We start from the raw sequence: 176,236 nt of genomic DNA, 5'->3' as shown, positions 1-176,236 counted from the left end.
AAAATTATACCTATATATATATTGTATGTATTTATTTATACTAGTATCTTTGCAAACTGAATTTAATTTATTTTAATGATACATATAACATTACCTGATGGCAGTGTGAAAACGTTTGAAGAAAACGTTACACCAATGGATGTTGCTAAAAGCATAAGTGAGGGGTTTGCGCGAAATGTAATTTCGGCTAATTTTAATAATACTACTATAGAAACCACAACACCTTTAACCACAGATGGCTCTTTAGTTTTATATACTTGGAGAGATGCCGCTGGTAAAACTGCTTTTTGGCATAGTTCTGCTCACGTTTTAGCCCAAGCTATTGAAGAGTTATATGATGGCGCTAAGCTTACAATTGGCCCTGCCATTGAAAACGGATTTTATTATGACGTAGATTTTGGTGAACATACAGTTTCGGAAAAGGATTTTAAAGCTATAGAAACTAAAATGTTAGAAATTGCTCGTGGTAAGCATGATTTTAAAATGCGTTCTGCCACAAAAGCTGAAGCTTTAGCTTTATATAAGGGTAATGAGTTTAAAACTGAATTAATTGAAAACCTTGAAGATGGTACAATTACTTTTTGTGACCACTCTACGTTTACTGATTTGTGCCGTGGTGGGCATATACCAAACACTGGTATTATAAAAGCAGTTAAAGTTTTAAGTGTTGCTGGTGCATATTGGCGTGGTGATGAAAACAAACAGCAATTAACTCGTGTTTATGGTATTTCATTTCCGAAACAAAAGGAACTTACTGAATACTTGGAAATGCTTGAAGAAGCTAAAAAACGAGATCATAGAAAATTAGGAAAAGAGCTTGAACTTTTTACATTTTCACAAAAAGTTGGACAAGGTTTACCTTTATGGCTTCCTAAAGGCGCTGCACTTCGTGAGCGTTTGGAAAACTTTTTAAAAGCTGCGCAAAAAAAAGCTGGATACGAAATGGTAGTGACGCCACATATTGGTCAGAAAGAATTATATGTAACTTCTGGGCATTATGCAAAATATGGTGAAGACAGTTTTCAACCGATTCATACTCCAAAAGAAGATGAAGAGTTTTTATTAAAACCTATGAACTGCCCACATCACTGCGAAATTTACAAAAGCTCACAATGGAGTTATAAAGATTTGCCTAAACGATTTGCAGAATTTGGTACAGTTTATAGATACGAACAAAGTGGTGAATTACATGGATTAACTCGGGTTAGAGGTTTTACACAAGATGACGCTCACTTGTTTTGTACACCTGATCAATTGGATGAAGAATTTAAAAATGTTATTGATTTAGTGCTTTATGTTTTTGGTTCTCTTGGGTTTGAAAATTTTACAGCACAAGTTTCTGTAAGGGATCCAGAAAATCCAGACAAATATATTGGCGATGTTGAGAATTGGGAAAAGGCTGAGCAAGCAATAATTAATGCAGCAAATGATAAAGGTTTGGATTATGTGATTGAAACTGGCGAAGCTGCTTTTTATGGCCCTAAGTTAGATTTTATGGTTAAAGATGCTTTGGGGAGACGTTGGCAATTAGGTACAATACAAGTTGACTATAACTTACCTGAGCGTTTTGAATTAACGTATAAAGGTAGTGACAACGAGCTGCATAGACCAATCATGATACACCGTGCTCCTTTTGGAAGTATGGAACGTTTTGTAGCTTTATTGTTAGAACATACTGGTGGTAATTTTCCGCTTTGGTTAATGCCTACTCAAGCAATTATATTGTCAATTAGCGAGAAATATGAAAAATACTCTGAAAAAGTTTTAAATTTGCTAGAAAATGACGAAATTCGCGCCCTTGTAGACCATAGAAATGAAACTATAGGGAAAAAAATTCGTGAAGCAGAAATGCAAAAACACCCATATATGATTATTATTGGGGAGCAAGAAGAGCAAGAAAGAAAAATAACTGTGCGCAAGCATGGTGGAGAAGATTTAGGAATGATTTCTATTGAAGATTTCTCTGAAATTGTAAAAGAAGAAATAAGTAAAACGTTAAAAACGTTTTAAAAGCAATAAGTTTAATTTAAAAATATAACGCCATAGCAATTAGAAGAAGACAGCAACCCCGAAGGGTTTCACAAGAGGACAAACATAAGATTAACTCTAAGATTACGGCACAAAAAGTGCGTCTTGTTGGAGATAATGTAGAAATTGGTATTTATACTAAAGGTGATGCTATGAGAATAGCAAACGAGCAAGAGTTAGATCTTGTAGAAATTTCGCCAAATGCTGATCCTCCTGTTTGTAAGGTTATGGATTATAAAAAGTTTCTTTACGAGCAAAAGAAACGTGATAAAGCTTTAAAATCTAAAGCTACTAAAGTTATCATAAAAGAAATTCGTTTTGGTCCGAATACTGATGATCATGATTACGATTTTAAAAAGAAACATGCTGAAAAGTTCTTAAAAGAAGGCGCAAAATTAAAAGCTTTTGTATTTTTTAAAGGGCGATCAATAATATTTAAAGAGAAAGGTCAGATTTTGTTACTAAGATTAGCACAAGACCTTGAAGAATATGGTAAAGTTGAGCAAATGCCTCGTTTAGAAGGTAAGCGTATGACCATGTTTATTGCTCCAAAAAAATAAAAATCCCTGATTTTTCAGGATTAAAGATAATTAAGCGAAATAATTAAAAACTAGGAAAAAAAATGCCTAAAATGAAAACAAAATCTAGTGCTAAAAAGCGTTTTAAGCTTACAGGTACTGGTAAAATTAAAAGAAAGCACGCTTTTAAGAGTCATATCTTAACAAAGAAGTCTAAAAAGCGTAAGCTTAAATTAACTCATGATGGTTTAGTACATAAATCAGATGAGGACAATATTAAAACCATGTTACGTTTAAAGTAACAAAAGTTTTAATCGGTTAAAACAAATTACAAACCCTGGAGTTAGGCATTAAAAGAGTCGATTTTTCGTCCGCCTACTACAAAAAACTATTAAAATTATGCCAAGATCAGTAAATTCTGTAGCCAAAAGAGCCAGAAGAAAAAAGGTAATAAAACAAGCAAAAGGTTACTTTGGACGTCGTAAAAACGTTTGGACAGTAGCAAAAAATGCGGTTGATAAAGCGATGCAATACTCGTACAGAGACCGTAGAAACAAAAAAAGAACATTCCGTGCTTTATGGATTACGCGTATTAACGCTGGAGCCAGAGAACATGGTTTATCTTATTCTCAATTTATGGGGAAATTAAAAGCTAATGATATTGAATTAAACCGTAAGGTTTTAGCAGATTTAGCTATGAATAACCCTGAGGCTTTTAAAGCCGTAGTAGAGAAAGTAAAATAAGGCGTTTCGCCTATTGTAAAACATATTATTCGCTTAATAAAAATCCGATTCGAAAGAGTCGGATTTTTTTATTTTATCTTTTTTCAAACCTATGGTTTTCACTGTACTTTATTGTTTATATTTTCTTTTTTATAGCTAACTTTAGGGTTCATTAAAAACTATAACATGAAGCGTATACAATTTATCGCAATCCTTATTTCATTCATCACTCTTAATTCATTTTCTCAAGAAGAAAAAAAAGAAAAACCATGGGATGTTTCTAACCCAGAGGGAAATTGGAGTTTTAAAGAACTAAAATTATCCACTAATGAAGGTACATGGATGAATCTTGATGTAAGTCCAGATGGTAAGACCATCGTTTTTGATTTACTAGGAGATATTTATAAGCTAAATATTGATGGAGGAAAAGCTAAGATTTTAAGAGAAGGGCTTCCTTTTGAAATTCAACCGCGTTTTAGTCCAGATGGAAAACATATATCATTTACTAGTGATGCTGGTGGTGGTGATAATATATGGGTTATGAATAGTGACGGTTCTGACGCTAAACAAATCACAAAGGAAAAATTTAGGTTATTAAATAATGCTATTTGGACACCAGATGGGAATTATTTAATAGCTAGAAAACACTTTACCTCTAGTCGTTCTCTGGGTGCTGGTGAAATGTGGATGTATCATAAAACTGGAGGTAGCGGAATTCAGCTTACAAAAAAGAAAAATGATCAGCAAGATGTTAATGAACCAACTCTATCTCCAGATGGGAGGTATTTATACTATAGCGAAGATGTATACCCTGGTGGTTTTTTTCAATACAATAAAAACCCTAATAGCCAAATTTACGCTATCAACCGTTATGATATGACAACTGGGAAAACGATTAGAATTACTGGTGGTCCAGGAGGTGCAGCGCGCCCTCAAATTTCTAGAGATGGAAAAAAACTAGCTTTTGTAAAACGTGTGCGCACTAAATCTGTATTATATATACATGATTTAGAAACAGGTGAAGAGTGGCCAATCTATGACCAACTTAATAAAGATCAACAAGAAGCTTGGGCCATTTTTGGTGTTTATACCAATTTCAACTGGATGCCTAATGATGAAGATATAATTATTTGGTCTGGTGGAAAAATCAATAAGATTAATATCAATTCTCTTAAAGTTACAGATATTCCATTTCAAGTTAATGCCACAATTAAAATTGCGAAAGCCATTGAATTTGATACCTCTGTTTCTCCAGATACATTTGATGCCAAAGTAATTCGTCATGCAACTACTTCTCCTGATGGTAAATCAATTGCTTTTAACGCATTGGGTTATTTATATATACAAAAATTACCTAACGGAAAAGCAAAGCGTTTGACCTCAGGAATCGATTTTGAATTTGAACCTACCTTCTCTCCAGATGGAAATACAATAACTTATGTTACATGGAACGATGAGAACTTAGGTGCCTTATACTCAATTCCAACAAATGGTGGAACTCCAACAAAATTATCTTCGGAAAAAGGGATATACAGAAATCCTTCTTATTCACATAATGGAAGTCATATTGTTTATCGAAAAGAAGGAGGTAATAATGAACAAGGAAGAACTTTTACAAAGAAAGCTGGATTATATCTTATGAATTCAGATGGGTCAAATCCAAAACGTATATCTAAAGAAGGAGATTATCCAGTCTTTAATAAAGATAACACAAGAGTTATTTATCAAAAAGGGGGACAGTTTTTTGGAGCTTTAACTAAAGAATTGAAAAGTGTAGACCTAAATGGCTTTGACGAACGTATTCACGTAAAATCTAAGCACGGAAATATTTTAGCACCTAGTCCTAACGGTAGTTGGATCGCTTTTGTTCATTTACATAAAGTATACATATCTCCAATGCCTAAAGCTGGTAAAACTTTAGATTTAACAGATAAAAGTAAGTTTGTTCCTGTTACAAAATTGTCAAAAGATGCTGGTATCAATTTACATTGGTCAAAGGACAGTAATCAGTTACATTGGACACTTGGAAACCAATATTATTCTACCTCTATTTCAGAAGATATAAAACTTATTGAAAAAGGAATTAAAATAAATTTAGAGGTGAAAACAGATAAACCTCAAGGTAAAATTGCATTAAAAGGCGCTCGAATTATTACTATGGAAGGTGATGAAGTTATAGAAAAAGGAACAATAATTATTAACAACAATCAAATAGAAGCCATAGGAAATATTTCCGATGTTTCCATTCCTTCAGGTGTTAAAGTTTATGATGTTACTGGCAAAACAATCATGCCAGGAATTGTAGATGCACACGCTCATATTGGCGGTTTCCGTTATGGATTAACCACACAAAAGCATTGGCAATTTTATGCAAATTTAGCCTATGGTGTAACAACAGCTCACGATCCATCTGCTCATTCTGAAACAGTTTTCGCACTTTCAGAATTACAAAAAAACGGAACTCTTGTTGGACCTCGCCTCTACTCTACTGGATTTATTCTATATGGAGCTGATGGGGATTTTAAAGCTGTAATTAATAATCTTGAAGATGCTCGTTCGTCAATTAGAAGAACAAAAGCTTTTGGAGCATTGTCCGTTAAGAGCTATAATCAACCACGACGTGAACAACGTCAACAAGTATTACAGGCCGCAAGAGAAGAAGGGATTTTTGTTGTACCTGAAGGCGGATCTACCTTCTATCACAATATTACAATGGTTATGGATGGGCATACTGGTGTTGAACATAACATCCCAGTTGCTCCTATCTATAAAGATGTGCTTGAACTTTGGGGAAATAGTAATGTTGGTTATACTCCTACCCTTATTGTAAATTATGGTGGCATGAATGGAGAAATGTTTTGGTATCAAAATACGAATGTTTGGGAAAATGAAAAGCTTTTAAAATACACCCCAAGAGGTATTATTGATTCACGGTCAAGGCATCGTATTATGATTCCAAATGAAGAATATGAAAATGGCCATATATTAGTATCTAAAACTTGTAAAGCTCTTAGCGATGCTGGGGTTAAAGTAAATCTTGGTGCTCATGGACAGTTACAAGGGCTTGGAGCTCATTGGGAGCTATGGTTACTTCAGCAAGGCGGAATGTCAAACCACGAAGCTTTGAAGGCGGCTACAATTAATGGTGCCAATTACATTGGAGCTGCTAATGATATTGGCTCTCTTAAAAAAGGTAAGCTAGCAGATTTAATTGTGATGGATAAAAACCCGTTAGACGATATTAGAAATTCTGAAAGCATTATTTATACTATGGTTAATGGACGCATGTATGACACAGAAACGATGAACGAAATTGGAAACGAACCAAAAGAGCGCACAAAATTTTATTGGGAAAACTCCAAATATAACCAAGCATTTCCTTGGCATGAAGAAACACAAAGTTTCACTCGCAGCGCTTGTGGTTGTCATGTAGGATCTCATTGAAACTAAAAAATCCGACTCAATTAAGTCGGATTTTTTAGTTTAAGTTATTTCTCTGGTAACAGAATAGATTTTAAGTTTTTCTTCTCTTCCTTTTAACTCTGTATCTCCTATTAGTAAGGCTTTATATTTTAATGCTATTAAAGACCTATCCAATAAAGGCTGAGATACTAATAATTCTGAGTTAAACTTATTACATAATCCTTGAATTCTAGATGCTGTATTAATAACATCTCCATGATATGCTAGCTCTTTTTTAATTGTGCCCACCTCAGCTATCATTAATTTACCACAATGTAACCCTGCTTTAAATTTTGGCTCATAGTTATATCTCTGGAGATAATATTTTTGTCTACTATTTAGTTTATCAAGAAATGCAAAAAATAAATTAACACAATTATTTTTCCGGAACCCTTTTTTAGTATTCCAGCTAATTACCGCTTCATCGCCTACGTATTGATAGATATCAGCTTCATAAGCTCTTAAAACACTATTTAAATCGCTAAAACAATCTTGAATAAACCTACTATAAGCTTCATGCCCTAAATGTTCCGCAATCTTGGTAGAATCCTTAAGATCTACAAACATTAAAATACGTTCTTCTTCTTTAGGCTTTTTATATTTTCCTAATAACATATTTAAAAAAACTCCAGGCCCAAATTTATCATTTGAGATTTTTATTAGAGAAAAAATAATAGATGATACTATAAAATATAATATAGTATTCCAAAAAAATGGATCATTATGCCACCAACCACGATCGTTAGGTAAATCAATATCTATTTGTTCTTCTATAAAAACAGAAAACACACTAAGAACAATGATAATGAGAATAAAATAAATTAAAGATTTAATAATTATATTTACACCCAACACAAGTTTTTCTCTAAAGAATTTGTCAAATAAAAATTCAATTATCGCATAAAATATACCTATTGTAAATCCTAATATAAGTGCAAATTGATAAAACTCTGAAACTGGAAGGTACAATGTCTCATCAGTATAAACCTCTAGCTCCTTCTCTAAACCGTTGTATTTCAAAAAAATAAAAAGAAAAAAAGCTAACGTCCAAAATATTATAGATTGGAGAAGAGAAATTATAAATTTTTTTAAACGCATTTAATCATATATTTTAATTACCGAATATAGTAATAACAATTTTTCTTGAACCACCACTGTTTCTATGTTCACATAAATAAACCCCTTGCCAGGTTCCCAAATTAAGCTTTCCATTAGTTATTGGTATTTGAACAGATGCCCCCAAAATCGATGCTTTAATATGTGCTGGCATATCGTCTGACCCTTCATAAGTATGTTTATAGTATGGTGCATTTTCAGGAACCATTTTATTAAAATGACTTTCAAAGTCAGTCCTCACCGTATAATCAGCATCTTCATTTATGGTTAAACTAGCAGACGTGTGCTTAATAAAAATTTGTGTTTGGCCAATTTTAATTTGGCTAATTTCTGGAACTGCATTTAAAATTTCATTAGTAATTAAATGAAAGCCTCTAGAAAATGGTTCTAATGGTATTTCCCTTTGAAAAAATGTCATTTTATATTTTTGTCCAAAAATAATCAAAGTAATTTATCATTTATAAACGCAACCTTTTTTAAATTTGTTCATCTATAATGTATAACCAAAATATAATAAATAATGAAAAAGGTTGTAATAATAGCTTTAAGTTGCTTCTTTGTTTTATCAAATTGTTCAGTAAATGATTCAAACCCAACTACACCTCAAAAAGTAAGATATTTGTGGCATTTAGTTGCTGTAACTGGAGGAGTAGCTGGTATAGATGAACAATTTAGTCTTAATACTATTGTATGGTCTTTTGATGATGCTACCAAAACACTAGTTGTAGATAATAAAAATACTGATGATACTATTGAAGATGGTTTAGATTCTGGATCTTATGGGTACACTGTTGCAGATATAGATGGCAATACGTATCTTTCAATAGAAGGTAATGAATATGGGAGTTTTGAAATTTCTCAAAATATATTAACCATAAATCAAAATTTAAAGTCTACAGGTAGTGGAACAGATGGTTTTATTTATACATATCAAGTTGAAGCAGTTGCAGTAGATTAACCTTTGTTTATCTCATCAACTGCAGCTTTAAATTCTTTCCAGTTTATATAACCGTCATCATCTTTATCATATCCTTCAATAAGTTTAGAGGACACTATGCTTCTAATAAAACCACTTATTTCAGCTTCTTTTAATAGCTTAACAATTTCTTTTTTTGAAAGCTTTCCATTTCCGCTTTTATCAAAAAAATTAAAAGCATCTTCTGGAGTATCAAAATGATTGGTTATTACTATTTGAATTTTCTTAAGTATTTTCTTTTTAGAAGCCATAAATTAAATTTAGATTCAAGTAGTAATTTACAAAAATTAAATTTTACTTCTAAAAAGGTGCTGTACAAAGTAATTACGTTTTCTGTTTTTTCTTTCTGGCTGCTGGAAACAACACATTATTTAAAATAAGCCGATAACCAGGTGATGTTGGATGCAAATCTAATTCGGTTTTTGCATCTCCAACTCTATGCTGGTAATCTTCAGGATCATGCCCACCATAAAAAGTAAAAAATCCTTTTCCTTTAATTCCATGAATATATTTAGCTTCTCCATTTGATTTATTTTCCCCCATTACCAACACATTAGACTTTATTTCGTCTCTTGTAAATGAAGTTGTTTGCCCCATAAAGCCTTTTACTAAAGCTGTATGATTTTGGCATAACATAGTTGGAATTGGGTCCCATTTAGCAGAAAACTCCATAAGCGAGAAATAATCTACCGTTTTAGGTATCATTCGTTTTCTAGTCATATCGATAGAAGAAAACTCATAAATAGTTGGGCTTCTTTCCAAAGTATAATTTGTAAAAGCAAAAGTTTTATTATAATCTATTTTGTTTTGATATCCTGGTATACTCCCATCTCCATCAAACATAGGCTCACAAATATCTATCCCTTCTGCAGATAATGCTATATCAAAACTATCAGTTGCACTACACATGGCAAACATAAAACCTCCTCCAACTACATAGTTCCTAATTTTTAGAGCTACATCTAGTTTTTCTTCAGAAACTTTGGCATAACCCAGTTTATTGGCTAAAGCTTCTGCATCTTTTTTTTCTTTAATATACCAGTTTGCTGCTCTATAAGCTCCATAAAATTTACCAAACTGTCCTGTGAAATCTTCGTGATGTAAATGCAACCAATCAAAAAGTAACAAACCATCGTTTAAAACTTCTTCATCATAAACTGTCTCATAAGGAATCTCAGCATAACTAAGCACCATAGTAACCGCATCGTCCCAAGGTTGTTTTCCGTAAGGTGTATAAACTGCAATTTTTGGAGCTTTTTCCAAAACTACAGCTTCCATATTTTGACTTGGACTACTTATGTCTTCTAATATACTTTCTGCTTTAGAATTGGAAATAACTTCAAAAGAAACACCTCGTATTTGACATTCTCGTTGAATCTCTTCTGTATCAGGCAATAAAAATGAACCGCCACGATAGTTAAGTAGCCATTTAACTTTTAACTGTTTGTCAAGAGTCCAGTAAGTTATACCATAAGCTTTTAAATGATTTTTTTGACTCTCTGCATCCATAGGGATAAGGATGTAGGACGCATAGGTTTTTAATCCTAAAAATATGAATAGTAATGTGATAAATATCTTTTTCAATATGAGGCTAAATAAACTCTATTATTTACACCGAAAGATACTTAAAAATTTTTCCTTAAAAAACGATTTAACAGAAGATTAGTTCTTAAAACGGAACATCGTTTTCTTCATCATCATTAAAAGAACTTCCAAAAGCCTGGTCAGGACTAGCTTTATAATTATCAGCTTTAAATGTGTCGTCGTTTGCAGCGGCATTCATTTTAGAATGAAATTCGAAAGGCGAATCAAAATCATCTAAATTATCGAACTTACCTAAATGCCCAACAAACTTTAAACGAATATTTTCTAAACCACCATTACGATGTTTTGCAATAATAAACTCTGCCTGCCCTTCTGTTGGTGAACGCTCATCATCATCCCATTCATCAATTTTATAATATTCTGGACGATAAATGAAACTTACAATATCTGCATCTTGCTCAATCGCACCAGATTCACGCAAATCTGATAATAACGGACGTTTACTACCTCCACGGGTCTCAACGGCACGCGATAGTTGCGATAAAGCTATTACAGGAACATTCAACTCTTTAGCTAAGGCTTTTAGGTTTCGAGAAATCATTGATATTTCTTGTTCTCTATTACCTCCATGGCTACTTCCTCCTGTCATCAGCTGCAAATAATCAATCATGATAAGTTTTATACCATGTTGTGATGATAATCGCCTTGCTTTGGCTCGTAAATCGAAAATAGATAGTGATGGTGTATCATCAATAAACAATGGCGCTTTTTCTAACCCCTTAACTTTCACATTAAGCTGTTCCCATTCATGCTTTTCAAGTTTTCCTGTACGTAACTTTTCAGAAGACAAGCCTGTTTCACTAGAAATTAAACGAGTAATTAACTGCACCGATGCCATCTCTAAAGAGAAAAAAGCTACTGGAATATTTTGATCTACGGCAATATTTCTTGCCATAGATAATGTTAAAGCCGTTTTACCCATACCTGGACGTGCTGCAACAATAATTAAATCGGATGGTTGCCAACCCGATGTTAACTTATCAAGCTTATTAAAACCAGTCGGTATTCCACTAAGTCCTTCCTTATTAGAAATTTCTTCTATTTTCTTTTTAGCTTGAATAACTAAATCTTGTGCCGTTTCACTTGACTTTTTAATATTACCTTGGGTAACTTCGTACAATTTAGCTTCGGCTTTATCTAATAAATCAAAAACATCTTTGGTTTCATCGTAAGATTCTTCAATAATTTCGCTAGAAATTTTTATTAAACTACGCTGAATAAATTTTTGTAAAATAATACGGGCATGAAACTCAATATGTGCAGAAGATGACACTTTTTGAGTTAACGAAATCAAATAAAAATCACCTCCAGATAACTCAAGCTTTGAGTTTTTCTTTAATTGCGTTGAAACGGTTAATAAGTCAACTGGTTCACTGTTTTCGAATAACTGAAAAATAGCTTCAAAAATATGCTGATGTGCTTCTTTATAAAATGCTTCAGAGCTTAAAATATCGATAACCTCATCAACTCCTTTTTTATCAATCATCATTGCCCCCAATACAACCTCCTCTAAATCAAGTGCTTGAGGTGGTATTTTTCCTTTTTCAAGACTAATTATAGTACTTTTATCTACTTTATATCCTTGAATTTGGTTAGGTTGTTTCATAACTACGAAAGTAATTAAATTGCTTGTGTTTTATTAAATAAATTGAATCTGTATTGTTAACCTGTCGTTAACAATTTAACTGTTAATAACTTACAAATATTGTCAATAACCATAAAAAAAATCTGAAGTAGTGAACTCCAGATTTTACTATGCAATGATTTTTAAAGGGTTATCCTTTATAAACTCCCATCTGAGCATATTTATCCATACGCTGAGATACCAAATCTTTTGGTGATAAGTTTTTAAGTGCTTCAAAAGTTTTTAAAATAGCGGTACTAACCGAAGTAAAAGTTTTCTCTCTATCTCTATGAGCCCCACCTAGTGGTTCTTTAATAATTTCGTCGACAATCTTTAATTTTTTCATATCTGATGCAGTAAGCTTTAATGCCTCAGCAGCAGTTTCTTTATGTTCCCAACTGCGCCAAAGAATAGAAGAGCATGATTCTGGAGATATTACTGAATACCATGTGTTTTCTAACATAAGCACCTTATCTCCAACTCCTATACCTAATGCTCCACCAGAAGCTCCTTCTCCAACAACAATAGTTATAATTGGAACTTTTAAACGAGTCATTTCTAAAATATTTCTAGCAATAGCTTCCCCTTGCCCGCGTTCTTCAGCTTCTAACCCTGGATAAGCTCCAGGAGTATCTAAAAGCGTTACCACTGGGATTCCAAATTTTTCAGCAGATTTCATTAAGCGTAATGCTTTACGATATCCTTCTGGGTTTGCCATTCCAAAATTACGGTATTGGCGTGTTTTTGTATTGAATCCTTTCTGCTGGCCAATGAACATAAAGCTTTGGTTTCCTATTTTACCTAAACCTCCTATCATGGCTTTATCATCTTTAAAGCTTCTATCTCCATGAAGCTCTAAAAATGTATTTCCACAAATAGCATTTATATAATCTAAGGTGTATGGCCTATTAGGGTGACGTGATAACTGCACGCGTTGCCAAGGCGTAATATTTTTATAAATGTCTTTTTGGGTAGCTTTTAGTTTCTTTTCTATTTGCGCACAAGTTTCGGTTACATCAACTTCACTTTCTTCTCCAATTACTTTACATTTTTGTAACTGATCTTCTAGATCTTTTATTGGTAGTTCAAATTCTAAGTACTCCATAAGAATTTTAGTTTCATTTTAGTTAGCGTACAAAATTACATATTTTATTTTGTTTTAAAATTAGAAACAAAACGAAATAAAATTAATTCTTAATAAATCAATCTGTCTGTTTGCTTTTTAATGTTCTAATATTTTTTAAAATTGCATTCAACATTACTGTTGCTATAATAATAATTGCACCATAATAAAATTCTGGTGTCATTTTCTCTTTCTCAGGAAAAACTAATATCGCCAATAAAATACCGTAAATAGGTTCCAAGTTATAGGTTAAAATTACTGTATATGGGCTAATAAGTTTCATGACATAAACTGATGCGATAAAAGCATAAGCAGTACAAATTGAAGCCAAAATAAAAAGGTAACCAAAATCTGAAGGTATAAGATTAAAAAAATCAACAGAAAATCCACTACCAAATAGTTGTATATAAATAGATATAAATATTACTCCACTAATAAATTCATAGAATGAAATAACTGTAGCTGTATGTTGTTTTAAAAAATCGCCATTTAGTACTGCAAATAATGATGAAAGAAACGCAGATGTTATCCCTAAAATTATACCATTTAAATATTTAATTTCACTTTGAGTGATTACAAAAACGCCTATTATTACTATAATTCCGAATAGAATTTCGTACCAAACAACTGCTCTTTTATATATAATAGGCTCTATGAAAGATGCAAAAAAAGCACCTGTTGAAAACATAGCTAGTGTAATTGAAATGTTTGACTCGTCAATAGCTCCAAAAAACGTAATCCAATGCAAGGCAATTATGATTCCTGCAAACGAAAATTTGACAATTGATTTTATAGAAACTCTTAATTTAACCTTTGCTATTTTAATATAAACTAACATTAAAATGGAAGCCATTACCATTCTAAACCAAACTAGAGGAATTGCACTTATAGTAATTAATTCGCCTAATACACCGGTAAAACCTGCAATAAAAACTAAAAAATGAAGATGAAAATAATTTTGGAGTTTAGCGTTTGGCATTACGTAAAAGATATGCTGCTAAAATACCAAAAATGATATTAGGAAACCATACAGCAACTAAGGGTGAAAAGTCTGACTGTTCTGCCATAACCCCAAAAATTTTATCAAAAAACACAAAAACCATTGCTATACATATACCTACGGCTAAATTAACTCCCATACCGCCACGCCTTTTCATTGACGATACTGCAACAGCAATAATAGTTAAAATAAATACTGAAACTGGTAAGCTCCATTTTCTATAAAGTACTAGCTGATAACGCCCTATATTTGATGAACCTCGCTTTTCTTCTTTATCAATAAAATCTCTTAACTCTTTGTAAGGCAGAGTTTCTGCTATGTAAATAACAGGTGTTAAATCTTCAATATCAAAAGCAAATAATGTATCTTTTATTGGAGCTCTTTCAATAATATCATCAAATTCACCAATAGTGCGTTTTACATAATTTCTTAATTGGTAAGTTGAGTCTTTTTCTACATACTTAATACTAGTTGCATTTATTTTGTGCGTTAGTTTATTTTCTTCAATATGCTCTAAAGTAAAATTACTACCTGTTTTGTTTTTAAGATTGAAGCTACTTACATAAATAAAGTCGTTATCATTTATCTGTCTAAAAACATTTGTATTTTCTGCTACCGGTCTACCTCTATTTAAATATTTATATTTAAAATCGTTAAAACCTTGACTGGCTTTTGGTGTCAAATACAAACCTAGAACCAATGAAAAAATCGCAATCGCAGTTGCTCCAATTAAATATGGTTTTAAAAACCTTGTAAAAGATACACCAGAGCTTAAAAACGCAACAATCTCAGTGTTGTTAGCCAGTTTAGAAGTAAACCAAATTACTGATATAAATAAAAATAGCGGAAATAATAAATAAGTAAAATAGATTGTAAAATCTAATAAGTACACCATTACTGCATTAAAAGGCACTTCGTTTTCTAGAATCTTTCCAATTTTTTCAGCTAAATGCACTGTTATCATAATTGGAATAAACAATAATAACAACATAAAAAATGTAATCAAATAACGCTTCAGTATGTACCAATCTAATATTTTCATTTATATTATAAGCGGTTATTCATTTGTTTTACCATTTTATCTTTCCAAATTCCAAAATCTCCTGCTAATATATGTTTTCTTGCTTCTCGAACCAACCATAAATAAAACCCTAAATTATGAATTGTAGCTATTTGCTTCCCTAACAACTCATTAACAGTAAATAAATGTCTTAAATATGCTTTGCTATATTCTGTGTCTACAAATGTAATTCCCATTTCATCTATTGGAGAAAAATCGTCAGCCCATTTTAAATTTTTAATATTTATGGTACCATGAGCCGTAAACAACATCCCATTTCTTGCATTACGTGTAGGCATAACACAATCAAACATGTCTACACCTAACGCTATATTTTCTAAAATATTGATTGGCGTACCAACCCCCATTAAATACCTTGGCTTATCTTCAGGCAAAATGCTACAAACCACATCTGTCATTGCATACATTTCTTCTGCTGGTTCTCCAACAGATAATCCTCCAATAGCATTACCTACAGCACCAGAATTAGCAATATACTCAGCCGATTGCATACGTAAATCTTTATATGTACTACCTTGAACAATAGGGAAAAATGCTTGACTATAATCGTATTTTAAAGGTGTCTTTTCTAAATGATTAATACAACGGTCTAACCAACGATGTGTCATATGCATAGATCGTTTTGCATAATTGTAATCGCAAGGATATGGTGTACATTCATCAAAAGCCATAATAATGTCGGCACCTATGGTACGTTGAATTTCCATTACATTTTCTGGTGTGAATGTATGATAACTCCCGTCAATATGACTTTTAAACTTTACGCCTTCTTCCTTAATTTTTCTATTAGCAGATAAAGAGTATACTTGATAACCACCCGAATCGGTTAAAATACTTCTATCCCAATTCATAAACTTGTGTAATCCACCTGCTTTTTCAAGAATATGGGTTTGGGGACGTAAATACAAATGGTAGGTATTACCAAGAATTATATCTGGGTTAATTTCCTCTTTCAACTCGCGTTGGTGCACGCCTTTTACAGTAGCTACGGTACCAACTGGCATAAAAATAGGTGTTTCAATAACACCATGATCTGTTGTAACTTCTCCTGCTCTAGCTTTACTTTGCGAGTCTTTGGCTTTTAATTCAAATGTCATAATCAAAAATCTGTCGTCGGCAAAGATAATTAACAAAACGGCTTCAACTCTTAAACATTTAATAAATTTTACACCTATAAAGCACCATTTCCGAAGAGTAAAAATGTTATTTATAGTGAATTTTAAAATAAATTTTTCAATTGTTAGCAAATCATCATGTTTCGTTAATAAATGCATCATTTCAATTTTGCTAAGGCTATTTAAAAGATTATTTTTACCGCGCAAAAAAACTAATAATTTAAACATGCCAAACACACAACAATTAGAAGATTTAACAACACAAGTTCGTAGAGATATTTTGCGAATGGTACATAAGGTAAATTCTGGTCATCCAGGAGGTTCATTAGGATGTGCTGAATTTTTTGTAGCACTTTATAGTGAAATTATGGATAGAAAAGACCATTTTGACATGGATGGCATAGGTGAAGACCTTTTCTTTTTATCTAACGGGCATATCTCACCAGTTTACTATAGTGTGTTAGCTCGAACCGGTTATTTTTCAGTAGATGAATTAAATACGTTTCGATTAATTAATTCGCGTTTACAAGGGCATCCTACTACCCATGAAGGATTAGAAGGTATTCGCATAGCTTCTGGATCTTTAGGTCAAGGTATGAGTGTTGCTTTAGGAGCTGCTGAAGCTAAAAAACTAAATGGCGATAATCATTTAGTATATTCTTTACATGGTGATGGCGAATTACAAGAAGGACAGAATTGGGAAGCTATTATGTATGCATCTGCAAAGAACGTTGATAACCTAATTGCTACTATTGATTTAAACGGAAAGCAAATTGATGGTGCTACTGACGATGTTTTGCCAATGGGAAGCATTAAAGCCAAATTTGAGGCCTTTGGTTGGACAGTAATTGAAATTGAAGAAGGAAATAACATAGAAGCTGTTTTAAAAGGAATGGCTGAAGCAAATGCTGAAACGGGAAAAGGAAAACCTGTATGTGTTTTACTAACAACAATGATGGGCAATGGTATTGATTTTATGATGCACACTCATGCGTGGCATGGCAAAGCTCCTAACGATGAACAATTGGCAATTGGATTAGCACAAAACCCAGAAACTTTAGGAGATTATTAACCATCAATCAAAAGAAAAAATGAAAACATATACATACACAGAAAAAAAAGATACACGAAGCGGTTTTGGTGCTGGATTAACCGAGCTTGGTAGAACCAACCCAAATGTTGTAGCACTTTGTGCTGATTTAATCGGGTCTTTAAAAATGGATCAATTCATTAAAGAAAACCCAGAACGCTTCTTTCAAATTGGTATTGCCGAAGCTAACATGATGGGTATTGCAGCTGGTTTAACTATAGGTGGAAAAATACCTTTTACAGGAACCTTTGCAAACTTTTCTACAGGTCGTGTTTATGATCAAATACGTCAATCAATTGCTTATTCAGGTAAAAATGTAAAAATTTGTGCATCGCATGCTGGTTTAACTTTGGGTGAAGATGGTGCAACACACCAAATTCTTGAAGACATTGGTTTGATGAAAATGCTTCCAGGGATGACTGTAATTAACACTTGTGATTACAATCAGACTAAAGCTGCAACTATTGCCATAGCTGAACACAACGGGCCAGTATATTTACGTTTTGGAAGACCAGCTGTTCCTATTTTTACACCCGAGGATCAAAAATTTGAAATTGGAAAAGCGATAAAACTTACTGAAGGTACAGATGTAACTATAGTAGCTACAGGGCATTTAGTATGGGAAGCTTTAGAAGCATCTAAAGCTCTGTATGAACAGGGAATTTCTGCTGAAGTGATAAATATCCATACTATCAAACCTTTAGATGAAAAGGCCATTTTAGATTCAGTATCAAAAACGGGTTGTATAGTAACTGCTGAAGAGCATAACTTTTTGGGAGGTTTAGGAGAAAGTGTTTCAAGAACATTAGCGTTACACAAACCAACTCCACAAGAGTTTGTTGCCACTAATGATACTTTTGGAGAATCAGGTACACCTGCTCAACTTATGGAAAAATATGGTTTAAACAGTGCATCAATTGTTGAAAAAGTACAAGCTGCGATTAAAAGAAAATAATCGATACATTAATATAAAAAAGGTCCTTTTATTAAAATAAAAGGACCTTTTTTATTTTAAATAATTTTTTAGTTAAGAAATAATTAACGTTTGGCAACGTTTTTGATATTATACATCCAAATCACAAAAAACGAACAATTATGAAAAATTCATTTTTTATTACCTTATTATTTTTAGTATCAATATCTACAGCCACTTATGCCCAATCAGCAAGTGGCTTTGGTTTTAAAGCAGGTTTAAACTATAATGCCAATGGCAATTATTTTGAATCTGTAAGCAACAATGCCGAAAATCCTGATAGAAACATTGGTTATCATTTTGGTGTTTTTGGTAAATTTGGAAAACAGGTTTATTTTAAACCAGAGTTAGTTTACACAAGTACAAAAAGTGATTATACTAGTGATAGTTTTAAAATGCAAAAAGTAGATGCGCCATTACTAGTTGGTTTAAAAGTTTTAGGACCTATTAGTGTTTTTGGTGGACCATCATTCCAGTATATTATCGACTCTGAATTTGATGGTGTTTCTATTAACGATATAGATAATGATTTATCTGTAGGGCTTAACTTTGGTATAGGACTTAACTTAAACAAACTAGGCATAGATGTAAGATACGAAAGAGGTTTTAGCAACAATGAAGCTAAATTTTTGGAGAACAACAATGTTGGTACAAGTAGATTAGATACGCGTCCAGATCAGTTAATTTTAAGTTTATCACTTATTCTGTAAAAAATTGAAGCTTTGCTTTTAAAACAAAAAACCTCGCAAATTGCGAGGTTTTTTGTTTTAAATAAAGTTATTTCTATTCGTTATAATTTATTTTAATATTTTCATCAAGGTAATCATCAACACCATCGTTATTAGAATCTTTAATTGTAACTGTTTTTATAGTAATAATTCCACCGTTTTCCGATCTATCAATTTCAAATTCTTTAGCTCCAAGTACTGGCTCTTGTTCTCCCAGATTTGTATTAACAGTATATGTATTAGGTTCTAGTTCGTCAAGTGTTGGTACACCATCTCCATCATCATCTAAATCAACATAATCAGGGATATTATCACCATCAGTATCATCATCTGCTACAGCATCATCAACATTAAAAGTAAACTCACCATCTCCAGTTAAATCTTCCATATATGATGGGACTCCATCATTATCATGATCAGCCAGGTCTATTTGAAATAAATCAAACTTAAAAGCAATTGATGCATATGAAGGGATTCCTCCTGTTGCATTATTAAAATAAGCTAACCCAGAAGGCAAAAACATCACTCCTACTCCATGATTCATATAGTTAACAGTTCCATCGTTTTCGCTAGTAAACGATTCTGCTCCATTAAAAAAAGGCATTACTTTTCTCCAACCAGGAACCAGTGATACTAAATCAAAATCTACAGGTGTCACAGCACTATCAAATACCTCATTATCTAGTGTAAAACCTTCATAACTCACACGAATTTGATCTGAAAACTTAGGAGAATCTCCTCCTGCAAGTGGATTTAAATCTAACACATAAAATTCATAATTTGTTTCAGAAAAAACTACTATTTTTAAATCAACAGCATCCATTAACAATTTATTATTGTCTGGATCAGGCACAACACCATCTGAAGGAAGTTCACTAATTATCAAATCTTTAATGCTAGGATCAGGATTATTTACAAATACACTAGCATTATAATAATGTCCGTTTAAATATTTAACTAAAGAATCTTTATCTTTAGCTTGTTGCTCTGTTCTATCTTCTAATTCAATTTGGGTGATATTATCTCCTCCGTCATCTTTATTACATGATAAAAACCCAACTACTAAACATAAAATAGATAAAGCTATTTTTCCTTTTCTCATTATTGATTATTTTTGAGGCGCAAGATACAATTTTAATATAGTTTTGCACAAGAACATTAACGTAGTTTTTAGAATAATTGTATGCGTATAGACAAGTATTTATGGTGTATTAGGTATTATAAAACCCGATCGATAGCTACTACTGCTTGTAAAAAAGGTCAAGTTAAAGTAAATAATGATGTTGTTAAGCCTAGCAGAGTAGTATTTGCACAAGATATTATTGAATTAAGGAAAAATCAAATTAATTATAAGCTAAAGGTTAATGATATTCCAAAAAGTAGGCTTGGAGCAAAATTAGTTGATCTTTATAGAACGGATATAACACCAAAAGAACAGTTTGAAACTCAAGAGCTTTTAAAATATGCAAAAGATTATTACAGAAAAAAAGGTGTTGGAAGACCTACAAAAAAAGATAGAAGAGATATTGATGATTTTACTGATAAAAATGAGTAATTTTAAAACTTTAACTAACAACCCAATATGACAGCCACTAATAATGTTATTTTAAATCATACAGAAATCAATCATAAAATTAGACGTATTGCATTTCAGATTTATGAAAGTAATGTATATGAGACTGAAGTTATTTTAGCAGGAATTGACAGTAATGGTTATATCCTTGCAAAAAAATTAAAAACTGCACTTAGTAAAATATCTGATATTAATCCTGTACTTTGTAAAGTTAGTATAGACAAAAAAAATCCGTCTTCAGAAATTAAAACATCAATTAATCAAAATGATTACAAAAACAAATCTTTGGTTTTAATAGATGATGTTTTAAATTCTGGTACTACCTTAATCTATGGAGTAAAACATTTTTTAAACGTTCCCTTAAAACAGTTTAAAACGGCCGTATTAGTTAATAGAAATCATAAAAAATATCCTGTCAAAGCAGATTTTAAAGGTATTTCTTTATCAACCTCTTTACATGAACATGTTAATGTAGTTTTAGAAGGGGGAAATTTTGAAGCGGTTTTAGAATAGCTCCAAAATGATGTCTTCAATAACATCATCTTTTGTTTTATTATCTATTGTTACATGAGTTTCAGCTTGATTATAAAACTGTACGCGCTCAAATAAATGCTTACCAATAAACTCAGTCATTTCCTCTTTAGTTTCAATATGAGCAATTAAAGGGCGTTTTGCTTTCTTTTTCATCAGCTTATTCACTAAAGTTGATAAAGAAGCTTTTAAATATATACTCTTAACATTTTCAGCATTTAAAATAACATCCATATTACCACTGTAACAAGGAGTGCCTCCTCCTACAGATAATATTATGTTGTTTTTAGCTTGTAATAATTGTTTTAAATAGTGAAATTCTTGCTTTCTAAAATAAATTTCACCTTTAATTTTAAACACATCGCTTACTGATAGGTTTTCTTTATCTTCAATAAAATCATCTAAATCAATAAAACTATAATTTAATTTTTCAGCTAATTTCTTCCCTAAAGATGTCTTTCCAGAAGCCATATATCCAATTAAAACTATGATCATTTTTACGCTATAAATTGATTATTAAAAACATACGATTAAGTCATGCAAAAAAACAAAAATTTCTTTAAAAAAAGTATTGTTTTATTAATTAAACATTTTATATTTGCACCCGCTAACAGTAATACTGTTTGCAGTATTGAAATAATGACCTGGTAGCTCAGTTGGTAGAGCATCTCCCTTTTAAGGAGAGGGTCCTGGGTTCGAGCCCCAGCCCGGTCACAAAACAAAAAAAGTCTAACTATAATAGTTAGACTTTTTTTTGTTTTTAAATAAACTACACTTTTTTTCTTATTTTGTAAAGTGTAAGACTCTCCCAATTTAGATTTTTACTAAGAAATCAGTCCTCCATGAAGCAAAAACTTAATAAGTTAACGTACCTAAGTAAAGTGCGTTGTCGTTTAAAATTCTATGTATCAACCATAGCTATACTTCTACTAATTTCAGGCTGCAACCAAAAAAATGACCGTTTAATCAATAGCACAGATACCCCAGAAGTCAATATTCTAAAACCTACCAGCTTTATAGATGTACCAACACCTACCGTTATTCCCTTTCATCTAGATTCGGTAGAAAATGTAAAATTAACGCCAAAACAAATCCCTTTTAAAGTTCAATCCACTTTTAAAGACCCACACACTCCAGAGTCGTTAAAATTCAGTAATGCTACCATACTCGATACCACAAAATTCATTCGTACTGAAATTGGAAAAAATGGCACTCCAAATCCGTATACCTATGTTGTATATAAAGATGTTGATATAGAGAATATAACCGACTCCATAGTTACCTACATGGAAGTCATAGCCAAACAACCTAAGCTTAGGAATACAACATCATTTGTTACAATGATAGATGAGAAGAGATACGACCTCCAATACCTAACATTTGAACAAGGACTGCCAGATACCTACGTAAGATCTATTTGTGAAGACTCTAAGGGAGCTGTTTGGATGACCACCCCAAAAGGAACCCTTATTAAATATGACGGGGTTTATGCATGGGAATACGGAAAAGAAGAAGGCTGTAACATTCCATTGTATGTTAAAAACTTATTTATAGATGAAGATGATACCATATGGATGGGCACCAGGGAAGGCATGATACGTTTTGATGGCTATACGTTTAGGTATTATAACCAAGGTCTTTTTAATGATGTTATCATGGACATTAAAGCAGATCCACAAAAAAACATTTGGATTGGAACGTTAAAGCATGGTTTGCTTAAAATGTCATCAAATAATGATTCAAATCAAGAAAAGATTGAGCAATACACGTCATCTCATGGATTATGTTCAGAGATGATCACGAATATTAGTATTGCCAAATCGGGCGATATTTGGCTTGGATCTGGAAGGAACTGCACCGTTTTGTTAAATAAAAACAAACTTACCAATCTAGTTCCCATAAAAGAAACTACAAGTGATTACACACGAGACCTTGTTTTAGATCGTAACAACAACCTCTGGATAACCAAATACACTAAAATATTCAAGTATAATATTGATTCAAATACGCTGACGCAAGTAATTCTGGCCAATAGGTCATATGAAACCTTAAAAGATCTTACCGTAGATTCTAAAAACAGACTTTGGGGAAATACTTTTGAAAAAGGTGCATTTGTCATACAAGGCTCAAGCTTTATATGGTTCGATTCAGTTAAAGACCCAAAATGGGTAGAACCCATTGCCGCCAGTGCTAACGATCATGTATGGATGAGTAACGGTAAGGGATTGTATAAACTAAAATTAAACTCTTTCAAATTTATACCCTTTGATAAAGATGTTTTTTATGATCCCACATCAATAGCCCCTGAAATTTTTATGGCAGAAGACAATGAGGATAATCTATGGATGGCTTTCCATAAAAAAATCATGAAATATGATGGAACTCAATTTAATGTTCATCACTTAGAAGCAGATGATGTAATAAGCCGTATAACAAAAGGTAGCGAGGGAGAACTCTGGATTGGGGGGAGAAAAGGTATCTATAAATACCATAAAGACGGGCTAGAATTTTTCGAACTAAGTGATCATTCTATCAATACTTATGGTTTCCAGAACATGATTGATTACGGGGAAGATGGGCTCCTTGCAAATACTTTTGGTCAATTGTATAGAATTAAAGATGGTAGATTTTGGTCATACAATCTATATGAAAAACTAGGGGTTTATAGGAATATGCGCGTTTTTTCATGTAAAAAGGATAAATGGGGCAGAATTTGGATGGGAGGCGACCAAGGGTTACTAATGCTTGATAATGATCAACTACATTGGCTCAATACTATAGAAGAAATACAAGACATAGAAATAAAAGATCTCATATTTGATAAAGATGACAACCTAGTAATCAGCACTCCCAGAAACACCATGTTTAAGTTAACATTTGATGCTGAAGGTAATTTTGAAGGACCAGATAAATTAATTTCTTACACAGCTGTAGAAAGTCTGATATTTCATTATGCATACAACAGCACAAGTGATCACCAAGGAAATATTTGGCTGGGTACAAGAGAAGGAACATACCGATTAACTCCAAACTCTAAAAACAAACACCAATATAGGGTAAACCGTTTTTCAAAAAAAAATGGTTTTGCTGCGGGTAGTGTTGAAAATATTAAATTTTCCACCATTAATAATGAAAACACTTTATGGTGGACCAATGTAAAGAATATAGCAAAATTGGATCTTGACAACCTTCAAGAAGAAGAAAAGGAAGCAAACATCCCTACTGTTATGCTAAAGGATATAAATATTAACCAACAGTTTATAGACTTTAAACGGCTCAATGATACCAGCTATACTACAAATTTAAAACATCATGATAAGTTGGCTAGTTATTCCAGTCCTGTTGGGGCTTTCAATAATTATCCGGAATTTCTATCAGTTCCGCACACCATGAATCACCTTACATTTCATTTTTCAGCCATAAACTGGAATGCCCCACAAAATATACAATACCAATATAAAGTGGAAGGTATGGATGAAGCATGGAGTGAGTTGTCTAATACGCCTTTGGCAGATTACCGAAACATCCCTTACGGTGACCATACCCTTAAAGTAAAAGCGGTGAACCAATCTGGTAATTGGAGTCCTATCATGGAATATCCTTTTACTATAAACCCGCCATGGTGGCTCACGCAGTGGGCTAAGACTATGTGGGTACTAATTGCAATTGGACTTATATCTGGATTGGTGCAATTAAGAATTAAAAGCATTAAAAAGAAGATTAGAAAAGAAGAAAGCTTTCAGAGTAAAATATTCTTACTGGAATCTAAAGCATTGCGGGCCCAAATGAATCCGCATTTTATATTCAATGTCATAAATAGCATTCAAAGCTATGTTTTTTTACACAGTGAATTGGAAGCCAATAAGTATATCAATACGTTTTCGAAACTATTGCGCATGACACTTGAAATGGGTAGTTCTGATACCATTTCGCTTGATGATGAAATAAGATATCTTGAATCGTATCTAGCTCTTGAAAGCATCCGTATAGGAGATGACTTTAAAAGTTCCATAACTATTGATGACACTATTGATAAAGATAGTGTTAGAATACCCTGCATGCTTTTTCAACCTATTATTGAAAATGCCATAATTCATGGGCTTATGCCTAAATCTGGGGAGAAAAAACTAACGATAGATATGGTGCTAGAGGGCAATTACCTAAAAGGTATTGTTACAGATAATGGTATTGGTAGATTGGAAGCTTCAAGAATAAAAGCAAATCAAGTAGTCACCCATAAATCAATGGCCACAAGAATCATGAAAGAGCGTTTTGATATATCCAATACCATTAACGAGTTAAAACTTTCAATGAAAACAATTGATTTAATTGAGGGTGAAAAACCCATGGGAACAAAGGTTATTCTCAGTATTCCTGTAAGTACTATCGAGGCAACTAGAAATAATTTAAATTCTGATATTTCAACAACGTAATACTAATTAAAAATTAGCACTATTTTTAACAATAAATACCTGTTAAGATTATATATTTGCAAGCTATAAGTTTTTAATAAAAGCGCACGTGGCGGAATTGGCAGACGCGCTGGCTTGAGGGGCCAGTATCCGTTTAGGATGTGGAAGTTCGAATCTTCTCGTGCGCACTCTACTACCTCAAAAAACATTATTTTTTAAAACAAAATTATTTTATTTCGGTAATATTTTAACGATTTATTAATAATTATTCTTATGTTTGTTTAACGTAAACTTATTTTCGATGAACAATATTCAAGTCAATTTCAGTATAAAAGATTTGGAAAACCTTACTGGAATAAAGGCTCACACTATAAGAATTTGGGAAAAACGCTATAACTTACTTAGCCCAAACAGATCAGAAACCAATATTAGAAATTACAGTTTAACAAGTCTTCAAAAACTTCTAAATATTTCATATTTAAACAATAATGGTCTCAAAGTATCAAAAATTGCTAACTTAAAAGAAGAAGAAATTCCTATTAAAGTTAGGGAAATTGCATCAAGAGCAAAAGTTGAAGATCATGCCATTAATGCTTTGAAAATGGCTATGCTAAATTTTGATCAAGTCCTTTTTTATAACACCTACAATAACTTATTAGAAAATAAAACCTTTAGTGAAATATTTTATACAGTCTTCCTTCCTTTACTAAATGAAATTGGTCTATTGTGGCAAACTAATACAATCACCCCAGCTCACGAGCATTTTTTATCAATTCATATAAAGCAAAAAATTCTTTTAAATATTGAACGATTGCAAAGTTTAGAACCTAAGCCAAAGTCGAAAACTTTTATTCTTTTTTTACCAGATAATGAAATTCATGATATAGGCCTATTGTTTATAAATTACCAATTAAGAAGTAAAGGCTATCATACCATTTTTCTTGGAGAAAGCGTGCCAATGGAAAGTCTTAATGACTTACTTGACTTTTTTGACGATATTACATTTATATCGTATTTTACAGTATATCCAGAGGAGCAAAACGTTTTTAGTTATATAGATAAGTTTAGCAAAACGCTTTTAAATAACGGAAATGCAGATTTTATGATTTTGGGGCACAGACTTTCTACTGTAGACTTAACAAATCTTCCAAATAATGTTAGTACTTTTAATTCTATTGAAAACTTAGTTAAAGATTTGTAAACAATTTTTCATTTTGTTTATCATTTTACTATATTTGTTAAACAAATGAAAAAAACTATAAATATAATTGGTTCTGGATTTTCTTCACTAGCAGCCTCATGCTATTTAGCAAATGCTGGATATAAAGTAACTATTTTTGAAAAAAATAAAACCATAGGAGGTCGTGCGAGGCAATTAAAAAAAGATGGGTTTGTTTTTGACATAGGACCAACATGGTATTGGATGCCAGATGTTTTTGAGCGATTTTTTTCTGATTTTAAAAGAAAACCTTCAGATTATTATATTCTAGAAAAACTAAACCCTGCATATAGTGTTTATTATGGAAAAGATGATTTCATAACTATTGAAGATACATTAGAAAAAATAGTAAAAGCTTTTGAAAAAGAGGAACCTGGCAGTTCTATAAAGCTAAATAAATTCATAAAAGACGCCAAAGACAATTACGATGTGGCTATAAAAGATTTAGTTTATAACCCTGGGGTTTCTCCTTTTGAGCTTATTACTCCAACTACAATAAAAAAAATAAATCAATTTTTTAGTACAATAAAAAGAGATGTTAGGAAAGAGTTTAAAAATGAAAGGTTAATAAAGATTTTAGAATTTCCTGTATTATTTTTAGGCGCTAAGCCTAGCGATACTCCTTCGTTTTATAGTTTTATGAATTATGCTGATTTTGGATTAGGCACTTTTCACCCTAAAAAAGGTATGTACCAAGTTATATTAGCTATGGAAAGTCTAGCAAAAGAACTTGGAGTAAACATCAAAACTGAATCATCTATTGATAATATTATAGTTGAAAACAGGGAAGCAAAAGGTGTAATTTCTAATGGTAAAACCTATTTTTCTGATGTAGTAGTTAGCGGTGCAGATTATCATCATACAGAATCTCTTTTAGAAAAGCCTTATAGGCAATATTCAGAAAAATATTGGGGTAAAAAAACTTTTGCACCATCTTCACTCCTATTCTATGTTGGTTTTAATAAAAAGCTAAAAAATGTAAACCACCATACTCTATTTTTTGATGTAGATTTTGAAGCTCACGCTCATGAAATATACGATTCTCCCAAATGGCCAGAGAATCCGCTTTTTTATGCAAGTTTTCCAAGTAAAACTGATTCGAGCAGTGCTCCAGAAGGAAAAGAGGCTGGTATATTTTTAATTCCGCTAGCACCTGGTCTTGAAGATACGCAAGACCTAAGAGATATGTATTTTGAAAAAATAATATCTCGATTTGAAAATTTAACATCGCAAAATGTAAAAAATGATATTATATTTAAAGAAAGCTTTTGTATAAATGATTTTATCAATGATTATAACTCTTATAAAGGTAATGCTTATGGCATGGCTAATACACTATTACAAACTGCTTTTTTAAGGCCTAAGTTAAAAAGTAAGAAAGTAAAAAACTTGTTTTTCACTGGACAATTAACAGTTCCTGGTCCTGGAGTACCACCATCTCTAATATCAGGGAAATTAGTAGCTAGTTTAATCACTAAATACCATAATTAAATATTTTAAAATTTAAATAAATGAAATCTCTTTTTGATACTGTTTCTTATAATTCTAGTAAGCTTGTAACTAAAACTTATAGCACATCTTTTTCTTTAGCTACAAAAATGCTTCATAGTTCTATTAGAGGTCATATTTATAATATATATGGTTTTGTACGCTTTGCAGATGAAATTGTGGATTCTTTCCATGACTATAATAAAGAAGAGCTTTTTAATAAATTTAATGAAGATTTAGAGCATGCTTTAAAAAGTAAGATTAGCTTAAACCCTATATTAAATTCGTTTCAATATACATATCATAAATATAATATAGATAAAAATTTAGTTGATGCTTTTATGAATAGTATGAGATTGGATTTATATAAAACTAAATATCTAACAGAAAAAGAATACAAGGCATACATATACGGATCGGCAGATGTTGTAGGCCTTATGTGCTTAAAAGTTTTTGTGAAGGGAGACGATAAAAAATATAATACACTAAAAGAAACCGCTATGTCTTTAGGGTCAGCTTTTCAAAAAGTAAATTTTTTAAGAGATTTAAAAGCCGATTTTGAAGGTTTAAATAGAACATATTTCCCTAATACAGATTTATCAAACCTTGACGAAGCCTCAAAACAAAATATAATTGATGATATTGAAGTAGATTTTGCAAAAGGACTAAATGGTATAAAAAAATTGCCTATTGAAGCCAAATTTGGTGTATTTATGGCGTATAGATATTATAGACAGTTATTAAAAAAACTAAAAAAGACACCAGCCTTACAAATTAAAAATGCTCGCATTAGAGTTTCAAATCCAAAAAAAGTTGAGCTTTTAATGCGTAGTTATGTAAAATATCAATTAAATTTAATGTAATTTTAAGTTATGCAAACCCTACTTTGGATACTTGTTTTTTTAAGCACATATTGTTTTATGGAATTTATGGCGTGGTTTACACATAAATACATAATGCATGGTTTTTTATGGAGCTTACATAAAGACCATCATAAAAAAGATCATGATAGCTGGTTTGAACGAAATGATGCTTTTTTTATCTTTTATGCCATAGTTAGCATTACCTTTTTTTTACTTTGGAAATATAATGGTCTCTGGATAGGTTTACCTATTGGCATTGGCATATTTGCATATGGTTTATCTTATTTTATAGTACACGATATTTTCATTCATCAACGCTTTAAACTTTTTAGAAATGCTAACAATTGGTACGCAAAAGGTGTACGTCGCGCACATAAAATGCATCATAAGCACATAGACAAAGAAGATGGAGAATGCTTCGGGATGTTATTTGTTCCTTTTAAATATTTTAAAAAATAACAGATGCAATATTTATATCTGTTATTAAATTTAGGATCACTATCTATTCCTTTTCTTTTTAGCTTTCATCCCAAATTAAAATTCTATAAATATTGGCAAGCCTTAACTATTGGAATTATTACATCTATGTTAATTTTTATTCCCTGGGATATTATTTTTACAGCTAAAGGTATTTGGGGTTTTAATAATGATTACTTTTTAGGAATAAAATTATTTCACCTTCCAATTGAAGAATGGCTGTTTTTTATATGTATACCCTATGCATGTGTTTTTACACATTTTGCGTTGTTACATTATTTCCCCAACATGAAGTTACAGAAATCTGTCACAAAAAAAATATCTTACTCATTAATTATTGCTTTTTTTATTATCTCTGTTTTTAATTACAACAAATGGTATACTTTTATTAACTTCTTATTAGCATCAATAATAACTTTTCTGGTTTTGATTAAAAATTCAAAATTGCTAAGCGAGTTTTACTTAACATTTTTAGTTATGTTAATTCCTTTCTTTATTATAAATGGTGTATTAACAGGGAGTTTTATTGAAAATGAAGTGGTTTGGTATAATAATGCTGAAAATTTAGGGATTAGACTTTCTACAATCCCTATTGAAGATACAATTTATGCGTTTTCGCTCATCCTTTTAAATCTATTTATTGTTAAAACTTTAGTCAGAGAAAACCAAAATCTATCTTAATAAATCATCAATAGTATTCCTTACAGATTCACTATTCCAATTTGCTGCACCAGTTTTATCAATAACTACTTTACCCTGCTTGTCTATTAAAAATGTTCTTGGAATACCTTTTACGATAAAAAAGTCTGATTTTGAAACTTCGTTATAAACTTTAAAGGTATAATTGTTTTTTTCTAAAAACGAATAAATAGTTTCAAAGCTTTCGTCTGAAACAAATACAAATTCAATCTTTTTATTATAATCATCATAAAGTTTTTGCAGACTTGGCATTTCTGCAATACATGGTGGGCACCAAGTAGCCCAAAAATTGACTAATACTACTTTTTCTTTGGTTTCTTCAAAATTATAGATTGTTCCTTTCTTATCTTTTAATTTCCAATTATAATTAGTTAAACTAGGTTGTTCATTCTTGTTTATTGTAGACGGGCTAATTAATGCTAATCCTTTTTGTATAAACACTTGTATAGGCTTTCGCGTTTGCGGAATTAATAAAAGCGCCAATACAATTAAAAAAATAATATTACTTCTTTTAGGTTTATTAATTTTCATCTTTTTACTATTACTTTATAAGGATTGTAAGATGCAATTCGTTCATTACAGCTACAATGTTTGGTGTTCTTTTTTTAATCATTCTCATTATTATTAAACTAAAAAAAGCATAGTTTCTAAGTCGAAACTATGCTTCAAATCTAACAAAAACAAAGTATTTTAAAATACTTTTATCTAGATACTGTTCCTGATAAAGAAACAACTGGACCTGCTCCCATATCAATTACTGTATGGTTTGCTGCATTTCCTGGCACTACATGAGCTAAAGGTTTTAGTGTAAATGGCGCTGCACTATTATCTGGGCTAGGTTCAACAGATATTACTATTGTTGCTCCTTTTAAATCTGTTGGAAACGTAGTACCTGCTGGTGCTCCCTGTAAAAAATCTTCTCCAGGAAAGAAACCATCTGCTCCATTAGGAGCTGGCAAAGCTACTGATCCACTATATGGAGCCGCATCGTCAGTTGCTGCTACCTTTGTAAACGTTCCTGTGCTAATTGGAGTACCTCCAATAACTGCCCATCCCTCATATTTCCATCCATCTGGAAGCAATGGTAAAGTCAATCCAGCTACTGGTGGTGGTGCATTTGTATTATCTAAAAACCAAACTCCGCTAGCTTCATTTGTATCATCTGTATCAGTAGGAGTAGCCAAAATATATTTACCAGATGCGCCACTAAAGTCAGCTACAATTCCATTAGAATCTACAGCCGCTGAACTACCTGAAAAATCTCCTGCCAAAATTTTTGTTGGTGCTGGCTCTGGGTTTGGATCTACTGCTGGTTCAATTGAAAGTACAAACTTAGTTGCATTTGCTAATTGAGTTGCATCTACATTAAAGATTTGAGGAAAAGTAACAGATGTAAAAGTTCCTGTAGAAACTGGGGCTCCATTTACAATAATCCAACCCTCGTATACATAATCGCTGCCTAACTCTTCTAAACCAGTTAAGTTTAAAGTTAAACCAGCAGTTGTTGGTCCATCATCATCATTACTACAAGAAGTAGTAAAAATTCCTATTGCTAATATTGCAAAAAACATTTTTTTAATCATCACTATTTTTTTAAAATTATTTATACTTCAAAAGTATGGCGTGATAATTTTATAAAATGTTAGCCACCTAACATTAAGCAATTTTTTTATGAATTCTTATTTCTTTTCTACTAAATTCTATAACCTTTTCTTCTTTTAATTCATTTAAAAGAATGTTTAATGTAGGACGAGATGTACCTATTAAAGAAGCTATATCTTTTTGCGTGTAAGGGTGTTTAATAACATGGTCTCCTGTTTTTGGGCAATCATAACCATAATCGTCACATAATTCATCTAAAAACTCAACAAGTCGTGTTTTTGCATCTTTAAATAATAACAGCTGTAGTCGACGTTCTAATTTCTTTAATTTAAAGCCAATAACTTTATAAATTTTAAAACTAAATGTTTGGTTATTTCTCATCAAATCATGCATAGTATTAACGCTTATAGGGCAAATACTCGTAGCATTATCAATAGATTGCGCAAATTCTTCTCTTTTAGATTCGCCTAAAATTGCAGTTTCTCCAAACAATTCTCCCCGAGTTAAAATGGCTTTAACTACTTCATCACCTTCTTCACTGTAATATCCAATTTTTACTTTTCCCTTTTCTATAAGATATACTTTATTTGCAGAGTCTTCTTCAAAGTATATATAATCCTTCTTTTTGTATGCATCAAAATCGTGATCGACTTTATAGGCTTTAAACTTATGAGGACATAATACTTTGAAAAGATTGACGTCGTCAAAAAACCAAAGTGATTTCATTTTTAAATTGTTTTTGTTAGTGCCTTTAAGGTCGTTTTTAATGTCAACTCCTTACAAATAAGGCATAAAAAAACCTCTAAAAATAGAGGTTAGTTATTTAAGTGAAAAATTTAAGCTATTCTTCTTCTTCATGAGTTTTCACCTCATCCTTTTCTGTGTCTAGAAGATTTAACATATTGTGTTTTTGCAATAAGTTATACCATTGCAAAACCTTTTTAATATCGCTAGCATATACTCTGTCTTCATCATAATCTGGTAAAACATCAAAGAAATATTCTTCTAATTTATCTTTACTGTCTTTAGGTTTTACACTCGTTTGTTCTCCATTTTCCTTTTCTTTAATTTTAGAAAGAACTTGATTTAAAGGAATTTCTTCTGCTAGAGTATAAATAGCAATTTCGCTTAAAACACTAACATTTTGCTGTATGTTTACAGATATACGCTTGCTATCTATTAATGATTCTGCAACAAAACCTCCTCTAGTTTGTGCTATTAGTTTATATAACCCTGGTTTTCCAGAAATGGCTAATACTTTATCTAATCCCATAAATTATTTTTTTAAAAGTGGCAAATATCAATTGTTTAATTATATAGTGCAACTATTATCGTTTCTTTTTTTGATCTGGAAAACGCATTCTATAATCAACATTAATTTTCCCTTTTGAAATATTATTTAACTTTCCTTTTATTAAACGCTTTTTTAAACTCGATAACTTATCAGTAAATAATATCCCTTCAATATGATCATATTCATGCTGAATAACTCTAGCTATTAAGCCTTCAAAAACTTCTGTATGTTTTTCAAAATGCTCATCAACATACTCAACAGTTATTTTTGGTTGTCTAAATACATCTTCCCTTACGTCTGGAATACTTAGGCACCCTTCATTAAACGCCCATTCATCACCTTCTTCTTTAATTATTTTTGCATTAATAAAAACACGTTTAAAATCTTTTAAAGCCTTTTGCTCTTCTTTTGAAAGCGTTTCGTCATCAGCAAACGGGCTTGTATCTACTAAAAACAAACGTATAGGTAAACCTATTTGTGGAGCAGCCAACCCAACTCCAAAAGCATTATACATGGTTTCGAACATATTATCCAAAAGATTATCTAAATTTGGGTATTCTTTGGTAATATCTTTCCCTACCTTCTTTAAAACAGTATCGCCATAGGCTACAATTGGTAAAATCATTGTGGTTACATTATTAATTTGTGCAAAAATAAATACTTAATACTTAAAAATACGTGTTTTATAAAAACTATTTGGAATACAAATAACTTTGAAGTATGAGAGTAGCGCTAATTTCATCAATGAGAGCTTTATTTTGACGCTGTTGTTTTTTTAAGCCACTATCAATCATTGTTTGAAAAGCCATTTTAGAAGTGAAACGCTCATCAACCCTTATTATAGGGATATTAGAAAATTGTTCGCTAAGTTTAATTAAAAATGGTTTAATTAGTATTTCACTTTCAGATGCAGTATTATCCATTTGTTTAGGCTCTCCAACTAAAAAAAGCTCTACTTTTTCTTTACTTGTATAATCTTTTAAAAACGGAATAAGCTCTTTAGTATAAACAGTAGTAAGTCCAGAAGCAATAATTTGTAACTCATCTGTTACAGCTATTCCTGTTCGTTTCATCCCAAAATCTATTGCTAAAATACGTGCCATAAATTGTTTTGTACAAAAATAGTGTATTAAAACAAAAAAGACCGTCTTTACAGACAGCCTTCTTTAATAATTTAACCTTAATTATTAATATTTGAACTTTATTTTATGCTACTTTAGCTTTATTCATTTTAGGGAATAACCATTTAATATTTTCAACCTTTCTTACTCGGTTTAAATAAATTCTGATATCACTATTAGTACGTGCTACATTTTCTTTAACCTCAACCTTATCAGCTTTAGCTTCTTTTTTATTTACAGTATTAGTTACACTATCAACAGTAACAATTACATCTTCATTATTATCAGAAACAGAAACAGTATTTTCAGTTTCAACTTTTACTACGTTATCTTGTGCGTTTGCAAAAGAAAAAGAAAGTAGTAAAATTAATAATATGTAAATATTTGTTTTCATCAGATTTGGATTGTTTGATGGTTCAAATATATAATCACATTAAAGCTAAGCCCAATAAATTAGTTGTAACACATTGAATTTTCGATTATTAGAAAACGGTAGGATTTCCATCGATGAATAGTTTAACGGATTCTTTTCATCGTCGAAATACATCAAAAATGTATTTCATCGATTTATTCAATTCCTTAAAAGTGAAAACCGACTTTAATTTTTTAAAAATTCTGCTTAAAAAGGGCTTAATTTTTATCAAATATTCAACTCACATAATGAACATTTCTATCATTTTTTTAAATGATAGACATTATATTTGCTCAAAATATAAATACCAATGACAGAATTACAACAAACCATTGAGAATGCTTGGGATGATAGAGCTCTTTTAAAAGAAGAAGCTACTACTACAGCAATTAGAACAGTTATAGATTTATTAGATAAAGGTGAATTGCGGGTAGCTGAGCCAATTGCAAGTGGATGGCAAGTAAACGAGTGGGTAAAAAAAGCGGTTGTTTTATACTTCCCAATTCAAAAGATGGAAACTTTAGAAGCCGGTATCTTTGAATATCACGATAAAATTCCTTTAAAGAAAAATTTTGCTGAAAGAGGAATACGGGTTGTACCCAATGCTGTAGCTCGGCATGGTGCTTATATTTCTAGTGGCACAATATTAATGCCTAGTTATGTAAATATTGGAGCTTATGTTGATGAGGGTACTATGGTTGATACTTGGGCTACAGTTGGTAGTTGTGCACAAATTGGTAAAAATGTACATTTATCTGGTGGTGTTGGCATAGGTGGTGTTTTAGAGCCTTTACAAGCAGCACCCGTAATTATAGAAGATAATGCCTTTATTGGAAGCCGTTGTATTGTAGTAGAAGGTGTTCGCGTTGAGACAGAAGCAGTTTTAGGAGCTGGTGTTGTTTTAACTATGAGTACAAAAATAATTGATGTTACTGGAAACGAACCGATAGAATATAAAGGTAGAGTTCCTGCTCGTTCTGTTGTTATTCCTGGTAGTTATGCAAAAGAATTCCCGTCGGGAAGTTACAATGTACCTTGTGCCTTAATTATTGGTAAACGTAAAGAAAGCACAAACAAGAAAACATCGCTTAATGATGCTCTTCGTGAGCATGATGTAGCTGTTTAAAGCTTCTAGCTTATACATTTTAAATCCTAAATTCCATTATTTACAATAGCTTAATTGGAATTTGGGGTTTTTTATTTGTAATTTGATTTTTGAATGAAAATTTTAGTAATACAACAAAAAATGATTGGTGATGTGCTTACAAGCAGTATTCTGTTTGAGGCACTTCGGGCTAAATACCGAAACGCCCAACTAGATTATTTAATAAACGAGCATACTTTTCCTGTTGTAGAACATAATCCTTTTATTGATAATTGTATTTTTTTTACAAAAAAAGAAGAATCTAGCAAGCGTGCCCTGTTTAAGCTTGCAAAGGCAATTAAAAAAAGTAATTACGATATTGTTATCGATGTGTATTCAAAGATTTCCAGTAATTTAATAACAGTATTTTCCAATGCCAAAACTAAAATTTCTTATCATAAACCTTATAGTACCATTTTTTACAATCATAATATAAAAAGGCAACAAAGTACTAGCGAAAAAGCTGGTTTAGCTATTTTTAATAGATTACAATTATTACAGCCACTCGACATTGAAGTAAATTCTATTAAACCAAAAATATACTTATCTGAAAGTGAAATTATAAATAGTAAGTTATTTTTAGAAAAGCACAATGTAAACTTGAACAAACCCTTGTTTATGATTAGTGTTTTGGGAAGTGGTGATAATAAAACTTATCCATTTCCATATATGGCTAAAGTTATTGATGTTATTGTCAAAAAAACTCAAGGACAAATTTTATTTAATTATATACCAAAACAAGAAACACAAGCTAAAGCCATTTTAAATTTATGCAGCGCTGAAACCAAAGAACTAATAAAATTTAATGTTTTTGGTAAAAGCTTAAGAGAATTTTTAGCCATAACGCATTATTGTAATGCTTTAATTGGAAATGAAGGCGGCGCTATAAATATGGCAAAAGCACTAAACATTAGAACATTTGCAATATATTCTCCGTGGATAGACAAAGCCTCATGGAATCTTTTTGAAGATGAAAATAATGTTAGTGTACATTTAAAAGATTATAAACCTGAGTTATATACAAAACCTGAAAAAGATTATAAGAAAGAGACTTCTGTATTATATAATGAGTTTAAGCCTAATTTATATATTGACAAACTAGAAGGTTTTTTAAACCATTAATTATCCAAAACTTCTAAAGCTTTTTTCACAGCTGCTTCAACAAATTGCCCTTTCATTACTTTCTCTTGCACCTTTAAAACATTGTTTTTCATTACTTTATAATCATCTTCAGATAATTTCTCTAAAATACTGTTTAAATCTTTAAGATTAGAAACTGCAACGCCTAGATTGTTTTCAACAATGAAAGTAGCGATAGCAGCTTTATCCCAAACTATAACAGGAAGTCCACACAATAGATATAGTGAAGTTTTATGTGGATTATTATATTTTAAATACAATCCTAAATCACCACTGCATGACTCGGTAGAAATACCATCCCAAACCAATCCAAAATCTGCTTCAATTTTATATGCAATTTGATCAGATGGGAAAGCGCCTTGGTAAAGAATAACTGAATCCTTTTCATTTACTTTTCGCTTACTCGCATCAAAACCAATACCATAAAGCTTTAAGTTATACTTGCTATGTTCTAAAATATCAAAATCAAAAATGTAAGCATTCTTCCCTTCTCCAAAACCACCAGCATAAGCAATACTATAAATTTCTTTTTTAGTTATTTCCTTATTTTGGGTAGGTTTTTCTTTTGAAACATAATCGAAAATGCCTAAAACTACTATAGGTATTTTAGTGTTTTGATCTAAAAACCATTGTTTCATTGATTCGTTATGCACAATAATAACATCAGAGCATACAATTTTGGATAATTCCTTTTCAACATCTTTGGTTCTTCCTTTTAAGCTTCTAACGTCATGAACTATCGTTATAATTTTACAGCGTTTTAACTTTGCGAAAAATAGTATTAGTTTTCTAAATTTATTGTTTGGATATTGTGTGCATATAATAGATTTAAATGGCAGTCTTAACAATGCTATTGTAATTCCAAAAAAATTCTTTATTGTTCCAATAGCCGAATTTGGGATAGATGATTGTTTAAATCCTAAATTTTTAAACCCTAAATTTTGCAATGTGATTTCACAATCTGTTTTTGCTTTTCCTGCGGCATTAAATAGCGACTTATAATTTCTAGAAATGTAATACATATTGGCTGAAAAATTTTTTTAAGGAAATTAATATTCTAGTTTTGTTAAAAATATAAAAGTATGCAAAAGTATGATTATTTAATTGTTGGAGCAGGATTATTTGGATGCGTATTTGCACACGAAGCCACTAAAGCAGGAAAAAAATGTCTTGTTATAGACAAAAGAACTCATGTAGGTGGTAATGTTTACTGCGAAAATGTTGATGGTATTAATGTACACAAATATGGTGCACACATATTTCATACTAACGATAAACAGATATGGGACTATGTAAATCAGTTTGCAGAATTTAATAATTATATCAATTCACCTGTATCTATTTCAAAAGGAAAATTATACAATTTACCTTTTAATATGAATACATTTTATCAATTATGGGGCACAAAAACACCAGAGGAAGCTAAAACCATTATAGAAAACCAAATAAAAGAATACGGTTACAAGAAACCTAAAAATTTAGAAGAACAAGCATTATCATTAATTGGCAAAGACGTTTATAAAACCTTGATTAAAGAATACACCGAAAAGCAATGGGGTAAAAAAGCAACAGAACTCCCTGCTTTTATTATTAAGCGGTTACCTGTTCGATACACGTTTAACAATAACTATTTTAACGATAAATATCAGGGCATTCCTATTGGCGGGTACAACAAAATAATAGATGGATTGCTAGATGGTATTGAAACCAAAACCAATATTGATTTTTTTGAAAATAAAGCAGAATTAACAGCTTTAGCATCAAAAATAGTATACACTGGAAAGATTGATGAATTCTTTAATTATAAGTTTGGTAATTTAGAATATAGATCGTTACGATTTGAAAACACTCGATTAGAAAAAGAAAATCATCAAGGAAACGCAGTTGTAAATTATAATGATAGCGATATTCCTTATACCCGAATTATTGAACACAAACATTTTGAATTTGGTAAGCAAAACCATACTGTTATAACAAAAGAGTTTCCTGAAGAGTGGACCAAAGAAAAAGAAGCCTACTACCCTATTAATAATGAAGACAATCAAAATAAGTATCAACAATACAAAGCATTATCTTTAAAAGAATCTAATATAATTTTTGGCGGCAGATTAGCCGAATATAAATATTACGATATGCACCAAATAATAGCATCAGCATTACAAAAGGTTAAAAAAGAATTAAGCTGAAATAACTATTTTTGTATAACATAAAAGTTAAAAGATATGATTAAGCTTTCTGGTGTCATAATTACATATAATGAAGAAGAACACTTAGAAAAATGTTTAGCATCCCTAGTTGATGTAGTAGATGAAATAGTAGTAGTCGATTCTTTTTCAAATGATAAAACACCTGAAATATGTAAAGCCTTTAATGTAAAATTTATTCAGAATAGATTTGAAGGCTATATTGAACAAAAAAACTTTGCGCTTTCGCTTGCAAACCATGACTATATTTTATCATTAGATGGAGATGAAGCTTTATCTGATTATCTTAAAAAATCTATTTTAGAAGTAAAAGAAAATTGGTTATATGATGGATATTATTGCAATAGATTAAATAATTATTGCGGTCAGTGGATTAAACATTCTGATTGGTATCCAGACAAAAAACTAAGACTTTTTAAAAAAAATAGTGGTGAATGGAAAGGCATAAATCCACATGATAGATATACACTTAAAAAAGGATTAAAAGCTGGTAAACTTAAAGGAGATTTATTACATTGGGTATATAGAGATTACAAAGAGCATAATTTAAAGGTCGAAAATTTTTCTACTATTGCTGCAAATGCATATTTTAAACTAGGAAAAAAATCTTCTTTAATAAAAATTATTTTCAGGCCTTCTTGGGCTTTTTTTAAAGCTTACTTTTTACGCTTGGGCTTTTTAGATGGACTAAATGGTTTTATTATTTGTGTACAAACTTATAACGTTACATTTTTAAAGTACATTAAGCTTTATAAGCTTAACAAAGACAAGTAATTGTTATTTTTTCCAGAATTTTAATTTCTTTTTTAAGCGTCTTTTACGATGGTATTTTTCTTGAAAAATTTCAGTTTCTTTCCACATTAAATTAAAAATAGTACTGTAATCTTTTCCAGAACATTTTGCGTATTCATCACTCATGACTTCAACCATAGATTTATGAATAGTTAATTTAGAAAAGTTTTTTATTCGGGTTTCAAAATCTAAAGTTTTAAACTCCATTCTGTTTAAATCAACCAAGTAAAAATCATATCCATTACCAGATTTTTTTATTAATGTATTTCCTGGTGAATGGTCTAAAAAATGAATACCCTTTTCGTGTAAATCAAATGTGAATTTTGTGAAAGCTCTTAAAACAGAGCCGTAGTTAGGAATATTAAAATCTGTTGTTAACTCTCTATATGTATAGTCGCAATCAATCTGTTCGCTTATATAATAGCTTTTTTTGAATAAGAACGAGGTTTTAAACTCATAATACGCTATAGGTTGCGGAGTTCCAACATTTAAACTAATAAGCCTATTTGCATACTCAAAAGATCGTTGCGCTTTACTTTTTCTTAAAAAACGATAAGCTATTTGATTAACGAGGTTAGGAACTCTAAACGATTTAACATTAATCGTTTTATTATCTAATTGAAATAATTTTAAAGAATTTCTATCTTGATTACCAAAGTTTTCGCCTTTTGAATCAAAATTGATAATAATATCATCAAAAAACACACTATTATCTTTAAACTTTTTATGTATTACTTTTTTCATAAAAACAACAACATCAATTAAATGCAAATAAACATAAAAAAATAAAGACTCAGTTTAATAGTTTCAGCTATTTCGTTTTTATATTTTTACGATACAAAAATAGAAGTATGCATAACATTTTTTTAGAATCTCATAATATAAAAAATCAACATTTTGGTTTTGGTCAGTTTAATTATCATTTAATAAAAGGGTTATACAATGCTAATATAGAAGGTTTTAAAATAACACTACATGCTAAAGATACTGATGCTTTAAAAAATGAATTTAATACTTATTTTAACTATAAAAAATATTTCTCATTAAGACGACATAACTCTTTTAGAATTAGAAAAAAATATGATTTGTGGCACTGTTTAAATCAAAATATAAAAATTGAGCCATATCATAATATTCCCTACTTGCTTACTGTACACGATGTAAATTTTATTGATGAAGTATCAAATGATTTAAATCATGAAATTAATACAAGGTTTCAAAATAAGCTTAACAGAAGTCATGCAATTACTTACATTTCAGAATACGCAAAACAATCAACGCACCAATATTTTAAAGTACCAAATGTTCCTGAATATGTAATCTACAATGGAAATCCTATTGTTGACATACAAATTCCTAAAAATTATGAGCCAAAGCAAACTTCAAAAAAACCATATTTATTTAGTATTGGTGAATTTACCGAACGTAAAAACTTCCATGCTTTAGTTAAAATGTTGGCAGTTTTACCCGAATATAATTTAGTGCTTTCTGGTAACAACAATACTGCTTATGCAAATAGTATTTTACAAGACACAATTAAAGAACTAAAACTAGAAAACCGTATAGTAATAACGGGAAAAATATCTGAGTTAGATAAGCAGTATTATTTACAAAATTGTGATGCGTTTGTTTTTCCATCGCTACGCGAGGGCTTTGGAATTCCACCAATTGAAGCTATGCGCTTTGGGAAGCCTGTTTTTTTATCAAACAACACGTCGCTGCCAGAAATTGGAGGAGAACATGCTTTTTATTGGAATCATTACGACCCAAACTATATGGCAGATATTTTAAAAAAAGGATTGAATATTTTTAATAAAAACAAAGCTATTTTATCTCAAAACTATATTAAACATGCAAAAAGCTTTAATTGGAATGATGCAGCTAAACAATATATAGAAGTATATAAAAATATACTATTTAGTAAATAGTAAATTATCTGATTTCCCTTTTTCTTTTAAAACATTAACATAGGACAAGAAACTTTCTTTATCAGTATTAAGGTTAAAAACTTTCGATTTATCATCCATAAATTTTACAGCACTAAAATATGGAATTATCAAATCAAAAAAGGCTTCATTACTTGTATTTGACACATTTTCTAAATGATGTGGTACATACTCAACATATAGGAAACCGCTAGTTTCCAATGTTTTTGTCATCCCTTTTAAAGCATAATATTCTGCGCCTTCAATATCCATAATTATACCTTGTGCTTCAGGTAAATTATTTGTACTAACATGCTCATCTACACTTATCATATCTACTTCAATAACATCTGGATTATCAAATGTATACATAAGTTTATCAATTTCAGGCTTTATCTTACTTCCACCAGAATTAATATTACTTGTATAAAATTTCACCTTTCTTGAAGAATCTCCTGCAGCATTATTAAACAACTTAACATTATCTATTTTGTTAATTAACACATTAGTTTCTAAAAAATAAAATGTTTTTGGATTCGCTTCGTAACCAACAACATTTTTACAATATTTAGAAAGCGGAATAAGCAACGTTCCCCAATGCACACCAATAACATAAAGCGTATCTGTAGGTTTTATAAAATCTTTAATAGTATTTACTTCAGACATGTCGTACTCGCCTTTATGTCCAAGTTTTTTTCCAACAGCAAGGTCATCAATAGGTGCAGTTATATTTCCATTTTTTGTTTCATAAATAACACCAATAGCATATTTTCCTAAAAGCTTTTTTCTTAACGAAGATTTAAACTTTAAAAACGAATACTTAATTTTCTTGCTCATTCTACTGCTTTAAAATTATTTAAAACAAATGTATCAATTATACTTTATTTAAAAAGTAATCTGTTCCATTTAAAAAGTAAATCCTAAATTTGCCCATAACCATTAAAATATACATAATGTTTTTAAAAATAATTATTGCTGTTATATTGTTAGCAGTATTAATACACTATTCCATAAAATTTGCAAAACATAAATCATTATATCCATTTATGCCTTTTAAGTATAATTTTAGAAGACGAAGAATAACTTTTTCAAAAACATTAAAATTGCTGGACCAAAGGAATGCAAAAGTAATTATTGAAACAGGAACTTCTAGAGAAGGTTTAAAAGCCACTAAAGGAGATGGTGCAGCAACAATTGTTTTTGGTAAGTGGGCAAAACAAAATGGAGCACAAATGCACTCTGTAGATATTAGTGAAGATTCGGTAAAAGGATCGCAAAGCGAAGTTGATAATCAAAACTTAAATGATGCAGTTACAGTATATTTAAATGATTCATTAGAATTTCTTAAAACATTTAATCAATCTGTAGATTTTTTATATTTAGATAGTTATGATTACTCTAAAACAGATAAAGACATTCAAACTAGAAGCCAAGAACATCATTTAAAGGAATTTAAAATTATTGAAGATAAGCTACATGAAAACTCTATAGTTCTTATAGATGATTGTGGATTACCAGGTGGTGGTAAAGGCAAAACTGTTATAGAATATATGCTCAAAAAAAATTGGAAAGTTTTAATTGATGCTTATCAAGTTTTATTGGTAAAAGAAGAAAGCATTACATAGAAGTTTTTATGCGCTCAGAAATTAATAATGTGCTACAAGTACTTAAAAACGGTGGAATTATACTTTATCCAACCGATACCGTTTGGGGTATTGGTTGTGATGCATCAAACCCAGAAGCTGTAAAAAAGATTTATAAACTAAAACAGCGAGAAGATAGCAAAGCATTAATCTGTTTGGTTGCAGACGATAGAATGCTTAAAAAATATGTAAAAACAATACCCGAATCGGCATATAGCATTATTGAAATCTCAGAAAAACCAATAACAATAATTTATGATGAAGCTCAAAATTTGGCTTCAAATTTAATTGCAGAAGATAATACGATTGCCATTAGAATTCCTGATAATGAATTTTGTTATCAATTATCAAGAAGACTCAATGGTGCTCTTGTTTCTACTTCAGCAAATATTAGTGGACAACCTACCCCAAAATCCTTTAAAGAAATAGCTCCAGCTATTTTAAAAGGTGTAGACTATGTTGTAAATTTGCATCACGAAAAAACCTGCGATAAACCATCCTCAATAATTAAATTGAGTAATAGCGGTATTGTTAAAGTGATTCGTAAATAGCTACAATTTCGTTAATGAATTACAAAGAAGCTTTACAGCATTCAATATTTAAAATAATATCACAATCTGCAAAAGAATTACAACTTGATGCATATGTTATTGGTGGTTTTGTACGTGATATTATTTTAAATCGCGGAGAGCCCAAAGATATTGATATTGTTGCTATTGGTAGTGGCATTGACCTCGCAAAGCAAGTTGCAAAAAACCTTCCTAATAAACCAAAAGTTCAAATATTTAAAACATATGGAACGGCGATGCTTCGTTATGATGAGATTGAAATAGAGTTTGTTGGAGCAAGAAAAGAATCTTATAACGAAAATAGTAGAAACCCTATTGTTGAAAACGGAACGTTACAAGACGATCAAAACCGTAGAGATTTTACTATAAATGCTTTGGCTTTAGATTTAAGCAAAAATAAATTTGGCGATTTACTTGATCCTTTTAATGGCATTAAAGATTTAGAAAGTCAAATTATAAAAACTCCTTTAAATCCTGATATAACATATAGTGACGACCCTTTACGCATGATGCGAGCTATACGTTTTGCAACACAGCTTAATTTTAAAATTGAAGAAAACTCACTAAAATCTATCTCAAAAAACAACCATAGAATTAAAATTATAACCAACGAGCGCATAGTTGTTGAGCTTAATAAAATTCTTGAAAGTAAAACACCTTCAATTGGTTTTTTATTATTAGAACAAACAGGGTTACTATCATATATTTTACCAGAACTTACAGCATTAAAAGGTATTGATGAAGTAGAAGGGCAACGTCATAAAGATAATTTTTATCACACTTTAGAGGTCGTAGATAACATTGCTAAGCATACTGACAACCTATGGCTACGTTGGGCTGCTTTATTACACGACATTGGTAAGGCTCCAACAAAAAAGTTTAGTAAAAAGGTAGGCTGGACATTTCATGGGCACGAATTTGAAGGATCAAAAATGGTGTATCATTTATTTAAAAGGTTAAAAATGCCGCTAAATGATAAAATGAAATTTGTACAAAAAATGGTTTTTATGAGTTCTCGCCCTATTGTTCTTGCTCAAGATATTGTAACCGATTCTGCTGTACGCCGTCTTGTTTTTGATGCTGGTGATTACGTTGAAGATTTAATGACTCTTTGTGAAGCAGATATTACAACCAAAAACCCTAAAAAATTCAACAAATACCATAACAACTTTAAAATAGTTCGTGATAAAATTATTGAAGTTGAAGCACGCGATCATGTACGAAATTTTCAACCACCAATCTCTGGAGAAGAAATTATGAAAGCATTCAACATAAAACCATCTCGTGAAATTGGTATTATTAAAGAAACTATCAAAGAAGCTATTTTAGAAGGAGATATTCCTAATGAACATGAAGCTGCATATCAATTAATGTTAAGAGAAGGTGAACGTTTAGGATTAAAAATATCAAATTAATTATGGTAAAATTAGTTAGAACAAATTCCGAAAATATAGACTTTATCAATTTAGTAAATAAGCTTGATGCTTATTTGACTATTGTTGATGGAGATGACCACGACTTCTATAATCAATACAATAATATTGATGTATTAAAGCATGTAGTCGTTGCATATTTAAATCACACTCCAGTTGGCTGTGGTGCATTTAAAAAGTTTGACAACACAAGTGTGGAAATTAAGAGAATGTACACTAACCCTGAAAGTAGAAGTGGAGGTATAGCATCTAAAATTTTAAAAGAATTGGAAGCTTGGAGTAATGAATTAGGTTATAACTCCTGTATTTTAGAAACTGGTATCCGTCAAGTTGAAGCTGTTCAGTTTTATAAAAAAAATGATTATAGTATAATTTCTAATTTTGGCCCATACGAAAATATAGAGAATAGCTTATGCTTTAAAAAAGAGCTTATCTAACATGAAAAAAGACAACAAAAAAGTTATTTATTGGTTGCTTACTGGGTGCTTTCTAATTTTTATAATGGTAATTGTAGGAGGCATAACTAGACTTACAGATTCTGGCTTATCAATTTCAAATTACAAGCTAATAACTGGCACTATTCCTCCTCTTAACGAAACTGAATGGCAAGAAGCTTTCGAGTTATATCAGCAATACCCTGAGTATCAAAAGTTACATTCTCATTTTACAATTAATGATTTTAAAAGCATTTATTTTTGGGAATGGTTACATAGAGTAATAGGTAGAGTAATAGGCATGATATTTATTATACCTTTTATATATTTTCTTATTACCAAACAACTCACAAAAAAAACGATTAAAAAATGTTTAGTTCTGTTAATTTTAGGTGGGTTTCAAGGCTTTTTGGGCTGGTATATGGTTAAAAGTGGTTTGGTTGATATGCCAGATGTAAGTCATTACCGTTTAGCTGCGCATTTAACCACTGCTTTTCTCACCTTTGCAGCTACACTTTGGGTGGCATTAGATTTATTTTATCCAAGTAAAAAGTCAGTAAATATTAAGTTTAGAAACCTTATAGTAGTTAGTTATATAATTCTTGTTATTCAAATTATTTATGGCGCCTTTGTTGCTGGGTTAAAAGCTGGTTTATTGCATAATCATTGGCCTTTAATGAATGAAGGCAAATTTATTCACCACACTGTTTATGCACTTGATCCATTTTATAAAAACCTTATAGAAAACCCAAGTGCTATTCAATTTGTGCACAGAACTCTAGCTTACCTTGTTGTAGTTTCAATATTAATACTATGGTATGAATCTCGTAAATTGTCGCTTTCAAACCTGCAAAAAAAGGGCATTAATACTTTATTAATATTAGTTGGTTTTCAATTTCTATTAGGTATTTTCACTATACTGTATGCAGTTCCGCTGTGGTTAGGAATAGCACATCAAATAGGGGCATTTTTCTTATTAAGTGCCATGACTTTTACTTTACATCGCTTTAGTAAATAATACAAAAAAACTTATCTTTGCATCAATAATTTTTTACAATGATTTACAGATTTAGAGTTATTCTTGATAATGATACCGAAGATGATATTTTTCGTGATTTAGAAATCAGAGAAACAGACACGCTTGAAGACTTACATAACATTATTACGCAGTCTTTTGGTTTTGATGGTTCTGAAATGGCATCATTTTATTTAAGTAATGATACTTGGGATCAAGGTGAGGAAATTTCATTGTTTGATTTAAGCGACAATGCTTCTGCTCGCTTAATGAATGAAACCTCACTGGATAGTGTTGTACATGAAGCTCAAACAAAATTAATATATGTTTACGATTTTTTAAGCATGTGGACATTTTATGTTGAACTAGCTGAAATTGTTGATGAGACTGAAGGACATGATTACCCAAACTTGATGTTTGTTCAAGGTCAAGTTCCAGATACAGCTCCTGAAAAATTATTTGAAGCAGATGCAGATGATGATTTAGAAGAATTTGAAGATGGTTTAGATATAGATGATTACGACGGGTTAGACTTTGATGAAAACTGGAATTAAGAAAGGAATAACTATCTGAAAATTGCTTTGCCACATTTAAACCTCAATTATTCAGTAAAGTTTATTTAGGGTTTACATCTTCATAATTTCTAACTAAATACTCCAAAGCACTTTTTAGTATTTGGCCCATATTTTTACTACGCTTAAATTTCACATCCTGTGTATATTCAAAAATTTTCATTTTTAATAAATCTATATTTTCACCTTTGGAAATCGAGTCTTCTAGCATACAATCCAGTAATTCATCTACCCTATCATGAAAACTTTTTAAACGCTTTACTAAAATAGAGCGTTCTTCAATTTTATATTGATCTATTGAAAATTTCTGAAAGCTTTCAGCAACCAGCTCCACCATTTTTAAATTTTCTTTAAAAAACTGAGGTCTATATATGTTAAACTTACCTTCGTAGCACTGTTGGTCAAAATCAATTGGTCTAATTTTATAAACAACATGATCAAAATCGTGTGTTGGTACAATAACATAATTATACGACCTCATATCACCTAAAAGCCTAATCATACAGCGCTCGTTAAACTTAACAAACTCTTTTGCTATTTGCGACTTTTCAGATTTACTACAATCTGGTAACATGTTTTTTATAAACTCATCACCAGGGATTCCAGCAATATGCTCTTCTATTAAAGTATTTTTATACACTAAAAAGTTCAAGTTATAAGGTGATAGCATATGCTCTAACTCCAACCCATAAACTCGTGATGCGTCAGCTGTTTTAACATAAAAATATGTATAATTATCATTTAAAATGTTTCTTATTTTTATTCTGAATGGTTTAGAGTTTCCAAACGTACAATAATCAATCGCATCAACATTTAAAAACGGAATTGTACTTTCATTTCCATCAGAATGTAAAATGGTATACACCTTTTTTAAAGATAAATCGATTTCCTCTCTTTCATAATCATTGTAGTAAACACGAATCCATAAGGTGTCATTATCTTCTTTATCATAAACAACAACAGAGCCTTGAAAACGCAATAAATCATCATAAAAAATGGGGATTTTTATATTTCTGTTATACTGAGAAAGATAATTATGTAACCTTTCAGTTATTGGGAATGATGGTTTCTTTTTAGATATTTTTAAATCTTGCATACATTATAAAGTTAATCAAATTTAAAGCTTTTATTAATAATCATGTAACAAAATATGTTAAGCATCGTCATACTTTAATAACTAACCTTGTTGATATTTTTCAACATAAAAACCACATACCATTGGAACCAATACTTACAATTAATAATCTTACCAAAAAATTTGGTTACTTAACAGCCGTAAAAGATTTATCATTTACCATTAACAAAGGTAATGTTTATGGGATTTTAGGACCAAACGGAAGCGGAAAATCTACAACACTAGGTGTTGTTTTAAATGTTGTAAATAAAACACACGGCGATTTCAAATGGTTCGATGGACAAACCACAACACATGATGCTCTAAAAAAAGTAGGAGCTATAATTGAACGCCCTAACTTTTATCCATATATGACAGCAACGCAGAACTTAAAGTTGGTTTGCAGAATAAAAGGTGTGGATTATAGTAAAGTTGAAGAAAAACTTGATCTTGTTGGATTATTAGAGCGAAAAGACAGTAAATTTAAAACCTTTTCATTAGGTATGAAACAGCGTCTAGCCATTGCTTCTGCATTATTAAACGATCCAGAAATTTTAATTTTAGATGAGCCTACAAACGGATTAGATCCACAAGGTATTCATCAAATTAGAGAAATTATAAAACAAATTGCAGCTAAAGGAACAACTATTTTACTAGCATCGCATTTGTTAGATGAAGTTGAAAAAGTATGTTCGCATGTAGTTGTTTTACGAAAGGGAGCTAAATTATATTCGGGTCGAGTAGATGAAATGATTTCTAGTCATGGCTTTTTTGAACTAAAGAGCAATAAGCAAGATGACTTAATTAAATTATTAGAAAACAATCCTTCATTCAAATCTATTAAAGAGAAAGACGGCTTAATAACTGCTTTTTTAAACGAGCCTATGAAATCTGAAGATTTTAATAAATATCTTTTTGAAAAAGGCATTATACTTACTCATTTAGTACAACGTAAAGAAAGTTTAGAAGAACAATTTTTACAATTAACAGACAATAAATAGAAACTAAACCCAACCAAAATATACTAACTATATGTTACGCCTTTTAAATTTAGAATTACAAAAACTGTTACTTAACAGAACTAGTAAAATCCTCATTTTTATATCATTTATATTACCTTTATTTATAATCCTTATTTCATCTTTTAAAATACCCTTCTTTGGTTACTTTACTATAGAATTAGGAGAATGGGGTGTTTTTAACTTTCCAATGATATGGCACCTTGTTACTTATTTTGCAGCTCATTTTAAATTATTCTTTGCTATTGTAGTAGTAAGTATGATTGGAAATGAATATAGCAACAAAACCATAAAGCAAAATTTAATTGATGGCTTAAGTAAAAAAGAATTTATTCTATCAAAATTTTATACAATAGTTTTCTTTTCCCTTATATCTACAGTAATCATTTTTATTTTAAGTTTATGTATAGGGCTATATTATTCTAGTTATAATGAATTCGGGATTATAATTAGAGAAACTGAATTTTTATTAGCATATTTTATTAAACTTATTGGTTTTTTTAGTTTGTGTTTATTGTTAGGTATGCTGGTAAAAAGATCAGCTTTTGCGTTGGCATTTTTATTTGTTCTTTTTATTATAGAGTGGATTTTATATGGCATTATATGGAAGTTTAGCACTGAAGAGATAGCTACAAGAATTCAGAATTTTTTCCCTTTAAAATCTATCTATAAATTAATTGATTGGCCCTTTTTAAGAATAGCTTCAACCAAAGCACCAAATAATAAAGAATTAATACACGATTATGCAGTACATGGTTACGAAATTGTTATTGTTTTGTGTTGGACAGCTCTATTTATCTTTTTATCGTACAGATTATTAAAAAAGCGAGATTTATAATATCTTTGGTAGCATTTGCTACTGAAAGATGAAAAAAATTGCCATATTACTAATAAGCTGTTTAGTCAGTCTAAATGGCTTTGCCCAAAGTGAAGCCGCTAATTGGTACTTTGGCTTTGGTGGCGGTATAAAGTTTAATCAAAATAGCAATACGGTAACTTCTGTTAGTAATGGACAACTATTTACTAACGAAGGGTGCGCATCAATATCTGATAGTTCAGGTAATTTACTTTTTTATACTGACGGCTCTCGTGTATGGAATAAAAACCATGCAACCATGATGAATGGATTAGGGCTATTTGGAGACTCATCTAGCACACAATCTGCCATTATTGTACCAAAGCCTAATGATGACGATATCTATTATATTTTTACTGTAGATAATAACTTAAACGGTAGTAATTTTGGCTTAAATTACTCTGAGGTAGATATATCCTTAGATGGTGGTTTGGGTGCAGTTACTAGTAAAAACACAAATTTAATTCAACGTTGCTCCGAAAAGATTACTGCAGTTTTAAAAGATTGCATAACAAAATCTATTTGGGTGTTGACCTTTGCTCCTCAAAACGGCAGCACTGGTAATTATGATACATTTTATGCTTTTGAAGTCAATGATTTAGGTGTTAATACTTCTCCTGTAACTTCTCCTTTTACTTTAAATATCTCAGATGCAAGAGGCTATTTAAAATTGTCTCCTGATGGAACAAAAGTTGCAAATGCCAATGTAAGTGATGGGTTATACATCTACGATTTTGATGTATCTACTGGAATTATAAGCAATCAAAATGAATTATTTATAAGTGGAACTAATGGCTTTACTTATGGGGTAGAGTTTTCACCAAATAGTCAACTATTATATGCCCACGCTTCAAATGATTTTTTTGATCAAGGAAACCCTGCAAGCAATAATGATCCAACTAATCATACTTCCTCATTACTTCAATATAATCTTTTAGCAGCAGACATTCAATCGTCCGCGGTTGTTATAGATGATCGTCAATTATATCGAGGAGGCTTACAATTAGGTCCAAATGGAAAAATATATAGAGCCTTAAGTGCTACTTATAATATTGGTTTGCCTAATTTGGGAGTAATAAATAATCCAAATAGTTTAGGGGTTTCATGTAATTATCAACATAATGCAATAAATCTTTCCCCAAACAATTCTTCACAGGGTCTTCCTCCTTTTATAGCTTCTTTTTTTAATGAACAAATTGATATCATTAAAGATGGAAAAAGCACGACAAATTTATCACTTTGTGTTAATGACTCTTATACATTAACAGCCGATCAAATTACTGGGGCTACATATACTTGGACAGTTGACAAAACTCCACTATCTGAAAGTGATTTTGATTTAGTGGTTACACAAAGTGGTCATTACGAAGTGTATATAGATCCTAACAATGGTGAGTGTGCATTAGAAGGCGAAGCTTATGTAATTTTTAACGAAAACCCCGAAGCCTTTAACGAAACCATATTACAATGTGATGAAGATGGTACCATTGACGGGTTAACACTTTTTAATCTTAACCAAGCTAATGCGGTTTTAACTAATGGTGTTGCCAATTTATCTACTAAGTTTTATACCGATGCTGCTAGAACTATTGAAGTTAACGGGAACTCATTTACCAACACTGTTAACCCTCAAACTATTTATGTAGAGGTTATCGATAATCGTACAAATTGTTCCTCTCCCTCAGAGCTAACCCTTGATGTTAGTGTTACGGATTCTGGTGATACCGAACTTATTGCTTGTGATGACGATGGAATTGAAGATGGTTTCTTTAATTTTAATTTAAGTGATGCCGACAACGATATTGTTTTAGGGCTACCTGCTGGTTTAACCATTTCTTATTACGAAACCTATGATGATGCTTTACTTGAAGTGAATAATATAGGAACAACATTTACTAATAATACCCCATATTCTCAAACCATTTTTGCGCGTGTGGAAAATGCTAACAATTGCTACGGAATTAGTGAAGTACTTTTAACCGTTAATCAATTACCTAATATTCAAACTGAAGCGTTAACTTACTACTGCCTCAATACTTTTCCGCTTACTGTTCCTTTAAATGCAGCAGTTATTAATGATAGCCCAACAAATTATACCTATAATTGGACTTCTGGTGAAACTACATATGAGGTAGATATTAACCAAATTGGAACTTATACCGTAACGGTTACCAATGCTAATGGTTGCTCTAAAGATAGAACCATTAACGTTGAAGCTTCTAATATTGCCACTTTTGAAAATATTGAAGTCGTTGATGCTACTCAAAATAATATCATTTCTGTTTTTGTCTCTGGTGAAGGCATTTATCAATACCGATTACTCGACGAAAACAATACTGTATATGCTCCATATCAAGATAGTAATGTGTTTGAAAATGTTTTTCCTGGTATTTACACCATAACCGTTAGAGATACCAAAAATGATTGTGGAACTGTCCAAAACCCTGTTTCTGTTATTGGATTTCCTAAGTTTTTTACACCCAATAATGATGGTACACATGATACTTGGCAAGTATTAGGGATTTCTAGTATGTTTCAACCTAATACTAATATTCGTATTTTTAATAGATTCGGAAAACTAATAAAACAATTAAACCCTCTTGGAGAAGGATGGGACGGATTATATAATGGACAAAAACTACCTGCTGATGATTATTGGTTTGCAATAACATTACAAGATGGTAGAATTTTTAAAAATCATTTTACTTTGAAATATTAAACTATAAACTAAGTTATTGTATAGTGAAAAAGTTGCTTCAAATATTACTCCTTTTTATAGTTACAAGCTCTTTGTTTGCCCAAAGAGAGGAAGCTTCAATTTGGTATTTTGGAGAAAGAGCTGGAATGCATTTTAACTTAATTACGAACTCTGCAACTGTTTTAAAAAATGGAAAGCTTGATACAAGAGAAGGTTCTACATCCATTTCTGATAGCTCTGGTCGTTTATTATTCTATACAGATGGACACACCGTTTGGAATAGGAATCATTTTAGAATGAGTGGAGGTTGGTTTTTGTCTGGAGAGACTTCAAATACGCAACCAGCATTAATAGTTCCAAAACCAGATGATGCAAACATTTATTACATTTTTACTACAAGTTTATCAAATGGGTTAGATTATGCCATTGTAGATATGACTAGAGACAATGGCTTAGGTGCTGTTATAAATCAGGATATAAATCTTTTACCATTTGGAACTCAAATGATAACAGCAGTAGCAAAAAATTGTGCAGATAAATCTATTTGGGTTACGGCATTTTCATATGGAACGCTTTATACTTTTGAAGTAAACAACCTAGGGGTAAGTTCTACATTTTCAACATTTCCAATGAATTATAGTACGCTTTTAGACTTCGACCCTAATTTTGGCTATTTAAAATTTTCCCCTGACGGAACTAAACTTGCTTGTTCAAGTAGGGCTCAAGGAGTTTTTCTTTATGATTTTGATGCAGATTCTGGTATTATTTCAAATGAAAAAAAATTGGATTATAATGCTCCTGGTTCTTCATTTTCAGCTCATGGATTAGAGTTTTCATCAAACAGCCAAATTCTATACGTAAGTATGTTTAATGATTATGTTTCACAAAATGAAGATAATAATAATAATCCTTCAAATCACTTATCATCATTATTACAATTTGACTTATCATCCGCAACAATATTAGCATCAAATCCTTCATCACCACTTGTATTACCTCCAAAAGTAGTAGCTCCTCAATATGTAGTCGAAAACGATAAGCAGTTATATAGAAATGGGCTTCAACTTGCAACAAATGGCAAAATTTATAGAGCTTCAAGTAGTATTTATGGGACAGGCACGACTTTTCTTGGTGTTATAAATAACCCAAATGAATTTGGTCCTGGATGTAATTATCAAGATAATGCGGTAAATCTTTCTCCTAAAATTTCTGGTATCGCAACTCCTACATTTATACAAACATTCTTTAGAACTCATTTTGATATAATAAAAAATGATTTAAGCACACTTTATTTATCCCTATGTAGTGGCGAAACCTATACTTTAACTGCTGATGATGTACCAGGAGCTACTTATACTTGGACCCTTGATGGAAATCTGCTTCCAGAGTCTGATTACGATTTGGTTGTTTCTCAACCAGGTCATTATGAAGTTATTATGGATATGAATAATGGTTATTGTCCAGTAAAAGGGCAAGCACATATAACATATTATCAAACACCAATTGCTAATACCCCAAATAACTTAACCGCTTGCAGTAAAAAAAATGGTATTGCTTCTTTCGATTTTAGTTTACAAACTAATGATGTTTATGGAGGGCAAGACCCAACACAGTTTAGTGTAACTTACCACAGGTCTCAATTTAATGCTGATAATAATACAAATGAAATATTGGGCCTTTTTGAAAATACTGAAAGTCCTCAAGAAATTTTTGTAAGAATAGAAAATAATGATTTCACTGATTGTTATGACACTACTTCATTTTTTATAGAAGTATTTAATGCTCAAATTCAAAATACATTAAAAGATTTATATGTATGCGATAATGATGATGACGGAGATAATATGAATGGTCAAGTTACTATAGATTTACAATTATTTAATTCTAACGTTTCTGTTTTAGGAAACCAAAACGTTTCAGACTTTATTGTATCTTATTATTCTAGTGAAGCAGATGCAATATCTGGAGCAAATCCGCTACCAAACCTTTATTACAATCAAACACCTTATAGTGAAGAGATTTTTGTGCGCGTAGAAAACAAGCAAGACACTAGATGCTTTGATACTGGTTCATTTACTTTTAACGTTACAATGCCTGATGCATTTAATGCCACTTTAGTACAATGTGAAGACGATACCCCAGATGGTTTAAGCGTATTTAACTTAAATGAATCATTTTTATCTTTAACGGGAGGTGCTCCTAATCGTTCAATAAAGTTTTTCTCATCTTTATCTGATGCTCAAGGAAGTTTGAATGAAATTCAAGATAATATATTTTATAATTCTACTAATCCTCAAATAGTATATGCTCAAGTTATAGACGAAATATCAGGGTGTTTTAATGTGTCAGAATTAACACTGCAAGTGGGTTTAACAGACTCAAATGATGTAGAATTTATTGTTTGTGACGATGACAACATTGAAGATGGAATATATAATTTTAATTTAAATAAAATACAAGGCAATATCTTAAATGGATTACCTGTAGGACTTGATGTTTCATTTTATGAAACCTTTAATGATGCGCTTCTAGAAGAGAATACAATTTTGAGAACCTACAGAAATACAACACCTTATAACCAAATTATTTATGCTCGTGTTGAAAATGGTAACGATTGTTATGGTATAAGCGAAGTGTCTTTAATAATTAATAAATTACCAAATTTAGAAATAGAAGAAACCGTTTACTATTGCTTAAATAAATTTCCAGAAACAATTACAGTAAATGCTGGTATTAAAGAAGGTACCCCAACAGATTATAGTTATAATTGGTCAACTGGCGATAACACCTATGAAATAGAAATTAATGAAGTTGGAGTATACACCGTTATCGTTACTAACAGTGATGGTTGTGATAAACAAAGAAAAATTGTAATTGAGCCTTCAAACACAGCAACCATTGAAAACATTGAAGTTGTTGATGCTTCAAAAAACAACATTATTACTGTTCTAGTTTCTGGAGAAGGTATTTACGAATACCAACTAGTTAATGAAGACAACGGTAATACTACCTCATACCAAGAAAGCAATCATTTTCAAAATGTATTTCCCGGAATTTATTCAGTAAATGTAAGGGATACAAAAAACAACTGCGGGATAATTGATAATCAAATCTCAGTAATTGGCTTTCCCAAATTTTTCACCCCCAATAACGATGGCGTTAATGATACTTGGCATATATACGGTGTCACTGCCGCGTTACAACCAAATTCTAAAGTCCTTATTTTTGATCGTTATGGCAATCTTTTAAAACAATTGAAACCCTCTGAAAAAGGTTGGGATGGTTTGATTAATGGAAAAAAATTACCAACTGATGATTATTGGTTTATAGCTACTTTAGGAGATGGAAGAATTTTTAAAAACCATTTTACTTTAAAATACTAAACGTTTGAAATTAGCCCCAAAAATATCTGTTTTATTTGTTTTATTATCATGCTATAATATTGTAGCTGGCCAACAACCTACTGATTGTATAGATGCTGTAATTATTTGCGGAAACTCAAATGTAAACCTAAACGTAAGTGGTGTAGGTACTCAAGAATTAAACGGATCAAATACATGCTCGAGTCAAGAAAACAATAGTGTTTGGTTAAAAGTTACTCTAGTAACTAGTGGAACATTAGGTTTTACATTAACTCCCAATAGTACTGCTATAACGGAAGATTATGATTTTTTTGTGTTTGGGCCAAATGCAACCTGTAATAACATAGGACAAGCTATTCGTTGTTCAACAACTAACCCCCAAGCTGCTAATCAAGGAAATAATTTAACAGGAATGAACAGCTCTTCAACTGATATAGCTGAAGGACCTGGAGCAGATGGAGATAGTTTTGTGAGATGGTTAGATGTGCTTGCTGGAGAAACTTACTTTATAGTAATAGATAGGCCAATCGGTAATAGTCCTTTTAGCTTACAATGGACAGGTACTGCTCAATTTTCTGATCCGCCTTCAGATCAATCAAATGTAAATGGCACTCCATTAAATTTAGAAAGTTGTGATGTAGCTGCTCCTTTTAATGATGGATTTACAACTTTTAACCTCATAGACAATACAAGTTTAATTGCTGGTACACAAAGTGATATTACTATAACTTATCATGAAAATGCAAGTGACGCAAATATTGGAATAAATGAATTAACTAGTCCTTACACAAACATTAGTAACCCTCAAACTATCCATGCCAGAATTACAAATAATACGACAGGTTGCTTTGAGTTGACTAATTTTCAATTGAATGTTAATTTAGGTCCAAATTTTGCTCAACCTGCAGACTACGAGCTTTGTGATGATTCTGTTGATGGAAATAACACTAATGGTCAAGTAACTTTTGATTTATCTTCTAGAAATGCTGAAATTTTAAATGGTCAAAACCCAGCAGATATTAATATTACTTACCATACTACTTCGTCAGATGCAGAAATGAGAATAAATTCATTGCCTAACTCTTATTACAATACAACTCCATTTAATCAGCAAGTTTTTGTTAGAATTGAAGATGCATTAAACCCAGATTGTAAAAGTATAACTACTTTAAATTTAGTTGTACACTTAAACCCCGAAGCCTTTAACGAAACCATATTACAATGTGATGAAGATGGTACCATTGATGGGCTAACGCTTTTTAATCTTAACCAAGCTAATGCGGTTTTAACTAATGGTGTTGCCAATTTATCTACTAAGTTTTATACCGATGCTGCTAGAACTATTGAAGTTAACGGGAACTCATTTACCAACACTGTTAACCCTCAAACTATTTATGTCGAGGTTATCGATAATCGTACAAATTGTTCCTCTTCCTCAGAGCTAACCCTTGATGTTAGTGTTACGGATTCTGGTGATACCGAACTTATTGCTTGTGATGACGATGGAATTGAAGATGGTTTCTTTAATTTTAATTTAAGTGATGCCGACAACGATATTGTTTTAGGGCTACCTGCTGGTTTAACCATTTCTTATTACGAAACCTATGATGATGCTTTACTTGAAGTGAATAATATAGGAACAACATTTACTAATAATACCCCATATTCTCAAACCATTTTTGCGCGTGTGGAAAATGCTAACAATTGCTACGGAATTAGTGAAGTACTTTTAACCGTTAATCAATTACCTAATATTCAAACTGAAGCGTTAACTTACTACTGCCTCAATACTTTTCCGCTTACTGTTCCTTTAAATGCAGCAGTTATTAATGATAGCCCAACAAATTATACCTATAATTGGACTTCTGGTGAAACTACATATGAGGTAGATATTAACCAAATTGGAACTTATACCGTAACGGTTACCAATGCTAATGGTTGCTCTAAAGATAGAACCATTAACGTTGAAGCTTCTAATATTGCCACTTTTGAAAATATTGAAGTCGTTGATGCTACTCAAAATAATATCATTTCTGTTTTTGTCTCTGGTGAAGGCATTTATCAATACCGATTACTCGACGAAAACAATACTGTATATGCTCCATATCAAGATAGTAATGTGTTTGAAAATGTTTTTCCTGGTATTTACACCATAACCGTTAGAGATACCAAAAATGATTGTGGAACTGTCCAAAACCCTGTTTCTGTTATTGGATTTCCTAAGTTTTTTACACCCAATAATGATGGTACACATGATACTTGGCAAGTATTAGGGGTTTCTAGTATGTTTCAACCTAATACTAATATTCGTATTTTTAATAGATTCGGAAAACTAATAAAACAATTAAACCCTCTTGGAGAAGGATGGGATGGCTTATATAATGGACAAAAACTACCTGCTGATGATTATTGGTTTGCAATAACATTACAAGATGGTAGAATTTTTAAAAATCATTTTGCTTTGAAATATTAATAAACAAATCATAAAAACCAATTAAAAATGCATTTTATCGGATAAATTTTGCATTTCATCTAAAAAAAGTATATTTTTCACAAATAAATTCAGTTTATAAATAATTGAGTTTACAAAAAAAAAGAAACCTACTGCTATGAAATTTGGTAACTTCTTAATGGGAATATTTTTGCTATGGGGTAGTTATGCGTTTTCGCAACAAATTTCTATAGATGATTCAATTGGCTTGCAGCCCCTTATAGAAAACAACTTAGTGCAAAACAGTTGTGTGGAAATTACAAATATTACATCGTCTGTAAATGGTAGTTCCAGTGGCTTCTCTAGTTACGCACAGTTTAATAGAGCAGGATCAAATTTTCCTTTTCAAAATGGTATTATGCTTTCTACTGGAAACGCTACATCTGGTGGTAATGGTGTTACAACACCAACATTAAGTGAAGGCTCTACAATTTGGGGAACAGATCCAGATTTAGAAGCGGCTTTAGGTGTTTCAAATACACTAAATGCTACCTCAATTGAATTTGATATTGTATCTATTTCTAGCCAACTTCAATTTAATTATTTATTAGCATCTGAAGAGTACTTCGGAATTAATCCTTGTCAACTTTCTGATGGTTTTGCGTTTTTAATTAAAGAGACCGGTAGTGCACTACCCTATCAAAATATTGCGTTAGTTCCTGGCACCTCAACACCTGTTAATACCAATACCATCCACGATGAAATTTTTGGAGTTTGTCCTGCACAAAACAGTCAATATTTCGATGGTTATAACATTGGAGACACCAATTATAATGGTAGAACCAATGTATTAACAGCTTCAACAACAATAACGCCTTATGTACAATACCATATTAAATTGGTTATAGCAGATCAAACGGATGGTACGTTCGATTCAGCTGTGTTTATTGAAGGTAATAGTTTTAGAATTTTAGATTTAGGTGATGATGTTTCTACATGTGCTCCTTCAGTTACTCTAGATGCAGATATACAAAACCCTCAGGCTACTTATGCTTGGTTTTTAGATAATAATCCATTAGCAACAACACTCTCAACTATAAGCGCAACACAAGATGGTACATATAGAGTTGAAGTTACTGTAGATTTAAATGGTAATGCTTGTGTTGAAACTGATGAAATTGTAGTTATTTTAAATACCGAAGAACCAATTGCTCCTATTTCTGATTATTTTTTATGTGATGATATAAGTGAAGATGGTATAGAAGTATTTGACTTATCTTCCAAAAACACAGAAGTAATTAACAATATCCCTTTCACTAATTATTCCTTTTCTTATCATCTATCTGATGCTGACGCAAGAAATAATGTAAATAGTATTTCAGGTAATTTTTCTAATACCGTAACCCCACAACAAACCATTTATGTACGTATTCAAGATTTAGATTCTGGCTGCTATGGTTTTACTACATTTAATTTAATAGTAAACCCTGTACCCAATGTAACTGACCCAGCACCTTTAGAAATTTGTGATAGTGATACCGTGCCAGATGGCTATACTGTTATAGATTTAACACAAAAAGATAACGAAATAACAGGAGGACAGAGTAATTTGGCTGTAAGTTATCATTATAGCGCTGTTGATGCAGATAATGGTGCTAATCCAATTCCAATTCCATATGTAAATACAAACACACCAACTGAAGTTGTATATATAAGAGTTATAGATACACAAACTGGTTGTGTAAACACATCTTCTTTAACAATCGACATTACTACAAGTCCTATCGTTGATAGAAATACACAATATATAGATGCATGTGATGCTGATCATGATGGAAGTGCTGATTTCGATTTAACACAGGTCATTAATGATGTACTAATGGGTTTAGATCCTACTACGGTAACTATTACATTTCATGAAACTCTACCAGATGCACAAAGTGGTATTAATCCAGTAGCAGATGAAACAAACTACCAATATCAAAATGCGTTATTAGAACCTGGTTCAACTAGGCTTTACATAAGGATTGAAGATAACAATACAGGTTGCGCTTCTATAGTTCCGCTTGAACCTCATACTAATTTACTCTTAACTGGTACTGATACTGGAGATTTTGCATTATGCGATACTAATGATGACGAAAACGATACTTTAGAGTTTAACTTAAATACTGTAGCCCTATTTATTGCTAATGAATTACCAAACATTATGGTTACCTTTTATGTAACTGAAATGGATAGAGACACAGATACAAACCCTATTGATACTACAGTATTATTTGCTGCTACTAGCCCAACTACAGTATACATCAAAATAGATGATGTTGTTAGTGGTTGTTCTGATTTTTCAGAAATAACATTATTGGTAAATCCTGTGTTATTATTTAATCCAGCTAACCCTCTACCTTATTGCGATACTGATGATGATGGCTTTGTAAGTATTGATCTAGCTTCGCTAGATGATACTGTAACTGGAGGCAATCCAAATTTTGAAGTGAGATACTTCTCTACTGATATTGATGCACAAAATAATACTAATCAATTACCTCCATTCTATACTAATACAAGCATGCTAGAAACTATTTATGCACGTATAGAAAATATAGATACTGGTTGTAGTACCATAAACCCGTTTGAGATTCAAATAAACCTTGCGCCAGCAGCAACATCACCAAGCCCTATTGTAATTTGTGATAATGATCAAGACGGGTTTTCAATTATAAACCTTGATGATAAAATTTCTGAAACAGTTACTAGTACAACTGGTATTAATATAGACTTTTTCACATCTTTTGATGATGCCGATAATAATGTAAATCCAATAACAAATAGAACTAATTATAATGCTAATACGCAAACCGTTTATATTCGTGTTGAAAATGATGATAGCCTTAGTTGTTATAATATAGTAACACTTGATGTAACAGTAAACACCTTACCAGTAATACCTAATATTACTCCTTTTCAAATATGTAAAGATGATGGAACTTTTACAGCAGATTTTTTGCTTGTTGATAAAGATGTCGAAATTTTAAACGGTCAGACAGGAAAAGAAGTTTATTATTTTGAAGACGCTAGTTTTACAACACCTATTGATAAAAATACTATTTATCAAAACACAACCACACCGCAAACAGTTTATGTTCGTGTAGAAAACATAACTGATACTACCTGTTTTGCTACATCATCCTTTACATTACAAGTATCATCTGATCCAATTTATAATACTTTCTCTCCTTATTTGATTTGTGACGATATTACTAATGATCAAATTCATGTTTTTGATTTAAATGAAAAAATTACAGAAATATCTCAAGGATCGCCAGACAACCTTAATGTTACTTTTCACTTAACAAGACAAAATGCTGAAGATAATATTAACCCTCAACCAATACAATATACTAATATTTCTAACCCACAAACACTTTATGTAAGAATTGAAAGCAGTGCTTCATTTTGTTACGTTGTAGAAGAACTAGGTATTAATATTATTGCATCTCCAGATATTACACAAGCCACACCTTTTGAGCAGTGTGATACAGATTATGATGGGTTTGTAACATTTAATTTAGAAAATGCAGATTTTGAAATTTTAGATAGATTGCAAAATGACCTTATAGTCAATTATTTCGAAAATTTTACAGATATTAATCAAAATGATGGTTTAGATAATAGTAATGAAATTTTAGATCCTATAAATTATATCTCAAATACAAGAACGGTATATATTAAAGTCGCAAATACCTTAACAAGATGTTTTAGCGTTATTCCATTAGATCTAGTTGTTGTTTCTCCTCCCCCAACAAACAATATAAATACTATAGAAATTTGCGATAATGATACTGATACATTTGATTTAACTACAGTAAATGCACAAATTGTTAATGACCCTAGCTTAGTAACTATATCATATCATAACTCTCAAAATGATGCTGATAATAATCAGAATCCAATCGGAAATACATATAATTACACAGCTAATAATCACACTATTTTTGTTAGAGTAAATGATCCGCTTATTAATTGTCCAATAACTGTATCATTCAGCTTACAAATAAACCCAAATCCAATAGCTAATACAGCTCCAGATTTAATAAGCTGCGATGATGATTTTGATGGTTTTTTTGAATTTGATTTATCAGTAAACACTAATACCATAATAGGCTCTCAAAATACTTCAACACATACAGTTACCTATTATAATGATATTACAAATGCAGAGTCGGAAAGTAATGCATTACCAAATTTACACTCCGCTTTTGATGGCGAAATTATTTATGCTCGTATTGAAAATAATAATACAGGGTGCTTTGCTATATCTCAATTTGCAACTAGAATAAACCCTTTACCAATAGTTCCTATTGAGGACCTTGTACCACTTTGTATAAACGATTTACCTTTAATTATCAGTGCAGACACTGGGAATCTCAACGACACCTATTTATGGTCTACAGGTGAAACCTCAACAGAAATTCTTTTAGACGATGTTGGAGATATTGGTGATTACTGGGTTACTGTTACAACACCTCATGTTGTGGGGTCAGACTGCCAATATACCAGAAATTTTACCGTAATAGAGTCTGAAGATGCTACTATTAATTTTACTACAAAAGTTGATTTTGCAGATCCAAATAGTATAACAGTAGATGTAAGTGGTATTGGTGATTATGTCTTTATTTTAGACGATGGAGAACCTCAAACATCAAACGTTTTTGAGAACGTTACTTTCGGATTACATATAGTTACAATACGAGATTTAAACGGTTGTAAAGATGTAACCACCGAAGTTGTCGTTATAGATATTCCTAAATTTGTAACACCGAATAATGATGGCACATTTGATACTTGGCACATTGTAGGCGTACAAGAGATACCAGGAACAGTTGTTTATATTTATAATAGGCATGGTAAACTATTAAAAACTCTTCCACACACCTCTAGAGGTTGGGATGGTACGTTTAATGGACATAATATGCCTTCGGATGATTATTGGTTTGTAGCTAAGGTTATTCAAAATGGTGAAGCATTTGACATAAAAGGACATTTCGCTTTAAAGCGTTAAACTTATTTTCACCTCTTAAAAGTATTTATACATACTATATATGAAATACTTCATATACTTATTTTGCTTTTTATTCAGCAATTATCTAATTGCTCAAAACATACAGGTAGATAGTCAATCCTACACCCCACAGCAACTTATTGAAGATATATTAATAGATAGTAATTGTATTAGTAATGTAGTAGTTACAAATGTTGTTGGTGGCAATTTTGGTGGAACAGAACAAAGCTATGGCTACTTTAATGCCAATGGTTCAACATTTCCTTTTCAGAGTGGAATAGTTTTAAGTACAGGACGTTTAAGCAATGTTGAAGGACCAAATACAACCTTAAGTGATGATGATGCTAATAATTGGGGAGGAGATAATGATTTAGAAACTGTTTTAAATGAAAGTAATACACATAATGCTACCATTATAGAATTTGAATTTACATCAGTAGCTAATTTAGTAAGTTTTAAATACCTTTTTGCTTCAGAAGAGTATCAACAAGGAAATCCAAACACCTGTCAATTTTCAGATTTATTTGGCTTTTTAATCCGTGAAGTATCTGACCAAGTTTACACAAATATTGCATTAATTCCAGATACACAAATACCAGTTAAAGTAACTACGGTACACCCAGATATTCCTAATGGTTGCCCAGCTCAAAACGAAAGTTATTTTGGAGGTTGGAATAATTCTAATGCTCCTATTAATTTTAATGGTCAAACCGTCGTTCTTACTGCTACCGCTAATGTTTTACCAGGACAAACCTATCATGTAAAATTAGTAATTGCAGATCAACAAAATTTCAGGTATGACTCAGCCGTATTTCTTGAAGCTGGAAGTTTTCGTTTAAATACTGTTTTGGGCCCAAATAGATTAATATCTACAAATAATGCTCTATGTGAAAATGAAAGTCTTGAGCTAAATGCATCACAAATTGGGGCAGCATCTTACAGATGGTTTTTTAATGATGTAGAGCAAATAGGAAGTAATAACGAAACTTTTAATGTTACTCAAGCCGGAAAATATAATGTTGAAGTTACCTTAAACAACAACTGTTTATCTTATGGAGAAATACTAGTTGAATATGTTCAAAACCCAATTGTCTCTAATACGAGTATTATTGAATGTGATAGTGATCAAGATGGATTAACAACATATAACTTATTTAATGCAGTTCAAGACATTACAAACGGAGACCCATCATGGTCAGTTCAAAATTTCTTTTTAACAGCTCTAGAAGCTCAACAAAATTCTAATGAAATACCAAACCCGTCAGCATTCCAAAATACCATACCACAACAAACCGTTTATATTAGGCTAGAATATGCGTTCAAATGTTTTTCTATTGCAGAAATAGTTTTAGATACTTCAAACAATACTATAAACATTCCTGCTTATGATATTTGTGATGATGACATCATTGATGGCTTTTCAGTATTTAACACCAATGATTTAATATCTTATATAGAGCCTTCGGTTCCAAACGGGTCAACAATAACTTTTTATATAAGCGAACAAGATGCATTAAGTGAATCAAATGCAATAAGTGAAAATTACACTAACACAACTCCTAATAATGATACTCTCTTTGTGAAAGTAGAAAACAACGGAAGCTGTTATGCTATAAGTACCATTGATTTAAATGTGATTTTCACACCATCGTTATTGGCAAACGAATCTCAGTTTTATTGTCTCAATACATTTCCAACGGGCATTGAGTTATATGCAGGCGTTTTAAATGATGACCCAAACAACTATACGTATCAATGGTTTTTAAATAATCAGCAAATAAATAATACAACTGCTATTATCAATATAAACGAAACTGGGACTTATACTGTAATGGTAACCCATCTAAACGGATGCACTTCATCTCGAGAAATTACTGTTGTACCATCTAACATAGCTACCATAAACAACGTTACGGTTTTAGAAGCGTCATTGAACAATTCTATTACAGTAAATGTATCTGGCGAAGGACAATACCTATTTGCCTTAGACTCTCAAATATATAACGATAGTAATGTGTTTACTAATGTTAAAGCTGGGTTTCACACTGTGTATGTGTTTGATAATAATGGTTGTGGAATAGTGTCACAATTAGTATCAGTTTTAGGGTTTCCAAAATACTTTACGCCGAATAATGATGGCTATAACGACACTTGGAAGCCTTTTGGTGTAGACGCTCAATTTAATTCAGACATTAAAATAATTGTATTTAATCGATATGGGAAATTATTGAAAAGCATTAGCCCCTTGGAAGCCGGATGGGATGGAACTTTTAACGGATCTAAGCTTCCAAATGATGATTATTGGTATAAAGTTATTTTTCCTGACGGAAAAGAATATCGTGGACATTTTGCTCTAGTTAGGTAATTGCTTTAGATTTGTAAAATGCAATTCAAAATTGATTCAGAATTCGACCCTACTGGTGATCAACCACAAGCTATAAAGCAATTAGTTGATGGCATAAATACAGAAGAAAAATATCAAACCTTACTTGGTGTTACTGGTTCTGGTAAAACCTTTACTGTTGCAAATGTAATTGAAAAAGTACAACGCCCAACTTTAGTTTTAGCACATAACAAGACACTCGCAGCTCAACTATATTCAGAGTTTAAGCAATTTTTTCCAGATAACGCAGTCGAGTATTTTGTATCGTATTACGATTATTATCAACCTGAAGCTTACATTCCTGTTTCTGGTGTATATATAGAAAAGGATTTATCCATAAATGAAGAAATTGAGAAGATGCGTTTAAGTACTACATCTTCCCTACTCTCTGGTCGTCGTGATGTTTTAGTTGTTGCATCAGTATCTTGTTTATACGGTATAGGTAACCCTGTAGAGTTTCAAAAAAATGTAATCACACTTAAAAGAGATCAGATAATTTCACGAACCAAATTATTGCATCAATTAGTACAAAGTTTATACTCGCGTACTGAAGGCGAATTTAATCATGGTAATTTTAGAATAAAAGGAGACACAGTTGATATTTTTCCAAGCTATGCAGATGATGCTTTTAGAATTCACTTTTTTGGTGATGAAATTGAAGATATAGAGTCTTTTAATATTCAAACAAATGCTATTGTTGAAAAATATGATCGCCTAACCATTTATCCTGCCAATATGTTTGTAACATCTCCTGAAGTTTTACAAGGCGCCATAAAAGATATTCAAGATGATTTAGTTAAACAACATGATTATTTTAAAGAAATAGGAAAGCATTTAGAAGCAAAACGTTTGAAAGAGCGAACCGAATTTGATTTAGAAATGATACGCGAATTAGGATATTGTTCGGGTATTGAAAACTATTCGCGCTATCTGGATGGAAGACAACCAGGAACAAGACCATTCTGTTTGTTAGATTATTTTCCAGATGACTATTTAATGGTTGTAGATGAGAGTCATGTAACCATTTCTCAAGTACATGCAATGTATGGCGGAGACAGAAGTAGAAAAGAAAACTTAGTAGAGTATGGTTTTAGGTTGCCTGCAGCAATGGATAATCGTCCACTAAAATTTGAGGAATTTGAAGCATTGCAAAATCAAGTTATTTATGTAAGTGCAACACCAGCCGATTATGAGTTACAAAAAACAGATGGTATTTATGTTGAGCAAGTAATACGTCCAACTGGTTTATTAGACCCTATTATTGAGGTAAGACCAAGTTTAAATCAGATTGATGATTTAATTGAAGAAATTCAGCAACGCGTAGAAAAAGACGAGCGTACTTTAGTAACAACCCTTACTAAAAGAATGGCAGAGGAATTAACTAAATACTTAGATAGAATTCAAATACGATGCCGTTACATTCATAGTGATGTAGATACTCTAGAGCGGGTTGAAATTATGCAAGATTTGCGCAAAGGGCTATTTGATGTTTTAGTAGGTGTAAATTTACTTCGTGAAGGTTTAGACTTGCCCGAGGTATCTCTTGTAGCTATTTTAGATGCCGATAAAGAAGGTTTTTTACGCTCTGCAAGATCACTTACTCAAACCGTTGGTAGAGCCGCTAGAAATCTAAACGGAAAAGCTATTATGTATGCTGATAAGATTACTAAAAGTATGCAAAAAACAATTGACGAAACAGAATATAGGCGCGAAAAACAAATTGCATACAATACTAAGCATAAAATGACGCCTAAGGCATTAAATAAAAGCTTAGACAATGCTTTATCAAAAAATTCAATAAGCACCTACAGTTATGAACTTGAAGCGGCTAAAGCTGCCGAACCAGAAAGCGAGTATTTAAGTAAACCTGAACTGGAAAAGAAAATTAGAGAAAAACGCAAGCTTATGGAAGCAGCAGCAAAAGCATTAGACTTTATTATAGCTGCCAAATTGCGAGACGAGATTAAAAATTACCAAAATAAACTAGAAAAGCTAAAAGTTTAAACTTTTAGCTTTTCCATAACCCAAATATGGGCTTAATAACACAAATAATTAAACTTAGCAGATAAATTTTAATTATACTGTGTTTTAAAAATATCTATTAATACATCAGGCGGTACTATTTTGTTAGGAAAACTTTCCATTAGGTATAAAACTTTGGTTATCGATTCATGACTCAATCCCATTCGAAGTCCAAAATTATAAAGCTTTATAACACCAGCAGAATTATTTTCTCCACCATATTCCTGCTCAATATTCATTAATAAAACTAATCTATGAAACTGAACAATACGCTCACTATGCGATTTTAAATGAGTATACGAAACAGGGTGCTCAATTAAATAATCAAAATCTTCACGAGAAATATCTAGTTGTTTAGCTACGCCCAACAAAAAATTATACTCTATATTTTTTATGTCTTTATCATATTTTGCAAACGCAATCATTTCAGATAAAAGACTCAATTTTTCTACTCTATTAACCATGTCATTAAAGGGATAAATTAATTACATTATAAAGGTACGCAGAAGAGTACTTTAATAATCGTGGATATAATGTATCTTATCGAAAAGTTAGACGTTTTTAATCGAAGATTTTAATTATTTCATCACAGACGTTATTTTTTTATCCGATTTTTAAGTAACACATAGAGATCAAAAACATATAAACAAAAACACAAATAAATCATAACACCCTTTAAATCAATATTTTAAACTAGTGTTTTTCATATCGGTTATCTAATTTTAAAATCAATAATTAAAGTATCTTTATCAAAAATTAAAAAACGCCAGAGAATAGTAACCGTAAAAGTGAAATCGACGAAAGGCACTAATAGAATTTACAAATAAAATGTATGACAAATAACGATATTTTAAAAAAGTTACGAGTAGCATTAAAATTAAGAGATGATGATATTGTAAAGATTTTAAGTCTTGTAGATTTTAGAATTTCCAAAAGTGAGCTTGGAGCTTTTTTTAGAAGAGAAGATCATCCCAAATATATGGAGTGTGGAGATCAAATCTTAAGAAACTTTTTAAATGGGTTGGTTATACATCTGCGTGGACCAATGCCCAAAAAGGGTGAAAACAAAGTACAAAAAAAGAGCAACAGATAAAGTTGCTCTTTTTTTGTTATATAATAAATTTAATTTATCAAGCTAAAACTTGCTGTACTTTATCTGCAGCTTCTTGGAATTCTGTAGCACTCATTACATCTAAACCAGAACTGTCTATTAGCTCTTTAGCTATATCTGCATTTGTACCTTGTAAACGAACAATAATTGGTACGTTGATATTACCCATGTTTTTGTAAGCATCAATAACGCCTTGTGCCACTCGGTCACAGCGAACAATACCACCAAAAATATTGATTAAAATAGCTTTTACAGCTGGGTCTTTTAATATAATTTTAAATGCAGCTTCTACGCGAGCTGCATCAGCAGTACCTCCTACATCTAAAAAGTTTGCTGGTTCTCCACCTGCTTGCTTAATTAAATCCATAGTAGCCATAGCCAAACCAGCTCCGTTTACCATACAGCCTACATTTCCATCTAAATCAACATAGTTTAAACCTAATTCGCCAGCCTCAACTTCAATAGCGCTTTCTTCACGTATATCACGCAAATCAACATAATTTTTATGTCTGTATAATGCATTATCATCAATAGTAACTTTTGCATCAACTGCCATTATCTTATTATCACTAGTTTTTAAAACAGGGTTAATTTCAAATAAAGATGAATCCGATTTTACATAAGCTGTATAAAGATTAGTAACAAACTTTGTCATTTCTTTAAAGGCCAATCCAGATAGTCCTAAATTGAATGCTACTCGTCTTGCCTGAAAAGGCATTAAACCAACAGAAGGATCAACTTCTTCTGTAAATATTAAATGTGGTGTTTCTTCTGCTACAGTTTCTATATCCATACCTCCTTCAGTAGAATACATTATCATGTTACGTCCAGTACCTCTATTTAATAATACTGACATGTAAAACTCATTTGTTTCACTCTCTCCAGGATAATATACATCCTCAGCAACTAAAACCTGATGTACTTTTTTACCCTCGGCAGATGTTTGAGGTGTAATTAAGTTCATCCCAATAATTTGCCCTGCAATAGTTTCAACCTCTTGTAAGTTTTTAGCAAGTTTTACGCCACCACCTTTACCACGTCCACCTGCATGAACTTGTGCTTTAATAACATGCCAACCTGTACCTGTCTCTTGTGTTAATTGCTTCGCTGCAGCAACTGCCTCTTGTGCATTTTGAGCAACAATTCCGCGTTGTATACGCACTCCGAAAGTACTTAATATTTCTTTACCTTGATATTCGTGTAAATTCATAACTTGCTTAATAGTTTAAGATGCGCAAATGTAAATAATAGCTATTAATTACGCTAATATTTTATTTAAGAATGAAAGAAATAAAAATTGAAATATTCAAATTGTTAATTATTTAACAATTTGTTTAATTTGATTAATTTTGAAATTATAAATTTTATTTTGAAAAGTAAAGGAATACATTTGAAAAAAATATAGTTACATAATGACAAATGATCGCTTATTAAAAATAGCAAAAAACTACGGGAGCCCTGTATATGTTTATGATGCTGAAAAAATATCATCACAATACAAACGTTTAACTAATGCGTTTAAGAGTGTAAAAACTTTAAAAATAAATTATGCAGTAAAAGCTTTATCTAATATTTCTATATTAAAACTATTTAAAACATTGGGTTCAGGAATAGATACAGTATCTATTCAAGAAGTTCAACTTGGTTTAGCGGCTGGTTTTTTACCTGAACAAATCATTTATACTCCAAATGGAGTCTCGCTAACTGAAATTGAGGAAGCAGCAAAATTAGGTATTCAAATAAATATTGATAATCTAGCTATTTTAGAACAATTCGGTACAAAGCACCCCAATGTTCCTGTTTGTATTCGTATTAATCCGCATGTAATGGCTGGTGGTAATAGTAATATTTCTGTGGGGCATATTGACTCGAAGTTTGGTATTTCAATACACCAAATTCCACATTTGCTACGAATAGTTGAAAACACAAAAATGACTATTAATGGTATACATATGCATACCGGCAGCGATATTTTAGACATTGATGTATTTCTATATGCCAGTGAAATATTATTTGAAACTGCTAAGCAATTTAAAAATCTAGATTTTATAGATTTTGGATCTGGTTTTAAAGTACCATACAAAGTTGGAGATATTGAAACTAACATTGAAGAGTTAGGTAAAAAATTATCATTTAGATTTAATCAGTTTTGTAAAGATTATGGCAAAGAATTGACCTTAGCGTTTGAACCTGGTAAGTTTTTGGTGAGTGAGTCTGGTACTTTTTTAGCTACTGTAAATGCAGTAAAACAAACCACATCTACTGTATTTGCTCAAATTGATTCTGGATTTAATCATCTAATAAGACCTATGTTTTATGGTTCTCATCATGATATTATAAATATTTCAAATCCAAATGGTCGAGAACGTTTTTATACTGTAGTTGGATATATATGTGAAACAGATACTTTTGGGAACAATAGACGTATTAATGAAATTAACGAAGGAGATATTTTATGCTTTAAAAATGCAGGCGCTTATTGTTTTTCAATGGCTAGCAATTACAATTCGCGTTATAGACCGGCAGAGGTTTTATGGTATAATAAAAAAGCGCATTTAATTAGAAAAAGAGAAACATTTGAAGATATTTTGAAAAATCAAGTAGAAGTTGATTTTACTGAAATAAAAGAAAAAGAAGTAGTCACAGCAAAATAAGAGATTTTAAATAAAACCAATTCCTGTATTAACTCGTTAGAGCTGATACAGGATTTTTATTTTTAAAGAATTCCAAGAAATACTAATAAAGAACAAAAAATCGTTCTATTTTTGGTTAACAAATTTTCTTAAATGACTTTTACAAATCCATTAGTATATGGAGTTCCTTGTTTTCTTGGTTTTATTTTACTTGAATTATCATATAGTAAACACCATAAAAAAAGAAAAAAATTATATAACCGAAAAGATTTAGTTGCTAGTATAACAATGGGAGTTGGCTCTACTATTCTAGCCCCACTTACAAAAACAATAGCAGCCATTGTTCTTTTTAATTATGTTTATGAAATTTTTAACCCAGAAATAGATGGGATTCGTACCAACATTATGGGTTGGGAATCTTTCGGGTATGCTTGGTATGTATGGCTAGTTTGTCAATTATTAGATGATTTTAGTTATTATTGGTTTCATAGACAAAATCATAATGTGAGATTCCTTTGGGCAGCTCATATAGTTCATCATTCTTCAAACCATTTTAATTTAGGCACTGCTGTACGAAATGGTTGGTTTACAATTTTTTACAAACCCTTTTTCTATATATGGATTCCTGCTCTTGGCTTTCCTCCAGAAATGCTTGTAGTTTGTTTAGGTATTGAAGCGCTATGGCAGTTTCAATTACATACAGTATACATCCCTAAAATGGGGATTATAGAGAAAATATTTAATACACATACTATGCATCAAGTACATCATGCACAAAATTTGGAATACATGGACAAAAATCATGGAGGGTTTTTAAATATTTTTGATAAAATTTTTGGAACATGGAAAGAGCTAGATCACTCGATAGATATAAAATATGGTGTTTCTCACCCGCCTAATTCATATAATCCATTAGTTATTTTAACTCATGAGTATAAAGATATTTGGAATGATATGAAAAAGTCTAAAAATTGGTATCACAAATTCATGTACGCTTTTGCTGCTCCTGGGTGGAGTCATGATGGTAGTACATTTACTATTAAACAACAACAGAGATTGTTTAACAAAAAATAAAAACCTTACTATCTTGCCTATTTAAAAGCGATTACATACTTTTAAAAAATACCCCTAAGTCTTTAAGACAAAAAATACCTGATTTAATATAAGACTTATGCAAATAAAATCAACAAGAATACAATCTATAGATATTTTAAGAGGTGTTGTTATGGTAATTATGGCATTAGACCATGTTAGAGATTATTTTCATTATGGCTCCTTTTTTACTGATCCAACAAATATAGAAACAACCACACCTTTTTTATTTTTTACAAGGTTTATAACACATTATTGTGCCCCTGTCTTTATTTTTTTAGCAGGAACGTCAGCATTTTTATATGGTAATAAAAAAACTAAGCCTAAGCTTTTTAAATTTTTGTTTACAAGAGGTCTATGGTTAATATTACTTGAAATAGTATTAAACAACATCATTTGGTGGTTCGATTTGTCTTATGGTTTTATTGCTCTACAAGTTATTTGGGCCATAGGTTTAAGTATGGTTATTCTTTCTTTATTAATATATATTCCTAAAAAAGCATTATTAGTTATAGGAATAGTTTTAATAACCGGTCATAATCTATTAGACGGAATAATATTAGAAGGCACCAGTTTTAAATCTATAATTTGGTACATATTACACCAACAGCAATTTTTAGTGTTAAGCCAAAACCAAATGATTGCTTTTGCATACCCAATAATACCTTGGGTAGGCTTAATAGTTTTAGGCTATTGCTTTGGAAGTCTTTATACTAAAGGGTTTGATATTAAAATTAGGAAAAAATATTTATTAACTATTGGCCTAAGTTGTATTATTCTTTTCTTTATTTTAAGAGGGTTAAATATTTATGGAGATCTAGTGCCATGGTCAATTCAAGATACTTCTACCAAAACTATAATTTCATTTTTTGATGTAACTAAATATCCACCATCTCTTCTATATTTATTAATAACTATTGGACCTGCTTTATTATTTTTGTTTGGTATTGAAAAAGTAAAAAATAAAATCACTAACTTCTTTTTAGTATTCGGAAGAGTACCATTATTTTATTATTTCCTTCATGTTTTAGTAATACATATTGCTGCGATAATAGGTTTACTATTAATTGGAGATGATTGGCAAAAAATGATATTAGATGTCAATGCATGGAATACAGGTAGTTTAGCGTCTGGTTATGGGTATTCACTTTTTACGGTATACCTAATTTGGATTGGTGTTATAGCACTACTCTATTTCCCTTCTAAAAAGTATATGATATATAAAGCTAATAATAAAGATAAATGGTGGTTAAGTTACTTGTAAAAGTTTTAAATTTATGAGGCAAATAGCATTCTCGATAACCTTATTGTTTTTTATCAAAGTTAGCCATGGTCAAACCATAGAAACTCAAAAAATAATTGATCAAGATTCGTTAAGAATAGATTTTATAAACCCGTTTCTATGTGCAGTTGAATTTTATATAGCTCCAATTGATTCAGTAAAACAAAATTTTAAATTTAATAAGCATTTTATTATACAAGCTAAAGATACTTGTTTTAGTGCTTTAAAACTTCCTTTATCAATAGTAAAGGACACTTCTAAGGTTAATATTACTAAGTTTATTAAACTAAAAGGTACTCTGGGTGATCCAAATAAAATTAAACCAAATTATAGATATCAATACACACTTCCATATCAAAAAGGAAAATCATATAAAATAGTTCAAACCTTTGGAGGTAAATTTTCGCACAATATAAAAAATTCAAAATACGCTATCGATTTTGGGTTGCAAATTGGAGATACAATTACGGCTGCAAGAAATGGCATTGTTCTTTTTGTAAAAGAAGACTCAAAAAAACACGGAAAAACTCGAAAGTATATAGACTTTGCAAACAGAATAAAAATTTTACATAATGACGGAACCATTGCGGACTATGTACACCTTGATTATAATGGTGTATTAGTTAAGGTTGGTGATTATATAACTACTGGCCAACCAATAGGTATTTCTGGGTTAACGGGTTTTACAAAAGGGCCGCATTTACATTTTGTAGTATTTAAAGAAAGAAGTATATCCATTCCTATTATTTTTAAAGATTATAAAAATAAAACCTTAAAAAAGCATGAATACTATAAAAGAAGAAAATAATAGTTACTCTCTTAACTTACCATTAAAAACACTTACTTTAGAATTAAAAGGATTCCCAGAAGCCCTACGAAGCATAACAACTTGTCCACAATGCCAAATTGCGTCTGCTATTGGCCCATTAATATTATTCCAAAATGGATATTCTTTCTCACCAAAAACTATTTTATATTGAGACATGTCGTCTGCCTTTCTCATAATATCAGCAGCTGTTTTTATATTATTCAAAGTTAATCTACGCTTCTCTTCAAAAGTCATCTCAGGATTTTCACCTCTTATATTAGGTTTATTTAAAGTAGCATTTACAATGACTTTAGATAAGCCAAAAATATGATCAATAGTTTCTGCACTTGTACGCCCAGATTCACTAGGCTTATAATTTAAATCTTTGTCTGTTAATCCTTGTGTTGCCCAATAATAACGGAACCCTAAACCATCAATCATTCTAGCTGCAACTGCTCCTGCTGTATAGGTTTCTGGATAATCAGGAATTTGATAATAAGGTAACTTTTCTTCATTTTGCGCCATAACAAAAGAGGCAAACATTAAGGTTAGTAATACAGTAACTTTTTTCATTTTATTTTGGTTCTAGTGACATTACATAATCGTAACTTTCGTTTAAATATATAGCGACATTGTCTAAATTTTCAAGCATAAAGTCAGGTATTAACACATAACCTTTCATTACAGCTCCGTAAGATTTATATATTGAAGATTTAAACTCTTTTATATATTTTTCTTGAGTTTCTTTTGAAAATCTAATTCCAATCTCACAGTCTTTATTAAACAGTGAAAACATATAGCCATTAGCCGATGTGTAAGGCATAGTCTTTCCTTTTCTTTTAAATCTATTACATTTACTAACTAAGGCATCGTATACTTTTAACTTTTCTTCCCACATATATGAAACTAATTTTTAATAGCCTTTTGATTAGGAATAGGGTTTACTCCATATTTATCAAACAAATACACCAAAGCAGTCATAGTAGCTGCTCCTAATTCTAACTCTCTTTTGTTAACATGCTCAAACGTGTCATTACTAGCGTGATGATGATCAAAATAACGTTGAGAATCTGGGCGCAAGCCTGCAAGTACTACAGCATCAGTTTTTAGCGGTCCAATATCAGCGCCTCCATAACCTTTTTCAAAATAATGAATTAAATAAGGTTTAAATAAAGGTTTCCAATTTAGCACTTGATTAAAATTGGCATCACTACAATCAAAACTAAATCCTCGTGGTGTAAAGCCACCAGCATCACTCTCAAGAGCAAAAACATGATTTTCATTTTTCTTCTTTGCAATTTCAGCATACTTATTTCCTCCTCTTAAACCATTTTCCTCATTCATAAATAATACGGCTCTAATGCTACGCTTTGGTTTTATTCCAGATGCTTTCAATAATCTTAAAACGTCCATTGATTGCACAACACCGGCGCCATCATCATGCGATCCATCTCCCAAATCCCACGAGTCTAAATGACCGCCTACAATCATATATTCGTTTGGAAATTCACTTCCTGTAATTTCGCCTATTACATTATAAGACAATACATCTTTAAACTGCTTACAACTTTGCTTAAAATAAAATTTTATAGACTTATCTAACTCTAACATAGTGCTTAATAACTCTGCATCATTAGTACTTATGGCTGCAGAAGGAATACGTTTTTCAACAGGGATATTATCATAAGTCATACTTCCTGTATGAGGTAAATCGTCTAACCTTAAGTTCATAGACCTTACAATTACACCTACTGCACCATATTTTGTTGCTTCAACTGCACCAGAATAGCGTTGATTTACGCAACCGCCGTAAGCTTCAAATGTGCTAATTAAATCCGGTTGCATTGGTCTGTTATAAAAAACTATTTTTCCTTCAACATTTTCTTTTCCTAGTTCTTTTAATTCATCAAAACTTTTAACCTCAACAATATTAGCTTTTAAACCCAACGCTTTTGTAGCAACAGAACCTCCTAAAGCACAAATATTTACGGTTGTTGTTTTTCCTGGTTCAGTTTCAATATAAGCATATTCTTTGGCTCCTCGCACCCACTTTGGTACCATAACGGGTTGTAGCCAAACCTTATCTAAACCTATTTTTTCAAGCTCCTCTTTGGTATATGCTACTGCTTTTTCAGCATTTAAAGAACCTGATAATCTGCCTCCAATTTGATTCGATAAATGATTTAACCAATCATAACTTTTTCCATTTGTTAAAGATTGGGTATAAATTTCTCTTAAAACTTTTTCGTCTGTTTGCGAGTTTGATTGAAATGATAATAAAATAACGAAAAGAAAAACTAAGGGCCTTTGGTAAATCATAAATACTTTTTGGTTTTAAATATACTTCATAATATTTCCATAATTTCTAAAAAAAATCATAAAAGTATTATTCATTATTTAATTGTTGTTTGTACAGCTCTATGTTAGCCTTAATATCATCATCCAATTCTGGTTCTTTTATATCTGTATAATCTTTTAAGGTATCATACATTATTTTTGCAACAATGTAACGTGCTGTAGGTTTATTATCGGCAGGAATATTATACCAAGGCGCGTGTGGTTTTGATGTTCTATTTATAGCATCTTCATAACATTCTTGATATTTGTCCCAAAGTTTACGCTCTTTTAAATCGCCTGCTGAAAATTTCCAATTTTTCTCCTTTTTGTTTAAACGACGAAGTAATCTACTTTTTTGTTCTTCTTTAGAAAGATTCATAAAAAACTTAAAAATGATGGTTCCATTATCGGTAATGTGCTTTTCAAAATTGTTTATTTGTTCAAAACGCTTATCCCAAAAGGCATCATCAATATCATCAATAGTATTTACAGTTGGTATATTTTCGCCTAAAATATAACCGGGATGCACTCTTGTTACTAATACATTCTCGTAATGCGTTCTATTAAAAACACCAAATTTGCCACGTGCTGGAAGTGCAATGTAATGCCTCCATATGTAATCGTGCTTTAATTCTAATTCGGTAGGTACTTTAAAACTGTGTACCACAACTCCGCGAGCATTAAAATCTTTAAAAACTTCTCGTATTAAACTATCTTTTCCTGATGTATCCATGCCTTGCAAACAAACTAGCACTGCATATTTATTATGAGCATACATGGTGTCTTGAAGTTTTCCTAGCTTTCTCCTAACGGAACGTAACTCGTCTTTTACTTCATCATCAGTAACTTCTAAATTAAACTTGGTAGCTTGTTTTGAAATATTAATTTTTGAAGTGATTTTAAAATCGTTTATATGAATAGTTTTCAAAATATATGGTATTTATTATTGCATTTAAATATATAAAAATGAAATCGATTTTTTCTTTGTTATCATTATTTGTTTCTATTATGTTTTCCTTTTTATACTCAAACAATTACGTTAATTCGTATAATTAAAATAAAAGAAAATGAATAAAACTATTATTATACAAGGAAGCGCGAGACCAAAAGGAGATACAAATACTATAGTAAATTATATAGCATTAAAAAAAGGATACGATGTTATTGATTTGTATTCGAAAAATATTGGGCATTACGATTATAATTACAAAAATGAAGGCGATGATTTTTTACCATTGATTTCAAATATTATAGAAAATTACGATACTATAATTTTTGTAACACCAGTATATTGGTATACTATGAGTGGCCATATGAAAGTGTTTTTTGATAGAATTTCAGATTTAATAAGAATACATAAAGATACTGGTAGGAAGTTACGTGGTAAAAACATGGCTATGATAAGTAGTAGCAACAGCAATGATGTTGTTTCTGGATTTAATATCCCTTTCGTTGAATCTGCAAACTATTTAGGTATGAATTACTTAGGAGATATCCATGTTTGGGTTGAAAATGATAATATTCCTGCTAAAGTAAAAGGTATTATAGATGATTTTATTGAAAAAAAATAAATGCATAATTTCGATAAACCGCTTAGTAATACTTTAGTTTTTAATATATTCGTTGCACCTACTTAAAATTAACCCAAATCCAATGAAAAACTATTACTTACTTTTATTTCTGATTATTACATTAAACTTTAATGCGCAAACGACCAACTGTGACGAGGCAAATTCTTATTTAGTAAATGCCTATTCGCATGTTAAAGATGCTTATGAAGCAAACAACACAAGCCATTTAAAATATTATGCCAATAGATCTGTAGAAGCTTTTAAACTTTCTAAAAAAACACTAAAAGACTGTGGTTGCAATACGGCATTAAATTTAGCTGATAAAAGTATAGATTTATTAGCAAAAGTTGAAAATACTGAAACATATGAAGATGGTCGGTTTTTTGTAAAACGTGCTAGAGAAACTGCCAAAGAAAGTGTTATTGAGATTGACAAGTGTTCGTATTCTAACAATTCTGATATTGCTAAATCTGATGAAAACACTGAGCTTTCAAATTTGCAAAACGAACAACTAGCATTAAAAAAGCAGCAGGAAGCCTTAAAACTTAAAGAGGAACAAATAAAAAATAAATTAGCTCAACAAAAAGAAAAAGAGTTAACAAATAAAAAAGCACAATTAATTCTTTCTTATGAAAATGCTATTGCTGCAAACATAAAAGCATATAATCATGCTCTAAAAGTCTGCGGTTATAACCATAATCAACAAAAAAAAACAATCTCACCAACAGATATGTCTGCAAAAAGTATGGAAGCAATTAAGAGCTATTATATAAAAAGTCTAAAAATATTAGCATCAAATTACATAGAAGAACTAAACTCGTGCGACAAATAAGGTATTAAAAAACAAACCCTTGAAATTATTTCAAGGGCTTGTTTTTTTATTTGCTCGCAAACATCTTTACGTCTGTTTCGCTTACATCTTTTCCTCCAAGAATAATTAATCGTTCTATAACATTACGAAGCTCTCGAATATTACCTGTCCAATCATAATCTTGCAATAACTTTACAGCTTTATCCGAAAATGTTTTTTTAACAGTACCTTGCTCGCTAGCAATTTTACTGGAAAAATAATTGATAAGTAAAGGGATATCATCACGCCTATCATTTAAAGCAGGAACTTGTATTAAAATAACAGCTAGTCTATGATACAAATCTTCTCGGAAGTTTCCTTCTTTAATCTCCTTTTTCAAATCTTTATTGGTTGCTGCAACTACTCGTACATTTACCTTTATATCTTTATCACTACCTACTCGTTGAATACGGCTTTCTTGTAAAGCTCTTAACACCTTAGCCTGTGCAGAAAGACTCATATCTCCAATTTCATCTAAAAAAATAGTACCACCATTAGCCGCTTCAAACTTACCTGCTCTATCTTTATTAGCACTTGTAAAAGCTCCTTTGACATGTCCAAACAGCTCACTTTCAATAAGTTCGCTTGGTATTGCAGCACAATTAACTTCTATCATAGGGCCTTTTGAGCGATCACTTTTTTGATGTAACCAATGTGCTACCAATTCTTTTCCTGTACCGTTTGGGCCAGTAATAAGTACTCGTGCATCAGTTGGCGCAACTTTTTCTATAATATCTTTTATATGAGTTATCGCTTTGCTTTCTCCTATCATTTGAAAATTCTTGCTTACTTTCTTTTTAAGCAATTTGTTTTCAACTACCAGCTCTTTTCTGTCTAAAGCGTTTCTAACTGTATTTAGTAACCTGTTTAAATCTGGCGGTTTTGATATATAATCAAAAGCCCCTAAACGCATTGTATTAACTGCTGTATCTAAATCACCATGACCAGAAATCATAACCATTGGTATTTCTGGTTTAATTTTTTTGGTAGCTTCCAGAACTTCAACACCATCCATTTTTGGCATTTTTATGTCGCAAAGTACCAAATCAAAGTCGTCATTTTTTATTTTTTCAACACCAACCAATCCATCTTCGGCTTCTTCAACTTGATAAGTATCGTTTTCTTCTGAAAGAATTTTTACCAAAACCCTTCTTATGGCTGCTTCATCTTCTATTATTAATATTTTAGGCATATTTTTAACTTTATTTTTGAATAATATGTACGTCTCGTTGTGGAAAAGGAATACTAATATTGTTTTCTTTAAACAATCTATCTATCTCAAATCGCATATCACTTTGCGGTATAAGAGCCTGAAAGCTATCATTTAATGTAAAAATCAATTTAAACATTAAAGCACTGTCTCCAAAATTAGTAAAAACAACTAACGGTTCTGGTTTCTTAACAACTGCCGGATGATTATTTGCTACTTGCAACAAAATTTCTTTTACTAGCTGTATGTCACTACCGTATGCTACACCTACCTCAACACTTTCTCTAGTAGTTGTTCCGTTTTCGGTCCAATTATATAAACTGTTTGTTAAATATAAATGATTAGGAATTATTAATACTTTATTATCTATTGTTACAGCACGCGTTGTTCTTAACTTAATCTCTTCTACTCTACCAATTTTTCCGTCTAATTCAATAATATCGCCTACATGTACAGATTGATCTATAAGTATAAAAACGCCAGATATTATATCCATAAATAATGTTTGGAGCGCTAAACCAACACCTACTAATAATGCCGCAGAAGCAGCAAAAATAGCAGTTACTTGCACTCCAGAATTATGGAGTGTCATTAATAGAATAATAACATAAATAAACCATTTACTATAAGAAAAAAGCGAGACAAACTTCACTTTATCTTGCTGTGGTAGCTTTCTAGTAACAACCTTTCGTATTAACTTTAATATAAACGCTGTTAGTATTAAAGCCAATATTACAACCAGTATTGTTTTTACATCAATATGAATATTTTCGCTAAAACTAAATGTGTGATTTAATATGTCTTTTAGTTCTTCCATTTTAATACTTAATCCACTTTATTAACTCTTTATAACTTGGTTTTTTTCCATACATTAAAATACCGACTCTGTATATTTTTGCTGCAAACCAAACGGTTAGCATAAAGGTACCAATTAATAACAATAATGATACCAATTGTTGCCACAGAGGTACTCCAAAAGGAATACGCATTAACATCACAACCGGCGAAGTGAAAGGTATAAACGAAAATACAGTTGACACGGTGCCATGCGGGTCTTCAATAACTGTAAAAATCCCAATATAAACTGCAAGAATTAGGGGCATTAAAATTGGCAACATAAATTGCTGAGTATCTGTTTCATTATCTACTGCTGCTCCAATAGCTGCGTAAAGCGAACTATATAATAGGTAACCGCTTATAAAAAATAATATAAAAGCAACAATTAAATTAGCAATTGGCAAATGATAAAATGCAGTAATAACATCTTGAACTTGCATGTTTACTTCTGGATTTTCCATAGCTTGTTGCATCATATCTTGCTGTGGAGATTGTGCCATATCTATTCCAAAAATAGCAGATACTATTGTCATTAAAACACCTCCTAAAATTAACCAAATTATAAATTGTGTAATACCTGCCAACGATGTACCTATAATTTTACCAAGCATTAATTGAACTGGTTTTACAGACGATATAATAACCTCAATAATTCTACTCGTTTTTTCTTCAATAACACTACGCATAATCATATTACCATAAATAATAATAAACATGAATAATAAATATCCAGCTAGCCCACCAAAAATAAGTTTAACAACACTGTCAATTTTAGATGTTTTTTCGCCCTCAAAACTTTCTTGGGCAAGGTTTATATTAATTTTTGAGGCCTTAATCATTTCAACATCTACACCTTTTTGTCGAAGTTTTATATTTGTAAGCTTTTTTTCAATTTTTGATTCTAAGCTAGAAATTAGCGTAAGTGAAGGAGATTCTTCAGAATAAAACTTAATATGTTTTGATAGCACATCAATATCATCAAATTTTTCAATATGAAGTAAGCCATAATTGGATGTTTCCTTAACAATAGCTTTTGCATCATCTAAATTCATATTCTCTAAAATATGATAAGTAGTGTTGTCAGAATCTTTAAAAACTTCTTTTACAATTCCAGATTCATCTAATACAGAAATAACTCGTGTTTTATTGTTGTTTAACTGCGATAAATATGCAACGACAGAGATAAGTGCTATCATAATAATAGGACTTAAAATCGTCATAATTATAAATGATTTATTCTTAACTTTTGTTAAATATTCGCGCTTTATTATAAGTGGTAAATGATTCATAAATTAATTATTCTTTACTGTTTGAATAAAAATATCGTTAACGCTAGGTATTAATTCAACAAAGTGAGACATTTCTCCTTTTGTTGTTAAATACGATAAAAACTCATTGGGTTTATCACTGTCATTAAGCTTTATATTCAACTTCAATTCATTATCTAAGGTTTTAAAATTAGCACTTGAAACACTAAACTTCTCAGACAATTCTTGATGCAAAGCAGTATTGCTATCTGTTTTTATACCAACCTCATATGTGTTGGTTTTATATTGGCGCTTAACATCAACTAATTTACCATCTAAAATTTTGTTTGATTTATGTATTAACGCAATATCATCACACAATTCTTCAACAGATTCCATACGATGTGTTGAAAAAATGATAGTAGCACCATTGTCTCGTAAACGTAAAATTTCGTCTTTAATTAAATTGGCATTTATTGGGTCGAACCCAGAAAAAGGTTCATCAAAAATTAACAGCTTTGGTTCGTGTAACACTGTTACAACAAACTGTATTTTTTGAGCCATCCCTTTAGATAATTCTTGAATTTTTTTATTCCACCAATCGCCTATTTCTAAACGGTCAAACCAGTATTTTAATCGTGTTTTAGCTTCAGATTTACTGAGCCCCTTTAATTGCGCTAAATACAAAGCTTGTTCGCCTACTTTCATAGATTTATACAACCCACGTTCTTCTGGTAGATAGCCAATATCTTTTATATGATTTTCGTTAAGTAATTCACCATCCAAATGTACCGTACCAGTATCGGGCATAGTTATTTGGTTAATGATTCGTATAAGCGTTGTTTTTCCAGCACCATTAGGTCCCAACAACCCAAAAATACTGCCTTTAGGGACTTCAATTGAAACGTTGTTTAATGCTTTAAAATCGCCAAAATTTTTAGAGACCGAATGAGCCACTAATAGATTATTCATTTAAAAATTTTTAGTGTTTAAAAATAAGTATTGTAAATATATTAAATGTTACAACCAACATGTAGAATTAATTGATAAAACATACAGGAATTAGTTTTCAATTAAAAAAACAAAACCCACCCTTAATAAAATTAAGGATGGGAAAAAAATTGCTATGAAAAAGAAAAATTATCACTAAAATAAATTAGTGATAAATCAAATATAGTTTTTTTTTTGCAAATAGAGCCAAAACTATAAGATAACTTCATAATTTTCTATCACTAAGAGAACATGTCTTTTACTTTTTCAAAAAATGATTTATCTGAACTTTCTGGTTTAGGAGAAAAGTGTTCATCATCTCTCATAGTCTCAAAAAATTCTTTCTGTTGTTTATTTAATGTCTTTGGTGTCCATACATTTACATGTACCAAAAGATCTCCTTTCCCGTAACCGTTAATACTTGGTATTCCTTTTCCGCGTAAGCGTAAAATTTTGCCCGATTGTACTCCAGCCTCTACCTTTATTCGTACTTTGCCTGTAACAGTGTCAATCTCTTTTGATGTACCTAAAACGGCATCAGGGTAACTTACATACAAATCGTAGTGTAAATTATCTCCTTCACGCTGTAATGTATCGTGGTCTTCTTCTTCAATAGCAACTAATAAATCACCCGAAATACCATTTCCTGGAGCATCGTTTCCTTTTCCAGAAACTTTAAGTTGCATGCCATCTACAACACCTGCAGGTATTTTAATTGATACTGTTTCTTCAGCAACTTTTAGTCCTTGGGCGTCAGCATCAGCAGGTTTTTTATCAATAGTTTGCCCTGCACCTCCGCAAACGTTACATGGCGCAGAGGTTTGCATTCTTCCTAAAATAGTATTTGTAATACGTGTAACCTGTCCACTTCCATTACATGTCGAGCAGGTTTTGTAAGTTGTTCCTGGAGCTTGAATTTTACGTTTTACTTTTATTTTTTTCTCTACACCATTGGCTATTTCCTCTAGCGTTAGTTTAACTCTTATACGTAAGTTACTGCCTTTAACTCTGCGCTGGCCACTGCCACCGCCAAAACCAGAAAATCCGCCACCACCAAAAGCACCACCAAAAATATCACCAAATTGACTGAATATATCATCCATATTCATTCCGCCGCCGCCAAAACCGCCGCCGCCATTTTCAAAGGCTTGATGACCAAACTGATCGTAACGCGCTTTCTTGTCGCCATCACTCAACACTTCATATGCCTCAGCTGCTTCTTTAAACTTTGCTTCTGCGCCTTTATCATCTGGGTTCTTATCAGGATGAAATTCAATAGCTTTTTTACGGTAAGCCTTTTTTATTTCTGCAGCACTAGCACCTTTACTTACTCCTAATATTTCGTAATAATCTCTTTTAGCCATAATTTTGTTTTATTGCCCTATAACAACTTTAGGGAAACGTATTATTTTTTCACCTAGCTTATATCCTTTTTCAACTACATCAATAATTTTTCCTTTCAAATCGTCAGATGGCGCAGGTATTTGTGTAATAGCTTCATGGTTATCTGCATTAAAATCATCTCCTTTTTTAATTGAAATTGCAGTTAGTCCCTTTTGCTCTAATGCTTTTACTAATTTTTGATAAATTAATAATACACCTTTACGTAATTCTTCAGCCTCCTTATCTTCTTCAATGTGTGTTAAAGCACGTTCAAAATCATCAAGAACTGGCAATAAAGTTTTCATTACACCCTCTCCAGCTGTTGCAAATAACTCGATACGCTCTTTAGAGGTACGTCTTTTATAATTTTCAAACTCAGCAAACAAGCGTAAAAACTTATCCTTTTCTTGTTTTAACTCGTCTTGAAGTTTTTCTTCTATGGTTTGCTCTTCTACAACATCAACAGCTTCAGCTTTTTGGTCTTCAACTTGTTCTTTTTCTATATCTTTTATATTCTTTTTGCTCATCACTAAATTTAATTTATGCAAGTACTAAAATGAGTTGGCAAAAGTACTGCCATTATTATTAAAATGTCAAAATGTCACTAAAAAAATTTAATATTTTTTTTACCAAAAAAAACAAACAATTGACTAATTTTACTGCTTAAACATTAAAAACAATAAAGATGAAAAAAAGAATAGCCACAATATTTACTATTGCTGCTTTAGTAATAAGCGCAAACGGATGTAAAGACAAAGCAAAGGAAGCAAATACAAAAGAAGCAGAAACAGTTGCTACAGCTGAAGCATCATCAGAAAAATATACAGCTAATATCGCTGAATCTACTATTGAGTGGAAAGGTTTTAAGCCAACAGGAACACATAACGGAACTATTAATATAGAAAATGGTGTATTTAACGTAACTGATGGAAAAATTAATAGCGGTACATTTTTAATTGATATGAAATCTATTAAAGTTGCAGATATTCCGAAAGAAGACGAATATAACGGAAAACTTACTGGACACTTAAAAAGTGCTGATTTTTTTGATGTTGAAAAACACCCAAGCTCAGCTTTTGAAATCACTGGAATAAGTGAAGTTGATGGAAAAACGATGTTATCTGGAAACTTAACACTTAAAGACGCTAAAAACAATGTAACTTTTCCTGTAACAGTTTCAAATACTGATGGCGCATTAATTTTAACTAGCGAAACATTTACTATAGATCGCTCTAAATGGAATGTAAAATATGGCTCTAAATCGTTTTTTGATGATTTAGGCGATAAATTTATTAATGACGATATTGAATTAAAAATTACAGTTAAGGCTACAAAGTCATAAACTAAAAATTTTATTTTATTTAAAGCCACTTTACATACGTAAAGTGGCTTTTCTGTTTTATATGAATACTTGACTTTGTAAGAAAAAATGTCGACCTTCGTTTAACGCTGTATATAATCATTAAAACGGACTGATATACTCAAAAAGCATTGCCAACAATTTTGATAAAACGCAAACACATATTTGTAACATTATTTCTTCTAATTTCAATTCAAGGTTTTACTCAAAAGTTTGAAATGAAAATTGATTCTATTCTTGGTTTGGAAATTCAAGAATTGAAAGATAATGGAATAGACGAAATTGGATATTATAAACAGACAAGTATAAATTATGGAGTTTACTCAACCGCTTATCTATTTTGGAGAAAGAACAAATCGACATTTATACAAAAATTTGAAGATTCTGAATATGATAAGAGTTCAATAAAGAAGTTTAAGTCTATAGAGGTTGATGATCCTATTTTTTTCAATTTTTATAGACTTCATAAAGACAAACTGAATAAAGAAGATGTAGAGCATTTTAAAAGCAACCCTGACTCAATTGTTGGAAACACCATTTACTCAAGTAGAGTTACAACTTCTCACTCTTCCTTCAGTAATTTTGTGATAAAAACTAACAATGAAAATTTTCACAAATACTTCGACCATTTTGATTTAAAGGAATTTAATAAGAAAAAAGTATATGCTTCAAAAAGAAAATACACAGAAGAGGAAAAAAAGAAATGGAGAGAAAGAGATTGGGAAATAGGTGAGTATAGAATAGTTGAAGAGAATTTTCCAATTAGAAATATCAACTATCAGCATAACCAAAAATTAAAAATAGTCGAATGGGAAAGCGTAATTTCTGAATTTATAGAAAATCTAGAATCAACAATTACTTTTGAACGATTAGGTGATAACTAAAACAGTTGGCAACAACGTGTATAGTTAATAGCTTGTTCTGTGCGTACTCGGAAAATCCTACGGATTTTCCTCAGGTTTGTGATAGTTTAGTATCTTTAAGCTAGCCAACGCTACTAACCATCACACGAACACGTTAAACGAACCTTCAAAAATTAACAATGAAAAAAACATACTCCGTTGAAGAATACATTGAAGAAAATACTCATTTTAGTGAGGCCTTAAGTATTTTAAGAAATATTATTAACACTACCGAACTTGAAGAAACAGTAAAATGGAACGCTCCTGTTTATACCCTAAACAATAAAAATGTAATTGGTTTAGGTGCTTTTAAAAAGCATTTTGGTATTTGGTTTTTTAATGGTGTGTTTTTAGAAGACAAACAAAATCTGTTAGTAAATGCTCAAGAAGAAAAAACAAAAGCACTACGGCAAATGCGTTTTGAATCGGTTAAGGAGATTGATAAAAACATTGTTTTAGCATATGTTAAAGAAGCGATAGAGAACCAAAAATTAGGTAAAGAAGTAAAACCAGACCGAAGCAAAAAAGAAACTATTATACCACAAGAATTAAAAGCAATTTTAGCGAGCGAGTTAAAAACTAGTTTTGAAAGTTTATCGGCTTACAAGCAACGAGAATATTGCGAATATATTAGTTCGGCAAAAAGAGAAGCTACAAAGCAAACCCGTTTAGAAAAAATTAAACCCATGATTCTACAAGGTGTTGGCTTAAACGATAAATACAAGAATTGTTAAATAAAAAAGCTTCCAAAAAATTGGAAGCTTTTTTATATCCTAAAAGTAGCAATACTTACTTAGCTTTTACTGGTGCGTTTATTTTACTACTCATCTCCATAGAAATGGCAGAACGTTCAAACTTTACTTTACCAGACATAGTTTCAATAACGCAACTACCATCTTTATCGTTAAGTTCTAAAACTTTACCATGCATTCCGCTTTTTGTAACTACTTTATCGCCTCGTTTTAATTCGGCTGCAAACTTTTTTTCTTTTTTGGCACGTTTCATTTGTGGTGCAATCATAAAAAAATAGATGACTACAAACATTAATACAAAAGGCATAAATTGGCCTAAATCTCCCATTATAGTTGTTTTTTAGTTGTGGTTATGTCCTTCGTGACCTGGCTGTGTACTGGTTTTTTTAACAGCTGAATTAACTGTTGGTATAGTTGCAGGTTTATTGACAGTAGCAGGTGCATTAGGATCTGGCTTTACAAATGCCGTAATCTTTACAGTTTCTGAACCTTTTTCTGTATTTGCTGTTACTGTTATTGTTTTTGTTATTTTATTTTGTCCACTACCATTAAATTTTACAGTAAACTTTCCAGATTCTCCTGCTGCCAATGGCTCTCTACTCCAATCTTTAGGAATTGTACAGCCACAAGAACTTTTAATATCTGTAATAACTAAAGGTGCTTCGCCAGTGTTTTTGTAATTAAATACAGTTTCCACTTGAGTTTTGGCTTCTATTTCACCAAAGTCGTGCTCTCTTTTATCAAATTCTAATTTTGGAAACTTTGAAGATACTGCATCTCTTTTTGCTGCAGCTGCTAAATTACTTTCTTCTATTTTCTTTGCTGCGCTTTCTTCTTTACATGATGTAAATGCAATTAAGCATAGCGTGCTTAATCCTAATATTACTTTTTTCATTTTAAATGTTTTTATCATTCGGGATGTAAAAATAGCAATTATTTAATCGATTAAAAACTTTTATTATTCTCTTAACAGATAATTACATTAAGCCACGGCCAATTTTGTTTAATTTTCCATCAGCTGTATATTCTTTTACCAGCTTGTCTAAAATACCATTTATAAAAATGCTACTCTTTGGAGTTGAGTACTCTTTAGCTATTTCTAAATATTCGTTAATGGTAACTTTTACAGGTATTGAAGTAAAATGTTGCAGTTCGCAAATTGCCATTTGAAGCAACACATAATCTATGCTAGCTATTCGTTCAGCATCCCAATTTTGTGTTTTAAGTTCAATTTCTTTATTTATTACTGTTTTATTCAAAAGTGTCTTTTTAAACAAGTCAATAGCAAATTGTTTATCCTCAATATCTTTATATAAATTAGGTGTAAAATAGTTTTCGCTAGAAGTTATTTTAACCTTTCTCAACAGCTTTAAAATAGTAGTGTTAACAGTAGGAAGATCATCTAACCAGGTTAGGTTTTTATCTTCCATATAATCGTATAGCTTCTCGTTTGGTGCAATAATCTCTTTAAAAATATCAACTATAAACTCTTTATCTTCTTTAAAGTCTGACACTTTAGTTTGCATATAATCTTTATACAAATCACTAGAAATAATAGCTTTAAAAATAACATCTACGTACTCGTTATCTAACTCCCAATTGGTAATCTTATAAGTTTCGAACTGGTTTTTTAATTGTAGGTTATTTTTAAGAATTTGCAACACTTGATTGTTAACAAATTTCCTGTTAGGATCTTTGTCTTCTTTTGTCGCTAAATGTTTGTTTTGCTTTTTTTGTAAGTTGCTTTCGGCTCTTTTTTGTACTTCAAGTAGTAAAGCCATCAATAAAAGGTACAAGTTGTACATATTATCTATACTAAACATTAAAAACTTCTGGTCTTTACTAAAATCATCACTCTCTCCGCCTTTAAACGCATACATAGTTTGCATTACTTTTATACGAATGTGTCTTCTGTTTAGCATCATTACAAAGAACTTTAAATTAAATCGAAAATTATTGATTTGTTTTGTGCTGCAAAAATAATACTATTTTAAAATAAATGCTTCATATTATAAACTAATTATTGCAATAATATTTAGGCTATATTTAACAATTGGAAGTTTAAAGTAAGACCTACTAATAGTTTTAATCTATTATCTTTGCTTCTTCAAATTATATTTGCATTCTCATACATTAAAGCAATCATAAATTTATAAATGAAGGAACTTCAGCATTTAAATAAATACTTTCTAAAATACAAAGCACATCTTATTATTGGTACAATAATTACTATAGTAGCCAGAGTATTTTTGCTTTATACACCACGATATGTAAAAAAAATATTTGTTGTTGTTGAAAATGCACTAGAAGGAAAAATTACCAAAGACGTTTTTAAAGCAGAGTTATCCGAAGCCATTCTTTACATAATTGGTGCTGCATTAATTGGAGCCATACTTACTTTTTTTATGCGTCAAACCATAATAAATGTATCACGTTATATAGAGTTCGATTTAAAAAATGAAATATACGGTCAGTATCAAAAGCTTTCATTGAACTTTTACAAAAAAAATAGGACAGGCGATTTAATGAATAGAATAAGTGAAGATGTTGGTCGTGTACGCATGTATGCTGGTCCAGCGTTAATGTATAGTATTAATACGATTACACTCTTTGTAATTGTATTAATTTATATGTTTAATGCGGCACCAAAACTAGCTCTTTTCACTATTGCTCCGCTACCAATACTCTCTGTTGCTATATATAAGTTGAGTAGAGAAATACACAAACGTAGCACTATAGTGCAGCAATATTTATCGAAGCTATCAACATATACTCAGGAATCTTTTAGTGGTATTTCGGTTATAAAAGCTTATGGAATAGAACCTCTAACAGCTACAAATTTTAAAGCGCTTTCGGCAAGTAGTAAAGAGAAACAAATTAATTTAACTAAAGTACAGGCCTTATTTTTTCCTATGATGATTTTACTTATCGGCACCAGTAATTTGTTGGTAATTTATATAGGTGGAATGCAATATATAAATGGCGAAATTGAAAGTTTAGGTACAATTGCAGAGTTTATTATTTATGTAAATATGCTTACATGGCCTGTAGCAACTGTAGGTTGGGTAACTTCTATTGTACAACAAGCCGAAGCATCTCAAAAACGAATTAATGAATTTTTAAAGATTGAACCCGAAATAAAAAACACAAATAGTAATCGTACAGAAATCACAGGAGATATTACTTTCAACAACGTATCTTTTATTTATGATGACACTAATATTCAAGCTTTAAAGAATGTAAGTTTTAATATTAAGGAAGGCGAAACGCTTGCTATTTTAGGCAAAACAGGATCTGGAAAATCGACTGTTTTGGATTTAATTGGTAGACTTTACGATATTGATTCTGGTTCAATAATCATAAGCAATACTGAAATAAACCTCCTTAACCTTAATGATTTAAGAAACAGTATTGGATATGTACCTCAAGATGCCTTTTTGTTTTCAGATTCTATAAAAAACAATATAAAGTTTGGCAAAGAAGATGCTACAGAAGATGATGTTATTAATGCTGCTAAAAATGCACAAGTGCATAAAAACATTATAAAATTTAATGAAGGTTACGATACTGTTTTAGGTGAACGCGGGATTACACTTTCTGGAGGACAAAAGCAGCGTGTATCAATAGCAAGAGCCATTATCAAATCTCCAAAAATCTTATTATTTGATGATTGCTTATCTGCCGTTGATACTGAAACTGAAGAGAAAATTTTAAAAAGCTTAAATAAATTATCTAAAGGAAAAACAACAGTTATTGTAAGCCATAGAGTCTCTTCTGTAAAAAATGCTGATAAAATTATTGTTTTAGAAGATGGTGAAATTGTTCAAAAAGGAAAGCATGAATCGCTAATTAATGTTGAAGGTTACTACAAAGATTTATATTTAAAACAATTAAGCGAAACTGATTCAAAACAAGAGTAAACTATCTGAATTTTAAATAGATACATCATTTTATCATTCAATTAAATGCAACAAATAATTACTTATCAAAAAGAAAACGTAATATTTGTTGGTTAATATGCTATTTTTTTAGATTTTTGATACAAATAATAGACAATCCAACAAATTTCTAAACAACTATGAACAATAATGATATGATGGAGAAAGAGGAGATTTTTTCAAAAGTGCTAAGAGCTGGGAGACGAACATATTTTTTTGATGTAAGGGCTACAAAAGCAGAAGACTACTATCTTACGATTACCGAGAGTAAAAAGTTTACTAATGATGATGGATCTTATCATTATAAGAAGCATAAAATATATATTTACAAAGAAGACTTTGCTGAGTTTAAAGATATTTTAGCTGAAATGACTGATTATATTATTAAAGAAAAAGGTGATGAAGTGATTAGCGAGCGTCATCAAAAAGATTTCAAAAAAGAATATAATAATCAACCACGAGTTACAGAGGACGAGTTAAAAACTCCTGAAAGCTTTACAGATATAGACTTTGACGATATATAGAGCGTCATTTTAAAATTAACAAAAACCGTTATACCAAGTGTAACGGTTTTTTTATATTTATAACCTAACTAACTCATAATGAACAAACTTTTTATCATTTGTTTTATGGCATCTTTATTTGCCACATCTCAAAGTAAAATAAACTTATCATATTACCTTCCGCAAGACATAAGTTATAACCAAAACATTCCAACCCCAAAAAGTATTATTGGCCATCAAGTTGGAGATTGGCATGTTACGCATGATAAGCTTGTGCAATACATGTATGCTCTTGCTAAAGCATCAGATAGGATAAGCATTGAAAATAGAGGTAAAACCTTTGAAGACAGACCTCTCTTGTTACTAACTATTACATCGCCTAAAAACCATCAAAATATTGATGCTATACGTAAAAGACATATAGATGCAACTAATAACACACCTGTAGATATCAAAGATATGCCCATAGTGGTTTATCAAGGATTTTCAATTCATGGTAACGAACCTAGTGGCTCCAATGCAAGTTTATTAGCAGCTTACTATTTAGCTGCCGCAGATAGTAGTTATATCAATGAATTATTAGACAATACGGTTATCTTATTTGATCCTTCTTTAAACCCTGACGGATTGCAACGTTTTGCTTATTGGGCAAATACTAATAAAAATATAAACTTAAATCCAGACCCAAACGATAGAGAATATAGTGAGGTTTGGCCAGGTGGAAGAACCAATCATTATTGGTTTGATATGAATCGTGATTGGTTACCGGTACAATTGCCAGAATCTAGAGCTAGGGTAGAAACATTTCATAAATGGTTACCAAATATTTTAACCGATCATCATGAAATGGGAACCAATTCTACCTTTTTCTTTCAACCTGGAATTCCTTCAAGAACACATCCTTTAACACCAAAGCAGAACCAAGAATTAACAAAAAGCATAGGTGAGTTTCACGCTGAAGCTTTAAACAAAATAGGGTCATTGTATTATACTGAAGAAAGCTATGATGATTTTTACTATGGCAAAGGATCGACATTTCCAGATATAAATGGAGGTATTGGTATTTTATTCGAGCAAGCAAGTTCTAGAGGTCATATACAAGAAAGTAACAATGGTGTTTTAACCTTTCCGTTTACCATCAAAAATCAATTTACTACGATACTATCTACTTTAAATGCTGCAAAAAGCATGAGTAAAGATCTCTTAAAATATCAACACGATTTTTACAAAAATGCTAGGCAAGAAGGTCTAAAACAATCAACTAAAGCTATTGTTTTTGGTGATGAAAAGGATGCTGCAAAAACTTATCATTTAGCCGAGATACTAAATAGGCATAAAATTAAATTTCATGAAATAAAACAAGATTTTACCGCAAACGGAAAACGCTTCAAAAAAGGATACAGTTACATTATCCCTAAAAATCAGAAGAATACACGCTTAATAAATGCTATGTTTGAAAAACGTACCACGTTTCAAGATACCCTATTTTATGATATTTCTGCTTGGTCTTTTCAACTTGCTTTTAATATAAATTATGCTGAAAATGTTTCTACAAATAATTTGGGAGAACAAGTAATCAATTTACAACCAAGAAAAGGAAATATTTCTGGTTCAAGCAATTATGCCTATTTGATGGAATGGCACGAATATTACTCGCCAAAACTACTCAATCAATTATTAAATAAGGGCATTCGTACTAAAGTAGCTCTAAAGCGTTTTAGCATGAACAATAAAGATTACGATTATGGTACACTTTTGATTCCTGTACAAAATCAAAAAATAAATAGTGCAGATTTGCACACCTATTTAAATAAACTAGCCAAAGAAAGTTATTTGCAAATCTATGCTGTAAATACAGGCTTAACAGAAGGTATAGATTTAGGTAGTAGAAATTTTAAAACTTTAGTAAAACCTAAAATAGCTTTATTAGTTGGAGATGGTATCTCATCATACGATGCAGGGGAAATTTGGCATTTATTTGATACACGCTTTAATATTGCTATTACAAAATTAGACACTAAAACCATTGGAAAAGCTGATTTGGACCGATACAATACAATTGTTATCCCAAACATGAAATCCTTAAGTGAATCAAGTACTAAAAAGCTTAAATCGTGGACTAAGAGAGGAGGCACTATTATTGGATATAGAAATACCGTAAAATGGCTTAAAGAGAAGGAGTTTATTCAATTGGATTTTGAAAAAACTAATATTCCTGCAAAACATGTAAGTTTCGAAGAAAAAAATGATTTTAAAGGCGCGCAAGTAATTGGAGGTGCGATCTTTGAAGCAAAACTAGATAGGTCGCACCCAATAAATTTTGGTTACAAAAATGATAAAATAGCATTATTTAGGAATACAACCATTTTTATTAAAGCAGACTCGTTAAGCTATAACAACCCAATTCAATACACTAAAACTCCTCTTTTAAGTGGCTATATTTCTAAACCAAATTTGAAAGTTTTAGCAGAAACTGTTCCAGTTCAAATAAAAAAATTAGGTAAAGGCAAAGTTGTTGTGTTTACAGATAATACGAATTTTAGAGCATTTTGGTACGGCACTAATAAACTTTTAATGAATGCTATTTTCTTTAGAAAAGAACTATAATTTAATTGCTATAAGAGAAATTATTAAAACTGAAATTAAATAGATTACTGCGGCTTTAAAACTGAATAAAAAAGCTGTTATAAATACAATTGCTAAAAGGTAAAACGGAACCAAAGTAATGGCTATAGCAAATCTAAAAGTAGATGTAAATTCAATCTCATCTATTTTTGGTTGTATAATACGCTTCCAAATTAAATAAGGAAATAAAATATTTAAAATTAGTAAGCCTTTAAAAAATAATTTTATTCCTTTTATTTTAGATTTTCGGGTGGTATTACAGTTTTTAAACCCACTGGTAATACACATATTTACTGCTTTGGGGTCCAAAAAATCAACTTGTAAGCCATTTAACCTTCTTAAGGTTTCATTATAATTGTCAGGTGGTATATGCGTTGTTAGTTTAGAAATCTCAGATTGAATTTTTGCTTTCAACCTTACTACATCTTCATTTCTATTTTCAGAAATAAATCCTTTAGCAACTATTGGTTCTCCAAAAAATATTGAAGTACTATCTGGGCATTTTTCAGCTTTTTCAAAATTTAATCCTACTGGAATTAATTGTAAATCTGTTTTTGGATATTTTTTTAAAGTATCAAAAACAATTCTTGTAAAGCCTTTACTCAAAGGTCTAACCGTACGCTTTAAATTGTGACTCCCTTCTGGAAAAATCACAATAGCTTCTTCTTTATTTAAAAGCTCAGAACAGGTTTCGAAAATAGCATTATTATTAGACAGTTTACTCCAACCATCCCTAATTCTATAAATAGGCAGCATTTGCAGGCTATTTAAAATTTTGCTTACCAAAGATTTTTTAAAAACTGCAGATCTTGTTAAAAAATAAGAAAACCTACCAGACTTAGTAGCAATTAATAGAGCATCTAATAAAGCATTTTGATGATTACTCAGTAATAAAACGGGTTTGTTTTTTGGTACATTTTTAATACCATGGATTTTTATTTTTTTAAAATAGAAAAACATACCAATACTCAAATACAATCTTACGCTATATAACCAGATAAATTTCAATATGCTAAACGTCTTTTTTTATGAGACCAATACCAAGCTAATAACAAGCCAGAAATAATATGCCAAATGCCCCAAAATGCAGCTAAAATTGCCATACCTCCTATTCCATCAAAAAATGTAAAAATAAGCAGCAATCCTAAACCAGAATTTTGAATACCTGTTTCAATAGCTAATGTTTTTTGATTTTTAAACGATAATTTAAAGGTTCTAGCAACTAAAAAACCAATAGTGATTGCTAATATATTGTGACTGACCCCTATTAATAATACATGATGAATAAAGTTATTAAATACTTCCAAATTTTTAGAAAACGCAATAATTACTATAGCAATAAAAACAACAATTGATAAAGGCTTTAAAACTTTCGAAAGCTTGTGAGCTAGCTTTTCGTTATAAAACCTTAAAAGCATTCCTAAAACTAGTGGAATTCCAAGTATAAGTACTACTAGCTTTATTAACTCAAAAGGCTCTAATTGTATGCTTTTTAAAATTTCTGCTGTAGGTTGATATAAATTCCCATAAAACTGAAAATTTAAGGGAGTCATGAACACTGCTAAAAAAGTAGCAAATGCAGTAAGACTAACAGATAACGCAGTGTTTCCTTTAGCTAAGCTTGTCATGAAATTTGAAACATTCCCGCCGGGGCAAGCAGCAACCATCATCATTCCTAAAGCAATGCTTGGTTGTGGTTTTATTAAAAGTACGAACAGAAATGTAACAAAGGGTAAAAAAATGAATTGAGATAAAATTCCAATTAAAACTAGCTTTGGTTGTTTGATTAAGCTTTTAAAATCGTTTATTGAAATCCCTAATGCTACACCAAACATAACTAATGCAAGGGCTACATTTAAAACCCAAAGCGCGTTGGTATCAAAGTTTATTTGAACATGGTCTAGTTGTTGCATAAACTAAGATACTGGAGTGCCATTCTTTACACTATTTTCTGGGTTTAAAAGAATAACATCTTTACCATCTACAGCTCCTATAACCAAACATTCACTCATAAATTTTGCAATTTGCTTTTTAGGAAAGTTTACAACAGCCACAATTTGCCTGTTTAATAAGTCTTCTTTAGTATATAAGGTTGTTATTTGAGCCGAAGATTTTTTGATTCCTAGATCTCCAAAATCGATAGTAATCTGGTAAGCAGGGTTTCTAGCTTCTGGAAAATCGTTTACTTCTATAATGGTTCCTACTCGTAAATCTACTTTCGTGAAATCTTCAAAAGTTATTGCATCGTTCATTTTTTAAAAATACAAATTATTACGAACTTTGAATAAATAAAAAATAATGGCAAGAACACCTTCAAATATGCTTCCTTTAGGAACCACTGCTCCAAATTTCGATTTATTGAATACGGTTTCTGATGAAGTATTATCGCTTCAAAATATAAAAGGGAATAAAGCAACGGTAATTATGTTTATTTGTAACCATTGTCCGTTTGTAATTCATATAAACTCAGAAATTGTTTCTATAGCCAATGCTTACACTGAAAAAGGCATTTCTTTTATTGCAATTTCTAGCAACGATATTATTAATTATCCGCAAGATTCTCCAGATAAAATGAAGATTCATGCTAAATCTGAAAACTACCCATTTCCTTATTTATATGATGAAACTCAAAATGTAGCAAAAGCTTATGATGCCGCTTGTACACCTGATATTTATGTATTTGATGCTAATCTTAAATTAAATTACAGGGGACAGTTAGACGATTCTCGACCAGGAAACGGATTGGCTGTTACTGGAAAAGACTTAAGACATGCATTAGATTGTTTATTAGAAAACAAGGAAAATATGCATACACAAAAACCTAGTATAGGTTGTAATATTAAGTGGAAATAATTACTAAAAATTTAATTGCCAAAAGCCTACATCAAGCCATTTATCAAACTTTTTCCCTACTTCTTTAAAATGCGCTACTTGCTTAAAGCCAAATTTTTCATGAAGCTTAACGCTGGCTTCGTTTGGTAAAGTTAGTCCGCCTAAAACCACATGATAATTTTCTTGCTTTAACAAGCTAAGTAATTCAGCATAAAGTTTTGAGCCAATTTGTTTACCGTGTTCTCCATGTTTTACATAAACTGTAGACTCAACCGTATGGTTATAAGCTGGTTTTGGTCGCCATTTGCTTCCGTAGGCATAACCTAATATATTGCCGTTTTCTTCAAAAACGATAAAGGGATATTTGGCATTAATATAATTAACTTTTTCTGTAAAGATTTCCAGTGATAAAGCCTTAATATCAAAAGTCACAATGGTATTTAGCACATAATAATTATAAATGTCTAAAAGTACTTTGATGTCTTTTATGTCAAATGGTCTAATCATAAAGAAATCAAACCCAATTATTCTTTTTTAATAAATTCTCAATATGTGCATAATGATGATTACTATGCCATGCATAAACACCTATGTTCTCTTTTAATAAAACTTCAGCCTTAGTTTCTGGGTGAATAAAACTTTTATTCAATTCAGCATCAGACAGTTTTTTTAAGAGATAAACTAATTTATAATGAATAGCTTTAATATGCTCAATAGACATTTGAATTGGTGCCAATTTGGTATCTATAAGCTCTGCCCAACGATCTTCGTGATAAGCTTTAATCAATGGCTTATCTTCTGTTAAAGCCCATTTAAACCGAGTATAGCTATGATGATGGCTATCTGATACATGATGAACAACTTGCCTAATTGTCCAACCATTGGGTCTATACTGCGTATCTAATTGCTCTTTATTAAGATGCTTTACTAATCCTTCCAAACGAATTGGAAATTGTTCTAAAATTGAAATCCAATTTTCAATATTTGCTTTTGAAATATTATTTGGGCAATCAAATTTACCTATTGGATATTTTAGGTTTTCTAGTTCTAAATTTGTCATCTATAAATATAAAAAAAGCACTTCAAAAAGAAGTGCTTTTAATATTAAAAAGAATGATTTTTTATTTTACATCCATTAATTCTACATCGAAAATTAAAGTAGCATCAGGTGGAATTACACCTCCAGCGCCTCTGCTTCCGTATCCTAAATCGCTAGGTATTACTAAACGTGCTTTGTCTCCTACGTTTAATAAACAAATCCCTTCGTCCCAACCAGCAATAACTTGTCCTACACCTACTGGAAATTCTAACGGTTGATTACGCTTATATGAAGAATCGAAAACCGTACCATCTGCTAATTGACCTTTATAATGTACAGATACCGTTTTACCCTTTTCAGCTTTTACACCTTTACCTTCTTGTATTATTTGGTATCTTAAACCACTATCAGTTTTATTAAAACCTGCAGCTATTTTGTCTAATGCTTCATCTGCCGCAGCTTTTGCTTCTGCTAAACGTTTTTCTCTAGAACCTTCAAAAGTTCTAAATGCTTCAACAGCGTTGTAAGCTTCTGCATCAGCACCAACTCTAACAATCTCTAAACTTTCAATTTCATCACCCTGCGCAATGGCATCAACTACTTCTTGTCCATGCTCTACTTTACCAAAAACAGTGTGATTATTATCTAACCAAGGTGTTTCTATGTGTGTTATAAAAAACTGACTGCCATTAGTTCCTGGGCCAGCATTTGCCATAGATAATACACCTGGGCTATCATGCTTTAAATCAGGATGAAACTCGTCATCAAACTGGTATCCAGGATTTCCAGAGCCAGAGCCTTGTGGACAACCACCTTGAATCATAAAATCTGGTATTACTCTGTGAAATTTTAACCCATTGTAATATGGTGTTCCTTGAGGTTTAACCGAATTCTCTAGGTTACCTTCTGCTAAAGCAACAAAGTTACCTACAGTTCCTGGAGTTTTTTTGTATTCTAAAGCAACAAGAATTTCTCCTTTTGTTGTATTAAATTTTGCGTATAGTCCGTCTTGCATTATTCTATTTTTTATTTGAAGATGCAAATATATGAAATGATTTACGATTATAGTTTTGCCATTTATATTTATAATTTTAGTTTTACCAAAATCAATTTTTTATGAAGTTTTCTATAGATAATATTTTAGCAGCATTTGGAAATATACGTGCTATGGAACGAACGCATGTAGATAATTACACTGAAGACATTATTAATTCTATTGAAGATGAAGCATTTGCAATATCTAAAGAAAATGTTCTTTATGCTAATACTAAAGAACTTGGAGGTTTTTATTACGTCATAACAATAATTGTTGGTTCTTTTAAAATTAAAACAATGAAAGGAGCGACACTGAGCATTGAAGGAGAAAATTTTAATTTAGATTTAAAATCAGATACGGAAGAGTTTGAATCTGATCATTCTAATGTATCAAATAGATTTATTACAAGAATAGATTTTCAAATTGAAAAGGAAGATGTTAAAAAATTTGATAAAGACCGAATTAAATCGTTAAGACTAATAGCAAAAAAACATGTTGTAGATTTTGATACAATTCAGGAATGATGGAATATTAATTTGCAACTTCACTAATAAATTTTATTCGGTATAAACGTAATTCTTCATCATCATAATCGCCATCAAACTCTTCAATAGCTTCATCAATACTATCCGAATCAGACTCCATAAAATATTCATGAATTTCTTCCTGTTGGTCTTCGTCTAAAATCTCATCAATCCAATAATTAATATTTAATTTAGTACCAGAATATACTATAGCCTCCATTTCTTTTATAAAGTCTTGCATAGACATTCCTTTTGATGACGAAATATCATCTAAAGGTAATTTTCTATCAACGTTTTGAATAATATATAATTTGTTGGCAGAGTTACTTCCTGTAGATTTTACAACTAAATCGTCTGGACGAGTAATATCGTTTTCTTCTACATATTTTGAAATAAGAGCGATAAAATCTTTTCCGTATTTTTTTGCTTTTCCATCACCTACTCCATGAACATTACTAAGTTCGGACATAGAAATAGGATATTTTAAAGCCATATCCTCCAATGAAGGGTCTTGAAAAATCACAAATGGAGGAACTCCTAATTTTTTAGCATTTTTTTTACGCAAATCTTTAAGCATACCCATTAAAACGTCATCGGCTACAGCTCCTCCTCCTTTTTCGGCAGTAATTATTGTTCCATCTTCTTGCTCTCCCTCAAAAATATGGTCTTCGGTCATCATAAACGATACTGGGCTTTTTAAAAAATCTCTACCAGAATCTATTAATTTTATAACACCGTAAGTTTCAATATCTTTTTTAAGGTATCCAGCAACTAGTACTTGCCTTAATAAGGCCATCCAATACTTATTATCGTGGTCTTTGCCTTTACCAAAAAAATCTTGTTCATTGGTTCTATGCGAGTTTATTAATGCATTTTCTTTACCTATAATTACATTTACTAAATCTTTAGATTTATATTTTTCGTTTGTTTTTTTAATAGTATCTAAAAGTAATGTAACATTATCTTTAGCTTCAACTTGCTTTTTAGGGTTACGAACATTATCGTCCATATCGCCTCCTTCACCAGTCTTATTATCAAATTCTTCACCAAAATAATGCAGAATAAATTTTCTACGAGATATTGATGTTTCTGCAAAAGCAACAACTTCTTGTAATAATGCTTGTCCAATTTCTTGTTCTGCAACTGGCTTACCAGACATAAACTTTTCTAGTTTTTCAATGTCTTTATATGCATAGTATGCTAAACAATGTCCTTCCCCTCCGTCGCGACCAGCACGTCCAGTTTCTTGATAATAACTTTCAATACTTTTAGGAATATCATGGTGAATTACAAAACGTACATCTGGTTTATCTATACCCATTCCGAAAGCTATAGTTGCAACTACAACATCTACATCTTCCATTAAAAACTTATCTTGGTGACTTGATCTGGTTTTGGCATCTAAACCTGCATGGTATGGCACTGCTTTAACACCATTTACTTGTAATACTTGTGCTAACTCCTCTACACGTTTTCTACTTAAACAATAAACAATACCTGATTTTCCTTCGTTTTGTTTAATGAATCGAATAATATCAGCATCAACATTTTTAGTTTTTGGCCTAATTTCATAATACAAATTAGGTCTATTAAAAGATGCTTTAAAAGTTGTTGCGCCAGTAATTCCTAAGTTTTTTATAATATCCTCTTGTACTTTTGGTGTCGCCGTAGCAGTTAATCCAATAATAGGGATATCGTCACCAATTCTTTTAATTATATGTCTTAAGTTTCTATACTCTGGTCTAAAATCATGTCCCCACTCGCTTATGCAATGCGCCTCATCAATCGCCATAAAAGAGATTTTTACAGTTCGAAGAAAATCAACATTTTCTTCTTTAGTTAATGATTCTGGAGCTACGTAAAGCAACTTAGTAACACCATTAACAATATCTTCTTTTACGCGTTTTACCTCAGTTTTGTTTAATGAAGAATTTAATACGTGTGCTACACCTTCCTCTTGGGAGACACCTCTAATGGCATCTACTTGATTTTTCATTAGAGCTATTAAAGGAGACACCACAATGGCAGTTCCTTCTTGCATTAATGCTGGTAATTGATAACAGAGAGATTTTCCTCCTCCTGTTGGCATAATTACAAATGTGTGCTTTTTTGATAAAATACTTTCAACTACATCTTCTTGCAACCCTTTGAATTTGTTAAATCCAAAATATTTTTTTAGTGCAGACTGAATGTCACTTTTTGTTGTTAACATTGATTTAATAAAAATTAATTTACACTATTAAAATACACTAAACTCAAAAGCATTTTATTCTTTAATTTAGCAGTGTATTTAGAGAACCCTCATGTTTTTTTCGTTAGTTTTGTAACGCAATTCGAATTTACAATAAAATTCAATAATGATTTACATTTAAAGATAACAAAATCTTTAAAGCTTCAACAAAAAAAAATAATAAATTTTGAAAGACGAAATTTCTATTATTAATACAGCTAAGCATACCATTGAAATGGAAAGTGAATCTATTTCTAACTTAGCTAACCTTATTACTGATGATTTTGCAAAAGCAGTAAAACTTATTTACACATCCAAAGGGCGAGTAATTATTACAGGAATTGGTAAAAGTGCCATTATAGCAAATAAAATTGTGGCAACATTAAACTCAACTGGAACTCCCGCTGTTTTTATGCATGCTGCCGATGCAATCCATGGCGATTTAGGGCTAATTCTTAAAGATGATGTGGTTATCTGTATTTCAAAAAGCGGAAATACCCCTGAGATTAAAGTTTTAGTACCTTTAATAAAAAGTGCAAAAAATAAAATGATTGCCATTACGGGTAATACTGCGTCATTTTTAGGACAACAAGCAGATTATATTTTAAATGCCTTTGTAGAGCAAGAAGCTTGTCCTAATAATTTAGCTCCAACTACTAGTACCACAGCTCAATTAGTTATTGGTGATGCACTAGCAGTTTGTTTATTAGATTTGCGAGGTTTTTCAAGTAACGATTTTGCTAAATATCACCCTGGTGGTGCATTAGGTAAAAAATTGTACTTAAGAGTTCATGATATTTCATCGGTAAATGAAAAACCAAAAGTACATTTAGATACAAGCATTAAAAACATAATTATTGAAATTACAGAAAAAATGCTAGGGGTTACAGCAGTTGTTGAAAACGAAAAAATTGTTGGTATTATTACAGATGGTGATTTACGTAGAATGTTAACCAAAGTTGATGATTTTTCTACTTTAACTGCAAAAGATATTATGAGTCCCAATCCTAAACATATAAATGTTGATGCTATGGCTGTTGATGCATTAGAAACTATGGAAACCAATGGTATTTCTCAATTACTTGTAGAAAACAATGGTAATTATGCGGGAGTAGTACATTTACATGATTTAATTAAAGAAGGTATTATATAATGGCAAAGAAAGATATTAATGAGATGTCTTTTTTAGATCATCTTGAAGATTTACGATGGCATTTAATAAGAATAGTTTTAGCAGTTGTTATTGTTGCTACTTTGGTTTTTATTTTTAGCCGATTTGTTTTTGACGAAGTTATTTTTGCACCACTGGAAATGACCTTTCCAACATATCATTTTTTGTGTAATGGAGCAACCTTCTTAGGTGTAGAAACTACATTTTGTGCCGAAGAAATGCCAATGATAATACAAAATCGTACTGTGGGTGGTCAATTTTCTGCAGATATTTGGACAGCAATTTTAGGAGGTTTTATTATATCATTTCCATATGTAATATACCAATTATGGAAATTTATTAGCCCCGGATTACATTCAAATGAGCGTAAACATTCGCGTGGTTTTATTATAATTTCATCGCTTTTATTTTTTATTGGCGTATTATTCGGTTATTACATTGTAGCTCCTTTGTCACTTAATTTTCTAGCTAATTATAGTATTTCCAAAGTTGTAGACAATCAAATCGATATAAGCTCATATATTGCTCTAGTAAGAAATTCAGCTTTAGCTTCAGGGCTAATTTTTGAGTTACCAATTATCATCTATTTTTTTACTAAAATAGGTTTAGTTACACCAGAAGTATTAAGAAAGTACAGAAAATATGCACTTGTAATTGTATTAATTTTAGCGGCAGTTATTACGCCTCCTGATGTTGTAAGTCAAGTTATTGTTGCTATTCCAATTATAATATTATATCAAGTAAGCATTTATATCTCTAAAATTGTTATACGAAATCAAAAAAGAAAAGAGAAACAACATGTCTGATATTGTTACCGAGTTTAATGAATATCGGGAAAGAATGAATGATAAAATTCTTGCCGATAACAATAAAATTATAAAACGTATTTTTAATTTAGATACTAACGCTTTCGCGGAAGGCGCCTTAGATGTTAAAACTAAAGAGCTGTTAGGTTTAGTAGCATCTATGGTTTTAAGATGTGATGATTGTGTAAAATATCACCTTGAAGCATGTTATAAAGAAGGTATTCCTAAAACACAAGTTGTTGAAACTTTAAGTATTGCTAATTTAATTGGAGGTACCATAGTAATTCCACATTTGCGTCGTGCATACGAATTTTGGGATGCATTAGAAGCCAATAATTAATTAAAATTTACGTTATTGCAAGTATGATTTTAAGAGCTGAAAATTTAATGAAGTCCTATAGTGGGCGAAAAGTAGTAAAAGATGTTTCTCTTGAAGTAAATCAAGGTGAAATTGTCGGGCTATTAGGGCCAAATGGTGCTGGAAAAACAACATCTTTTTACATGATTGTTGGTTTAATAAAACCCAATGGTGGGCATATTTTTTTAGATAATACAGAGATCACTAAATACCCTATGTATAAGCGTGCGCAAAATGGAATTGGATATTTAGCACAAGAAGCTTCGGTATTTAGGAAGCTGAGTATTGAAGATAACATTTTAAGTGTATTACAACTTACTAAGCTAAGTAAAAAAGAGCAGCACGATAAAATGGAATCGCTTATTGAAGAATTTGGCCTGGGTCATATTCGTAAAAACCGTGGTGATTTATTATCAGGAGGAGAGCGTCGCCGTACAGAGATTGCTCGTGCCTTAGCTACCGATCCTAGTTTTATTTTATTGGATGAACCTTTTGCAGGTGTTGACCCAGTAGCAGTTGAAGATATACAACGTATTGTAGCACAACTTACCAAAAAGAATATTGGTATTTTAATTACCGATCATAACGTACAAGAAACTTTAGCAATAACAGATAGAACATACTTAATGTTTGAAGGAGGTATTTTAAAACATGGTATTCCTGAAGATCTTGCTAATGATGAAATGGTACGTAAAGTATATTTAGGACAAAACTTCGAGCTTCGTAAGAAGAAGATTAGAGACTAGTTTTTCTTTCTATTTAATAACTTTTCGTTTAAAAATAAGCTTGAAAAGTTTTACCACTAAAACTGCAATAGCTCCAACTATTAAACCAACAATAAAATCTCTTAAGATTGAAGGTAATCCACCTAAAAAATGGTGAAGAAAATCAATGTTATGGACAAAAATACCACCAGAAACTAAAATCAATGCTATTGTACCAATCACGGATAAACTTTTAATAACAACAGGCAACGCATTTATTAAAAGGTTTCCAATAAATTTTGAAATACTTTTTTTCTTACTACTTAGTTTTACAAGTCTGTAACCAAAATCATCCATTCTCACGATTAGAGCAACTATACCATAAACACCAACAGTAGCTATAATAGCAACAATAGAAACAACTATTATTTGAAACAATATAGGCCTTCCTAAGACCGTACCTAAAGCAATAATTACAATTTCAACTGATAATATAAAATCGGTAAAAATAGCTGATTTTATTTTTGTTTTCTCAACTTTAAGCACCTCTTCTTCAGAAACAGTTTCTTCGTCAATTTTAATTTTGGTATGCTCATGTGGTACAAAAAACTCATATATTTTTTCAGCGCCTTCAAAAGCTAAATACACACCACCTAGCACTAAGGCCAATTTTACTCCCCAAGGTGCAAAGGCACTAAGTAAAAAAGCAATGGGTAAAATAATTAGTTTGTTAAGAAATGAGCCTTTAGTAATTGCCCATAAAACGGGTAATTCTCTAGAAGAAACAAACCCAGTTGCCTTTTCTGCATTAACCGCTAAATCATCGCCTAAAATTCCTGCCGTCTTTTTTGTGCTAATCTTACTCATTACAACTACATCGTCCATTAAGGCTGCTATGTCGTCAAATAATGCAAAAAATCCTGATGCCATGTATTCTTATTTTGATGTTAAGTTGTCTAAAATAGACATCATTATGTATAGTAATATTATTAAAGGAATTGCCGCAAATTTTAATACAATTAAAAGCACAATACATAGTAATATAAAAATATAACGAGCTGCATTATCTTTAAAACTCCAAGTTTTAAACTTTAAAGCAAATAATTTAATTTTTGAATTTAATATCCAACAACTAAAAACGGTCAAACCAATTAAAAACCATTGATTTAAAATGATTGAGTTGATTAAATCGCTATTCTGAAATTCCATAATTAATGGAAGGGATACTATCAACAAAGTATTTGCTGGCGTTGGTAAGCCTTTAAAATAGGCTTGTTGCTCGATATCAATATTAAATTTTGCTAAACGGTATGCTGATGCTAAAGTAATGGTTAAGCCTAAGAATGGTAAAAAACTCCCTCCACCTATTTCTAAAAGCAAATTAGTACTATCCGTTTTATAAAAATTATCAACCCAAGTAAGTTGAGTTAACTCAATAAGCTTAAACATTACAATTCCTGGAACCAATCCGCTAGTTATCATATCTGCTAACGAGTCTAATTGTACTCCCAATTCACTTTGAACGTTTAACTTCCTTGCCGCAAATCCATCAAAAAAATCAAAGAATATACCAAGAAAAACAAATAAAGCTGAAGCAACAAAATTATTATTTACTGCAAAAATTACAGCAATACAACCACAAAATAAATTTAAAAGGGTTAATGCATTAGGAATATATCGCTTCATATCTGATATTTTATTGTTGTAAAAATAGCAAAGTATTTCGGTCTAAAACAAAGAAGAAACAATATTGTATTTATTTTGAAGTTTATTAGGTGATAAATTATATGCATCTTTGTAAAAAATTGCGATTGAAAATTAATATAACCACATTATTTTGTTTGTTATCATTAGCAGTATATAGTCAAACTGTTAGAAAATATTCCAACGAGTTTATGAATATTGGTGTTGATGCTGCTGCTTTGGGTATGAGTAGTGCAGTTACAGCACACACTAATGATGTAAACTCTGGTTATTGGAATCCAGCTGGTATATTAAAACTTGAAGACAATCAACTTGCCTTAATGCACTCTAGTTACTTTGCCAATATTGCAAATTACGATTATGCAGCTTTTGCTATGCCTCTTGATAATAGAAGTGCTATTGGTATATCACTAATTCGCTTTGCTGTTGATGACATATTAAACACCACGCAATTAATTGATGCTCAAGGAAATATTAATTATGACAGAATTAGTTTATTTTCAACTGCTGATTATGGATTAACTTTTTCGTATGCCAGAAAGTTACCAGTTCAAGGATTAAATTATGGTATTAATGCTAAAATAATTCGTAGAATTATTGGAGATTTTGCTTCGTCTTGGGGTTTTGGTTTTGATGTTGGTGTTCAATTTGAAACTAAAAATAATTGGAAGTTTGGTGTTATGGCACGCGATATTACAACCACTTTTAATGCTTGGGCAATTGATGAAGAGGAATTTGCAAAAATACAAAATGCAGTTGCAGGGCAAAATCAAGAATTACCAGAAACCACAGAAATAACCATTCCGAAATTGCAAATTGGCATATCAAAATTAGTCGATTTTAATGTAGATTATACACTTTTAACAGCAGTAAACTTAAATGTACGATTTGAAGAAAACAACGATATTGTTTCGTCATCATTTGCCAGTATAAATCCAGCATTAGGATTTGAATTTGGGTATATTGATATGGTTTATTTACGAGCTGGTGTTGGTAATTTTCAAAATGAATTACAAATAGATAATACCGAACAGCTAAGTTTTCAACCTAGTTTTGGTGTTGGTTTTAAATATAACGGTGTACAAATAGATTATGCATTTACAGATATTGGCGATCAAAGTATAGCATTATATTCAAATGTGTTTTCTTTAAAACTAGATTTAAGTATATTTAGATAATCTATAATTCATGAAAAAAGCATTACTTCTTTTACTCATTTTTCTATTTACTCAGACCCTAATTGGTCAACAAATAGAATTATCTAACGAAGCAAAAATCAGCGTGCTTACTATCGGTCCCGGCTCGTCTTTAAATGATGCTTTTGGCCATAGTGCTTTTAGAATTCGTGATATTAGTAAAGGAATAGATTGGGTTTACGGTTATGGTGAATATGATTTTGATACGCCTAATTTTTATTTGAAATTTGCTCAAGGAAAGCTTAATTATTTAATTAGCAAAGATGGTTTTCAAAAATTTTACAGAGTATACTCCTATTATGACAGAACTATAAAAGAACAGGTTTTAAATCTTTCTCAGCCAGAAAAACAAAAGCTCTTTAATTTTTTAGTTAATAATTATAAACCAAAAAATAGGGCTTATTTATATGAGTTTTTTTTTGATAATTGTGCTACTAAAATTAAAGATGTAGCCAATATTACACTAAATAACAATATTGCTTTTACTGAACCAGAAGATTTTAAACAGCAAACCTTTAGAACTTTAATTCATAATAACCTTAATAAAAATTCTTGGGGAAGTTTAGGTATAGATGTAGCTTTGGGCTCTGTTATTGACAAAAAAGCAACACTAGAACAACACATGTTTTTACCAGAAAATATTTATAAATTCTTTGAAAACGCAACCATAAAAAACAGCGACACACCTCTAGTTAAGGAAAGTAAAACACTATATACTCAAAAAAACACTTATAAATCTAGTCCCTTTTTATCAAGCCCATTATTGATTTTTGGTATTATTGGGTTTCTAATATTTTTTATTACCTATAAGGACAGTAAAAAACAAAAGCGAAGTAAATGGCTTGATACATCTTTATTTTGTATTACAGGCATTGTTGGTGTTTTTATTTTATTTCTTTGGTTTGCAACCGATCATACAGGAACACATCAAAATTATAATTTACTTTGGGCATTTGCACTTAATTTATTTATGGTTCCACAATTACTAAAAAAGAAAACGAGTAATTGGTTTGTTAAATATTTAAAACTATTAGTTATTTTACTTTGTTTAATGACTTTACACTGGATAATTGGTGTGCAAGTATTTGCTATTGGGTTAATTCCGTTTTTGATAGCTCTTTTTATAAGATATCTTTATTTGGTAAAATACTTTAACAAACAAGTTATAAAACAATAAAAGACGCAGCTATTGTCCTCTAAAAAATATCATCGTGCTTAACGTTTTTACAAGAATATTTACGTCTAGAAAAAAACTTCGGTGCTTGATATAATACAAATCGTACTGTAACTTAAGAAGGCTATCATCAACTGAGGAACCATATCTAGTTTTTACTTGAGCCCAACCTGTTAACCCTGGTTTTACAATATGTCTGGTTTCATAAAAAGGTAGTAATTGTGACAGTTCTCTAACAAAAAAAGGGCGTTCAGGCCTTGGGCCAATTAAACTCATATCTCCCATTAAAATATTCCAAAATTGCGGAATTTCATCTAATCTAGAATGTCGTAAAAATTTACCAAATTTGGTAATTCTTGCATCGTTCTTTTTTGCCCAAACCGCTCCTTCCTTTTCAGCATTCTTGATCATGGTTCTGAATTTAATAATTCTAAAAAGGTTTCCATTTTTACCAATCCGTTCTTGTGAATAAAAAAGTGTCCCTCTATTACCAATAATGTTTCCTAAAAGAATTAATGGTAGTAAAATAATTCCTAACAAAATCCCTATAAGAGAAATGAGCAAATCAAAAAAGCGATGAAAAAACAAGTATAATTTATTTTGGTTACTTCGGCTAAATGGAAAATATTTATAGAAATCTTTTCCAACAAATTGAACAGGAATACGTTGGGTTAAATCTTCATAAACTTGCGTATATTCCCTTATTGGAAATCCACCCTCCAAAAGTGTAATTAAGTCCTTATAAATTGCTGGTGTTATCGTTTCAGAGTTATAACTGGCTATAACAACCTCAGATATGTTTTCGTCTTTAATAACTTGATAGATTTGTTTTGGACTATACTCAATAATTCCTTTAAACTTTACTTTATCCGTTTTATTTATTTCACAATTAATAAACCCAACAATTTTATAACTAGGGTCAGCTACATTGAAGGCTTCCACGATAGATTTAATATTAGATGTTTCTCCTACAATGATTACTTTTTTATAAAATCTTGGAGATACCACAAAAGTAATATAGGCTAATCTCCATAGAAAAAGGGCTAATAATATAGCAAAATAAAAGTATAATATTTGCAATCTATTATCAGGCAAAATAGGCGTAAAAAATGGTGTTAAAAAGTAAAATAACACAGTAATAGAAACGGTAAGTACAATATTAGCAGAAACAGTTTCTATTTTACTAGACTTTTGCAAATCATATAACTCGAAAATTGTTCCAAAAACTGATATATAAAGAATTAACACAAAAACCCATGTCCAGTTTTCTTTAGTAATTGTAAAATAATCAAACTTAAATGTGTTGCTTACAAAGTACAATACCACAAGTGCAGATATTAAATCGAATAATCGAAGTAAAATTTTACGTTCAGATATATTAAAATGAATACTGCTATTAGACATTTCTTGTTAGGGTAATTTGAAAGACTATAAAGATACTAAGTAAATTTAATTCAGTGCTAAATTACTGCAAGAGTTTAATCCATTGTTTTTTAACTACGTTCCAATCGAAATGTTCTGCTTTTCTTCTAGCAGATACAGCCATATCAATAGCTTTTTCAGGTTTGCTTTTTATTTCTAAAATGGCTTTTACAAAAGCTTCAACATTATTGGGCTCTACTAAAACGCCATCAACTTCATTATTAATTAAAAAGGGTACACCTCCAACATTTGTAGAAATAATAGGAAAACCTAATGCCATGGCTTCAATAACACTTACAGGCATATTATCAAAATTAGTAGTATTTATAAAAATATTGAAATTTTTAGAAAGATCTATCCATTCATTCTTTGTAAGCTTTCCAGTAAAAATGACTTCTACATTAAGCTGCTTTGCGTAAGCTTTAGTTTTTTGCAATGAACCATCATTTTCTGGTCCTATCATACAAAGCGAAACACTAATTGATTGGTCTTTTAGTGCTTTTAAGATTTTTATTGCTAAAATTGGATTATAAATTTCTGAAAATGATCTCACCCAAAGTAAATTAACATTACTAAATTCTTTTTCTTGAAAGGGATATTTTTTTAACTCAATTGAATTAGGAATGCATATTATGTTTTTATATCCAAAATTCTCAAAATTAGATTGTGTATACTTCGAAGGTGCTATATTTTTATACGCATTATTGAATATTTTTTTTGATAAGTTTGGCGATTTTTTTATTCGATTTGGTAAGTTCCCTCCTCTTAAAATTGGAATATATTTTAGTTTAAAAAAACGACATAACTGACTTACAAGAAAAGCATAATAAAAATTAGATGTGCTATAGGTATCAATTAAAACAAAAGCGGTATTCTTTTTGTATATAACAACGCTATATAACATATCCAGTAATCTAAATACTTTATTTGTTTTTTTAGAAGCTGTTTTTACTGTAAATCCTTCAACCTCTAATAGCTTACCTAAGGTTTCAATAGATGTTGGCGTTTTATATTTATGCGATAATTTATTCCCTATATAAAGTAGTTGCTTCATTCTAATTTATACAATATTAGCTTATTAATTTTATGAGTTATTTTTAAATTGTAGTTATCATTTTCGGTAATATAATAATCTACTCCTAGAGATTTTAAAAACTCAACTTTTTCATTAAAGGTTGCCAATCTTTTATAATGCTGCTTATCTAGATACCATTGTATGAGTTTTGAAGGATTACTTTCAATAATCATCGATGCACCTTTATTATCTAAAATCACTGAACGCTTTGCTGCACATCTATAAAAATAATCGCCAAAAAGAACCGCATCAATCTGTGTATTCTTTTCAATATATTTTGCCATTGCATCTTTGGTCTTATTTCCACTTTGTGATGGTTTACCAACACTTAAATTAAATGGTAAAACTGAGTTAAAAATTGCAGTATTAAAAATAGTGCCACTAATAAAACTATTAGGTTTACTAAAAACCAAAACTAAAAAATAAAATAGTAAAAATGGTGTCAACCAATTTTTTAATAGTGTGTTTTTAAAAATATAAACAAGCAAAAAAAACATAGCGAAATAACTAGGAATGACAACCATTTTTTGAGTACGAATAAGTTGAAACGACATTCTGAAGTTTTGATTAAAAACATTATTTACGAAGCTTTCAAAATAAACTGAAGTTAATGGTATTATAAAAAGCAATAAGGTTAATAAAGCTATAACCCTTGCTTTTTTAAATTCATTTTTATTTTTTTTTGATATTATATAATAGATAATAACTGGTATTAAAAAAAGTGCTGATTTATTTTTAAACCAATACAATGAAAACTCAACAGGGTTTTTAAAAATAACAGGTATCCTTGCTTGAAAAGCTTTATCAAATAAACCTAAATCATATGTAACAGTTGATGATGTTTTCCCAAAATATGTTAATATAAATGGTAACATTCCCACTATTAAACTTAATAAAACTAAAACAGTATTTCTAAAACTAAAAATCATATCGCTTTTAAAACATATGCTATAAAAAAATAAAAACAAAAGGAATAACATAATGCCTCCTAAACCAGTTATTGGGTGAAAATTGAATATAAATCCGATAATAAATGATGCTATAATAATTGAACTTAATTTGTTTGTTAATAACAAAAAAGGTAATGGAAAAAGTGCTATGTACAAAGTTCTAGGCATCATTGACCATAAACCAGAAATACCTAGAACCTCAAGGCCAGGAATCCATACAATTCCTCTTACAAATACAGACATAAATAGTGCTAACCAAAAATGCTTTGCATATTTAAAGAATAATAAAAACCATAAAACACCGAAAACAAAATGACAAATAGTGTGCATTATATTTAAAGCTTGTAAATAATTATAATCATTAAATTTTGCTAAAAACCGCAACGTTTGTACATAAAAAGGGGTGTAATATTTTACATTTTCTATAGTATCTACATATAAGTCGTGTTTATATAATTCTGGGTTATCATATTTCTGGGCTATTGGAATTATATTCAACAAATCTGAAGATAGCTGACTATAAGTAGTGTTTGAATTTTCAAAATAATAAGCTAAAGAAATAGTTAAATTAATTGCTATAACAATTAGAAATTTAAACTTATTATTCGAGGCCATCTATTTTGCTTTTGGAGCATTAATAATATCGTAATGAATAGCTTGTAACAATAATTGAAACCCAATAATAATTGTTAAAGTTACTAACATTATAGTACCAGTTGGAGCTAGCATATTATTTGATACAAAATGCCACCAATTATAAATACCGTATATAACTCCAAAAAGGAATAAAGGAATCCCTAACAATATATATATTGAAGAGATATTAAAATCGTAAACAAAGTAGCTTTTAATTATACGTTTTACAAACGTTTTTAAAAGCTTAGGTATAAATACAAAAGGCATTTTCCATACTTTCATGTTAGATTTTTCATTGCCATAAATTGCTGGCATAGGTAAATCTTTTATAATAGTATTTTGAAAATATAGTTCTGCAATTAATGATGTTTCAAAATAATATCTATTCGAAATATTATCAAAATCTAATGCCTTTAAAGTTTTTGTTTTAACAGCAAAAAAACCGTTGGTAGGGTCAAAATTATTCCAATAACCAGTGGCAGCTTTTGTTAAAAAAGATAATATCAAATTACCAGTTTTTCTTAAAAAAGGCATGTTTTTTAGAGCTTTAAAATCTCTAAATCGATTTCCTTTAGAATATTGAGCTTCATTCTTTAATAATGGGTTTATTAATTCATCAATATAAGATGTGTCCATTTGGTCATCTGCATCTACCTTTATTACAATGTCTATGCTGTCTTCAATAGCTTTAATAAAACCAAATTTAGTTGCACCACCAACACCAAGATTTTTATCAGTTTTTAAATAAACAATATTTGTGAACTTTTGCAATTCATCCATAGGGATTTCTTCCTTACTACAATCGTTAATAAGATATATTCTATTAATTGTTTTAGGCAGCTTATTAATTACACTTAATATATGCTTTGATGCATTATAAAATGGAATAATTACAGCTATACTATTACTGTTTTTCATTTGTTAAAATAATATCGTGGTGCAATTAGTAAAATTGTTATTAATAAAAAATATCCTAAAATAGCAAACAATGGTCTATATATATATAAATGTTCTCCAAAAAACAAGGTCACTAACATTGCCATTATTAAACCATTCAAAGCTAATTTTAAAAACGATACTTTTCCAAATTTAAGATATATATAAGATGTTAACCACTTAAAATATAAAAATAAACCAACTACACCTACTTCATTAATTAAACTTAAATAAATATTATGTGCAGAATAACCTACTAAAAGCCTATTATTAAGTCCAATCCCTATTGGGACAATATAAAGATTAGAAAATAAGTATTTTAAGTATATAAGAGATAATCTGTTTCTTCCAGCTCCTAAATCTTCATATAATTGTCCTACATCTAAATTAGTACCTGTTAACAAAGTTGGATCTGAAACTTTATTTACTACTCTATTTTCAAACGTTTCTACAATAGTATCTATCACTTCTAAATTGAAAAAAAAACCAACAACAACTACAATAGATATTAATACAGATAATGCAAAGAACTTCTTCGTTTTTGAAATAAATAAATAACATAAAAAAACGATTAAAGCCAAATATGTTGTTCTAGAGCCTGATATACCTATTGTAGCAATACTTGCTATTATAGAAAAAATCACTAATAATCTATTAACTTTAACTTGTTTTTGAAAAAAAAGACCTATTGAAAAAACAAAGCTAAAAAACATAAACATCCCTAAAACAATTTTATTAGGCCCTAAGGTGCCTGAAATAAACCCTCCGTATGCTCTTCTATAAATATCATTCCATAAAAAAGGAACTTGTCCATAATGTTGCAAAAACACTAATACTGATTCGCAAATTGTTAAAATTAAAATTATAGTAGCAATAAGTTTATATCTACCTCTTTCTCTAAGATATATAGAAAACAAAACTGCTGTGTAGAAAAAAACTAGAAAGTGATAATAATATAAACAAGTTTGAATAAACCAAAGTGGTCTGCCTTTCACAAAACTGAATATAGCTGTAAAAATTAATGTAAATCCACACCATAAAATAAATGTATTTAAGTATTTTAAGTAACTTTTCAAGTTTATGTATTGAATTATAAAAGAGCGGTTTATAAACACAAAAAGCAGTATAACAAACCCTAATATATCGTAAATTCTAAACTCGTTATCTCCTTTAAGGCTATATTTTAAAACTGGTAAATTATAGAAATAAGAACATATCATTAACACCAAAACCAATCTAATGTAAAATGGCTTAAGTAATAATTCGCTTCGTTTATTGATGTATTCTGTTTTATTCATTAATAAACTATAAAATTTTTTTATAAGTTAAAATAAGTGTTCTTGAGATAGCTCTTGTAGAAAAATATTTTTCAATACGTGTCTTTAATTTTTGTCCTATAACTTTTGCTTTAGATTGATTATCTATATAAAACAATATTGATTTTTCTAATAAATTTTTATCGGAAGGTTTTATAAGCAACCCATAATCATTGCTTAAAATCACATCTTTACAATCGCCTACATTTGTAACAATTACTGGCAAACCTGTTAAACCATATTCTAACAATGCAATTGGTAGCCCTTCAGATTTCGATGATAAAACTCCTATACTGCATTGACTCAAAATATAAGACACATCTGGTTTACTTCCATATAAAAATACATGATTATTTAAACCTAAATCAATAATCTGCTTTTTTACTGAACTTGAATAATCATCATTTAGATCTTTACCAACACAATGTAAGGTATATTCTGGGTGCTTTTTTACAACTTTTGCAAAGGCACTAATCAATGTATGATGATCTTTTTGTGATCTTAAATTAGCTAAATGAACTATACGTTTTCCTTCTTTGCCAAATAATTGAGTAATTGATTTAACTTTATTTTTAACAGCAAAATTTGCTAAATAACTAATACTTCTTGTTTTTAAGTGATTTTTAGCCCAATAAACCAAATTACTATTTACACTAAAAACATGATCGAAATATTTTGAACAAAATTTTAAAATCCAAAATTTTCTTTTATGCAAATACTCACTATTTCCATAATGATCATGCCAAATTATTTTGACTTCTTTATTTAACAATTTTATTATAGTTGCCAAGAAAAATGATGTTGAATGTGCATGAATAACATCAATATGCTGTTGTTTCACATATCTGTTTAATCTTATAATAGGCTTGAAATCTAGTGTCCTTTTTTTATTTAAAAATAAAAATTTTACACGCGTACTTAAACTTTCCTTTAATAAACCTTCATTTCTAGTTGCACATAAAAAAGATGTGTCAATTTCTTCAGCTAAAGAATTTGCAATATTGACTGCAGCACGTTCTGCTCCGCCAGTTTCTAAAGAATCAATTAATTGTAATACCCGCATTTATGATTTTAATAGTTTTGAGATTTCTGTTTCAAAAACATCTAAAGTATAATTTTGCGACCACTTACTTGCCAATAAACTTACTGATTTTAAATTTGAAGTATCTTTTAAGTGTAAATTAATTTGCCTTACTGCATCATTTAAATTAGGCTCAATTAATACACCCCGATTTCCATAATCTAGCATAAAAGGAACACAAGATATTTTTGTAGCAATTGGAATGACTCCAAAAAACATAGCTTCTGCAACTGCTTTTGGCCAACCTTCAGATTTTGATGCTAAAATTAAAAAATGTGATTCCTTCAATGCTTTTTTAATAGTATTTTTCCTTTGACTACCTTTTAAAATTACAATGTTTTCTAGATTATTATTAGTAATATATTTTTGTAGTTCTGGCTTTAAAACTCCTTCGCCATATAGTTCTAAAATTACTTTTTTACCTTGAATATATAAAGCTTCAACTATTTTAATGGCTAGTAAAGGTCTTTTTCCTTTCACTAAACTTCCAACAAAAACAAAGTTTAATTTAGCATCATAATTTCGTTCAATTTCATCTTCAATTTCCGAATTATAAAAACTCGCAGTAAAAAAGGGCTTTATATTTTTTGTTTGATTTTTCCAATCACCGTAAACTAAAACCTTTATGTTTTTGGTTAAAACAGTATTACTTAAAATCCATTTTTGAAACTTATAGCTTATAGGTTGTTTACTTTTAGGGTTCCAATTTCCTGCATATTTAGCTGTTTTTATTTTTTTTGAAAAAAATATTTGCACAAAACATCCAATAAGCCCAATATTTCCTGGGCAGCGCAAATGTATATGGTCTGCATTTTTACAAGCTCTAAATATCGTGAAAAATATTTTTGGCAATTTTAAAATTGATGAAACGGAGTTTTTAAAACTAGTAAAAGCTATTGAAGGAATAGTATTTAGATGAATATTTTGGTACACATATGAAGCTTCTATATTTGAAATTTCTTTATTAATTTTTGGTGCAACAATTTCGATCTTATCGGCATACTTTAACCATATATTCATTTCTTTAACATATGGTGCGTAAGCATACAACGAATTATTATGCTCCTTATGCATAGTATGCGAAATGATTAAAAACCTCATTGTTTTACTTTAGGTTTATTAAAAATTAAAGACCACCAACCTACTATTCTGCCTAGGCATTCAGTAAAAGCCTCTTGTTTTTTATTAGTATTAAAAACATTTATAAATCTTATTTTTATTAATAAAATGGCTGTAGCATTCCATTTAAAACGTGCTTTTAAACTTGGTTTAGGGTATTTTACACGCCAAACGCTCCAACCGTTACGTAAAACCATTTTACCATACTTAAACTTGTTTGGTCTACCAGTATCATCATGATAATGATATAATTGCGCAGATGTGTTTATATATAGTTTTCCTTTTTTTGAAAGACGTAATGAAAAATCGGTATCTTCATACAATCCATAACCTTCAAAATATGGTGAAAATTTAAAATGATTAAAAACTTCTTTTTTATATGATGAAACGCCTCCCATAATTTGTTCAACATTGTAAATTTTTCCTGATGGTGGCAAAAAACCTATTGAACGTCCGTGAGCAAATGTTGGCAAAAACCCAGGGGTTTTATCTGGTAATAACCAAAAAAATCTTCTTACTCTAAACCTAAGCGGCTCGTTTCGCATCCAATCATCAAAATAAAATTTATTTTTACTTTCTGCATTATTCTTTACTTGCCAACCTACTTCATTTACAATATAACCGCCAATGGCTAAAGCATCTTTTTTAACAAAATAAGTGCCAATTAAATTTTTAAAATAATCATCTTTTAAAATAATATCATCATCTAAAAAACAAATGATTTCTGAGGCTTCATCTACTAAATCAATTCCAAAATTACGCTGCTTGGTTAACCCTCTATTTACTTTATCAACCTTAAAATATTTTAATTTTTCAAAACTGTTTTGCTTAAAAACGACTTCTGTTTCTGTATTTGTAGAGCCATCAATAATTAGAATTTCGTTTGGGTATAGAGACTGTGCTTTTACAGAATTTAATAAATCCAGTAAAGGTTTTGGCCTCATGTATGTACAAACTATAAGCGTAAATGGTAGCATCATTTTTGTTTTTTAAAAACTTTATAAAACTTAATAAAAAATGATTCTCGTTTCAAATGCGTTTCCCATAAATTTCTATTATTCTTTTGAATAGTTTCAAACTCATCTTCACCTTTAGAATTATGAAACTTTAAAATTTGTTCTTCTAATGATTCTTTTTTTGTTACATCTAAAATTACACAATGTTTTTTCCAATCAATAATATCTGATAAAGGTAATCTACAATCAGTGTTTAATAAAACGGGGATTCTTCCAACTGCTAATGTTTCATAAAAACGAACAGAAAAATTACCTGCGCCACGAATACAAAACGTATATGCGTTATTATATATATTTTGATAAAACTCTTGAGTTGTTTTTTGTTTATCTTCTATTGTTTTTACACCTGCTCTATACTTCTTTCTTAAAACAAATTGTGCTTCAATTTTATTACTGATTAATAATAAATCAAGATATTCTTTTCTTTTTATACTTGATGGGTAAAAAGGCTGAAAGTCAATTTTATTCTGTTTTAATTTTCGATTAAAATTAGTTTTCATATAACTTAAATACTCTTTAATATACTTTAAAAGCCCACCTTGTGCATGACCTACAAAGCCAATATTTGGTTTATTTTTTTTCTTTAGAGTTGAAAATGATTCTTTTAAATTTGATTGATATGGATCGTTAATAAATGATGGTATTATAACTGTACTATTATGAAGTTTTGAGTTTAAGCCTCCTAATCTAAAATTATAACTATTTGCTATATAAACTGTAAAACCATAATCTCCAGAAGTATATAACCAAATAGGCTTTTGGTTTTTTTTTGCTGCTTTATTTAGTTTATTGAATGCATTACGCTTTTTAAAAAAACTACTGTAATCTATAGGAAAAACTACAATATCGCAATCACTTATGTCATCAATAATAGCGTAATATGATACTAAAGTTTTATTTTTCAAATAAAACAAATCAAACAACAAAGGAAACACTTTACTCCTATGCTGTTCTTTTAAAAAAGTTTTATCTGTATAAAGCTTAAGCATCTGTTTTTTTATTCAATAAATATTCACTCCAAAACTCACTTCGTTTCCATTGCTTATTCATTCGCCTGATATATAACAATGGTGATTTTATGGATTGCTTTTTATAAAATTTCAAAAACAAAGTAAATTTGTAACCAAGCTTTTGAAACTTATTATAGTGTTTTTTTACATAAAGCATAACTGTTGGCGATGGTTTTGGCTCAAGTAAATCTTCACTCCAATCGGGTTTAAACTTTGTTCTAAATCCGCCATAAGGTAATTTTAAATGTGTTATTTTTATTTGAGGAAAATAAATAATATCATTTCCTGTTTGTCGCAACTGCATACCAAAATCTGAATCTTCTCTATAACCAAACTCAAAAGCTGTATCAAAAGATACATTTTTCAATAAACTCGATTTAAACATGGTGTTTCCCGAGCCAAAAATATCGGTTTGACTTGTGTTAAAATATGCTGGTTTTTCGTTAGGTTGAATGTACATAGTTGTAGCCACATTTATACCACAAAGTTTAATATTATTAAACAAATTTTCAATTAAATTACTTTCAAACCTGTTATCGTCGTCTCCTAATAAAACCCATTCACTTTCAACAAAACTTAAAGCTAAATTACGTGCGTTACAAACTCCTGTTTGATGAATAAATTTATGATTAATTTTAAAAGGCCAACTTTCTGAGGTTAAATAATCTAACTCAGATTTAGAGTTAGTATCCGGGTTTTGCTCAACAATTATAACGTTTTTAGGAAGAATCGTTTGTTTCGCTAAATCTTTTAAAACATTAAGTAAACTATCTTTTCTATCAATAGTTGGTATAATTACATCTACTTCTTTTTTATCAATAACTTTTCTTATAGATTTAATTGGTATTTGATTTAAATCAATACTAGTATTTAATTGTCTTATAAACAATGATTTTAAAAAAGGTAATAAAAGAAACTTCTTTTCAAAAAACAGAAAACATAGTAGCAAATTAACTGTCCATATAAATTTATAATGTTGTTTAGTAAATAAGAATACATCGTAAATTGAACTTGACTTCTTTTTATCTGAAATAGATTCTGAACCTTTTATCAAATTTGGTTGAGAATAACAAAACAAACCTTTTGACATACCTAATTTCGCCACAGAATTCAGAAAATAATCAAACCCTTTTCCGTTTTCAGTATGCTCAATTAAAGTCCCTAATATATTAGTATAAATACCACCAACATCACTGCTCATCATCCATGTTGGGTATTCTACATGTCTTGTAATGTTTGTGTAAGGCGTTTGTTCAACATATCCAATATGTGATGAAATACAATAATTTCCATTAATGCTATATGAACACATAACGCGTTTATGGTGAAAAACAGTTTCAATTTTCGAAAAATTGATTATGTCTTTATACGTTTCATTTACCCAAATTATTAATTCATTTGAATATGCTTTTGAAGCCTTACATAAAATTGAAACAATAGAATCAGAAGCATTAAAATCTATTGAAGGTACATTATCTCCTTCAAAATAAAGCGAAACTACTTTTTTTCCATCATGTATTAATACAATCATTTTATAATTGAATTATAATATTCAATATTCATTTCAGCGTTATTATCAATATCAAATAGCTCTTCTACTTTTTTTCTAGCTGCTTTTCCTATTTCTATGCATAATTTTTCGTTATTAAACAATTCCAGAATTTTAGTAGCATATTCATCTGTTTGTCTAGGGTGTACTAAAAACCCATTTACACCGTCATCAATTAACTCTTGAGCCCAACCGATACTTGTGTTTACAACAGGCTTTTGCAATGCCATAGATTCTATAGTTACCATACCTAAAGTTTCTGCAAACGACGGAAATACACAAACATGTGCTTTCTTAATATAGTTTTGAACTTCAGTGTAAGGAACTTTCCCTAAATAGTTACTTTGCTTTTTCGCTTTTGTGGAAAATAAATTTTCCATTAAGCTATAGGTTGATGTATAACTTGTTTTAATATCTGGCGAATCACTTCCTATTAAAATAAGCTTTGCTTCTGGGTTAGACTCTATAACTTTATTAAATATTTCAGCTAACTCTAAAACACCCTTTTTTCTAATAATTGTGCCAATATAAAGTATGGTATTTCTATCATAAACGTTTTGTGAATCATTTATAAAATCATCCAGCTTTAATCCGTAATGAATGGTTTTTATTTTCTCTTTATTTAATTCGAAAATTTTTTGAGTTTCAATTCCTGCATAGGTTGTTGGTGCGATATAAGCTTCTGCCTTTTTAAGCGCTAATTTTTCAAAAAGAAAGTTTTTTATCTTCTGCTTTCTGCCATCTAACTTACAAAAATAAGCATCACTGCCATGAAACCTAATTACTAGTGGCACATTAAAATTCATGAACGCTGTAATGCCAGTCCAATCTGGTGCTTCTAGAAGTTGAATATTTTTAGTCTTCACTATTACATTTGTATATTTCTGAATATGCCTTCTGTAGAAATACCAAGTCGCAATTTTATATTTTTTCTTTTTAATAAGGTGAATTTCTACGCCTTCATCTAAAAAAACTACTTCTGCTTCTTGATGGTACACAAAAACGGTAACGTTAACACCTTTTTTAACTAAAGTAACTGCTAAATTTTTTATACTTGTACCAATACCAGCCGCATACTTTATTTTAGCATGTGGATATTCAGATGTTATAAAACCTATTTTCATACTAAACCATCAGTTTTTCAAACATTCTAAAGCCACCATAACTTACTAATGCTAATAATACTATATAGTTTAGAAAGACTATTTTATTGTTTAACAGCTTGATTTCTTCTTGATAAGTATACCAAACTATTGCCATTACAAATATTGGCGCTAACCAACGTAGTTCGACATTGGATATAATTATAAATGAGAATGCTGCAATCATTATTAAAAAAGATGCTGGCAAAAAATAGTTATACTCAAGCTTTCTTTGTTTTAATAACTTAGCTAATGGAATTATTATAATTAATGCTAATATTAAACCTAATTGCCTAAATCCTAAAAATAACGTGTTACCAAAATCTTTAAAAAACTCTTTAAAAGTTAATTTTAAATCAAAAAATATAGCATCAGAAATACTTATAGGTAAAGACTCTACTCCATTTACGTTTATGTATTCTTGAGTTTCTGCCCAAGTTGGATGGCTTCCTTTTTTTAATTCACCCTTATTAATCAATAATTGGGCAAGATATTGCCTTTGCCCCCAGGTGGCATCAATGCTTTTAGGTGGTGATTTTAAATCATAAGATAATACTCCGTTTTCTTTTAAAGATGGAATATTGATTACTAGCATTATAATTAAGACTGCAATTGGATACCTTAATTTTAAGGTAAAACTTTTTCTACACTTATATATTATAAATAATCCTATTAAAACTACTGGAAGATATACTATCAGTAACGCCCTTGTAAAAAAAGCAATTATTAAGGCTACAAATGCTATACTGCTATCAAATTTTTTGTATTGATAAAGTAAAAAAACCTCGCTAAAAAAAACAATTAATGATACATTAAATAATGTATCGTTTGTGCCATAAAAAAAGAAAATTGTGGTACTTAAATAAAATACTAAATAGAAGTAGAAAGTTGTAGAAAACTTATACCGTTTTTCAAAATAGAAAAACAAAGCAATAGTTAAAAATAGACTAATTAGTCTTAAAGCAATATGTTTCTTTAATATAAAAGATAGAGGATATACCAAAATCATAAATGGTATAGAAATATTTTTAGTAATTGCGTCAATCCAACCTTTATTGTGAATTAAATTTAAATCGGAAACAAATAAAGCTTCGTCGCCTCTACCTGCAGGAATTTTAAGTATATAAATAGCAACGAGTATAGCATATATACTTACAGCAACAAAAAAGAACCGCTTTAAAATATGATTATATTTATCCATTAAATGTAATTAATTGATGTACTACATTCTCTGGTTTCAACTCATAAAACATTGGCATCCTTAACAATCTATCTGTAAACTTATCACTATTAGGCAATTTTCTATTATCATGATTTTCTTTATAATAATCACTTGCATGCAAGCTTAAATAATGAAAAACCGCTAGTACTTGATTATTTTTTAAATGTTTTATTAATGAAGTTCTTTGGTTTTCTGATTCACAAACCAAATAAAACATATGTGCGTTGTTTGACTCAGTAATAGGTTTTGGCATTAACTGAATATTATTTTTATTTGCCCATTCTTGTAAATTACTATGGTAATAATGCCAATGCTTTAGTCTTTCATTTTGAATATCTTTAATATTCTCAATTTGTGCCCAAAGAAAAGCAGCAATTATTTCTGATGGTAAAAATGATGAGCCTGTATCTACCCAACCATATTTATTAACTTCTCCTCTAAAAAACTCAGCTCTGTTGGTTCCTTTTTCCCAAATAATTTCAGATCTATTTATAAATCGTTCATCATTAATTGCTAATAAACCACCTTCGCCTGATATAATATTTTTAGTTTCATGAAATGAAAAAGCTGCCATATGACCAATAGAACCTAAATATTTTCCTTTATATTTTGAGCAAATAGCTTGTGCTGCATCTTCTATCACTAGTATGTTATGTTTATCTGCAATATTCATAATCACATCCATATCGCAAGGAACACCTGCATAATGAACAATTACAATTGCTTTTGTGTTAGAAGTAATTAAAGCTTCTATTTTGTCTGCATCTATATTAGGATTGTCTTTATAAGAATCTGCAAATACTATTTTAGCTCCTTGTCGCACAAATGCCAGGGCTGTAGATACAAATGTAAAACTAGGAATAATGACTTCATCATCTTGTTCAATGTTTGCTAATATTGCACACATTTCTAATGCATCAGTGCATGATGTTGTAAGCAATGCTTTTTTAAAACTAAACGTAGTTTCAAAATAATCATGACATTTTTTAGTATAATCTCCATTTCCAGAAATTTTCCCACGTTTAACCGCATCTTCGATATATTGGGTTTCTTTTCCTGTTAAATATGGTTTATTAAATGGAATCATCTTATGAATCTTGAAGGGTTACCTACATACAGGCCTGATTTCTCTATACTTTTAACAACTACTGTCCCTCCTCCTATTTGAACATCATCTACTATACTAATGTTATCAATTAGAGTAGAGTTTATGCCTATATTACATCTTTTTCCTATTGAAACAAATCCAGCTATGGCTACACTTGGTGAGATAAATGTATGGTTTTCTATTTTAGAATCGTGTGCAATAATACTACCCACATTTATAAAAACATTATCTTTTATAATAACTTTTTGATCTAAAACGGAACCTGGAAAAACACAAACACCATTTCCTATTTTACATGATGCATCCACAAAACAAGATGAATGTATAAACGTAGCAAAAGGGATTTTTTTATTTAATGTATTGAATATTTTTTCTCTAAAATCTAAATGCTTATAACCTATACCTATTATAATTTCGTCAAAAATTTTATTACTAAAAGCATTTTGAACTTCAGATAATTTGCCTAATATTTTTTTACCACTTACAACTGAATCTTTTTCAGTAAAATCGTCGAAAAAACCAACCACGTTAAATTGATTGTCAGTAGTAGCCTGATAAGCAATTTGCTGTCCTAAATCCCCAGAACCTATTATAGCTAACTTTTTCATAGTATATTTATTCGTAAATTTTTTTAATTATTGTATTTGGTCTACCTTGAACTTGACGAAATATTTTATAAACATATATACCAATAACTCCTAAAAAGGTAGAAATAACACCTAAAACCAAAACACTTATTGCTACTAAAGATGTCCACCCTAATTGAACTTCATCCATATAAACAAATTTTTGAATAATTAAGTAAATAATAAAAATTATGCTGAAAAATGAAATAACTAAACCAAAGTAAAATAAATACACCAAAGGTTTTCCTGAAAAAGATGTAACTGCCTGCAACATTAAATCAGCTCTACTTCTTAATGAATAAGTACTTGCTCCTTGCCGTTGGTTTTTTTTAACTGATATTCCTTTTTGATTAAACCCAACCCAATACATCATTCCTCCCAAAAATAAATTAGCATCATTTAAGCTTAACAATGCTTTAACATAATCTTTAGTCATTAATCTTTCAGTTAAAATATTATGCGGAATTTTAGTATCGGACAGTTTGTTAATTAATATCCAGAATATACTTCCTAAATATTTTTCCACAAAATTTCCTTTTCGCTTTTCTTGATAACCATAAACTACATTTAAACTATTATCAAAACTCATTTCTTCAAAAAAACGTACTAATATGCCAGGTGGAGTTTCTAAATCGTTATCTATCAAAAACACATAATCTCCTTGAGCATTTAATAGTCCTGCTTGAATAGCATAATGATGGCCGAAATTTCTAGATAAATCTATTAGTTTTATTTTTGAGTTTTTTTCCTTTTTTTTAATTAAAAACTCAAGAGAATCATCTGGGGAACCATCATTTACAAATATTAATTCGTACTCTTTAATTTGAAGCTCAACAATAGCTCTTTCAATTTCTAAAAGGAACTCATCAAGAAATACTTTTGATTTATACAATGTTGTAACAACAGATAATTTCATTCTTTTAATTTACATTAATATTTTAAGAAATGCCTTGCATTTGGACCTTCATTAAAAATTAGGTCTAAAATAGTAACTCCATGTTCAAAAGGTGGGTGTAACTGATTATATTCTATATAATCTGAATAATCCATCCATTCCAATTTAATAGCGTGTTCTTCAAAAAAACTAGGTTTTATATAGTTTTTCGCTGCTGGTCCGCTTAAATAAGTATCAGCTCCTAAATACTTGCACGCATTAATTAAACGCTCTTGTCTATCCCCTTTTAAACTTAATGTTCTAGAGTCTATTATTTTAGTATTAATTTTTAAAATTGAACAAATAACCTTTATAAACGCGTTATTAACTTCGCTTAAATTTGAAGACGCATTTTCATAAACTTTAAAAATCTCATCTTTATAATCTTTAAAAAATGGTGCTTTTGCATAATTAGCCCGTAAAGTACTTACATGTTTCTTTGCCCAATTTGTTTTAAAAACTTTAGTTTCGTAAATTTTTTGACCTAAATATTCTTGTTTTACTGCTATTGTAAGCCATTGATTTCCGTTTTGAGTTTTTATAATGTTTCTATTTCTCCAATCGTTTTTAGTATACTGCACTTCGTCATAAATTACAAAAATATCTGACTTTGCAATTATGTCAAAATACCCTTTCCAAGGTATATAATTAGATTGTAAAATTGAAACTGTCATTTTATTTTATTATTATTAATTTCAATAGTAGCTTCATTATTACTCCAAATCATTGTTCCAACCTCTTCCCAAGGTGTCGCTAAATTGTTTTTAAGTAAATCTTTCTCCCATTCAAAAGTTACGCTGATTTTTTTCATAATTATTTTAAACTTTTTATTATCTAAAACAATTTTATTTTTTTTAGCCCAAAAGGCAGTATATCTTATTAAACCCTTTTTTAATTGTTCTTGTTTATTTAGAACATTAGAATTATTAACTCTAAAGGTATAATTTATCCAAGAGCCACCTAATAAGTATTTGCCTGGCATTCCTGTTTCTGTATACATTGGTAACAATTCACCTTTATACTTTACATTAAACATTCTATTATATCCTCTAAAATGAGAATCCACAAACACACCATGTCCAGTAATACCAAAGAAATCATGGGAAAAAACCCTAAGGGTACCTTTAATTTCTAATAAATCATTTAGGAAAGGTTTGGATGAAGGGAAGCTATTAGTAACTTTATTTATTATACCATTACTTAACGGAAAATTAAAAGTTGAATTAAGTTGAAGAAACACAAAAAAAGTAATTAATAATTTGAACGCAATTAATTGCGTCTTTCTTAAATTCCATTTATTAAAAATAAGGCGTACTCTTTCATTAGTAGTGCTATTAATATCTTCTGTATTTATTTTTGAATATTTACTTTTAAAAATGCTAATAAATAGTTTTTCTATTTTATCCCAGAAACTTACTGGAACCATTAGTATATAAATTGCTATAACACCTAAAGCAAAAAATGGTATTGGAAATTCAAGTAATATCCCAAAATGTAATCCTAAACCAATAAATAACAAATATGTTCTATATTTTTTTAAAAAAAACAAAAATGGAAAAACTAGTTCAAAAGCAAATGTTAAATACCCTAGTGCTTTAATTAAAAACTCTTGATTTAATAACCATTGATTGCTAGAAATAGATACATATGGTAGGGATGCAGGTAACCACATTCCAAGACCATTAACCCAAGTTAAACACTTAAACTTATAAAAGATTGAATCAAAATATACTACAACTACACCAAAAAATATTATTAAAAAATAATACAATACTGATGTTTGGGACTTCTTTAGTGAAAAATTATTCTTTTTTCTTTTTAAAAGGTTATCTAATGAATAAGATTGAGATAAAGGAATAATCATCATTAAAAAACCTATTCCCAAATAGGTGTAATTCATATGATATTCAAAAAAGCTTGATGCATTAACTATCCAAAGAATGAAACCATAATTAATAATGGACATAATACGTGTAAACAAACCTAAAACTAACATTAACAATACCAACATCCACAAGAGTAATGGTATAGTATAATCAAAACTTAAAGGCTCCAAAAATGGAATTGGATCAAAATATAATTGCCTGTATCTAAAAATTCTAATAACTTCTAATAATAAATTTAACAAAAAAAATATTCTAAAAAGACCTAATCCTTTAGAAGAAATTTTCTTGTCATATAACCTATCTATGAAACCTAAGATTTTCATTATTTAATGTGTTAATATACTATTAATAGATTCCCAAATATTCTCTGAAGCTTTTTTTGGTGTTTTTCCTGCAACAATTTCAAACCATTGTTTTCCTTCATCAATATTTGAAAGTTTGCCCTCTAAAATTTGTTTTACTAAACCTTCTAAATCATTCTTATTAGTACAAAAAACAGCAGCTTTATCACTTGGCATACTTCTAAAATGTACATATTTATAATTTTGACCAATATCTCGAATACCTTTTTTTAATTGTGGCTGTTCATAGTTATAATAGATGCATGACTTGTTGTGAGTTACAAAATCAAAAACCGTTGATGAACATACATTTGTTACAAATTCACTATGCTCACAAATATTATATAACATTTTAAAATCTTCTTTTGATGGTAAAACTTGATTCCATTGCTTACCAACTTGCTTCCATATTGGGTCTATAACTTCAATAATATCTTTATTAGCTTCAATAACTTCATTATATCTTGCAGTAAAATCTACAGGACATTTTCTATAAATGATGCCTAAATTTTCACCTTGAGTATTTAAATTTCTAACAGCATTTGCTAAATCTTCCAAATAAAATTGATCTAATGGGGAGGTAGTCTCGTCATCACCAGAATAACAAATATACTTTTTGCTTACATCTAAATTATACTCATTAAAAAAATCTTCTCTTGACTGTTTTAGGGAATCGTTAAAATGAGGCTCGAATTGCGGTGTTCCTGTAACAAATATTTGTTCTTCTTTTATAAAAGGATAATACTGTAAGACTTGTGCTTTCATTAAATTGCTCCAAACAAAATAATAATCGGTTTCTACCACTTGCATTGCTTTTGGAACATTATCCCAAGAATACACAAATGCAACCGTTGGAATACCCAAATCTTTGGCTGCTAACAATGCACTAATAGATTGTGTTGCACGTTGTGTGGTACAGAATACTAAATCTGGTTTATGTTCTTGTAATTGCGATTTACAATATAAATATTTAGATTTTTTTCGCTCTAATTTGTTAATCTTTTTTCTGACACGTTCTATTCCTTTTTCAGAAGAATTTAAACTAATCAATAATGAAATATAAATACTTTTTATGATGTTTTTTAAGTCTTTATAATTTAATGGAAACTTATATGTTGTATAAACATTATCATTAAACTTTTCTTTAGAAACATTTAATTCAATACGTTTTCTAACTCGTGAATAAATAGGCGTTAATAGGTGAATATTATGATTTTCAATTTTAACTTCCTTAAAGCCTAAATTATCTTTTAATGAAAAAACAGTATTGTTCCAATAATGAATATCAAAGCCCATGTTATCACCAATTGCTTTAAAATTAGTAAAAGCAAAATTTCTTAGACCAACACCATCAGGAAAAAAAACGAATACTTTTTTCTTTTTCAAAATAAAAACTATCCTTTTTGATTTTTTAATTTATCTCGTTGTACTTGCTCTATTGGTAAAACGTCTTGACTTTTAAAATTTAGGGCTTTATATACTGCTTTCAAGTCTCTTGATAGTTTACGTAAACCCATAGGTTCTAACGATGCTGCATGGTCTGTACCTTTCCAAGTTCTATCAATGGTATAATGACGCTCAATAATATTTGCACCTAAAGTATAAGCTGCAACATCAACCGCTATCCCTAAGTGATGACCAGAAAAGCCAATGTGCTTAACAATATTTTTATATTTATCAATAAGAACATTTATATCTAAAAGACACACATCTTCAAATGGAACTGGATAACCTGAGGTACAATTGTAAAGCACCAAATCTTTATTTCTATTATGCTTTTTGAAAAGCTTGACCAAATCTTCTATTTCGCCTTTGGTTGTCATACCTGTTGAAATATGGATTTCTCCCTTATAATTTTTGCATAACCATGTTAACATAGCAACATTATTATTACATGCTGATGGGATTTTGATGAAATCTGGATTTATAGACGTAATTTCTTTTGCAGAAGTTACATCCCAAACTGAAGTAGAATATGTAATACCTATATCTTCGCAATATTCTTTTAGCTTAGCATGTTGTTTTAGATTAAACTCTAAAAACTCTCTGTGCGCGCCATAAGTTTCTCCATAAGAATTTACAGGATTTGGATGTGGTTTATTGTATTGTTCTTCTGTTAAAAGCTCTTTATTATTTCGCTTTTGAAATTTTACAGCATCTGCATTACAAAATATTTTTGCGACTTTTATGAGTTCTTTTGCTATTTCTAAATCGCCTTTATGATTGCATCCAATTTCTGCAATAACATAGGGTCTTTTATATAAATTCATGATTTTTTAGTTAGGGCTTAAAATCGTTTATTATAATTCATTATAAAATCGCAGGCTTCTCTAATTGCACCGGCACCAGAATTTTCAGAAAGCACTACATCTGCATGTTGCTTTACTATATTTGTTGCGTTATTTGGTGCTAACGACCAACCTACACTACAAATATTTGTTAAATCGTTTACATCATCACCAATATAAGCAAAACTATTTATTGATAGGTTTTGCTCTTCTAAAATATGCTGCAATAAACTGTATTTATCTTTCACACCTAAATAGACATTTTTTATTTTAAGTTTCTGCATACGTTTTGCAACAAGCTCAGACTGCTCAGATGTCATAACTAAAACCTCAACATTATATTGTCTTAAAATCTCTAGTCCCATACCATCACGCATATCGAAATTTTTAGTTAATTCCCCTTCTTTTGAATATGTAATTGTTCCATCAGTAAAAACACCATCAACATCTAACACAAAGTGTGTTATTTTATCTAGGGTTCTTTCTCGTTTTTGTCTCTCTACAAGTAAACTTTCAACTACTAACCAGTCTTTTTCAGAGTCAATTTCGTGTAATGATTCTTCATCCATTTGTACAATAGCGACTTTATTACCTAATCGGTTTTTAGTTTGTTGCAAACTTGTCTTTGTTGTTGCATAAACAGCTCCATTTTCAACTAATAATCCATCAAAATCTTGTCGTCGTGGCCTTTCTTGTGGATTATAATTTATTGGACTTCCATCTTCATTCCATAAAAAACGATGTGTCTTCACTACTGTCAAAGCAGAATCATAGTCATCATTTAACTTATCTAAACACGTATTTATATTTTGTCTTTTAGTAAATGGCGATGTTGCTTGCAACAAGCAAAACACATCAAAATTAAAATTTATAGACCCACAAAACTCTAACATAGCATATTCTGTCGAAACAGTGTCATTAGCACTTTCTTCACTTCTTAAAAGTGCCTTTACTTTATTAGTCCAATGGTATTCTTTTTTAATAAAGTCTACAATAAGTTGATCATCTGTGTAAACATAAATCTCATCAAGATTAGAAAAAATAGCCTCACCTAAAACCCAAGTAAACAATGGCCTACCAAGCATTTTACGCTTGTTCTTATTTACTATACCCTTAGATCCTTTTCGTAATGGTATAAAGCCTATTTTCTTCATTTAATATATAAATTATGAGTTATGCTAAAATACATATTTTTCAGATGAAACAGCAAAGAACAGGGCAAAAGGTATTTTTGATTACTTTTGAAAATCTTTAATTTTAAAGTTAAATGCTAAAAACTTTATTTGACAAACTAACATCTATAAAAGCGCTATTTATTACTGCTTTTATAACTACGTTTATACACTTTGCCTTAAAAACACAAATCTTTATAAACTATAAAAGCCCTATTGGTGATGAAGCAAGTTTTTTAGATGTTTTTGCTAATATTGAAAAATATGGCTTTTTTAACACTTGGAGTTCTGGAAACTTTTCACCTGTCTTCTACCTAATTACGTATCCTCTTAATTTTCTATTTAATAATCCCATAACTACGTTTAGAATTGTTTCTGCAATAGCAACAATACTTTCATTATATCTGCTATATAATTTTGGCAAGCATAAATTAAAGCTAAGTGGCATGTACTTTAATTCTGCTCTACTTTTTATTGGGTCCTTTTTAGCCTATAGAATATACTGGCAAGGTATTAACGACAGCTTATTCCACCTATTAATTATTCTTTCTTTTTTTTGTATTTACAATATGTTTCACAATAATAAGGTTAATAAAAATTTAGTTCTACTTGGGGTAATTATTGGGCTATTAATTGGCACTCGCATGTTAGCATTTTTAGTTATTCCTGGGTATATATTCTTTTTTTATAAGAACATTAAGCACATATTAATTATTGGGGCAACGGCCTTAATTATAGGAATATTGCTACATTCTCCATCATTATACTATACTAAAACACTTTCTAGTGTTGATAAAAACCCAAAAAGCGGACTAACTTGGATTCAAAAAAATTATTTGTCGCAGCAATATATTTACGAAGGAAAAATAAAAAAAGGGTCTCGTGTTACTTGGAGTGAACTTGAAGGTTATATTACTAAAAATGGAACTAAAAGTTTACCAAATTCTTTTGCTGAGACTGTTTCAAAAAAACCAAAATGGATTTTAAAAGAATTAGTTAATGATTTCTGGTATTCTATAAGGCATATATATTGGAAATCATTTGGCTTAGGTATTTTACTCTTAATTATGTTTAGTTTTTATGGGTTTAAATACAAAAAATTGATTCCCAATAATTTTAGACTTACACATCAATTTTTGAACTTTTTTTGGTTACACACATTCTTTATATCGTTAGTTGTTTTAACCAAAATTGAAGTACGTTGGTATACGTCTTTTATTTATTTAGGCATATTACTATTCCATCAAATACTTCAATATTTTCAACCCTTTTTAAGGTTTCCAAGACGGATTGTTTTTCTTCAACTTAACTATATAATTCTTATATTTTTTCAGTTGAACTTTATTTTAACAGATAGAAACATGCTAAGTGATTTCTTAAAAGGATACTTAAAAGGAATTAATTTGCTTTAATACTATTGTAGGCTTCTAAAACTTTTGTTTTTATTAGTGCCCTTTCAAATTGAGGCTTTACTTTATTTTGATTTATTTGAAATGCTTTTTCAATCAATTTACGATCTTCTAAAGCATTTAAAATTAATTCACTAATAGCATTTACATCATTGCAATCTTCGATTAGCAACCCGTTTTTGTTATGAGTTATAACTTCTGATGAAGCATTTCCAGGATTCGATTGTATTGGAAAAGAACCTTGTGCTATAGCTTCTAAAAGTGTATTTGGCATACCATCAGAATCACTATTCCCAATATATATCAAAGCCCCACCCATAAGCTTTAAAATTTCATTATGAGGTAAAAAATCTTGTCTAGACAACCATTTAATATTCAAATTGTTAGATAAATTTTCTTTCTCTATAAATACTTCCACCTCATCATCAGCACCAAAAACAATAACATTATAACTTTTAATTTTATATGATATAAGCTGCAATGCTTTTAAAACTTCTATTGCTTTACCAGAACGCCCCTGATACCCCTTTACTAAAATTACCTTTCGTTCTAAAACGGGTTTTATATATGCATCAAACTCACTATAATTAAAACCTCCTCCTCCTGGAAATGTTCCTAATACATTTCCCTTAAAACCCAATTCTATTGCAATTTCAATATCGCGTTTGCAATCTGTAATTAAATAATTTACTCTAGGTAAAACTTTTAAAATATCACGTTTAAATTTTGGTACACTTCTATAATAATACAAATCGCTTCCCCATGAGGAATATATCCAAGGTAAATTATAATGCTTTTGCATTACATGCAAAATAGGTGTACAAGAAATATATAATACAATGCTATGCACAACATCTGGTTTTACATTTTCAATAACTTTTTCAAATGCTTTTACTGTGTTATGTTCAATTAAAAAACTAAACTTCTTATAAAAAAAAGGTAAATTCTTTTTAAAAAAATGTCTGCCCTTTAATTTTGGGTATTTTTGTTTCCAACCTGTAATTTGTTTTACCCAAGGTAAGCGTGCAGCTTTATTTCCATCTAAAATATTAAACCAATACACATCGTGCCCTGCATTTTTAAGTTGCTCAGTCCATCGTACAAAATGAATGGAATTCATAGACACCAAAAGTATTTTCATATATATTACAACTTAATTGTCAAACTAATGGTTTGATTCTTTATATGGTATTGAAAATTATACGGTTTATCTCTTAAGTTACTAATAATTGCTTCTAGAAGCATATTATTAATCCTTTGCATTTCTAAAAATTGAATTGTTTTTTTTCCGACTAAGCTTTTAATTGCTTGCTTTAATGATTTATAAGCTTCATGCTCGCTAATATTAACTTGAATTATTTTATTACTTTTTGCTAATAATACATTATTTATAAAAGCTTTAATTTCTGATTCTTTATTAGTTAATTTAAATGAAAAGTCTATTTTATTTAAATCATCATAATCTGCATCATTATAATTTCCCCAAGAAAAATTCAAATTTTCCTTTATACTTTTTGTTTGTTGCTTTAACTTTAGATATTCATGATTTATTTGTTCTAATGTGGTGTGAAAAGGTGTAATGTCATTTTTTTTTCTATAGTTTTTTGGATGCCATTGATGCAGCATTAAAACCTTATCTGTATAAAAACTCATATTAAAGCCTGCTTGTTTTAATCTTACATGTACATCAGTATCTTCTGTTCCCCAACCATGATAAAACTCATCGTAACCATTTATTGACTTTAAAACATTAGTATTATACAACGTCATTCCTGTTGCTTCTTCAGTCGATTTAAAACTTATCTTATAATTGTTAAAAGCCTGTTTAGTTTTAGATTCAGCTTCAGATAAAAATCCAACTTGAAAATATGAGAAGTCTTTTTTACTTTGCAAATTAAATAGCGTTTTAATAAAATTTGGATGATATATCATATCTATATCTCCAACAAAAAATGAAACTGTTTCACATGGTTTTAAAACAATGTTTATAGCTCTAGATTTACACCATAATTGCTGTTGTGTTTTACATTGAATTAATTTTACAAAACTATACTTAGAAACTAATATTGATAATTTATTTTTACAAGTTTCTACACTTCCATAATCAACTAAAACAACTATAAACTTGGTGTTTGTTTGATTTTGAAAACTATCTAAGCAGTTTTCTACTATTTGCAAATCTCTATTACGATATGTAAGCGCTACGGTTATCAACTATGATAAGTAATTTTTAATTTGTTCTTTATTCAATCCTTTCATTTTAAAAACCCTTTTTTTAAAGGCTTTTATTGTGAATAGTTTTTTAAATATTTTTTCAGATATGAAGTAATCTACTATATTTGATTTTAAAATCTTTAATTCTTTGAAATCTTGATAAACATTAGACTGGGTTTTTAAGTTACTATAAATTTCTTCCATCCAAGGTTCTAAAATATTTCCCATATGATACGCATAATTATCATTTGTAGATAATCTAAATCCGCCCATTTTTAAAACAGGTTCATCATTATATTTAAATTCGCTATCACCACCTAGAACATAAATACTGTTTTTGTTAGGTAGTTTATTAAAAACTTCGCGCTTATATGTACCTACAAAATGTGAAGCACCAACAACTGCAATCATGTTGTTTTTTCCTTTTAGAGTTGCAATAACATCTTTATATTTGATATCTAACCATGGCCAACCAATACTATTAGCAAAACGTGTCATAGCTTCAGGGTTTTTAACGGAGGTAAACTTTAATTTATTTGAAAATAAATTACGCATCCAAATATTACTAGTTAATCTTAAATGTGTACGGAAAACTGGAACTGGACAAACCATTCCTGCTTTTGGAAACGTTTTAAAAACGTTTAATACTTCATTTTCCCAATTGTTTAAAAATAAAACATCAGAGTCTGTAATTGTTATTAAACGCTCGTTTGCTGTTCTAAGAGCTTTTAATATACAGTTAATTTTACCAATATTATCTCTTTCTAAAACTAGTTCATCAATATGCTTTTCTTTATATAACTTAATTAATTTTGCATGAACATTTGTACAGCTTCCACCACTTATTACTGAAACTTTTATTGGTGAAATAGCGGTTTTAAGAATTGAAAACAAACACATTTCAAAAATTTCAAAAGACTCTTTATAATAACCTTCTTCATTTGGTATATATAAAGGCATTATAACTCTGTGCGAACAAGGTTCGATGTTTAATAGTTTATCCTTTGATATGTTTTCGCCTTTTCTCATGTTGCAAAAGGGCAGCTTTTAAGAAGCTCCTTTTTTCTTAATTCCAAGATATTTTCATCTTGTAGTAAAACCGACTTGTTTTTTTCTAGTTTTTGTTTTAGTAAGTTGAAATTTAAGTTTTTTGGTTCAATAAAATCTTCACCCATAAATTCAATATTCATTGACTCAAAATAATCATAAAATTTAATATTATCTCCAGAAAGTTTATTTGAAAATTTTATCCAAAGCGAAGGTATTCTATAAGCCTGCGACACAATTACGCCATGCAAAGATGATGAAATAATTTGTTTGCATTCTAAAATTTCATCAGTGGTTTTCTTTATATCTTTAGTAAGTAAATTAATTACTTTTACACGTTTTTCATTTTTAAAAATTTCATTTACTGCTTGATAATCTACATAATGAGGAATAATGCCAATTTCAAAAGTCTTTTTAATTTCTTTATTATAATACTCTGGTAATAAAATTGCTGGGTCTCCGTAAACTTCTGGGCAAGAAAAGCCTAAGTCTAAAACTCGCTTTCTAGTTTGCGGACCTCTAACAGCTACAAATCTTGCATCTCTAACTTTTTCATCTTTTTTAATAATGCCGCTTCCCCAAACAATTGAGTTTTTTGTTGCTGAAGAAATTATGCTCCCAATAGTTACATAATGCTTAAAAAAGTATTTGTGCAAGCCTTTTGCGGGATGCTTTATTGCTATAACCTTTTGCTTGGATATTTTTTCAACAAGAAATTGCGATAGTAAATCTCCATAATTTTCATCACCACTTGCTCGTTTTTCATGCCACCAATAAAGTCTAATAGCCATTGTGATTATTTAAATTTTTAAAGAAAAATTCTTCGTTTTCTTTTATTTCAGACAAATCCCAATTCCACCATTCAGATTTCAACAGCTCATCAATAATATTTTCATTAAACCTTTTTTTAATTTCTTTTGCCGGATTTCCAGCAACCACCGTAAATGGTTCAATGTTTTTAGTTACTATGCTTCCTGCTCCAATAACTGCCCCATGACCAATTGTAACATTAGGTAGAATTATCACACTATCCCCTATCCAAACATCGCTACCAATAATAATTGAAAAATCTGGTTTTGTTTTTTTAAATGGTGATTTGTTAAAATATTTTTTATAAAAAGAATATTGCATAGAAGCAAAACTTGTTTCGTGATTATTGAGTATTAATTTCACATCTTTGCCAATAGCACAATATGATCCAATTTTTACTTTGCAACCACCGCCACGAATAGCAAAATTTCCATTATGATACGAATTAGCACCAACAATTATTCTATCTTTTGATGTTATTAAAACTGGTGTTTTCTCTACTAATAAAGCTTTTAACCTCTTAATAATAAAATTTCTAAAACTCAATTTAACTCCCATGTAGCATTTGAATAAGTTATCAATTTTCCTTTAGGAATTCTTCCAGTCTTATATACATCATTCTCAACAACAGCGAAAGAAATACATTGTTCAAGTATTTCAATAGTATTGTCGCTTGCAGCTAATGCAATTGTTAAAAAATAATTATTAGGCATTAATTTTAAACTATTTATTGATACTATAAAAGTAAAATCATCATTAGCTGAAAACATTTCGTTTGTCATTTCATTTGAACGTAAGGCAAAAATTTTAATACCGTTTGCAGAAGTTATAATAATACTAGCTTTTACTCTATTTAACTTAGTTTTATTAATTACACTAATTTTAATTTTAATCGGTTCGCCCATTAAAAAATTACTAGCACCACTATTATCAGACTTTAATGTTTCTACACGAGTAATTTGGGTTTGCTGTTCTTTATTTTCAAAAGAAACTACACCGCTATTTTCATTACTAAAAGCACTCTCATTTAAGTAATAATCAACTGCATTTTCAGAGCTTCCTCTATAAACTACTTTACCATGTTCCAAAACAATAGCATTACTACATAAGCTTTTTACAGCTGCCATATTATGACTTACAAACAACACTGTTCTTCCATCACTCTGACTAATACTTTGCATTTTACCAATGGCTTTCTTTTGAAATTCAGCATCGCCAACAGCTAAAACCTCATCAATCACTAAAATTTCTGGTTCTAAATGTGCTGCAACTGCAAAAGCTAACCTAACTGTCATGCCGGAAGAGTATCTTTTCACTGGTGTGTCTATATACCTTTTACATCCTGAAAATTCTATTATTTCATTAATTTTTGAAGCAATTTCTTTTTTAGTCATTCCTAAAATAGCTCCATTTAAATAAATGTTTTCTCTACCTGTCATTTCAGGATGAAAACCTGTTCCAACTTCTAATAGAGAAGCAATACGTCCTTTGGTTTTTATTTCTCCTGTTGTTGGCCCAGTAACTTTAGATAATATTTTTAATAATGTGGATTTTCCTGCACCATTTTTTCCAATAATACCTAAAACGTCTCCCTTTTTTACTTCAAAATTAATGTCTTGTAAGGCCCAAACATACTGTGACTCTCCTTTAACACTTCTATCATTAGATTCTCCTACTTTTAAATAAGGATCTTCTTTACCACGCAACTTACTCCACCATCTATTTAAATCATGGCTAATCGTGCCTGTACCAACTACACCTAAGCGGTATTGCTTAGAAATATTTTTTGCTTTTAATATAACTTTATTTTCAATCATACTGTATCAATAAAGCTTTTTTCGGTTTTATTAAAAATAACTAAACCTATTAAAAAAACAAGAATACTTATGCTTATCGCATAAATAATTTTATATACAGAAAAATCTCCAGTTCCAAGTGTTATATTTCTAAAAGCTTCAACAACTGTTGTAATCGGGTTATATTCTATTAAGTTTCCAGCAATTTTAGGTATACTATCATCTTGTACTTTTTGCTTAATTAAATCTAATGGATACATTACTGCCGAACCATACATTAATAATTGAATACCAAAAGTTACTAAAAACGATAAGTCCCTATATTTTGTAGTCATTGAAGAAATTATCATTCCAAAACCTAGCCCTAAAATTCCCATAATAAATATCAAAAAAGGCAATAAAACTAATGTTGAACTTACTTTTAGGCTGAAAGCTTGATTTGTAAAAAACACAAAATAAATGTAAAAAACAGCAAAAACTAAAAGCTGAATACCAAACTTAATTAAATTTGATATAACTACTGATAACGGCATTATAACACGTGGAAAATAAACTTTACCAAAAATATTTTGGTTTTTTTTAAACGTATCACTTGTACCAGATAAACAATCTTTAAAATAGTTCCAAGATGTTATTCCTGCAAGGTTGAATAAAAATGAAGGTATTCCATTACCTGTGGAAATATTCGCTATATTATTAAAAACTAAAGTAAAAATTACTGATGTAAATAGCGGTTGAATAAAATACCACAACGGGCCTAAAATTGTTTGTTTATATAAGGTTACTACATCGCGCTTTACAAATAGAAAAAGTAAGTCTTTATATCTCCAAATTTCTTTAAAATTGAAATTTATCAATTTTGTATTTGGGGATATCGTATATAACCAATCCTCTTTTATTGCTTTGTTCAACTCTATATATTATTTAAATAACCTTAAAGAAAGATTTTATTCTTGACAACAAACTTGGTTTTATATTTTCATTTTCATGATAACCATTTCCATAATCACCATAGCCATATCCATAGCCATATCCATAGCCATATTTATTTTTCAAGTTATAATAATTATACAGAAAACTTATATTTTTTACTTCGCCTTTTTTATACTTATCATTAATAAGGCTTAACATTGGCTTTTTAGTATAATCTTGTCGTACAACGTATAATGATGCATCTGCGTACTCTAATAATTCTAAAGCGTCAGCAACTAGCCCAATTGGCGGGGAATCTAAAACTATATAATCATAAGTTTTTTTTAGTTTAGCTATAAAGTCATTCATAGTTTCACTAATTAATAACTCTGAAGGGTTTGGAGGAATTGGTCCAGAAGTTATTACAGACAAGTTATCAATTTTTGTAGCTTGTGTAACTTCAGATAAAGTTTTTTGACCAATTAAGTAATTCACAGCACCAATATCATTTTTTATATCAAAATCTCCAAAAATTTTAGGCTTTCTTAAATCTAAACCTACCAAAATTGTTTTCTTTCCACTCAATGCAAATACTGTAGCAATATTTATTGAACAAAATGTTTTTCCTTCTCCACTAACAGAAGAGGTTACTAAAACAGTTTTTGATCCATTAATATCGTGTTTTTTATAAATGTATTGTAAACTTGAACGAATTGCTCTAAATGATTCTGCAACTGCAGATTTAGGTTTTGTATAAACTGCTAAATTATTATCGGTATTATTTTTTCCTACTACACCTAACAGCGGAATATTTGAAATAGTTTGCATACTTTCTGGACTATGCAATTTAGTATCAAATAAAACCATTAAAAATGCCAGAAGTAATGGTGGAAACAATCCTCCAAAAAGAGCAAATATGTATCTAGAATTTAAGTTTAGGTCTATAGGTTTTGCTCCTGTATCTTTTGCCGGATCAATAACTAAAATATCTGAAACACTAGCAGATTTAATTATTTCGGCTTCGCTACGCTTAGCTAAAAACACATTATAAGTTTGTTCACTTAACGAATATTGTCGTTGTATCGTTATAAGTCTTTGCTGATCTATTGGTAGCTTTCTTATTTTAGAATCAGCAATTGCTATTTTAGAGTTTATTGACTGCAATTCTCTTCTTAAACCAGCTGTAGCAGAGCTTATATTTTCTATCAATACTGTTTTTAAACCTTCTATTTCTCTATTTAAATCATCAAAAATTGTGGCTTCGCTTCTTACTGAGTACTCCAATTTAGATTTTTCAACAGATAACGAATTAATCTTTCCAATATTAGCAAGTATATTACCATCATCAATACCTGCTATTGATGGTGCTGGTACTTCGGTAAATTTATTACTAGTTTCTAAATAGGTTTTCAAACTTGCATAGTAAGCAAGTTTTCTATTTACTCCATCTTTTTCAAACTCTAAAGTTGTTAGTTTACTATTAATACTTACACTTTCTTCATCTAAATTAAAAATTTTATTTTTCTGTCTGTAATCGTTTAAAGAATCTGCATTGGTACTTAAGTTTTGTTTAACTCTATCTAATTGATCATCAATAAAATTAATAGTATTAGTTACAAATTGATTTTTCCTATTTAATTGGTCTTCACTTAAAACCCGTACAGTTTCATTCAAATAGTCTACTATTTTTCCTTTATTAAAATCGGTGATGCTTAAATTTATTATTGAAGAGTTTTTTGCATGACTAATATTAAATTTATTTTTATAGTTAGCTACTACGTTATTAAAGTCATTAAACTGAAAAAAATATTCTTCTTCCTTATTCCATTTTTTATCATCTGCAATATTAATAATACAGTTTAAAAAAGGTAATACTACAGGTTCTCCAAATGCAAATTGCTTCTTAAATTGCCCAACAACAACATCTATATCTACTTTAGATTTATCACTAAAATTTTGAGCCCTTACTGCCTCAGAGTCAAAAGCATATTCAATCTCAAAATTTTTATCATCAATAAAAATGACTTTTATTGGTATGTTTAGTAGCTGATATTTATTTGGTATAGATTCAATTTTAAAAGGAGCTTCTTTATAAACATCATCTTTTCTAAATCTAGATTGCTTTAAATAACTTATGTAAAAATTCAAATTATCAACTACTTTTTCATGGTTAGATCGAGATTTCAAACTGGTTATCATAGTTTGCACTTTGTTAGAAACTCCTCCCCAATTAAAAACTAAATTTGTGTTAGATGTAAATAGCGGGTTTTTATCGTCTTCAATAGATATTTGAGTAGATAACCTATAAGATTGTTGCTTTCTTATGTTTTGCTGATAAACTATTATAAGACCTATAATAAGACATATTAAAAACAATTTCCAGTAATTTAAAGCCTTAAATAAAAAGGATTTAATATCAAATTTCGATTGTGACTCTATTACATCAAATTCATCATTCATAAGTAAACTTAAAGATTTTTTACCAAAAAGTAAGTTGAAACAACTACAGAAAATATAGATGCTATAGTAGTTAATGTTTGAGTTGCTGTTTCGCCAGCTCCTATAGCTTTACGCTTTAATGGTTTTACTAAAATAATATCATTAGGTTGGATATAATAATATGGTGATTGCATTGCTGCAATATCAGTTAAATCTATGTGATGTATTCTTTGCCCATCTGGGTATTGCCTTACTATCAAAACATCCGTTCTATCTCCTGTTGGTTTTATGTCACCAGAATTAGCTAAAGCTTCGATAATATTTACACGGTCTTGATATAATGTTAAAACTCCCGTACTACCTACTTCACCAGTTACTGTATAACGTAAACCTGCCAGCTTAACTGTAACAAAAATCTGAGCAGTTTCTTTAAAATATTGGTTTAACAGTTCTTTTTTAACTTTGTCTTCAACCTCTTTAATAGTCAACCCCAAAACACTAATCTCTCCTAAGATTGGAAACTTAATATTTCCATGTAAATCAATAGTAAATCCATTAAAATATAAAGATTCACTACCAATGTTACCATTTTCTGTACTTACTGGATTAAATATACTTGTAAGCTCTTCATCCAATGCTTTTACATTAATACTTAAAATATCATTTACCTGTACTCTATATGGCTTTGATTGCTCTTTTATCATTAAGGAGTCATTCATAACCGTTCCTTTATCTTGTAAATAAACCAAATCTTTATTAGTAATGCATGAAGATAAAAGAAAGCTAATTGTAACAATAACATATAAGATTGGTCGCTTCATTATTGGAGTTTATGTTTATCACAAATATAAGTTTTCGTCTTGAACAATAAAACTTATAACGGCTTTTTTGGTTTTTTATCCGTTATTTGCAGAAAAAATATCAGTTGAATTATTTAACAGTTGAAAACATATCGAAATCTTACGGAGAATTAACGCTCTTTCAAGATATTTCATTCAGTATACATAAAGATCAAAAAATAGCATTCGTTGCTAAAAACGGAACAGGTAAGACTTCTATTCTAAATATCCTTTCTGGAAATGATCAAGCAGATTCTGGGAGTGTTATTTACAGAAAAGACATAAAGGTTTCTTTTCTTTCTCAAGATCCAAAATTTGATGAAGCCTTAAACATTGAAGAAACTATTTTTGCAAGCGATAATCCTATTTTAAAAGTTATTTCAAGCTACGAAAAAGCGCTTTTAAACCCAGATGATTCCGAAGCTTATCAAAACGCTTTTGAATCTATGGAGCGTTATCAAGCTTGGGATTTTGAAACACTTTACAAACAAATACTTTTCAAATTAAAACTTGAAAATTTAGATCAAAAAATAAATACCCTATCTGGAGGTCAAAAAAAACGTTTGGCTCTTGCAAATGCATTAATTAATAAGCCTGATTTATTAATTCTAGACGAGCCTACCAATCATTTAGATTTAGAAATGATTGAATGGTTAGAAGCCTTTTTTGCAAAAGAAAACATAACTTTATTTATGGTAACGCATGATCGCTATTTTTTAGAACGTGTTTGTAATGAAATTATAGAGTTAGACGAAGGTAAATTACACAGCTACAAAGGTAATTACTCTTATTACCTTGAAAAGCGTGATGCAAGAATTGAACAGCAAGCTGTTGAAACTGGTAAAGCGAAGCAACTCTTTAAAAAGGAATTAGCATGGATGCGTAGGCAGCCAAAAGCTAGAACCACTAAATCGAAATCTCGTATTGATGACTTTGCTGATATAAAACACAGAGCACATCAACGCAGAAACGACCATGAAGTTCAGTTAGAACTTAATATGGAACGCCTTGGTAGCAAAATTTTAGAGTTTCATAAAGTATCAAAGGCATTTAAAGACAAAACTATACTTAACAAATTTGAATATACTTTTCAAAAAGGAGAACGTGTTGGCATTATTGGAAAAAATGGTACAGGTAAAACTACCTTCTTAAACATTTTAACCCAAACCGCACAACCCGATTCTGGTAAAGTTATAAAAGGCGATACAGTTAAGTTTGGTTATTACACGCAAAGTGGAATACGCATTAAACCAGAACAAAAGGTTATTGATGTTATTCGAGAATTTGGCGATTACATTCCCTTAAAAAAGGGACGACAAATTAGTGCTCAGCAACTTTTAGAACGCTTTTTATTTAGTAGAAAAAAACAATATGATTTTGTTGAAAAACTAAGTGGTGGTGAACGCAAACGTTTATATTTATGTACGGTTTTAATTCAGAATCCAAATTTTTTAATTCTTGATGAACCTACAAATGATTTAGATATTGTTACATTAAACGTACTAGAAGGTTTTCTTTTAGATTTCCCTGGGTGTGTAATTGTCGTGTCTCATGATCGCTATTTTATGGATAAAGTTGTCGATCATCTTTTTGTTTTTAAAGGAGACGGTGTTATTGAAGATTTTCCTGGTAACTATTCAGATTACAGAGTGTATGAAGATAGTCAACCTGCAATTTCTAAAATACCAGAAGATAAAAAAGAGAAAAATGCTTGGAAACAAAACGATGCTAAAAAGCTGTCTTATAATGAGGAAAAAGAGCTTAATAACATTGAGAGTAAATTAAAGTCATTGGCTTTTGATAAAAAGGAATTGGAAAATAAATTTAATAATCCAGATTTATCTCAAGATGCAATTAACAAGTTGTCTGAAGAACTACAAGTCATTATAGAAACTATTGAAGCAAAAGAAGAACGTTGGTTTGAGTTATCGGCAAAACTTGAAGAATAAGGTGTATCAAATAATTCAATACATAAAATTTCTATTAAAATCTACGAACCAACATGGTGTACACTCTCCTTTTGTATATAATTTGGTTACTAAGTGTTTTTATGATAAAACAAATTATGATGGTTATAAAAGTATTTTAAACTATAAAAAAGCTCTTCTAAAAAACAAAACAAAACTTTCTGTTACCGATTTGGGTGTTGGCTCTCATGTTTTAAAACAAAACCAGCGATCCATTTCTAAAATGGCAAAAAATGCAGGTACAACTTATAAAAGAGCAAAACTTTTATATAGACTTACTAACTATTTTGAATTTGAAAATATTTTAGAACTAGGCACATCTTTGGGTATTGCAACACAAGCAATGCATATAGCAAACCCAAAAACAAACCTTACAACTATTGAAGGCTGCCCTAATATTTCTGAATTTTCAAAAGAAACTTTCGAAAAGCTTAAGTTACAAAATATTAATACAGTTAACGGCAATTTTGATGCTGTTATTAAAGAGTTTACATCTAATCGTTACGATTTTATTTTCTTTGATGGTAATCATCAAAAAGATGCCACTTTAAATTATTTTGAGACATTACTTGAAACCACTCATAACAATTCTGTTTTTATTTTTGATGATATCTATTGGTCAAAAGATATGACAGAAGCTTGGGAAACCATAAAAAAACACCAAAAAGTAACAGTAACCATTGATACTTTTTTTTGGGGATTTGTTTTTTTTAGAAAAGAACAAGTGAAAGAACATTTCTCAATAAGAGTTTAGGTGTTTAGTTGTTAAGTCGTTAAGTTTCCATTAAATTTGAAAAAAGCTTGGCGTATTTTATGCCTTTGCGAGACAATTAACAAATGAAAATCTACACCAAAACAGGAGATAAAGGTACCACGGCATTATTTGGCGGTACACGTGTACCAAAACATCATATACGTATTGAAAGCTACGGAACGGTTGATGAACTAAACTCACATTTAGGTTTAATTCGAGATCAAAATATCAATCAACATTATAAAGATATTTTGATTCATGTTCAAGATAGACTATTTACTGTTGGTGCTATTTTAGCAACCGATCCTGAGAAAGCGGTTTTAAAAAATGGTAAAGAGCGTTTAAACATAGAAAAGATTTCTTCCGAAAATATTGAGCGTTTAGAACAGGAAATGGATTCTATGAACAGTGAATTACCACCAATGACGCATTTTGTACTACCTGGTGGGCATCAAACCGTGTCATTCTGTCACATTGCACGCTGCGTGTGCCGAAGAGCTGAACGCTTAGCATCTGCACTTAACGATTTAGAACCTTTTGAAGCCAATGCTTTAACGTACTTAAACCGCCTTTCTGACTACCTTTTTGTGTTGGCACGAAAGTTGTCTTACGATTTACAAGCAAATGAAATTAAGTGGATTCCGGAGAAAAGTGATTAGCTTGAATACGGAAGACAGAAGTTTGAAGAAAAAGTATGCGGAAAACATATTACTGTTAGCTGAGTACCGAAAACTGCAGACTAGTTAGCGTTAGGGATTGCAGCAGCATCCTTTTTAAAACTTAAATGAAATAAAAAATTGTGATTACTTTGATTTGGCTAATTACCTTATGCTTAGTTTTAGCAATAACGTTTTAAAAAGATATAGCGGAAAGCCCGACCACCTGCCCTGAGCGCAGCTAAAGGGTGTGGTAACGCCCAAAATAACATCCACAAAAATTGCTAATATTATTAACACAGCAACAATAAATTTGCAAGTGTTTAGAGTACAAAAGAATACGTTCTTAAAATTAATGATTAAATAATTCATTTTTTTCTTGTCTGTTTAAACTAAAAATTTATTTTTGCAAAAAATTAAACGCATAAAAAATGTATTGGACTTTAGAATTAGCATCTTATTTAAGTGATGCACCTTGGCCAGCAACCAAAGACGAATTAATAGATTACGCTATTAGAACTGGCGCACCGTTAGAAGTTGTAGAAAATTTACAATCGATTGAGGACGAAGGAGATTCGTATGATTCGATTGAAGAAATTTGGTCAGATTATCCAACAGATGAAGATTACCTCTGGAACGAGGATGAATATTAATAAAGCATAAAGAATAGTTAAAAAGTCTCGATTTGAGACTTTTTTTTTGTCCTAATCTTTAAACAAAATGTATCTTTGAAGTCGACAAAATCCCCAAGAAGCTTTGCTTTGAGGTATCAATTAAAATTGTCATTTCTGTAAAGCAGAAATCTTTTAAAATTAAATAAAAATAACTAGGAAACCCTAGATAAACATAAAACATAAACACATGAGTTTTTTAAATTCTGTACTAAAAGTATTTGTTGGAGACAAATCAAAACAAGACGTAAAAGCTTTAATGCCTATAGTAGATAAAGTTAAAACTTTTGAAGCAGCTCTGGAAGCTTTATCGCATGACGAGTTGAGAGGAAAAACTATTGAGTTTAAAGCTAAAATTGCCGAAACTCGTAAACCTTTTAATGAAAGAAAAGAGGCGCTTTTAAAAGAAGCTGAAGCTACTGAAGATATAGACAGGCGAGAAGATATTTATCAAGAAGTTGATAAAATTGAAGACGAATCTTATGAAGCTGTTGAAGGAACATTAAACAATATCTTACCTGAAGCCTTTGCTGTGGTCAAGGAAACAGCAAAACGCTTTGTTAACAATACAAATATTACTGTAACTGCTAATGAGTTTGATAGAAGCTTATCTGGAGACAAAACGTATGTAACACTAGATGGCGACAATGCCTCTTGGGCAAACTCATGGGATGCAGCTGGAAAGCCTATTACATGGGATATGATACATTACGATGTTCAGCTTATTGGTGGTGTTGCCATGCATCAAGGTAAAATTGCTGAAATGCAAACAGGTGAAGGTAAAACCTTGGTTGCTACACTTCCTGTGTATTTAAATGCGTTAACTGGTCGTGGTGTTCATTTGGTTACAGTAAACGATTATTTAGCAAAACGTGATAGCGCGTGGATGGCTCCTATTTTTGAGTTCCATGGTTTAAGTGTTGATTGTATTGATTATCATCAACCCAATTCTGAAGCGCGTATAAAAGCTTATAACGCTGATATTACTTACGGTACAAATAACGAATTTGGTTTTGATTATTTACGTGATAATATGGCACATTCGCCAGATGATTTGGTACAGCGTCCACATCATTACGCAATTGTAGATGAGGTCGATTCTGTTTTAGTAGATGATGCGCGTACGCCTTTAATTATTTCTGGGCCAATCCCAAAAGGAGATCATCATGAATTTAATGAACTGAAACCAAAAGTTGATGACATTGTTTCTGTACAACGTAAATACTTAACAGGCGTTTTAGCCGAAGCTAAAAAGTTAATCAAAGAAGGCGACACAAAAGAAGGTGGTTTTAAATTATTACGCGTATACCGTGGTATACCTAAAAACAAAGCGCTTATTAAGTTTTTAAGTGAAGAAGGTATAAAACTACTACTTCAAAAAACAGAGAACTTCTATATGCAAGATAATAACCGCGAAATGCCTAAAATTGATGCGGAATTGTATTATGTAATTGAAGAGAAAAATAATCAGATTGAATTAACAGATAAAGGTATTGATTACCTTTCTGGAAAAGATAATCCAGACTTTTTTGTGATGCCAGAAATTGGTATTGAAGTTGCAAAAATAGAAGAACAAGGACTTTCTGCTGAGGAAGAAGCAAATCTTAAAGAAGATTTATTCAAAGAATTTGGTGTAAAATCTGAGCGTATACATACTTTAAATCAATTATTAAAAGCTTATGCTTTATTTGAAAAAGACACACAATATGTGGTGATGGATAATAAAGTAATGATTGTTGATGAGCAAACTGGTCGTATTATGGATGGTCGTCGTTATTCTGACGGATTACATCAGGCCATTGAAGCAAAGGAAAATGTAAAGATTGAAGATGCCACTCAAACTTTTGCTACAGTAACACTACAAAATTACTTTAGAATGTACCGCAAACTATCTGGTATGACGGGGACAGCGGTGACTGAAGCTGGAGAATTTTGGGAAATTTACAAATTAGATGTAGTAGAAATACCTACCAATCGCCCTATAGCTAGAGATGACAGAGAAGATTTAGTTTATAAAACTAAGAGAGAAAAATATAATGCTGTTATTGATGAAGTTACTCAATTATCGCAAGCTGGTCGTCCTGTTTTAATAGGTACAACATCAGTTGAAATATCTGAATTACTTGGTAAAATGTTGAGTATTCGCAAAATACCTCACAATGTATTAAATGCGAAACAACATAAAAAAGAAGCAGAAATAGTTGATGAAGCAGGTAGAACTGGTCAAGTAACCATTGCAACAAACATGGCAGGTCGTGGTACAGATATTAAACTATCAGATGAAGTTAAAGCAGCTGGAGGTTTAGCCATAGTGGGTACAGAGCGCCATGATTCGCGTCGTGTAGACAGACAGTTACGTGGTCGTGCAGGTCGTCAAGGTGATGTTGGTAGTTCACAATTTTATGTCTCTCTTGAAGATAATTTAATGCGTTTATTTGGTAGTGAACGTATTGCGAAGATGATGGATAGAATGGGATTAAAAGAAGGTGAAGTAATTCAGCATTCTATGATTTCAAAATCTATTGAGCGTGCACAGAAAAAAGTTGAAGAAAACAACTTTGGTGTTCGTAAGCGATTATTAGAATATGATGATGTAATGAATGCACAACGTGAAGTTGTTTACAAACGTCGTCATCATGCTTTATTTGGTGAACGTTTACGTGTTGATTTAGCCAACATGATTTTTGATACTTCAGAAGGTATTGCAGAAACAAATAAAGGTGCAAATGATTATAAAAATTTCGAATTTGAATTGATTCGTTATTTCTCAATGAGTTCTCCAATTACCGAAGATGAATTTGGAAAACTTTCTGCGCAAGATATTACCTCAAAAATATATAATGCTGCATTTGATAATTACAAAGAAAAAATGTCTCGTAATGCAGATATTGCTTTTCCTGTTATTAAAAATGTTTATGAAACTCAACGCGATAAGTTTAAACGTATTGTTGTACCATTTACAGATGGTGTAAAAAGTTTAAATGTAGTTACCGATCTTGAAAAGGCATACGAATCTGGCGGAAAACAATTAATCACCGATTTTGAAAAGAATATTACACTTGCCATTATTGATGATGCTTGGAAAACACATTTACGTAAAATGGACGAGTTAAAACAATCGGTACAACTAGCTGTACACGAGCAAAAGGATCCGTTATTAATTTACAAATTCGAAGCTTTTGAGTTGTTTAAAGCTATGATTGACCAAGTGAATAAAGATGTTATTTCATTCTTATTTAAAGGTGAATTACCGCAAGAAACGCAAGATACCATACAAGAAGCTAGAGCCCGTAAGAAGGAAAAATTAAACATTCAGAAAGACGAAATTCCAAATTTAGATGAGCGTTCTGCACAAAACAGAGCAGCAGGGAATACACAACGTCAACAAGAAGTTGTTGAAACCATTGTACGTGACAGACCAAAAATTGGACGTAACGATCGTGTTACAATCAAACACGTTATGAATGGTGAAAACAAAACTGTTAAGTATAAACAAGCAGAGCCTTTAATCGCTAAAGGCGAATGGGTTTTGGTTGAAGATTAAATACGTCATTAAGAGGCGATACAACGTGGTAACCTTTTAAACTCTAATAAACAGATTGCCACACATTTACTGCTCTAATGAATGACATAAAATTCATAAATCCTGATAGTTTTCTATCGGGATTTTTTAATTATTACAATTTGATTTTGTCAGAAAATTTAGCTAACTTCGTTTAACGTCGGATATAAATCACCTGTGCTGAACTAGTTTCAGTATTAAAACGACGCATATCCGTAAAAAACATTAGCACACATTTGAAAAACTATGAGAATATTAATAATACTGACTTTAATTCTCGGAAATAACTCTTGCAAAGCACAATCCATATCGGAAAATAAACTTATCGGAAAATGGATTTTGGTTGCGGAAACGGACTCATTTCCTGACGATATTAAGCCTCTTTCGGAAAACGACTCTGAATCAAACTCTAACCCAAAAACGAAATTAGAGAAAATCACTTTAATTTTTAAAGAGGATTATACGTTCGAGTTTCTAACTTTACGATATGGAAATGATTCGACTTATAAACTAACTGACTCAACTCTAACCCTAGGAAATCGGAATTATGTTATTATCAAGCTTGATAAAAATAAGCTAATCTATAAAGACAAAAGCGAATTGTTTAACAATCATTATGAATATAAAAAAATAGAATAAAAACGTGTGCTAACAAAGTGTAAAAATAATTGCTTGGTTCTTGCCTACTCGGAAAATCCTGCGGATTTTCCTCTGGTTCGTTCCATTTTTGCTAAGTTAGTTGCTTAATCACGCAACTATCCTTACACGAACCGTTAAACGAACCTCCAAAATTTTAAATAAGAATATTGTATATGGCTAATCCGTTTCACACAACAAACTGACAACCAATAATAAGTGAAGAATAAAACTATTGCATAACTACATTGCTGTACTTTGCATTTACAACTATGTTTTTAATAACATCTGGGTTATTAGTAGTGAATGAAGAAATATTATCTTCAGTAGGTTTATCTGGGTGTTTAAAACGTGTACGCGTACCTTTGTACTGCAAATTATAATCAACTTTTGGAAGCGTTATAACTGCATCACTATTTTGAAGAATAACATTTAAGTTATCAAAAGCATCATCAATTTTTAAAATTTTAAGATCTCCAATGCTTCCGTCAATAATGGCACTACCTAATAGGTTTTGTATTTCAATATTTGATGAATTAGAATTTAAAACCACCTGCTTTACATTACTTAACTCAGCAACTTCAACATATCTTAAATTTAATTCCCCTAAATTCCAATTCGTAACATAAACTGGTGAATAGGAAGCATTAATGGAAGTAGAACTTCCATTAATGCTGTGTGCTGTAAATTTAGTATACGATAAGTCTGCCTTTAAGTTATCAATGTTGGCCGCAAATTCTATTTCACCATGTCTTACATTAACCTTTAATTTAGCGCCTTTAGGCATTTTAATTTTTATAGTTTTTTTAACCTTAGAATGCGATTTTTTATTAACTAATTTCTCAATTAAAACACGTCTATCGCTTGATAGTTTCTTGCGCTCTTTTGCACGCTTTTTAAGTACTTCAGCTCGTTCCTTAATAGCTTCTTTGCGTTCTTTTGCATGCTCTTTATGAGCTTTTGCATGGGCTGCAGCTCGTTCTTTATGAGCCTTTACTCGCTCTGCTTGCCCTTCCATTCGTTCTGCAAAACGTTTTCCCCAAGCTTCCATTTTTTTAGCATATTCTTCATTGCTCCATTTTCCTTCAAATTTTTTAGCCCATTCTTCCATTTGCTTGCCATATTTCTCTTCCCATTGTTTACCAAATTTTTCACCCCAAGCTTGCATTTTCTTAGTATACTCTTCTCCGTAAAGCGATTCAAATTTTTTAGAATATTCTTCTAAATATTTTTCGCCATCTTTTTTATAAGCTTTATAATCAAAATGGACACTATTAATCCCTTCGGGTAATTCAGGTAACTCTGGCATATCAGGCATCTCTGGCATTTCTGGCATCTCTAGCAACTCTGGCATCTCAAAATGGAAATCCATTTCTTGTAAATCTGCTAATTCAAACTTTAATTCTTCTAACACTGCATGTACAGCCTCACCATCACCATGACTGCTATAAGCCCAAACTGATCGCGAATTTCCGCTTGTAGATATTGAAACCTTATCTTGCGAGCCTTCAACATTTACCTCCCAATCTTTTAGAGCATCTTGTAATTCTTCTTTACTTAAATCTTCGCCTTCAATATAAGCTTCAATCTCTATTGTTCCTTTATTCCAGGTATCAAACACAATATTAGAATGGCTTGTATTTAAATCGATTGTAACATCTTTGTCTACTTTAATAGTCTGTGATACTTTAGTAAGTTTTTGTTGAGCATATAAACCACTCGAAATTAAAACTCCTAAAATTACTAGCTTTAATTTTATAATTGTCTTGTTCATTTTTTGATTTTTAGATGGATTGTTTTACTTCTTCTAGATTATCTTCAGAAGCATTTAATTCGTTTAATTGCGATCGCAAGCGATACAAAAGATTTAAACGAAATTTTAAATTATCAATTAATGCATTTACTGTTAACTCACTTGGTCCAGATTCTGTTAGTTCTAACGATAAGCGTTTGTATTCCTTATCAAGTTCATCTAGTTGCACTAAATACCCATCAAAAACATCTTTAGTTTCTGGCGTGTATTCCATTTTTGACAACTCCAAATTTATACTTGCTAAGTAATAATCTTCAACCTTCTTTAAACCCGGCGATACATCACCCAATGTTTTAGTTTCAACAGGATTAGTTGTTGCTACTTTAATAGGTTCTTCTGGCTGAAAATAATGGTAGGCTCCAAAACCAAATCCTAAAAGCACCACTACACTAGCAGCAATTTGCATCCAATGGAATTTAGATTTACGCTTCTCTGGTAATGCCTTATCCAGTTTTTCAAGAAATCTGTCTTGATGATTTTTTGGCATCTTTTCGTTTGATACATTATCATCCTTAAATAACTCTCTAATATCTCGTGCCATTTCTTTTAAGTGTTAACTGTTCTTGCAATTTTACTTTACCTCTCGATAATTGTGTGCGTGATGCGACTTCTGAAATATTTAAAATTTCCGAAATTTCTTGATGGTCATAACCTTCAATTAAATAAAGCATCACAACATATTGATATTTATCTGGTAAATTATTAATGGCGCTTTTTACATCGTTTAATGTAATAGCATCCTCTACCAACCATTTGTCATCATCCTCAGTATCAATAACCTTTAGGTGCACCTCATCCAATTCAACAAGTCTTTGTTTTTTAGATTTTAAGAAATCGATACTTTTATTAATAACAATACGTTTTAACCAAGCACCAAAAGTAACTTCAGCTTTATATTGATCCAGTTTAGAAAACGCTTTTATAAAAGCCTCTTGCACTACATCTTCGGCATCACTAGCATCTTTTAAAAATCGGTTGGCAACAATATACATCCCGTCGCAGTACTGGTTGTATAACTGCAATTGTGCTTTGCGATTGTTTTGTTTACATTGTTCAATAATGTCAACTTGAAACATGCTTGGTCTACTTTTGGTTTAAGTTAGTTCATTTGAAAGACGACAAAAAAAATGTAGTGTTGCAAAAAAACAGGTTTTTTTTTCATAAAAACAAATATTTGGGCGTTCCCTATCGGTCGGGCTATCCGCTATATCTTTTTTTCGTACCTCAAAAAAGGATGCCGCTGCTATCCCTAACGCAAGTTTGTTTGCCAATACAGAGTACATTTCAATCATCATTTCTCTTCTTATTAGCTTATTATTTCCTACCTCACATTACTATGAAAAAACAACTACACAACAAAGCTAAATAAATGTGCGTTTCAATTTTATTAATTATTACTTTTTAAAGTATCTTTATCTTCTAATAAATACCTCTTTATGAACACTTTTTTAAAACGCGTTTTATTCCTACTATCATTTGTAGCGTTAGGCTTATTTTTATATTCTTTTTTTGTCGAAAACATTTTTGCTTCTCGATTAAGCCCTAAAGATACCGTAGAATTTAAATTAAATGACTTAAAACTTGAAGTGTTTTATAACAGGCCATCTAAAAAAGATCGTGAAATTTTTGGAGCCTTAGTCCCTTTTAATCAAGTATGGCGAACAGGAGCAAACGAAGCTACTACATTTGAAACCAACCAAACCCTTGATGTAAATGGAATGCCTTTACCAAAAGGGAAATACACCCTTTGGACGGTACCTAAAGATAGTGTTTGGACAGTAATATTTAACTCCAAGCAATATCCATGGGGAGTTACCAACGAAATGATACCGTACTGGGACCCCAATTATGATGTCTTAAATGTTGATATCCCAATTGAAAAATTAAACACAACTGTAGAACAGTTTACCATAGCTTTTGATAACTCAACAGATAAGCTATTTTTAACAATGGCTTGGGATGATACAAAAGTTGCCGTTCCACTTAAATAGATTATTAAAATAGTAGCATTACGTGGCTAAAGAAAAAAAATCCGCTTTAACAGAAAATGAAGGTGTTTCTCAATCAGAAATTACTAATAGTCTTTCCATTAAAAACATAAAAAAGAAACGTAACGCTAAAATTAATCCTAAAGTTTTAGTAGCATCCATATTAAAAAAGGATACAACTGCCTTAAGCAGAGCTATTACTTTAGTAGAAAGTAAAAATGCAGATCATCTAGACATAGCAAATAGTATTATAAAACAATGCTTGCCATATGCTAATAAATCCATTAGAATAGGTATTACAGGAGTTCCTGGTGTTGGAAAAAGTACATTTATAGAAATCTTTGGCAAACACCTAACAAATGCTGGCAAACGCGTTGCTGTTTTGGCTATAGACCCAAGTAGCTCACTTACAAAAGGTAGTATTTTAGGGGATAAAACCCGAATGGAAGAACTTGTAAAAGATGATAACGCTTATATACGTCCTTCAGCTTCTGGTAAATCTCTTGGTGGTGTCGCTAGAAAAACACGAGAAAGTATCATTTTATGCGAAGCTGCTGGTTTTGATGTTATTATTATTGAAACTGTTGGTGTTGGACAAAGCGAAACCACTGTACATAGTATGGTAGATTTCTTTTTATTATTAAAGTTGGCCGGTGCTGGTGATGAACTACAAGGTATTAAGCGTGGTATAATTGAAATGGCTGATGCTATTGCAATTAATAAAGCAGATGGTGATAATTTAAAACGTGCTAAACTTGCTAAAGTAGAGTTTAATAGAGCGCTCCACCTTTACCCAACTAAAGATTCTAATTGGCAACCAAAAGTAACCCTATGTAGTGCTTTACAAAATGAAGGTATTGATGCTATATGGAATATTGTACAAGAGTATATTGATACCACAACTCAAAACAATTATTTTAACAATAAAAGAAAAGAACAAAATAAGTTTTGGCTTATTCAAACTATTGAAGAACAATTAAAATCAGATTTTTTTAATAGACCAGATATTAAAAAAGAATTGGCTACACAATTGCACTTAATAGAAAACGACAAAACTACTCCTTTTGCAGCTGCTTACTATTTATTGAACCTAGTGCACTAAGATTTTATATACCTATTTAAAAGGTTTTTTGCTAGTTTATAAAATATAAACCCAGAAATAGCACCAAAAGTTAATCCGCAAACAATATCTAGCGGGTAATGTACACCTACATAAATTCTACTATAGGCCACAATAGCGCTCCAAAACAGTAAAATAAAAATAAGATGTTTATAATACGGCTTAAGCATTAAACCTGCAAAAACTGCTGCTGCCATTGAGTTGGACGAGTGTCCTGAGAAAAAACCATACTTACCACAACGTACAGCAATAAAACGCATTTGATCTATTAAACCATCCTCTCCACAAGGCCTTGGTCTTTCAAAACCACGCTTAAAAACATTAGTAATCTGGTCGGTAAATGTTATCATTAAAGCTACAACTACAACAAAAATTATAAGTGATTTAGCTCCAAATTTTTTATACAATAAAAAAAGAAGCAAAGCATATAGTGGTATAAATGTTAGTTTATCTGTTATAATTAACCATAAAGTATCCCATGTTGTCGAACCTAAATTGTTTAAAAACAAAAACAGTTCGGTATCGTATTCTAAAAGCTGATCTATCATTTATAACTCTCTGTTTTAATCTTCATATTTGGCAACTTCACTATCATAAAACTCGGTAGCAAACTTTATAGCATTTTCAGTTTCAGTTTCTAATTCTTTTTGATCTTCAACATCAAAATCTTCAAACCACTCCACTTCATCATCTTCAAGGTTGATTATAAATCTTGGAAATTCAGTGTGAATTACAAAAATAGCATTTGGATAATCTGTATTATCACCAAGTATAAATTTTGGAAGTGTCATTTTTTAAAGTTTAAGTTTTATTAACCTAATTACAAATATAATGATGAGATTTATCTCTTACGTTCGAAATGCAAAATTTTATTTATTATTCACTATTAACTTATTAGTTAAATAGTTAAATCGAATATATAATAAAATAGCTGCAGTAGTTAACCCAGCTAGCAAACCTAACCAAATACCAAAGCTTCCGTAAGCTTCTTCTTTACCAAAAAACCAGCTTATTGGAAAACCTACTAACCAATAGGAAACAAACGTAATAATCGTTGGTATTTTAACATCTTGCAATCCGCGTAAAGCACCTAAAACTACTACTTGAATACTATCACTTATTTGAAAAATGGCTGCAGCTATAAGTAATTTAGATGCTATTGAAACAACTTCAGTATTATCAATTAGGTTTTTTGCATCATCAAAATCTACATAGAGTTTTGGTAAATGAGTATGAAATGCAAAGAAAATAATAGCAAATCCAACAGCAAATATAGTTCCCATTAAAAATAAAGAAAATGCAATGCGGCGTAACTCAAAATACTTTTTCAAGCCTTTTTGATTTCCAACTCTTATCATGGAGGCAACACTTAAGCCCATAGCTACCATAAATGTCATTGAAGACAAGTTTAATGCAATTTGATTTGCAGCTTGTGGGTTTTTACCTAATAAACCGCTTAGCCATATTGCTGCTGTAAAAATGGCGACTTCAAAAAACATTTGCATCGCACTAGGCGCTCCAAGGTTTATAATTTTTTTAAGCATTAGTTTATTAAGGACAAAAAACTTTATGTTGGTTACAAAGTCTTTAGATTTTTCTTTACCTCTTAATAAAAACCATAAATACCAAACCATTATAAATCGAGATATTAATGTTCCATAGGCAGCTCCAACAATACCTAGCTCAGGAAATCCTAATTTTCCAAAAATTAAAATATAATTTAAAAATACATTAATAATGTTTGCTAAAACAGTAGCATACATAGGGTATTTAGTCATAGATAGTCCATCACTAAATTGTTTAAATGCTTGAAAAACAATTAATGGAATTAACGAAAATGCCACTAAATCTAAATAAGGAATGGCTAACTCTACAACCTCAACAGGCTGTTTCATTAAATACATAAGTGGTTTAGCAAAAAATACTACTAAAAATAACAATACACCTAAAACAGTACACAAAAACAAACCATGCTTAAAAGACGATTTGCCATTAGCAAAGTTTTTTTCAGCATCTGCCTCGGCTACTAAAGGTGTTATAGCTGTAGAAAACCCTATACCTAAAGACATTGCAATAAACATAAAGCTATTCCCTAAAGAGACTGCTGCAAGTTCAGCAGTTCCCAACTGGCCAACCATAATATTATCTACAAAACTCACAAAGGTATGCCCCAACATACCTAACATTACTGGAGCCGCTAGTCGCCAATTGTATTTAAACTCTTTAGTGTAATCTTTAAATTGCATTGTGCAAAAGTAAACTTATGCATTTTGTTTACCAATTTTGTTATTATTATTTAAATGTTAATAACTCAATATAATTTTTCATCGTTTTATTGTAGCATTTTCATACATTCGCCATGCTTAAAAAGCATTCTCACTAAGAAATAGCATTTTAGAAACATTTAGCTTTTTATTTTATAGGGATTAAAAATTATTACAGCTTACAAGTTTCAATATTTAAGGAGGAAATTTAATTTCCTCCTTTTATTTTATCCAAAGTTTTTCAAGAATATCAAGATATTATCTATACAAATTCTTTTAACATTACGTTTAGAATTTTGAATAACTGCATTTAGTACCTTGTAATAAATACTATTTTTATGAAGCATTTATTATTATTCCTTTTTTCTTTCAATATTTTTTTAAGTTTTTCTCAACAAAGTGTTACTCCATTTTTAGAAGATATTGTAAAACAATTTCCAAATGTAAGGGATATTGCCATTGCTCCTAACGGAGATGAAATTATGTTCTCTGCACAAAGTGTTATGGGAAATGTTTCTGCAATTATTACTGTGATTAAAGAAAATGATAAGTGGAGCAGCCCAAGAATTGCATCATTCTCTGGTCGATTTTTCGATTTAGAACCTTTCTTTTCTCATGATGGTTTAAAACTTTACTTTGTATCTACAAGGCCCTTAAATAGTTTAACTAATAAACCTAAAGATTTTGATATTTGGTTTGTTAAGCGAGATCATTTAAAAAGCAATTGGTCTGAACCAATAAATATGGGAAGCCCAATAAACACAGAACACGGTGAGTTTTACCCTTCTATTTCTTCAAATGGAAATTTTTATTTTACACGTGATAATCCTGAGTTAAAACGAAAAGATGATATTTATGTGAGTAAAAACATTAATGGTAGTTTAACTGAACCAATAGTGTTACCAGATGCTATTAATTCTGAAGGATATGAATACAATTCATTTATTGCACCTGACGAGTCTTACTTAATTTATGGTTGTTATAACAGGAAAGACGGTTTGGGAAGTGGCGATTTATATATTAGCTATAATACTGAAAATGGTTGGACACAAGCTATAAATTTGGGCGACAAAATAAATTCTACAAAAATGGATTATTGCCCGTTTGTAGATGTAAAAACAAACACCCTTTACTTTACTAGTAAATTAGATAACACCAAAACAAACTTTGAAAGGGCTTTATCAATTAATGAGCTCTTAAATGAATTTAATAAATATGATAATGGAGCTAGTAAGTTGTATCAAGTTTCTTTGAAAAGTATTCGGTTAAAAGATTAAACAGCATTTATGACAAATACTAAAAAAACAAAGGTTTTTATAAGCTAGACACTTCGCTTTTAGCAACTTGAAACTCTTTTACCATATCTTCAACAATTTCAGCTACTGGCTTAATATCATGAATTAATCCAGCAATTTGTCCAATCTCTAACTCTCCTTCGTCTAAATCGCCTTCAAACATACCACGTTTTGCTCTGGCTCTACCTAACATTTTTTTTAACTGCTCTGGTGTTGGTGCCGTTTTATATAATTCTTGTAGTTCGTTATAAAACTTATTCTTAATTAATCGTACTGGTGCTAATTCTTTTAATGTTAATTGCGTATCTCCTTCCTTAGCATCAACAACAACTTTTTTAAAGTTTTTATGTGCCGAACTTTCTTCGCTAGCTACAAATCGGCTCCCCACTTGTACGCCATCTGCTCCTAAAACCATTGTTGCTAGCATTGCTTTTCCTGTTGCTATACCTCCTGCAGCTATTAATGGAATTTTTATTTGCTCTTTTACCATAGGAATCAACGTTAGTGTAGTAGTTTCGTCCCTTCCATTATGTCCACCAGCTTCAAAACCTTCAACAACAATAGCATCTACTCCTGCTTCTTGTGCTTTTAATGCAAACTTTACACTACTCACTACATGCACAACGGTAATACCTTTATCTTGTAACCATGATGTCCAAGTTTTTGGATTTCCTGCAGATGTAAATACAATACTCACTCCTTCTTCAACAATAATATCCATTATTTCCTGAATATTAGGATACAACATAGGTACATTTACTCCAAAAGGTTTACGAGTTGCCTTTTTACATTTTTGAATATGCTCTCTCAACACTTCAGGGTACATACTTCCCGCTCCTATAAGCCCTAAAATTCCAGCATTGCTTGAAGCTGAAGCTAATTTCCAACCACTATTCCAAATCATTCCTGCTTGAATAATAGGGTATTTTATATTGAATAGTTCAGTGATTCTATTTGGCATCTAATTCTTAATAAATTTAAAAGACTTGGCTTTATTATTGGATTTAGCATTAATAATATAAATTCCTTTAGATAAAGCGGAAATATCAATTTGATTATTAGTACTATTAATTGAACGTTGCAAAACTTGCTTTCCTAAAACATTGAAAAAGGTTATTGTTAACTTGTTTTCATTTATAGGTACTTTTACATAAACAAAGGTTTTTGCAGGATTAGGATAAATTGATATTGTATTAGTCTTTTCAAAATTATTAATAGACAATGCATTACTAAGTGCACTCTTTAAATTAGGAATACCGTAACCTAATTGATAATCTGGGGTGCTAAACTGAGAGCCCGATTCGCGAACTAACTGCATAATTTCAGCATTAGTTTTATTTGGTAATGCTTGCATTAAGCATGCTATGCCTCCTGCCAAAATAGGAGAACTAAATGATGTACCGTTACTACTTCCTATAACATTACTAGGGGTTATTACAGAAGCCGATAGCCCTCTGGCTACAACATCTGGCTTTTGAGAAGGTTGAAAAGCACTACCTACTGAGCTAAATGACGCATAATTACCTAATGAATTTACTGCCCCAATAGATAATACATACTGTGAATCGGCTGGAGCACTAACTCCTGCATTTCCTTCATTACCTGCAGAGTTAACTAATAATAATCCTTTTTCAAAAGCTATATTTGCCCCTTTTGTAATAAAAGCAGTATTTCCATCCATATCAGCAGATGCATAACTATAGCTTGTATAATTTGGAGAATAATCTTTGTACCCCAAAGAAGTATTTACTAAATCTACCCCCAAGCTATCTGCTCGCTCAACAGCTTCAACCCAATAACTTTCTTCAATAGGGTTTTCGTCACTACTATCTTCAGTTATAAACAAATAATATGAAGCATCTGGTGCTGTTCCAACATAATTATTTAAAATATATCCTGCCATAGTGCTTAAAACATGAGTACCATGAGAACTGGATGTATTAGCATACACATTTGAGCTTCGGTTTACAAAATCATAACCCCCTAGTAAATCTCCAGCATCTCTTATACGCTGAAATGCCCCCATTGTATTCACATTTATAAACCCTGCATCAAGTACCGCAATCGTAACGCCGTCACCTGTATAATCTGCAACATGCAGATCATCAACATTAATCATATCTACTTGATTTTGAGTATTACCATAAGTAAAATCTACAAATGTTTTTTCAACTTCAAATTTATCTTTAATCTTAAATGTTCCCTTTTCTTTGGTTATTTTAGTAGTATTTAAACTTCTATCAGCAAAATCAATATAATCTATAAATGTTATAGATGGAGTTGTAAGCAAGTTATTTATATCAGCTTCAGATCCTCTAACATGCACAGCATTAAACCATTTAGATTTTGCCATTACAGTAATACCTGTAGCATTTTTTAACTGGGTAATGTACGACTCATTAACAGGAACATCTCTAGCATCAATTACTACGTTGTGTTTAGCTTTTCTATCTATCGCTTTTTGAGTAAGGATATTTATTGGGGTAGCTATAGAACTTGCTACATTTTGCTTGTCTTTTAGATAAACCCAAGCATCTTGTTGTGCAAATGAAAAAAAATGAAAACTTAGGAAACTAAAAATTAATAATTTCTTTATCATAATTAAGTTTTATTGGCAAGTTACGAAATTACGCCAGAACCTATTAATTCTTCATTTATATACCAAGCTACAAATTGCCCTTCAGTAATTGCAGATTGAAACTCTTCAAACTCTACATACAATCCACTGCCTACTTTATGCAAAGTTGCTTTTTGAAGTGATTGACGGTAGCGTATTCTAGCATTAACCTGCATAGTTTCATCAACTTTTAAAGCTAAATCTTCACGAATCCAATGCAGCTCTTCATTAGTAACAAACAATGCCTTTTTATATAAACCAGGATGCTCTTTACCTTGCCCTGTAAAAATTACATTTTCATTTACATCAGTATCAATTACAAATAAAGGTTCAATAGTTCCACCTACAGCGAGCCCTTTACGTTGCCCTTTAGTGAAATAATGTGCGCCTTGATGCTTACCTACAATTTTGCCATCATCAATTTTATAATCAATTTTTCTAGATAAATATTTCAGTTTATCTTCTTCAGCTTGAAACTCAGGAATCAATTCATTAAAAATGTCTTGCTCTTTTGGAACTTCTACAATAACACCTTCTTTAGGTTTTAATTGCTGTTGTAAGAAGTCTGGCAATTTTACTTTACCTATAAAACACAGACCTTGAGAATCTTTTTTCTCGGCCGTGACTAAATCTAATTTAGTGGCAATATCTCTAACTTCTGGTTTTGTTAATTCACCGATAGGAAATAACGATTTTGCCAATTGATCTTGAGATAATTGACATAAAAAATATGATTGATCTTTATTATTATCGGCTCCAGCTAATAGTTGATAAACTTTTTTATCTCCTTTTTTAATAGTTCCTTTTCTACAATAGTGGCCAGTTGCAACATAGTCAGCTCCTAGCTCTAAAGCTATATTCATAAAAACATCAAACTTAATTTCTCTATTGCAAAGAACATCTGGATTAGGTGTTCTACCCTTTTCATACTCATTAAACATATAATCTACAATACGCTCTTTATATTGCTCGCTTAAATCAACCGTTTGAAATGGGATTCCTAATTTTTCTGCAACCAGCATAGCATCGTTGCTATCATCTAACCAAGGACATTCATTAGAAATGGTTACAGAATCATCATGCCAGTTTTTCATAAACAAACCAATAACCTCATAACCTTGTTCCTTAAGCAAATAAGCAGCAACACTTGAATCTACACCCCCAGAAAGCCCTATTATTACTCGTTTCATAATTAAAAATTGGCTACAAAGATAAGCATAAATAAAGAAATTTATGGTTTTTAAAGTTTATAGAAAACATTAGAAAAATATATTTTGTTTATTTTTTTTTAAAAAAACTTCAACAAAATTTGGATTTTTGTTTAACTTTTTATTAAATTTGTTAAACAATAATTAAATCTTAAAAAAATGAAAACATTAACAGCATTAAAAAAAGTATTTCTGCTTACTATAGTAGCAGCATTTCTATTCTCTTGTAGTGATGACGACAATCCAGTTCTTTTTAAAGAACAACAGAACATTGTAGGTTTAGCATTAGACTCTCCAGATTTAAGTAGTTTAGTAGCTGCTTTGCAACAGGCAAACCTTGTAGAAACATTAAATGGAAATGGACCATTTACTGTATTGGCACCTACAAATGCAGCATTTGATAAATTTTTATCTGACAATGGGTTCGCAAGCTTAAATGATGTACCAAATGATGTATTAACTCAAGTTTTATTAAACCATGTTATCTCAGGAGATCTAAAATCATCTGGTTTATCTACTGGATATGGAAAAACTTTAGCAACAGAAGCATCTTCAAATAATAACTTAAGTCTTTATATAAACACCGAGTCTGGTGTTAATTTTAATGGTGTATCCGATGTAGTAACTGCAGATATTGATGCATCAAACGGTGTAATACATATAGTAGATGGTGTAATAGGCTTACCAAGTGTTGTAGATTTAGCTTTAGCTGATAACACATTTTCAATTTTAGTATCTGCATTAACAAGAAGTGACTTAACGTTTGATTATGTTACGACACTTTCAACTCCAAATGGAACAGCTCCCGCTCCTTTTACTGTATTTGCACCAACTAATGATGCTTTTGTAAGTTTGTTAGCTGAACTTGGAGTATCTTCATTAGAAGAAATTGATGAACCAACTTTAAAAGCAACGTTAGATTTACATGCTGTTGCTGGCGCTAATGTTTTAGCTGCTGGTTTATCAGATGATATGATGGTTGGAACGTTAGGTGGAGATATCACCGCTAATGTAACTGGCGGAGCTACATTAACAGATTCTAACGGAAGAGTAAGCAACATAATAGTTACTGATGTACAAGCAGCCAATGGCGTTATACATGTAATTGACAAAGTAGTTTTACCAAAATTACCTGAAAATCTAGTTAGTAAAGCATACAACACTCCAGAGTTAAGTATTTTATATGATGCAATACAAGCTGCAGATTTAGCAGGGGCGCTTTCAGGAGAAGGTCCACTAACAGTATTAGCACCTACTAATGAGGCCTTTGCCGCCTTTTTAACTGATAATAATTTTGCGTCTTTAGGAGATATACCAACTGATATATTAGCACAAGTACTTTTAAATCATGTAATTGATGGTAGTGTAATGTCTACAGATTTAACATCTGCAGGTGCAGGTTACGCTTCAACAATGGCAACAGGTGCTGGAGATAATAACATGAGTATTTTTTATGACACATCAAGTGGTGTAACATTTAATGGAATTTCAACCGTTACTGCAGCAGATGTTGAAGCTACTAATGGTGTAGTTCACATAGTTGATAAAGTTATTGGATTACCAACAGTAGTAGACCACGCACTTGCAAATCCAGGTTTTAGTAGTTTAGTTGCTGCCTTAGGAGCTGCAGACGGCGATTTAGTAAACGTGTTAAGTGGAGCTGGACCATTTACGGTATTGGCACCAGATGATGCAGCGTTTACAACTTTCTTAGATGGAGCAGCATTAGGTGATGTACCAACTGATGCATTGTCAAACATATTATTAAATCATGTATTAAGCGGTGTAACTATGTCTACAGATTTAGTTACAGCTGGTGCAGGATATGCTAATACTAGTGCTACTGGTCCAGGAATGAATAACTTAAGCTTATACTTTAATACTAGTGATGGTGTTAAATTTAATGGAGTGTCTTCAGTTGCTAAAGCTGATGTGGTAGCAAGTAATGGTATTATACATGCTGTTGATGCTGTAATAGGTATACCAACTGTTGTAACATTTGCTGCTGCTGATCCTAACTTTTCAACTTTAGTAACGGCATTAACAACATTAACTCCAGCTACTGATTTTGTATCAGTATTATCTAGAACTGAAGGAATGAACGGTGATGGATTAAACCCTAACTTTACAGTATTTGCTCCAACTAATGCCGCTTTTGATGCATTAGCTAGTATACCTGGAGAAGCTGTTTTAACTCAAGTATTATTACACCATGTTATTGGTGATAATAATGTAACTTCTGGTGACTTAACACCTGATGGTGATACAGTCGCAGCAAGTTTACAAGGAGATAATATAACAGTAACATTACCAGGCAGTGGTGATAACATCGCAGATATAACCGATGGTGCTGGAAATTCTGATATTGGAGTTATAGCAGTAGATGTTCAAGCTGGTAATGGTGTAATACACGTAGTAAATAAAGTTTTACTACCTAGTAATTAATATTATAAAACAGCGATATAAATAAATGGTGGAGAAAATGCAGCTTTAATAGATGCGTACAATTAAAAACATTACCGCTGTTGATGTGAAATTAAAAAATTGTATAACCAAAAACTATCTTTTAAAGTTGCGTTCCACTATAAATAAAATTAAAAATATGATTTAGTTTGTTTAGTTTGATTGGTAGATTGTAGGCAGGAAAAAACTTGTCTATGAAAAAGAGGAGACTGTCTGAAAAGGCAGTCTTTTTTATTGCTTGTTTTTAATATACTTAGGCTTATATGTAAAATCTTTTTCTTTAATTAATTTTCCATTTTCGTAATACTTCCAAATACCATGCTTCTTCCCCTTTTTGTATTGACCTTCTGTAATAAGCTCTCCTTTAGGATTATAATATTTTGAAGCTCCGTGCAATTCTCCATTCAAATAAATAAACTCTTTTAAAACAATATTTTTCTCAGAGTACCAAATGGATTTACCTTCTAGCTTTCCATTTTTATAAAATTGTTTTTCAGCTATCTGCCCATTTTCATAATACACAAAGCGCTCTCCTTCTAATATGCCATTCGCATTATAATTTTCCAAAGTCAATAGGTTATCATTTCTTTTCTGGTAATATTTCCATTCTCCTATATACTTTTTTTTATCCATTTTACCTTCGCTAATAAGTTTTCCTCTAGAGGATAAAAAGGTAACATAAGCAATGTTATCAGTTTTATTAAACTGCTTAGTCGCAGTTAAAACAGCTTTCTTCTTTATATTTTTATAAAACTTAAATAACCCTATTTCTTTACCGTGTAAAAATTCACCTTCATATCTTAAAACTTTGGTACCATCAAATGTTTTTTTCCAAATACCATGGCGTTTGCCATTAGCATCAAATTGATTGATGTTTTGGGCAAAAGTCAGCGAGGTTAATAGTGATAACAAGAAAATAAAAATGTGTTTCATTTTGAAAAATTTATATTATACTAACGAAAAATATTTTCAAATTGTATATTACAAAAAAGCTGCCAAACATAATTGACAGCTTTTTATTTTGAAAACTAATATTATATAACTGCTCTCAGTGAGGCAGAATTCTTTACTACTTACGTTTTTGTTGTGCCTGTTTTTGTTTTTCAGCTTGCTCCATCATTTCTGCCATTTTTTTCTGAAAACGCCCTTGTTTTTTAGGCTTCTTTTTGTTCTCTTGAATTTGTGCATGAATTTTATCTTCATCAAGAATATAATTCTTAATAACCAATATAATGCCAATACTAATTAAGTTAGAAATAAAATAATACAAACTCAATCCCGATGCATAATTATTAAAGAAAAACAACATCATAATTGGTGAGAAGTACATCATATACTTCATCATTTTTCCCATATCTGGCATACCTTCTTGCGTTGGTTGCGATGCCATTTGTTGTCCTGTAGTTAAACGCATATAAAAGAAAATAGCTATAGATGCCAATATTGGAAATAAGCTTACGTGGTCTCCATAAAATGGAATATGAAATGGTAATTCTGCAATGGTATCATATGATGATAAGTCTTTTACCCATAGAAAACTCTTTTGACGTAAATCGAATGCTGATGGGAAAAACTGAAACAATGCGTAAAATACTGGCAACTGTATTAATGCAGGCATACAACCAGCCATAGGGCTTGCTCCTGCTTTAGTTTGCAATGCCATAGTTTCTTGCTGAGCTTTTACTTTATTATTTTTATGCTTCTCGCGAATAGCATCTAATTCTGGTTTTAGGATTTTTAATTTAGCTTGCGATAAAAACTGTTTATATTGTACAAAAGACATTAACAATTTTATCAGTATCGTCATAACAATAATAGCAATCCCATAAGGTAAAAAGCTTCCTAAAAGTGCAAATAAAGGAATAAAAAGGTAACGATTAATCCATCCAAAAATACCCCAGCCAAGTGGTACAATTTCATCTAAATTTCTATCATAACTATTTAATACCTTATAATCGCTAGGACCATAATACCAATCCATGGTTTTGTTTATTTCACCACCTGCAAGCTCTAAAGGCAATGTAGTAGTAAAAGCTTTAGTATAAACAGTATCTATTTCTTCGTCTTGAACTAAATTTTGGGATGTGAATTTTCCTGTTTTAAAAGGAGAATCAGCTAATAAAATAGATGTAAAGAAATGTTGCTTAAACGCTACGTAACTTACATCTTCAGCAGTGTCTTCAGTTTGTTCTTGTTGCCCCAAATAATCGTCTTTTCCATCTTCATACTCAAAAACAACTTCCGTATATCTATTCTCATAAGAAATACTTTTTGCATGACGGTACGATTTTAAATTCCAATCTAAATTTACAGCTTGAGAACTATTAATTACATCGCTTAATCCTTGAGAACGAATAGTGAAATCCATCATATAATCACCTTCCTTCAGTTCGTAACGGTATTCTAAAAATTTACTTTCTGATACCTTTAGCTTCATTGAAACAACCGTAACATCACCATTTTTAGTTACAGATGGTTCAAAATATAAGTCTTTAGTATTAAGAATTCTGCTATCTGTTGTTCCAAAATTAATATTAAAAGCTGCATTATTATCTTTAATTATATAGATAGGAACAGAATCAAAATCTACAAACTTCTTTAATTTAACTTCAGAAAGATAACCTCCTTTATTATTGAATTTTAAAGCTAATAAATCACTTTCTACTAAGGTTTCTTTATCAGATGCATTTGCAGCTGAATAAGCAAAAGCTCCTAGCTTATTTTGTAAATTAATTTGTTGTAGGGAATCTGAAACTGCTGGTGCTTTATAATCTTCTGCAGTAGTTACTTTAGTTTGCTCTGATGCTTCAGCCTTTTTCTCTGCTTCAACTTGTTCTTGTTTTGCTTTTTCTTGAGCTTCTAATTCTTCTGGTGTTGGTTGGTTTTGCCATAGCCAAAACATCATTATTCCAAAAATAAGTATAAAACCTATAATTGAATTAATATCTAATTTCTTTTCTTCCATATTTTAGTTGGTGTCATTTTGATTATAATGAAGAATCTGTATTAAGAGATATTCTGACTACACTCAATATGACAAAGTATTGATTTTATATAGTTTAATGAATTAACAAAAAGCTATCCAATTTTAATTTTGTGCCATACTGACACCTTTTTTTCTTTTATGATTATTCAATGCTGCCTTAACAAAGGCTACGAATAAAGGGTGTGGATTTGCAACGGTACTTTTATATTCTGGATGATATTGCACTCCAACAAACCAAGGGTGTTCTGGTATTTCAACAATTTCAACCAAACCTGTATCTGGGTTTAAACCTGTTGCAAGCATACCGGCTGCTTCAATTTGAGTTTTAAAGTTACTATTAAATTCATAACGATGTCTGTGGCGTTCATTAATAGTATCGGCCTTATAAATATCTCTAACTGTGCTTCCCATTTTTAAGTCACAAGCCCAAGCCCCTAAACGCATTGTACCACCTTTATCTGTAATACTTTTTTGTTCTTCCATTAAATCTATAACAGGGTTTTTGGTAGTTGTATTCATTTCAGTAGAATCTGCATCAGCTATATTTAAAACATTACGTGCAAACTCAATTACTGCCATTTGCATACCTAAACAAATACCAAAAAATGGTACATTGTTTTCGCGTACATATTTTACGGCATCAATTTTTCCTTCAATACCACGTTCACCAAAACCTGGTGCTACTAAAACTCCATCTAAATGAGATAGTTTCAATTTAGCATTATCATTATTAATATATTCTGAATGTACCGACTCAATATTTACTTTTACTTCATTTGCTGCACCTGCATGTATAAAGGCCTCTAAAATAGACTTATAAGAATCTTGTAACTCAACATATTTGCCTATTAAACCAATGGTTATTTCTGACTTAGGATTTTTATGTTTTGCTAAAAACTCGTTCCATTTATTGATATCTGGAGTGGTACTTTTTAATGCCAATTTTTTAAGCACAACTTTATCCAACCCTTGCTCTAGCATCAAATTAGGTACATCATAAATGGTTGATGCATCAATAGATTGAATTACTGCTTCTTCTCGAACATTACAAAACAGTGCTAATTTACGACGTAAATCTTCCGGTAAATCGTGCTCAGTTCTACAAACTAATATATCAGCTTGCACCCCACTTTCCATTAATGTTTTTACACTATGTTGAGTTGGCTTTGTTTTTAATTCACCAGCAGCTGATAAATATGGCACTAATGTTAAGTGAATTACGATGCCATTATTATCGCCTAAATCCCATCGCAATTGTCGCACAGCTTCAATGTATGGCAACGATTCAATGTCACCAACTGTTCCTCCAATTTCAGTAATTACAATATCGTAGTCACCAGATTTTCCTAAAAGCTGAACACGGTGTTTTATTTCGTCAGTAATATGAGGAACTACTTGTACAGTTTTACCTAAAAACTCTCCTCTGCGTTCTTTTTGAATAACACTTTGGTAAATACGTCCAGTAGTAACATTATTAGCTTGACTGGTAGGTACGTTTAAAAAACGCTCGTAATGCCCTAAATCTAAATCAGTTTCTGCACCATCTTCAGTTACGTAGCATTCTCCATGCTCATAAGGATTTAGTGTTCCTGGATCTACGTTAATATATGGGTCTAGTTTTTGAATAGTTACTCTATAGCCTTGAGCTTGTAGCAATTTAGCTAAAGAGGCGGCTATAATGCCTTTTCCTAGAGATGATGTAACACCGCCTGTTACGAATATGTATTTTGTTGTAGTTGTCATGTTGCGCTTATAAACGCAGGCAAATTTACAAAATTAAAATAGTTATTAATGAACTCTTATCGAATTTTATAATTAAAGATTTTGATACAATTTTCTCTTTCACTCGTCTCTTTTTTAAAATAACTTAAAAAAAATGCAATAGATTCGGAAAAATTCGTCTTTCTAATTGTAAAGCTATTAAAAAAGGCTTTTAAATGAACTCAGAATCAGAAAACAATAAAAAGCTCAAAGATTTTTTTGGTAAAGAATACCATTCGCTTAAAGCTTATGTAAATTCTAAAATAAGGGCAAATGCAGATCGAGATGCCGAGGACATTATACAAGATGTAGCTTTAAAATTATTTACTGGAGCTGACAGATATTCACCAATAAACAATGTAGCAGGTTTTGTTTATTACGCTATTAAAAATAAGATTATTGATGTAATGAGAACGAATAACAAGCAAATTATTAATCATGAAAGTCAAAGTGAGGCTAAATTAATTGAGTTTGCTAGCTTATTATATGACACATCTGATAATTATTATGCAGAACAGATGAAAGATGAGCTAAAGAAAGCCATATTAAACCTTAAACCAGATTATCGTGATATTATAATTGCAGTAGATTTTGAAAACTACACTTATAAGGAAATCGCTTTAGAAACTGGAGTTCCAGTTGGAACACTAATGTCGAGAAGACATAGAGCTATTTCACTTTTGTACAAAAATTTAAAACATAAAAAAGAAATTATTAATTAAAAAAAAACATATGTCAAATTATTTTAAACATAAATTTCGTGGAAAATCTCTAGGAGAGATTATAGGGATAGTAATTTTTGGAGGCATTTTTATAACTGGTTTAGCTATATTATTTGGTTTTATAATAATGTGGTTATGGAATTGGTTAATGCCTATGATATTTGGACTTACCACACTTACATTTTGGGAAGCAGTCGGAATTTTTATACTCTTTAAAATATTACTTGGTGGTTGTAATTTTGGAGGTGACGGTAATTCATCAAAGAAATCAAAATCTAGTTGCAAAGAAGGTGGCAAAGGTGAGTTTTCTAAATGGAAACATTATGACAAGTTTTGGAAAGAAGAAGGCAATGAAGCTTATGAAAAATACATTGAACGTATGACTAATGAGACTGAATCAAATGATTAATTTTTTTTATCATAATTATAAATCATCTTCAAAATTATTAATATTTAAAACAAATATTAAGACAAAGAAAAAGGTGAAAAATATAAAACCTTTTTTCGACAACCATTCTAGTGTCATAAAATGGTCTATTGATATTGAAGATATAGATAATGTACTAAAGATTGAAGCTACCACTAATTCAAGTGAAAACGATTTTATTAATCAAATAAAAGCGCTAGGGTTTTATTGTGATGTTTTGGTAGATTAATTATTATTTACTTAGGGTACTGCTTTTTAATATTTCGTATTAAATCTTCAAGTCCATTTAATTTAAGCTCGTAAACTTGTTTAAGCATAGTTCCTAATTTTCCTTTAGGAAAACCTTTATTATTATACCAAACCACATAATATTCTGGTAAATCAATTAAATAGCGATCTTTATATTTCCCAAAAGGCATTTTGGTATGTGCTAATTTTATTAGAAAATTTTTGTCAGGAGTCATGCTACTACTCTACAGATTTATACTTTGAAAATTTTTTAAGCTCTTCTGCAATATAGGTTTTCCATTTCGCTTGATTTTCAAAATTCCTAGAGTAATTGCTTTCAGTATCATATTTATTCTGCAAAAGAGACAATTCTTTATTTACCGCTTTATTAAGCTCTCGCAATTCCTTTTTGATGTTGTTTGATAATTTTAGCTGACTTATTCGATGCCTAAATTTACGCGCATGTAGCTCAGTAATATCAAAATGTAATTGCTCGTGTCCTAAAACATGAGCATCAGCTACATCTGGTTTATACCATGATTGTTCTGGATAAAAATGACAAAACACTTCGGTAGTAAAACTTATAACTCTAGAATCTGATTCTTTTACTGAAAACCCAAACGAAATACCAGAAGCAGTTATGGCTACTGCACTAACACCATAATCTGGTTTTCCATTAAAATCTGCCCAAGATAACTTATAAGATTCGTTCCAAGACATTACAGCTTCGTCTTGAACACAAAAAAAACAGCATAAAATTAAAAGTACTTTTACCACAGACAAACAATTACTATAACAATTATAAAACGGTTAGCTAGTAAGCTTATTGTTTTACCTCAACAATTGTTAAATCTTGATACTTTACTAAATATACGGAATCGTTATAATAACCACCGAAAAGCTTCTTTTTGTACGCAAACTTGTTTTCAATATATTCTGTTAGTGGCGCATTGTTAACAGACATAAACAAATCTTCTGAAGTTACTATACGTAATATTACGTCCATAGTTAAATCAAACCCTTTAACTGCAGCACTATTTGGCGTCGTTTTATAAAGTCTCCTATACCTATTAACGAAAACATTATCATCAGCTTCGTTATACGATTTTGATGTTGCTGCATAATGAAATTGCAATTTTGATAGATGTTCGTTTGACACCCCATCAGCAGTAAATGCATTATTCATATTTGCAGTAACTAATGTTATTTCTAGAGCATCAGTATTTGTACTTTTATCTTCTTCTTTAATTAACGATGCTAAAATACTAGTAGCATTAGACACAAAGCCTTCGTTTTTTGTTTCTAAAAACACAATATTTTTACCTGGCTTTAGGGCATCTTCAATATCTTGCTTTGTAACAAAAAATTCATCCTCTCCACTTTTCTTGTTTTTTCTGGAATGAACTTGCTTAGCATAATTAAATTCACGCTTTAAATCATTTGATACATTTGTGTGTTTAGAATCTGATATTATTATAATGTTGCTAGTCAGAGTATCAGCTTTTATATAATTGACCAAAGTACTTTTTAATCTATCATTTGATGGTTTTGATTGAAATACATTGTCGTACAACTTTACATTGGTGCCAATTGGAGACACAATAGGCACATTATAACGTCTTAATTTTGATGCGGCTTTCTCAAAAGTATTTGAGGTTAATGGGCCTATAACAACATCTACCGTTTCAAAATCATTATCGTCTATTATTTTTGAAACCTCTCCAACTTCATTCTTAGTATCGTAAACATCTACTTTAACTGAAACCCCTAAAGTTTTTAAAGAATCTATGGCTAATAAAACACCAGAATAGAAATCTAATGATGCATTTAAATAACGGTCTTTTATTATACTTTTTTTAGTATCATCAGCAGTATTAAAATCTACTCGATTCAATCTAAAAGGTAGCATAATAGCAATACGTTTTGT

The 176,236-nt window shown here is 30.7% G+C and carries 161 protein-coding genes and 2 tRNA genes (1 of these 163 running past the window's edge); 73 read left to right on the top strand and 90 right to left on the bottom strand.

The features are described 5' to 3' along the window. The first annotated feature begins 75 nt into the window (after positions 1 to 75). The 5 genes from thrS to M3P09_RS07260 all read left to right on the top strand — a co-directional run bounded on the left by thrS (position 76) and on the right by M3P09_RS07260 (position 6,713). On the top strand, positions 76 to 2,010 hold the full coding sequence (thrS, locus tag M3P09_RS07280; RefSeq protein WP_249972590.1) for a threonine--tRNA ligase: 1,935 nt from the start codon (positions 76 to 78) through the stop codon (positions 2,008 to 2,010). Positions 2,011 to 2,042: 32 nt separating this feature from the next. Beyond that, positions 2,043 to 2,588, top strand: a complete 546-nt coding sequence (gene infC / locus M3P09_RS07275; protein ID WP_199099642.1) for a translation initiation factor IF-3 — start codon at positions 2,043 to 2,045, stop codon at positions 2,586 to 2,588. Positions 2,589 to 2,650: 62 nt separating this feature from the next. After that, positions 2,651 to 2,848, top strand: coding sequence for a 50S ribosomal protein L35 (gene rpmI / locus M3P09_RS07270; RefSeq protein ID WP_045468309.1), 198 nt, complete (start codon positions 2,651 to 2,653; stop codon positions 2,846 to 2,848). Positions 2,849 to 2,945: 97 nt separating this feature from the next. Continuing rightward, entirely contained in the window at positions 2,946 to 3,290 is a 345-nt protein-coding gene (gene rplT, locus M3P09_RS07265; protein WP_099563586.1) for a 50S ribosomal protein L20, read from the top strand. 165 nt (positions 3,291 to 3,455) lie between these two features. Beyond that, positions 3,456 to 6,713, top strand: a complete 3,258-nt coding sequence (locus M3P09_RS07260; protein WP_249972589.1) for an amidohydrolase family protein — start codon at positions 3,456 to 3,458, stop codon at positions 6,711 to 6,713. A gap of 39 nt (positions 6,714 to 6,752) precedes the next feature. On the opposite strand, the gene M3P09_RS07255 is transcribed toward M3P09_RS07260, so the two are convergent. Together M3P09_RS07255 and M3P09_RS07250 are read right to left on the bottom strand one after the other, a co-directional pair. Beyond that, positions 6,753 to 7,829 carry an adenylate/guanylate cyclase domain-containing protein gene (locus M3P09_RS07255; protein WP_249972588.1) on the bottom strand — a complete coding sequence of 359 codons (1,077 nt, stop codon included), beginning with the start codon at positions 7,827 to 7,829 and terminating at the stop codon, positions 6,753 to 6,755. 13 nt (positions 7,830 to 7,842) lie between these two features. Further along, positions 7,843 to 8,265 carry a secondary thiamine-phosphate synthase enzyme YjbQ gene (locus M3P09_RS07250; protein WP_249972587.1) on the bottom strand — a complete coding sequence of 141 codons (423 nt, stop codon included), beginning with the start codon at positions 8,263 to 8,265 and terminating at the stop codon, positions 7,843 to 7,845. 102 nt (positions 8,266 to 8,367) lie between these two features. On the opposite strand from M3P09_RS07250, the gene M3P09_RS07245 reads away from it, so the two are divergent. After that, the gene (locus M3P09_RS07245; RefSeq protein WP_099563590.1) at positions 8,368 to 8,805 is read left to right on the top strand and encodes a hypothetical protein; all 438 of its coding nucleotides are present in this window, start codon (positions 8,368 to 8,370) and stop codon (positions 8,803 to 8,805) included. On the opposite strand, the gene M3P09_RS07240 is transcribed toward M3P09_RS07245, so the two are convergent. From M3P09_RS07240 to tgt, 7 genes are all read right to left on the bottom strand, one after another. Further along, positions 8,802 to 9,074 (bottom strand): EF-hand domain-containing protein, encoded by a 273-nt coding sequence (locus M3P09_RS07240; RefSeq protein ID WP_249972586.1) that lies wholly within the window; start codon positions 9,072 to 9,074, stop codon positions 8,802 to 8,804. The two genes, M3P09_RS07245 and M3P09_RS07240, sit on opposite strands and share 4 nt — an antisense overlap. 73 nt (positions 9,075 to 9,147) lie before the next feature. Next, positions 9,148 to 10,332, bottom strand: coding sequence for an asparagine synthetase B (locus M3P09_RS07235; RefSeq protein WP_249972599.1), 1,185 nt, complete (start codon positions 10,330 to 10,332; stop codon positions 9,148 to 9,150). Between the two features lie 160 nt (positions 10,333 to 10,492). Beyond that, positions 10,493 to 12,034: a replicative DNA helicase gene (dnaB, locus tag M3P09_RS07230; RefSeq protein WP_099563593.1), complete on the bottom strand. Its 1,542-nt coding sequence runs from the start codon at positions 12,032 to 12,034 to the stop codon at positions 10,493 to 10,495. Positions 12,035 to 12,203: 169 nt separating this feature from the next. Then, on the bottom strand, positions 12,204 to 13,157 hold the full coding sequence (locus M3P09_RS07225) for an acetyl-CoA carboxylase carboxyltransferase subunit alpha (RefSeq protein WP_099563594.1): 954 nt from the start codon (positions 13,155 to 13,157) through the stop codon (positions 12,204 to 12,206). Between the two features lie 97 nt (positions 13,158 to 13,254). Then, positions 13,255 to 14,154, bottom strand: coding sequence for a DMT family transporter (locus M3P09_RS07220; RefSeq protein WP_249972585.1), 900 nt, complete (start codon positions 14,152 to 14,154; stop codon positions 13,255 to 13,257). After that, positions 14,141 to 15,217: an LptF/LptG family permease gene (locus tag M3P09_RS07215; RefSeq protein ID WP_249972584.1), complete on the bottom strand. Its 1,077-nt coding sequence runs from the start codon at positions 15,215 to 15,217 to the stop codon at positions 14,141 to 14,143. Before M3P09_RS07215 ends, M3P09_RS07220 begins: the two co-directional genes overlap by 14 nt. Before the next feature lie 5 nt (positions 15,218 to 15,222). Next, positions 15,223 to 16,353: a tRNA guanosine(34) transglycosylase Tgt gene (gene tgt / locus M3P09_RS07210; RefSeq protein WP_099563634.1), complete on the bottom strand. Its 1,131-nt coding sequence runs from the start codon at positions 16,351 to 16,353 to the stop codon at positions 15,223 to 15,225. A gap of 103 nt (positions 16,354 to 16,456) precedes the next feature. Here tgt and M3P09_RS07205 point away from each other — a divergent pair, with 103 nt between their 5' ends. From M3P09_RS07205 to M3P09_RS07195, 3 genes are all read left to right on the top strand, one after another. Continuing rightward, positions 16,457 to 17,443, top strand: a complete 987-nt coding sequence (locus tag M3P09_RS07205; RefSeq protein ID WP_284041133.1) for a transketolase — start codon at positions 16,457 to 16,459, stop codon at positions 17,441 to 17,443. A 19-nt stretch (positions 17,444 to 17,462) separates the two neighbouring features. After that, on the top strand, positions 17,463 to 18,416 hold the full coding sequence (locus M3P09_RS07200; protein ID WP_249972582.1) for a transketolase family protein: 954 nt from the start codon (positions 17,463 to 17,465) through the stop codon (positions 18,414 to 18,416). Positions 18,417 to 18,556: 140 nt separating this feature from the next. Beyond that, entirely contained in the window at positions 18,557 to 19,144 is a 588-nt protein-coding gene (locus tag M3P09_RS07195) for an outer membrane beta-barrel protein (protein ID WP_249972581.1), read from the top strand. Between the two features lie 73 nt (positions 19,145 to 19,217). Here the strand turns inward: M3P09_RS07195 and M3P09_RS07190 are convergent, their stop codons facing one another. Beyond that, a complete protein-coding gene (locus M3P09_RS07190; RefSeq protein ID WP_249972580.1) occupies positions 19,218 to 20,264 on the bottom strand; it encodes an FKBP-type peptidyl-prolyl cis-trans isomerase in 1,047 nt (348 codons plus the stop codon). Positions 20,265 to 20,345: 81 nt separating this feature from the next. Between M3P09_RS07190 and M3P09_RS07185 the strand changes: the two genes are divergently transcribed. After that, positions 20,346 to 20,717, top strand: a complete 372-nt coding sequence (locus tag M3P09_RS07185; RefSeq protein ID WP_249972579.1) for an RNA-binding S4 domain-containing protein — start codon at positions 20,346 to 20,348, stop codon at positions 20,715 to 20,717. 27 nt (positions 20,718 to 20,744) lie between these two features. Next, positions 20,745 to 21,248, top strand: coding sequence for a phosphoribosyltransferase family protein (locus M3P09_RS07180; protein ID WP_099563602.1), 504 nt, complete (start codon positions 20,745 to 20,747; stop codon positions 21,246 to 21,248). Here M3P09_RS07180 and M3P09_RS07175 read toward each other — a convergent pair. Continuing rightward, the gene (locus M3P09_RS07175; RefSeq protein WP_249972578.1) at positions 21,240 to 21,761 is read right to left on the bottom strand and encodes a shikimate kinase; all 522 of its coding nucleotides are present in this window, start codon (positions 21,759 to 21,761) and stop codon (positions 21,240 to 21,242) included. The genes M3P09_RS07180 and M3P09_RS07175 overlap by 9 nt on opposite strands. 146 nt (positions 21,762 to 21,907) lie before the next feature. Between M3P09_RS07175 and M3P09_RS07170 the strand changes: the two genes are divergently transcribed. From M3P09_RS07170 to M3P09_RS07135, 8 genes are all read left to right on the top strand, one after another. Further along, positions 21,908 to 21,980, top strand: a tRNA-Lys gene (locus M3P09_RS07170). Between the two features lie 128 nt (positions 21,981 to 22,108). Then, the gene (locus M3P09_RS07165; RefSeq protein WP_249972577.1) at positions 22,109 to 25,699 is read left to right on the top strand and encodes a sensor histidine kinase; all 3,591 of its coding nucleotides are present in this window, start codon (positions 22,109 to 22,111) and stop codon (positions 25,697 to 25,699) included. An 82-nt stretch (positions 25,700 to 25,781) separates the two neighbouring features. After that, positions 25,782 to 25,866 (top strand) — tRNA-Leu (locus M3P09_RS07160). Between the two features lie 113 nt (positions 25,867 to 25,979). Next, positions 25,980 to 26,879 (top strand): MerR family transcriptional regulator, encoded by a 900-nt coding sequence (locus M3P09_RS07155; protein ID WP_099563605.1) that lies wholly within the window; start codon positions 25,980 to 25,982, stop codon positions 26,877 to 26,879. Between the two features lie 45 nt (positions 26,880 to 26,924). Beyond that, on the top strand, positions 26,925 to 28,388 hold the full coding sequence (locus M3P09_RS07150) for a phytoene desaturase family protein (protein WP_249972576.1): 1,464 nt from the start codon (positions 26,925 to 26,927) through the stop codon (positions 28,386 to 28,388). A gap of 20 nt (positions 28,389 to 28,408) precedes the next feature. After that, positions 28,409 to 29,248, top strand: a complete 840-nt coding sequence (locus M3P09_RS07145; RefSeq protein WP_249972575.1) for a phytoene/squalene synthase family protein — start codon at positions 28,409 to 28,411, stop codon at positions 29,246 to 29,248. 9 nt (positions 29,249 to 29,257) lie between these two features. Then, entirely contained in the window at positions 29,258 to 29,707 is a 450-nt protein-coding gene (locus M3P09_RS07140) for a sterol desaturase family protein (RefSeq protein WP_099563608.1), read from the top strand. Between the two features lie 3 nt (positions 29,708 to 29,710). Next, complete coding sequence (locus M3P09_RS07135; protein ID WP_249972574.1) at positions 29,711 to 30,406, top strand: lycopene cyclase domain-containing protein; 696 nt, start codon at positions 29,711 to 29,713, stop codon at positions 30,404 to 30,406. Here the strand turns inward: M3P09_RS07135 and M3P09_RS07130 are convergent. The 7 genes from M3P09_RS07130 to M3P09_RS07100 form a co-directional block, all read right to left on the bottom strand. Next, positions 30,398 to 30,955, bottom strand: a complete 558-nt coding sequence (locus tag M3P09_RS07130) for a TlpA family protein disulfide reductase (RefSeq protein ID WP_249972573.1) — start codon at positions 30,953 to 30,955, stop codon at positions 30,398 to 30,400. The genes M3P09_RS07135 and M3P09_RS07130 overlap by 9 nt on opposite strands. A gap of 170 nt (positions 30,956 to 31,125) precedes the next feature. Next, complete coding sequence (locus tag M3P09_RS07125) at positions 31,126 to 32,007, bottom strand: anti-sigma factor (RefSeq protein ID WP_249972572.1); 882 nt, start codon at positions 32,005 to 32,007, stop codon at positions 31,126 to 31,128. Between the two features lie 73 nt (positions 32,008 to 32,080). Continuing rightward, entirely contained in the window at positions 32,081 to 32,752 is a 672-nt protein-coding gene (locus tag M3P09_RS07120; RefSeq protein ID WP_099563612.1) for a Crp/Fnr family transcriptional regulator, read from the bottom strand. Positions 32,753 to 32,867: 115 nt separating this feature from the next. Then, positions 32,868 to 33,299 (bottom strand): DUF5606 family protein, encoded by a 432-nt coding sequence (locus M3P09_RS07115; RefSeq protein ID WP_099563613.1) that lies wholly within the window; start codon positions 33,297 to 33,299, stop codon positions 32,868 to 32,870. A gap of 55 nt (positions 33,300 to 33,354) precedes the next feature. Continuing rightward, a complete protein-coding gene (gene def / locus M3P09_RS07110; RefSeq protein ID WP_249972571.1) occupies positions 33,355 to 33,945 on the bottom strand; it encodes a peptide deformylase in 591 nt (196 codons plus the stop codon). Positions 33,946 to 34,012: 67 nt separating this feature from the next. Then, on the bottom strand, positions 34,013 to 34,423 hold the full coding sequence (ruvX, locus tag M3P09_RS07105; RefSeq protein WP_099563615.1) for a Holliday junction resolvase RuvX: 411 nt from the start codon (positions 34,421 to 34,423) through the stop codon (positions 34,013 to 34,015). 103 nt (positions 34,424 to 34,526) lie between these two features. Beyond that, positions 34,527 to 34,835: a hypothetical protein gene (locus M3P09_RS07100; RefSeq protein ID WP_099563616.1), complete on the bottom strand. Its 309-nt coding sequence runs from the start codon at positions 34,833 to 34,835 to the stop codon at positions 34,527 to 34,529. Positions 34,836 to 35,163: 328 nt separating this feature from the next. Here M3P09_RS07100 and M3P09_RS07095 point away from each other — a divergent pair, with 328 nt between their 5' ends. Next, positions 35,164 to 35,979, top strand: coding sequence for a 2,3,4,5-tetrahydropyridine-2,6-dicarboxylate N-succinyltransferase (locus tag M3P09_RS07095; protein WP_099563618.1), 816 nt, complete (start codon positions 35,164 to 35,166; stop codon positions 35,977 to 35,979). Positions 35,980 to 36,072: 93 nt separating this feature from the next. Beyond that, the gene (locus tag M3P09_RS07090) at positions 36,073 to 37,119 is read left to right on the top strand and encodes a glycosyltransferase family 9 protein (RefSeq protein WP_249972570.1); all 1,047 of its coding nucleotides are present in this window, start codon (positions 36,073 to 36,075) and stop codon (positions 37,117 to 37,119) included. On the opposite strand, the gene M3P09_RS07085 is transcribed toward M3P09_RS07090, so the two are convergent. Beyond that, the gene (locus M3P09_RS07085; protein WP_099563620.1) at positions 37,116 to 38,159 is read right to left on the bottom strand and encodes a glycosyltransferase; all 1,044 of its coding nucleotides are present in this window, start codon (positions 38,157 to 38,159) and stop codon (positions 37,116 to 37,118) included. The two genes, M3P09_RS07090 and M3P09_RS07085, sit on opposite strands and share 4 nt — an antisense overlap. A gap of 60 nt (positions 38,160 to 38,219) precedes the next feature. Here M3P09_RS07085 and glf point away from each other — a divergent pair, with 60 nt between their 5' ends. Together glf and M3P09_RS07075 are read left to right on the top strand one after the other, a co-directional pair. Further along, the gene (glf, locus tag M3P09_RS07080) at positions 38,220 to 39,323 is read left to right on the top strand and encodes a UDP-galactopyranose mutase (RefSeq protein WP_249972569.1); all 1,104 of its coding nucleotides are present in this window, start codon (positions 38,220 to 38,222) and stop codon (positions 39,321 to 39,323) included. Between the two features lie 36 nt (positions 39,324 to 39,359). Further along, a complete protein-coding gene (locus M3P09_RS07075) occupies positions 39,360 to 40,115 on the top strand; it encodes a glycosyltransferase family 2 protein (RefSeq protein WP_249972568.1) in 756 nt (251 codons plus the stop codon). Positions 40,116 to 40,118: 3 nt separating this feature from the next. On the opposite strand, the gene M3P09_RS07070 is transcribed toward M3P09_RS07075, so the two are convergent. After that, the gene (locus M3P09_RS07070; protein ID WP_249972567.1) at positions 40,119 to 40,877 is read right to left on the bottom strand and encodes a lipopolysaccharide kinase InaA family protein; all 759 of its coding nucleotides are present in this window, start codon (positions 40,875 to 40,877) and stop codon (positions 40,119 to 40,121) included. 107 nt (positions 40,878 to 40,984) lie between these two features. Between M3P09_RS07070 and M3P09_RS07065 the strand changes: the two genes are divergently transcribed. Further along, positions 40,985 to 42,061 (top strand): glycosyltransferase family 4 protein, encoded by a 1,077-nt coding sequence (locus M3P09_RS07065; RefSeq protein WP_249972566.1) that lies wholly within the window; start codon positions 40,985 to 40,987, stop codon positions 42,059 to 42,061. Here M3P09_RS07065 and M3P09_RS07060 read toward each other — a convergent pair. Beyond that, complete coding sequence (locus M3P09_RS07060; RefSeq protein ID WP_249972565.1) at positions 42,047 to 42,895, bottom strand: FkbM family methyltransferase; 849 nt, start codon at positions 42,893 to 42,895, stop codon at positions 42,047 to 42,049. The genes M3P09_RS07065 and M3P09_RS07060 overlap by 15 nt on opposite strands. Positions 42,896 to 43,011: 116 nt before the next feature. Between M3P09_RS07060 and M3P09_RS07055 the strand changes: the two genes are divergently transcribed. From M3P09_RS07055 to M3P09_RS07030, 6 genes are read left to right on the top strand one after another with little or no spacing between them, the layout of a single operon-like run. Then, positions 43,012 to 43,683 carry a class I SAM-dependent methyltransferase gene (locus M3P09_RS07055; protein ID WP_249972564.1) on the top strand — a complete coding sequence of 224 codons (672 nt, stop codon included), beginning with the start codon at positions 43,012 to 43,014 and terminating at the stop codon, positions 43,681 to 43,683. Positions 43,684 to 43,691: 8 nt separating this feature from the next. Beyond that, positions 43,692 to 44,252, top strand: a complete 561-nt coding sequence (locus M3P09_RS07050) for an L-threonylcarbamoyladenylate synthase (protein ID WP_249972563.1) — start codon at positions 43,692 to 43,694, stop codon at positions 44,250 to 44,252. Between the two features lie 14 nt (positions 44,253 to 44,266). After that, the gene (locus tag M3P09_RS07045) at positions 44,267 to 45,685 is read left to right on the top strand and encodes a CCA tRNA nucleotidyltransferase (RefSeq protein ID WP_249972562.1); all 1,419 of its coding nucleotides are present in this window, start codon (positions 44,267 to 44,269) and stop codon (positions 45,683 to 45,685) included. Positions 45,686 to 45,687: 2 nt separating this feature from the next. Beyond that, the gene (locus M3P09_RS07040; RefSeq protein WP_249972561.1) at positions 45,688 to 46,140 is read left to right on the top strand and encodes a GNAT family N-acetyltransferase; all 453 of its coding nucleotides are present in this window, start codon (positions 45,688 to 45,690) and stop codon (positions 46,138 to 46,140) included. A gap of 1 nt (position 46,141) precedes the next feature. Beyond that, a complete protein-coding gene (locus M3P09_RS07035) occupies positions 46,142 to 47,155 on the top strand; it encodes a COX15/CtaA family protein (protein WP_249972560.1) in 1,014 nt (337 codons plus the stop codon). A gap of 38 nt (positions 47,156 to 47,193) precedes the next feature. Then, complete coding sequence (locus M3P09_RS07030) at positions 47,194 to 47,706, top strand: plasmid pRiA4b ORF-3 family protein (RefSeq protein ID WP_249972559.1); 513 nt, start codon at positions 47,194 to 47,196, stop codon at positions 47,704 to 47,706. A 61-nt stretch (positions 47,707 to 47,767) separates the two neighbouring features. Here M3P09_RS07030 and M3P09_RS07025 read toward each other — a convergent pair whose 3' ends face one another. Beyond that, positions 47,768 to 48,820, bottom strand: coding sequence for a hypothetical protein (locus tag M3P09_RS07025; protein ID WP_099563632.1), 1,053 nt, complete (start codon positions 48,818 to 48,820; stop codon positions 47,768 to 47,770). A gap of 122 nt (positions 48,821 to 48,942) precedes the next feature. On the opposite strand from M3P09_RS07025, the gene M3P09_RS07020 reads away from it, so the two are divergent. The 8 genes from M3P09_RS07020 (at position 48,943) to uvrB (ending at position 68,653) form a co-directional block, all read left to right on the top strand. Further along, positions 48,943 to 49,839, top strand: coding sequence for an ABC transporter ATP-binding protein (locus M3P09_RS07020; RefSeq protein WP_249972558.1), 897 nt, complete (start codon positions 48,943 to 48,945; stop codon positions 49,837 to 49,839). 31 nt (positions 49,840 to 49,870) lie between these two features. Next, on the top strand, positions 49,871 to 50,695 hold the full coding sequence (locus tag M3P09_RS07015; RefSeq protein WP_099563633.1) for an ABC transporter permease: 825 nt from the start codon (positions 49,871 to 49,873) through the stop codon (positions 50,693 to 50,695). Between the two features lie 28 nt (positions 50,696 to 50,723). Further along, the gene (locus M3P09_RS07010; protein WP_249972557.1) at positions 50,724 to 53,432 is read left to right on the top strand and encodes a T9SS type B sorting domain-containing protein; all 2,709 of its coding nucleotides are present in this window, start codon (positions 50,724 to 50,726) and stop codon (positions 53,430 to 53,432) included. Between the two features lie 23 nt (positions 53,433 to 53,455). Continuing rightward, a complete protein-coding gene (locus tag M3P09_RS07005; protein WP_249972556.1) occupies positions 53,456 to 56,794 on the top strand; it encodes a T9SS type B sorting domain-containing protein in 3,339 nt (1,112 codons plus the stop codon). Between the two features lie 4 nt (positions 56,795 to 56,798). Beyond that, positions 56,799 to 59,246 carry a T9SS type B sorting domain-containing protein gene (locus tag M3P09_RS07000; RefSeq protein ID WP_249972555.1) on the top strand — a complete coding sequence of 816 codons (2,448 nt, stop codon included), beginning with the start codon at positions 56,799 to 56,801 and terminating at the stop codon, positions 59,244 to 59,246. Between the two features lie 136 nt (positions 59,247 to 59,382). Beyond that, the gene (locus M3P09_RS06995; RefSeq protein ID WP_249972554.1) at positions 59,383 to 64,266 is read left to right on the top strand and encodes a T9SS type B sorting domain-containing protein; all 4,884 of its coding nucleotides are present in this window, start codon (positions 59,383 to 59,385) and stop codon (positions 64,264 to 64,266) included. 40 nt (positions 64,267 to 64,306) lie between these two features. Then, entirely contained in the window at positions 64,307 to 66,631 is a 2,325-nt protein-coding gene (locus tag M3P09_RS06990; RefSeq protein WP_249972553.1) for a T9SS type B sorting domain-containing protein, read from the top strand. Positions 66,632 to 66,649: 18 nt separating this feature from the next. Beyond that, positions 66,650 to 68,653: an excinuclease ABC subunit UvrB gene (gene uvrB, locus M3P09_RS06985; protein ID WP_249972552.1), complete on the top strand. Its 2,004-nt coding sequence runs from the start codon at positions 66,650 to 66,652 to the stop codon at positions 68,651 to 68,653. A 68-nt stretch (positions 68,654 to 68,721) separates the two neighbouring features. Here uvrB and M3P09_RS06980 read toward each other — a convergent pair whose 3' ends face one another. After that, positions 68,722 to 69,135, bottom strand: a complete 414-nt coding sequence (locus M3P09_RS06980; RefSeq protein WP_099565457.1) for a hypothetical protein — start codon at positions 69,133 to 69,135, stop codon at positions 68,722 to 68,724. A gap of 368 nt (positions 69,136 to 69,503) precedes the next feature. Here M3P09_RS06980 and M3P09_RS06975 point away from each other — a divergent pair, with 368 nt between their 5' ends. Beyond that, positions 69,504 to 69,764, top strand: coding sequence for a DUF1456 family protein (locus M3P09_RS06975; protein WP_249972551.1), 261 nt, complete (start codon positions 69,504 to 69,506; stop codon positions 69,762 to 69,764). 37 nt (positions 69,765 to 69,801) lie between these two features. Here the strand turns inward: M3P09_RS06975 and sucC are convergent, their stop codons facing one another. Continuing rightward, the gene (sucC, locus tag M3P09_RS06970) at positions 69,802 to 70,992 is read right to left on the bottom strand and encodes an ADP-forming succinate--CoA ligase subunit beta (RefSeq protein WP_099565459.1); all 1,191 of its coding nucleotides are present in this window, start codon (positions 70,990 to 70,992) and stop codon (positions 69,802 to 69,804) included. Between the two features lie 202 nt (positions 70,993 to 71,194). On the opposite strand from sucC, the gene lysA reads away from it, so the two are divergent. The 4 genes from lysA to M3P09_RS06950 all read left to right on the top strand — a co-directional run bounded on the left by lysA (position 71,195) and on the right by M3P09_RS06950 (position 75,597). Next, the gene (lysA, locus tag M3P09_RS06965) at positions 71,195 to 72,436 is read left to right on the top strand and encodes a diaminopimelate decarboxylase (RefSeq protein WP_099565460.1); all 1,242 of its coding nucleotides are present in this window, start codon (positions 71,195 to 71,197) and stop codon (positions 72,434 to 72,436) included. A gap of 132 nt (positions 72,437 to 72,568) precedes the next feature. Beyond that, positions 72,569 to 73,489 (top strand): sterol desaturase family protein, encoded by a 921-nt coding sequence (locus M3P09_RS06960; protein WP_249972550.1) that lies wholly within the window; start codon positions 72,569 to 72,571, stop codon positions 73,487 to 73,489. 97 nt (positions 73,490 to 73,586) lie between these two features. Beyond that, entirely contained in the window at positions 73,587 to 74,771 is a 1,185-nt protein-coding gene (locus tag M3P09_RS06955) for an acetyltransferase domain-containing protein (protein ID WP_249972549.1), read from the top strand. A 13-nt stretch (positions 74,772 to 74,784) separates the two neighbouring features. Further along, positions 74,785 to 75,597 (top strand): M23 family metallopeptidase, encoded by an 813-nt coding sequence (locus M3P09_RS06950; protein WP_284041129.1) that lies wholly within the window; start codon positions 74,785 to 74,787, stop codon positions 75,595 to 75,597. Positions 75,598 to 75,600: 3 nt separating this feature from the next. Here M3P09_RS06950 and M3P09_RS06945 read toward each other — a convergent pair whose 3' ends face one another. The 4 genes from M3P09_RS06945 to M3P09_RS06930 all read right to left on the bottom strand — a co-directional run bounded on the left by M3P09_RS06945 (position 75,601) and on the right by M3P09_RS06930 (position 78,862). Beyond that, a complete protein-coding gene (locus tag M3P09_RS06945) occupies positions 75,601 to 76,170 on the bottom strand; it encodes a hypothetical protein (RefSeq protein ID WP_249972548.1) in 570 nt (189 codons plus the stop codon). Position 76,171: 1 nt separating this feature from the next. Next, complete coding sequence (locus M3P09_RS06940) at positions 76,172 to 76,495, bottom strand: hypothetical protein (RefSeq protein ID WP_249972547.1); 324 nt, start codon at positions 76,493 to 76,495, stop codon at positions 76,172 to 76,174. Between the two features lie 8 nt (positions 76,496 to 76,503). Next, positions 76,504 to 77,916 carry a M20/M25/M40 family metallo-hydrolase gene (locus M3P09_RS06935; RefSeq protein ID WP_099565466.1) on the bottom strand — a complete coding sequence of 471 codons (1,413 nt, stop codon included), beginning with the start codon at positions 77,914 to 77,916 and terminating at the stop codon, positions 76,504 to 76,506. 67 nt (positions 77,917 to 77,983) lie between these two features. Beyond that, positions 77,984 to 78,862 carry a PPK2 family polyphosphate kinase gene (locus M3P09_RS06930; protein WP_249972546.1) on the bottom strand — a complete coding sequence of 293 codons (879 nt, stop codon included), beginning with the start codon at positions 78,860 to 78,862 and terminating at the stop codon, positions 77,984 to 77,986. A gap of 139 nt (positions 78,863 to 79,001) precedes the next feature. On the opposite strand from M3P09_RS06930, the gene M3P09_RS06925 reads away from it, so the two are divergent. Both M3P09_RS06925 and M3P09_RS06920 read left to right on the top strand, forming a co-directional pair. After that, a complete protein-coding gene (locus M3P09_RS06925) occupies positions 79,002 to 79,505 on the top strand; it encodes a flavodoxin family protein (RefSeq protein WP_249972545.1) in 504 nt (167 codons plus the stop codon). Positions 79,506 to 79,587: 82 nt separating this feature from the next. Continuing rightward, positions 79,588 to 80,337 carry a hypothetical protein gene (locus M3P09_RS06920; RefSeq protein ID WP_249972544.1) on the top strand — a complete coding sequence of 250 codons (750 nt, stop codon included), beginning with the start codon at positions 79,588 to 79,590 and terminating at the stop codon, positions 80,335 to 80,337. A gap of 46 nt (positions 80,338 to 80,383) precedes the next feature. Here the strand turns inward: M3P09_RS06920 and M3P09_RS06915 are convergent, their stop codons facing one another. The 6 genes from M3P09_RS06915 to M3P09_RS06890 all read right to left on the bottom strand — a co-directional run bounded on the left by M3P09_RS06915 (position 80,384) and on the right by M3P09_RS06890 (position 86,549). Then, complete coding sequence (locus M3P09_RS06915) at positions 80,384 to 81,547, bottom strand: sigma-54-dependent transcriptional regulator (RefSeq protein ID WP_099565470.1); 1,164 nt, start codon at positions 81,545 to 81,547, stop codon at positions 80,384 to 80,386. A 10-nt stretch (positions 81,548 to 81,557) separates the two neighbouring features. Beyond that, on the bottom strand, positions 81,558 to 82,382 hold the full coding sequence (locus tag M3P09_RS06910; RefSeq protein ID WP_099565471.1) for a mechanosensitive ion channel family protein: 825 nt from the start codon (positions 82,380 to 82,382) through the stop codon (positions 81,558 to 81,560). A 1-nt stretch (position 82,383) separates the two neighbouring features. Next, complete coding sequence (locus M3P09_RS06905; protein WP_099565472.1) at positions 82,384 to 83,691, bottom strand: ABC transporter permease; 1,308 nt, start codon at positions 83,689 to 83,691, stop codon at positions 82,384 to 82,386. Between the two features lie 3 nt (positions 83,692 to 83,694). Next, entirely contained in the window at positions 83,695 to 84,621 is a 927-nt protein-coding gene (locus tag M3P09_RS06900; RefSeq protein WP_249972543.1) for an ABC transporter ATP-binding protein, read from the bottom strand. 260 nt (positions 84,622 to 84,881) lie between these two features. Continuing rightward, positions 84,882 to 86,003 (bottom strand): molecular chaperone DnaJ, encoded by a 1,122-nt coding sequence (gene dnaJ / locus M3P09_RS06895; protein WP_249972542.1) that lies wholly within the window; start codon positions 86,001 to 86,003, stop codon positions 84,882 to 84,884. Between the two features lie 9 nt (positions 86,004 to 86,012). After that, positions 86,013 to 86,549, bottom strand: a complete 537-nt coding sequence (locus M3P09_RS06890; RefSeq protein ID WP_099565475.1) for a nucleotide exchange factor GrpE — start codon at positions 86,547 to 86,549, stop codon at positions 86,013 to 86,015. A 158-nt stretch (positions 86,550 to 86,707) separates the two neighbouring features. Here M3P09_RS06890 and M3P09_RS06885 point away from each other — a divergent pair, with 158 nt between their 5' ends. The 3 genes from M3P09_RS06885 (at position 86,708) to M3P09_RS06875 (ending at position 89,018) form a co-directional block, all read left to right on the top strand. After that, on the top strand, positions 86,708 to 87,364 hold the full coding sequence (locus M3P09_RS06885; RefSeq protein ID WP_249972541.1) for a YceI family protein: 657 nt from the start codon (positions 86,708 to 86,710) through the stop codon (positions 87,362 to 87,364). A 236-nt stretch (positions 87,365 to 87,600) separates the two neighbouring features. Continuing rightward, a complete protein-coding gene (locus M3P09_RS06880) occupies positions 87,601 to 88,266 on the top strand; it encodes a hypothetical protein (protein WP_249972540.1) in 666 nt (221 codons plus the stop codon). A 158-nt stretch (positions 88,267 to 88,424) separates the two neighbouring features. Continuing rightward, complete coding sequence (locus tag M3P09_RS06875; RefSeq protein WP_249972539.1) at positions 88,425 to 89,018, top strand: YdeI/OmpD-associated family protein; 594 nt, start codon at positions 88,425 to 88,427, stop codon at positions 89,016 to 89,018. Positions 89,019 to 89,073: 55 nt separating this feature from the next. Here the strand turns inward: M3P09_RS06875 and yajC are convergent, their stop codons facing one another. The 3 genes from yajC to nusB form a co-directional block, all read right to left on the bottom strand. Next, positions 89,074 to 89,364, bottom strand: coding sequence for a preprotein translocase subunit YajC (yajC, locus tag M3P09_RS06870; RefSeq protein ID WP_099565479.1), 291 nt, complete (start codon positions 89,362 to 89,364; stop codon positions 89,074 to 89,076). 12 nt (positions 89,365 to 89,376) lie between these two features. Continuing rightward, positions 89,377 to 89,931, bottom strand: coding sequence for a DUF1573 domain-containing protein (locus M3P09_RS06865; protein ID WP_249972538.1), 555 nt, complete (start codon positions 89,929 to 89,931; stop codon positions 89,377 to 89,379). A gap of 82 nt (positions 89,932 to 90,013) precedes the next feature. Further along, complete coding sequence (nusB, locus tag M3P09_RS06860; RefSeq protein ID WP_099565481.1) at positions 90,014 to 90,961, bottom strand: transcription antitermination factor NusB; 948 nt, start codon at positions 90,959 to 90,961, stop codon at positions 90,014 to 90,016. Positions 90,962 to 91,192: 231 nt separating this feature from the next. Between nusB and M3P09_RS06855 the strand changes: the two genes are divergently transcribed. From M3P09_RS06855 to M3P09_RS06845, 3 genes are all read left to right on the top strand, one after another. Beyond that, a complete protein-coding gene (locus M3P09_RS06855) occupies positions 91,193 to 92,956 on the top strand; it encodes an ABC transporter ATP-binding protein (RefSeq protein WP_099565482.1) in 1,764 nt (587 codons plus the stop codon). Between the two features lie 158 nt (positions 92,957 to 93,114). Further along, entirely contained in the window at positions 93,115 to 93,498 is a 384-nt protein-coding gene (locus M3P09_RS06850; protein WP_099565667.1) for a PUR family DNA/RNA-binding protein, read from the top strand. Between the two features lie 78 nt (positions 93,499 to 93,576). Continuing rightward, positions 93,577 to 96,084, top strand: coding sequence for a M14 family metallopeptidase (locus tag M3P09_RS06845; RefSeq protein ID WP_249972537.1), 2,508 nt, complete (start codon positions 93,577 to 93,579; stop codon positions 96,082 to 96,084). On the opposite strand, the gene M3P09_RS06840 is transcribed toward M3P09_RS06845, so the two are convergent. The 3 genes from M3P09_RS06840 to M3P09_RS06830 are packed head-to-tail and all read right to left on the bottom strand — an operon-like array spanning position 96,079 to position 98,354. Then, positions 96,079 to 97,110, bottom strand: a complete 1,032-nt coding sequence (locus M3P09_RS06840; RefSeq protein WP_249972536.1) for a lysophospholipid acyltransferase family protein — start codon at positions 97,108 to 97,110, stop codon at positions 96,079 to 96,081. The genes M3P09_RS06845 and M3P09_RS06840 overlap by 6 nt on opposite strands. Then, positions 97,107 to 98,015, bottom strand: a complete 909-nt coding sequence (locus M3P09_RS06835; protein ID WP_249972535.1) for a bile acid:sodium symporter family protein — start codon at positions 98,013 to 98,015, stop codon at positions 97,107 to 97,109. The genes M3P09_RS06840 and M3P09_RS06835 overlap by 4 nt, the downstream gene beginning before the upstream one ends. Before the next feature lie 3 nt (positions 98,016 to 98,018). Beyond that, a complete protein-coding gene (locus tag M3P09_RS06830; RefSeq protein ID WP_099565486.1) occupies positions 98,019 to 98,354 on the bottom strand; it encodes a tRNA-binding protein in 336 nt (111 codons plus the stop codon). Positions 98,355 to 98,400: 46 nt separating this feature from the next. Between M3P09_RS06830 and M3P09_RS06825 the strand changes: the two genes are divergently transcribed. Then, positions 98,401 to 98,955: a thioredoxin family protein gene (locus tag M3P09_RS06825; protein ID WP_249972534.1), complete on the top strand. Its 555-nt coding sequence runs from the start codon at positions 98,401 to 98,403 to the stop codon at positions 98,953 to 98,955. A 3-nt stretch (positions 98,956 to 98,958) separates the two neighbouring features. Here the strand turns inward: M3P09_RS06825 and M3P09_RS06820 are convergent, their stop codons facing one another. The 3 genes from M3P09_RS06820 to M3P09_RS06810 form a co-directional block, all read right to left on the bottom strand. Continuing rightward, a complete protein-coding gene (locus M3P09_RS06820) occupies positions 98,959 to 99,441 on the bottom strand; it encodes a GNAT family N-acetyltransferase (RefSeq protein WP_249972533.1) in 483 nt (160 codons plus the stop codon). 7 nt (positions 99,442 to 99,448) lie between these two features. Continuing rightward, positions 99,449 to 99,994: a YfiT family bacillithiol transferase gene (locus M3P09_RS06815; RefSeq protein ID WP_249972532.1), complete on the bottom strand. Its 546-nt coding sequence runs from the start codon at positions 99,992 to 99,994 to the stop codon at positions 99,449 to 99,451. 61 nt (positions 99,995 to 100,055) lie between these two features. Next, complete coding sequence (locus M3P09_RS06810) at positions 100,056 to 100,988, bottom strand: peptidylprolyl isomerase (RefSeq protein WP_249972531.1); 933 nt, start codon at positions 100,986 to 100,988, stop codon at positions 100,056 to 100,058. A 101-nt stretch (positions 100,989 to 101,089) separates the two neighbouring features. Here M3P09_RS06810 and M3P09_RS06805 point away from each other — a divergent pair, with 101 nt between their 5' ends. Continuing rightward, positions 101,090 to 101,533, top strand: coding sequence for a hypothetical protein (locus tag M3P09_RS06805; RefSeq protein ID WP_249972530.1), 444 nt, complete (start codon positions 101,090 to 101,092; stop codon positions 101,531 to 101,533). A 7-nt stretch (positions 101,534 to 101,540) separates the two neighbouring features. Here M3P09_RS06805 and M3P09_RS06800 read toward each other — a convergent pair whose 3' ends face one another. Beyond that, a complete protein-coding gene (locus M3P09_RS06800) occupies positions 101,541 to 103,745 on the bottom strand; it encodes an ATP-dependent DNA helicase RecQ (protein WP_249972529.1) in 2,205 nt (734 codons plus the stop codon). 253 nt (positions 103,746 to 103,998) lie between these two features. Between M3P09_RS06800 and M3P09_RS06795 the strand changes: the two genes are divergently transcribed. From M3P09_RS06795 to lptB, 4 genes are read left to right on the top strand one after another with little or no spacing between them, the layout of a single operon-like run. Then, positions 103,999 to 104,916 (top strand): KpsF/GutQ family sugar-phosphate isomerase, encoded by a 918-nt coding sequence (locus tag M3P09_RS06795; protein ID WP_430886763.1) that lies wholly within the window; start codon positions 103,999 to 104,001, stop codon positions 104,914 to 104,916. After that, positions 104,916 to 105,740 carry a twin-arginine translocase subunit TatC gene (gene tatC, locus M3P09_RS06790; RefSeq protein WP_099565495.1) on the top strand — a complete coding sequence of 275 codons (825 nt, stop codon included), beginning with the start codon at positions 104,916 to 104,918 and terminating at the stop codon, positions 105,738 to 105,740. Before M3P09_RS06795 ends, tatC begins: the two co-directional genes overlap by 1 nt. Beyond that, positions 105,733 to 106,080, top strand: a complete 348-nt coding sequence (locus M3P09_RS06785) for a carboxymuconolactone decarboxylase family protein (protein WP_099565496.1) — start codon at positions 105,733 to 105,735, stop codon at positions 106,078 to 106,080. Before tatC ends, M3P09_RS06785 begins: the two co-directional genes overlap by 8 nt. Before the next feature lie 23 nt (positions 106,081 to 106,103). Next, on the top strand, positions 106,104 to 106,844 hold the full coding sequence (lptB, locus tag M3P09_RS06780; RefSeq protein WP_099565497.1) for an LPS export ABC transporter ATP-binding protein: 741 nt from the start codon (positions 106,104 to 106,106) through the stop codon (positions 106,842 to 106,844). A gap of 9 nt (positions 106,845 to 106,853) precedes the next feature. Here the strand turns inward: lptB and M3P09_RS06775 are convergent, their stop codons facing one another. Next, the gene (locus tag M3P09_RS06775) at positions 106,854 to 107,732 is read right to left on the bottom strand and encodes a DUF808 domain-containing protein (RefSeq protein ID WP_249972527.1); all 879 of its coding nucleotides are present in this window, start codon (positions 107,730 to 107,732) and stop codon (positions 106,854 to 106,856) included. A 6-nt stretch (positions 107,733 to 107,738) separates the two neighbouring features. After that, positions 107,739 to 108,488, bottom strand: coding sequence for a CDP-alcohol phosphatidyltransferase family protein (locus M3P09_RS06770; RefSeq protein WP_249972526.1), 750 nt, complete (start codon positions 108,486 to 108,488; stop codon positions 107,739 to 107,741). A gap of 125 nt (positions 108,489 to 108,613) precedes the next feature. Here M3P09_RS06770 and M3P09_RS06765 point away from each other — a divergent pair, with 125 nt between their 5' ends. Beyond that, positions 108,614 to 109,684 (top strand): putative type IX sorting system protein PorV2, encoded by a 1,071-nt coding sequence (locus M3P09_RS06765; protein ID WP_488592972.1) that lies wholly within the window; start codon positions 108,614 to 108,616, stop codon positions 109,682 to 109,684. A 10-nt stretch (positions 109,685 to 109,694) separates the two neighbouring features. Beyond that, positions 109,695 to 110,879, top strand: a complete 1,185-nt coding sequence (locus M3P09_RS06760; RefSeq protein ID WP_249972525.1) for a lipoprotein N-acyltransferase Lnb domain-containing protein — start codon at positions 109,695 to 109,697, stop codon at positions 110,877 to 110,879. Between the two features lie 9 nt (positions 110,880 to 110,888). Here the strand turns inward: M3P09_RS06760 and M3P09_RS06755 are convergent, their stop codons facing one another. The 20 genes from M3P09_RS06755 to M3P09_RS06660 form a co-directional block, all read right to left on the bottom strand. After that, positions 110,889 to 112,280 carry an exopolysaccharide biosynthesis polyprenyl glycosylphosphotransferase gene (locus tag M3P09_RS06755; RefSeq protein ID WP_249972524.1) on the bottom strand — a complete coding sequence of 464 codons (1,392 nt, stop codon included), beginning with the start codon at positions 112,278 to 112,280 and terminating at the stop codon, positions 110,889 to 110,891. A 61-nt stretch (positions 112,281 to 112,341) separates the two neighbouring features. Further along, a complete protein-coding gene (locus tag M3P09_RS06750) occupies positions 112,342 to 113,352 on the bottom strand; it encodes a glycosyltransferase family 4 protein (RefSeq protein WP_249972523.1) in 1,011 nt (336 codons plus the stop codon). Continuing rightward, positions 113,349 to 114,938 (bottom strand): hypothetical protein, encoded by a 1,590-nt coding sequence (locus M3P09_RS06745; protein ID WP_249972522.1) that lies wholly within the window; start codon positions 114,936 to 114,938, stop codon positions 113,349 to 113,351. Before M3P09_RS06745 ends, M3P09_RS06750 begins: the two co-directional genes overlap by 4 nt. After that, positions 114,939 to 115,877, bottom strand: a complete 939-nt coding sequence (locus tag M3P09_RS06740; RefSeq protein WP_249972521.1) for a glycosyltransferase family 2 protein — start codon at positions 115,875 to 115,877, stop codon at positions 114,939 to 114,941. Beyond that, positions 115,874 to 117,193, bottom strand: coding sequence for a hypothetical protein (locus tag M3P09_RS06735; RefSeq protein WP_249972520.1), 1,320 nt, complete (start codon positions 117,191 to 117,193; stop codon positions 115,874 to 115,876). Before M3P09_RS06735 ends, M3P09_RS06740 begins: the two co-directional genes overlap by 4 nt. A 7-nt stretch (positions 117,194 to 117,200) precedes the next feature. After that, positions 117,201 to 118,274 carry a glycosyltransferase gene (locus tag M3P09_RS06730; RefSeq protein ID WP_249972519.1) on the bottom strand — a complete coding sequence of 358 codons (1,074 nt, stop codon included), beginning with the start codon at positions 118,272 to 118,274 and terminating at the stop codon, positions 117,201 to 117,203. Next, on the bottom strand, positions 118,275 to 119,393 hold the full coding sequence (locus M3P09_RS06725; RefSeq protein ID WP_249972518.1) for a glycosyltransferase: 1,119 nt from the start codon (positions 119,391 to 119,393) through the stop codon (positions 118,275 to 118,277). Then, positions 119,390 to 120,391, bottom strand: coding sequence for a glycosyltransferase family 2 protein (locus tag M3P09_RS06720; protein WP_430886761.1), 1,002 nt, complete (start codon positions 120,389 to 120,391; stop codon positions 119,390 to 119,392). The genes M3P09_RS06725 and M3P09_RS06720 overlap by 4 nt, the downstream gene beginning before the upstream one ends. Then, a complete protein-coding gene (locus M3P09_RS06715; RefSeq protein WP_249972517.1) occupies positions 120,388 to 121,416 on the bottom strand; it encodes an exostosin domain-containing protein in 1,029 nt (342 codons plus the stop codon). Before M3P09_RS06715 ends, M3P09_RS06720 begins: the two co-directional genes overlap by 4 nt. After that, a complete protein-coding gene (locus M3P09_RS06710) occupies positions 121,409 to 122,968 on the bottom strand; it encodes a glycosyltransferase family 2 protein (RefSeq protein WP_249972516.1) in 1,560 nt (519 codons plus the stop codon). Before M3P09_RS06710 ends, M3P09_RS06715 begins: the two co-directional genes overlap by 8 nt. Beyond that, positions 122,965 to 124,110, bottom strand: coding sequence for a glycosyltransferase family 4 protein (locus M3P09_RS06705; protein WP_249972515.1), 1,146 nt, complete (start codon positions 124,108 to 124,110; stop codon positions 122,965 to 122,967). The genes M3P09_RS06710 and M3P09_RS06705 overlap by 4 nt, the downstream gene beginning before the upstream one ends. Position 124,111: 1 nt before the next feature. Next, a complete protein-coding gene (locus tag M3P09_RS06700; protein WP_249972514.1) occupies positions 124,112 to 125,329 on the bottom strand; it encodes a hypothetical protein in 1,218 nt (405 codons plus the stop codon). Beyond that, positions 125,322 to 126,437 (bottom strand): dTDP-4-amino-4,6-dideoxygalactose transaminase, encoded by a 1,116-nt coding sequence (gene rffA, locus M3P09_RS06695; RefSeq protein ID WP_249972513.1) that lies wholly within the window; start codon positions 126,435 to 126,437, stop codon positions 125,322 to 125,324. Before rffA ends, M3P09_RS06700 begins: the two co-directional genes overlap by 8 nt. Beyond that, on the bottom strand, positions 126,434 to 127,066 hold the full coding sequence (locus M3P09_RS06690; protein ID WP_249972512.1) for an acetyltransferase: 633 nt from the start codon (positions 127,064 to 127,066) through the stop codon (positions 126,434 to 126,436). The genes rffA and M3P09_RS06690 overlap by 4 nt, the downstream gene beginning before the upstream one ends. A 7-nt stretch (positions 127,067 to 127,073) precedes the next feature. After that, positions 127,074 to 128,000, bottom strand: coding sequence for a glycosyltransferase family 2 protein (locus M3P09_RS06685; RefSeq protein WP_249972511.1), 927 nt, complete (start codon positions 127,998 to 128,000; stop codon positions 127,074 to 127,076). Positions 128,001 to 128,014: 14 nt separating this feature from the next. Then, on the bottom strand, positions 128,015 to 128,692 hold the full coding sequence (locus M3P09_RS06680; RefSeq protein WP_249972510.1) for a WbqC family protein: 678 nt from the start codon (positions 128,690 to 128,692) through the stop codon (positions 128,015 to 128,017). Beyond that, the gene (locus tag M3P09_RS06675; protein ID WP_249972509.1) at positions 128,689 to 130,227 is read right to left on the bottom strand and encodes an HTTM domain-containing protein; all 1,539 of its coding nucleotides are present in this window, start codon (positions 130,225 to 130,227) and stop codon (positions 128,689 to 128,691) included. Before M3P09_RS06675 ends, M3P09_RS06680 begins: the two co-directional genes overlap by 4 nt. Positions 130,228 to 130,230: 3 nt before the next feature. Beyond that, positions 130,231 to 131,631 (bottom strand): glycosyltransferase family protein, encoded by a 1,401-nt coding sequence (locus M3P09_RS06670; protein WP_249972508.1) that lies wholly within the window; start codon positions 131,629 to 131,631, stop codon positions 130,231 to 130,233. Between the two features lie 8 nt (positions 131,632 to 131,639). Then, the gene (locus M3P09_RS06665) at positions 131,640 to 132,515 is read right to left on the bottom strand and encodes an N-acetylneuraminate synthase family protein (protein ID WP_249972507.1); all 876 of its coding nucleotides are present in this window, start codon (positions 132,513 to 132,515) and stop codon (positions 131,640 to 131,642) included. A gap of 17 nt (positions 132,516 to 132,532) precedes the next feature. Further along, complete coding sequence (locus M3P09_RS06660; protein ID WP_249972506.1) at positions 132,533 to 133,687, bottom strand: acylneuraminate cytidylyltransferase; 1,155 nt, start codon at positions 133,685 to 133,687, stop codon at positions 132,533 to 132,535. 113 nt (positions 133,688 to 133,800) lie between these two features. Between M3P09_RS06660 and M3P09_RS06655 the strand changes: the two genes are divergently transcribed. After that, complete coding sequence (locus M3P09_RS06655; RefSeq protein WP_249972505.1) at positions 133,801 to 135,117, top strand: ArnT family glycosyltransferase; 1,317 nt, start codon at positions 133,801 to 133,803, stop codon at positions 135,115 to 135,117. Here M3P09_RS06655 and M3P09_RS06650 read toward each other — a convergent pair. The 9 genes from M3P09_RS06650 to M3P09_RS06610 form a co-directional block, all read right to left on the bottom strand. Next, complete coding sequence (locus tag M3P09_RS06650) at positions 135,104 to 136,255, bottom strand: glycosyltransferase (RefSeq protein ID WP_249972504.1); 1,152 nt, start codon at positions 136,253 to 136,255, stop codon at positions 135,104 to 135,106. The genes M3P09_RS06655 and M3P09_RS06650 overlap by 14 nt on opposite strands. 5 nt (positions 136,256 to 136,260) lie before the next feature. Continuing rightward, entirely contained in the window at positions 136,261 to 137,328 is a 1,068-nt protein-coding gene (locus tag M3P09_RS06645) for a glycosyltransferase family 2 protein (protein WP_249972503.1), read from the bottom strand. After that, positions 137,329 to 138,288 carry a glycosyltransferase gene (locus M3P09_RS06640; protein ID WP_249972502.1) on the bottom strand — a complete coding sequence of 320 codons (960 nt, stop codon included), beginning with the start codon at positions 138,286 to 138,288 and terminating at the stop codon, positions 137,329 to 137,331. It abuts the gene before it with no gap. Between the two features lie 65 nt (positions 138,289 to 138,353). Further along, the gene (locus tag M3P09_RS06635) at positions 138,354 to 139,166 is read right to left on the bottom strand and encodes a polysaccharide pyruvyl transferase family protein (protein WP_249972501.1); all 813 of its coding nucleotides are present in this window, start codon (positions 139,164 to 139,166) and stop codon (positions 138,354 to 138,356) included. Continuing rightward, on the bottom strand, positions 139,156 to 139,731 hold the full coding sequence (locus M3P09_RS06630) for a CatB-related O-acetyltransferase (protein ID WP_249972500.1): 576 nt from the start codon (positions 139,729 to 139,731) through the stop codon (positions 139,156 to 139,158). The genes M3P09_RS06635 and M3P09_RS06630 overlap by 11 nt, the downstream gene beginning before the upstream one ends. Further along, positions 139,728 to 141,002: an ABC transporter ATP-binding protein gene (locus M3P09_RS06625; RefSeq protein WP_249972499.1), complete on the bottom strand. Its 1,275-nt coding sequence runs from the start codon at positions 141,000 to 141,002 to the stop codon at positions 139,728 to 139,730. Before M3P09_RS06625 ends, M3P09_RS06630 begins: the two co-directional genes overlap by 4 nt. Beyond that, positions 140,999 to 141,892, bottom strand: a complete 894-nt coding sequence (locus M3P09_RS06620; RefSeq protein ID WP_249972498.1) for an ABC transporter permease — start codon at positions 141,890 to 141,892, stop codon at positions 140,999 to 141,001. The genes M3P09_RS06625 and M3P09_RS06620 overlap by 4 nt, the downstream gene beginning before the upstream one ends. 13 nt (positions 141,893 to 141,905) lie before the next feature. Further along, on the bottom strand, positions 141,906 to 144,353 hold the full coding sequence (locus tag M3P09_RS06615; RefSeq protein ID WP_249972497.1) for an exopolysaccharide transport family protein: 2,448 nt from the start codon (positions 144,351 to 144,353) through the stop codon (positions 141,906 to 141,908). An 8-nt stretch (positions 144,354 to 144,361) separates the two neighbouring features. Then, positions 144,362 to 145,153, bottom strand: a complete 792-nt coding sequence (locus M3P09_RS06610) for a polysaccharide biosynthesis/export family protein (protein ID WP_249972496.1) — start codon at positions 145,151 to 145,153, stop codon at positions 144,362 to 144,364. A gap of 104 nt (positions 145,154 to 145,257) precedes the next feature. Here M3P09_RS06610 and M3P09_RS06605 point away from each other — a divergent pair, with 104 nt between their 5' ends. The 6 genes from M3P09_RS06605 to M3P09_RS06580 all read left to right on the top strand — a co-directional run bounded on the left by M3P09_RS06605 (position 145,258) and on the right by M3P09_RS06580 (position 153,420). Then, a complete protein-coding gene (locus tag M3P09_RS06605; protein WP_249972495.1) occupies positions 145,258 to 147,120 on the top strand; it encodes an ABC-F family ATP-binding cassette domain-containing protein in 1,863 nt (620 codons plus the stop codon). A 1-nt stretch (position 147,121) separates the two neighbouring features. Further along, positions 147,122 to 147,892 carry an O-methyltransferase gene (locus M3P09_RS06600; protein WP_249972494.1) on the top strand — a complete coding sequence of 257 codons (771 nt, stop codon included), beginning with the start codon at positions 147,122 to 147,124 and terminating at the stop codon, positions 147,890 to 147,892. 83 nt (positions 147,893 to 147,975) lie between these two features. Next, positions 147,976 to 148,551 (top strand): cob(I)yrinic acid a,c-diamide adenosyltransferase, encoded by a 576-nt coding sequence (locus tag M3P09_RS06595; protein WP_099565538.1) that lies wholly within the window; start codon positions 147,976 to 147,978, stop codon positions 148,549 to 148,551. Positions 148,552 to 148,979: 428 nt separating this feature from the next. Continuing rightward, complete coding sequence (locus M3P09_RS06590; protein WP_019387375.1) at positions 148,980 to 149,201, top strand: DUF2795 domain-containing protein; 222 nt, start codon at positions 148,980 to 148,982, stop codon at positions 149,199 to 149,201. Positions 149,202 to 149,409: 208 nt separating this feature from the next. Next, the gene (gene secA / locus M3P09_RS06585) at positions 149,410 to 152,763 is read left to right on the top strand and encodes a preprotein translocase subunit SecA (protein WP_249972493.1); all 3,354 of its coding nucleotides are present in this window, start codon (positions 149,410 to 149,412) and stop codon (positions 152,761 to 152,763) included. A gap of 264 nt (positions 152,764 to 153,027) precedes the next feature. Beyond that, on the top strand, positions 153,028 to 153,420 hold the full coding sequence (locus M3P09_RS06580; RefSeq protein ID WP_249972492.1) for a hypothetical protein: 393 nt from the start codon (positions 153,028 to 153,030) through the stop codon (positions 153,418 to 153,420). 229 nt (positions 153,421 to 153,649) lie between these two features. Here the strand turns inward: M3P09_RS06580 and M3P09_RS06575 are convergent, their stop codons facing one another. The 3 genes from M3P09_RS06575 to M3P09_RS06565 are packed head-to-tail and all read right to left on the bottom strand — an operon-like array spanning position 153,650 to position 156,306. Next, positions 153,650 to 155,191 (bottom strand): hypothetical protein, encoded by a 1,542-nt coding sequence (locus tag M3P09_RS06575; RefSeq protein WP_249972491.1) that lies wholly within the window; start codon positions 155,189 to 155,191, stop codon positions 153,650 to 153,652. A gap of 10 nt (positions 155,192 to 155,201) precedes the next feature. Continuing rightward, the gene (locus M3P09_RS06570) at positions 155,202 to 155,771 is read right to left on the bottom strand and encodes a hypothetical protein (RefSeq protein WP_249972490.1); all 570 of its coding nucleotides are present in this window, start codon (positions 155,769 to 155,771) and stop codon (positions 155,202 to 155,204) included. Beyond that, positions 155,755 to 156,306 carry an RNA polymerase sigma factor gene (locus M3P09_RS06565; RefSeq protein ID WP_249972489.1) on the bottom strand — a complete coding sequence of 184 codons (552 nt, stop codon included), beginning with the start codon at positions 156,304 to 156,306 and terminating at the stop codon, positions 155,755 to 155,757. Before M3P09_RS06565 ends, M3P09_RS06570 begins: the two co-directional genes overlap by 17 nt. Before the next feature lie 360 nt (positions 156,307 to 156,666). Between M3P09_RS06565 and M3P09_RS06560 the strand changes: the two genes are divergently transcribed. Together M3P09_RS06560 and meaB are read left to right on the top strand one after the other, a co-directional pair. Next, the gene (locus M3P09_RS06560; RefSeq protein ID WP_099565544.1) at positions 156,667 to 157,221 is read left to right on the top strand and encodes a DUF2911 domain-containing protein; all 555 of its coding nucleotides are present in this window, start codon (positions 156,667 to 156,669) and stop codon (positions 157,219 to 157,221) included. 22 nt (positions 157,222 to 157,243) lie between these two features. Then, positions 157,244 to 158,320 carry a methylmalonyl Co-A mutase-associated GTPase MeaB gene (meaB, locus tag M3P09_RS06555; protein ID WP_249972488.1) on the top strand — a complete coding sequence of 359 codons (1,077 nt, stop codon included), beginning with the start codon at positions 157,244 to 157,246 and terminating at the stop codon, positions 158,318 to 158,320. Here the strand turns inward: meaB and M3P09_RS06550 are convergent. The 3 genes from M3P09_RS06550 to M3P09_RS06540 form a co-directional block, all read right to left on the bottom strand. Further along, positions 158,317 to 158,886 carry a phosphatase PAP2 family protein gene (locus tag M3P09_RS06550; RefSeq protein ID WP_249972487.1) on the bottom strand — a complete coding sequence of 190 codons (570 nt, stop codon included), beginning with the start codon at positions 158,884 to 158,886 and terminating at the stop codon, positions 158,317 to 158,319. The genes meaB and M3P09_RS06550 overlap by 4 nt on opposite strands. Positions 158,887 to 158,901: 15 nt before the next feature. Next, complete coding sequence (locus M3P09_RS06545; protein WP_249972486.1) at positions 158,902 to 159,129, bottom strand: hypothetical protein; 228 nt, start codon at positions 159,127 to 159,129, stop codon at positions 158,902 to 158,904. A 78-nt stretch (positions 159,130 to 159,207) separates the two neighbouring features. Continuing rightward, a complete protein-coding gene (locus M3P09_RS06540) occupies positions 159,208 to 160,584 on the bottom strand; it encodes an MATE family efflux transporter (RefSeq protein ID WP_249972485.1) in 1,377 nt (458 codons plus the stop codon). A gap of 356 nt (positions 160,585 to 160,940) precedes the next feature. On the opposite strand from M3P09_RS06540, the gene M3P09_RS06535 reads away from it, so the two are divergent. Next, the gene (locus M3P09_RS06535) at positions 160,941 to 161,879 is read left to right on the top strand and encodes a TolB-like translocation protein (RefSeq protein ID WP_249972484.1); all 939 of its coding nucleotides are present in this window, start codon (positions 160,941 to 160,943) and stop codon (positions 161,877 to 161,879) included. Positions 161,880 to 161,916: 37 nt separating this feature from the next. Here the strand turns inward: M3P09_RS06535 and M3P09_RS06530 are convergent, their stop codons facing one another. From M3P09_RS06530 to mnmA, 3 genes are read right to left on the bottom strand one after another with little or no spacing between them, the layout of a single operon-like run. Then, complete coding sequence (locus tag M3P09_RS06530; protein ID WP_249972483.1) at positions 161,917 to 162,858, bottom strand: NAD(P)H-dependent flavin oxidoreductase; 942 nt, start codon at positions 162,856 to 162,858, stop codon at positions 161,917 to 161,919. Next, the gene (locus M3P09_RS06525; RefSeq protein ID WP_249972482.1) at positions 162,859 to 164,496 is read right to left on the bottom strand and encodes a S8 family serine peptidase; all 1,638 of its coding nucleotides are present in this window, start codon (positions 164,494 to 164,496) and stop codon (positions 162,859 to 162,861) included. It abuts the gene before it with no gap. A gap of 20 nt (positions 164,497 to 164,516) precedes the next feature. Continuing rightward, positions 164,517 to 165,704 carry a tRNA 2-thiouridine(34) synthase MnmA gene (gene mnmA, locus M3P09_RS06520; RefSeq protein WP_249972481.1) on the bottom strand — a complete coding sequence of 396 codons (1,188 nt, stop codon included), beginning with the start codon at positions 165,702 to 165,704 and terminating at the stop codon, positions 164,517 to 164,519. Between the two features lie 177 nt (positions 165,705 to 165,881). On the opposite strand from mnmA, the gene M3P09_RS06515 reads away from it, so the two are divergent. Then, complete coding sequence (locus M3P09_RS06515; RefSeq protein WP_249972480.1) at positions 165,882 to 168,167, top strand: fasciclin domain-containing protein; 2,286 nt, start codon at positions 165,882 to 165,884, stop codon at positions 168,165 to 168,167. Between the two features lie 249 nt (positions 168,168 to 168,416). Here M3P09_RS06515 and M3P09_RS06510 read toward each other — a convergent pair whose 3' ends face one another. The 3 genes from M3P09_RS06510 to pyrG form a co-directional block, all read right to left on the bottom strand. Further along, on the bottom strand, positions 168,417 to 169,118 hold the full coding sequence (locus M3P09_RS06510) for a toxin-antitoxin system YwqK family antitoxin (protein WP_249972479.1): 702 nt from the start codon (positions 169,116 to 169,118) through the stop codon (positions 168,417 to 168,419). A gap of 136 nt (positions 169,119 to 169,254) precedes the next feature. Further along, positions 169,255 to 171,150, bottom strand: coding sequence for a membrane protein insertase YidC (gene yidC / locus M3P09_RS06505; protein ID WP_249972478.1), 1,896 nt, complete (start codon positions 171,148 to 171,150; stop codon positions 169,255 to 169,257). A gap of 123 nt (positions 171,151 to 171,273) precedes the next feature. Continuing rightward, a complete protein-coding gene (pyrG, locus tag M3P09_RS06500; protein ID WP_249972477.1) occupies positions 171,274 to 172,914 on the bottom strand; it encodes a CTP synthase in 1,641 nt (546 codons plus the stop codon). A gap of 194 nt (positions 172,915 to 173,108) precedes the next feature. Between pyrG and M3P09_RS06495 the strand changes: the two genes are divergently transcribed. From M3P09_RS06495 to M3P09_RS06485, 3 genes are all read left to right on the top strand, one after another. Further along, positions 173,109 to 173,654 (top strand): RNA polymerase sigma factor, encoded by a 546-nt coding sequence (locus M3P09_RS06495; protein ID WP_249972476.1) that lies wholly within the window; start codon positions 173,109 to 173,111, stop codon positions 173,652 to 173,654. Positions 173,655 to 173,664: 10 nt separating this feature from the next. Beyond that, the gene (locus M3P09_RS06490) at positions 173,665 to 174,063 is read left to right on the top strand and encodes a hypothetical protein (protein WP_099565558.1); all 399 of its coding nucleotides are present in this window, start codon (positions 173,665 to 173,667) and stop codon (positions 174,061 to 174,063) included. A gap of 73 nt (positions 174,064 to 174,136) precedes the next feature. Then, the gene (locus M3P09_RS06485) at positions 174,137 to 174,310 is read left to right on the top strand and encodes a hypothetical protein (protein WP_249972475.1); all 174 of its coding nucleotides are present in this window, start codon (positions 174,137 to 174,139) and stop codon (positions 174,308 to 174,310) included. 7 nt (positions 174,311 to 174,317) lie between these two features. Here M3P09_RS06485 and M3P09_RS06480 read toward each other — a convergent pair whose 3' ends face one another. From M3P09_RS06480 to M3P09_RS06470, 3 genes are all read right to left on the bottom strand, one after another. Beyond that, complete coding sequence (locus M3P09_RS06480; protein WP_249972474.1) at positions 174,318 to 174,545, bottom strand: DUF3820 family protein; 228 nt, start codon at positions 174,543 to 174,545, stop codon at positions 174,318 to 174,320. A gap of 4 nt (positions 174,546 to 174,549) precedes the next feature. Next, positions 174,550 to 175,029 carry a DUF922 domain-containing protein gene (locus M3P09_RS06475; protein WP_249972473.1) on the bottom strand — a complete coding sequence of 160 codons (480 nt, stop codon included), beginning with the start codon at positions 175,027 to 175,029 and terminating at the stop codon, positions 174,550 to 174,552. A gap of 103 nt (positions 175,030 to 175,132) precedes the next feature. Further along, on the bottom strand, positions 175,133 to 176,236 hold the 3' portion of the coding sequence (locus M3P09_RS06470) for a LysM peptidoglycan-binding domain-containing protein (protein WP_249972472.1). Its footprint extends 825 nt past the window's final position; the window shows 1,104 of its 1,929 coding nt (coding positions 826–1,929); its start codon lies beyond the right edge, outside the window — the gene reads right to left on this strand; the stop codon is at positions 175,133 to 175,135.

This window comes from Jejuia spongiicola (genome assembly GCF_023502325.1).
Taxonomy (GTDB): domain Bacteria; phylum Bacteroidota; class Bacteroidia; order Flavobacteriales; family Flavobacteriaceae; genus Wocania_A; species Wocania_A spongiicola.
Note: the sequence above shows the minus strand (reverse complement) of the source record. Positions and strands in the feature narration are given on the sequence as shown.

Coding starts and splice junctions, on each gene's coding strand:
- thrS (WP_249972590.1), top strand. CDS start 76: ATGATACATATAACATTACCTGATGGCAGTGTGAAAACGTTTGAAGAA.
- rpmI (WP_045468309.1), top strand. CDS start 2,651: ATGCCTAAAATGAAAACAAAATCTAGTGCTAAAAAGCGTTTTAAGCTT.
- rplT (WP_099563586.1), top strand. CDS start 2,946: ATGCCAAGATCAGTAAATTCTGTAGCCAAAAGAGCCAGAAGAAAAAAG.
- M3P09_RS07260 (WP_249972589.1), top strand. CDS start 3,456: ATGAAGCGTATACAATTTATCGCAATCCTTATTTCATTCATCACTCTT.
- M3P09_RS07255 (WP_249972588.1), bottom strand. CDS start 7,829: ATGCGTTTAAAAAAATTTATAATTTCTCTTCTCCAATCTATAATATTT.
- M3P09_RS07250 (WP_249972587.1), bottom strand. CDS start 8,265: ATGACATTTTTTCAAAGGGAAATACCATTAGAACCATTTTCTAGAGGC.
- M3P09_RS07245 (WP_099563590.1), top strand. CDS start 8,368: ATGAAAAAGGTTGTAATAATAGCTTTAAGTTGCTTCTTTGTTTTATCA.
- M3P09_RS07240 (WP_249972586.1), bottom strand. CDS start 9,074: ATGGCTTCTAAAAAGAAAATACTTAAGAAAATTCAAATAGTAATAACC.
- M3P09_RS07235 (WP_249972599.1), bottom strand. CDS start 10,332: ATGGATGCAGAGAGTCAAAAAAATCATTTAAAAGCTTATGGTATAACT.
- dnaB (WP_099563593.1), bottom strand. CDS start 12,034: ATGAAACAACCTAACCAAATTCAAGGATATAAAGTAGATAAAAGTACT.
- M3P09_RS07225 (WP_099563594.1), bottom strand. CDS start 13,157: ATGGAGTACTTAGAATTTGAACTACCAATAAAAGATCTAGAAGATCAG.
- M3P09_RS07220 (WP_249972585.1), bottom strand. CDS start 14,154: ATGCCAAACGCTAAACTCCAAAATTATTTTCATCTTCATTTTTTAGTT.
- M3P09_RS07215 (WP_249972584.1), bottom strand. CDS start 15,217: ATGAAAATATTAGATTGGTACATACTGAAGCGTTATTTGATTACATTT.
- tgt (WP_099563634.1), bottom strand. CDS start 16,353: ATGACATTTGAATTAAAAGCCAAAGACTCGCAAAGTAAAGCTAGAGCA.
- M3P09_RS07205 (WP_284041133.1), top strand. CDS start 16,457: ATGTTATTTATAGTGAATTTTAAAATAAATTTTTCAATTGTTAGCAAA.
- M3P09_RS07200 (WP_249972582.1), top strand. CDS start 17,463: ATGAAAACATATACATACACAGAAAAAAAAGATACACGAAGCGGTTTT.
- M3P09_RS07195 (WP_249972581.1), top strand. CDS start 18,557: ATGAAAAATTCATTTTTTATTACCTTATTATTTTTAGTATCAATATCT.
- M3P09_RS07190 (WP_249972580.1), bottom strand. CDS start 20,264: ATGAGAAAAGGAAAAATAGCTTTATCTATTTTATGTTTAGTAGTTGGG.
- M3P09_RS07185 (WP_249972579.1), top strand. CDS start 20,346: ATGCGTATAGACAAGTATTTATGGTGTATTAGGTATTATAAAACCCGA.
- M3P09_RS07180 (WP_099563602.1), top strand. CDS start 20,745: ATGACAGCCACTAATAATGTTATTTTAAATCATACAGAAATCAATCAT.
- M3P09_RS07175 (WP_249972578.1), bottom strand. CDS start 21,761: ATGATCATAGTTTTAATTGGATATATGGCTTCTGGAAAGACATCTTTA.
- M3P09_RS07165 (WP_249972577.1), top strand. CDS start 22,109: ATGAAGCAAAAACTTAATAAGTTAACGTACCTAAGTAAAGTGCGTTGT.
- M3P09_RS07155 (WP_099563605.1), top strand. CDS start 25,980: ATGAACAATATTCAAGTCAATTTCAGTATAAAAGATTTGGAAAACCTT.
- M3P09_RS07150 (WP_249972576.1), top strand. CDS start 26,925: ATGAAAAAAACTATAAATATAATTGGTTCTGGATTTTCTTCACTAGCA.
- M3P09_RS07145 (WP_249972575.1), top strand. CDS start 28,409: ATGAAATCTCTTTTTGATACTGTTTCTTATAATTCTAGTAAGCTTGTA.
- M3P09_RS07140 (WP_099563608.1), top strand. CDS start 29,258: ATGCAAACCCTACTTTGGATACTTGTTTTTTTAAGCACATATTGTTTT.
- M3P09_RS07135 (WP_249972574.1), top strand. CDS start 29,711: ATGCAATATTTATATCTGTTATTAAATTTAGGATCACTATCTATTCCT.
- M3P09_RS07130 (WP_249972573.1), bottom strand. CDS start 30,955: ATGAAAATTAATAAACCTAAAAGAAGTAATATTATTTTTTTAATTGTA.
- M3P09_RS07125 (WP_249972572.1), bottom strand. CDS start 32,007: ATGATTAAAAAAATGTTTTTTGCAATATTAGCAATAGGAATTTTTACT.
- M3P09_RS07120 (WP_099563612.1), bottom strand. CDS start 32,752: ATGAAATCACTTTGGTTTTTTGACGACGTCAATCTTTTCAAAGTATTA.
- M3P09_RS07115 (WP_099563613.1), bottom strand. CDS start 33,299: ATGGGATTAGATAAAGTATTAGCCATTTCTGGAAAACCAGGGTTATAT.
- def (WP_249972571.1), bottom strand. CDS start 33,945: ATGATTTTACCAATTGTAGCCTATGGCGATACTGTTTTAAAGAAGGTA.
- ruvX (WP_099563615.1), bottom strand. CDS start 34,423: ATGGCACGTATTTTAGCAATAGATTTTGGGATGAAACGAACAGGAATA.
- M3P09_RS07100 (WP_099563616.1), bottom strand. CDS start 34,835: ATGAAAACAAATATTTACATATTATTAATTTTACTACTTTCTTTTTCT.
- M3P09_RS07095 (WP_099563618.1), top strand. CDS start 35,164: ATGACAGAATTACAACAAACCATTGAGAATGCTTGGGATGATAGAGCT.
- M3P09_RS07090 (WP_249972570.1), top strand. CDS start 36,073: ATGAAAATTTTAGTAATACAACAAAAAATGATTGGTGATGTGCTTACA.
- M3P09_RS07085 (WP_099563620.1), bottom strand. CDS start 38,159: ATGTATTACATTTCTAGAAATTATAAGTCGCTATTTAATGCCGCAGGA.
- glf (WP_249972569.1), top strand. CDS start 38,220: ATGCAAAAGTATGATTATTTAATTGTTGGAGCAGGATTATTTGGATGC.
- M3P09_RS07075 (WP_249972568.1), top strand. CDS start 39,360: ATGATTAAGCTTTCTGGTGTCATAATTACATATAATGAAGAAGAACAC.
- M3P09_RS07070 (WP_249972567.1), bottom strand. CDS start 40,877: ATGAAAAAAGTAATACATAAAAAGTTTAAAGATAATAGTGTGTTTTTT.
- M3P09_RS07065 (WP_249972566.1), top strand. CDS start 40,985: ATGCATAACATTTTTTTAGAATCTCATAATATAAAAAATCAACATTTT.
- M3P09_RS07060 (WP_249972565.1), bottom strand. CDS start 42,895: ATGAGCAAGAAAATTAAGTATTCGTTTTTAAAGTTTAAATCTTCGTTA.
- M3P09_RS07055 (WP_249972564.1), top strand. CDS start 43,012: ATGTTTTTAAAAATAATTATTGCTGTTATATTGTTAGCAGTATTAATA.
- M3P09_RS07050 (WP_249972563.1), top strand. CDS start 43,692: ATGCGCTCAGAAATTAATAATGTGCTACAAGTACTTAAAAACGGTGGA.
- M3P09_RS07045 (WP_249972562.1), top strand. CDS start 44,267: ATGAATTACAAAGAAGCTTTACAGCATTCAATATTTAAAATAATATCA.
- M3P09_RS07040 (WP_249972561.1), top strand. CDS start 45,688: ATGGTAAAATTAGTTAGAACAAATTCCGAAAATATAGACTTTATCAAT.
- M3P09_RS07035 (WP_249972560.1), top strand. CDS start 46,142: ATGAAAAAAGACAACAAAAAAGTTATTTATTGGTTGCTTACTGGGTGC.
- M3P09_RS07030 (WP_249972559.1), top strand. CDS start 47,194: ATGATTTACAGATTTAGAGTTATTCTTGATAATGATACCGAAGATGAT.
- M3P09_RS07025 (WP_099563632.1), bottom strand. CDS start 48,820: ATGCAAGATTTAAAAATATCTAAAAAGAAACCATCATTCCCAATAACT.
- M3P09_RS07015 (WP_099563633.1), top strand. CDS start 49,871: ATGTTACGCCTTTTAAATTTAGAATTACAAAAACTGTTACTTAACAGA.
- M3P09_RS07010 (WP_249972557.1), top strand. CDS start 50,724: ATGAAAAAAATTGCCATATTACTAATAAGCTGTTTAGTCAGTCTAAAT.
- M3P09_RS06995 (WP_249972554.1), top strand. CDS start 59,383: ATGAAATTTGGTAACTTCTTAATGGGAATATTTTTGCTATGGGGTAGT.
- M3P09_RS06990 (WP_249972553.1), top strand. CDS start 64,307: ATGAAATACTTCATATACTTATTTTGCTTTTTATTCAGCAATTATCTA.
- uvrB (WP_249972552.1), top strand. CDS start 66,650: ATGCAATTCAAAATTGATTCAGAATTCGACCCTACTGGTGATCAACCA.
- M3P09_RS06980 (WP_099565457.1), bottom strand. CDS start 69,135: ATGGTTAATAGAGTAGAAAAATTGAGTCTTTTATCTGAAATGATTGCG.
- M3P09_RS06975 (WP_249972551.1), top strand. CDS start 69,504: ATGACAAATAACGATATTTTAAAAAAGTTACGAGTAGCATTAAAATTA.
- sucC (WP_099565459.1), bottom strand. CDS start 70,992: ATGAATTTACACGAATATCAAGGTAAAGAAATATTAAGTACTTTCGGA.
- lysA (WP_099565460.1), top strand. CDS start 71,195: ATGACAAATGATCGCTTATTAAAAATAGCAAAAAACTACGGGAGCCCT.
- M3P09_RS06960 (WP_249972550.1), top strand. CDS start 72,569: ATGACTTTTACAAATCCATTAGTATATGGAGTTCCTTGTTTTCTTGGT.
- M3P09_RS06955 (WP_249972549.1), top strand. CDS start 73,587: ATGCAAATAAAATCAACAAGAATACAATCTATAGATATTTTAAGAGGT.
- M3P09_RS06950 (WP_284041129.1), top strand. CDS start 74,785: ATGAGGCAAATAGCATTCTCGATAACCTTATTGTTTTTTATCAAAGTT.
- M3P09_RS06945 (WP_249972548.1), bottom strand. CDS start 76,170: ATGAAAAAAGTTACTGTATTACTAACCTTAATGTTTGCCTCTTTTGTT.
- M3P09_RS06940 (WP_249972547.1), bottom strand. CDS start 76,495: ATGTGGGAAGAAAAGTTAAAAGTATACGATGCCTTAGTTAGTAAATGT.
- M3P09_RS06935 (WP_099565466.1), bottom strand. CDS start 77,916: ATGATTTACCAAAGGCCCTTAGTTTTTCTTTTCGTTATTTTATTATCA.
- M3P09_RS06925 (WP_249972545.1), top strand. CDS start 79,002: ATGAATAAAACTATTATTATACAAGGAAGCGCGAGACCAAAAGGAGAT.
- M3P09_RS06920 (WP_249972544.1), top strand. CDS start 79,588: ATGAAAAACTATTACTTACTTTTATTTCTGATTATTACATTAAACTTT.
- M3P09_RS06915 (WP_099565470.1), bottom strand. CDS start 81,547: ATGCCTAAAATATTAATAATAGAAGATGAAGCAGCCATAAGAAGGGTT.
- M3P09_RS06910 (WP_099565471.1), bottom strand. CDS start 82,382: ATGGAAGAACTAAAAGACATATTAAATCACACATTTAGTTTTAGCGAA.
- M3P09_RS06905 (WP_099565472.1), bottom strand. CDS start 83,691: ATGAATCATTTACCACTTATAATAAAGCGCGAATATTTAACAAAAGTT.
- M3P09_RS06900 (WP_249972543.1), bottom strand. CDS start 84,621: ATGAATAATCTATTAGTGGCTCATTCGGTCTCTAAAAATTTTGGCGAT.
- dnaJ (WP_249972542.1), bottom strand. CDS start 86,003: ATGGCTAAAAGAGATTATTACGAAATATTAGGAGTAAGTAAAGGTGCT.
- M3P09_RS06890 (WP_099565475.1), bottom strand. CDS start 86,549: ATGAGCAAAAAGAATATAAAAGATATAGAAAAAGAACAAGTTGAAGAC.
- M3P09_RS06885 (WP_249972541.1), top strand. CDS start 86,708: ATGAAAAAAAGAATAGCCACAATATTTACTATTGCTGCTTTAGTAATA.
- M3P09_RS06880 (WP_249972540.1), top strand. CDS start 87,601: ATGAAAATTGATTCTATTCTTGGTTTGGAAATTCAAGAATTGAAAGAT.
- M3P09_RS06875 (WP_249972539.1), top strand. CDS start 88,425: ATGAAAAAAACATACTCCGTTGAAGAATACATTGAAGAAAATACTCAT.
- yajC (WP_099565479.1), bottom strand. CDS start 89,364: ATGGGAGATTTAGGCCAATTTATGCCTTTTGTATTAATGTTTGTAGTC.
- M3P09_RS06865 (WP_249972538.1), bottom strand. CDS start 89,931: ATGAAAAAAGTAATATTAGGATTAAGCACGCTATGCTTAATTGCATTT.
- nusB (WP_099565481.1), bottom strand. CDS start 90,961: ATGATGCTAAACAGAAGACACATTCGTATAAAAGTAATGCAAACTATG.
- M3P09_RS06855 (WP_099565482.1), top strand. CDS start 91,193: ATGAAGGAACTTCAGCATTTAAATAAATACTTTCTAAAATACAAAGCA.
- M3P09_RS06850 (WP_099565667.1), top strand. CDS start 93,115: ATGAACAATAATGATATGATGGAGAAAGAGGAGATTTTTTCAAAAGTG.
- M3P09_RS06845 (WP_249972537.1), top strand. CDS start 93,577: ATGAACAAACTTTTTATCATTTGTTTTATGGCATCTTTATTTGCCACA.
- M3P09_RS06835 (WP_249972535.1), bottom strand. CDS start 98,015: ATGCAACAACTAGACCATGTTCAAATAAACTTTGATACCAACGCGCTT.
- M3P09_RS06830 (WP_099565486.1), bottom strand. CDS start 98,354: ATGAACGATGCAATAACTTTTGAAGATTTCACGAAAGTAGATTTACGA.
- M3P09_RS06825 (WP_249972534.1), top strand. CDS start 98,401: ATGGCAAGAACACCTTCAAATATGCTTCCTTTAGGAACCACTGCTCCA.
- M3P09_RS06820 (WP_249972533.1), bottom strand. CDS start 99,441: ATGATTAGACCATTTGACATAAAAGACATCAAAGTACTTTTAGACATT.
- M3P09_RS06815 (WP_249972532.1), bottom strand. CDS start 99,994: ATGACAAATTTAGAACTAGAAAACCTAAAATATCCAATAGGTAAATTT.
- M3P09_RS06810 (WP_249972531.1), bottom strand. CDS start 100,988: ATGCAAGACGGACTATACGCAAAATTTAATACAACAAAAGGAGAAATT.
- M3P09_RS06805 (WP_249972530.1), top strand. CDS start 101,090: ATGAAGTTTTCTATAGATAATATTTTAGCAGCATTTGGAAATATACGT.
- M3P09_RS06800 (WP_249972529.1), bottom strand. CDS start 103,745: ATGTTAACAACAAAAAGTGACATTCAGTCTGCACTAAAAAAATATTTT.
- M3P09_RS06795 (WP_430886763.1), top strand. CDS start 103,999: ATGGAAAGTGAATCTATTTCTAACTTAGCTAACCTTATTACTGATGAT.
- tatC (WP_099565495.1), top strand. CDS start 104,916: ATGGCAAAGAAAGATATTAATGAGATGTCTTTTTTAGATCATCTTGAA.
- M3P09_RS06785 (WP_099565496.1), top strand. CDS start 105,733: ATGTCTGATATTGTTACCGAGTTTAATGAATATCGGGAAAGAATGAAT.
- lptB (WP_099565497.1), top strand. CDS start 106,104: ATGATTTTAAGAGCTGAAAATTTAATGAAGTCCTATAGTGGGCGAAAA.
- M3P09_RS06775 (WP_249972527.1), bottom strand. CDS start 107,732: ATGGCATCAGGATTTTTTGCATTATTTGACGACATAGCAGCCTTAATG.
- M3P09_RS06770 (WP_249972526.1), bottom strand. CDS start 108,488: ATGAAGCGATATATTCCTAATGCATTAACCCTTTTAAATTTATTTTGT.
- M3P09_RS06760 (WP_249972525.1), top strand. CDS start 109,695: ATGAAAAAAGCATTACTTCTTTTACTCATTTTTCTATTTACTCAGACC.
- M3P09_RS06755 (WP_249972524.1), bottom strand. CDS start 112,280: ATGTCTAATAGCAGTATTCATTTTAATATATCTGAACGTAAAATTTTA.
- M3P09_RS06750 (WP_249972523.1), bottom strand. CDS start 113,352: ATGAAGCAACTACTTTATATAGGGAATAAATTATCGCATAAATATAAA.
- M3P09_RS06745 (WP_249972522.1), bottom strand. CDS start 114,938: ATGGCCTCGAATAATAAGTTTAAATTTCTAATTGTTATAGCAATTAAT.
- M3P09_RS06740 (WP_249972521.1), bottom strand. CDS start 115,877: ATGAAAAACAGTAATAGTATAGCTGTAATTATTCCATTTTATAATGCA.
- M3P09_RS06735 (WP_249972520.1), bottom strand. CDS start 117,193: ATGAATAAAACAGAATACATCAATAAACGAAGCGAATTATTACTTAAG.
- M3P09_RS06730 (WP_249972519.1), bottom strand. CDS start 118,274: ATGCGGGTATTACAATTAATTGATTCTTTAGAAACTGGCGGAGCAGAA.
- M3P09_RS06725 (WP_249972518.1), bottom strand. CDS start 119,393: ATGAGGTTTTTAATCATTTCGCATACTATGCATAAGGAGCATAATAAT.
- M3P09_RS06720 (WP_430886761.1), bottom strand. CDS start 120,391: ATGATGCTACCATTTACGCTTATAGTTTGTACATACATGAGGCCAAAA.
- M3P09_RS06715 (WP_249972517.1), bottom strand. CDS start 121,416: ATGCTTAAGCTTTATACAGATAAAACTTTTTTAAAAGAACAGCATAGG.
- M3P09_RS06710 (WP_249972516.1), bottom strand. CDS start 122,968: ATGATTGTATTAATACATGATGGAAAAAAAGTAGTTTCGCTTTATTTT.
- M3P09_RS06705 (WP_249972515.1), bottom strand. CDS start 124,110: ATGAAAATAGGTTTTATAACATCTGAATATCCACATGCTAAAATAAAG.
- M3P09_RS06700 (WP_249972514.1), bottom strand. CDS start 125,329: ATGGATAAATATAATCATATTTTAAAGCGGTTCTTTTTTGTTGCTGTA.
- rffA (WP_249972513.1), bottom strand. CDS start 126,437: ATGATTCCATTTAATAAACCATATTTAACAGGAAAAGAAACCCAATAT.
- M3P09_RS06690 (WP_249972512.1), bottom strand. CDS start 127,066: ATGAAAAAGTTAGCTATAATAGGTTCTGGGGATTTAGGACAGCAAATT.
- M3P09_RS06685 (WP_249972511.1), bottom strand. CDS start 128,000: ATGAAATTATCTGTTGTTACAACATTGTATAAATCAAAAGTATTTCTT.
- M3P09_RS06680 (WP_249972510.1), bottom strand. CDS start 128,692: ATGACAGTTTCAATTTTACAATCTAATTATATACCTTGGAAAGGGTAT.
- M3P09_RS06675 (WP_249972509.1), bottom strand. CDS start 130,227: ATGAAAATCTTAGGTTTCATAGATAGGTTATATGACAAGAAAATTTCT.
- M3P09_RS06665 (WP_249972507.1), bottom strand. CDS start 132,515: ATGAATTTATATAAAAGACCCTATGTTATTGCAGAAATTGGATGCAAT.
- M3P09_RS06660 (WP_249972506.1), bottom strand. CDS start 133,687: ATGAAGAAAATAGGCTTTATACCATTACGAAAAGGATCTAAGGGTATA.
- M3P09_RS06655 (WP_249972505.1), top strand. CDS start 133,801: ATGCTAAAAACTTTATTTGACAAACTAACATCTATAAAAGCGCTATTT.
- M3P09_RS06650 (WP_249972504.1), bottom strand. CDS start 136,255: ATGAAAATACTTTTGGTGTCTATGAATTCCATTCATTTTGTACGATGG.
- M3P09_RS06640 (WP_249972502.1), bottom strand. CDS start 138,288: ATGCCTTTATATATACCAAATGAAGAAGGTTATTATAAAGAGTCTTTT.
- M3P09_RS06635 (WP_249972501.1), bottom strand. CDS start 139,166: ATGGCTATTAGACTTTATTGGTGGCATGAAAAACGAGCAAGTGGTGAT.
- M3P09_RS06625 (WP_249972499.1), bottom strand. CDS start 141,002: ATGATTGAAAATAAAGTTATATTAAAAGCAAAAAATATTTCTAAGCAA.
- M3P09_RS06615 (WP_249972497.1), bottom strand. CDS start 144,353: ATGAATGATGAATTTGATGTAATAGAGTCACAATCGAAATTTGATATT.
- M3P09_RS06610 (WP_249972496.1), bottom strand. CDS start 145,153: ATGAAGCGACCAATCTTATATGTTATTGTTACAATTAGCTTTCTTTTA.
- M3P09_RS06595 (WP_099565538.1), top strand. CDS start 147,976: ATGAAAATCTACACCAAAACAGGAGATAAAGGTACCACGGCATTATTT.
- M3P09_RS06590 (WP_019387375.1), top strand. CDS start 148,980: ATGTATTGGACTTTAGAATTAGCATCTTATTTAAGTGATGCACCTTGG.
- secA (WP_249972493.1), top strand. CDS start 149,410: ATGAGTTTTTTAAATTCTGTACTAAAAGTATTTGTTGGAGACAAATCA.
- M3P09_RS06580 (WP_249972492.1), top strand. CDS start 153,028: ATGAGAATATTAATAATACTGACTTTAATTCTCGGAAATAACTCTTGC.
- M3P09_RS06575 (WP_249972491.1), bottom strand. CDS start 155,191: ATGAACAAGACAATTATAAAATTAAAGCTAGTAATTTTAGGAGTTTTA.
- M3P09_RS06570 (WP_249972490.1), bottom strand. CDS start 155,771: ATGGCACGAGATATTAGAGAGTTATTTAAGGATGATAATGTATCAAAC.
- M3P09_RS06565 (WP_249972489.1), bottom strand. CDS start 156,306: ATGTTTCAAGTTGACATTATTGAACAATGTAAACAAAACAATCGCAAA.
- M3P09_RS06560 (WP_099565544.1), top strand. CDS start 156,667: ATGAACACTTTTTTAAAACGCGTTTTATTCCTACTATCATTTGTAGCG.
- M3P09_RS06550 (WP_249972487.1), bottom strand. CDS start 158,886: ATGATAGATCAGCTTTTAGAATACGATACCGAACTGTTTTTGTTTTTA.
- M3P09_RS06545 (WP_249972486.1), bottom strand. CDS start 159,129: ATGACACTTCCAAAATTTATACTTGGTGATAATACAGATTATCCAAAT.
- M3P09_RS06540 (WP_249972485.1), bottom strand. CDS start 160,584: ATGCAATTTAAAGATTACACTAAAGAGTTTAAATACAATTGGCGACTA.
- M3P09_RS06535 (WP_249972484.1), top strand. CDS start 160,941: ATGAAGCATTTATTATTATTCCTTTTTTCTTTCAATATTTTTTTAAGT.
- M3P09_RS06530 (WP_249972483.1), bottom strand. CDS start 162,858: ATGCCAAATAGAATCACTGAACTATTCAATATAAAATACCCTATTATT.
- M3P09_RS06525 (WP_249972482.1), bottom strand. CDS start 164,496: ATGATAAAGAAATTATTAATTTTTAGTTTCCTAAGTTTTCATTTTTTT.
- mnmA (WP_249972481.1), bottom strand. CDS start 165,704: ATGAAACGAGTAATAATAGGGCTTTCTGGGGGTGTAGATTCAAGTGTT.
- M3P09_RS06515 (WP_249972480.1), top strand. CDS start 165,882: ATGAAAACATTAACAGCATTAAAAAAAGTATTTCTGCTTACTATAGTA.
- M3P09_RS06510 (WP_249972479.1), bottom strand. CDS start 169,118: ATGAAACACATTTTTATTTTCTTGTTATCACTATTAACCTCGCTGACT.
- yidC (WP_249972478.1), bottom strand. CDS start 171,150: ATGGAAGAAAAGAAATTAGATATTAATTCAATTATAGGTTTTATACTT.
- pyrG (WP_249972477.1), bottom strand. CDS start 172,914: ATGACAACTACAACAAAATACATATTCGTAACAGGCGGTGTTACATCA.
- M3P09_RS06495 (WP_249972476.1), top strand. CDS start 173,109: ATGAACTCAGAATCAGAAAACAATAAAAAGCTCAAAGATTTTTTTGGT.
- M3P09_RS06490 (WP_099565558.1), top strand. CDS start 173,665: ATGTCAAATTATTTTAAACATAAATTTCGTGGAAAATCTCTAGGAGAG.
- M3P09_RS06480 (WP_249972474.1), bottom strand. CDS start 174,545: ATGACTCCTGACAAAAATTTTCTAATAAAATTAGCACATACCAAAATG.
- M3P09_RS06475 (WP_249972473.1), bottom strand. CDS start 175,029: ATGTCTTGGAACGAATCTTATAAGTTATCTTGGGCAGATTTTAATGGA.